157 protein-coding genes, 3 rRNA genes, 4 pseudogenes and 1 riboswitch (1 of these 165 cut by a window edge) are annotated in these 175,615 nt (G+C 70.8%); of the genes and pseudogenes, 95 read left to right on the top strand and 69 right to left on the bottom strand.

Annotated features, from left to right (window positions below; genetic code table 11):
* Positions 1-118 precede the first annotated feature (118 nt).
* Positions 119-1,846 carry a threonine/serine ThrE exporter family protein gene (locus tag ACO0M4_RS40980; protein WP_430376362.1) on the top strand — a complete coding sequence of 576 codons (1,728 nt, stop codon included), beginning with the start codon at positions 119-121 and terminating at the stop codon, positions 1,844-1,846.
* Positions 1,847-2,013: 167 nt separating this feature from the next.
* On the opposite strand, the gene ACO0M4_RS40975 is transcribed toward ACO0M4_RS40980, so the two are convergent.
* Complete coding sequence (locus tag ACO0M4_RS40975) at positions 2,014-2,505, bottom strand: inorganic diphosphatase (RefSeq protein WP_016570635.1); 492 nt, start codon at positions 2,503-2,505, stop codon at positions 2,014-2,016.
* A gap of 86 nt (positions 2,506-2,591) precedes the next feature.
* On the opposite strand from ACO0M4_RS40975, the gene dacB reads away from it, so the two are divergent.
* From dacB to folE, 6 genes are all read left to right on the top strand, one after another.
* Entirely contained in the window at positions 2,592-4,190 is a 1,599-nt protein-coding gene (gene dacB / locus ACO0M4_RS40970) for a D-alanyl-D-alanine carboxypeptidase/D-alanyl-D-alanine endopeptidase (RefSeq protein ID WP_430376361.1), read from the top strand.
* Positions 4,191-4,345: 155 nt separating this feature from the next.
* A complete protein-coding gene (locus ACO0M4_RS40965; protein ID WP_430376359.1) occupies positions 4,346-5,491 on the top strand; it encodes a zinc-dependent metalloprotease in 1,146 nt (381 codons plus the stop codon).
* Positions 5,492-5,686: 195 nt separating this feature from the next.
* Complete coding sequence (gene tilS, locus ACO0M4_RS40960; RefSeq protein ID WP_430376357.1) at positions 5,687-6,694, top strand: tRNA lysidine(34) synthetase TilS; 1,008 nt, start codon at positions 5,687-5,689, stop codon at positions 6,692-6,694.
* A gap of 109 nt (positions 6,695-6,803) precedes the next feature.
* A complete protein-coding gene (gene hpt, locus ACO0M4_RS40955) occupies positions 6,804-7,343 on the top strand; it encodes a hypoxanthine phosphoribosyltransferase (RefSeq protein ID WP_039641113.1) in 540 nt (179 codons plus the stop codon).
* Between the two features lie 284 nt (positions 7,344-7,627).
* The gene (gene ftsH, locus ACO0M4_RS40950; RefSeq protein ID WP_430376356.1) at positions 7,628-9,634 is read left to right on the top strand and encodes an ATP-dependent zinc metalloprotease FtsH; all 2,007 of its coding nucleotides are present in this window, start codon (positions 7,628-7,630) and stop codon (positions 9,632-9,634) included.
* A gap of 107 nt (positions 9,635-9,741) precedes the next feature.
* Positions 9,742-10,347: a GTP cyclohydrolase I FolE gene (folE, locus tag ACO0M4_RS40945; protein ID WP_039634160.1), complete on the top strand. Its 606-nt coding sequence runs from the start codon at positions 9,742-9,744 to the stop codon at positions 10,345-10,347.
* 117 nt (positions 10,348-10,464) lie between these two features.
* On the opposite strand, the gene ACO0M4_RS40940 is transcribed toward folE, so the two are convergent.
* On the bottom strand, positions 10,465-11,580 hold the full coding sequence (locus ACO0M4_RS40940) for an alpha/beta hydrolase (RefSeq protein WP_430376354.1): 1,116 nt from the start codon (positions 11,578-11,580) through the stop codon (positions 10,465-10,467).
* A gap of 141 nt (positions 11,581-11,721) precedes the next feature.
* Here ACO0M4_RS40940 and ACO0M4_RS40935 point away from each other — a divergent pair, with 141 nt between their 5' ends.
* The 6 genes from ACO0M4_RS40935 to ACO0M4_RS40910 all read left to right on the top strand — a co-directional run bounded on the left by ACO0M4_RS40935 (position 11,722) and on the right by ACO0M4_RS40910 (position 17,207).
* Positions 11,722-13,563 carry a phosphatidylglycerol lysyltransferase domain-containing protein gene (locus ACO0M4_RS40935; RefSeq protein WP_430376353.1) on the top strand — a complete coding sequence of 614 codons (1,842 nt, stop codon included), beginning with the start codon at positions 11,722-11,724 and terminating at the stop codon, positions 13,561-13,563.
* 121 nt (positions 13,564-13,684) lie between these two features.
* Positions 13,685-14,614: a dihydropteroate synthase gene (folP, locus tag ACO0M4_RS40930; protein WP_430376352.1), complete on the top strand. Its 930-nt coding sequence runs from the start codon at positions 13,685-13,687 to the stop codon at positions 14,612-14,614.
* Positions 14,615-14,619: 5 nt separating this feature from the next.
* Complete coding sequence (locus ACO0M4_RS40925; protein ID WP_430376351.1) at positions 14,620-15,102, top strand: nuclear transport factor 2 family protein; 483 nt, start codon at positions 14,620-14,622, stop codon at positions 15,100-15,102.
* 402 nt (positions 15,103-15,504) lie between these two features.
* Positions 15,505-15,864, top strand: coding sequence for a dihydroneopterin aldolase (gene folB / locus ACO0M4_RS40920; RefSeq protein WP_016574864.1), 360 nt, complete (start codon positions 15,505-15,507; stop codon positions 15,862-15,864).
* On the top strand, positions 15,861-16,505 hold the full coding sequence (gene folK, locus ACO0M4_RS40915; RefSeq protein WP_430376350.1) for a 2-amino-4-hydroxy-6-hydroxymethyldihydropteridine diphosphokinase: 645 nt from the start codon (positions 15,861-15,863) through the stop codon (positions 16,503-16,505). The genes folB and folK overlap by 4 nt, the downstream gene beginning before the upstream one ends.
* A 210-nt stretch (positions 16,506-16,715) precedes the next feature.
* Positions 16,716-17,207, top strand: a complete 492-nt coding sequence (locus tag ACO0M4_RS40910) for a DUF3180 domain-containing protein (RefSeq protein ID WP_430376349.1) — start codon at positions 16,716-16,718, stop codon at positions 17,205-17,207.
* Between the two features lie 49 nt (positions 17,208-17,256).
* On the opposite strand, the gene ACO0M4_RS40905 is transcribed toward ACO0M4_RS40910, so the two are convergent.
* Positions 17,257-18,435, bottom strand: coding sequence for an ABC transporter ATP-binding protein (locus ACO0M4_RS40905; RefSeq protein ID WP_430376348.1), 1,179 nt, complete (start codon positions 18,433-18,435; stop codon positions 17,257-17,259).
* Between the two features lie 208 nt (positions 18,436-18,643).
* Here ACO0M4_RS40905 and ACO0M4_RS40900 point away from each other — a divergent pair, with 208 nt between their 5' ends.
* From ACO0M4_RS40900 to ACO0M4_RS40885, 4 genes are all read left to right on the top strand, one after another.
* Complete coding sequence (locus ACO0M4_RS40900; protein ID WP_430376393.1) at positions 18,644-19,372, top strand: ABC transporter permease; 729 nt, start codon at positions 18,644-18,646, stop codon at positions 19,370-19,372.
* A gap of 2 nt (positions 19,373-19,374) precedes the next feature.
* A complete protein-coding gene (locus ACO0M4_RS40895; RefSeq protein ID WP_430376347.1) occupies positions 19,375-20,106 on the top strand; it encodes an ABC transporter permease in 732 nt (243 codons plus the stop codon).
* 24 nt (positions 20,107-20,130) lie between these two features.
* Complete coding sequence (locus ACO0M4_RS40890; protein WP_430376346.1) at positions 20,131-21,096, top strand: ABC transporter substrate-binding protein; 966 nt, start codon at positions 20,131-20,133, stop codon at positions 21,094-21,096.
* A 64-nt stretch (positions 21,097-21,160) separates the two neighbouring features.
* Entirely contained in the window at positions 21,161-22,360 is a 1,200-nt protein-coding gene (locus tag ACO0M4_RS40885) for a hypothetical protein (RefSeq protein WP_430376345.1), read from the top strand.
* A gap of 198 nt (positions 22,361-22,558) precedes the next feature.
* On the opposite strand, the gene ACO0M4_RS40880 is transcribed toward ACO0M4_RS40885, so the two are convergent.
* Together ACO0M4_RS40880 and ACO0M4_RS40875 are read right to left on the bottom strand one after the other, a co-directional pair.
* Complete coding sequence (locus ACO0M4_RS40880) at positions 22,559-23,701, bottom strand: NADH-quinone oxidoreductase subunit D (protein ID WP_430376344.1); 1,143 nt, start codon at positions 23,699-23,701, stop codon at positions 22,559-22,561.
* Positions 23,702-23,786: 85 nt separating this feature from the next.
* Positions 23,787-24,962 carry an SAM-dependent methyltransferase gene (locus ACO0M4_RS40875; RefSeq protein WP_430376343.1) on the bottom strand — a complete coding sequence of 392 codons (1,176 nt, stop codon included), beginning with the start codon at positions 24,960-24,962 and terminating at the stop codon, positions 23,787-23,789.
* Between the two features lie 300 nt (positions 24,963-25,262).
* On the opposite strand from ACO0M4_RS40875, the gene ACO0M4_RS40870 reads away from it, so the two are divergent.
* From ACO0M4_RS40870 to ACO0M4_RS40860, 3 genes are all read left to right on the top strand, one after another.
* Positions 25,263-26,468, top strand: a complete 1,206-nt coding sequence (locus tag ACO0M4_RS40870) for a sensor histidine kinase (RefSeq protein WP_430376342.1) — start codon at positions 25,263-25,265, stop codon at positions 26,466-26,468.
* Between the two features lie 466 nt (positions 26,469-26,934).
* Positions 26,935-27,618, top strand: a complete 684-nt coding sequence (locus tag ACO0M4_RS40865) for a response regulator (RefSeq protein ID WP_430376341.1) — start codon at positions 26,935-26,937, stop codon at positions 27,616-27,618.
* Positions 27,619-27,812: 194 nt separating this feature from the next.
* A complete protein-coding gene (locus tag ACO0M4_RS40860) occupies positions 27,813-28,508 on the top strand; it encodes a glycoside hydrolase family 75 protein (protein WP_430376392.1) in 696 nt (231 codons plus the stop codon).
* Positions 28,509-28,677: 169 nt separating this feature from the next.
* On the opposite strand, the gene ACO0M4_RS40855 is transcribed toward ACO0M4_RS40860, so the two are convergent.
* Positions 28,678-29,787, bottom strand: coding sequence for a DUF5937 family protein (locus ACO0M4_RS40855; RefSeq protein ID WP_430376340.1), 1,110 nt, complete (start codon positions 29,785-29,787; stop codon positions 28,678-28,680).
* Between the two features lie 100 nt (positions 29,788-29,887).
* On the opposite strand from ACO0M4_RS40855, the gene ACO0M4_RS40850 reads away from it, so the two are divergent.
* Positions 29,888-30,250, top strand: a complete 363-nt coding sequence (locus ACO0M4_RS40850; RefSeq protein WP_430376339.1) for a hypothetical protein — start codon at positions 29,888-29,890, stop codon at positions 30,248-30,250.
* A 264-nt stretch (positions 30,251-30,514) separates the two neighbouring features.
* On the opposite strand, the gene ACO0M4_RS40845 is transcribed toward ACO0M4_RS40850, so the two are convergent.
* Positions 30,515-31,915 carry a threonine aldolase family protein gene (locus ACO0M4_RS40845; protein WP_430376338.1) on the bottom strand — a complete coding sequence of 467 codons (1,401 nt, stop codon included), beginning with the start codon at positions 31,913-31,915 and terminating at the stop codon, positions 30,515-30,517.
* A gap of 260 nt (positions 31,916-32,175) precedes the next feature.
* Between ACO0M4_RS40845 and ACO0M4_RS40840 the strand changes: the two genes are divergently transcribed.
* From ACO0M4_RS40840 to ACO0M4_RS40795, 10 genes are all read left to right on the top strand, one after another.
* Complete coding sequence (locus ACO0M4_RS40840) at positions 32,176-33,318, top strand: Rossmann-like and DUF2520 domain-containing protein (RefSeq protein ID WP_430376337.1); 1,143 nt, start codon at positions 32,176-32,178, stop codon at positions 33,316-33,318.
* Positions 33,315-34,499, top strand: a complete 1,185-nt coding sequence (gene panC / locus ACO0M4_RS40835) for a pantoate--beta-alanine ligase (protein WP_430376336.1) — start codon at positions 33,315-33,317, stop codon at positions 34,497-34,499. The genes ACO0M4_RS40840 and panC overlap by 4 nt, the downstream gene beginning before the upstream one ends.
* Positions 34,496-36,259: an L-aspartate oxidase gene (locus ACO0M4_RS40830; RefSeq protein WP_430376335.1), complete on the top strand. Its 1,764-nt coding sequence runs from the start codon at positions 34,496-34,498 to the stop codon at positions 36,257-36,259. The genes panC and ACO0M4_RS40830 overlap by 4 nt, the downstream gene beginning before the upstream one ends.
* Positions 36,256-37,332: a carboxylating nicotinate-nucleotide diphosphorylase gene (nadC, locus tag ACO0M4_RS40825; RefSeq protein ID WP_430376334.1), complete on the top strand. Its 1,077-nt coding sequence runs from the start codon at positions 36,256-36,258 to the stop codon at positions 37,330-37,332. Before ACO0M4_RS40830 ends, nadC begins: the two co-directional genes overlap by 4 nt.
* 109 nt (positions 37,333-37,441) lie before the next feature.
* A complete protein-coding gene (locus ACO0M4_RS40820; RefSeq protein WP_430376333.1) occupies positions 37,442-38,239 on the top strand; it encodes a type III pantothenate kinase in 798 nt (265 codons plus the stop codon).
* Positions 38,240-38,396: 157 nt separating this feature from the next.
* Positions 38,397-39,110 (top strand): hypothetical protein, encoded by a 714-nt coding sequence (locus ACO0M4_RS40815; protein ID WP_430376390.1) that lies wholly within the window; start codon positions 38,397-38,399, stop codon positions 39,108-39,110.
* A gap of 59 nt (positions 39,111-39,169) precedes the next feature.
* On the top strand, positions 39,170-39,349 hold the full coding sequence (locus tag ACO0M4_RS40810; RefSeq protein ID WP_430376332.1) for a hypothetical protein: 180 nt from the start codon (positions 39,170-39,172) through the stop codon (positions 39,347-39,349).
* Between the two features lie 169 nt (positions 39,350-39,518).
* On the top strand, positions 39,519-39,989 hold the full coding sequence (locus ACO0M4_RS40805) for a BlaI/MecI/CopY family transcriptional regulator (RefSeq protein ID WP_430376389.1): 471 nt from the start codon (positions 39,519-39,521) through the stop codon (positions 39,987-39,989).
* 9 nt (positions 39,990-39,998) lie between these two features.
* Positions 39,999-40,517 carry an amino-acid N-acetyltransferase gene (locus ACO0M4_RS40800; RefSeq protein ID WP_100604763.1) on the top strand — a complete coding sequence of 173 codons (519 nt, stop codon included), beginning with the start codon at positions 39,999-40,001 and terminating at the stop codon, positions 40,515-40,517.
* Positions 40,518-40,674: 157 nt separating this feature from the next.
* Positions 40,675-41,007 (top strand): histone-like nucleoid-structuring protein Lsr2, encoded by a 333-nt coding sequence (locus ACO0M4_RS40795; protein ID WP_067348362.1) that lies wholly within the window; start codon positions 40,675-40,677, stop codon positions 41,005-41,007.
* Here ACO0M4_RS40795 and ACO0M4_RS40790 read toward each other — a convergent pair.
* Positions 40,938-41,618, bottom strand: a complete 681-nt coding sequence (locus ACO0M4_RS40790) for an SCO3374 family protein (protein ID WP_430376387.1) — start codon at positions 41,616-41,618, stop codon at positions 40,938-40,940. The two genes, ACO0M4_RS40795 and ACO0M4_RS40790, sit on opposite strands and share 70 nt — an antisense overlap.
* A gap of 497 nt (positions 41,619-42,115) precedes the next feature.
* On the opposite strand from ACO0M4_RS40790, the gene ACO0M4_RS40785 reads away from it, so the two are divergent.
* Entirely contained in the window at positions 42,116-44,641 is a 2,526-nt protein-coding gene (locus tag ACO0M4_RS40785) for an ATP-dependent Clp protease ATP-binding subunit (RefSeq protein ID WP_430376331.1), read from the top strand.
* Between the two features lie 74 nt (positions 44,642-44,715).
* On the opposite strand, the pseudogene ACO0M4_RS40780 reads toward ACO0M4_RS40785, so the two are convergent.
* Positions 44,716-47,900, bottom strand: a pseudogene (locus ACO0M4_RS40780) (NACHT domain-containing protein).
* Positions 47,901-48,398: 498 nt separating this feature from the next.
* Here ACO0M4_RS40780 and ACO0M4_RS40775 point away from each other — a divergent pair.
* The gene (locus ACO0M4_RS40775; protein ID WP_430376330.1) at positions 48,399-49,088 is read left to right on the top strand and encodes a M23 family metallopeptidase; all 690 of its coding nucleotides are present in this window, start codon (positions 48,399-48,401) and stop codon (positions 49,086-49,088) included.
* On the opposite strand, the gene ACO0M4_RS40770 is transcribed toward ACO0M4_RS40775, so the two are convergent.
* Positions 49,070-49,687 (bottom strand): TetR/AcrR family transcriptional regulator, encoded by a 618-nt coding sequence (locus ACO0M4_RS40770; RefSeq protein ID WP_430376329.1) that lies wholly within the window; start codon positions 49,685-49,687, stop codon positions 49,070-49,072. The genes ACO0M4_RS40775 and ACO0M4_RS40770 overlap by 19 nt on opposite strands.
* 203 nt (positions 49,688-49,890) lie before the next feature.
* On the opposite strand from ACO0M4_RS40770, the gene ACO0M4_RS40765 reads away from it, so the two are divergent.
* The gene (locus ACO0M4_RS40765) at positions 49,891-51,504 is read left to right on the top strand and encodes an MDR family MFS transporter (protein WP_430376328.1); all 1,614 of its coding nucleotides are present in this window, start codon (positions 49,891-49,893) and stop codon (positions 51,502-51,504) included.
* Positions 51,505-51,571: 67 nt separating this feature from the next.
* Here the strand turns inward: ACO0M4_RS40765 and ACO0M4_RS40760 are convergent, their stop codons facing one another.
* Both ACO0M4_RS40760 and ACO0M4_RS40755 read right to left on the bottom strand, forming a co-directional pair.
* Positions 51,572-51,793 carry a DUF397 domain-containing protein gene (locus tag ACO0M4_RS40760; protein ID WP_430376327.1) on the bottom strand — a complete coding sequence of 74 codons (222 nt, stop codon included), beginning with the start codon at positions 51,791-51,793 and terminating at the stop codon, positions 51,572-51,574.
* A complete protein-coding gene (locus ACO0M4_RS40755) occupies positions 51,771-52,625 on the bottom strand; it encodes a helix-turn-helix domain-containing protein (protein WP_430376326.1) in 855 nt (284 codons plus the stop codon). Before ACO0M4_RS40755 ends, ACO0M4_RS40760 begins: the two co-directional genes overlap by 23 nt.
* Before the next feature lie 116 nt (positions 52,626-52,741).
* Between ACO0M4_RS40755 and ACO0M4_RS40750 the strand changes: the two genes are divergently transcribed.
* Both ACO0M4_RS40750 and ACO0M4_RS40745 read left to right on the top strand, forming a co-directional pair.
* Positions 52,742-52,936, top strand: a complete 195-nt coding sequence (locus ACO0M4_RS40750; RefSeq protein ID WP_430376325.1) for a hypothetical protein — start codon at positions 52,742-52,744, stop codon at positions 52,934-52,936.
* Complete coding sequence (locus tag ACO0M4_RS40745) at positions 52,936-53,316, top strand: ATP-binding protein (RefSeq protein ID WP_430376324.1); 381 nt, start codon at positions 52,936-52,938, stop codon at positions 53,314-53,316. Before ACO0M4_RS40750 ends, ACO0M4_RS40745 begins: the two co-directional genes overlap by 1 nt.
* Here ACO0M4_RS40745 and ACO0M4_RS40740 read toward each other — a convergent pair.
* The 4 genes from ACO0M4_RS40740 to ACO0M4_RS40725 form a co-directional block, all read right to left on the bottom strand.
* The gene (locus tag ACO0M4_RS40740; protein WP_430376323.1) at positions 53,304-55,196 is read right to left on the bottom strand and encodes a serine/threonine-protein kinase; all 1,893 of its coding nucleotides are present in this window, start codon (positions 55,194-55,196) and stop codon (positions 53,304-53,306) included. The genes ACO0M4_RS40745 and ACO0M4_RS40740 overlap by 13 nt on opposite strands.
* A gap of 145 nt (positions 55,197-55,341) precedes the next feature.
* Positions 55,342-56,646 (bottom strand): two-component system sensor histidine kinase CseC, encoded by a 1,305-nt coding sequence (gene cseC / locus ACO0M4_RS40735; protein WP_430376322.1) that lies wholly within the window; start codon positions 56,644-56,646, stop codon positions 55,342-55,344.
* A gap of 8 nt (positions 56,647-56,654) precedes the next feature.
* Entirely contained in the window at positions 56,655-57,371 is a 717-nt protein-coding gene (cseB, locus tag ACO0M4_RS40730; RefSeq protein ID WP_430376321.1) for a two-component system response regulator CseB, read from the bottom strand.
* A gap of 8 nt (positions 57,372-57,379) precedes the next feature.
* Positions 57,380-57,907: a hypothetical protein gene (locus tag ACO0M4_RS40725; RefSeq protein WP_430376320.1), complete on the bottom strand. Its 528-nt coding sequence runs from the start codon at positions 57,905-57,907 to the stop codon at positions 57,380-57,382.
* Between the two features lie 40 nt (positions 57,908-57,947).
* On the opposite strand from ACO0M4_RS40725, the gene ACO0M4_RS40720 reads away from it, so the two are divergent.
* Positions 57,948-58,178, top strand: a complete 231-nt coding sequence (locus tag ACO0M4_RS40720; protein WP_430376319.1) for a hypothetical protein — start codon at positions 57,948-57,950, stop codon at positions 58,176-58,178.
* Positions 58,179-58,390: 212 nt separating this feature from the next.
* On the opposite strand, the gene ACO0M4_RS40715 is transcribed toward ACO0M4_RS40720, so the two are convergent.
* On the bottom strand, positions 58,391-58,942 hold the full coding sequence (locus tag ACO0M4_RS40715) for a SigE family RNA polymerase sigma factor (protein ID WP_248016652.1): 552 nt from the start codon (positions 58,940-58,942) through the stop codon (positions 58,391-58,393).
* A gap of 594 nt (positions 58,943-59,536) precedes the next feature.
* On the bottom strand, positions 59,537-60,496 hold the full coding sequence (locus ACO0M4_RS40710) for an A/G-specific adenine glycosylase (RefSeq protein WP_430376318.1): 960 nt from the start codon (positions 60,494-60,496) through the stop codon (positions 59,537-59,539).
* Positions 60,497-60,676: 180 nt separating this feature from the next.
* On the opposite strand from ACO0M4_RS40710, the gene ACO0M4_RS40705 reads away from it, so the two are divergent.
* The 3 genes from ACO0M4_RS40705 to ACO0M4_RS40695 all read left to right on the top strand — a co-directional run bounded on the left by ACO0M4_RS40705 (position 60,677) and on the right by ACO0M4_RS40695 (position 64,006).
* Positions 60,677-61,273, top strand: coding sequence for a pyridoxamine 5'-phosphate oxidase family protein (locus tag ACO0M4_RS40705; RefSeq protein WP_430376317.1), 597 nt, complete (start codon positions 60,677-60,679; stop codon positions 61,271-61,273).
* A gap of 705 nt (positions 61,274-61,978) precedes the next feature.
* Entirely contained in the window at positions 61,979-62,812 is an 834-nt protein-coding gene (locus ACO0M4_RS40700) for a hypothetical protein (RefSeq protein WP_430376316.1), read from the top strand.
* A gap of 201 nt (positions 62,813-63,013) precedes the next feature.
* Entirely contained in the window at positions 63,014-64,006 is a 993-nt protein-coding gene (locus ACO0M4_RS40695; RefSeq protein ID WP_430376315.1) for an NAD-dependent epimerase/dehydratase family protein, read from the top strand.
* A gap of 97 nt (positions 64,007-64,103) precedes the next feature.
* Here the strand turns inward: ACO0M4_RS40695 and disA are convergent, their stop codons facing one another.
* Positions 64,104-65,228, bottom strand: a complete 1,125-nt coding sequence (gene disA / locus ACO0M4_RS40690; RefSeq protein WP_430376314.1) for a DNA integrity scanning diadenylate cyclase DisA — start codon at positions 65,226-65,228, stop codon at positions 64,104-64,106.
* A 131-nt stretch (positions 65,229-65,359) separates the two neighbouring features.
* Complete coding sequence (radA, locus tag ACO0M4_RS40685) at positions 65,360-66,772, bottom strand: DNA repair protein RadA (RefSeq protein ID WP_430376313.1); 1,413 nt, start codon at positions 66,770-66,772, stop codon at positions 65,360-65,362.
* A 228-nt stretch (positions 66,773-67,000) separates the two neighbouring features.
* Here radA and ACO0M4_RS40680 point away from each other — a divergent pair, with 228 nt between their 5' ends.
* Positions 67,001-68,767, top strand: a complete 1,767-nt coding sequence (locus ACO0M4_RS40680; RefSeq protein ID WP_430376312.1) for a BACON domain-containing protein — start codon at positions 67,001-67,003, stop codon at positions 68,765-68,767.
* 24 nt (positions 68,768-68,791) lie between these two features.
* Here ACO0M4_RS40680 and ACO0M4_RS40675 read toward each other — a convergent pair whose 3' ends face one another.
* Positions 68,792-69,670, bottom strand: coding sequence for a hypothetical protein (locus ACO0M4_RS40675; protein WP_430376311.1), 879 nt, complete (start codon positions 69,668-69,670; stop codon positions 68,792-68,794).
* Positions 69,671-69,727: 57 nt separating this feature from the next.
* Between ACO0M4_RS40675 and ACO0M4_RS40670 the strand changes: the two genes are divergently transcribed.
* The 3 genes from ACO0M4_RS40670 (at position 69,728) to ilvD (ending at position 73,766) form a co-directional block, all read left to right on the top strand.
* Positions 69,728-70,675, top strand: a complete 948-nt coding sequence (locus ACO0M4_RS40670; RefSeq protein ID WP_430376310.1) for a Ppx/GppA family phosphatase — start codon at positions 69,728-69,730, stop codon at positions 70,673-70,675.
* A 221-nt stretch (positions 70,676-70,896) separates the two neighbouring features.
* Positions 70,897-71,721, top strand: coding sequence for a sugar phosphate isomerase/epimerase family protein (locus ACO0M4_RS40665; RefSeq protein WP_430376309.1), 825 nt, complete (start codon positions 70,897-70,899; stop codon positions 71,719-71,721).
* A gap of 194 nt (positions 71,722-71,915) precedes the next feature.
* Positions 71,916-73,766 carry a dihydroxy-acid dehydratase gene (ilvD, locus tag ACO0M4_RS40660; RefSeq protein ID WP_430376308.1) on the top strand — a complete coding sequence of 617 codons (1,851 nt, stop codon included), beginning with the start codon at positions 71,916-71,918 and terminating at the stop codon, positions 73,764-73,766.
* A gap of 80 nt (positions 73,767-73,846) precedes the next feature.
* Here ilvD and ACO0M4_RS40655 read toward each other — a convergent pair whose 3' ends face one another.
* Positions 73,847-74,137, bottom strand: a complete 291-nt coding sequence (locus tag ACO0M4_RS40655; RefSeq protein WP_430376307.1) for a DUF397 domain-containing protein — start codon at positions 74,135-74,137, stop codon at positions 73,847-73,849.
* Entirely contained in the window at positions 74,119-74,961 is an 843-nt protein-coding gene (locus ACO0M4_RS40650; RefSeq protein WP_430376306.1) for a helix-turn-helix domain-containing protein, read from the bottom strand. The genes ACO0M4_RS40655 and ACO0M4_RS40650 overlap by 19 nt, the downstream gene beginning before the upstream one ends.
* 165 nt (positions 74,962-75,126) lie before the next feature.
* Here ACO0M4_RS40650 and ACO0M4_RS40645 point away from each other — a divergent pair, with 165 nt between their 5' ends.
* Together ACO0M4_RS40645 and ACO0M4_RS40640 are read left to right on the top strand one after the other, a co-directional pair.
* Positions 75,127-75,339, top strand: coding sequence for a hypothetical protein (locus ACO0M4_RS40645; RefSeq protein WP_430376305.1), 213 nt, complete (start codon positions 75,127-75,129; stop codon positions 75,337-75,339).
* Positions 75,336-75,557: a hypothetical protein gene (locus ACO0M4_RS40640; RefSeq protein ID WP_430376304.1), complete on the top strand. Its 222-nt coding sequence runs from the start codon at positions 75,336-75,338 to the stop codon at positions 75,555-75,557. Before ACO0M4_RS40645 ends, ACO0M4_RS40640 begins: the two co-directional genes overlap by 4 nt.
* Positions 75,558-75,578: 21 nt before the next feature.
* Here the strand turns inward: ACO0M4_RS40640 and ACO0M4_RS40635 are convergent, their stop codons facing one another.
* On the bottom strand, positions 75,579-77,909 hold the full coding sequence (locus ACO0M4_RS40635) for a protein kinase domain-containing protein (protein WP_430376303.1): 2,331 nt from the start codon (positions 77,907-77,909) through the stop codon (positions 75,579-75,581).
* A gap of 240 nt (positions 77,910-78,149) precedes the next feature.
* Between ACO0M4_RS40635 and ACO0M4_RS40630 the strand changes: the two genes are divergently transcribed.
* Positions 78,150-78,524, top strand: coding sequence for an SH3 domain-containing protein (locus ACO0M4_RS40630; RefSeq protein WP_430376302.1), 375 nt, complete (start codon positions 78,150-78,152; stop codon positions 78,522-78,524).
* Between the two features lie 53 nt (positions 78,525-78,577).
* Positions 78,578-79,081: pseudogene (locus tag ACO0M4_RS40625) on the top strand (hypothetical protein); the annotation flags it as partial.
* A gap of 129 nt (positions 79,082-79,210) precedes the next feature.
* Here ACO0M4_RS40625 and ACO0M4_RS40620 read toward each other — a convergent pair.
* A complete protein-coding gene (locus ACO0M4_RS40620; protein WP_430376301.1) occupies positions 79,211-80,200 on the bottom strand; it encodes a hypothetical protein in 990 nt (329 codons plus the stop codon).
* A 181-nt stretch (positions 80,201-80,381) separates the two neighbouring features.
* Here ACO0M4_RS40620 and ACO0M4_RS40615 point away from each other — a divergent pair.
* Together ACO0M4_RS40615 and sigJ are read left to right on the top strand one after the other, a co-directional pair.
* A pseudogene (locus ACO0M4_RS40615) lies at positions 80,382-81,251 on the top strand (class I SAM-dependent methyltransferase).
* 113 nt (positions 81,252-81,364) lie between these two features.
* Positions 81,365-82,330: an RNA polymerase sigma factor SigJ gene (gene sigJ, locus ACO0M4_RS40610; RefSeq protein ID WP_430376300.1), complete on the top strand. Its 966-nt coding sequence runs from the start codon at positions 81,365-81,367 to the stop codon at positions 82,328-82,330.
* Between the two features lie 36 nt (positions 82,331-82,366).
* Here the strand turns inward: sigJ and ACO0M4_RS40605 are convergent, their stop codons facing one another.
* Positions 82,367-83,785 carry a M1 family metallopeptidase gene (locus ACO0M4_RS40605; RefSeq protein ID WP_430376299.1) on the bottom strand — a complete coding sequence of 473 codons (1,419 nt, stop codon included), beginning with the start codon at positions 83,783-83,785 and terminating at the stop codon, positions 82,367-82,369.
* A gap of 274 nt (positions 83,786-84,059) precedes the next feature.
* On the opposite strand from ACO0M4_RS40605, the gene proC reads away from it, so the two are divergent.
* On the top strand, positions 84,060-84,872 hold the full coding sequence (gene proC / locus ACO0M4_RS40600) for a pyrroline-5-carboxylate reductase (protein WP_430376298.1): 813 nt from the start codon (positions 84,060-84,062) through the stop codon (positions 84,870-84,872).
* Positions 84,873-85,072: 200 nt separating this feature from the next.
* Here proC and trpS read toward each other — a convergent pair whose 3' ends face one another.
* A complete protein-coding gene (gene trpS / locus ACO0M4_RS40595) occupies positions 85,073-86,110 on the bottom strand; it encodes a tryptophan--tRNA ligase (protein WP_430376297.1) in 1,038 nt (345 codons plus the stop codon).
* An 888-nt stretch (positions 86,111-86,998) separates the two neighbouring features.
* Here trpS and ACO0M4_RS40590 point away from each other — a divergent pair.
* From ACO0M4_RS40590 to rrf, 3 genes are all read left to right on the top strand, one after another.
* A 16S ribosomal RNA gene (locus tag ACO0M4_RS40590) occupies positions 86,999-88,527 on the top strand.
* A gap of 301 nt (positions 88,528-88,828) precedes the next feature.
* A 23S ribosomal RNA gene (locus ACO0M4_RS40585) occupies positions 88,829-91,950 on the top strand.
* A gap of 76 nt (positions 91,951-92,026) precedes the next feature.
* Positions 92,027-92,143 (top strand): 5S ribosomal RNA (gene rrf / locus ACO0M4_RS40580).
* The 16S, 23S and 5S rRNA genes sit together here, the layout of an rRNA operon.
* An 88-nt stretch (positions 92,144-92,231) precedes the next feature.
* Here rrf and ACO0M4_RS40575 read toward each other — a convergent pair.
* On the bottom strand, positions 92,232-92,900 hold the full coding sequence (locus tag ACO0M4_RS40575) for a 4'-phosphopantetheinyl transferase family protein (RefSeq protein ID WP_430376296.1): 669 nt from the start codon (positions 92,898-92,900) through the stop codon (positions 92,232-92,234).
* Between the two features lie 158 nt (positions 92,901-93,058).
* Between ACO0M4_RS40575 and ACO0M4_RS40570 the strand changes: the two genes are divergently transcribed.
* The 14 genes from ACO0M4_RS40570 to ACO0M4_RS40505 all read left to right on the top strand — a co-directional run bounded on the left by ACO0M4_RS40570 (position 93,059) and on the right by ACO0M4_RS40505 (position 109,673).
* On the top strand, positions 93,059-94,084 hold the full coding sequence (locus ACO0M4_RS40570) for a saccharopine dehydrogenase (RefSeq protein ID WP_430376385.1): 1,026 nt from the start codon (positions 93,059-93,061) through the stop codon (positions 94,082-94,084).
* On the top strand, positions 94,081-94,725 hold the full coding sequence (locus ACO0M4_RS40565) for a TetR/AcrR family transcriptional regulator (protein WP_430376295.1): 645 nt from the start codon (positions 94,081-94,083) through the stop codon (positions 94,723-94,725). Before ACO0M4_RS40570 ends, ACO0M4_RS40565 begins: the two co-directional genes overlap by 4 nt.
* A 133-nt stretch (positions 94,726-94,858) precedes the next feature.
* Positions 94,859-96,046 carry a cytochrome P450 family protein gene (locus ACO0M4_RS40560; protein ID WP_430376294.1) on the top strand — a complete coding sequence of 396 codons (1,188 nt, stop codon included), beginning with the start codon at positions 94,859-94,861 and terminating at the stop codon, positions 96,044-96,046.
* A gap of 125 nt (positions 96,047-96,171) precedes the next feature.
* A complete protein-coding gene (locus ACO0M4_RS40555) occupies positions 96,172-96,363 on the top strand; it encodes a ferredoxin (RefSeq protein WP_430376293.1) in 192 nt (63 codons plus the stop codon).
* 3 nt (positions 96,364-96,366) lie between these two features.
* Positions 96,367-97,647, top strand: a complete 1,281-nt coding sequence (locus ACO0M4_RS40550) for an NAD(P)/FAD-dependent oxidoreductase (RefSeq protein WP_430376292.1) — start codon at positions 96,367-96,369, stop codon at positions 97,645-97,647.
* A 740-nt stretch (positions 97,648-98,387) separates the two neighbouring features.
* Positions 98,388-98,966 carry an acyl carrier protein gene (locus ACO0M4_RS40545; protein WP_430376291.1) on the top strand — a complete coding sequence of 193 codons (579 nt, stop codon included), beginning with the start codon at positions 98,388-98,390 and terminating at the stop codon, positions 98,964-98,966.
* Positions 98,967-99,027: 61 nt separating this feature from the next.
* Positions 99,028-100,371, top strand: coding sequence for a beta-ketoacyl-[acyl-carrier-protein] synthase family protein (locus ACO0M4_RS40540; protein ID WP_430376290.1), 1,344 nt, complete (start codon positions 99,028-99,030; stop codon positions 100,369-100,371).
* Between the two features lie 8 nt (positions 100,372-100,379).
* Complete coding sequence (locus ACO0M4_RS40535; protein ID WP_430376289.1) at positions 100,380-101,582, top strand: beta-ketoacyl synthase N-terminal-like domain-containing protein; 1,203 nt, start codon at positions 100,380-100,382, stop codon at positions 101,580-101,582.
* Entirely contained in the window at positions 101,579-102,856 is a 1,278-nt protein-coding gene (locus ACO0M4_RS40530; protein ID WP_430376288.1) for a beta-ketoacyl-[acyl-carrier-protein] synthase family protein, read from the top strand. Before ACO0M4_RS40535 ends, ACO0M4_RS40530 begins: the two co-directional genes overlap by 4 nt.
* Positions 102,846-104,240 (top strand): beta-ketoacyl synthase N-terminal-like domain-containing protein, encoded by a 1,395-nt coding sequence (locus ACO0M4_RS40525; protein WP_430376287.1) that lies wholly within the window; start codon positions 102,846-102,848, stop codon positions 104,238-104,240. Before ACO0M4_RS40530 ends, ACO0M4_RS40525 begins: the two co-directional genes overlap by 11 nt.
* 14 nt (positions 104,241-104,254) lie before the next feature.
* The gene (locus ACO0M4_RS40520; RefSeq protein ID WP_430376286.1) at positions 104,255-107,149 is read left to right on the top strand and encodes an aminotransferase class III-fold pyridoxal phosphate-dependent enzyme; all 2,895 of its coding nucleotides are present in this window, start codon (positions 104,255-104,257) and stop codon (positions 107,147-107,149) included.
* Positions 107,150-107,280: 131 nt separating this feature from the next.
* Positions 107,281-108,027 carry a 3-oxoacyl-ACP reductase family protein gene (locus ACO0M4_RS40515; RefSeq protein WP_430376285.1) on the top strand — a complete coding sequence of 249 codons (747 nt, stop codon included), beginning with the start codon at positions 107,281-107,283 and terminating at the stop codon, positions 108,025-108,027.
* A gap of 10 nt (positions 108,028-108,037) precedes the next feature.
* Positions 108,038-108,847 (top strand): SDR family NAD(P)-dependent oxidoreductase, encoded by an 810-nt coding sequence (locus ACO0M4_RS40510; RefSeq protein WP_430376284.1) that lies wholly within the window; start codon positions 108,038-108,040, stop codon positions 108,845-108,847.
* A complete protein-coding gene (locus ACO0M4_RS40505; protein ID WP_430376283.1) occupies positions 108,837-109,673 on the top strand; it encodes a thioesterase II family protein in 837 nt (278 codons plus the stop codon). The genes ACO0M4_RS40510 and ACO0M4_RS40505 overlap by 11 nt, the downstream gene beginning before the upstream one ends.
* Before the next feature lie 39 nt (positions 109,674-109,712).
* Here the strand turns inward: ACO0M4_RS40505 and ACO0M4_RS40500 are convergent, their stop codons facing one another.
* The 6 genes from ACO0M4_RS40500 to ACO0M4_RS40475 all read right to left on the bottom strand — a co-directional run bounded on the left by ACO0M4_RS40500 (position 109,713) and on the right by ACO0M4_RS40475 (position 117,392).
* A complete protein-coding gene (locus tag ACO0M4_RS40500; protein WP_430376282.1) occupies positions 109,713-111,344 on the bottom strand; it encodes a type VI secretion protein in 1,632 nt (543 codons plus the stop codon).
* Positions 111,341-112,810 carry an ATP-binding protein gene (locus ACO0M4_RS40495; protein ID WP_430376384.1) on the bottom strand — a complete coding sequence of 490 codons (1,470 nt, stop codon included), beginning with the start codon at positions 112,808-112,810 and terminating at the stop codon, positions 111,341-111,343. The genes ACO0M4_RS40500 and ACO0M4_RS40495 overlap by 4 nt, the downstream gene beginning before the upstream one ends.
* A 46-nt stretch (positions 112,811-112,856) precedes the next feature.
* Complete coding sequence (locus ACO0M4_RS40490; RefSeq protein ID WP_430376281.1) at positions 112,857-114,422, bottom strand: SCO6880 family protein; 1,566 nt, start codon at positions 114,420-114,422, stop codon at positions 112,857-112,859.
* Entirely contained in the window at positions 114,419-115,690 is a 1,272-nt protein-coding gene (locus ACO0M4_RS40485; protein WP_430376280.1) for a hypothetical protein, read from the bottom strand. Before ACO0M4_RS40485 ends, ACO0M4_RS40490 begins: the two co-directional genes overlap by 4 nt.
* Positions 115,680-116,534, bottom strand: a complete 855-nt coding sequence (locus ACO0M4_RS40480; protein ID WP_430376279.1) for a hypothetical protein — start codon at positions 116,532-116,534, stop codon at positions 115,680-115,682. The genes ACO0M4_RS40485 and ACO0M4_RS40480 overlap by 11 nt, the downstream gene beginning before the upstream one ends.
* A 549-nt stretch (positions 116,535-117,083) precedes the next feature.
* Positions 117,084-117,392, bottom strand: a complete 309-nt coding sequence (locus ACO0M4_RS40475; RefSeq protein ID WP_430376382.1) for a hypothetical protein — start codon at positions 117,390-117,392, stop codon at positions 117,084-117,086.
* A 472-nt stretch (positions 117,393-117,864) separates the two neighbouring features.
* On the opposite strand from ACO0M4_RS40475, the gene ACO0M4_RS40470 reads away from it, so the two are divergent.
* Entirely contained in the window at positions 117,865-118,854 is a 990-nt protein-coding gene (locus ACO0M4_RS40470; RefSeq protein WP_430376278.1) for an NlpC/P60 family protein, read from the top strand.
* Between the two features lie 220 nt (positions 118,855-119,074).
* Positions 119,075-119,800, top strand: a complete 726-nt coding sequence (locus ACO0M4_RS40465; RefSeq protein WP_430376277.1) for a phosphatase PAP2 family protein — start codon at positions 119,075-119,077, stop codon at positions 119,798-119,800.
* A gap of 127 nt (positions 119,801-119,927) precedes the next feature.
* Here the strand turns inward: ACO0M4_RS40465 and ACO0M4_RS40460 are convergent, their stop codons facing one another.
* Positions 119,928-121,544 (bottom strand): FAD-binding oxidoreductase, encoded by a 1,617-nt coding sequence (locus tag ACO0M4_RS40460; RefSeq protein ID WP_430376276.1) that lies wholly within the window; start codon positions 121,542-121,544, stop codon positions 119,928-119,930.
* Between the two features lie 231 nt (positions 121,545-121,775).
* A complete protein-coding gene (locus tag ACO0M4_RS40455) occupies positions 121,776-121,961 on the bottom strand; it encodes a hypothetical protein (RefSeq protein WP_430376275.1) in 186 nt (61 codons plus the stop codon).
* 229 nt (positions 121,962-122,190) lie between these two features.
* Here ACO0M4_RS40455 and ACO0M4_RS40450 point away from each other — a divergent pair, with 229 nt between their 5' ends.
* Together ACO0M4_RS40450 and ACO0M4_RS40445 are read left to right on the top strand one after the other, a co-directional pair.
* Positions 122,191-123,051, top strand: a complete 861-nt coding sequence (locus tag ACO0M4_RS40450; RefSeq protein WP_430376274.1) for a hypothetical protein — start codon at positions 122,191-122,193, stop codon at positions 123,049-123,051.
* Between the two features lie 204 nt (positions 123,052-123,255).
* On the top strand, positions 123,256-123,459 hold the full coding sequence (locus ACO0M4_RS40445) for a hypothetical protein (protein ID WP_430376273.1): 204 nt from the start codon (positions 123,256-123,258) through the stop codon (positions 123,457-123,459).
* A gap of 20 nt (positions 123,460-123,479) precedes the next feature.
* On the opposite strand, the gene ACO0M4_RS40440 is transcribed toward ACO0M4_RS40445, so the two are convergent.
* Positions 123,480-123,896, bottom strand: coding sequence for a metal-sensitive transcriptional regulator (locus tag ACO0M4_RS40440; protein WP_430376272.1), 417 nt, complete (start codon positions 123,894-123,896; stop codon positions 123,480-123,482).
* Between the two features lie 194 nt (positions 123,897-124,090).
* Between ACO0M4_RS40440 and ACO0M4_RS40435 the strand changes: the two genes are divergently transcribed.
* Positions 124,091-124,711: a DUF47 domain-containing protein gene (locus ACO0M4_RS40435; RefSeq protein ID WP_100606098.1), complete on the top strand. Its 621-nt coding sequence runs from the start codon at positions 124,091-124,093 to the stop codon at positions 124,709-124,711.
* A gap of 9 nt (positions 124,712-124,720) precedes the next feature.
* Positions 124,721-125,719 carry an inorganic phosphate transporter gene (locus ACO0M4_RS40430; protein WP_430376271.1) on the top strand — a complete coding sequence of 333 codons (999 nt, stop codon included), beginning with the start codon at positions 124,721-124,723 and terminating at the stop codon, positions 125,717-125,719.
* 141 nt (positions 125,720-125,860) lie between these two features.
* On the opposite strand, the gene pstB is transcribed toward ACO0M4_RS40430, so the two are convergent.
* From pstB to pstS, 4 genes are all read right to left on the bottom strand, one after another.
* Entirely contained in the window at positions 125,861-126,637 is a 777-nt protein-coding gene (pstB, locus tag ACO0M4_RS40425) for a phosphate ABC transporter ATP-binding protein PstB (RefSeq protein WP_430376270.1), read from the bottom strand.
* A 32-nt stretch (positions 126,638-126,669) separates the two neighbouring features.
* Entirely contained in the window at positions 126,670-127,749 is a 1,080-nt protein-coding gene (pstA, locus tag ACO0M4_RS40420; RefSeq protein ID WP_430376269.1) for a phosphate ABC transporter permease PstA, read from the bottom strand.
* Positions 127,750-127,840: 91 nt separating this feature from the next.
* Positions 127,841-128,836 carry a phosphate ABC transporter permease subunit PstC gene (gene pstC, locus ACO0M4_RS40415; protein WP_430376268.1) on the bottom strand — a complete coding sequence of 332 codons (996 nt, stop codon included), beginning with the start codon at positions 128,834-128,836 and terminating at the stop codon, positions 127,841-127,843.
* A 100-nt stretch (positions 128,837-128,936) separates the two neighbouring features.
* Positions 128,937-130,067: a phosphate ABC transporter substrate-binding protein PstS gene (gene pstS / locus ACO0M4_RS40410; RefSeq protein WP_430376267.1), complete on the bottom strand. Its 1,131-nt coding sequence runs from the start codon at positions 130,065-130,067 to the stop codon at positions 128,937-128,939.
* Positions 130,068-130,564: 497 nt separating this feature from the next.
* Here pstS and ACO0M4_RS40405 point away from each other — a divergent pair, with 497 nt between their 5' ends.
* Entirely contained in the window at positions 130,565-131,617 is a 1,053-nt protein-coding gene (locus tag ACO0M4_RS40405; protein WP_430376381.1) for an NlpC/P60 family protein, read from the top strand.
* 441 nt (positions 131,618-132,058) lie between these two features.
* A complete protein-coding gene (locus ACO0M4_RS40400; RefSeq protein WP_430376266.1) occupies positions 132,059-133,687 on the top strand; it encodes a PP2C family protein-serine/threonine phosphatase in 1,629 nt (542 codons plus the stop codon).
* Positions 133,688-133,837: 150 nt separating this feature from the next.
* On the opposite strand, the gene ACO0M4_RS40395 is transcribed toward ACO0M4_RS40400, so the two are convergent.
* From ACO0M4_RS40395 to ACO0M4_RS40385, 3 genes are all read right to left on the bottom strand, one after another.
* Complete coding sequence (locus tag ACO0M4_RS40395) at positions 133,838-134,179, bottom strand: DUF2516 family protein (protein WP_430376265.1); 342 nt, start codon at positions 134,177-134,179, stop codon at positions 133,838-133,840.
* Positions 134,180-134,326: 147 nt separating this feature from the next.
* Positions 134,327-134,971 carry a hypothetical protein gene (locus ACO0M4_RS40390; RefSeq protein WP_430376264.1) on the bottom strand — a complete coding sequence of 215 codons (645 nt, stop codon included), beginning with the start codon at positions 134,969-134,971 and terminating at the stop codon, positions 134,327-134,329.
* A gap of 32 nt (positions 134,972-135,003) precedes the next feature.
* Positions 135,004-135,459: a helix-turn-helix domain-containing protein gene (locus ACO0M4_RS40385; protein ID WP_430376263.1), complete on the bottom strand. Its 456-nt coding sequence runs from the start codon at positions 135,457-135,459 to the stop codon at positions 135,004-135,006.
* A gap of 254 nt (positions 135,460-135,713) precedes the next feature.
* Here ACO0M4_RS40385 and ACO0M4_RS40380 point away from each other — a divergent pair, with 254 nt between their 5' ends.
* The 4 genes from ACO0M4_RS40380 to ACO0M4_RS40365 are packed head-to-tail and all read left to right on the top strand — an operon-like array spanning position 135,714 to position 140,590.
* A complete protein-coding gene (locus ACO0M4_RS40380) occupies positions 135,714-136,490 on the top strand; it encodes a TnsA-like heteromeric transposase endonuclease subunit (RefSeq protein WP_430376262.1) in 777 nt (258 codons plus the stop codon).
* Entirely contained in the window at positions 136,456-138,570 is a 2,115-nt protein-coding gene (locus ACO0M4_RS40375) for a Mu transposase C-terminal domain-containing protein (RefSeq protein WP_430376261.1), read from the top strand. Before ACO0M4_RS40380 ends, ACO0M4_RS40375 begins: the two co-directional genes overlap by 35 nt.
* Positions 138,561-139,589, top strand: coding sequence for a TniB family NTP-binding protein (locus tag ACO0M4_RS40370; RefSeq protein WP_430376260.1), 1,029 nt, complete (start codon positions 138,561-138,563; stop codon positions 139,587-139,589). The genes ACO0M4_RS40375 and ACO0M4_RS40370 overlap by 10 nt, the downstream gene beginning before the upstream one ends.
* Entirely contained in the window at positions 139,586-140,590 is a 1,005-nt protein-coding gene (locus ACO0M4_RS40365) for a TniQ family protein (protein WP_430376259.1), read from the top strand. Before ACO0M4_RS40370 ends, ACO0M4_RS40365 begins: the two co-directional genes overlap by 4 nt.
* Positions 140,591-140,924: 334 nt before the next feature.
* On the opposite strand, the gene ACO0M4_RS40360 is transcribed toward ACO0M4_RS40365, so the two are convergent.
* The 3 genes from ACO0M4_RS40360 to ACO0M4_RS40350 are packed head-to-tail and all read right to left on the bottom strand — an operon-like array spanning position 140,925 to position 144,815.
* Positions 140,925-142,865 carry a hypothetical protein gene (locus ACO0M4_RS40360; protein ID WP_430376258.1) on the bottom strand — a complete coding sequence of 647 codons (1,941 nt, stop codon included), beginning with the start codon at positions 142,863-142,865 and terminating at the stop codon, positions 140,925-140,927.
* 1 nt (position 142,866) lies between these two features.
* The gene (locus tag ACO0M4_RS40355; protein ID WP_430376257.1) at positions 142,867-143,439 is read right to left on the bottom strand and encodes a hypothetical protein; all 573 of its coding nucleotides are present in this window, start codon (positions 143,437-143,439) and stop codon (positions 142,867-142,869) included.
* Entirely contained in the window at positions 143,436-144,815 is a 1,380-nt protein-coding gene (locus tag ACO0M4_RS40350; RefSeq protein WP_430376256.1) for a dsDNA nuclease domain-containing protein, read from the bottom strand. Before ACO0M4_RS40350 ends, ACO0M4_RS40355 begins: the two co-directional genes overlap by 4 nt.
* 288 nt (positions 144,816-145,103) lie before the next feature.
* On the opposite strand from ACO0M4_RS40350, the gene ACO0M4_RS40345 reads away from it, so the two are divergent.
* The 4 genes from ACO0M4_RS40345 (at position 145,104) to ACO0M4_RS40330 (ending at position 148,618) form a co-directional block, all read left to right on the top strand.
* Entirely contained in the window at positions 145,104-145,559 is a 456-nt protein-coding gene (locus ACO0M4_RS40345) for a DUF6228 family protein (RefSeq protein WP_182776057.1), read from the top strand.
* The gene (locus ACO0M4_RS40340) at positions 145,556-146,029 is read left to right on the top strand and encodes a hypothetical protein (protein ID WP_430376255.1); all 474 of its coding nucleotides are present in this window, start codon (positions 145,556-145,558) and stop codon (positions 146,027-146,029) included. The genes ACO0M4_RS40345 and ACO0M4_RS40340 overlap by 4 nt, the downstream gene beginning before the upstream one ends.
* A gap of 220 nt (positions 146,030-146,249) precedes the next feature.
* The gene (locus ACO0M4_RS40335; RefSeq protein ID WP_430376254.1) at positions 146,250-147,734 is read left to right on the top strand and encodes an AAA family ATPase; all 1,485 of its coding nucleotides are present in this window, start codon (positions 146,250-146,252) and stop codon (positions 147,732-147,734) included.
* Positions 147,734-148,618, top strand: a complete 885-nt coding sequence (locus tag ACO0M4_RS40330; RefSeq protein ID WP_430376253.1) for an HNH endonuclease — start codon at positions 147,734-147,736, stop codon at positions 148,616-148,618. Before ACO0M4_RS40335 ends, ACO0M4_RS40330 begins: the two co-directional genes overlap by 1 nt.
* A gap of 493 nt (positions 148,619-149,111) precedes the next feature.
* On the opposite strand, the gene ACO0M4_RS40325 is transcribed toward ACO0M4_RS40330, so the two are convergent.
* Together ACO0M4_RS40325 and ACO0M4_RS40320 are read right to left on the bottom strand one after the other, a co-directional pair.
* Positions 149,112-149,849 carry a MerR family transcriptional regulator gene (locus tag ACO0M4_RS40325; RefSeq protein WP_430376252.1) on the bottom strand — a complete coding sequence of 246 codons (738 nt, stop codon included), beginning with the start codon at positions 149,847-149,849 and terminating at the stop codon, positions 149,112-149,114.
* 97 nt (positions 149,850-149,946) lie between these two features.
* Positions 149,947-150,858 carry an alpha/beta fold hydrolase gene (locus tag ACO0M4_RS40320; protein WP_430376251.1) on the bottom strand — a complete coding sequence of 304 codons (912 nt, stop codon included), beginning with the start codon at positions 150,856-150,858 and terminating at the stop codon, positions 149,947-149,949.
* A gap of 328 nt (positions 150,859-151,186) precedes the next feature.
* On the opposite strand from ACO0M4_RS40320, the gene ACO0M4_RS40315 reads away from it, so the two are divergent.
* From ACO0M4_RS40315 to ACO0M4_RS40295, 5 genes are all read left to right on the top strand, one after another.
* Complete coding sequence (locus ACO0M4_RS40315) at positions 151,187-152,134, top strand: SDR family NAD(P)-dependent oxidoreductase (protein WP_430376250.1); 948 nt, start codon at positions 151,187-151,189, stop codon at positions 152,132-152,134.
* A gap of 137 nt (positions 152,135-152,271) precedes the next feature.
* Positions 152,272-152,628: a hypothetical protein gene (locus ACO0M4_RS40310; protein WP_430376249.1), complete on the top strand. Its 357-nt coding sequence runs from the start codon at positions 152,272-152,274 to the stop codon at positions 152,626-152,628.
* 7 nt (positions 152,629-152,635) lie between these two features.
* Positions 152,636-153,820 (top strand): glutathionylspermidine synthase family protein, encoded by a 1,185-nt coding sequence (locus ACO0M4_RS40305; RefSeq protein ID WP_430376248.1) that lies wholly within the window; start codon positions 152,636-152,638, stop codon positions 153,818-153,820.
* A gap of 196 nt (positions 153,821-154,016) precedes the next feature.
* Positions 154,017-155,252, top strand: coding sequence for a threonine--tRNA ligase (gene thrS / locus ACO0M4_RS40300; protein WP_430376247.1), 1,236 nt, complete (start codon positions 154,017-154,019; stop codon positions 155,250-155,252).
* A gap of 49 nt (positions 155,253-155,301) precedes the next feature.
* A complete protein-coding gene (locus ACO0M4_RS40295; protein ID WP_430376246.1) occupies positions 155,302-155,658 on the top strand; it encodes a hypothetical protein in 357 nt (118 codons plus the stop codon).
* A 56-nt stretch (positions 155,659-155,714) separates the two neighbouring features.
* On the opposite strand, the gene ACO0M4_RS40290 is transcribed toward ACO0M4_RS40295, so the two are convergent.
* Positions 155,715-156,662, bottom strand: a complete 948-nt coding sequence (locus ACO0M4_RS40290) for a putative protein N(5)-glutamine methyltransferase (RefSeq protein WP_430376245.1) — start codon at positions 156,660-156,662, stop codon at positions 155,715-155,717.
* Positions 156,663-157,082: 420 nt separating this feature from the next.
* On the opposite strand from ACO0M4_RS40290, the gene ACO0M4_RS40285 reads away from it, so the two are divergent.
* From ACO0M4_RS40285 to ACO0M4_RS40275, 3 genes are all read left to right on the top strand, one after another.
* Positions 157,083-157,502 carry a hypothetical protein gene (locus tag ACO0M4_RS40285; RefSeq protein ID WP_430376244.1) on the top strand — a complete coding sequence of 140 codons (420 nt, stop codon included), beginning with the start codon at positions 157,083-157,085 and terminating at the stop codon, positions 157,500-157,502.
* Positions 157,503-157,597: 95 nt separating this feature from the next.
* On the top strand, positions 157,598-157,954 hold the full coding sequence (locus tag ACO0M4_RS40280) for a winged helix-turn-helix domain-containing protein (protein ID WP_430376243.1): 357 nt from the start codon (positions 157,598-157,600) through the stop codon (positions 157,952-157,954).
* A gap of 251 nt (positions 157,955-158,205) precedes the next feature.
* Positions 158,206-159,192 carry an aldo/keto reductase gene (locus ACO0M4_RS40275; protein ID WP_430376242.1) on the top strand — a complete coding sequence of 329 codons (987 nt, stop codon included), beginning with the start codon at positions 158,206-158,208 and terminating at the stop codon, positions 159,190-159,192.
* A gap of 80 nt (positions 159,193-159,272) precedes the next feature.
* On the opposite strand, the pseudogene ACO0M4_RS40270 reads toward ACO0M4_RS40275, so the two are convergent.
* Positions 159,273-159,648, bottom strand: a pseudogene (locus ACO0M4_RS40270) (VOC family protein).
* Positions 159,648-160,229 (bottom strand): TetR/AcrR family transcriptional regulator, encoded by a 582-nt coding sequence (locus ACO0M4_RS40265; RefSeq protein WP_430376379.1) that lies wholly within the window; start codon positions 160,227-160,229, stop codon positions 159,648-159,650. Before ACO0M4_RS40265 ends, ACO0M4_RS40270 begins: the two are co-directional and overlap by 1 nt.
* A 240-nt stretch (positions 160,230-160,469) precedes the next feature.
* On the opposite strand from ACO0M4_RS40265, the gene ACO0M4_RS40260 reads away from it, so the two are divergent.
* Positions 160,470-160,892, top strand: coding sequence for a VOC family protein (locus ACO0M4_RS40260; RefSeq protein ID WP_430376241.1), 423 nt, complete (start codon positions 160,470-160,472; stop codon positions 160,890-160,892).
* Positions 160,893-160,979: 87 nt separating this feature from the next.
* On the opposite strand, the gene ACO0M4_RS40255 is transcribed toward ACO0M4_RS40260, so the two are convergent.
* The 5 genes from ACO0M4_RS40255 to ACO0M4_RS40235 all read right to left on the bottom strand — a co-directional run bounded on the left by ACO0M4_RS40255 (position 160,980) and on the right by ACO0M4_RS40235 (position 164,780).
* Positions 160,980-161,375, bottom strand: a complete 396-nt coding sequence (locus ACO0M4_RS40255; RefSeq protein WP_430376240.1) for a winged helix-turn-helix transcriptional regulator — start codon at positions 161,373-161,375, stop codon at positions 160,980-160,982.
* A 159-nt stretch (positions 161,376-161,534) separates the two neighbouring features.
* Entirely contained in the window at positions 161,535-162,104 is a 570-nt protein-coding gene (locus tag ACO0M4_RS40250; RefSeq protein WP_430376239.1) for an NADPH-dependent FMN reductase, read from the bottom strand.
* A gap of 131 nt (positions 162,105-162,235) precedes the next feature.
* Complete coding sequence (locus tag ACO0M4_RS40245; RefSeq protein ID WP_430376238.1) at positions 162,236-162,667, bottom strand: ankyrin repeat domain-containing protein; 432 nt, start codon at positions 162,665-162,667, stop codon at positions 162,236-162,238.
* Between the two features lie 267 nt (positions 162,668-162,934).
* Entirely contained in the window at positions 162,935-163,966 is a 1,032-nt protein-coding gene (locus ACO0M4_RS40240; RefSeq protein ID WP_430376237.1) for an asparaginase, read from the bottom strand.
* Between the two features lie 52 nt (positions 163,967-164,018).
* The gene (locus ACO0M4_RS40235; RefSeq protein ID WP_430376236.1) at positions 164,019-164,780 is read right to left on the bottom strand and encodes an ABC transporter substrate-binding protein; all 762 of its coding nucleotides are present in this window, start codon (positions 164,778-164,780) and stop codon (positions 164,019-164,021) included.
* A gap of 173 nt (positions 164,781-164,953) precedes the next feature.
* Here ACO0M4_RS40235 and dtd point away from each other — a divergent pair, with 173 nt between their 5' ends.
* On the top strand, positions 164,954-165,379 hold the full coding sequence (dtd, locus tag ACO0M4_RS40230) for a D-aminoacyl-tRNA deacylase (protein ID WP_430376235.1): 426 nt from the start codon (positions 164,954-164,956) through the stop codon (positions 165,377-165,379).
* A gap of 316 nt (positions 165,380-165,695) precedes the next feature.
* On the opposite strand, the gene ACO0M4_RS40225 is transcribed toward dtd, so the two are convergent.
* The 6 genes from ACO0M4_RS40225 to ACO0M4_RS40200 form a co-directional block, all read right to left on the bottom strand.
* Entirely contained in the window at positions 165,696-166,676 is a 981-nt protein-coding gene (locus tag ACO0M4_RS40225; RefSeq protein WP_430376234.1) for a YgfZ/GcvT domain-containing protein, read from the bottom strand.
* A gap of 30 nt (positions 166,677-166,706) precedes the next feature.
* The gene (locus ACO0M4_RS40220; protein WP_430376233.1) at positions 166,707-167,162 is read right to left on the bottom strand and encodes a Fur family transcriptional regulator; all 456 of its coding nucleotides are present in this window, start codon (positions 167,160-167,162) and stop codon (positions 166,707-166,709) included.
* Between the two features lie 21 nt (positions 167,163-167,183).
* A complete protein-coding gene (locus tag ACO0M4_RS40215) occupies positions 167,184-168,221 on the bottom strand; it encodes an ABC transporter substrate-binding protein (RefSeq protein ID WP_430376232.1) in 1,038 nt (345 codons plus the stop codon).
* Between the two features lie 16 nt (positions 168,222-168,237).
* Positions 168,238-169,011 carry an ABC transporter ATP-binding protein gene (locus ACO0M4_RS40210; protein ID WP_430376231.1) on the bottom strand — a complete coding sequence of 258 codons (774 nt, stop codon included), beginning with the start codon at positions 169,009-169,011 and terminating at the stop codon, positions 168,238-168,240.
* Positions 169,011-170,054, bottom strand: coding sequence for a FecCD family ABC transporter permease (locus ACO0M4_RS40205; protein WP_430376230.1), 1,044 nt, complete (start codon positions 170,052-170,054; stop codon positions 169,011-169,013). The genes ACO0M4_RS40210 and ACO0M4_RS40205 overlap by 1 nt, the downstream gene beginning before the upstream one ends.
* Before the next feature lie 117 nt (positions 170,055-170,171).
* Positions 170,172-170,255: riboswitch (cobalamin riboswitch) on the bottom strand.
* A gap of 58 nt (positions 170,256-170,313) precedes the next feature.
* Positions 170,314-170,901, bottom strand: a complete 588-nt coding sequence (locus ACO0M4_RS40200; protein ID WP_430376229.1) for an FABP family protein — start codon at positions 170,899-170,901, stop codon at positions 170,314-170,316.
* A 333-nt stretch (positions 170,902-171,234) separates the two neighbouring features.
* Between ACO0M4_RS40200 and ACO0M4_RS40195 the strand changes: the two genes are divergently transcribed.
* Positions 171,235-171,600 (top strand): DsrE family protein, encoded by a 366-nt coding sequence (locus tag ACO0M4_RS40195; RefSeq protein ID WP_100606066.1) that lies wholly within the window; start codon positions 171,235-171,237, stop codon positions 171,598-171,600.
* Positions 171,601-171,686: 86 nt separating this feature from the next.
* Here the strand turns inward: ACO0M4_RS40195 and ACO0M4_RS40190 are convergent, their stop codons facing one another.
* The 6 genes from ACO0M4_RS40190 to ACO0M4_RS40165 all read right to left on the bottom strand — a co-directional run.
* Positions 171,687-171,986 carry a DUF3099 domain-containing protein gene (locus tag ACO0M4_RS40190; protein WP_430376228.1) on the bottom strand — a complete coding sequence of 100 codons (300 nt, stop codon included), beginning with the start codon at positions 171,984-171,986 and terminating at the stop codon, positions 171,687-171,689.
* A 178-nt stretch (positions 171,987-172,164) separates the two neighbouring features.
* Positions 172,165-172,452, bottom strand: a complete 288-nt coding sequence (locus ACO0M4_RS40185; RefSeq protein ID WP_430376227.1) for a DUF1416 domain-containing protein — start codon at positions 172,450-172,452, stop codon at positions 172,165-172,167.
* Positions 172,453-172,493: 41 nt separating this feature from the next.
* Positions 172,494-173,339: a sulfurtransferase gene (locus ACO0M4_RS40180; RefSeq protein WP_430376226.1), complete on the bottom strand. Its 846-nt coding sequence runs from the start codon at positions 173,337-173,339 to the stop codon at positions 172,494-172,496.
* Between the two features lie 160 nt (positions 173,340-173,499).
* Positions 173,500-173,607, bottom strand: a complete 108-nt coding sequence (locus ACO0M4_RS40175; RefSeq protein WP_390027098.1) for an Ms5788A family Cys-rich leader peptide — start codon at positions 173,605-173,607, stop codon at positions 173,500-173,502.
* A 217-nt stretch (positions 173,608-173,824) separates the two neighbouring features.
* Positions 173,825-174,526 carry an LmeA family phospholipid-binding protein gene (locus tag ACO0M4_RS40170; protein WP_430376225.1) on the bottom strand — a complete coding sequence of 234 codons (702 nt, stop codon included), beginning with the start codon at positions 174,524-174,526 and terminating at the stop codon, positions 173,825-173,827.
* A gap of 203 nt (positions 174,527-174,729) precedes the next feature.
* A protein-coding gene (locus ACO0M4_RS40165) for a hypothetical protein (protein ID WP_430376224.1) crosses the window boundary here: on the bottom strand, positions 174,730-175,615 show its 3' portion. The gene runs 437 nt beyond the window's last position; only the last 886 of its 1,323 coding nucleotides appear in the window; its start codon lies off the right edge, out of view; it ends in the stop codon at positions 174,730-174,732.

Below are 175,615 nucleotides of genomic sequence, written 5' to 3'. Positions count from 1 at the left end.
AACGTACGACGCGGACCGATCAAAGTCGTGGGGCCCCCGGGGAAGCGTCGCGTCCCCCTATACGGCATCGTGTGCATGACCGGTCGGCAGGAGGCGTAGGTAAGAGGAGCGGAGAGACGTGGCGTCGGATCCACCACGCGGCAGCAGTAGCGGCGGCAGCGGTAGAAGTAATGGCAGCGGTACCTCGGAGCAGGCCGGTCTTCCGGAGGAGCGCAAGCCGCAGTCGGACGAGGCGCGTAGTGCCTTCACCCCGCCGCTGGGCGTTCCGTTGCCCTCGCCGCCCGAGGAGGAGCACCCCACCTCCGAGTTCGCGTTGCCCGACGGGCTGCGGGCGGAGGTGCCGGCCGAGCCGGAGGGGTCGGCGTTCGCCCCGCCGGGGGGTACCACCGGGCAGACCCCGCTCCCCTCGTTCACGCCGCCGCACGGCATACCGGTACTGAGCCTGACCAAGGAAGCGCCGTGGCAGGACCGGATGCGCACGATGCTGCGGATGCCGATCCACGAGCGGCCGGTGCCCGAGCGCGCGGAGCGTGCCGAGGAGGAGGGCACCGGGCCCGCCGTGCCGCGCGTCCTGGACCTGACGCTGCGTATCGGCGAGATCCTGCTGGCCGGTGGTGAGGGCGCCGAGGACGTCGAGGCGGCGATGTTCGGCGTGGCGCACGCCTACGGGCTGGAGCGGGTCGAGCCGACCGTCACCTTCACCCTGTTGTCGATCTCGTACCAGCCGTCGCTGGTCGACGACCCGGTCACCGCGAGCCGGACGGTGCGGCGGCGCGGTGTCGACTACAACCGGCTGTCGGCGGTCTTCGGGCTGGTCGACGAGATCACCTCGGAGGGCATCAGCCTCGAAGAGGCGTACCGCGGCCTGGCCGAGATCCGTCGTAACCGGCACCCGTACCCGAGCTGGGGACTGACGCTGGCCTCCGGGCTGCTGTCCGGCGCGGCGAGCATGTTGGTCGGCGGCGGGACGCTGGTGTTCATCGCGGCGGCGATCGGCTCGATACTCGGTGACCGGATCGCCTGGCTGGCGTCCGCGCGCGGGCTGCCGGAGTTCTACCAGTTCGTGGTCGCGGCGATGCCGCCGGCCGGGATGGGGCTCGTCTTCGCCCTGGCGCACTCCAACGTGCAGTCCTCCGCGGTGATCACCGGTGGGCTGTTCGCCCTGATCCCGGGGCGGGCGCTGGTCGCGGCCGTGCAGGACGGGCTGACCGGCTACTACATCACCGCCTCCGCGCGCCTGTTGGAGGTCGGCTACCTGATCGTCGGCATCGTGGTCGGCGTGCTGTCCGTGCTCTACCTCGGCTTGCAGGTCGATCCCGGCCTCAAGCGGCTCAACCCGGAGCAGGCGCTGCAGCTGTACAACGAGCCGTTGGTGCAGACCGCGGCGTCGATGCTGCTGGCGCTGGCGTTCTGCGTCCTGCTCCAACAGGAGCGCCACACCGTGGCGTTCGCGACCATAAACGGCGGGGTCGCGTGGGTGGTGTACGGGGCGCTGACCGCCACCGCCGGATTCAACGCGGTGCCCTCCACCGCCATCGCCGCGGGGCTCGTCGGCCTCTTCGGGCAGCTGCTCTCCAGGTACCGCTACGCCTCGGCGCTGCCCTATGTGACCGCGGCGATCGGCCCGCTGCTCCCCGGTAGTGCGACCTACTTCGGGCTGCTCAACTTCGCCCAGGGGAATCTGCTGGAAGGCTTCTCGTCGCTGATCAAGGCCGCCTCGCTGGCGCTGGCGATCGCCGTCGGGGTCAACCTCGGAGGCGAGGTCGCCCGGCTGTTCCTCAGGGCGCCCGGGCTCACCGAGGCGGGCGCGGGGCGCCGCGCGGCCAAGCGGACCCGCGGCTTCTAGGGCGATCTAGCGGGCAGGGACAGGCTCCTGGCCGGCGGGCCCGCGACACGCACGACGGGCGGCCCCCAGATGGGTGCCGCCCGTTCGCGTAGGAAAATCAGAGCGCGTCGGCGGGCGGTCGGGGTCCCGGAGAACCCCGCTCGCCGGCCGGATCGGCTCCGGTCGGGTCAGTGCCCGCCCTGCGCCTCGAAGCGCTTGTACGAGCGCTCGATCTCGGCCTCGGCGTCGGTGCGGCCGACCCAGTTGGCGCCCTCGACGGACTTGCCGGGCTCCAGGTCCTTGTAGACCTCGAAGAAGTGCTGGATCTCCAGGCGGTCGAACTCCGAGACGTGGTGGATGTCGCGGAGGTGCTCCACACGCGGGTCGGAGGCGGGGACGCACAGCAGCTTGTCGTCGCCGCCGGCCTCGTCCGTCATGCGGAACATGCCGATGGCGCGGCACTTGATGAGGCAGCCCGGGAAGGTCGGCTCATCCAGGATGACCAGGGCGTCCAGCGGGTCGCCGTCCTCGCCGAGGGTGTCCTCGACGAAGCCGTAGTCGGCCGGGTAACTGGTCGAGGTGAAGAGTCGACGGTCCAGGCGGATCCGACCGGTCTCGTGGTCCACCTCGTACTTGTTCCGCGAACCCTTCGGGATCTCGATGGTGACGTCGAACTCCACGGGTGGCTCCTCCATGATCAACACATACGTCTGGTGATTAAGTGTCCCCCACGCAGGTGTGTGGTGGCGAAAGGGGCTGGTCCGAAGTGCCCGAGACCCGAACATGGCAGGTCAGATGGCAGTCGGCGCAGCGTTTCGCGCGGGTGGCGGCACGCCGGGCCGGGCGTTCCGCACGGACCGCGGCACGAGCCGCACAGCGCGCTGCGCACACGACGTCGAACGCCGCACAGCAGGCGTGGCAGACCGCACCGCGGCATACGAGGCAGACCTGGCAACTGACCGCGCTGTCCGCCGCCACCGGTCTGTCGGTCGCGGTCGTCGCGGTGGCGGCGGCCGGGCCGTGGGACTCGGGTCAGCGTACGGCCGAGCGGGCGGCGGCGGTCCCCGCTCCGGCAACAGGTGGCGAGCATCACGATGACGGCCGGGCGCCCGGCCCGGCGCCCAGCGCGCCGGCCGTGCTGACCGCGCTCGGCACCCCGGCGCGCGGTGCGGCGCCGGCGCCCACCGACGCGGGGCTGGCCGACGCCCTCGCGCCGCTGCTGGCCGACCCGGCGCTGGGCCCGCTGCGGACCGCGTCCGTCGTGGACGTCGCGAACGGTCGGCAGGTCTTCGGCGAGAAGCCGGACGAGGCAGCCACCCCCGCCTCCACGGTCAAGTTGGCCACCGCGGTGGCCGCGCTCTCCCGGCTCGGTGCCGACCACCGCATCGACACCGGTGTCGTGCTGGCCGGCAAGGACCGGATCGTCCTGGTCGGCGGCGGCGACCCGACGCTCACCGCCCGGGCGTCCGGCGCCGGCCCCGGCGAGCGGCCGGCCAGTCTGCGGGACCTCGCCGACGCCACCGCCCGCGCCCTGAAACAGCGCAAGCTCACCACCGTCGGCCTCGGCTACGACGCCTCCGCCTACGTGGGGCCCGTCGAGCACCCCATCGGCCCCAACGAGAACATCGCCCCGGTCACCGCCCTGATGACCGACGAGGCCCGCCTCGACGACAGCGACCACGGCACCGGACCGCGCTCCACCGACCCCGCCCGCGACGCCGCCGGCACCTTCGCGGGCCTCCTCAAGGAGCGCGGCATCACGGTCACGGGCGATCCCGACGAGGCCCACGCCCCGAAGGCCCCCGAGCGGATCGCCGTCGTCCATTCCCTGCCGCTCTCCGCCCTCGTCGAGCGGATGCTGACCTACAGCGACAACGACATCGCCGAGGCGCTGGCCCGCCAGACCGCGCTCGCCGCCCATCAGCCCGCCAGCTTCGACGGCGCCGCCCAGGCCGTGCGGGACGCGCTGGCCGCCCAGCACCTCCCGCTGACCGGCGCCGTCTTCGAGGACGGCAGCGGCCTGGACCGGGACGACAAGGTCTCCGCGAACCTGCTCTCCCACCTCCTGCTGGCCGCCGCCGCACCCAGCAAGCCCGATCTCCGCCCGATCGTCACCGGCCTCCCGGTGGCCGCCTTCACCGGCACCCTCAGCGGCCGCTACGTGGGCGACACCGCCGGCGCCGGCACGGTACGCGCCAAGACCGGCACCCTCACCGGCGTCAACAGCCTCGCCGGCACCGTCGTCGACGCCGACGGCCGCCTGCTGGCCTTCGCCTTCATGACCACCGGCACCACCGACCCCCAGGCTGCCCAGAAGGCCCTGGACCGCATGGCCTCCACGGTGGCCAACTGCGGCTGCCGCTAGACCGGTCCCGCCGCCCCTCCGGCGCGTCACCGCACCTCGAAAGCCCCGCGCAGCGGGCATCGCCCGCCGCGGGCGCCACGGTGGGACAGCCGACAACGTGGACCGACCACCCCAGTCGGCTACCCCATAGCGGGGCGTCCCCGTACGGTGAACCCATGACGAGCATCGGTGGTGTGGAGATGGTCGACTGGAATCTCGCGGTGGCGACCGCGACCCGGTTCGTACGGCCCGGACCGGAGGTGAGCCGGGACGAGGCGCGGGCGATCGTCGCCGAACTGCGCAAGCACGCCAAGGCGTCCGAGGCGCACGTCCGCGGGTTCACCCGGATGGCGCAGCCCGGCGTGGAGGGCGAGGCGGCGCCCCACGACACACCGGTGTTGGTGGTGGACCGCCCTGGCTGGATCCGCGCCAACGTCGCCGGGTTCCGGGCGGTGCTGAAGCCGCTGCTCGCCAAGATGGAGGACCGGCGGTCCTCGACGCCCGGCGGTGCGGTGCTCGGCGCGGTCGGCGGCAAGGTGACCGGCGTGGAGCTGGGGATGCTGCTGTCGTTCTTGGCCTCGCGGGTGTTGGGCCAGTACGAGACGTTCGCCCCGGCCTCGCGGAACCTGCCGGCCGGGACGCAGGGCGGCCGGCTGCTGCTGGTGGCGCCGAACATCGTCCACGTGGAGCGGGAGCTCGACGTGGCGCCGCACGACTTCCGGCTGTGGGTGTGCCTGCACGAGGAGACCCACCGGACCCAGTTCAGTGCCGTGCCCTGGCTGCGGGACCACATCGAGGGGGAGATCCAGTCCTTCCTCGCGGAGACCGACGTCGACCCGGGGACGCTGCTGGAGCGACTGCGGGAGGCCGCCCAGTCGCTGGCCGGCGCCAAGCCGGAGGGCGAGGAGAGCGACGAGGGCCGGTCGTTGGTGGACCTGGTGCAGACGCCCGCGCAGCGGGAGATCCTCGGGCGGTTGACCGCGGTGATGTCGCTCCTGGAAGGACACGCCGACTTCGTCATGGACGGGGTGGGGCCCGAGGTGGTGCCCTCGGTGGCGGAGATCCGGGAGAAGTTCCAGAAGCGGCGGGCCAGCGGCGCGGGCCGGCTCGATGTGGCGCTGCGGAAGCTGCTGGGGCTGGACGCGAAACTCCGGCAGTACCGTGACGGCGAGCGGTTCGTGCGGTCGGTCGTCGAGGAGGTCGGCATGGACGGCTTCAACCGCATCTGGACGTCGCCGAACACCCTCCCCACCAAACAGGAGATCGCCAAACCGGCGGACTGGGTCGCGCGGGTGCACCGCAAGGTGGACGGGGCACCGTAAGCGCAGGACGTGAGCTGGGCACGCCGTGCGGCAGAAGAGCGCCCCTTCAATCACCCGTCTGAGGGACCGTGACCGATGGATAGGCGTGCAATGCTCGGGGAACTGCTCGCCTCTGTCACCATCTAGGCACTCTGTGTGACCAAGTGCCGTCCACGGCCCGAGGCTCGCCCCCCAGCTGAACGATTGGAAACGGACATGGGTCCCCATCCAGCGGTCGCCGCGATACGCCTGGCGGTCCGCCGCGTACTCCACGACGTGCTCAACCACCACTGCGCGCAGGATCGGCACGGTGCCCCCCTCGTGCTCGTCGCGTGCTCCGGCGGCGCCGATTCGATGGCGCTCGCCTCCGCCCTCGCTTTCGAAGCTCCCAAACTGGGTGTCCGTGCCGGGGGCGTGACCATCGACCACGGCCTCCAGGAAGGCTCCGACCTCCGTGCCGCCGAGGTCGCCCTGCGCCTGCGGGCACTCAAGCTCGACCCCGTCGACGTGGTCAGCGTCGAGGTGGGCCGGGCCGGCGGCCCGGAAGCGGCCGCCCGGGACGCCCGCTACGCCGCTCTGGACGCCACCGCCGACCGCCACGGCGCCAGCGCGGTCCTCCTCGGTCACACCCGCGACGACCAGGCGGAGACCGTCCTCCTGGGGCTGGCCCGTGGCTCCGGGATCCGCTCGCTCTCCGGGATGGCCGCCACCGCCGGGACGAACGGCCGCTACCGCCGCCCCTTCCTGGACGTGGACCGGCAGACTGCCCGTACGGCATGCCTCATCCAGGCCCTGCCCGTCTGGGACGACCCCCACAACACCGACCCCGCCTACACCCGTTCACGACTGCGCCACGAGGGGCTGCCCGCCCTGGAGAAGTGCCTGGGCAAGGGCGTCGTCGAGGCCCTGGCGCGGACCGCCCAGCTCTCCCGTGACGACGCCGACGCGCTGGACGCCTGGGCCGCCGACGCCGAGGCGTCGGTGCTCGACGAAGCCGGCGCCCTCGACGTCGCCGGACTCTTCGCGCTGCCGTCCGCGGTGCGCCGTCGGGTGCTGCGCCGGGCGGTCCTCGCGGCCGGTTCGCCGGCCGGTTCGCTCTTCGCCCGGCACATCGAGGAAGTGGACCGACTGATCACGGCTTGGCGGGGGCAGGGGGCCATCAACCTGCCCGGGCGCGTGGGTGTGCGACGGCAGGGTGGCAGACTGGTCATTCGGCAGGGCTGAGCCGCAGGAGATCGAGCCCTGTTTCGTGACCTCGCGACCGGTTCCGGTTTCGTGAGCTCCGATCTGCACACCGAACCGAACGAGAGTGGCACGGGTGGACGACAAGGACATGGGCGCCGACCTTCAGTCGGTGCTCATCACCAAGGAAGAGATCGACGCCAAGCTGGCCGAGCTGGCTGCGAAGATCGACGCGGAGTACGCGGGCAAGGACCTGCTCATCGTCGGTGTCCTCAAGGGCGCGGTGATGGTGATGGCGGACCTGGCGCGTGCCCTGTCCAACCCCGTCACGATGGACTGGATGGCCGTGTCCTCCTACGGCGCGGGCACCCAGTCCTCCGGTGTGGTCCGCATCCTCAAGGACCTGGACACCGACATCAAGGGCAAGCACGTCCTGATCGTCGAGGACATCATCGACTCGGGCCTGACGCTGTCGTGGCTGCTGTCCAACCTCGGTTCGCGCGAGCCCGCCTCGCTGGAGGTGTGCACGCTGCTGCGGAAGCCCGACGCGGCCAAGGTGGCGATCGACGTGAAGTGGATCGGCTTCGACATCCCCAACGAATTCGTCGTCGGCTATGGCCTGGACTTTGCGGAGAAGTACCGCAATCTGCCGTTCGTCGGTACCCTCTCGCCCCACGTGTACGGCGGCTGAGGGCGCACTCCGCGCTCGCCGGTCACCGTGCCGGACGAGGGCTCGGACGGCCCGTTTCGCCCGGCGGGAACCCTTCGGGGTTTCCCGCCGTTGGAGCAGGGAGAGGGGAATCCCGGGCTTCATTGCTCCCCACCGGCGCAGGCGCCGGGTGACAATGCTGGGGTACCGTCCGAAGGCAATCTGTTTTCGGGCCAGTAATACACACCGTACGCACGACCAGCCCTCCCAAGGGCGTTGTGCCTCACTGTGGCAGGAGGGACGGGGCCTTACGCGGCTCCGTATGGATGGACGTGAAGCGATACTTCCGTGGGCCGGTCATGTGGATCGTGCTGGCCGTCCTCGCCGTGGTCGTGTTGATGCAGGTCGTCGGCTCGTCCGGCGGCTATAAGACGGTGGACACCGGTCAGGTCGTCAAGGCGATCGCTGACAACAAGGTGAAATCCGCCGAGCTGACCACCGGCGACGAGAACAAGATCAAGATCGAGTTGTCGGGCGACAACAAGATCTCCGGCTCCAACAAGATTCAGGCCAGCTACATCGGCGACCAGGGCGTTGACCTGGCGAAGAACCTGCAGGCCAAGTACCAGACCGGCGAGATCAAGGACGGGTACACCGTTGCCCCGTCGAAGCAGAACCCGTTCGTCGGTGTGCTGCTCTCGCTGCTCCCGTTCGTGCTCATCGTGGTCGTCTTCCTGTTCCTGATGAATCAGATGCAGGGCGGCGGCTCCCGGGTGATGAACTTCGGCAAGTCGAAGGCGAAGCTGATCACCAAGGACACCCCCAAGACGACGTTCTCGGACGTCGCGGGTGCCGATGAGGCCGTCGAGGAGCTCCACGAGATCAAGGAGTTCCTCCAGGAGCCGGCGAAGTTCCAGGCCGTCGGCGCCAAGATCCCCAAGGGTGTGCTGCTCTACGGCCCGCCCGGTACGGGTAAGACGCTGCTCGCGCGGGCCGTCGCCGGCGAGGCGGGCGTCCCGTTCTACTCGATCTCCGGCTCCGACTTCGTCGAGATGTTCGTCGGTGTCGGTGCTTCCCGGGTCCGTGACCTCTTCGAGCAGGCCAAGGCGAACGCCCCGGCGATCGTCTTCGTCGACGAGATCGACGCCGTCGGCCGGCACCGCGGTGCGGGTCTCGGCGGTGGTCACGACGAGCGTGAGCAGACCCTCAACCAGCTCCTCGTCGAGATGGACGGCTTCGACGTGAAGGGCGGCGTGATCCTGATCGCCGCCACGAACCGTCCGGACATCCTCGACCCGGCGCTGCTGCGCCCGGGCCGGTTCGACCGGCAGATCGCCGTCGACCGTCCGGACCTTCAGGGCCGGCTGGAGATCCTCAAGGTTCACCAGAAGGGCAAGCCGGTCGCGCCGGACGTCGACCTCTCGGCCGTCGCCAAGCGCACCCCCGGCTTCACCGGTGCCGATCTGTCCAACGTCCTGAACGAGGCCGCCCTGCTGACGGCCCGGAGCGACGAGAAGCTGATCAACAACCACTTCCTGGACGAGGCGATCGACCGCGTCGTGGCCGGACCGCAGAAGCGGACCCGGATCATGTCCGAGAAGGAGAAGAAGATCACCGCGTACCACGAGGGCGGACACGCCCTGGTCGCGGCGGCTTCGCCGAACTCCGATCCGGTCCACAAGATCACGATCCTGTCCCGCGGTCGGGCCCTGGGCTACACCATGGTCCTGCCCGACGAGGACAAGTACTCCACCACCCGCAACGAGATGCTCGACCAGCTGGCGTACATGCTGGGCGGCCGCGCGGCGGAGGAGCTGGTCTTCCACGACCCGACCACGGGCGCCGCGAACGACATCGAGAAGGCGACCGCGACGGCCCGCGCGATGGTCACGCAGTACGGCATGACCGAGCGGCTCGGTGCGATCAAGTTCGGCACGGACAACTCCGAGCCGTTCCTGGGCCGTGAGATGGCTCACCAGCGCGACTACTCCGAAGAGGTCGCCGCGCTGGTGGACGAGGAAGTCAAGAAGCTCATCGAGACCGCGCACAACGAGGCGTGGGAGATCCTGGTCGAGAACCGCGATGTGCTCGACAACCTCGTGCTGGAGCTCCTGGAGAAGGAGACCCTCAACAAGGAGCAGATCGCCGAGGTCTTCAAGCACATCGTGAAGCGTCCGGCCCGCCCGGCGTGGACCGGCTCCTCGCGCCGTACGCCCTCGACCCGCCCGCCGGTGCTGACGCCCAAGGAGCTGGCCCCGGCCAATGGCTCCGCGGCGCCGGCGGTTTCCATGGACAAGGCGGAGGCGTCCGAGGAACCGCGTCCGGAGAGCTGAGTCGGCGGGTCGTAAGGCCCCGGAATACATGCCGCGCCCCCCGAGGTTTTAGCCTGGGGGGCGCGGCATTCCGCGTTCGAGCGGGCCCAGTAAGGAACGAGGCACCAATGACGGACCCTGTGACGCTGGACGTCGAAGGCGCGATCGGCACGTTTGACGAGAAGCGTGCGGAGAACGCCGTGCGGGAGTTGCTCATCGCGGTGGGCGAGGACCCCGACCGTGAGGGGTTGCTGGAGACGCCGGCGCGGGTGGCCCGGGCGTACAAGGAGATCTTCGCCGGTTTGTGGCAGAAGCCCGAGGACGTGCTGACCACCACCTTCGACCTCGGCCATGACGAGATGGTGCTGGTCAAGGACATCGAGGTGGTCTCGAACTGCGAGCACCACCTGGTCCCGTTCGTCGGGGTGGCCCACGTCGGCTACATCCCGTCCACCGACGGGAAGATCACCGGGCTGTCCAAGCTGGCCCGGCTGGTCGACGTGTTCGCCCGGCGTCCGCAGGTCCAGGAGCGGCTGACCACGCAGATTGCCGACTCGCTGATGAAGATCCTGGAGCCGCGCGGGGTGATCGTGGTCATCGAGTGCGAGCACATGTGCATGACCATGCGCGGGGTGCGCAAGCCGGGGGCGAAGACGACGACCTCCGCGGTGCGCGGGCAGCTGCGCGATCCCGCGACGCGGGCCGAGGCGATGAGCCTGATACTGGCCCGCTGAAGCCCTGGACCGGCTTCGGGTGCCCTGCGGGGCGTCACGGACGGAAACGGAGAGCGGCCCGGGGCCCACGGCGGATTGCCGGGGCCCCGGGCCGCTCCCGGGCTGTGAGGGGCCTGGTCAGGCCCTGAGGTGGCCGCCCATCCACTCCATGGCGGCCGGGATCTCCCGGCTCCAGGTGTTGAAGTTGTGGCCGCCGCTGTCGAGGATGATCGACGCGACGGTGGAGGGCGACTTGGTGCCCTCGATGAACTTCAGGGTGGGCTTGTAGTTGCTCTCGCCGTGCTTGCTGCTGGTGACCAGCAGGTTCACCCGGGGAGCGGGCGTGTGCTTCTGCCGCCAGTGGAGGTCGTTCTCCCGCTCCAGCTGCTTGTTGCCGCCGAAGAGGGCGCCGGTGGTGGCGTCGATCGGCGCCTTGTAGTCGCCGGAGAGGGACACCGCGGTGGAGTACGCCTTGGGGTTGCGCATGGTCAGCTTCAGGGCGCAGTAGCCGCCGGTGGAGTCGCCCATGATGCCCCAGCTCTTGGCGTCCTTGCCGACGTGGTACTGGCTGCTGATGGCGTGGCGCAGGTCGTGGGCGAAGAACGTCTCGGTCTGGGGGCCGTTGGGTATGTCCACGCACTCCGTGTCGCGGGGCGGGGCCACGGTCGGGCGCATCATCACCAGGACTGTCGGCTGGATGCGCTTCTGCTCAAGCAGGTCGTACTGGGTCTGCGGGTAGTGCAGCTTCTTGTAGAGCGCCTCGGCGGTGCCGGGGTAGCCGGTGAGGATCACCGCCGCCGGGAACTGCTTGTGCGCGTACTTCTTCTGGAAGTACTGCGGCGGCAGATAGACGTACGCCGGACTGGCGATCTTGGACTTCTGGCCGCGGACGAGGACCTTGTCCAGCCGGCCGGCGGTCGCCGGGACCGAGGCGCCCTGGATGCTCAGGCGCTCGGTGCCCAGCATCTTGAGGTTGGTGCCGTTCGGTCCGGACTTGTAGTTGGTGACCACGCCCGGCTGCTGCTCTTGGCCGAAGAGGTCGGCCCAGGAGGCGTAGAAGCCGAAGGTGTTGTTGGCGAAGAGGCCGATGGCCGCGAAGAGCGAGAGCTGCGTGGCGAAGAGCAGACCGATGCGGCCGAGTACTGCGCGCCAGTTGCCCTTGGAGAGCCGCGGCCAGAGCCAGATCGTCAGAACGAACAGTGCCACCGCGACGAGGACGGTAAGAAGCAGCACTTTCTTGCTGGTGAGACCCATGTGGTGCTTTCTTCCGGGCGGCCGGGCCATCCGGACCGCAAGTGGAACCCCGAGCCCTGCGACGCCGTCATACAGGGCGCATAAGTCCAGATGCTGCGACCAAGGCTCGCACGTTCTCTCGACCGGGGCGACGGGAAAGTGATGTCTGACAGGCTAGATGGCGAAAAGTCGGAGAAGGTTGCGTGGTCTGCGCCACGCTGGCTCCGTGGCCCGCGGCCCACATCGGTGCCGGGGCTGGTGGGCACGGCCGGAGCCGTGGTCGGTCTGTTGAATCTGGTGTCCGGGATGTTCCCGCGCTTCCGGCACAGTCGGGTGCACGCGGTGGCCGAGGTGCTGCCCGGCGCGGTGAGCCCGCTGGCGGCCTCCGCCTCGCTCGTCGTCGGGATCCTGCTGCTGCTCCTGGCCCACGGGCTCAAGCGGCGCAAGCGGCGGGCCTGGGTGGCGGCGGTGGCGCTGCTGCCGGTGGGGATCGCCGCCCAGCTGGTGTACCGGCACTCGGTCTTCGGGGCGGTGCTGTCGCTGGTGCTGCTGGGGTTCCTGATCCGGCACTGGCGGGAGTTCGCGGCGCTGCCCGATCCGCGCAGCCGCTGGAAGGCGGTGGCCAACCTCGTCGTCCTGGGTGGGGTCAGCTTCGCCCTCGGCATGGTGATCGTCAGCTCCCACCCGCACAAGATCGTCGGCTCGCCGTCGTTCGGGGAGCGTGCCGAGCACGTGTTGTGGGGGCTCTTCGGCTTCGAGGGGCCGGTCGCCTACACCAACGGCGTGGACTACACCGTGGGCTACTCGCTCGGCGCGCTGGGCCTGCTGACCGTGGCCACCACCGCGTATCTGGCCTTCCGTCCGGAGCACCCGGCGGCCCGGTTGACGGACGAGGACGAGCAGCGGCTGCGGGAACTGCTGGAGAAGCACGGCAGCCGGGACTCGCTGGGCTACTTCGCGCTGCGCCGGGACAAGGGCGCGGTGTTCTCGCCGTCCGGCAAGGCCGCGGTCTGCTACCGGGTGATCTCCGGTGTGATGCTGGCCAGCGGCGACCCGATAGGGGACGTCGAGGCATGGCCGGGCGCCATCGAGCGCTTCATGGAGGAGGCGCGGGCGCACTCCTGGACCCCGGCGGTCACCGGGTGCAGTGAGACCGGCGGCCAGGTGTGGACCCGGGAGACCGGGATGGACGCGCTGGAGCTGGGCGACGAGGCGATCGTGGACGTCGCCGACTTCACCCTGACCGGCCGGTCGATGCGCAATGTGCGGCAGATGGTCAAGCGCATCGAGCGGAACGGCTACGAGACCCGGGTCCGGCGGGTCCGCGACCTGGATCCGGAGGAGCTGGCCCGTATCCAGAAGGCGGCGGACGCCTGGCGGGACACCGACACCGAGCGCGGCTTCTCCATGGCGCTGGGCCGGATCGACGCCGAGGCCGACGGCGATGCGGTGATCGCCACCGCGCACCAGGCGCCGGCCGAGGGCGAGGAGCCGGGCCCGTTCGGGGACCTCAAGGCGATGCAGCACTTCGTCCCGTGGGGGCGCGACGGGATCTCGTTGGAGCTGATGCGGCGGGACCGCAGTGCCGACCCGGGGATGAACGAGCTGCTGATCGTGGCGGCGTTGCAGGCGGCGCCGGAGCTGCGGATCAAGCAGGTGTCGCTGAACTTCGCGGTGTTCCGCTCGTCGCTGGAGCGCGGCGAGAAGCTGGGCGCGGGGCCGGTGCTGCGGGTCTGGCGGGGCATGTTGATCTTCCTGTCCCGTTGGTACCAGATCGAGTCGCTGTACAAGTTCAACGACAAGTTCCAGCCACGCTGGGAGCCGCGGTTCGTGGTGTTCCGTAACAGCCGGGACATCCCGCGGATCGGCCTGGCGACGTTGCAGGCCGAGGGGTACCTGGAGCTGCCGCGGGTGCTGCGCCGCCGGAAGGCCGCCGAGCCGCAGCCGTGCGGGCACCTGGAGGAGTCGGTGCTGGCGGCCGGGACGCTGGAGAAGGTCGCTTGAGGTCCTCGTCGGCCCGGCTGGGGCCGGGCCGACCAGGCGCCCCTCAGGGGGTTGCGGTCGGGTGATCCACGCAGCCGGCGGGGGCAATCCGGCCGGTCGGCACACGGCCTACGCTGGTCCCATGAGTAGCTTGCGCGGCCGGGTGGCCGGACTGCCGGACTGGGACCGCTGCGCGGTGATGGGCGTCGTGAACGTGACGCCCGATTCGTTCTCCGACGGCGGCGACTGGTTCGACACCGAGCTCGCCGTCAAACACGGTCTGGACCTGGTGGCCCAGGGCGCCGACATCGTGGACGTCGGCGGTGAGTCGACCCGCCCCGGTGCGCCCCGGGTGGACGTGTCCGAGGAGCTGCGCCGGGTCGTCCCGGTGGTCCGGGAGTTGGCCGCGGCGGGGGTGGTGGTGTCCGTCGACACCATGCGCGCCGCGGTGGCCGAGCAGGCCGTGGAGGCGGGGGCGTGCCTGGTCAATGACGTGAGCGGGGGCCTGGCCGACCCGGCGATGGTGCCGGTGGTCGCCGCCCACCACGTCCCGTTCGTGGTGATGCACTGGCGCGGCCAGTCGATCGACATGAACAACCGGGCGGTCTACGCCGACGTGGTCGGCGAGGTGGTCGACGAGTTGGCGACGAGCCTGGAGCGCGCGGTCGCCGGCGGGGTGGACCCGGAGCGGATCGTCGTCGACCCCGGACTGGGCTTCGCCAAGGAGGCCGGGCACGACCTGGCGTTGGTCGCCCAGATGGGTCGGCTGCGGGCGCTTGGCCGACCGCTGCTGGTGGCCGCATCGAGGAAACGGTTCCTGGGCAGGGTGCTGGCAGGCGGCGAAGGTGCCGCTCCACCGCCGGCCCGGGAGCGGGATGCCGCGACGGCGGCGGTGTCGGCGATCGTGGCGCGAGAGGGGGCCTGGGCGGTGCGGGTGCATGAGGTCAGGGCGAGCGCGGACGCGGTGCGGGTGGCCCGTGCCGTTGAGGGCGCGGCGCGGCCGGTCGGGGGCGTCGGGGCGTCCGGCGCGGTGCGGGCGAGCGGTACGGCGACGACGACGGGGACGAAGTGAGCGGCTTGGGCCCACGGACGGACATCGAGCAGGTCGAGCAGGCGAACACCGCGCTCTACGAGACCATCGAACGGGGCGACCACGAGGCGCTGTCCGAGCTGTGGCTGGACGGTCAGGTGAGTGTCGTCCACCCGGGGTGGCCGGTGCTGCGCGGGCGCGGGGAGGTGCTCCGTTCGTACGCGCTGATCATGGCGAACACCGAGTACATCCAGTTCTTCCTGACCGATGTGGAGATCGACGTCATCGGCGACACCGCGCTGGTCACCTGCACGGAGAACATCCTCAGCGGCGGCCCCGCCGAGGACGACGGCTCCGTGGGACCGCTGATCGGCCAACTGGTCGTGGCGACCAACGTCTTCAAGCGGACCGAGGACGGCTGGCGGGTCTGGTCGCACCATGGTTCGCCGGTGCTCGCGGACCGTGAGGACGACGACGGGGATGACGAAGAGGACGAGGACGAGGAGAACGGGCCGGCCGGGCGGCTGTGAATCCCCCTCCGCGTCTCCCCGCCGCATCCCCGTTCACATCCCAGTCCGCGGACATGTGAGTGGCTTCACAAGCGCTGTGTTGGTGGCGGCGTGAGCTGGTGCGCCCGGTGTCAGCGGCCCGGGTGGGGCGCACCCGTTCGAGCCAAGTGCGGCATGGGTAGGGGTGGGGCGGGCGTGCGCGGGTAAGAGGCCGCGCGGACGATCTCCCGTGCTTTGCAAGGCTGGCCGCGCGACACGGCCTAGCAGTAGGACGGGGCCTTGTCCATAGCCCCCATGGGCGAGCACTGTCGGTGCTCGCAGGTAGATTCGAATGGGGCAGTGTCGCCGGCCGACTTTGGCGCCTGCCTGAATCCGACGAACAGTGGCGCCAGCGGCGTCGCGGGACCAGTGGGAGTGATTCGCGTGGATCGTGTCGCGCTGCGTGGGCTTAAGGCCCGAGGACACCACGGGGTGTTCCCCCGGGAACGCGAGGAAGGCCAGACCTTCATCGTCGACCTGGTCCTCGGCCTGGACACGCGCCCGGCGGCAGCCTCCGACGATCTTGCGAAGACCGTCCACTACGGCATCGTCGCCGAGGAGGTGGTGGCCGTCGTCGAAGGCGAGCCCGTCGACCTCATCGAGACCTTGGCGGAGCGCATCGCCGACCAGTGCCTGAAGCACGAGGGGGTGCAGGAGGTGGAAGTGGTGGTCCATAAGCCGGACGCACCGATCACCGTCCCCTTCGATGACGTGACCATCACCATCACTCGGAGCCGAGTATGAAAATTACCCAGCAGCCGGCCCCCGCCACCTCCCGCACCTCCCACGCCGCATCCGTCAACGACCCGACCGTCCAGCCGGTGCCCGCCTCGGTGGTGGAGCAGGTGGACGCGGCAGACGTCACACTCTCCAACCCCAAGCGCGCGGTGATCTCGCTGGGCAGCAACCTCGGCAACCGCCTGGAGACGCTCCAGGGCGCGATTGACGCGCTGGAGGACACCCCGGGCGTCCGGGTCAAGGCGGTCTCCCCGGTGTACGAGACCGAGCCGTGGGGCGTCGACCCCGGCTCGCAGCCCGCGTACTTCAATGCCGTGGTGCTGATCAAGACGACGCTGCCGCCGGATTCCCTCCTGGAGCGCGGGCACGCCATCGAGGAAGCCTTCGAGCGGGTGCGGGACGAGCGCTGGGGTCCGCGCACGATCGACGTCGACATCCTCGCCTACCAGGACGTGGTCTCCGACGACCCGCGGCTGACGCTGCCGCACCCGCGCGCCCACGAGCGGGCGTTCGTCCTGGTGCCGTGGCACGACGTCGACCCGGAGGCGGAGGTTCCGGGCCGTGGTGCGGTGGCCGCCCTGCTGGCCGCGATCGGCATCGAGGGCGTGAACCACCGGGCGGACCTGGAACTGCGGCTGCCGGAGTAGTCGTTAGGGTTGCGGGCCGGTTGCGTACGGTGGCGATGCGCCCGGGACGCCTGATGCGCTGATGTACTGGCGTGAGGACGTCGCGGTGGCGCGCTCACGCGTGCGCGGACGGCCGGACGGATACGGCGGCCGCACCGACAGGTGCGGCCATGAGGCGGACTCGGTCATCGCGGTAGGGATGGCCGGGACGGTGCGAGGGGCGATCGCTCGGTGAAGCAGCTACGGATCAAGGTCCTGGTCGGGCTGTTCGTGGTGGCCGGGATCCTGGCCTGGGCCGGTGCCCGGCTGTGGGACTCGTTCGGCACGCTGCCCGGCGTGCCGGTGGCGGCGCCGATCGTGCTGGCGCTGATCGCCGCGGTGCTGGCCGCCACCGCCCTCTCCCTGCGCGCCCGATTGCGGGCGCAGCGCGAGCGGCGGCCCGGCGCGAAGGGCGTCGATCCGCTGGTGGCCGCCCGCGCGGTGGTCTTCGGCCAGGCCAGCGCCCTGGTGGCGGCACTGGTCGCCGGGCTCTACGGCGGCGTCGGAGCCTTCCTCCTGACATCGGGCGTGGACGACGCACGTCGCACCCAGGCGGTGTACGCCGGGTTCTCGGTGCTCGCCGGTGCGGGGGTGGTCGCCGCGGCGATCTTCCTGGAGCGGGTCTGCAAGCTGCCCGAGGGCGAGGACGGGGACGACGACGACCCCGGGGCGGCGCGGGCGTGACGCGGCCCCGGCCGGCGCGGGTCGGTCCGGCCGGGCCGCGGCGGGTGGTTCAGATGCTCGGGACGGTGTCCAGGGCGACCTCGTCGCGCGGGAGGTCGGCGGCGTCCGCGGTGGTGGCGCGGCGCAGGGCGCCGTGCAGTCCGGCGGGCGTGAGGACGCCCCGGTAGCGGTCGCCGTCGAGGACCGCGAGCCAGCCCGCGTCGTGTTGGAGCAGGGTGCTGAGCGCCTGCCGGAGCGGGGTGCCGAGCGGCACGGCGGCGGTCATCGGGCGGGCCAGGCCACGGACGGTGGTGGACCGGTCCGCGGCGGGGCCGGAGGTGTCGGTGAGCGCGTCGGCCGCCACCCAGCCGTACGGCGATCCTTCGGCGTCCAGGACGACGGCCCAGGGGGCGTCGGCGGCGGAGAGCGCGTCGGCGGCCCGGGAGGCCGGGTCGTCCAGGCGGACCACCGGGGGCTCGTCGAGGTCGGCGGCTTCGACGGGGGTGACCGCGAGGCGCTTCAGGCCGCGGTCGGCGCCCACGAACTCCGCGGTGTACGGGGTCGCCGGGGCGCCCAGGACCGTCGCCGGGGTGTCCAACTGCTCGATCCGCCCGGTGCCGTAGACGGCGATGCGGTCGCCGAGCCGGACCGCCTCCTCGATGTCGTGGGTGACGAAGAGCACGGTCTTGTGGAGCGTGGACTGCAGCCGCAGGAACTCGTTCTGGAGGTGCTCCCGGACGACCGGGTCGACGGCGCCGAACGGCTCGTCCATCAGCAGCACGGGCGGGTCGGCGGCGAGCGCGCGGGCCACGCCGACGCGCTGGCGTTGGCCGCCGGAGAGTTGGTCGGGGTAGCGGTCGCCGTAGACGGACGGGTCCAGGCCGACCAGGTCGAGGAGTTCGGCGGCGCGGGCCCGGGCCGCTTTGCGCGGCCGGCCGAGGAGGTGCGGGACGGTGGCGGTGTTGTCCAGCACGGTCTTGTGGGGGAAGAGCCCGACCTGCTGGATGACGTAGCCGATGCGCCGGCGGAGTTCGACGGGGTCGGCGTCGGCGATGTCCTCGCCGTCGAGGAGGATCCGGCCGCTGGTGGGCTCGATGAGCCGGTTCACCATCTTCATCGTGGTCGTCTTGCCGCAGCCCGACGGGCCGACGAGGGTGATGAGTTCGCCCTTGGCGACGTCGAAGGAGAGGTCGTCGACGGCCGTTGTGCCGTCGGCGTAACGCTTGGTGACGTGCTCGAAGCGGATCATGAATTCCCCCTGTGTGGACGGGCCCCATTGTGTACGTGTCGTGCCCGGGTGCCGTGAACGCGGTGTTGCGAGTGGATGCCGGGCCGCGGTGATTGTCAGTGGTGGGGGTTAGGGTCGCAGACAGTCACCACGGTATCGGCGAGCGGGGGAGGTGACGGCGGTGGAGGTGCCGACGCGTGCGGCGGAGGTGCTGGCGAGCGCTCAGACCATGGCGCAAGGCGGCGGGCCCGGCTGCCTGGAGCGCAACGACTGGATCTGCGGGGAATACCTCCGCACCCGGAGCCAGGAGTTGGTGGACGCCACGCTCCAGCACGTCGGCATCACGGTGGTGTCGGTGCTGCTCGGGCTGCTGGTCGCCTTTCCGTTGGCGCTGCTGGCGCGGCACCGGCGGGGCGTCGCGGGGCCGGTCCTGGGGCTGACGACGGTGCTGTACACGGTGCCGTCGTTGGCGATGTTCGCGCTGCTGACACCGGTCTTCGGGGTCTCGCCGTCGGTGGTCGTCACGGGCCTGGTGCTGTATTCGCTGACGATCCTGGTGCGCAATATCCTCGCCGGCCTGGAGGCGGTGCCCGCCGAGGTGCGGGAGGCCGCCCGCGGGATGGGGTACGGCCCGGCACGGCTGCTGTTCGAGGTGGAACTCCCGCTCGCCCTGCCCGCGTTGGTGGCAGGCGTGCGGATCGCCACGGTCTCGACGGTGGCGATGACGACGATCGGCTCGGTCGTCGGCTACGGCGGGCTGGGCAATCTCATAGCCAGCGGTATGGAGGGCTTCTTCAAGGCGGAGGTGCTGACCGCGTCGGTGCTGTGCGTACTGCTGGCGCTGGTGGCGGACCTGCTCCTGTTGGGGCTGCAGCGGCTGCTGACGCCGTGGACGCGGGCGCGGTCCGAGGGGCGTCGGATGCGGCGCGGGGCGACCGTGGCGAAGGCGGTGGGGTGAGCGTGGACGCGATCACGGGGGCCTGGCAGTGGCTGACCACGGCCGCCAACTGGGCCGGGGAGAAAGGGGTGTGGCACCGTCTCGGTGAGCACCTCTGGCTGAGCGGGCTCTGCCTGCTCCTGTCCTGTCTGATAGCGCTGCCGGTGGCGCTGTGGCTCGGCCACATCGGCAAGGGCGGGGCGTTGGCGATCAACGTCTCCAATGTGGGGCGCGCGGTGCCGACGTTCGCGGTCCTGGTGCTGCTGACGTTGAGCCCGCTGGGGACGCACGGCGACTGGCCGACGGTCATCGCGCTGGTGCTGTTCGCGGTGCCGCCGTTGCTGACCAATGTCTATCTGGGCATACGGGAGGCGGACCGCGATGTGGTCGAGGCGGCCCGGGGGATGGGGATGTCGGGCCCGCAGCTGCTGCGGCGGGTGGAGATACCGCTCGCCTATCCGCTGATCATGACGGGCCTGCGGTCGGCCGCCGTCCAGGTGGTGGCCACGGCGACGCTGGCCGCGCTGGCGGGCGGCGGGGGCCTGGGCCGGATCATCACCGCCGGGTTCGGCAATTACGACACCGCGCAGGTGGTCGCCGGAGCGGTGCTGGTGGCGCTGCTGGCCCTGGTGGTGGAGGGGGTGCTCGTGCTGGTGGACCGGGCCTTCGACCCGATGCGGGGGCGGCGGCGCGGGCGGCCCGAGAAGGCCCCGGCCCCGGCCCGGACCCGACCCGAGACGTCTCAACCGACCTGATCCGAACGGACGGAGTGGAATTTCATGAGTAGCACAGCACGCGCGGTGCGTACCGCGCTCGCCGCCGGGACCGTGGTGGCGCTGGCGACCGGGCTGGCCGCATGCGGCGGGCAGAGCCTGGAGCAGAAGGGCGGCCAGGGCAAGGGGGGCGGGAAGGGCGAGATCGTCATCGGCTCGGCCGGTTTCACCGAGTCGAAGGTGCTCGCCGAGATATATTCGCGGGTCCTCGCCGATGCCGGTTACCAACCGCGGGTGCAGACGCTGACCAATCGCGAGCTGTATGAACCGGCCCTGGAGAAGGGCCAGATCGATGTCGTTCCGGAATATGCCTCCACCCTTGCGGAATTCCTCAACGCGAAGAAGAACGGCGTCAAGGCGAAGCCCGTGGCGTCCAGCGACATCGACAAGACGGTGGTGGAGCTCAAGAAGCTCGCCGAGCCGCGCGGTCTGAAGGTGCTGACGGCGGGTGCGGCCACCGACCAGAACGCGTTCGCGGTCACCAAGGAATTCGCCGCCGAGCACAAGCTGAAGACGCTCTCCGACCTGGGACGTTCGAAGGAGAAGATCAAACTCGCCGCGGGCGAGGAGTGCGAGACGCGGGTGTTCTGCAAGCCCGGCCTGGAGAACACCTACGGCATCGCCGTCGAGGGCATCGATCCCAAGGGCGTGGGGACCCCGCAGGCCAAGCAGGCGGTCAAGGACGGCACCGACCAACTGGTGCTCACCACCACCACGGACGCCACTCTCGACAACTTCGGTCTGGTGCTTCTCCAGGACGACAAGAAGCTGCAGAACGCCGACAATGTGCTGCCAGTGCTGAATGCCGAGAAGGCCGGCGACAAGGAGATCGAGACCGTTCTCAACAAGATCACGAGCGTGCTGACGACCGAGGACTTGATCAACTTGAACCGCAAGGTCGATGCCGAGCGCTTGAAGCCCGCCGATGTCGCGCAGGCGTATTTGGAGTCCAAGGGACTGGTCAAGAAGTAACCAGCGGGAAACGGATCCGTATGCGGGGCCCCATAGGTCTCGCACGCACGGTAAGTTTCTGGCCATGCCACGAGGACGCCACCGCCATTCCCCACCCCTGCACCGGCTGCTTCCTCCCGCGACGGTCGCCGGTGCGTCACTTGCCTGTGCCGCGGGCGCGTGGTTCGTCGGCGACGACCTCGTGCAACGGGTGCTCGCCGCCGGTGCCGCGGCCGCCGCGCTCACCGGCGCCGTCCTGCTGCGCACTTGGGACCGCAAGGCCGGCAAGCGGGTCGCCGAGCTGACCCGGGCCCGGGCGCGCGACGAGTGGCGCACCGAGGAGCGGGTCGCAGAACTGGAGACGGACGTCGAGGAGTCGCGCGAGATCCGCGCCGCCCTGGACGCCAAACTCCGCGCCAAGCGCGCCGAACTCGCCCGACTGCGCAGCGAACACGCCGCCCTGCTGCGGCGTTACGCCACCGCCGAGACCGAACGGGCCAGCGCCCTGGAGGGCCGCCGGCTGCTTGCCATCGAGGCCGGGCAGCCGTCCTCCGGCGGCGAGCTCGTCCCGGCCCGACGTGAGCCGGCGGCCGGCGACGGCCGCCCCGCACCGGCCGCCCAGGCCGCGGACGACCCGTCCGCGGCCCGTCCGGTCGCCACGTTCGCGCAGGCGGACCGGGCCCTGCGCGAGCTGGCCCGCAACGCCGCCCGACAGCGCGCCGCCGCCCAGGGCACCGGCCAGGACGGCACCCAGGCCCAGGGGAAGCCCGGGGCGACCGGCCAGGGGAAGCCCGAGGCCGACGACCAGGGGAAGACCGGGGCGGCCGCCGCGCAGGGGGTGGGCGGACCCGCGCTCCGCCCGGTGCCGGCCGCCGCCGCGATCGCCCCGCCCCGCCCGGCCGTGCCCCGCACGCTGGGCGGCTTCGACTTCTTCGGCAACACCAACGTCCCGCAGCACCAGCTGACCGCCCCGCTGGAGGAGGACCTGGCGGACGTCGTCGGCGACGAGGCGGTCGCCGAACAGTCGGCGCGCGCGGAGGCCCGGACGGACGCCCGCGCGGTGCTTCCGCCGGCCGCCGACGGGACCGCCGCCGCGCCGCGCAAGGAAGCCGGGGACGCGGAGCCCGGCAGCGCGGACGGCGACGAGCCGTCTCACGGCGCGGCATCCGGCGGCGCGACCGCCGACGGGGAGACGACGCACGGTGCAGGTGAGGTCATCGACCTGACCGCACACGACGAGACCGAACAGCTCGATCTCGCCGAACTGCGCAGCGCCATCTCCTGAGCGCGGGAAGACCGTAGACGTAGCGAGCGGCGGGGAGTTCATCCAAAGGCTGTGGATGAACTCCCCGCCGCTGTGCTGTGTGCGTGGGCGTCCGCCGGTGCGCGCTCCGCGACGTCGGTGCGGCGTCGGTGCGCCTCCGATGCGCCCCTGGTGCGCCGTCGGTACGACGCCGATACGTCGACGGCCGTGGCGGCCCGACTACTTGTCGATGTCCCCCACCACGAAGAACATCGACCCCAGGATGGCGACCATGTCAGCCACCAGGGTTCCCGGCAGGAGTTCCATCAGCGCCTGGATGTTGTTGTACGACGCGGAGCGCAACTTCAGGCGGTACGGGGTCTTCTCGCCCTTGGAGACCAGGTAGTAGCCGTTGATGCCGAGCGGGTTCTCGGTCCAGGAGTAGGTGGTGCCCTCGGGGGCCTTGAGGACCTTGGGCAGCCGCTGGTTGATCGGGCCGGGCGGCAGCTCCGCGATCCGGTCCAGGCAGGCGTCGGCGAGGTCGAGGGAGACGTGGGTCTGCGCCAGCAGGCACTCGAAGCGGGCCAGGCAGTCGCCCTCCTCCCGGGTGACCACCTTGAGGACGTTCTGGAGATCGCCGTACGCGAGGTAGGGCTCGTCGCGCCGCAGGTCGAAGTCGACGCCGGACGCGCGGGCGATCGGCCCGGAGACGCCGTAGGCGTGGACCGCCTCGCGGGTCAGCACGCCGATGCCGCGGGTGCGGCCGCGGAAGATCTCGTTACCGAGGACCAGGTCGTCGAAGACGTCCATACGGGAGCGGACGTCGGCGACGGCCTGCCGGGCCCGGCCGAGCCAACCGGCGGGCAGGTCCTCCTTGAGGCCGCCGACGCGGTTGAACATGTAGTGCATCCGGCCGCCGGAGATCTCCTCCATGACGGTCTGGAGCTCCTCGCGCTCCCGGAAGGCGTAGAAGACGGGGGTGATGCCGCCGAGCTCCAGTGGGTACGAGCCGAGGAACATCAGGTGGTTCAGGACGCGGTTCAGCTCGGCGAGCAGCGTCCGGGTCCACACCGCGCGCTCGGGGACCTCCATGCCGAGCATCCGCTCGACGCCGAGCACCACGCCCAGCTCGTTGGAGAACGCCGACAGCCAGTCGTGGCGGTTGGCGAGCATGATGATCTGGCGGTAGTCGCGGGCCTCGAAGAGCTTCTCGGCGCCGCGGTGCATGTAGCCGATCACCGGCTCGGCGTGCCGGATGCGCTCGCCGTCCAGGATGAGGCGCAGCCGCAGCACGCCGTGCGTGGAGGGGTGCTGCGGGCCGATGTTCAGCACCATGTCGGTGCTCTCCGCCGCGCCGCCGATGCCGACCGTCGTCTCCGTCATGGGGACAGTGTCGCAGGGCGGGACGGTGCGGAGGAGGGCGGTCCGTGGTGTGGAACGGGCCCGCTCAAGGGGCGGGCCAGGGCGGTCAGGCGGTGCCGTCGGAGGTGAGCAGACCGGCGCAGGCGGTGCCGCCGACCGGCTCCAGCAGCCAGCCGAAACCGCCCAGGCCGGCCGGGTCGGTCAGTTCCGCGGCGGCACCGGCCGCGCCGAGCGCCCGTAGGTAGCCGGCCGGGTCGGTGGTGGCCAGGGACAGCGGCGGGCGCCGGCCGGCCACACCGAGGGCGTGCAGGGCGGCGCGCTGGGTCAGCCGCTCGGCGGCGGGGCCGGCGCAGGCGTCCAGCGCGACGTGTGCGGTGAGGTCGCAGCTGCCGTCCGGGACGGGGCGGACCTCGCGGCCCGCCCGGAAGCCGGTGAGGGTGCCGAAGGGCGGGCGGTCGGCGCGGCCGTGCGCGTAGTCGACGGCGACCGCGAGCCCGGTGCGGAGGGTGCGGACGGCGCGCGCCCACGCGGCGTCCCGGGGGCGGCCGATCTCGGCGCGCAGCCCGGGGGCGGGGTCGGCGTCGGCGGCCTCCGGTGCGGGCCGCGGCCACCAGCGGGCGAGCCACTCCGCGTCCGGGCCGTCAACCGGTGCGCCCAGTCGTTCCGTGCCGTCGGCCCGTACCTCGACGCGGCGTGGCACCCCGTCGGCGTCCGTCTCGACGACGTCCACCGGGACGTTGTCCAGCCATTCGTTGGCGAAGAGCAGGCCGGTGAGCGAGGCCGGTGCGGGGAGTTCGGCGAGCCAGGTGATGCGGGGGTCGAGGTCCTGGGGGCGTGCGGCGCGTTCAACGGCGTACGGGCGGGTCCGCGCGCTCACTTCCTCGGGCAGTGCGGCCAGCACGCCGCTCAGCAGCTCGCCGCGGCCGGCGCCGACGTCGATCAGCGCCAGTTCGTCGGGGTGCCCGAGCGCGGTGTCGACCCGGCGGAGGAGGGTGGCGACGGCGTCGGCGTACAGCGGGGAGGCGTGGACGGAGGTGCGGAAGTGGCCGGCGGGGCCGGGGCCGCCGGGGCGGGTGTAGAAGCCGTCGGGGCCGTAGAGCGCCCGCTCGGTCGCCTCCTGCCAGCCGCGCCAGGTGTCGTCGGGCGCTTCGTGGGAAGCGTCGGCGGGGGGCTCGGGGTGGGCGGGGTGGCCGGGGCTGGGAGTGCCGGGCGCGGCCGGGTCGGCGGCGGGGCGGTGGTTTTCGGCCGCAGCCCGTCGGGCGTGCCGGTGCTCGTTTGCCACGTACCCACGTCCCTCTCTCGTCACGTGCACCACGGTACGGGGGACGGTTCGCGGGGCGAGGGGTCGACCCGTGGTGTGGTGGTCGGCCTACGGTATGAGGCGGTGCGGGAACGAAAAGCCCTGTTCAGGGACGTTTTTCAGGGATCGGTACGTGGGCTTCCGCATCGCGTGATCATGGGTCAACCCCGAGGGCGACACAATTGGCGCACGCGGCCTCCACCTAGGGGAGTAGGCCCCACTGAAGAGGATCGCCCCTCCGGTTGACTCCGCAGCCCGTCCGGGCTGCCTACGCTGGGTTACGTGCAGCGCCTCTATGACTTCTTCCGCAGGCACCCGACGGGAGTGGACAGCTTCTGGGCTTTCCTCCTCTTCGGGTTCACCGGGTTGTGGGTCATCTCCCGGTCGGGCATCGAGGGCAAGGTCATCGGTCTGGTCTTCAGTACCGGCCTGTGCCTGGTCATCGCCCTGCGCCGGAAGTACCCGGTCAAGATGTTGCTGCTGGCCGCCGCCCTCGGCGTCGGCCAGCTGATCTTGAACGTTCCGCCCAACATAGGCGACTTCGCGCTGATGGTGATCATTTACACCGTCGCCTCCGAGACCTCGGCCCGCCGCTGGGCCTCACGCTTCGCACTGGCCGGCGCGCTGATCGGCCCCGGCCTGTCCCAGTTGCGCTTCCGGGAGGGCCCCCTCGCATTGCCGGTGTGGGCGGTGGTCTTCTTCATGGTGTTGCTCACCGTGCCGTTCGTGCTGGCCTGGGTGCTCGGCGACTCGATACGCACCCGCCGCGCCTACTGGGCCCAGCTGGAGGAGAAGGCCACCCGCCTGGAGAAGGAGCGCGAGGCCCAGTCGCGGATCGCGGTCGCGGCCGAGCGTGCCCGGATCGCCCGTGAGCTGCACGACGTCGTTGCGCACAACGTCTCGGTGATGGTCGTCCAGGCCGACGGCGCCGCCTACGTCCTCGACGCCGCGCCCGAGCAGGCCCGCCAGGCGCTGGAGACGATCTCCGGCACCGGCCGGCAGGCGCTGGCCGAGATGCGCCGGCTGCTGGGTGTGCTGCGCACCGGCGAGCAGGCCGAGGGCGGGGAGTACGTGCCCCAGCCCGGCGTCGAGCAGCTCGCCGACCTCATCGACCAGGTCCGGGGCGCGGGGTTGCCGGTCGACTTCCGGGTGGTCGGCGAGCCGCGTCCGCTGCCCAGCAGCGTCGAACTGACCGCGTACCGCATCGTCCAGGAAGCACTGACCAACACCCGCAAGCACGGCGGCCCCGACGTCAGCGCCACCGTCCGCCTCACCTACCGGGACGGCGACCTCGATCTGCTCATCGAGGACGACGGCCGGGGCGCGCAGCACGAGCTCTACGAGTCGGGCGGTGCGGACGGGCTCGGCCACGGCCTGATCGGTATGCGCGAGCGGGTCGGCATGGTCGGCGGGATCCTCGACGCCGGGCCACGGCCGGGCGGTGGCTTCCGGGTCAATGCCGTGCTGCCGCTCAAGGCGGAGCGGTGAGCCGCCGGATCGCGCCAGCGGACGGTCGGCTGGGTCGGCGGCCGGCTGCCGGGCGGACGGCTGCCGGCTGGGGCGGCGCGCTGTGGTCCGGTTCTTATGGTTCTTCCGCTTCTTTCGGTTCCTCCACTTCTTTCGGGCGGCGCAGGTCCGCTCGGTCGATTGCCGCTCGGCCGGTTGCTACCTCGCTGGCTGCCGTGCGGCCGGTTGCCACCTCGCCGGTTGCCGCTCGGCCGGTTGTCACATGGCCGGTTTCGCCATTCCGCGGTGGCCTAGGGGCCGGCTCTTCCGGAGGGCTCGGCGCCGCGCGGACCGATCCGGTTCGCCCCGGTCCCGTACGGTGTCACGCCATGCGCTCCGGCCTCGTTCGTCTCCACCCGGTTCGTCTCCACCTTGTTCGTTGCGGCCTTGTGCCTTGTGTACTTCCGTCTCGTCCGCCCCAGCTGACCCGTGAAGGGATCTCCCTGCCATGACCATCCGCGTGATGCTCGTCGACGACCAGGTGCTGCTGCGCACCGGCTTCCGGATGGTGCTGGCCGCACAACCCGACATGGAAGTCGTCGCCGAGGCGGGCAACGGGGCGGAGGCCCTGGAGGTGCTGCGGTCCGCCGAGGTGGACGTGATCCTCATGGACGTCCGGATGCCGCACCTCGACGGCGTCGAGGCCACCCGCCGGATCTGCGGGGGCGGACAACCGGAGGGCGCCCCGAAGGTCCTCATCCTGACCACCTTCGACCTGGACGAGTACGCCTTCTCCGCGCTGAAGGCCGGGGCCAGCGGCTTCATGCTCAAGGACGTGCCGCCGAACGAACTCCTCGCCGCGATCCGCGCGGTGCACAGCGGGGACGCGGTCGTCGCGCCGTCCACCACCCGCCGCCTCCTGGACCGCTTCACGCCGATGCTGCCCGCCACCTCCGGTGAGCCCGCGCGACCCGAGTTGGAGCGGCTGACCGACCGTGAGCGGGAGGTGCTGCTGTTGGTCGCGCAGGGGCTCTCGAACGGTGAGATCGCGGCGCGGCTGGTGCTGTCCGAGGCCACGGTCAAGACCCATGTGGGCCGGATCCTGACGAAGTTGAGTCTGCGGGACCGGGTGCAGGCGGTGGTGCTGGCGTATGAGACGGGGCTGGTCCGGGCCGGGGGCGCCGGAGCGTAGCGGGGGCGACCGGGTCAGCCGGGTCGACCGGGTCGACCGGGTCGGTTGTGCCACGGGATCGGCCCGGTCCGTGCGCCGGGAGCGGTGGCCGGAGCGATGGCCGGTACGGGCATTGACGCGGACACGTAAACAAGACCAGATTGGCGCGCGGTAAGGAAACTTTCCTAACAGAAGGGTTCCCCGTGCGCAGAAGCATGCTCGCCCTCGCCACCGCCTCCGGCGCCGCACTCCTCGCCGCCGCGGCGCTTCCCGCCACCGCCCAGCCGGCCGCGCACCGCGCCGCGCCGCGCGCCGCCCTTCAGGAAGGCTCGGTCTCCGCGGCCCAACTGCTCGCCAAGCTCAAGGACTGTACGCAGCTGTCGAACGGCAAATACAGCACCGACGAGGGGACCCCGGCCACCGTCCCGGTCTGCGGTAAGAACGGCGCCGTCTTCTGGAAGGCCGACATGGACGTCGACTGCGACGGGCAGATCACCGCGCAGTGCAACGCCGACACCGACCCCTGGTTCCAGGACGACACCGCGTTCCCCCAGTCCGACGGCAAGCCCCTCAACGCCGCGAAGCTGCCCTACGTCGTGGTCCCCAGCGTCAGCAACATCTGGAACTACCAGTCCGCGGGCATCAAGGGCGGCGGCGTGGTCGCCATCCTCTACAACAACCAGGTCGAGTACGCCGTCGTCGGTGACACCGGCCCCAACAAGATCATTGGGGAGGCGTCCTACGCGGCCGCGAAAGGGCTGGGCATCGACCCCAACCCGGAGACCGGCGGCGCGGATTCGGGCGTCACCTACGTGTTGTTCAAGAACTCCCAGGCTTCGCCCATCGAGAGCCACGCCGACGCGGTCAGCCGCGGCGACGCCCTGGCGAAGAAGTTCCTACAGGAGAACTGACGGGGGGAGGGGCGAGGGGCGCGGTGGTGAGGGGAGACGGTGGGGGTAGGGGCGGCTGGGTTTGGGGTCTGGGGAGGGCGCGGATGGGCGGTGAGCCGGAACGGTTGTCCGCTCCGCGCCCCCGTCCGTCCGGCCGTCCAACGGCGTCTGCTCGGCGCGGTACGCGCTCCTAGCGCAGTACGCCCTCAAGGAAGTCGCTGCCCAGCCGGGCCACCACCTGGAGGTCCAACTGATGCAGGACGTAACGCCCGCGGCGCCGGGTCTGTAGCAGTCCCGCCTTCTTCAGTACCGCGATGTGCCGTGACACCTCCGGTGCCGTGATGCCGAACGTGGTCGCCAGCTCCCCCGTCGTGTGCGGACCCCGCGACAGGGTGCGGCACAGCCGCATCCGCATCGGGTGACCGAGCGCCTCCAGCCGCTGCTGGACGAGTTCCAGCGTGGCGGGGGCCGGCAACTCCGGGCTGGCAACCGGGTATTGGAGCACCGGGCGCCAGCCGGGAGCGTGGCTGAACAGCAGATGCGGCCAGCCGAACGACGTCGGAAGGAAGGTGACGCCGGGATCGGCGGGGTCGGCGAACCCCGTCGTACGGCCACTGGCCAGCTTGTCGACCAGGATGCGGGTGGTGCCGCTGCCGTCCTGGGCCTCGTCCAGCCGCAGCGCCAGCGAGGTCGCGGTCAGCGTTTCGGCGAGGCCCTTGCGGCGCAGCAGCTCGGTCTTGTGTCGGGCGTCGGCGGCCAGTTGGATGCTCACCCGCCGCCAGATGTCCCCGAAAAACGCATCCTCGCAGTCCTCGAAGAGACGGCGCAGCCACACCCGCAGGCCGTCGGGGTCGGTCAGCATCCGGTCCGTGAACGCCGCCTGCCGCGGGCCGCGAGCCGCCGCCATCTCCCGTACGCGCGCCCGCTCGCCCTCGTCGACCAGGGGCGACGGCGTGGGCCGGGTGTACTTGGGCGAGCAACTGATCTCGAAGGCGGCGGCCACGAACCGCTCGTCGTCGATCTTGTCCAGCTCGTCCAGTTCCTCGGCCAGCGTTGCTCCGGGGCGGGTGGGCAGCAGGATGTCGGAGCGGGCGGACCGCCACAGGAAGTCCGCCTCGCACAGCCGGTCCGCCAGGTCGGTCTTCAGCCCGGCGTTGGTCGCGGTGACCCAGCCGTGCAGCCCGGGGTGGTGACCCGGCTCGGACAGCGCGTGCAGCGCCGCGCCCAATTCGGCCAGCGGAGAGGGCGCGAAGACGATGCGTTCCAGCGGTAGCCCGGTGATGTCGATGACGTTGGACATGTGTCCATCATGCGTGAGGCCGTGACCTGCAACGTCGTCGATTGACGGCTCTCGTCAATCGACGCGCCAGGGGACGCCCGGCCGTCCCACAGTGAGGGCCATGGACACCACGCAGCAGCACCTCCTCGACAGCTACCGTGCCGCCCAGCGAGGCGAGGCCGTCCCGCCCGCACCGGGCGAGGCCACCGTCCGCACCGCCCGGGAGATCCAGCAGTGGCACCGCTTCCAGGCCGTGGTCACGGATCCCGCGGAGCGCTGGTGGGGGCGCGACGGGCGGCTCCTACGAGGGGCCGCGGCACTGCTGGCCCGCCGCACCCGGCCCCTGCACGGCCACACCGCCACACCGACCTGGTCCGGCCCCGGGCAGCCGCCCGCCGAGCGCGCGGGCAGCCACCACGTGGGCTCGAACCGTGCCGCAACCGCCCTCGCGGAACCGTGCAACGCGGGTCCGAGCGACACCTGAGCGGACCATGCGGGAGCGGGCTATGAGGGAGCGGCCATGCGATAGCGGGAACGATGCGCTGTCGCTGTCGCTGTCGCCGGGATCGGTGAGCCGTAGCCGTCACGGTTTCGATGAGCCGTAGCCGCCACGGCAACGATGAGCTGTTGCCGTTACCCGTCACCCGTCACCCGTCACCCGTTACCTGTCACCCGTTACCCGTCACCCGTCACCCGTTACCCGTCACCCGTTACCCGTCACCCGTCACCCGTCACCCGTCACCCCCGGTCACCCGTCGATGCGTCGGATGAAGTCGCCCACCGCCGTGCGTATCTCCTCCGCTGTCCACTCCAGTGCGGGGGATGCGACCGTCACCTCCGTCATTGCCACGCCGGGCGGTCCGGCCGAGCCGGGCTCGTACCACTTGCGGAACAGCGTCGTCCTGGTTTCCTCCGCCTGGCGGGTGCCCGCTTCGGTCAAGACCTCCGGTGGGTGCGGCAGCCATACCTGGAATTCATGGGTGTACGGCTCTTCGGGATGCACCCGGAACCAGGGCACGCCGGCCTCCGCCAGGCCCTCCCGCAAGGCCCGGGCGACGACCTTGGCCTGCGCGACGTACGCCGGCAGTCGGGGCAGTTCGTGGTCGAGTCCGGCCAGGGCGGCGAGTGCGGTCGGCCACTGCTGGAACAACTGGCCGCCGTAGCGGTGCCGCCAGGCGCGGGCCTCTGCGACGAACTCCTCGGTGCCCGCCAGGGCGGCGCCCGCTATGCCGTCCAGCGACTTGTAGAAGGAGACGTAGACGCTGTCCGCGAGGGCGGCGATCTCCGGGAGCGACCTGCCGAAGTGCGGAGCGGACTCCCACAGCCGGGCGCCGTCGAAGTGCACCACCGCGTCCAGGTCCCGCGCCGCGGCGACCACCGACTCCAGCTCCTCCCAGCTGGGGAGGACGTATCCGGCGTCCCGCAGCGGGAGTTCGAGGGTGAGGGTGCCGAACGGCTCCTGGAGGTCGTAGATCTCGTCGGCGGTCGCCAGACGCGGGGCGGTCGTCGGATGCACCATGCGCAGCCCGCTGACCACCGCATAGGCATCGCGCTCATGGACCTCCAGGTGGGACAGCGGGTGGCCGGCGACCGTCGCATTGCCGGTGCGGCCTGCCCAGCAGCGGAGCGCCACCTGCTGCGCCATCGTTCCGGTCGGGAAGAACACGGCGGCCGCGGTGCCCAGAGCGTCGGCGGTCCGGCGCTCCAGCTCGCCGATGATGCTGTCGTCGTCGCCGTAGAAGTCCGTCCAGTCGTCCAGGTCGTATACGCCGGGGGCGTCGGCCGTCAGGCGGGCCAACCGCTCGGCGATCGTCTCCGGTGGGCGGGCGCCGGACAGCGTCCGCACCGAGCCGCGGTACGCGGCCAACCGCCGGGCCCGCTCGTCCACCGCGCCGTCCGGGTCGTCATCCGTTGCCGTCTCCACCGGGCCGTCATCCGTCGCGGTCTCCACCGGGTCGTCCGTCGTCGTGGCCGCCGCGGGGCTGCTCCCCCTGTCGTCGACGGCCGCCTCCGTCGCGGCCCCGGCCCCGCCTGCCGCAGCCGCTCCCGCGCTCCCGGTCGCCGTCCGCTCATCGTCCCCGCCGGTGTGCTTCCCGTCCTCGACCGGCGGCTTCCCGGTCTCCGTCGTGTGCTTCCCGCCCTCGGTCATGGCCCCCGCCTCCACTTCGTCCCGCGCCGTCCGCGCGTGGTGTCGAAACCGATCATCGCGCAGCCGCCGGCGACGCCGCGAGCCCTGTGGATAACTCTCCGAACCGGTGCGGACCGGGGGATTCCGGTTCTGCCCCGAGGGTGCTCCGAGACCCTCGTCTCACCCTCTGTACGGCTCTCAGGCCGGCGGGAGGTACTCGCGTAGCATGGCGACGAATCGTCCGGTACCCCTCGCGGACTGGAACGGAAGGCCATCGCCCCGTGAACCCACACCCATCCATCGAGGCCCAGGACCGGCCCGCCCGGCTCACCGTCGGAGTCGTCGGGGCAGGTCGCGTCGGGCCCGCGCTCGCCGCGTCGCTCCAGCTCGCAGGGCATCGTCCGGTGGCCGTCTCGGGGGTCTCCGACACCTCCGTGCGACGCGCCGCCGAACTGCTGCCCGGTGTCCCGCTGGTCACCCCGGCGGAGGTGCTCGCCCGTGCGGACCTCGTGCTGCTGACCGTCCCCGATGACGCCCTGGCCGACCTGGTGAGCGGCCTCGCCGAGACCGGTGCCGTACGGCCGGGCCAACTGCTGGTGCACACCTCCGGGCGTTTCGGGACGGCGGTGCTGGACCCGGCCACCCGGGCCGGTGCGCTGCCACTGGCGCTGCACCCGGCCATGACGTTCACCGGGACGTCCGTGGACGTGCAGCGCCTGGCCGGCTGCCCGTTCGGGGTGACCGCGCCGGAGGAGCTGCGGATGGCCGCGGAGGCACTGGTCATCGAGATGGGCGGGGAGCCCGAGTGGATCGTGGAATCCGCCCGCCCGCTCTACCACGCGGCGCTCGCCATCGGAGCGAACTACCTGGTCACCCTGGTGGCGCAGGCCATGGAGCTACTGGAGAAGGCCGGGGTGCGGGCCCCGGACCGGATGCTCGGCCCGCTGCTCGGCGCGGCCCTGGACAACGCGCTGCGGTCCGGTGACGCCGCCCTGACGGGCCCGGTTGCCCGAGGGGACGCCGGGACCGTGGCGGCCCACGTGGCGGAGTTGCGCAAGCACGCCCCGCAGGCCGTCGCCGGCTATCTGGCCATGGCCCGTACGACCGCCGACCGGGCGCTGGCGCACGGCCTGCTCAAGCCGGAGCTGGCTGAGGAGTTGCTGGATGTGCTCGCGGGGCCGGCCGCCGACGGTGGCGCCACCGGCCCGGCCGCGTCCTCCGGAGGGCAGGCGCCCTCCGACGGGCCAGAGAGCGAGCGGGACGGCGACCGACCCACCGGCCACAACGGCGACGAGCCCACCGGCCCCGAACCGACCGACACCGGACCGCCCCGCCCCCCTTCCTCTGGTTCCCCTGGTTCCCCTGGTTCTGAGTCCCCCGATTCTGGATCCCCCGAGCCCGGCCCCCACGGAGGCGACTCATGACCTCCTCGCCCGTCAGCCCGCCCCCGGACGCCGCCCGACCGGCGCCGGGACCCCAGCTCGTGCACACCGCCGCGGCGCTGCGCGCGCTGCCGCGGCGCAGCGGCGTACGGGCCGTTGTCATGACCATGGGCGCGTTGCACGAGGGCCACGCCGCCCTGATCCGGGCCGCTCGGGAACGGGTGGGGCCGCAGGGTCAGGTGGTGGTCACGGTGTTCGTCAACCCGCTGCAGTTCGGGGCCGGCGAAGACCTCGACCGCTACCCGCGGACCCTGGACGACGACGTGCTGCTGGCCGCCCGGGCGGGCGCGGACGCCGTCTTCGCACCGTCGGCCGACGAGGTCTACCCGGGCGGAGAACCGCAGATCCGTATTTCCGCCGGCCCGATGGGCACCGTCCTGGAGGGCGCCAGCCGCCCCGGGCACTTCGACGGGGTGCTCACCGTCGTCGCCAAGCTGCTCCATCTGACCGCGCCGGACCTGGCGTTCTTCGGGGAGAAGGACGCCCAACAGCTCGCCGTCATCCGGCGGATGGCCGCCGACCTGAATTTCCCGGTCGAGATCGTCGGCGTCCCGACGGTCCGGGAGGCCGACGGGCTGGCCCGCTCCAGCCGCAACCGCTACCTGTCCGGCCCGGAACGGCGCACCGCGCTCGCGCTGTCCGCGGCGCTCTTCGCCGCCCGCGACCGGCTCACCGCCGAGGAGGCGCTGCGCGCCCGTGCCGCCTCCGCCGGGTACCCCGGGCAGGACCGTTCCGCGGCGCTGGCCGCCCTCGGGGAGGACCGGGCGGCCGCCGACGCGCACGCTGTCGCCTACGCCGCGGGCCCGCTGCACGGCCCGTCCGTGGCCTGCGCCGCGGCCGGCATGGTGCTGGCGGACGCCGCCCACCTGGACCCGCCGCTGCACCTGGATTACCTGGCCCTGATCGACCCCCGCGACTTCACCGAGGTCCCCGACGGGTACGAGGGCGAGGCGATCCTCGCGGTGGCCGCCAAGGTGGGCACCACCCGGCTCATCGACAACATCCGGCTCGTCTTCACCGCGAGCGGGGCCCCGTATCCGCCCGCCGCCCCAGAGCGGCACGCTGGCTCCCAGGAGGAGCCCGCACCCGGGCCGGCCTCCGGAGTCCCAAGGAAATCCAGGAAGTCCACTCCACCCCAAGGCCCCCTCGGAGCGACCCGATGACCGCTACCGGAACCGCCACCGCCCCCACTGGCATACGTCTCACCGCCCCCGCCCCCGGGTGGTCCATCACGGCGGACGTCGTCGTGGTGGGCTCCGGCGTCGCCGGGCTGACCGCCGCGCTGCGCTGTGCCGCCGCCGGCCGCCGGACCGTCGTCGTCACCAAAGCCCAGCTCGACGACGGCTCCACCCGTTGGGCGCAGGGTGGGATCGCCGCGGCCCTGGGGGACGGCGACAGCCCCGAGCAGCACTTGGCCGACACCCTCGTCGCGGGCGCCGGCCTGTGTGACGAGGAGGCCGTGCGGATGCTGGTGACCGAGGGGCCGGACGCCGTCCACCGGCTGATCGCGGCCGGCGCCCGTTTCGACACCGCCCCCGGGAGCGACGAGATCGCGCTCACCAGGGAGGGCGGCCACCACCGCCGCCGGATCGCGCACGCCGGCGGCGACGCCACCGGGGCGGAGATCTCCCGCGCGCTGGTCGCCGCGGTCCGCGCCGCGGGACTGCGCACCATCGAGAACGCGCTGGTCCTCGACCTCCTCACGGACGCCGAGGGCCGGACCGCCGGCGTCACCCTGCACGTCATGGGGGAGGGCCAGCACGACGGGGTCGGTGCCGTACACGCGCCGGCGGTGGTGCTCGCCACCGGAGGCATGGGCCAGGTGTTCTCCGCGACCACCAACCCGGCTGTCTCCACCGGCGACGGGGTGGCCCTGGCGCTGCGCGCCGGCGCCGAGGTCTCGGACCTCGAATTCGTCCAGTTCCACCCGACCGTGCTCTACCTGGGGTCGGAAGCGGAGGGCCAACAGCCGCTGATCTCCGAGGCGGTACGGGGCGAGGGCGCCCATCTGGTCGACGCCGACGGCACCCGCTTCATGGTCGGACAGCACGAACTCGCCGAGCTGGCCCCGCGCGACATCGTGGCCAAGGCGATCACGCGCCGGGCCCAGGAGCAGGGCGCCGAGCACATGTACCTGGACGCCCGCCACTTCGGCGCCGAGATGTGGGAGCACCGCTTCCCGACCATCCTGGCCGCCTGCCGCGCGCACGGCATCGACCCGGTCACCGAGCCGATACCGGTCGCCCCGGCCGCCCACTACGCCTCCGGCGGCGTCCGCACCGACCTGTACGGCCGGACCACCGTGCCCGGCCTGTACGCGTGCGGCGAGGTGGCCTGTACCGGCGTGCACGGCGCCAACCGGCTGGCCTCCAACTCCCTGTTGGAGGGCCTGGTGTTCGCGGAGCGGATCGCCGCGGACATCGTCGCCAACGGGACGACGGCCTCGGCCGCCGCCCCCGTGGAGGCCCGCGCCCCGCTGCCCCTCCTGGTGCCCGAGGCCCGCACCGCCGTCCAACGGATCATGACCGCTGGTGCTGGTGTGCTGCGCAGCGCGGCCAGCCTCGCCCGGGCCGCCGACGACCTCGACCACCTGCAGCGGGAGGCCGCCGAGGCGGCCGTGGAGCCCGTCGCCGCCTCCGTCAAGGCCCCCGAGCCCGGTGTGGAGGCATGGGAGGTCACCAACCTGCTGTGCGTCGCCAGGGTCCTGGTCGCCGCCGCGCGGCGCCGCGAGGAGACCCGCGGCTGCCATTGGCGCGAGGACCACCCGGACCGCGACGATGCCTCCTGGCGCCGGCACTTCCGCATCACCCTCGGCGCCGACCGCACCCTGAGCATCCATACGACACAGACCGCCGGCTTCCCGTCGACCGTCGGTCCCACCCCTCAGTCCGCCCTCACTCCCGATACGGAGCCCACCCCGTGAGCAGCACCCCCGGCACCCCCGGTGACCTCCCCCTCCTCCAGATCGGTCGGCCCGGCGCCACCCCCGCCGGCGGCGGCTGCGGCGACGCCTGCGGGTGCGCCGGCGGCGACGACGCCTACGAGCTGGACCCGCTGACCTGCGGGCTGGACCCGGACCTGGCCGCGCTCCTGGTGGCCGCCGGGCTCGACCCCGTCCAGGTGGAGGACATCGCGCACATGGCCATCGAGGAGGACCTCGACCAGGGCGTGGACGTGACCACCGTGGCGACCGTCCCCGAAGACGCCGTCGCCACCGGGGACTTCACGGCCCGTGAGGACGGCACGATCGCCGGACTGCGGATCGCCGAGGCGGTGCTGTCCGTCGTGTGCACCGACGAGTTCGCGGTCGAGCGGCACGTGGAGGACGGCGCGCGGGTGGTGGCCGGACAGAAGCTGCTGTCGGTCACCACGCGGACCCGTGACCTGCTCACCGCCGAGCGCAGCGCGCTGAACCTCCTGGGCCGACTGTCCGGCATTGCCACCCTGACCCGCGCCTGGGCGGACGTCCTCGAAGGCACCGAGGCCAAGGTCCGCGACACCCGTAAGACGACGCCGGGCCTGCGCGCACTGGAGAAGTACGCGGTGCGCTGTGGCGGTGGCGTCAACCACCGGATGTCGCTGTCCGACGCGGCGCTCATCAAGGACAACCACGTCGTGGCGGCGGGCGGCGTCGCGGCGGCGTTCACGGCCGTACGGGACGAGTTCCCCGGGGTGCCGATCGAGGTGGAGGTTGACCGGCTCGACCAGATCCCGCCGATCCTCGCCGAGGGCGCCGACCTGATCCTGCTGGACAACTTCACGCCGGAGCAGACCCGGGAGGCCGTGGAGCTGGTGGCCGGCCGCGCGGTCCTGGAGTCCTCGGGCCGACTCACCCTCGACAACGCCCGCGGGTACGCGGAGACCGGCATCGACTACCTGGCGGTGGGGGCGCTCACCCACTCCGCCCGGGTCCTCGACATCGGCCTGGACCTGCGGGAGGGCGACGACGCGACCGAGGCCGCGACCGCCGGTGCGCACGACGACGAGAGCCGCTGACCGCCATGCTGCTGACCATCGACGCAGGCAACACCCGCGCACCCGTCACCCCACCCACCACCCCAGGCGAGCCCTTCGTGCGTGACGTGAACCGGAGGCGGTGCGGACCATGCTGCTGACCATCGACGTAGGCAACACCCATACCGTGCTGGGCCTGTTCGACGGCGAGGAGATCGTCGAGCACTGGCGGATCTCCACCGACGCCCGGCGCACCGCCGATGAACTGGCGGTGCTCCTCCAGGGCCTGATGGGCATGCACCCGCTGCTCGGGGAAGACCTGGGCGACAACATCGAGGGCATCTCCATCTGCTCCACGGTCCCCTCGGTGCTCCACGAGCTGCGCGAGGTGACCCGCCGCTATTACGGGGACGTCCCCGCCGTCCTGGTGGAACCGGGCGTCAAGACGGGCGTCCCGATCCTCATGGACAACCCCAAGGAGGTCGGCGCCGACCGGATCATCAACGCGCTGGCGGCCGTTGAGCTGTACGGCGGCCCCGCGGTGGTCGTCGACTTCGGTACGGCCACCACCTTCGACGCGGTCAGCGCGCGCGGCGAGTACGTGGGCGGTGTGATCGCCCCCGGCATCGAGATCTCCGTGGACGCGCTGGGCGTCAAGGGTGCCCAGCTCCGCAAGATCGAGCTGGCCCGGCCGCGCAGCGTCATCGGGAAGAACACCGTCGAGGCGATGCAGTCCGGCATCCTCTACGGCTTCGCGGGCCAGGTGGACGGCGTGGTGCAGCGGATGGCCCGAGAGCTGGCCGCCGACCCGGACGACGTGACGGTGATCGCCACCGGCGGGCTGGCGCCGATGGTGCTCGGCGAGTCCTCGGTGATCGACGAGCACGAGCCCTGGCTGACCCTCATCGGCCTGCGGCTGGTGTACGAGCGCAACGTCGGGCGGCTTTAACGAGGGCGGCGGGCGGCAGGGGCGCGGCCGGTTCCGCATTGGCGCGGCCGTGTGACGCGCGCCCCGCTGCCGCGCCACCGAATGCAAATTAAGAGGTTTTTGTCCGAATTGGCCGTAAAGTCGCGGCATGCCAATGCCATACGGATCCCGCGGCGGCATGGCCTTCGGCGCCGATGAGTTGCGTGTACTCCGTCGCGCCCTCGCCCATGCCCTCCAGACGACCTCTCCCGCCGTGCCCCTGGGCGCCCCCGGCTCGGACCGGTCGCAGGACGTCCAGGAATACCTCCGGCTGGCCGAGGCGGTGGACGAAGCGGTCCGCGAAGGTGCCCGCCTGCGCGCCTTCCTGCTCGCCGACCTCGCCCGCTACCGCGACGCCCTGCCCGGTGCCGCCACCGGCTACCTCACGCGGCTCCAGGAGGTGCTGACGGCCGGCCATGTCCCCGGCCCCGACGACCTCGCCGCACTGCGCTCGCTGCTTGTCCGGCCCGCCGCCGAGGCCGAGCGCAAACGCCGCAGCGCCCTGCTCCGGCACTGCGAGCGGCTGGCCGAACAATCCGTACGGGCGCGGCTGCGCGCGCTGCCGGGCGGGCGCTCGGGCGCTTCCCCGGACGCCCTGCCGAGCGGCCGCACGGGCGGTCGTTCGCGCCCTTCCGGCCTGGTGTCCCGGAGGGGGGCGGCCTCCCGGCTGGACTCCGGGGCGGACCCGAAGCAGGATCCCCAACAGGAGCCGCGCCCGGCGCCCCGCCGGGAACCGCCCCAGCCCGCGCCGGACCCCAAGGCGCCGCGGCCCGACCGCCCCATCCCGACTCCTGGTGAGGTGTTCCCGCCCCGCCGCAAGCCCGCCCCGCCCCCGGAGACCCGCACCGCTTGAGCGCTGCGTACTCTGGCTGGGTACTGTCGCGGGCTTACGCCTTGAAGGAGGCCCATGCCATGGATTACGTCGCTGCGCTGCTCCCGCCCGTAGTGATGGCCGTCGCCTTCACCTGTCTGATCGTCACGATGGTCAAGAGCCAGGGTGGTCAGAACAAGTCGAAGGAGGACGCAGCCGTCGACGAGGCGTTCGCCCGCGCCGAAGCCGCCGGGCAGGAGCCCAAGGCGTTCAGCGCCTGAACTGCCGCCATTTCCGGCGGACCGCTCGCTCAGTACGGCCCGGGATTGACCGTCCCGGGCCGTACTTCCTTTTTCCGGACCAAACGCAACGAGATCAACCGGCATTCGCGACATCTCCCACTATTCTTCTTGTGTGCCGAGACGCTTGGGTGATCTGGAAGACGCGGTGATGACACGGGTCTGGGAGTGGAACCGCCCAGTCACCGTTCGAGAAGTTCTGGAGGATCTCCAGAAGGAACGGTCGATCGCCTACACCACGGTCATGACCGTATTGGACAACCTTCATCAGAAGGGCTGGGTACGCCGCGAAGCCGAAGGCCGCGCCTATCGATATGAGGCGGTCTCCACTCGCGCCGCCTACTCGGCCGCACTGATGAACGAAGCGTGGTCCGCCAGCGACAACCCCGCGGCCGCACTAGTGGCCTTCTTCGGCATGATGTCGCCGGAACAACGGCACGCACTCCGCGATGCCGTACGGATGGTGCAGGTCGACGATCCGCCCGAAGCCGCGGAAGAACAGGTGGCGGCCCCGGAACACTCGGGGGAACAGGCCCGGGAAGAAGAGCCGCAAGCCGCGGATGAAGCGCCGGCCGGCGAAGGAGATGAACCCGGAGCGGGGTCCGGCAGCAAGGGGCGATAGCGTCCGGGCATGCCAGCGCATTCAAAAGGGCTCACCGTCCGCCGTGCCCGGACCAGCGATGTACCGGCCGTGCGCCGCCTCATCGACGCCTACTCGCGCGACGGGATCCTGCTCGACAAAGCCACCGTCACGCTTTACGAGGACATCCAGGAGTTCTGGGTGGCCGAGCGGGACGAAGACGCCGAGGTCGTCGGCTGTGGCGCACTGCACGTCATGTGGGAAGACCTGGCAGAGGTCCGCACCCTGGCGGTGGACCGGACACAGCGGGGTACCGGGGTCGGCCATCAAGTCCTGGACAAGTTGCTCGCTACCGCCCGGTGGCTGGGAGTGCGGCGAATTTTCTGCCTCACCTTCGAAGTCGACTTCTTCGCCAAGCACGGCTTCGTGGAGATCGGCGAGACTCCCGTAGACGGGGATGTCTACAGCGAACTGCTGCGTTCCTATGACGAGGGCGTTGCGGAGTTCCTCGGCCTCGAACGAGTGAAGCCCAACACCCTGGGCAACAGTCGCATGCTTCTGCACCTGTGATCAGCGTTCTATGTCCGAATCGCTCCCCTATCTCATGGCTACGGAAGCATGCGTTCCCCGGTCGGTGGGCAAGTGAACCCTACCCAAGGGTTTGTGTTTTTCCCGGAAAAGCGGTTTGCTTTCCGTCGTAATCCACATTCGATGAAAGGGAATCCTGGTGGCACAGAAGGTTCAGGTTCTTCTTGTCGACGACCTCGACGGTGGCGAAGCCAACGAGACCGTGACGTTCGCTCTCGACGGTAAGTCCTACGAGATCGACCTCTCCGACGCCAACGCGGACAAGCTGCGCGAGTCGCTTGCCGACTTCGTGAAGGCCGGCCGCAAGACCGGTGGCCGTTCTGCCGGTCGAGGCAAGGCCCGTGCGGCGTCTGCCGGCTCTCCGGACACCGCGAAGATCCGCGCCTGGGCGAAGGAGAACGGCTACAACGTGAATGACCGTGGCCGCGTCCCCGCCGACATTCGTGAGGCATTCGAGAAGGCCAACGGCTGATCGCCGTACGGGCGATCCGATTGGCCATTACAAGCACGCACCAACCGGGCCCGGTGGCACTCCGTTGCCGCCGCGCTCACGAGCCGTACGAGGTCGGGGGCGCCCCCAACGTCCCCGATTCCTGTCCCGATCCCCGTGGTGGGCAGGGAATCCTCCGCCTCGTATCCGGGCCGGGGAGGCCGCACCCACCCCGCGGCCTCCCGCGCGCCGCAGCCGCCTGACCCGCGGCCCTGTGAGGGGAGCGCCGGCGCGGGCATCCGCCCCCCGGCTCCACGTGCGGTGAGATCCGCCGCGAGGGTGCCCCACTCCAGCCATTCCAGGATTCCCGGAAGCTCCTCCGCGCCGCCGGCCGCGATGAGCAGGAGCAGTTTCGGTCGATCCTGCGCTGTCTTCCCGCCCCGTCCGGGCCGCAGCAGCGCGACCGGGCCGGTGTGCGCCACCCGCTTCAGTACGGCGCCGCCCGCGTCGGCGGGCATTTCCAGGACGTCGAAGCGCAGTCCCGTGAGCAGTTCCAGCGGCTCCGTGCCGGTCGTCGGCCAGCCCAGCTCTTCCTCGTACCACCGGCGGACGGTGGGGCGGGGGGAGCGGGGTCGCGGAAGCGCGCGGGCCATGTCCGGTGCAACTGCCGGCATCGGCGAAGGTTACGTTGCGTATGCGGATAGTCGCGTTGCGTGTAATGCCGAGGGGAGTGCGGAAGCGCTGTGGGGTGTGTGGGTGTTCGCCCGTAGCGGAGGGGAAACACCCACGCCGCATGGAGTGTCAGTGGCAGCGGGTAAGAAAGTCTCAGTGGGAAGAGACGCTGTGACCGGCGGGCTCAGCAGTTTGTCGTCATCTTTGGCCGGCGGTGGACGGTGTGTCGGCGAGGGGTGCGTTCGCCACGGGCGTAGTGGCGGCATGCGTATATGCCTGGCCTGCGGGAACATCGTCTCGCACCATCGAGTTGGAGCAGATGTCAGCTGTTCGGCAGTAAATTTCCCCGTCGGAGCGGGGTGATCCGGACGGGTGTCGGCAGTTGGAATGAGCTGTCCCGCCCTGCGGGACTAGCATGCGGAAGGACAGGGAGGGGACCGACCCCTAACTGCCTGACCGCTCTGAGGAGCGATTAACGATGTTCGAGAGGTTCACCGACCGTGCGCGGCGGGTTGTCGTCCTGGCTCAGGAAGAAGCCCGGATGCTCAACCACAACTACATCGGCACCGAACACATCCTCCTGGGTCTGATCCACGAGGGTGAGGGTGTCGCCGCTAAGGCCCTGGAGAGCCTCGGCATTTCGCTCGAGGCGGTCCGCCAGCAGGTGGAGGAGATCATCGGTCAGGGCCAGCAGGCCCCGTCCGGCCACATCCCCTTCACGCCCCGTGCCAAGAAGGTCCTGGAGCTGTCGCTCCGCGAGGCCCTCCAGCTCGGCCACAACTACATCGGTACCGAGCACATCCTGCTCGGCCTGATCCGCGAGGGCGAGGGCGTCGCCGCCCAGGTCCTCGTGAAGCTGGGCGCTGACCTGAACCGAGTGCGGCAGCAGGTCATCCAGCTGCTCTCCGGTTACCAGGGCAAGGAGGCCGCCACCGCCGGCGGTCCCGCCGAGGGCACGCCCTCGACCTCCCTCGTCCTGGACCAGTTCGGCCGCAACCTCACGCAGGCCGCCCGGGAAACCAAGCTCGACCCGGTCATCGGGCGCGAGAAGGAAATCGAGCGGGTCATGCAGGTGCTGTCCCGCCGCACTAAGAACAACCCGGTCCTCATCGGCGAGCCCGGCGTCGGCAAGACGGCGGTCGTCGAGGGCCTGGCGCAGGCCATCGTCAAGGGCGAGGTGCCCGAGACCCTCAAGGACAAGCACCTCTACACCCTCGACCTGGGTGCCCTGGTCGCCGGCTCCCGTTACCGCGGTGACTTCGAAGAGCGCCTGAAGAAGGTGCTCAAGGAGATCCGCACCCGCGGCGACATCATCCTGTTCATCGACGAGCTGCACACCCTGGTCGGCGCGGGCGCCGCCGAGGGCGCCATCGACGCCGCGAGCATCCTCAAGCCGATGCTGGCGCGTGGCGAGCTGCAGACCATCGGTGCGACGACGCTGGACGAGTACCGCAAGCACCTGGAGAAGGACGCGGCCCTGGAGCGCCGCTTCCAGCCCATCCAGGTCGCCGAGCCGTCGCTGCCGCACACCATCGAGATCCTCAAGGGCCTGCGGGACCGCTACGAGGCGCACCACCGCGTGTCCATCACGGACTCCGCGCTGGTCGCCGCGGCCACCCTCGCCGACCGCTACATCTCCGACCGCTTCCTGCCGGACAAGGCGATCGACCTGATCGACGAGGCCGGCTCCCGGATGCGGATCCGCCGGATGACCGCGCCGCCGGACCTGCGCGAGTTCGACGAGAAGATCGCCGACGTCCGTCGCGAGAAGGAGTCCGCGATCGACTCGCAGGACTTCGAGATGGCCGCCGGCCTGCGCGACAAGGAGAAGCAGCTCCTGGCCGCGAAGGCGAAGCGGGAGAAGGAGTGGAAGGCCGGCGACATGGATGTCGTCGCCGAGGTCGACGAGGAGCTGATCGCCGAGGTCCTGGCCACGGCCACGGGCATCCCGGTCTTCAAGCTCACCGAGGAGGAGTCCTCACGGCTCCTGCGGATGGAAGACGAGCTGCACAAGCGCGTCATCGGCCAGAAGGACGCCATCAGGGCGCTCTCCCAGGCGATCCGCCGCACCCGTGCCGGCCTGAAGGACCCCAAGCGTCCCGGTGGCTCGTTCATCTTCGCCGGCCCGTCCGGTGTCGGTAAGACCGAGCTGTCCAAGACGCTCGCCGAGTTCCTCTTCGGCGACGAGGACGCGCTGATCTCCCTCGACATGTCGGAGTTCAGCGAGAAGCACACGGTCTCGCGGCTCTTCGGTTCGCCTCCCGGCTACGTGGGCTACGAAGAGGGCGGCCAGCTGACCGAGAAGGTCCGCCGCAAGCCGTTCTCCGTTGTCCTCTTCGACGAGGTCGAGAAGGCCCACCCGGACATCTTCAACTCGCTGCTGCAGATCCTGGAGGACGGTCGCCTGACCGACTCCCAGGGCCGGGTCGTGGACTTCAAGAACACGGTCATCATCATGACCACCAACCTCGGCACCCGGGACATCTCCAAGGGCTTCAACCTGGGCTTCGCCGCCCAGGGCGACGTCAAGACCGGCTACGAGCGGATGAAGAACAAGGTCAACGAAGAGCTCAAGCAGCACTTCCGGCCCGAGTTCCTCAACCGTGTCGACGACACCGTCGTCTTCCACCAGCTCACCGAGGAAGACATCATCCAGATCGTCGACCTCATGATCAACAAGGTGGACGAGCGGCTGAAGGACCGCGACATGGGCATCGAGCTCAGTGGCGAGGCCAAGTCGCTGCTGGCCAAGCGCGGGTACGACCCGGTGCTCGGCGCCCGTCCGCTGCGCCGCACGATCCAGCGCGAGATCGAGGACGCCCTCTCGGAGAAGATCCTCTTCAACGAGCTGCGTCCGGGCCACATCGTGGTCGTCGACGTGGAGGGCGAGGGCGAGTCCGCCAAGTTCACCTTCCGCGGCGAGGAGAAGTCGGCGGTGCCGAGCGCGCCGCCGGTGGAGTCCGCGACGGGTGGCTCGGGTCCCAACCTGAGCAAGGACGCGTAGTCCTTATCTGAGATACGCCAAGCCGCCCCGGAACCGTTCGATCGACGGTTCCGGGGCGGTTTTGTGTTGCCCGGTCAGGTGCGCGGGCGGGGGAAGAGGGTGACGTTGAGGTGGGGCGGGAGGGGGTGGTCGGGGGACGGGGTGAGGTAGGAGAGGAAGAGGTTGCGTAGGGCGGGGAGGGTCTCGATGGGGGAGAGGTCGAGGAGACCGCCGACCAGGCCGTAGAGCTGGAGAGTATTGACGCCGGGGAAGGCCGGGAGGGAGGCGGGCAGCAGGGCGCCGAATTCCGGTAGGGGGTGCTTCTCCGTATTGATGAGGCTGAGCGTCCTTACCTGGGGGAGGCGGACGTCCGGGGGAATGCGGAAGGAGGTTTCTCCTTCTGCCAAGCCGAAGGAGAAGTCCTCCAGGCCGTCGAGGCGGGAAAGCACGTGCCACTGATCGGCGGTGAAGTCGCCTGGGAGGTGCCGTAGCTGGAGGTTTTTCAGGCCCGGCCAGGTAGTGAGGCGGGCGAGGTCGGGAATTCGCGGGCCGACGACGAGATGGGCCAAGGGGGCATTCGACGGGAGGGCGTGGAGGCCCTCGGGTGGGAGCGGGGCCATGAGCGTCAGGGATTCCAGCTGGTCCATGCAGTCGAGTCCTGACGGAGTGCCTGTCCGTTCGTCATCGATCCTGCATACTCCGAGGGAGCGCAGGGGCAGATCGGCGAGTGGGGCGACGGATTCGATCGAGGGGCAGTCCTGGAGCGTCAGCGACTTCAGGGCCGGGAACTCCCGCAGGAATACCAGGTCGTCGAGGGCCGGATTGCTCAGCAGCGCGAGATGTGTGACCTGCTGGGGGTGCAGGCGCTCCAGGAGCTCCGCGGCGGTGAAGGCGCCGCTGACGGTTGTACGAGGGCGTCCGCCGAGGGAATTCAGCAGATGCAGTTCCTCGTCGGAGGAAACGGTGACAGGGGTGTCCGTGCCGAGGCTCTGGATGACCTCTTCCGCGTATCGGCCGGTGTCGAACTGGTGCCAGCGTGAGCCGAGATGGACGCGGACCGTGGGTGACGGATGATCCCGGAAGGGCTTGATGCATTCCAGGGCCGCGTCGGTGCCTATGGCGGCGGCGGTGTAGATCACTTCCTGGGCTTCGTCGTCCTCCAGGCCGTCCGGGCCGGGTAGCAGCCCCAGGACGAGCGGGCCGGCGTCGATGAGCAGTTGCGACTCCTCGCGGTTGCGGGGCGGCAGGATCCGCGCTGCACGGGAGGTGATCGCCTCCCGCACGGCGGGGTCCAGTTCGGTCGCGTGCTCCAGGCAGGCCATGGCGAGCAGGTCGGTGCGCCGGTCGTCCTCGGCGAGCAACCCCCGCAGTAATTCCCCCCGTTCGCGCGGCCGGGCGTGTGCGACGGCCATCCGGATCACGTCCTCCCACTGCGAGTCGTCGGCGTGCCGCACCAGCAGGCCGAAGTCGCCCTCTTCCACGGCGGCCTTGGCGCCCAGGTAGTCCTGGAAGGTGCGGTGGACGAAGTCCACGGTGTCGGGGGCCGGTTCGCGGAGCAGGCCGCTGCGGTGGAGGAGGTGGCGGAAGACGGCCGGGGCGGGCCCCTGGGAGGCCGCGGCGGGGACGGCCGGGAGGATGTCGGCCAGGATGCGTTCGGCGCGGTCGCGGTCGAGTTCGGTGCGGCCGTTGCGGATCAGCCAGTAGGCGAGGCGCTGGAGGAGCTGGATCTGCGGCTCGTCGGCCAGCTCGATGCCGTCCGGGCCGCGCATGTCGCGTTCCCGGTCGCGGCGGGAGAGCAGCATGCTCAGGGCGGCGTCGTAGAGCTCCTTGCGGCCGTGCGGGAGGTAGCCGCGGCGGTCGCGGTGGAGGGCGCAAATCAGGCCGCACATCAGGGGGTTGGTGGCGAGGCGGCCGAGGTCGGGTTTGGTGCGGACGGCGGTCAGGAGCGACTGCTCGTAGGCGTCGAGGAGGTCGGGCGCGTCGGGGTCGGGGCGGCGGCGCGGTGCCAGCGGGCGATGAAGGCGGCGACCTCGTCGCGGCTCATGGGGGAGAGGGTCAGTTCGTCGAAGCCGTCGGGGGTGAGCCAGTCGTCGCGGACGGCGGACGGGCGGGTGGTGACCAGCCAGAGGTTGCCGGGGAAGGCGTCGAGGAGGTCGCGCAGCCAGCGGCGGGTGGCCTCGCGTTCGGGTTCGGGGATTTCGTCGAGGCCGTCGACGAGGAGGAGGGCGCGGCCGGAGGTGAGGGTGCGGTGGGCCCAGCCGTCGGGCTGGGCGCCGGACACCGGGCAGCCGACGGCGGCCAGGAAGCGGTCGGGGGTGGGGAGGGCGGCGCCGGCGCGGGTGAGGGTGCGCAGGGGGAGGACGAAGGGGATCCGGCCGTAGAGGTGGGGGAGGTCGGTTTCGCCGGGGGGTTTGGTGCAGGAGACGGCCAGCCACTGGACGAGGGTGCTCTTGCCGGAGCCGGCGACGCCGCGGAGCAGGACCCGGTCGCGGCCGGTGAGGGCCTGGTCGGCGGGGACGGGGGCGCGGGGCGGCAGGTCCTCGAACGGGTCCTCGGCGCGGCTCGGGCCGGTCGCCTGGAGGCTCATGTACGCGGCGTCCAGGGGCCAGCGGTCCGGGGAGTTGTGCAGGTCGATGCCGTAGATGGTGAGGCGGCCGTGCTTGCGGGCGAGGTGGGAGAGGTACGTGCGCTCGAAGGCGGCGTCGGCGGCACGGGGCGAGGGATGCCGCTCGATGAACTCGTCGACGATCGCGATCAGGGCGTCCAGGCTGCGGCTCTGCTGGACCAGCGTGCGGGCGATGAAGGTCGAGCGCTGGGTGAAGAAGTGGACGATGTGCAGGCAGGCGGTGCCCGTGAGGGTCTGATGGAGCAGCTCGGCGTCCTGGGACAGCGCGCGGGCGGCCTGTGGGGCGGCGGCCGTCAGCTGCTCCGCCAGGGCGGTCGGGCCGAGGGCGACGGCCTGGACGTCGTCCATGTCGAGGGTGCCGAGGCCGGCGAGGGTGGCGGCCAGGGCGTCGGCGACGGCCGTCTCCTCGTCCTCGGGGATCGGGCGCTCGCCGGGGCCGGCGGACCGTACGGCGCGCCGCACCAGTTCCGCTGCCAGTTTGCGCAGGTCCTTGTCGCTGAGGGTGCGCCGCTCGCCCTTGAAGGAGACGAGGGCGGAGATGCGGACCGGGGCGTCGACGAGGCCGGCGCCCGGGCCTTCCTGGACGAAGAGCTTCTTGACGAGTGGTGCGACGACGCTGGACGCGAGCCGGGCGCCCAGTGCTGACGGGTCCATATGCGGTCCGTTCCCCCTGGCCGGTGCTGCCTGCTGGCTGCTGCCTGTGGTGTTGTCCGGATCAGGCTAGAGGGCCAGGCGGGGGCCGGTCAGGCGTTTTGGGATTTCCCGGTGCCCAGGATGAGGAATTGCGTAACGCGGGTCACAGCCTTTCTCGTAACGCGGGTCACATTGCCTTCTTGGATTGTGTAATGCGGGTCACGTGAAGGCTCTGGGATCTCGTGACATGGCGCACAGGGATTTGGGTCCTACTAGCGGGAGTAGGGGAATTCTGGGAGGTGAGGGGAAGGAGGGAGGGGGAGGTGAAAGTGCAGGTCAGGGCAGGTCTCGCGGGTGGCTTGGGGTGGGCTCGCGGTCGTTCCTGAGCGTCCTGACTATTACGGGTCCCGGTAGTAGGAAGGGGGCCTTGGCGTCAGGGCGTAAGCGGGTTACCAAGGAATGGCAATCCCGGACCGCAGCCGGGAAAACCATTCACTTCTCCCCGGAGGAAAAACCCGCATGTCGAAGTTTGCCGCGATACGTAATTCCAAGAAGTCCGCGAAGAACGGCAAGTTCGCGCTGCGGCATCGGGTGGCTGTCGTGGCCGCCGGTGCCGGTATCACCGCCGCGCTGGGCGCCGGGGTCGCCACTGCCGCCGACGCCGGGCTGCTGCACCTGACCGCGGGCGTCGGCAAGGCCGTCGCCGCGCAGGCCGACGCACAGGCCAAGGCCGCCACGGACGCCAAGACGGCCGCGGCGAAGGCGAAGGTGGACGTGGCGAAGAAGGCCAACGCCTGGGTGAAGCCGGTCGAGAGCTACGTCCTCGGTGAGCCCTTCGGCATCCCCGGCAGCCACTGGGCGCACAAGCACAGCGGTCAGGACTTCGTCGTGCCGACCGGCACGCAGGTCCACGCCGTCCACGCGGGCACGGTCGTCAAGGCCGGTCCGAACGGTGGCGGTGACGGTCCGGCCTACGGCAACGCGATCGTGATCAAGCACGCCGACGGCATGTACACCCAGTACGCCCACCTGTCACAGATCCAGGTCCAGGTCGGGCAGCAGGTGTCCACGGGCCAGCAGATCGGTCTGTCCGGCAGCACCGGCAACTCCACCGGCCCGCACCTGCACTTCGAGGTCCGCACCGGCCCCAACTACGGGTCGGGCATCGAGCCGACCGGATTCCTGCGGGCTCACGGCGACGCCGTCTGAGCTGAATCCGGCCGGACTGGCCGGCGGCCCGGCGGGTTCGCCGCCGTGACCAGTTCCGTGGCGACCCTGAGGATGGCTTCGCGCTTGTCCTCGGGGTCGCCCGTCACGTCGTGCATCGCGAACATCCCCGCGTGCATCGCGAACAGCGCCGTGATGCAGCGCACCTGGTCGACCAGCTCGGCGTCGTCCTCCTTGAGCAGGCCGTAGAGGGTCAGCATCCGCTCCTTGAAACGCAGGCCGATGGTCAGGTCCCGGACCGTGGCCTGGTTTTCCTGCATGAAGCGGAAGAGGTCCTCGGAGGAGCGCAGCGACTCGTGGTAGCGCCGGATCACTTCCTGCTTGGTCTCCAGGGTGCGCGGCTGCTCCTGCGCCCAGGTGATCAGCTCGTCGATGGGCCGGCACAGGTCCTCGAAGAGGCTGATGACGATGTCTTCTTTGGTCTTGAAGTGGTAGTAGAGCGCGGCCTTGGTGACGTCCAACCGCTCGGCGATCTCGCGCAGCGAGGTCTTCTCGTAGCCGTGTTCGGAGAACAGCTCCAGGGCGACGTCCTGGATGCGCTGGCGGGTGTTCCCGCGGCGCGGCTGTGATGCGCTGCTCATGCTGCTCTCCTGCGTGACGGCGGTGTCGGTGCGGGGTCCGGGCGCGGCCCGCTTCCCCAGCAATCATCTGCTGCCCCGCTGGTCACGGACGTACCCACCCCGGCATCAAAAAACTTACTTGACGCCCGGCTAGTAACCCTTCTACCTTCTGCACTGTACAGAACTAGCCGGGCGGCAAGTAAGTAAGAATCGATGGGGAAGTGATGGGGATGTCGCGAACAGCGACCCCAGCGGGGGAAATACAGGAGTCGGCGCAGGGCACGGGCAAACAGCCCGCCAGCGTACGGATGGTGCTCTTCGCACTCATGATCGCGATGCTCCTCGCGATGCTCGACAACATGATCGTCGGCACCGCCATGCCGACCATCGTCGGTGAACTGGGCGGGCTGTCGCACCTGTCCTGGGTCGTCACGGCCTACACGCTGGCCACCGCGGCGTCCACGCCGATCTGGGGCAAGCTCGGCGACATGTACGGCCGGAAGGGCGTCTTCCTGACGTCCATCGTGATCTTCCTGATCGGCTCCGCGCTGTCCGGTATGGCGCAGGACATGGGCCAGCTGATCGGCTTCCGCGCCGTGCAGGGCCTGGGCGCGGGCGGTCTGATGGTGGGCGTCATGGCCATCATCGGCGACCTGATCCCGCCGCGGGAGCGCGGCAAGTACCAGGGCATGATGGCCGGCGTCATGGCCGTCGCGATGATCGGCGGACCGCTGGTCGGCGGCACCATCACCGACCACCTCGGTTGGCGCTGGAGCTTCTACATCAACCTGCCGCTCGGCGCGATCGCCCTGATCATGGTCACCGCCGTACTGCACCTGCCGAAGAAGCGGTCGCAGACCCGGATCGACTACGCGGGCGCGGCCCTGCTGACCATCGGCATCACCTCGCTGGTGCTGCTCACCACCTGGGGCGGCACCGAGTACGACTGGCTGTCGAAGCAGATCGTGGGCCTGGGCATCCTGGCCGTGGTCGCGCTCGTCGCCTTCGTCTTCGTCGAGACCAAGGTCAGCGACCCGATCATCCCGCTGCGGATCTTCCGGAACGCCAACTTCTCGCTCGTCACGGTCGTCGGTTTCCTGGTCGGCTTCGTGATGTTCGGCTCGATGACCTTCCTGCCGCTGTTCCAGCAGACCGTGCAGGGCGCCTCGGCCACCAACTCCGGTCTGCTGCTGCTGCCGATGCTGCTGGCGATGATGGTGGTCTCGCTGATCGCGGGCCGGGTCACCACCCAGTCCGGCAAGTACAAGATCTTCGTCACCGGTGGCGGTGCGCTGATCACCATCGGCCTGGCCCTGCTGTCCCTGATGGACGTCGGCACCACGCGCTTCACGTCCGGCCTCTACATGGCCGTGCTCGGCGCCGGTATGGGCTTCCTGATGCAGATCACGATGCTGATCGCGCAGAACAGCGTCGAGATGAAGGACATGGGTGTCGGCTCCTCGTCCGCGACCCTGTTCCGTACGATCGGCGGCTCGTTCGGCGTCGCGATCCTGGGCGCGCTCTTCACCACCCAGGTGAAGGACACGATGATCGAGAGGCTCGGTGCCGCGGCCGGCGCGAAGATGACCGGCGGCGGGGCCCAGATGGACCCGAAGACCCTGCCGAGCCTGCCGGCACCGGTGAAGGACGCGTACGCGCACGCGGTGGCGTCCGGCGCGCACCAGGTGTTCCTGTGGGGCGCGCTCGTCAGCGTCATCGGTTTCGTCGCGGCGTGGTTCCTCAAGGAGGTCCCGCTGCGGGGCGGTCCGGCCGCGAAGTCGGGTGAGGCCGACGCGGATGCCGCTGCTGAGCGGCCGATGGTCGTCGAGGCCGTCTGACCCTCGCGAGACGGCGAACGGCCCCTGGTGTACGTGCGGTTACGTACACCAGGGGCCGTTTTCGTGCTCAGGCGCCGGGCAGTTGGCCGTTCTTGACGGCCCCGACGAACGCCGACCAGCCGACGGCCGGGAACACGAGCGCCGGCCCGTGCGGGTCCTTGCTGTCGCGGACGGGGACGAGGTCGGGGAGGGCGTCCGATACCTCGATGCATTCGCCGCCCTCGTGGTTGCTGTAGCTGCTCTTGCGCCAGGTGCCAGAAGTCAGGTCAATCCCCTTGCTGCGCTTCATTTCTGTAGCCCCTTGCCGCTTCCTCGATCATGGCTAGGGACGCCTTGGGTGAGAGTGCGGCGGCCCTGGCCAGATCGTACGACCTTCGATAGTTCGTCACGAGCGGTGGATAGTCGATGATTTGGCCGCTGTAGACGCCCTCTGTGTAGACCAGGGGCGGGGCGTCCGGGAAGGTGAGGATCTTGAGCAGCCCCATCATGAGCGAGTGATCGACCTCCGACTCCGGGAGGATCTGCACAACGCTCTGAGTGGCGCGAGCCAGTTCGGCGATGCGCTCCAATTGCTCGGCCATCTCCTCCGGCGGGAGCATCCGTCGACGGATCAGCGACTCGGGCAGGATCCCCCAGTACGTGCCGCGATCCTCTCGCTCCCAGAATTCGGCGCGCGCCAACCTGGCGCGGACACGCTTCTCGACGGTCTCGGGCGGTGTTAGCGAGCGCGATGTCTGCGCGGTCTTCCGGGCGTACGCCTCTGTCTGGAACAGGCCCGGGATGAGGAACGGCGCCCAGTCCTCGATCGTCGTAGCGGACTTCTCCAAGTCCGGGATCTTCGCGAAGTACGGGGGATGTCCGGCCAGGCGAGCCTTGTGAACCGCCTCGTAGTGGCGCTCGAAGAAACCGTTGGTCTTCAGCTTCTTGTCGATGTGAACCGCAAGGTCCATCGGCATGCCGAGTTCGCCGCGCTCGATCCGGCTGAGCAGTGGTGCGCCGCGGAAGCTGCCCTCCACTAACTGGTCGAGGGTGAGGCCCGCGCTTTCCCGCAAGAAGCGCAACTCGGCGCCGTAGAAGGACGGGACGCTCGCCGACGGGTCAGGATCCTTGCGCGGGGACATGACTCACCACCACCACTTGCCAGTTGGGCACGAAGGCCAGATTCCCTTCCAAAGTACGGCGCGTGACGCCAGTCTGTGAGCGATTCATCACAATGCGCACAGGAAGGTGAACGACCATGGATGACGTGCACGAATGCGCCGAAGGGCTGCGGTCCGCGCTGAAGGCCAACGGGATCACGCTGCCCTCGCTCGGCGTCGATCTCCCCTCGTTCGCGGGGGAGTACCCGCCCCCGCTCGTCGCGCTCGGTAACTGCAACATGGCCACGGCACGGAAGCTGGCCGAGGTGCTGCACAAGGCGGCGGCGCGGTGATGACGGTGCGGCTGCTGGCCGTACCGAAGGAGGTGCCGCTGCTGCGGCGGGCGGTGCGGGACCACCTCGGGGCGTCGTGCTGCGAAGTGGAGTTGTGCGTCAGCGAGTTGGTCGGGAACGTGATCCGGCATGTCGGGGAGGGCGCGCCCGTCACCGTGTACGTCGGCAGGACCGCGGACGGGCGGATCCGCGTCGAGGTGACCGACCCGGATCCGCGTGCCCTGCCCGTGCTGCTCCGGGCCGCCGTGGACGACGAGGGCGGGCGCGGGATAGCGCTGCTGGACGCCGTTGCGCTGCGGTGGGGCGTGCGGCAGGAGGAGGCGAGCAAGACCGTCTGGTGCGAGGTCGGGCCCGGTCCGTGTCCGGGTCAGCGGGTGTAGTGGTAACCCTGCCCCTCGGAGGGGTCGTCGAGGTGGTAGAGACCGCCCTCCGCGGCCACGTAGAGGATGGACGCCTTCCCCGCTTGGCAGATGCCCTTGGAGTGCGCCGTGTCCACGGCGGCGGAGGTGAGTTCGATGCGGCTGCCGCCGTTCTTGACCCCTTCGAGGCGGGCCACCGTCTCGCAGTGGCCGGTGTACGGCATGTCGGAGACGAACCGGGCGGCCTGTTGGCCGACGGCGGCCCGGTAGACGGTGATCTTCTGCGGCTGGTTGGTCATCGCCGGGTAGGACCAGCTGCCGAGGAAGTACGACGGGACCGCGCCGCCGCCTGAGGTGCCGCCGCTGCTGGTGGAACCGGAGCTGCCGGAGCTGCCGGAGCCGCCGGACGTACCGCCCCCGCTGCTGCCGCCCGAGGAGCCGGAGCCGCCGCCGGTGGTCGTCCCGCCGGAAGCGCCGGAGCCGCTACCGGAGCCGCCGCCCGGGCCGCCGCCGGATCCGCCACCCGAGCCGCCGTTCAGGGGTGCGCCGCCGCCGTTCGTCCCTGCGCTGGGGGAGGGCGAGGGGGACGGGCTCTGCGTGCCCGGGGGCGGTGAACTGCTGGGCGGCGTGCGGGGGTTGTGGTTCACGTGCGGCGGGTTGCTGCTGCTCGCGCCGGGCGGTGAGGCGTCCGCCCGGTGTCCGCCGTCGCCGGGCAGCAGCAGGACCGCGGTGCCGCCGCCGACCACCACGACGGCGACCATGGGCACCACCAGGGGCCAGGGGCGCTTGCCGGCGCGTCGCTCCTGTCCGGGGTCCCCGGCCTTGCCCTTTCCCTTCCCTTTTCCCTTCCGCTTGCCCTTGGGCGGGTCCGGCTGTGGGGTGGGGTCGGGGGCGTCCTTCGGCCGGAGATCGACCGTGGCCAGGTCGGTGGGCTGCTCCCGTAAGGGCACCGCGTCCACGTCCAGGAGATGGGCCGCGCGTTCGGCGAGGTGGGCGACGATTTCCGGGGGGAGCCAGGAGCCGCCCACGGGCGCGGGGCGGGCGCGGTCCGGGTCGTCCAGCAGGGCGTCCACGTCCGGGCGGTCGGCCACGTCCTTGGTGAGGCAGCGGGCGATCAGGGCCCGCAGGGACGCGTCCGGCACCCGGTCCAGGTCCGGTTCGCTCTCCACGCAGTGGTAGTTCACGGCGTGCGGGTTGGTCACGCCGTTGCCGAAGGCCAGCTGGCCCGTCGCCGCGTACCCCAGGACGCAGCCGAGTGCGAAGACGTCGCTGCGCGGGCCCAGGTCGCCGCCCAGGATCTGTTCGGGCGACATGAAGCCGGGGGAGCCGACGATCAGGCCGGTGCTGGTCAGCAGCGACTCGACGGAGGTCTCCAGGGCGCGGGCGATGCCGAAGTCGATGACGCGGGGGCCCTTGACGGTGAGCATGACGTTGGAGGGCTTGAGGTCGCGGTGGATGATGCCCGCCGCGTGGATGTCCTTCAGCGCCCGTAACAGGCCGTCGGCGAGGGCGGTGACGGAGGCCACGGGGAGCGGGCCGTAGTGGCGGACGATCTGTTCGAGGGAGAGGCCGGGAACGTAGCCGGTGGCGACCCAGGGCTGGTCGGCGTCCGGGTCCGCGTCGAGCACCGGCGCGGTGTGGCGTTCGCCGACCCGCCGTGCGGCATCGATCTCCCGCCGGAAGCGGGCGCGGAACTGCGCGTCCGCGACGTGTTCTTCGTGGACGACCTTGACGGCCACGGTGCGTCCGCCCTCGGAGCGGGCGAGGTAGACCCGGCCCATACCGCCGGCGCCGAGCCTGCCGAGCAGCAGATACGGGCCGATCCGCGGCGGGTCGCTCGCCTTGAGGGGTTGGACGCCCTCGATGTCGTCGCCCTGGTCGTCGGCGCTGCCGCTGCTCATGGTGGTGTGGCCCCCCGGAACTGCCGCCTGTATGTCTGCCGAGAGTAGGACGCGTGGTTCGGGGGATCGGTTCTTTCCAACTGACCGGTAGGAAAGGGGAGATGGGGCGATCTGCCCGGTCCGTCGGCGGTCCGTCGGCGGTCCGTCAGCGGTCCGGCAGCTGGATCACCGGGAAGCTGCCGGTGGCGGTCGGGGCGTTCTCCGGGAGCCAGAGGACCGAGACCGCGCCCGTCGAACCGTCCGTCAGCTCGTCGGCGTTGCGGAAGGTGAGGCGGGCGCCCAGGACGCGGGCCTGGCCGACGGCGATGGTCAGGCCCAGGCCGTGGCCGACGCCGGCCCGGTCGCTGCTGCCGGTGCGGAAGCGGCTCGGGCCCTCGCGGAGCAGGGCTTCGGGGAAGCCGGTGCCGTGGTCGCGGACCCGGATGACGCGGCCCTCGACGGTGACCTCGATGGGCGGCTTGCCGTGCCGGGAGGCGTTCGCGATCAGGTTGCCCAGGATGCGTTCCAGGCGGCGGGGGTCGGTGGAGACCTCGGCGTCGCGGAGCACCTCGACGGTGACGCCGGAGTCGAGGGCGCGGACCCGTCGGGTGACGAACTCGCCCAGGGCGACGTCCTGGAGCTCGGCGCGCTCGGCGTGGCCGTCGAGGCGGGCCACCTCCAGCACGTCCTCGACGAGGGTGCGCATGGCCTGCGCCCGGTCGCGGACCAGCTCCGAGGGGCGGCCGGGGGGCAGGAGTTCGGCGGCGGTCAGCAGGCCCGTCACCGGGGTGCGCAGCTCGTGGGCGATGTCGGCGGTCACCCGGCGCTCGGCCTCGATGCGCTGCTGGAGCGCGTCGGACATGGCGTCCACGGCCCAGGCCAGGTCGTCCGTCTCGTCGCGGACCCGGCCGCCGCCCACCTCGTCCCGGATCCGGACGGAGGTGTCGCCGTCGGCGAGCTTCCCGGCCGCCGCGGCCGCCTTCCGGAGCCGCTTGGAGAGCCGGCCGCCCACCAGGACACCCAGTGCGCAGCCGCCGACCACCACGGCCGTGGAGCCGATCAGCAGCGCCTGGTCGAGGTCGTCGAGGACGGCGAAACGGTCGGGGAAACGGTCGTGGAGGGACAGCACGCGGCCGTTGCCGAGGGGGGAGGCGGCCCAGACCTCGGGGGCGGTCTGGCCGGTGTCCTCCAGGTAGGTGGCCCGTTCACCCTCGCTGGCCTCCTTGCGGAGGGCCTTGGGCAGCGCCGGGTCGTCGATCTTCGCGCCGAACTGGAGGCGGTTGGTGGACTCGAAGATCTTCTGCGTGAAGTTGAGGCGTTCTATCTGGACGTCGCGGCTGTTGTCGAGCATGGAGACCCGCGCGGCGTTGTGCACGACAAGGCTCAACGCCACCGCGACCAGCGCCCCGACGAGCGCGATCGCGGCGCTGAGTTTCCATCTCAGGCCCGTTCGTAGGGCCAGCCTGACCACCGGAGGTGTCAGCCTCTCAGCTTGTATCCGAAGCCGCGGACCGTCTCGATCCGGTCCTGGCCGATCTTGCCGCGCAGCCGCTGGACGTGGACGTCCACGACCCGGGTGTCACCGCCCCAGCCGTAGTCCCACACCCGCTCCAGCAGCCGGTCCCGGGAGAGGACGGTGTTCGGTGCGGTGGAGAACTCCAGCAACAGCCGCATCTCGGTCGGCGTCAGCGCGACCGTCTCGCCGCCCTTGCGGACCTCCATGCCCTCGGTGTCGACCTCCAGGTCGCCGAAGCGCAGCACGGTCTCGACGACGAGGCCGTCCGGGTCCGCGTTACCGCCCCCCGCGCGGTCGTCCGGGCCGCTGGCGTGGCCGAAGCGGCGGAGCACGGCGCGGATCCGGGCGACCAGCACCGCGCCGTCGAACGGCTTGGTGACGTAGTCGTCGGCGCCGGCCTCCAGGCCGAGCACCACATCGATCGAGTCGGCGCGGGCGGACAGCATGATCACGGGGACCGTGGACTCGTCCCGGATGCGCCGGCAGAGGCTGACGCCGTCGAGTCCGGGGACCATGACGTCGAGCAGGGCGATATCGGGACGATTGGCGCGGAACGCCTCCAGGCCCGCGAGCCCGTCGGGCATCGCGGTGACGACGAAGCCGTCGCGCTCCAGCGCGAGTTGGGTGGCCTCGCGGATGACGTCGTCGTCCTCGACGAAAAGAACGTGGGTGTCGGCCATGCGTTGTCTCAGCCCTCCGATCCCGTGGTGCCGACGGCGGTGCCGGCGATGCCGTCCGGGGTGTCGTCGACGGCGGTCTTGCTGTAGTCGGTGTGATAGCGGTCGTACTCGGTGAAGTGGTCGTTCGCCCAGCGGTACGTCATCACATCTTCCCCCGAGGGGCAGCACACCTGGTCACCCGAGGCATAGGTCTGCCGGGAAACCTCCAGCTCACCCTTGTCCACGCCGGCGTAGACCGACGGCTGCTCGTTCGCATACACGTTGTCATACCCATCGGGGGAGCCGGCCTGCTCGCGGTAGACGTACGAGCCGAGACCGACGGAATCCGCGCAGGTCATGACGTTGACGATGATGTCGGGGGACTTGCTGCCGGTCAGCGAGGCGTAGGTCACCTCTATCGGGTACTCGTCCGCCGCGCACGGTTTGGCGACCGCCCGCTTCACGTCCGCGCTGACCTTCGGGTCGGCGGCGAGCAGCTTGACCGCGTTGACCTTCTTGTAGTGCGCGCTGGGCGTGGGCGCCGGCGCGGAGCTCACCGCGCCCCGGGGCGCGGGAGTGTTGCTGGCGGAGCCCTCCTTGCGGATCCCCTCGCCCCCGGGATTGCAGCCGGCAAGCAAAAGGCCGACGGCGGCCACACCTGCTGTGGCCGCGCCGCCCTTGGTCAAGCCGCTTCTGGTCAGGCTCCTGGTCGGCCTGTATCTGGACAATCCGCTCCTGCTCACCGTGCCGCTCGCACAGTCGCCGATCTTGTTTCCGCCGGCTGCCCGGCCGCTGCTCTACCTGAGATTGTCGCGCGCCAAGCTGTGAGCCGGGCTGTGGGCTTGGTTACGCCACCGGCCGGGCCGCGGTGCGCGGTCCCCATCGTGCCGGGCGACATGGTCCCCGACGTGCCGTGTGACGTGTTCCGAGCCGTGTCGCGTGACGCGTCCCCCGTCGTGCCGGCTGACGCCTTCCGCGGCGTGTCGTCGGCAGTATTTCCGTCGTTCTCGCCGTTCTCGCCGTTCCCGTCGTGCCGGCGGTCAGGCCGCGCAACGCTCCCGCTCCTGCTCCCCGCGCTCCAGGATCCGCGCGTCTATGTCGCGGCTCTCCAGCTCCTGGCGGAGCCGGGCGAGGGCCCGGTGCAGGGTGCTCTTGACGGTGCCGGTGGACATGCCGAGCGCGGCCGCGGTCTCCTCGGTGCTCATCTGCTCCCAGTGGCGCAGCACGACGACGCTGCGCTGCTTGGGGGCGAGCACGCCGAGGATGTCCATCAGCAGGGCCCGGTCGGCGCGCTGCTCGGTGCCGTCATCGACGCTGGCGTCCGGGAGCTGCTCGGTGGGCACCTCCTCCAGCTTGCGGGCGCGCCACCACTCGGTGCGGGTGTTGATCATGACGCGGCGGAGGTAGGCGTCCGCCAGCGACTTGTCCGCGATGCCGTCCCAGCGGCCGTACGTACGCACGAGGGCCGTCTGCAGGAGGTCCTGGGCGTCGACGGGGTCCGGCACCAGGCGCCGGGCGCTACGCAGCAGGGCATCCTGCCGGGTCCGCACGTACTCTTCGAAGTCCAGTACCTTGCCGCCGCTGGTCGCCATCCCGACGCCTCCGATCCGCTTTCGTGTCCCCGCGTTGTCCGTGCCGGCGGTCATCTCCAGCACGGGGATGACGCTACGGAGGGGGTGTTGCGACGTAATGTGCGTCGGACCCTCAGCGAGTGCACGGAAAACCGTCGGTTGTGTAACAGCCCGCTGGGGGTCATACCTCGGACGTACCGGGGCTTCGACGGCGTCATACTCGCGACGGATGAGAGGCCCCCGGCAAGAGGGACGAAGGTCCCGCGGGAGCCGCGTGGGGCGCCTGTGACGAACGGCGAGGGGCAAAACGCGCCTTATCGGGGCGCTTTTCGGCCGCCTCCTCGGGTGGTCGGTTTCGGGCGGTGGCCCGGCTGTCGGCGGTGTGTCCCGGTGTCCCGGTGGGCGTACGTCGATGGGCGCGGCCCCGAGGAGGGACCGCGCCCATATAAGACGTGGCGAACGGCGATGGCGTTACATGACGGGCCCGTGACGAAGACGACGCCGGTCGGGCAGATCCTCGGGGCCGTCAGGGCCGTCAGGGCCGTCAGGGCGGCCGGGTCGGCCGGGTCGGACTGCGGGGTCTGCCGCGTCCGCCGGGCCTACCGGGTCCGTCGGTCAGGAGTGGGGCAACCGGTAGCGGCCGCCGCCCAGCGGCTCCACCAGGCCGTCCGACACCAGGCCGTCCAGCGCGCGGGCCCGCTGCACCGGCTCGTCCCACACCGCGTCCAGAGCGCCCTGCGGCACCGGCGTGACCGCCTCGCGCAGGACGGCGAGCAGCTTGCCGCGCACCTGGCGGTCGGTCCCGGCGTACGCCTGGGTGCGGCGCGGTGGACCCTCGTGGGCCGGCGATCCGGCCTGCTGCCAGGCGCACTGCGCGGCGATCGGGCAGCGGTGGCACTCCGGGCCGCGCGCCGTGCACACCAGGGCGCCCAGCTCCATCGTGGCCGCCGCCCAGCGCGCCGCGAGGTTCTCGTCCTCGGGGAGCAGGGCGCGGGCGAGCTTGCGTTCGGCGGCGGTGGTGGCGTTCGGCGGGTACTGGCGGCCGGTGACGGCGCGGGCGAAGACCCGCCGCACGTTGGTGTCCAGCACCGCGTGCCGCTGCCCGTAGGCGAAGGAGGCGACGGCCGCCGCGGTGTACTCACCGACGCCGGGCAGCGCCAGCAGCTGGGCGTGTTCACGGGGGACGTCGCCGCCGTGGCGCTCCTGTATGGCGGAGGCCGCGGCGTGCAGCCGTAGCGCGCGCCGCGGATAGCCGAGCCGGCCCCAGGCGCGCACCGCCTCGCCGGGCGGCTCCGCGGCGAGGTCGGCCGGCCGAGGCCAGCGGGCCAGCCACTGCTCGTACACCGGCAGCACGCGACTGACCGGCGTCTGCTGCAGCATGAACTCGCTCACCATCACGCCCCAGGCGCCCGCCTCGGGGCGGCGCCAGGGCAGGTCGCGGGCGTGCTCGGCGAACCAGTCGGTGACCGGGCCGTGCAGCCCGGTCCCGTCCGTGGCCTCCGCGGCCGAAGCGGCGGCGGAGGCGTTCTCGGCGGCGGAAGTCAGGGCACTGGGAATGGCATGCGTGGAAGTCATGGCACTGCCGATCCTGGCACGCCCGCCCGCCCCCGAGAAACGCACCGGCCCCGCCCCGCCGCGCGCCCACCCACTCGCACGAAGGGCGGCCGACGGTGGGCGAGGGCCACCGGGGTCGCACCGGCCACCGGGCCGCGGGCCGGTGCGCGTGGGGTGGTGGGGGCGTACGAGGATGCAGATATGGAGGAGAAGAGCGGTACGAGCGGTACACGGGGCGTCGAGGGCCGGGCGGAAGCGGCCGGGGGAGCGGCGGGCGGTGCGGCGGGGGACGCCGCCCGGGAAACGGTTGGGGAAGCGGTTGGGGAAGCGGTCGGGGGAGCGGCGTGTCCGGGCGGTATCCGGCGGGCGCTGGCCGGGCACACCACGGTGACGCTGGCGTACGCGGACGAGGACGGGCCGCAGGCGTGCGCGGTGCTCTACGCGGCCGGGACCGCCGCCGACGGGGCGCCGGTGCTGTACTTCGTCACCGCGGCACGCACCCGGCACGGCCGGGCCCTGGGCGAGCCCGGTGCGCGGGTGGCGTTCACGGTGCAGCGGGACGGCCAGGAGTGGAGCGGGCTGACCGGGATTCAGGGGCGCGGTGGCTGCCGCCCGTTGAGCGGCGCCGAGCGGGACGCCGGATGGCACGCCTACACCGCGCGCTTCCCCTTCGTCGAGGCCGATGACCGGCTGCGCGCGGCCCTGGAGCGGACCGCGCTGTGGGAACTGCGTGCCGACTGGCTGCGCCTGATCGACAACGCGCAGGGTTTTGGCCACAAGGAGGAGTGGCGGGCGTAGCGCCACTCCGGGACGGGATGGCGGCGACGGCTCTCGGGGACGGGCGCCGACTACGCCCCCTCCGGGGCGGGATACCGGTTACGTCCCCTCCGGGTCGGGCGCCCGTTACGCCGGCCACCAGGACGCGTCAGCGGCCGTCCCGTAGCCGGAGGACCAGGCCGGTCACCGGACCGGTGAGGAGCGCCACGCTCAGGGCCGCGATCAAGGTGCCCAGGCCGAGGCCGACCAGGACGTCGTGCGGCGCGGCACGGCCGTTCCTCGGTCACCAGGCTCTTGACGACCTGGCTCAGGACGTAGGCGAGCAGGGTGGCCACCGGCACCAGGAGCGCCCGGGCGACCCGGTGCGCGTCGATGCCGCGGGCCCGCCACCACGCCAGCACGGCGACGGCCATCAGAAGCAGCAGCCCGCCGGAGGTACCGATATCGGCCAGCGAGCGGAGCCAGTCCGGGGACCGGTGGGCGAGGCCGGTCACGTCGAGATGGAGAGCGGTGCTGTTCGTGGCCGATGACGGTACGGAATTCCGGGCGCGGTGCGGAATCGGGGACCGGGCTCGGCATCTGATGAAAGGTCAGGAATGTCAGGAAGGCCGGAAAGTGCCGGTGTGGGCGACTGCGGACGGTCACCGGGCTGATGATGGGAAAAGTTGCAGCCCGATGCGGCGGGTACTGGCCGGTGCGGGTCCGGATCTCTCGTAGAGTTTTCGCGTGGGATCACTGCGCAATCCGATCGGGCCGCTTCCCTCCTCCATCTACTGGCGGCGGAGGGCCGTTGCGCTGGCCGTCGTCGTCCTCCTCGTCGTCCTGGTGGTGTGGGTGCTCACCATGGGCGGGAGCGACGAGAAGACGGCCAACGAGGGCAAGGGCCCGCAGGGATCCGGACCCGCGGCCTCCATCACGCCCGGGCCCGCGCCCAGTGGCCCGGCGATCAGCCAAAAGCCCGGTGGCCGCGATGAGTCGGGTGCCGGCGGGGCGTCGGGATCGGGTGGCGGTTCGGGGTCTGGATCCGGGGGCGGCACCGGCTCGGACGGTGGCAGTGGGGGTTCCGGCGGCGGTTCTGGGGCGGGCGGTGCCGGCTCCGGCGGGACGCCGATCGGCCAGGCCGCGGGCGGCGACACGGTCGCGGCGGGTCCGTCGCTCCCCAACTGCGGTGCCGGCACGGTGAAGTTGACGCTCAAGAGCGGCAAGGACTCCTACGCGCCCAATGACAAGCCGAAGTTCGAGCTGACCGTGCAGAACTCCGGTGGCGCGGCGTGCAAGGTGGACCTCGGGCGCAAGGCGACGGTGCTCACCATCACCGACACCGCCGGCGACGACCGGGTGTGGGCCTCCGACGACTGCTCGACCGGCGCCGGCCCGGCGCTGCTCCAGGTCCCCGCCAAGGGCGCGGTGACCCGCACCGTCGAGTGGGACCGGCGGGCCAGCGGCCCCCAGTGCGCCACGCCGAGCGCGGCGACGGTGCCGGCCGGCACGTATCTGATCGAGGCGAAGGTGCCGGGACTGGCGGCGGTCCACACGTCGTTCGAGCTGGCCAAGGACTGAGGTCGGGGCGGCCCGGAGCTGGGGCCGGGGACCGAGGCCGGGCGGGGAGGTGACCCGCCTGGGGTGACGGTGCTCCTGTGGTGACGGCGCTCCAGAGGAGTCGCCTCCGGAAGATGCGCCTCCGGAAGTTCCGCCCGTAGGGGATCCGCTCAGAGCGTGCACCGGTGGTGGCGGCCGGGCCGCTCGGGCACAGTCCCCGCCATGAAGCTTCTGATTCTGGGCGGTACGGAGTTCGTAGGGCGGGCGGTGGCCGAGGCGGCGCTGGCCCGGGACTGGGACGTCACGGTCTTCCACCGGGGACGGCACGCGGCACCCGAGGGGGTCACCGTGCTCCACGGCGACCGGCTGGCGGCGGGCGGACTGGCCGCCCTGGAGGACGGCGGGTGGGACGCCGTCGTGGACACCTGGAGCGCCGCGCCGGTCGCGGTCCGGGACGCGGCCCGACTGCTGGCCGACCGGGTGGAGACGTACGCGTACGTCTCCACCGGTTCGGTGTACGCCTACCCGCCCACCCAGCGGATCAGCGAGACGGCGCCGCTGGTGACGGGCGCCGACCCGGCCGCCACCGACGCCGACGACTACGCGCGGGCCAAACGGGGCGGCGAACTCGCCGCGCTCGACGCGTTCGGGGACGACCGCACGCTGCTGGTCCGCGCCGGCCTGATCCTCGGCCCGTACGAGAACATCGGGCGGCTGCCGTGGTGGCTGACCCGGATCGCCCGCGGCGGACCGGTCCTCGCGCCGGGGCCGCACGACCTGCCGTTGCAGTACATCGACGCCCGCGACCTCGCGGAGTGGACCCTGGACGCCGTACGGGACGGCCGGTCCGGCGCGTACAACCTGGTGAGCGAGCCGGGGCACACCACGATGGGCGAGCTGCTGGAGAGCTGCGTGCGGGTCACCGGTTCGTCGGCGGAACTGCGGTGGACGGAGCCGGCGGACGTGCTCGCGGCGGACATCGAGCCGTGGATGGAGCTGCCGATCTGGCTGCCGCCGGGCGAGGTACACGACGTGATGCACGGCGGCGACGTCACCAAGGCGGTGGCGGCCGGGCTGCGCTGCCGGCCGGTCGGCGAGACGGTGGCGGACACCTGGGAGTGGCTCGGCCGCATCGGCGGGGTGGCCCCGCAGCGCCCGGACCGGCCGGCGCTGGGGCTGCCGGCGGAGAAGGAGGCGGCGGTGTTGCTGCGGTAGGCAGTCTGGCGGTGGCGGCCTGGCGGCGGGCGGCCTGAAGGCGTACGCCCCCCGGACGTACGCCCCGCAGACCTAAGTCCCCGCAGACCTAAGCCCCTCAGACGTACCGTTCCAGGATCGACGACTCCGCCAGGCGGGAGAGGCCCTCGCGGACCGAGCGGGCGCGGGCCTCGCCGACGCCCTCGACGGCCTGGAGGTCGTCGACGCTGGCGGCGAGGAGCTTCTGGAGACCGCCGAAGTGGTCGACCAGGCGGTCGATGACCGCGCCGGGGAGGCGGGGGACCTTGGCCAGCAGGCGGAAGCCGCGCGGCGAGACCGCCGAGTCCAGCGTCTCGGGGGCGCCGCTGTAGCCCAACGCGCGGGCCACTATGGGGAGTTCGAGTAGCTCGGTATGGCTGAGGGCGTCCAGCTCGGCCAGCGCCTCGGCGACCGTGCGGGAGCGCTTGGCGGTGGGCTCGGGGACGTAGTCCCGGGCGACCAACTCGCGCTCCGGCTCCACGCCGGCGATCAGCTCTTCGAGCTGGAGGGCCAGCAGGCGGCCGTCGGTGCCCAGTTCGACGACGTACTCGGCGATCTCGGTGGCGATCCGGCGGACCATCTCCAGGCGCTGGGCGACCGCGGACACATCGCGGACCGTGACCAGGTCCTCGATCTCCAGGGCGGAGAGGGTGCCGGCGACCTCGTCGAGGCGGAGCTTGTAGCGCTCCAGGGTGGCCAGCGCCTGGTTGGCGCGGGAGAGGATCGCCGCGGACTCCTCCAGTACGCGCCGCTCGCCGTCCACGTAGAGCGCGATCAGGCGCATGGACTGGCTGACCGAGACCACCGGGAAGCTGGTCTGGATGGAGACCCGCTGGGCGGTGCGGTGGCGGGTGCCGGTCTCCTCGGTGGGGATGGAGGCGTCCGGCACCAGCTGGACACCGGCCCGCAGGATCTTGGTGATGTCCTTGTCGAGGACCAGCGCGCCGTCGAGCTTGCACAGCTCGCGCAGGCGGGTGGCGGTGAACTCGACGTCCAGCACGAAGCCGCCGGTGCACATCGACTCGACGGTCTTGTCGAAGCCGAGGACGATCAGGCCGCCCGTGTTGCCCCGAAGGATGCGCTCCAGACCGTCGCGCAGGGCCGTACCGGGCGCGACGGCGCTCAGCGTGGCGCGCATCAGGCTCTCGGTGCCGGAGCTTCCTCCGGACCTGCCGGGAGACGACGCCCGGTCGTTCGCTGCCACTGCACTCCTCCGTCGCATGGTCTGTCGGTCCGGGCCGCCCGGCCGGTGCCGCGGTGCGTACCAGAGGAGGGTATCCGGGAGCTACGCAGCCGGCGGTGGGACGGCGGTGACGGGCGAGACCGGGGCAAAGTCTACCGGCGCGCTTCCTCCTCCCGCGGGGCCTCCCGGCGGACCCGCTTGGGCAGCACTGAGAGTGCCTGGCCGATGTCGGCGACCTCCAGGACCCGCATCCCGTCGGGGATCTTGCCGGGGTCGGAGGGGACCAGGGCGTGTGTGAAGCCGAGCCGGGCGGCCTCCGACAGGCGGCGCTGGACGCCGGTGACCCGCCGGACCTCGCCGGCCAGCCCGACCTCGCCGATGGCGACGAGGTTCTTGGGCAGCGGGGTGTCGCTGGCGGCGCTGGCCAGGGCGAGGGCGACCGCGAGGTCGGCGGCCGGCTCGCTGAGCTTCACCCCGCCGACCGTGGCGCTGTAGATGTCGCGCTTGCCGAGGGCGCTGATCCGGCCGCGTTGCTCCAGGACGGCGAGCATCATCGAGACCCGGGAGGTCTCCAGGCCGGAGGTGGTGCGCCGGGGGGAGGGGATCTGGGAGTCGACGGTCAGCGCCTGGACCTCGGCGACCAGGGGGCGGCGGCCCTCCAGGGTGACCGTCAGGCACGTACCGGGCACCGGCTCGGCGCGGCGGGTCAGGAAGAGGCCGGAGGGGTCGGCGAGGCCGGTGATGCCCTCGTCGTGCAGCTCGAAGCAGCCGACCTCGTCGGTGGTGCCGTAGCGGTTCTTCACGCCGCGGACCAGGCGGAGGCGGGCGTGCCGGTCGCCCTCGAAGTGGAGGACGACGTCGACCAGGTGCTCCAGCAGGCGGGGGCCGGCGATGGCGCCGTCCTTGGTGACGTGGCCGACCAGGAGGGTGGACATGCCGCGCTCCTTGGAGGCCCGGATCAGGGCGCCGGCGACCTCGCGGACCTGGGCCATGCCGCCGGGGGCGCCGTCGATCTCGGGGGAGGCGACGGTCTGCACGGAGTCCAGGATCAGCAGCGAGGGCTTGACGCTGTCCAGATGGCCGAGGACGGCGGAGAGGTCGGTCTCGGCGGCCAGATAGAGGTCCTCGTCGAGGGCGCCGATGCGGTCGGCGCGCAGCCGGACCTGGCTGGCGGACTCCTCGCCGGTCACGTAGAGCGTGCGGTGCTCGGCGGAGGCGGCCTTGGCGGCGACGTCCAGGAGGAGGGTGGACTTGCCGACGCCGGGCTCGCCGGCCAGCAGCACCACCGCGCCGGGGACCAGCCCGCCGCCCAGGACGCGGTCCAGCTCGGGCACGCCGGTGGTGCGGGCGGTGGCCTGCTTGCCGTCGACCTGGCCGATGGGCACCGCGGCGGTGGTGACCCGGCCGGGCGCGGTGGTGCGCACCGCGGGGGCGCCGCCGAACTCCTCGACTGTGCCCCACGCCTGGCACTCCGGGCAGCGGCCGAGCCACTTGGCGGTGGTCCAGCCGCACTCCGTGCAGCGGTATGAGGGGCGCTCCTTGGCCGACGTTTTACGAGTTGCCATGACGCCACCGTAGCGGCGGGGTGTGACAGTCGGGCGTCCCGCGGCTTCTCGACGAGCAGGGGACCCCCGTGGCGGTAGTTGCGCCGACCGGGTGGCGTGCGCTGCGCGCAGATGACGGGCATCTAGCAGATTTGTGTCCCCTTTTGAGGGAGATGGTCACCCGTACGGGTTAAAAGTGACCCTGCTGCACAGGAGCGGCTGCATCATCCGCCTACCGTCGCCGGGGTGATGAGCAGCAGGCCCGAGCACCCTAGGCACACCACCGGCGCACTCCGGTCGCGCACCGCCGCGCCGCGTGGGCACCGGCCGCAGACCGACGGGCGGCCCGGCCGCCCCGACCACCAGGACCGCTACGAGCCCCATCTGGACGGGTTGTTCACCTACTGCCTGTCCGTGCTGTGCGAGCACGACGCGGCGGCCGTGGTCCTCGGCGAGACCCTCGCGCTCGCCGAGCGCCAGCACGGCCGCCGCCCCGGCGACCCCGACCTCTTCCGCCCCTGGCTCTACGCCCTGGTCCGCTGGGCGTGCCTGCGCCGGCTCGCCGAGCAGGCCGCCCCGGACGCCGTCGGCCCGCCCGACTCCGGGCGGACGCCGGCCCGGCAACGCGAACTCGCCGCGCTGGCCTGGCCGGAGGCGGCCGGCACCACTCCCGAACAGCGCGAGGTGCTGGAGCTGTCGGTGCGCCACCGGCTCGCGCCGGAGGAGATCGCCGCGGTGACCGGCGCCGAGCCGGCCGCCACCCGCACCCTGCTGGCCGTCGCGTGCTGCGAGGTGGAGCGGACCCGGGCGGCGCTGGCGGTGGTCGAGTTCGGGCGATGTCCGGACGTCGCCCGGCTGGCCGGGGACAGCCAGATGCTGCTGGGGGCGGCGCTCCGCCGGGAGCTGGTGCGGCACGTCGACGACTGCGCGGAGTGCCGGCGGACCGCCGAGCGGGCCACCGCCGCGGGCCCGTGGCCGGGCACCGCACCCGCCGACCAGGGCGCGTTGCCGCTGGTCACCGCGGATCGGGCGGCGGTGTGCGCGGCGCTGGCGGCGGCCCGGACGTCTCGGTCGGGGCGGGCCGCGGGGATGCCGGGGGCCACTGCCGCTCCGGCCGGCCGGAGCGGTGGAGCAAACGGTTCTCCACGCTATGACCGCAGGGGATTCCCGGTCGCCCCCACCGACCGGTCCGCGCGCCGCCGGCGGCGGCGCCACCGGGCGCTGACCACCACCGTCGTGGCGACCGTGCTGGTGGCCCCGGTGCTCGCCCTGTGGGCGGCGTACCGCAGCGCCCCGGAGACCAGCGCGACGGACGTCCTGCCGACGGTGGCGGCCCACGAGGCCGAGGGGGGGCTGACCGGCGCCCGGCTCGACGGCCGCCCGTACGAGAACGCGGGCAACGCCCGACCGACGTCCCCGCGCCCCAAGATCCCGGTGGGTGATGGCGCGTCAGACGTCTCGGTCGCGGTGCAGGGCCCGGAGGCCGGCCCGACGCCGCCCGGCGGCCGGGAGGAGAAGGGGCCGGGCCGGCTGACGGTCGACGCGCAGCCGGCCGAGGACACCACGGTCATCACGATCCGCGCCTCCGGCGGCACGCCGGTGCGCTGGCGGGCGTCGGCCGGCGCGCCCTGGCTCCAGATGAGCCACACCGCGGGCGAGCTGCAACCAGGCCAGACCGCGCGGATCACGGTCTACGTGGACCGCGACCGGGAACCTGAGGGCTACTGGCGGTCCAAGATTGCCATCGAGCCCGGCGGCACCGTCGTCGCCCTGAAGGGGCACGGTGCGACCGCGCCCGCTCCGGGGCCGGGCGTCCCGTCGTCCGACGGTCCGAGCCCGGCGCCCACGCACCCGTCGCCGCGTCCGACCCGGCCCGCCCCGACGCATCCGGCGCCGTCCCCGACGCCCACTCCCACCAGCCCCACCGGGAGCCCGGCGCCGACCACGGAGCCCACCCCGCCGCCGACGCCGTCACCCGCGCCCCGCCCGTCACACACCACCCGCCCGCCGCGCTGAGTCGGCGGGCCGGGCCGCCGCCGGCTACTTCGGGCCGGCGGCCGGCGGCTTCGGGTCGGCCGGGTGCGGCGCCAACGGCAGCAGTGACGCCAGCCGCTGCTCGCACAGCTCGACGAGCTTGGCGTAGCCGGCCTTGCCCATCAGCTCGGTCAGCTCCGGCCGGTACGTCACGTAGACCGGGTCGCCGGAGCCGTGCGCGGAGGTCGCGGAGGTGCACCACCAGTGCAGGTCGTGACCGCCGGAGCCCCAGCCGCGGCGGTCGTACTCGCCGATGGTGACCTGGAGGATCTGGGTGTCGTCCGGCCGGTCGATCCAGTCGTAGGTGCGCCGGACCGGCAGCTGCCAGCAGACGTCCGGCTTGGTCTCCAGCGGCTCGCGGCCCTCGCGGAGCGCGAGGATGTGCAGCGAGCAGCCGGCGCCGCCCTTGAAGCCCGGGCGGTTCTGGAAGATGCAGGAGCCCTGCCAGCGGCGGGTCTGCCGATCGCCGTCCTCGTCCTCCTCGATCCACCCGGTGTTGGTGCCGACGTCGTGGAACTGCCACAGGTCGGGGGTGAGCCGCTCCACGTGCTCGGCGACCCGCTCCTCGTCCTCCTCGTCGGAGAAGTGCGCGCCGAGCGTGCAGCAGCCGTCGTCCGCGCGGCCGGCCTGGATGCCCTGGCAGCCGCTGCCGAAGATGCACGTCCAACGGGAGGTCAGCCAGGTCAGGTCGCAGCGGAAGAGCTGCTCGTCGTCGCCGGGGTCGGGGAAGGTGACCCAGGCGCGGGCGAAGTCGAGGCCGACCTCGTCGGCCGTGGCCCCGTCGCCGGACTGCGCACCGGGCTGCGCGGCCGCAGCGGCCTTGGCGCGCCGCTTTTCTTCCTTCTTCAGGGCTTTTTCGTGCTTCGCCTGTTTCGTCTTTGCCACGGGTCCAGCGTACGGCCGGCGCCGAGTGTCTCCCGTCGCGGCAGTAGGTTTCCACGTATGAGACTCGGTGTCCTCGATGTGGGTTCGAATACCGTCCACCTCCTGGTGGTGGACGCACACCCCGGCGCGCGCCCGTTGCCCGCCTACTCGCACAAGGCGGAACTGCGCCTGGCCGAACTCCTCGACGACGACGGCGCCATAAGCGAGGCCGGTGTCCACCGCCTGGTCGTCACCATCCGGGAAGCGATGCAGGTCGCCGAGGACAAGGGCGTCGAGGACGTGGTCCCGTTCGCCACCTCCGCGATCCGCGAGGCCACCAACGGCGAGGAGGTGCTGCGCCACCTCACCGAGGAGACCGGGGTCACCCTCCAGGTGCTCTCCGGTGAGGACGAGGCGCGACTGACGTTCCTCGCCGCCCGCCGCTGGCTGGGCTGGTCGGCCGGCCGGCTGCTGGTCCTGGACATCGGCGGCGGCTCGCTGGAGATCGCCTACGGCCTGGACGAGGACCCGGACGTGGGGGTCTCCCTGCCGTACGGCGCGGGCCGGCTGACCGGCAGCGGGCTGCGGGCCGACCCGCCGGCCCCGGAGGACGTCCGGGCGCTGCGCCGCCAGGTGCGCGCCGGGATCGCCCGCGTGGTGAGCGACTTCGCCCGCTACGGCACCCCCGACCAGATCGTCGGGACCTCCAAGACCTTCAAGGCGCTGGCCCGGATCGCGGGCGCGGCGCGCTCCGCCGAGGGGCTGTACGTCCAGCGCGAGCTGGACCGCAAGAAGCTGGAGGAGTGGGTGCCGCGGCTGGCCCAGATGAGCTCCCGGGAACGGGCCGCGCTGCCCGGGGTGTCCGAGGGGCGCTCGCGGCAGCTACTGGCCGGGGCGCTGGTGGCCGAGGCGGCGATGGACCTGTTCGGGGTGGAGACCCTGGAGATCTGCCCGTGGGCGCTGCGCGAGGGCGTCATCCTGCGGCGGCTGGACCACCTGCCGGCGCGGGAGGGCGGCGGCGCGTAGGCCCGGTCACGGGGCGGGCCACGGCCGGCGTCCGGCGTCCGGTCCGGTGGCCCGCACCGTGGCCCGCTCCCGGAATGCGGCGGAGATCACACCGCGCCCCCGGGAACGGCCGCACCCCACAGGTCCTAGCGGTCCTCCCCCGTCACAGCCATCCCATCGGGCGGCCGCGGCGCCCCCGATCTCCTGCCGCGTGCAGTGCCCCGGCCCGTACGCTGTCCCTCGTGACAGAGCCAGTGGTGCGCATCCCCGATGCGAAGGTCGCGCTGTCCACGGCTTCGGTGTATCCGGAGTCGACGGCGACGGCCTTCGAGATCGCCGCGCGCCTGGGCTACGACGGCGTCGAGGTCATGGTGTGGACCGACCCGGTCAGCCAGGACATAGAGGCGCTGCGCCGGCTCTCCGACTACCACGGCGTGCCGGTGCTGGCCATCCACGCGCCCTGCCTCCTGATCACCCAGCGGGTCTGGTCCACCGACCCGTGGGTCAAGCTCCAGCGCGCCCGCACCGCGGCCGAGAAGCTGGGCGCCTCGACGGTCGTGGTCCACCCGCCGTTCCGCTGGCAGCGCGGCTATGCCCGGGAGTTCGTCCGCGGCATCTGGCGGATGGAGAGCGAGACCGACGTCCGGTTCGCGGTGGAGAACATGTACCCCTGGCGCTACCGCGACCGCGAGATGCTCGCCTACGCCCCCGACTGGGACCCCACCAACGACGACTACCGGCACTTCACCGTCGACCTCTCGCACACCGCCACCGCCCGCCACGACGCGATGGCCATGGTCGCGCGGATGGGCGACCGCCTGGCTCACATCCACCTCGCCGACGGCAACGGCTCCGCCAAGGACGAGCACCTGGTGCCGGGCCGCGGCAGCCAGCCCTGCGGCGAGCTGCTGGAGCGGCTGGCCGCCAGCGGCTTCGACGGTCACGTGGTCGTCGAGGTCAACACCCGCCGGGCGATGTCCGCCGCCGAACGCGAGGCCGACCTGGCCGAGGCGCTGGCCTTCACCCGCCTCCACCTGGCGTCCCCGACCTGGGTCCCCGGCAAGTAGCCGACCCGGTACCCGCGGCACCCCGCTCCCGTGCCGGGCCCGGCCCGTCCGCACTCCGGTCAGCCATCTCACATACCGGAGACAGTGTCCGGATCTTGGATCAAGAGCGTAATCTCGGGATCAGCTGCTGTATGGCCCGCCGTACCCGCCGTACGGCGTCGCGCCGACATCCGTTTCCCGAGGGAGTGACCATCGTGCCCGAGCTGAGGTCCCGCACCGTTACCCATGGCCGCAACATGGCGGGCGCCCGCGCCCTTATGCGGGCCTCGGGCGTAGCGAGCGAGGACATCGGTAAGCCGATCATCGCGGTCGCCAACTCCTTCACGGAGTTCGTGCCCGGCCACACCCACCTCGCCCCGGTCGGCCGGATCGTCTCCGACGCCATCCGCGCCGCCGGCGCCGTCCCCCGCGAGTTCAACACCATCGCCGTCGACGACGGCATCGCGATGGGCCACGGCGGCATGCTGTACTCCCTCCCGTCCCGCGACCTGATCGCGGACTCGGTCGAGTACATGGTCGAGGCGCACTGCGCCGACGCGCTGATCTGCATCTCCAACTGCGACAAGATCACCCCCGGCATGCTGATGGCCGCGATGCGCCTCAACATCCCGGTGGTCTTCGTCTCCGGCGGCCCCATGGAGGCCGGCCAGGCCACCCTCGTCGACGGCACGGTCCGCAAGCTCGACCTGATCGACGCGATGGTGGACGCCGCCAACGAGAGCGTCTCCGACGCGGACGTGCTGCGGATCGAGGAGAACGCCTGCCCGACCTGCGGTTCCTGTTCGGGCATGTTCACCGCCAACTCCATGAACTGCCTGACCGAGGCGATCGGCCTCTCCCTGCCGGGCAACGGCACGGTCCTCGCCACTCACACCGCTCGCCGCGACCTCTACGAGAGCGCCGGCCGCACGGTCGTCGAGATCACCAAGCGCTACTACGAGGACGGCGACGAGTCCGTCCTGCCGCGCAACATCGCCACCCGCGCCGCCTTCGAGAACGCCATGGCCCTCGACATCGCCATGGGCGGCTCGACCAACACGATCCTGCACCTGCTGGCCGCCGCCCAGGAAGCCGACCTCGACTACGACCTCAAGGACATCGACGCGGTCTCCCGCCGCGTCCCGTGCCTCGCCAAGGTCGCCCCGAACGTCGCCCCCGGCGGCACGTACTACATGGAGGACGTGCACCGCGCCGGCGGCATCCCCGCCATCCTCGGCGAGCTGTACCGCGGCGGCATGCTCAACGAGGACGTCCACTCGGTCCACTCCGCCACCCTCGCCGAGTGGATCAAGACCTGGGACGTGCGCGGCGGTTCACCGTCCGCCGAGGCCGTCGAGCTGTGGCACGCCGCCCCCGGCTGCCAGCGCTCGGCCACCGCCTTCTCCCAGTCCGAGCGCTGGGAGACCCTGGACGTGGACGCCGAGGGCGGCTGCATCCACTCCGTCGAGCACGCCTACTCCAAGGACGGCGGCCTGGCCGTCCTCAAGGGCAACCTGGCCGTCGACGGCTGCGTGGTGAAGACCGCCGGCGTCGACGAGTCCATCTGGACCTTCGAGGGCCCGGCCGTCGTCTGCGAATCGCAGGACGAGGCCGTCGACAAGATCCTCGCCAAGCAGATCAAGGAAGGCGACGTCGTCGTCATCCGCTACGAGGGCCCCAAGGGCGGCCCCGGCATGCAGGAAATGCTCTACCCGACGTCGTTCCTGAAGGGCCGCGGCCTGGGCAAGGCATGCGCCCTGGTCACCGACGGCCGCTTCTCCGGCGGCACCTCGGGCCTCTCCATCGGCCACGCCTCCCCCGAGGCGGCCTCCGGCGGCGCCATCGCCCTCGTCGAGGACGGCGACCGCATCCGCATCGACATCCCCCACCGCACGATCGAACTCCTGGTCAGCGACGAGGAGTTGGCCGCCCGCCGGGAGGCCCTGGGCGGCGTCTACGCCCCGAAGCAGCGCGAACGGAAGGTCTCGGCGGCCCTGCGCGCCTACGCCGCGATGGCGACCAGCGCGGACAAGGGCGCCGTGCGAGACGTGAGCAAGCTGGGCTGAGCCCCCCAGTCACAACGCACCGGCCGCCCCCGCGCTCGCGTCGGGGGCGGCCAGTGCGTTTGCGCTGCGCGGGCCGGTCGTCAGGCGCCGGGCAGCCGCTCGTTCTTGACGGCGGCGACGAACGCACCCCAGGCGGCGACTTCGAAGGTGAGGGCGGGGGCGTGGGGGGTCTTGCTGTCGCGGACGGGGATGAGGGCGGGGACGTTGTCGGCCACCTCGATGCACTGGCCGCCGTCTTGGTTGCTGTAGCTGGACTTGCGCCAGGTGGCGTTGGCCAGGAGGTCGTGGGAGACCTCGATGCAGTTGCCGCCGTCTGTGTTGCTGTAGCTGGACTTGCGCCACGTGACAGTGCTCAGATCGATGGATCGCACGGCACTTCCTCCAACATCTGCATGATGAACTTCCGCGACTCGGCCGGGGGCAACGCCAGGTCGCGTACCGCATCATAGGTGCGTTGCAGCCGCTCAACCCGGCTTGGTTCCTCGATCAGTTCACCACGTACGTCGGTCTCCGTGTACGCCACGGTGCTGCCGTTCAGCAACCGCAGGAACATCGTGTCCGTGCTCATCAGGCCATGGGGGCCGGCCCTGAACGGCAGGACGTGGAGCGTGATGTTCGGACATTCCGCCGCCTCCGCTAGGTGCTCCAACTGCGCCCGCCACTCGTAGGCGTCGCGTAGCGACGTGCGCAGCACGGCCTCGGAAAGAATGACCCGGAACGGCGGTGCCTCCTCGCCCTCCAGCAGCTCCCGCCGCCCGACGCGCGCTTCGACCTGCTGGTTCAGCTCCTGGCCTTTGCTCCCGCCCGCCATGAGCGCTTCGCGTGCGTACCCCGACGTCTGCAGCAGCCCCGGCGGGGCGCTCACGGAGTACTGCCACAGACTCACTGCCTCGGCCTCCAAGGTCATGTACCGCCGGTATTGCTCCTTGAATTGCGTCGGGTCTCCGACCGCCAACTCCCAGAGCGTCAGGAGCCAGCGCCCCGCTCCATAGTGCTGGCCCAGAGCCTCGACGACCTCCGGGCTCCCCAGCGTCTTGCCGCTCTCCATCTTGCCGAAGAGGGATGCGTCCCAGCCGAGGACTTCGCCCAGCTTTCGCAGGCTGTCGCCCTTCTGTGTGCGCAGTAATCGCAGTTCCTCCGCGAACCGGCGGCGCGGTTCCGAACTCCGTCCGGTGACGACCCTTCTCGGCGGCATGGCGACCTCCTGCGTGGAAGGTGTGGAACTAACGACCCGGGCGCGGAACTACAGTCCGCAATCGGCATCCGCGCCCAACTCCAGGCCCATTCTTGTAATGGCCGGAATACACACAGTAGTTGCGTTCCGGTACGTCAGGTACGGAAACGGCAGAGGGAGCACCCCATGACGAAGGAGAACGTCGCCGAGGCCGAAGCGGCGCTCGACGAGTTGGTCGCCGCGTTGAAGCGGAACGGCATCGTGTTGCCGTCGCTCGGGCTCGACCTGGTGACGTACTGCGGTCAAGCGCGGCGCCCGCTCATCGAGTTGGGGCGCTGCAACCCGCAGACCGCGCGGGAGTTGGCCGCTGTCATCGGGGACGGGGGTGCGCGGTCATGAGCGCCCACGACCCGGCGAAGGGCGAGATCGTGCGGGACCGGCTGCGGGACCGGGTCGGACGGGTCATGGACCACGAGGGAGCGTGTTTCCAACTCCGGCCGCTGGGCGGCGGGGTGGAGTGGGACGTGGCTCCCGAGGACATCGAGCCGGTCGCGGTGTCCGCCGCCCTGAGCGACCACGTCGCGGAACTCAACCGGCACAGCGCGCGGCCCGTCTGACCGCGCCGGGGCGCGGCGCCCTCACCACCGGCCCGGGTCGGTCGTCGCCACGCCGAAGACCGTGCCGTCGGGGGAGGCGGCGTAGATGCGGCCGTGGGCGGTGTCCAGGGTGGGGGCGGGGACGGCCTGGAGGAAGCCGTTGTGGCGGGTGGCGGCCAGGCGCGGCGGGGTCTGGCCGAGGAGGGCGCCGGTGGTGGTGTCGACGGCGATGAGGCGGCCGTCGGCGGCGGTGAAGTAGAGGCGGTTGCCGCTGACGACGGGGGCCGAGCCGCGGCTGACCGAGGTCTCGGTGTCCCAGGTGCGTTCGCCGACGGCCTGGAGGGCGCCGCCCTCGGCGAGGAGGTAGACGGTTTCGCCCTGGACGGTGGCGGCCACCCCGGGCAGCGGTGCGGCCAGCCGGAGTTTCCGGGTCCGGTGGGTGGCCGGGTCGTAGCGGAGGACGCCGGAGACGAAGCCGTCGTAGGTGGGTTCGCCGACGGTGAGGAAGAGGGCGCCGGACGTGGTGGGGCCGGCCAGGGTGAGCGTGCCGGGGAGCTGGTGGGACCAGTGGACCGAGCCGTCGGCCGGGTTGATGGCGGTGAGTTGGGTGGTGGGGGTGGGATCGGTGGTGAGGGTTTCGGCGGCGTAGGCGGTGTGCGCGTCGCCGTAGGTGGTGAAGCGGGGGAGGCGGTGGCCGGGGAAGCGCTTGCGCCAGCGTTGTTGGTGCGTGGTGGTGTCCAGGGCGGTGACCGTGCCGTCGGCGGCGGTGAGGAGGATGCGGTCGGCGAGCACGGCGGCGCCGCCCTCGTAGGGGGAGACGTCCAGGCTCCAGCGGAGGGCGCCGTTGCCGTGCGGCGACGGGTCGAGGGCCTGCAAGCGCTTGCCGTCGGCGGTGAAGACGTAGAGGAGGCCGCCGGAGAGGACGGGGGCGGTGGGGGAGACGGCCTCGCGGCCGGCGGGGGCACCCTTGTGACGCCATGTCACCTTGCCGGCGTCGGGGGTGAGACGGGCGGCCGGGAGGCCGGACTGGCCGCAGAAGACGGCATCGGCGCCGGCCGTGCAGTACGGCATCTCGGCGTCGTGACCGGCGGGGCGCTCGATGATCGTGGTGCGCCAGGGGTGGAAGGCGACACGCGGGGTGCGCGAGGCGTGGGTCTGGAGGGCCGGGGCGTCGGAGTCCCCGGTGAGGGCCCAGGTGCCGCCGACGGCACCGGTGACCACGGCGAGGGCCGCGGCGGCCCAGAGGAGACGGCGGCGGCCCCTTCGAGGCGCGGGGGTGGTTCCGGGGGTGTCCTCGGGAGCGGACGGCGGAGCCGGCGGGTCGGCGGCGGAACGGGACACGTCCGGGGCGCGGGACGCATCCGGCGTACGCGACACGTCCGGGGTGCGCGACACGTCCGGGGTGCGGGCGCGGACGTGGGTGGTCTCGGCGCGCGGCGGCGTGGGCTCGGTGCGGACCGGCTGCCGTTGGGCGGGTATCCGGGCGCCGGGGACCGTCTCCGGCAGCGCCTCACCGCGGGTCGGACGGGTGGCGGGCAGCGTCATCGGCGCGTCTGTGCGCAGCAGTTGCCGCAGCCCGTCCGGCGTCGGGCGGTCCGCCGGATCCTTGGCCAGGCAGCTCTCGATGAGCGGTGCGAGCTCGTCCGGCACGCCCGACAGATCCGCGTCGTCGTGCACCACCTGGTACGCGACGAGGTACGGGCTCTCGGAGTCGAACGGGCCGCGCCCGGTGGCGGCGTGGACCAGCACCGACCCCAGGGCGAAGACGTCCGCCGCCGGGCCGACCTCGCGCGGCCGCTGGAACTGCTCGGGGGCCATGAACGGTGGGGTGCCGATCAACTTCCCGGTCTCGGTGCGCATCTCGCTGTCGGACGGCCGGGAGATGCCGAAGTCGATGACCTTCGGGCCGTCGGCGGCGAGCAGCACGTTGCTGGGCTTGAGGTCGCGGTGCACCACGCCGGCCCGGTGGATGTCGCGCAGCGCCTCGGCCAGGCCCGCGCCCAGCTGACGCACCTCGGCGGGGGTCAGCGGGCCGTTCCGCTTCACATGCTCGGAAAGGGTCGGACCGGCGATGTGGAGCGTCGCCATCCAGGGCCGCTCGGCATCCGGATCGGCATCGACGACGGGGGCCGTGAAGGCGCCGCTGACCCGCCGGGCGGCGGCCACCTCCTGCCGGAACCGCCCCCGGAACTCCGGGTCCTGGGCGAATTCGGCGTGGATGACCTTGACCGCGAGCACCAGCCCGGAGGAGGACCGGGCCAGATGGACCACGCCCATTCCCCCGGAGCCCAGCCGCGCTTCCAAGCGGTATTGCCCGGCGTACTCCGGACGCTCCGCTTCCGGGCCGAGCCCGGAATCGCGCAGCGGCGGCATCGTTCCACCCCCGTGTCTTCCCCGGTGTCTTCCCGGTGTCTTCCCCGTGCGAAGCGCCCTGCCATTCGGTCACAGGTGCGACGCGCGGAGCCTAGTCCATGGCACGTCCGGGACGGGTGAGGCTTGCTAGCGTGCGCGTCGTGGGCGTCGAACGCACGCCCGGAGTTCGCACGGCCCGCTCACGGCGGGCAACCATCCAGTACGCCTGGCAACACGTCCAGTACACGGGGGGACACGAAAATGACCACGCAGGAATTTCAGGGGAGCACCGGGCCGGACACCGGGGCGGAGCCGGACCCGAGCGGGGCGGCGGACGCGGTGACCGACGCGGCGCCGGCAGCGCTCGGCGCGGCCTTCGCCGGCCGGACGGCCTACCCCATCGCGCCCGGCTACCGCGTCAACGTCCGCCAGGGCCCCGGCACCAACACCCCGCTGGTCCGCCAGCTGCCGGCCGGCGCCCAGGTGCAGATCCGCTGCCAGACGCGCGGCCAGTGGGTCGTCGGCCCCTACGGCACCTCCAACCTCTGGGACAACATCGCGCCCGGCGAGTACGTCTCCGACTCCTACGTTCACACGGGTAGTAGCGGCATGGTCGCGCCCAGCTGCATGAACTGACCCTGCGGCGGCCGCACGGCACGGCCGGCGGCCCCCCGGGGATAATCGACGCCATGAGCGACGCGCAGCGAACGGCGGCCCCGAGCGGCCCGGCGCCGGAGGAGATCCGTTTCTTCGGCACCACCTGGGTCGAGCACGACGGCGGCTACGCGCTGCGCCGGGCCGGTGTCGCGGTGGGCTCACTGGTGCTCGCCGCGGCCGGCGCGCTGGTGCTGCGGTTCGCCGTCCAGGGGCTGGAGATCGCCGCGGTCGGCTCGTTCGTCAACGTCCTGGTGGTGGCTGGCTTCGCGATCTGTAGCGCGCTGGCCTTCCGCCGCACCTGGGACGGCTTCGTGCGCCGCCCGGGCCCGGTCGCCGACAGCGGCGCCGAGCGGTCGATGCAGAGCCTGATGTTCATCGGCTTCATCGGCTCGCTGCTCGCGTACTTCTGCCGCAGCCTGGTCGAGGCGCCCGGGGAGAAGCTGCGCCGCGCCGAGTACGACGCGGCACTCGACCGCCACGCCCGCCGCCGGGGATCCCGTGCCGGGAACCCGGCGGAGCGCAAGCCGAAGTCGAAGGTGACGTCGAAGTCGAAGGCGAAGGTGACGTCGAAGGCGAAGCCGAAGTCGAACGGGTCGGGGCCGGGGCCGGGGTCGGGGTCCGGGAAGAAGCGCGGCTAGGCGGTTCCCCGCCCCACCGCGCCCTGGTCAGTCCCGGCCGGTGGCACGGCCGGTGGTACGGCTGATGCCCCTGCCGGCGGCGTACCGCTCGGCCATCGCCCGGAACACCTCCCGCGGCTCCCAGTGCGCCTCCGCGTCGGTCATCCGCACCACGCCGTAGGAGGAGAGGTCCGCGTCCCGGGTCACCCTGCCGAAGCCGGCGAAGGTGAACCACAGCGCGGTGTCCACCCCCTCCGCCTCGAAGGCGTCGAGGAGTTCGGTGAAGTACCGCACCTGCTCGCCCTCGTCCGGCACCGCGCCGGCCGGCGGCTGCCAGGCCAAGCCGCCCAGCTCGCCGGCGCCCTCGTAGGGGCAGGTGCCGAACTCGGTCACCGCGACCGGCTTGCCGTGCGCGGCGTGCCCGCGCAGCTCCTCCCGGAAGGTGTCGGCGTTGTACGCGGCCCGGTAGGCGTCCACCCCGACCAGGTCGAACGGCGTCCAGTCGATCTCCTCCCAGGGCCCGGAGGCGTAGGTGACCCGGCCCCCGAAGTGGGCCCGGACGACCGCGGCCACCTCGGCGAGGACGGCGTTCAGCCGCTCCGCCACCGGGCCGAGCGACATCCACCAGTCCAGGTCGGCGGTGGCCATCGCCCGGAGCCGCTCGCCGTAGCCGTCCCCGGGGATGAAGCCCTTGCAGAACGCGCTGAGCTCGCACCCGGCGACGAAGACCACCTCGGCCCCGGACCGCCGGACCTCCTCCGCCCGCCGCGCGCACTCCGCGAAGAACGGCAGCAACTCGTCGGGCGTGAGGTCCACGGGGAACGGCGCGAACCACACCTCCAGTCCGGCCTCCACCGCGCACCGTGCCGCGGTGCTCAGCCGCTCCGGCCGCCCACCGGAGATCCGCACCGCGTCGCAGTGCAGCTCCCGGGCGATCACGGCCATGTCCCGGCGCACCACCGCCTCGTTGAAGTCCTTCCGCGAGATCTCGTCCCCGGGCAGGAATCCGGTGTCGTAGTTGATGCCGCGTGCGCGCATGGTGTCCTCTTTTCCCCCGTCGTCCGGCCGTTGCCCTGGTCGGGGCGGCTCCGGCCGTGCGGTCGGCTCCACGCCGGCCGCCGGGCCATTCTTGCCGGCCGTCGGGCCGTTCGTTCCGGCCGCCGGGCCATTTTTCAGGAGGAGGCCGCGATTCCGGCGGGCCCTGGGCAGGATGCCTGCCATGACGACACCGCAGTCATCACAGTCACCGCAGCCCCCACAACCATCACAACCATCACAACGACCCGAGCCGTTGGAGTCATCGGTGCCCCCCGAGCCACCGCAGCCACTGCAGACACCGGACCACGCCACCCTCGCCCGGGCCTTCGACGCGGTCGCTGGCCGGGATGGGGGTCGCCCTGCTCCATATGAGCTTGGGGGAGGGTGCTGGACGTCGGCGCCGGGACCGGCATCGCCAGCGGGCTGCTGCGGGCGCGCGGCGCGCAGGTCACGGCCGTGGAGCCGGGGGCGGCGATGGCCGCCCAACTCCGCGCCGGACACCCCGACATCCCGCTCGTCCGGGCCAGTGGCGACGCCCTGCCGTTCGCCGGCCGGGCCGCCTTCGACCTCGTCAGCTACGCGCAGGCGTGGCACTGGACTGACCCGGCCCGCTCGGTTCCGGAAGCGATGAAGGTGCTGCGGCCGGGCGGCGCGCTGGCGCTCTGGTGGAACGTGCCCGACCCGGACACCCCGTGGGCCGCCGCCCAAGAGGCCCGGCTCGCCCGCCGGCTGCCCGGCTACCACGCCCACAGCGTCGCACCGGAGGCCGCCGACCTGATCCGCGGCCTGGGGCTGGGCCTGCGCCCTCCCCCAAGCTCTTAAGGAGCAGAGGGGACCCCCATGCCGGGTGCTGCACTGGACCCGCACCGTCCCGCTCGCCACCCACCTCGCGATGCTCGGCAGCCGCTCGTACTTCGCCGCCCTCGGCCCGGTGGCCGCCGCCCCCGTCCCCGCCGACGAACGGGCCGCCCTCCTGGAGGACTTCCCGGACGGCCAGGTCGAGGAGGCATACGCCCTCGACCTCACGGTCGCCCGGCGCCCCGCCCCCTGAGCCCCCGTCACCCCGCATCCCGCCCCGTCACCCCCCACCCCGTAGCGTCGTCCCTGCCCCGGTGACCGCCGGTGACCGCGCCGCGGCCGGGACCAGGGAGGCGGGAGCACACGATGGCGGAGCGGGGACACGGGACGCCGGACGGGCAGGTCCGGGCCGAACGACTGGCGCAGTTCGAGGAGTTGCGGGGCCGGCTGTGGGGCGTGGCGTACCGGATCATGGGGACGGTCAGCGACGCCGATGACGCGGTGCAGGAGAGCTGGCTGCGCTGGCAGGCGCTCCCCGACGAGCCGCCGGTGGAGTGCCCGCGCGCCTTCCTCACCACGGTGGTCAGCCGGATCTGCTACGACCTGTTGGGGTCGGCCCGGGCCCGGCGCGAGACGTACGTGGGGCCGTGGCTGCCGGAGCCGGTGCTCGACGCCGCCACCGGCGGGCCGGTCGGCGTCGCCCGCGCCGGCGTCCCGGATGGCCCCGAGGAGCGGGTGACCCTGGACGAGTCGGTGGGCATGGCGCTGCTCACCGTCCTGGAGCGGCTCACCCCGGCCGAGCGCACCGCGTTCGTCCTCTACGACGTCTTCGCGGTGCCGTTCCCGGAGATCGCCGAAGCGGTCGGCCGCACCCCGGAATCGGTGCGGCAGTTGGCCTCGCGCGCCCGCCGCCGGGTCCGGGCCGAGGCGCCGCGCCGGACCGTCGACCGGGTCGAGCACCGGCGCACCGTCGAGGCGTTCCTGGCGGCCGTCACGGGCGGGGACTTCGAGGCGCTGCTGACCGTGCTCGACCCCGAGGTGGTGTGGCGCTCGGACGGCGGCGGCAAGGTCTCCGCGGCCCGCCGGCCGGTGCTGGGCCGGGACAAGGTCGCCCGCTACGTCTGGGGCCTGATCACCCGCAACTTCGCCCCGGCGACCATGCGGCTGGCGGTCCGGGACGTCAACGGCGCCCTGGGCGTGGTCTTCGCCGACGCGTCGGGGGAGTACCCGTCCGGGGTCTTCGCCTTCACGGTGCACGACGGGCGGATCGTCGAAGTGGACGCGGTGCTCAATCCCGACAAGCTCGGGCACCTGGACTTCGCGGACCTGTGAACGCCGTGCGCCCGGCGGGCGCCCGTCCCGCCGGGCTCAGGCGGCGTCGTACTCCCAGTCCGGCTGCCCCTCCCCGTACAGCCAGTCGTCGAATAGGTCGGTCAGGTCCTCGTCCGTACGGTCCCGGCAGAACGAGATGAAGTCCTCGGTATTGGCGTTGGCGTGCCGGAACTCGGCGGGCCACTCCTTGAGGATCGAGAAGAACGTCTCGTCGCCGACCGCGTTCCGCAGCTGCTGGAGCACCATCGCACCGCGCTCGTAGACCGGCGTCCCGGTCACGTCCGCCGCGGTCGCCGGCTCGCCGGGCGGGAAGTCCCAGCGCTCGTGGTCCTCGTCCCCGTCGTAGAGCGCGTCGAACTGCTCCTGCGGGGTCCGGCCGCCCTCACGCTCCTCCCACAGCCACTCGGCGTAGGTCGCGAAGCCCTCGTTGAGCCACGTGTCCTGCCAGGTCTTCGGCGTCACCGAGTCGCCGAACCACTGGTGGGCGGTCTCGTGCACCACCGTCGAGGTGTCCGGCGCCCCGGCGTAGACCGGCTTGGTCTGGGTCTCCAGCGCCCCCCAGTCGACCCGGTCCGGTGTGCGGTCCACTATCGCGCCCGCCGACGCGAACGGGTACGGGCCGAACAGCTCGGCCCCCCACGCCAGGATCTCCGGCAGCCGGGACAACGGCTTCCGGCTGGCCGCGGCCTCCCGCGGGTCCACCGCGACGTAGACCGGCAGGCCCTGCGGCGTACGGGACTCCTGGACGTCGAACGTCCCGATCGTCGCGGTCGCGAGGTAACTGGCCATCGGCTCCGCGCTGTGCCACTCGTAGGTGGTCCGCCCGCCGGCGGTCCGCTTCGACTTCAGTTCCCCGTTGGCGACCGCGGTGTAGCGCTGCGGCACGGTGATCCGGAAGTCGTAGCTGGCCTTGTCGCCCGGGTGGTTGTTGCCGGGGAACCACGTCATCGACCCCGCCGGCTCCCCGGCCACGAACGCGCCGTCGGCGGTCTTGACCCAGCCCTCCACTGCCCCGTCCGCGTCCCGCATCTCCTGTGGCGTCCCGCGGTACCGGACGGTCGTCCGGAAGGTGTCGCCCTTGGCTATCCGTCCGGCCGGCCGGACCACCAGCTTGTGCCCCTTGCGGCTGAACTCCGCGTCCCGGCCCTCGACCCGTACGCCGGTCACCGTCATCCCCTGGAGGTCGAGCTGGAAGGACCGCAGGTCCGCACCGGCCTCGGCGGTGATCGCTGCGGTGCCGTCCAGATGCTGCTCGGCCACGTCGTAGCTGAGGTCGAGCCCGTAGTGGCTGACGCGGTAGCCGCCGTTGCCGAGCGCCGGGAAGAGCGGGTCGCCCAGCCCGCCGCCGCCCGCGGCCCCCTTGACGGCCGTACCCCCGGACGTACAGGAGGACAGCAGCAGGGCGACGGACAGCGCCGCGACGGCACCGCATCTACGGAGGGGGCGGCGTGGCACGGCACTCCTCGGACCGGGGACGGATGGTGAACACAAGTTCCCCGACCATACGGGCATTTCTGCCGCTTCGACCGTCCCGTTCCGATTACGACTGCGCCGCACTCTGCGCCGCACTCTGTTCCGTACTCCGGTCCGCGCCCGCCCGGGAACACCGGGCCCGGCTGTTCGCCCCCGCTGCCGCCCGCCGCCCGCTCCGTGGACACCCCGGCACACCGCCACCCACCGGTGCGAGGATGGCACCGACCTGACCACGCACCACCGGCGAGGTGAACGCATGACCCAGAAGGTCGCCGTACTCGGCACCGGAAAAATCGGCGAGGCCCTGCTCAGCGGCATGATCCGCGGCGGTTGGGCGCCGTCCGACCTGCTGGTCACCGCCCGCCGCCCGGAGCGCGCCGAACAGCTCCGCACCCGCTACGGCGTCGAAGCGGTCAGCAACGCCGAGGCCGCCAAGGCCGCCGACACGCTGATCCTCACCGTCAAGCCCCAGGACATGGGCACCCTGCTCACCGAGCTGGCCCCGCACGTCCCCGCCGACCGCCTGGTGATCAGCGGCGCCGCCGGCATCCCGACCTCCTACTTCGAGGAGCGGCTGGCCCCCGACACCCCGGTCATCCGGGTCATGACGAACACCCCGGCCCTCGTCGACGAGGCGATGTCCGTCATCTCCGCCGGCACCCACGCCACCGCCGCCCACCTCACCCTCACCGAGGAGATCTTCTCCACGGTCGGCAAGACCCTCCGCGTCCCGGAGTCTCAGCAGGACGCCGCCACCGCCCTCTCCGGCTCCGGCCCGGCCTACTTCTACTTCCTCGTCGAGGCGATGACCGACGCCGGCATCCTGCTCGGGCTGCCCCGCGACAAGGCCCACGACCTGATCGTCCAGGCCGCCATCGGCGCCGCGGTGATGCTCCGCGACAGCGGCGAACACCCCGTCAAGCTTCGTGAGAACGTCACCTCCCCCGCGGGCACCACCATCAACGCCATCCGCGAACTGGAGAACCACGGCGTCCGCGCCGCCCTGATCGCCGCCCTGGAGGCCGCCCGCGACCGCAGCCGCGAACTGGCCACCGGCAACAGCAACTGACACCGCAACGAACTCAGCCACGAACACCACAGCGGACACCGCAGCGGACACCGCCACGAACTCAGCAACGAACACCGCCCACAACCCGCCGGGAATACCACCCCGCCCCACACCGTTGTGGGTCCCGTAGGGGGCCCTCCCACCCCCTACGGGATCTGTTCCCCTCCCCCCTACGGGCCTACGGGCTACTGACTTACGGGCTACCGACCTGCCGGCAACAACCCCACAGCCTCATACGCCGCATCCACCCGCGGCCTGGCCATCGCCCGCGCCCGCTCTGCCCCGGCCCGCAGCACGCCGTCCACGTAACCCGGATCGGCCGCCAGCTCCGCGTGCCGCTCCCGCACCGGCCGCAACAGCTCCACCACGGCCTCCGCGACGTCCCGCTTCAGCGCCCCGTACGACCCGTACGCCGCCGCCAGCGAGGCCGGATCGGCACCCTCCCGGCAGGACGCCAGCACCTCCAGCAGATTCGCCACCCCCGGCCGCTCGTCCCGGTCGTACACCACGTCCGTCCCCCCGTCCGTCACGGCCCGCAGCACCTTCCGCCGCACCACATCCGGCTCGTCCAACAGATGGATCACCCCGGCGCCGCCGTTCCGCCCGGCCGACCCCTTGCCCATCTTCGACCGCGGATCCTGAAGGTCCATCACCCGCGCCGCCACCGCCGGAAGCGACGCCCGCGGCACCACGAACACCCGCCCGTACCGCCGGTTGAACCGCACCGCCAGGTCCCGGGTCAGCTCCACATGCTGCGTCTGGTCCTCACCCACGGGCACCTCATCCGTCCCGTACGCCAGGATGTCCGCCGCCATCAGCGTCGGATACGTCAGCAACGACAGCCGTACCCCGGCCGCCTCCTCCCGCGCGGCCTTCTCCTTGAACTGCACCATCCGCTGCACCTCACCGACGCCGGCGGTGCACTCCATCAGATACGCCAGCCGCGCATGCTCATCCACATGGCTCTGCACGAACACCGTGCACCGCTCCGGATCCAGCCCCGCCGCCAACAACAAGGTCGCCGCCTGCCGACTGAGCCTGCGCACCCGCGCCGGATCGTGCTCCACGGTCAGCGCGTGCAGATCCACCACACAGAACAGTGCATCCGCCCGGTGCTGGTCCTCCACGACCCACCGCCGCACCGCCCCGAGGTAGTTCCCCAGCGTCAGGTGCCCCGTCGGCTGCACCCCGCTGAACACCCGCGCCGCGGTCTCCGCCGTCCCGACCTTCTCGCTCATCCGTCCCTCACTCGCACCGGGACCGCCGCCTGCACCGGCCGGTGACGAAGGGAGAAACGCAAACGGCCGCCGAAGCGGCGGCCGTGGTCATGCATGCGCTGCTGATGCGGCCGCCGTCAGGCGGGCCACCACAGCTGTACGAGCACATGCGCGGTCATGCCCCCAAAGTACCCGTCAGCCCCTGAAGCCGCACGGGTTTGAAGCACCCCATCCGCTCGTGTAGTGTTCTCCGAGTTGTCACGGAGCCGACGGCCCCGGACAGCCATCCCGCCGCTTCGCGGCAACTCACTACTGCACGGCCCTCAACGGGACTGAATTCCGCATGTCGAAATTCATTCCGGGTGTCTGATTAGGCGTCACCGAGGAATTCCGCTAACGTAGTGAACACCCCGCCGACGGGGAATCGGATCGAAATTCGAACCGACCGCAACTCACCGAGATGCGGGCCGGAACGGAAAACAGATCTGATAAAGTCGGAAAGGCCGAAAAGCGAAAGCGAAGCGGCTGGACCCCGCTCCAGCAGGGGGCCAGAGACGGAAACGGATCTGGTAAGGTTGGAACCGCGAAGAAGCCGAAAGGCCGAATCGCGCCGGCGAAAGTCAGGGCCGAAAGGATCTGATAGAGTCGGAAACGCAAGACCGAAGGGAAGCGCCCGGAGAGCCTGGTGAAACAGGCGCAAAGGAAGCGTCCGTTCCTTGAGAACTCAACAGCGTGCCAAAAGTCAACGCCAGATATGTTGATACCCCGTCTCCATCATGGAGATGAGGTTCCTTTGAAAGTCCTTCCAAGTTTTTGGGAGGCACACAGCGAGGACGCTGTGAACCGTGAGGATTATTCCTCCTCGTGGTTCCGCTCAACGCGAGTGTCACACCGGATTACCGGTAAACATTCACGGAGAGTTTGATCCTGGCTCAGGACGAACGCTGGCGGCGTGCTTAACACATGCAAGTCGAACGATGAACCTCTTTCGGGAGGGGATTAGTGGCGAACGGGTGAGTAACACGTGGGCAATCTGCCCTTCACTCTGGGACAAGCCCTGGAAACGGGGTCTAATACCGGATATGACACACGGAGGCATCTTCTGTGTGTGGAAAGCTCCGGCGGTGAAGGATGAGCCCGCGGCCTATCAGCTTGTTGGTGAGGTAATGGCTCACCAAGGCGACGACGGGTAGCCGGCCTGAGAGGGCGACCGGCCACACTGGGACTGAGACACGGCCCAGACTCCTACGGGAGGCAGCAGTGGGGAATATTGCACAATGGGCGAAAGCCTGATGCAGCGACGCCGCGTGAGGGATGACGGCCTTCGGGTTGTAAACCTCTTTCAGCAGGGAAGAAGCGAGAGTGACGGTACCTGCAGAAGAAGCGCCGGCTAACTACGTGCCAGCAGCCGCGGTAATACGTAGGGCGCGAGCGTTGTCCGGAATTATTGGGCGTAAAGAGCTCGTAGGCGGCTTGTCACGTCGGATGTGAAAGCCCGGGGCTTAACCCCGGGTCTGCATTCGATACGGGCAGGCTAGAGTTCGGTAGGGGAGATCGGAATTCCTGGTGTAGCGGTGAAATGCGCAGATATCAGGAGGAACACCGGTGGCGAAGGCGGATCTCTGGGCCGATACTGACGCTGAGGAGCGAAAGCGTGGGGAGCGAACAGGATTAGATACCCTGGTAGTCCACGCCGTAAACGTTGGGAACTAGGTGTGGGCGACATTCCACGTCGTCCGTGCCGCAGCTAACGCATTAAGTTCCCCGCCTGGGGAGTACGGCCGCAAGGCTAAAACTCAAAGGAATTGACGGGGGCCCGCACAAGCAGCGGAGCATGTGGCTTAATTCGACGCAACGCGAAGAACCTTACCAAGGCTTGACATACGCCGGAAAGCGCTAGAGATAGTGCCCCCCTTGTGGTCGGTGTACAGGTGGTGCATGGCTGTCGTCAGCTCGTGTCGTGAGATGTTGGGTTAAGTCCCGCAACGAGCGCAACCCTTGTTCTGTGTTGCCAGCATGCCTTTCGGGGTGATGGGGACTCACAGGAGACTGCCGGGGTCAACTCGGAGGAAGGTGGGGACGACGTCAAGTCATCATGCCCCTTATGTCTTGGGCTGCACACGTGCTACAATGGCCGGTACAATGAGCTGCGATACCGCGAGGTGGAGCGAATCTCAAAAAGCCGGTCTCAGTTCGGATTGGGGTCTGCAACTCGACCCCATGAAGTCGGAGTTGCTAGTAATCGCAGATCAGCATTGCTGCGGTGAATACGTTCCCGGGCCTTGTACACACCGCCCGTCACGTCACGAAAGTCGGTAACACCCGAAGCCGGTGGCCCAACCCCTTGTGGGAGGGAATCGTCGAAGGTGGGACTGGCGATTGGGACGAAGTCGTAACAAGGTAGCCGTACCGGAAGGTGCGGCTGGATCACCTCCTTTCTAAGGAGCACTTCTTACCGAGCTTGTCTTGGTCAGAGGCCAGTACATCGGCGAGTGTCTGATGCTGGTTGCTCATGGGTGGAACGTTGACTATTCGGCGCGATGGGTTGGGTTTGTTAGTACTGCTTCGGCGTGGAACGCAAGTTTTCGACTGGTCGTGTTGGGCGCGCTGTTGGGTGTCTGAGGGTACGGACTGTGGTCTGGACCTTCGCGATGCCGGCCTCGGTGAAGCATCCTTTGTGGGTGTGTGACGGGTGGCTGGTCGTTGCTTGAGAACTGCACAGTGGACGCGAGCATCTGTGGCCAAGTTTTTAAGGGCGCACGGTGGATGCCTTGGCACCAGGAACCGATGAAGGACGTGGGAGGCCACGATAGGCCCCGGGGAGCTGTCAACCAAGCTTTGATCCGGGGGTGTCCGAATGGGGAAACCCGGCAGTCGTCATGGGCTGTCACCCGCTGCTGAACACATAGGCAGTGTGGAGGGAACGCGGGGAAGTGAAACATCTCAGTACCCGCAGGAAGAGAAAACAACCGTGATTCCGGGAGTAGTGGCGAGCGAAACTGGATGAGGCCAAACCAGTCACGTGTGATACCCGGCAGGGGTTGCGTGGTTGGGGTTGTGGGAGTTCTTTTGATCGGTCTGCCGGCCGGTCGGCGAGTCAGAAACCGTTGATGTAGGCGAAGGACATGCGAAAGGTCCGGCGTAGAGGGTAAGACCCCCGTAGCTGAAACATTAGCGGCTTGCTTAAGAACCACCCAAGTAGCACGGGGCCCGAGAAATCCCGTGTGAATCTGGCGGGACCACCCGTTAAGCCTAAATATTCCCTGGTGACCGATAGCGGATAGTACCGTGAGGGAATGGTGAAAAGTACCGCGGGAGCGGAGTGAAATAGTACCTGAAACCGTGTGCCTACAAGCCGTGGGAGCGTCGCGCATCAAGCTTGCTTGGTGCGTCGTGACTGCGTGCCTTTTGAAGAATGAGCCTGCGAGTTTGCGGTATGTTGCGAGGTTAACCCGTGTGGGGAAGCCGTAGCGAAAGCGAGTCCGAATAGGGCGTGGAGTAGCATGCTCAAGACCCGAAGCGGAGTGATCTAGCCATGGGCAGGTTGAAGCGGAGGTAAGACTTCGTGGAGGACCGAACCCACCAGGGTTGAAAACCTGGGGGATGACCTGTGGTTAGGGGTGAAAGGCCAATCAAACTCCGTGATAGCTGGTTCTCCCCGAAATGCATTTAGGTGCAGCGTCGTGTGTTTCTTGCCGGAGGTAGAGCACTGGATAGGCGATGGGCCCTACCGGGTTACTGACCTTAGCCAAACTCCGAATGCCGGTAAGTGAGAGCGCGGCAGTGAGACTGTGGGGGATAAGCTCCATGGTCGAGAGGGAAACAGCCCAGAGCATCGACTAAGGCCCCTAAGCGTGTGCTAAGTGGGAAAGGATGTGGAGTCGCAGAGACAACCAGGAGGTTGGCTTAGAAGCAGCCACCCTTGAAAGAGTGCGTAATAGCTCACTGGTCAAGTGATTCCGCGCCGACAATGTAGCGGGGCTCAAGTACACCGCCGAAGTCGTGTCATTGCGATATTACCCCCAACGGGGATCGTGATGGGTAGGGGAGCGTCGTGTGCCGGGTGAAGCAGCCGTGGAAACGAGTTGTGGACGGTTCACGAGTGAGAATGCAGGCATGAGTAGCGATACAAGAGTGGGAAACTCTTGCGCCGATTGACTAAGGGTTCCTGGGTCAAGCTGATCTGCCCAGGGTAAGTCGGGACCTAAGGCGAGGCCGACAGGCGTAGTCGATGGACAACCGGTTGATATTCCGGTACCCGCTTTGAAACGCCCAATATCGAATCCATTAATGCTAAAGCCGTGAAGCCGGCCTGGAGTCTTCGGACAAAGGGACGTGGTGGAGCCGTTGACCCAAGGTGGTAGTAGGTAAGCGATGGGGTGACGCAGGAAGGTAGTCCAGCCCGGGCGGTGGTTGTCCCGGGGTAAGGGTGTAGGCCGTGTGGTAGGTAAATCCGTCACACGTTAAGGCTGAGACCTGATGCCGAGCCGATTGTGGTGAAGTGGATGATCCTATGCTGTCGAGAAAAGCCTCTAGCGAGTTTCATGGCGGCCCGTACCCTAAACCGACTCAGGTGGTCAGGTAGAGAATACCGAGGCGTTCGGGTGAACTATGGTTAAGGAACTCGGCAAAATGCCCCCGTAACTTCGGGAGAAGGGGGGCCATTTCTGGTGAGGGAACTTGCTTCCTGAGCTGGGGGTGGCCGCAGAGACCAGCGAGAAGCGACTGTTTACTAAAAACACAGGTCCGTGCGAAGCCGTAAGGCGATGTATACGGACTGACGCCTGCCCGGTGCTGGAACGTTAAGGGGACCGGTTAGCTCCATTTCGGTGGGGCGAAGCTGAGAACTTAAGCGCCAGTAAACGGCGGTGGTAACTATAACCATCCTAAGGTAGCGAAATTCCTTGTCGGGTAAGTTCCGACCTGCACGAATGGCGTAACGACTTCTCGACTGTCTCAACCATAGGCCCGGTGAAATTGCATTACGAGTAAAGATGCTCGTTTCGCGCAGCAGGACGGAAAGACCCCGGGACCTTTACTATAGCTTGATATTGGTGTTCGGTTCGGCTTGTGTAGGATAGGTGGGAGACTTTGAAGCGCCAACGCCAGTTGGTGTGGAGTCGTTGTTGAAATACCACTCTGGTCGTGCTGGATGTCTAACCTGGGTCCGTGATCCGGATCAGGGACAGTGTCTGGTGGGTAGTTTAACTGGGGCGGTTGCCTCCTAAAGAGTAACGGAGGCGCCCAAAGGTTCCCTCAGCCTGGTTGGTAATCAGGTGTTGAGTGTAAGTGCACAAGGGAGCTTGACTGTGAGACTGACGGGTCGAGCAGGTACGAAAGTAGGGACTAGTGATCCGGCGGTGGCTTGTGGAAGCGCCGTCGCTCAACGGATAAAAGGTACCCCGGGGATAACAGGCTGATCTTCCCCAAGAGTCCATATCGACGGGATGGTTTGGCACCTCGATGTCGGCTCGTCGCATCCTGGGGCTGGAGTCGGTCCCAAGGGTTGGGCTGTTCGCCCATTAAAGCGGTACGCGAGCTGGGTTTAGAACGTCGTGAGACAGTTCGGTCCCTATCCGCTGCGCGCGTAGGAGTCTTGAGAAGGGCTGTCCCTAGTACGAGAGGACCGGGACGGACGGACCTCTGGTGTGCCAGTTGTTCTGCCAAGGGCATGGCTGGTTGGCTACGTTCGGAAAGGATAACCGCTGAAAGCATCTAAGCGGGAAGCCTGCTTCGAGATGAGGGCTCCCTCCCACTTGATGGGGTAAGGCTCCCAGTAGATGACTGGGTTGATAGGCCAGATATGGAAGCGCCGTAAGGTGTGGAGTTGACTGGTACTAATAGGCCGAGGGCTTGTCCTCAGTTGCTCGCGTCCACTGTGTAGGTTCTGAAGTAACGACTGTTGAGTCATGCTCCGGTTGGTTATCTTCATAGTGTTTCGGTGGTTTTAGCGTTAGGGAAACGCCCGGTTACATTTCGAACCCGGAAGCTAAGCCTTTCAGCGCCGATGGTACTGCAGGGGGGACCCTGTGGGAGAGTAGGACGCCGCCGAACAAATTTTGATAAAGCCTCGTTCCCCGAGTTTCGACTCGGGGAACGAGGCTTTTTTGCGTTGTGCTGGAAATGCGGTGCGGCAGGGGCGTCAGGAGGGGCGGGGGAGGGCGGTGGCGGTGAGGAGGATGCCGTGTGCGGTGTGCCAGCGGCCGGGGAGGACGGGGGCGGGGACGTCGGCCGGCCAGGGGAGCAGGAGGCGGGCGGTGAAGGTGCCGGTGGTGGGGGTGAAGGTGATTTCGGCGTCGTCGAATTGGAGGGGGCGGGGGGAGAGCGGGGCGCAGGTCTTGTAGACGGATTCCTTGGCGCTGAAGAGGAGGCGGTCCCAGGGGATGTCCGGGTGGGTGGTGGCGAGGTCCTGGAGGTGGGTGCGTTCGGTGGGGGTGGTGATGCCGTCGCGGACCAAGGGCGGCAAGGGGGCGTGGGGTTCGGCGTCGATGCCGAGGTGGGGGAGGTCGGCGGTGCGGGCCACGGCGGCGGCGCGGTAGCCGTCGCAGTGGGTGATGCTGCCGGTGATGCCGGGGGGCCAGGTGGGGGCGCCGGTGGGGCCGGGGGGTAGTGGGGTCGGGGGGAGGCCCAGGCGGGTCAGGGCGCGGTGGGCGCACTGGCGGGCGGTGGTGAATTCGCGGCGGCGCTTCTCGCCGGCGTGGGCGATCTCGCGTTCCTCGATCGGGAAGAGGCCGGTGGGGGCGGTGGCGGGCGGGTCACCGAGGGCGTCCTCGCCCACCGCGTGTGGGGGGAGGACGTGCTCGATGAGCATGTGGGGGCTCAACTCCTCGGGGGTGGGCGGTAGGTGACGGCTTGTCGGGTGTCGACTCTATGTGACGGGGGCGACAATGGCGGACGTTGAGTTCCTAGGTCGCGTGACCTAATGTCGGCACTGTGGACGATGACCTCCAGCTTGATGTGAATGGTCCGGTGCTCGTGGTCGGCGGTTATGGGACCGTCGGTGGCGATTTGACCCGGCTCGCCGCCCCCTCTTGGCCGTTACTGCTCACCGGGCGTACGCCCGAGAAGGGGCAGGCGTTGGCGAAGGAGGTGGGGGCGGAGGTCCGGCGCTGGGACCTGGGTGATCCGGAGCCGTTCTCGGCGAAGGTCCGGGCCGTGATCAGTACGGTGAACGACCCGGATGACCGGGTGATGCTGGCCGCCATCCGGGGCGGGGTGCCGTATGTGGACATCACGCGGTGGACGGCGCGGTTGCAGCGGGCCACGGCGGTTGCGGCGGTCAACCCGCCGAAGGCGCCGGTACTACTCTCGTCGAGTTGGATGGGCGGGGTCAGTGCGCTGGTCACCGCGGCGCTGTCGGCCGAGTTGGGCGGTGCGGCCGGGGTGCAGATCGCCATCCGGTACGACCTGAAGGACCGGGCCGGTACGGACTCGGTGGAGTTCATGGACCGGCTGGGGCTGGACTACGAGGTCACCGAGAACGGCGAGCGGCGGATGATCATGCCGTTGAGCGACGCCGGGTTCGTTCAGATCGGCGAGCACCGGACGAAGGTGGCGCGGATCGACACGCCGGAGCAGTTCACGCTGCCGCTGGTGCTGGGGCTGGACACCGCGATCACGCGGATCGGGTTCAGCGCGAACTCGTCGACGTCGACGCTGCTGGCGTTGAAGAAGACCGGGTTCTTCCGGTGGGGGCGGGGCGACTCGTTCGAGAAGACCCGTCGGTCGATGCTGTACTCGCCCGGTGAGGGTGGTAGCGCGCTGCTGCGGATCGATGTCCGTGGGCGGGGCGGGGAGCGTCGTAGCGCGGTGGTCAAGGATGCCGCCGGGCAGGCCCATCTCACCGCGCTGGGCGGGCTGTTGGGGCTGCGTCGGGTGTTGGGTGCGGATGGCGCCGAGGCGCCCACCGGGGTGGTGTTCCCCGAGATGACGCCGGTGCCGCAGGACGTCATCTCCGCTCTGGAGAAGGCAGGGGTCGAGGTCACGGTGTCATGAGCGAGGAGAAGGGCGGCGGCAAGCCGCAGCTGACGCGGCAGGGGAGCCTGCGGCGGACGAGTCTGCTGGATGCCGCCGAGTCCGTACTGGTCGCCAAGGGCAACGCGGATGCGTCGCTGCGGGCCATCGCCGGTGAGGCGGGCGTGCGGGTCGGGCATTTGCAGCACTACTTCCCGACCCGGGCGGACCTGATCAAGGCCGTGTTGGAGCGGGCGTTGGACCGTTCGCTCACGCGGCTGGCGGAGACGACGGGGCTGCGGCTGAGCCGGGAGGACCCGTCGGTCATCGAGGTGCCGGAGGGTGGTCAGGCGGAACCCGCCCGGGTGGTGGCGGTGGTGCTGGCCGAGCAGGATGACCCGCAGCTGGTTCGGCTGTACGTCGAGGTGTGGGCGCTGGCGGCGCGGGATGACGAGATCGCCGCGGTGGTCCGGGAGTTCTACCAGAAGTACGTGGCCCATGTAGAGGCGTTCGTGCAGCAGGGGCGGCCGGAGTGGTCCGCCGAGTTCTGTCGGGCGCGGGCCGAGACGTTCGTGGCGTTGGTCGAGGGGGCGGCCCTGATGAGGTCGGGGATCGCCGGGAGCCGGTCGGGCGCGATGGATACCCAACTCGCCCGGCAGGCAGTGCAGTTGCTCCGGGACTGAGTCCGGGGCGTACCGGTCGCCGGCCGTTGATGTCCGGGGCGGGGTTTCTTGGGGTCGGTCGGCCCACGGCGTGGCGTGCGGGCCGCGGCGTGGGTCGGCGGCCCGTCATTCGTGGCACAGGGGGGAGTTCGTCATGTCCGAGGTAATCGATCTGGCCGAACTGGCGGCTACGGCGGATCTGGAGCGGGAGCTGGCGGGGCTCGCCGCGCGCCATGGCATCATCCGTACGCGGCAGCTGAACCAGCAGGAGACCTGGACGGTGCTGGGCGCGGCGCTGACCCGGGAGCTGCTGAGCGATCCGCGGCTGTCGAACGATGTGCATGCGCATGCGCCGCACGGGGCGTTGGTCCCGGGGTTGCGGGTGATGCTGCTGGAGCAGGACGACCCGGGGCACGCCCGTTACCGCCGGCTCGTGACCGCGGCGTTCGCGTCGAAGGCGGTGCGGCAGCTGGAGCCGCGGATCGTGGAGATCACCCGGCAGCTGCTGGACAAGCTGGGCGAGCGCGGGACGGTGGACTTCATCGACGCGTTCACCTATCCGATGCCGTTGGAGGTGATCTGCGATCTGCTGGGGGTGCCGGGCGAGGACCGGGACCCGTTCCGGAAGTGGGCGATGGACATCTCCGCGGCGCCGTCGCTGGAGGCGATGCAGACGTCGGCGGGCGAACTGTTCGCGTACTGCATCGGGTTGATCGGGGCCAAGCGGGAGCAGCCGACGGAGGATCTGCTCAGCGAGTTGATCGCGGCGCGGTTCGAGGACGGGACCGGGTTGTCGGACGAGGAACTGTCGTCGTTCGCCGCGGTGTTGCTGATCGCTGGTCATGACACGGTGACGAATCTGCTGGCCAACGCGTTGCACGAGCTGTTGACGCATCCGGAGCAGTTGGCCGCGCTGCGTGCCGACCGGTCGCTGGTGGGTCGGGCGGTGGAGGAGGCGCTGCGGTTCCGCGGGTCGGCGATGACCACGGTCAACCGGGTGGCGCTCACGGACATCGAGGCCGGTGGGGTCACCATCCGCAAGGGCGAGCTGGTGCGGTTCCTGCTGAACGCGGCCAATCGGGACGCGGAGGTGCGGGAGGACGGCCAGGTGTTCGACATCGGGCGGGCCACCGCGCAGCACGTCGCGTTCGGGATGGGGCCGCACTTCTGCCTGGGGCAGCGGCTGGCCCGTCAGGAGGCGACGATCGCGCTGACCGAGATCCTGGACCGGTTCCCGACGCTGGAGTTGGGTGTGCCGGCGGGGGAGGTGCGGTGGCTGGCCTCGGACGCGATCCGGGGGCTGGAGGAACTGCCGCTGCGGTATGCGCGGGAGACGGTGTAGGGACGTGGTGGCGGTCGGCGGCGCGGATCCCGTGGGGTGGTGCCGCCGGCCGCGGGCGGGCCTGGCGGGGACGCCTCCTCGCCGGTCAAGTGGCTTGAGTTGTTGTGGAGTTGGGGGAGGCACGTATGCGGATCACGGTCGATTACGAGCTGTGTGACGGGTTGGGGCAGTGTGCCCTGGTGGCGCCCGAGGTCTTCGCGTTGGACGACGATGAGCGGTTGGAGGTCGCGCCGGACCCGGCGCCGGAGCTCGCGGACAGGGTGGTGGCCGCGGCGCGGGCGTGCCCGGTGCGGGCGATCTCGGTCGAGGGGGCCTGAACCTTGCGCGAGGTCGTCGTGGTGGGCGCGGGCCTGGCGGGAGTCCGGGCCGGTGAGGCGCTGCGGGCGCGGGGGTTTTCCGGGGCGCTGACCATGGTGTCGGACGAGGCGGAACTCCCGTATGACCGGCCGCCGTTGACCAAGCAGGTGGTGGCCGGGACGCTCACCGCGGACGACATCCGGCTGGCGGGCGCCGAGGACTTCGGTGCCCGCTGGGTCCGGGGGACCGCGGCCGTGGGGTTGGACCGGGAGCGGCGTCGGGTGCGGCTGGCCGATGGTGCGGAGGTGCCGTACGACGGGCTGGTGGTGGCGACCGGGGCGCAGGCGCGGGTCTGGCCCGGGGAGGTGCCGGCCGGGGTGCTGACCGTGCGGGGACTGGACGACGTCCGGGCGCTGCGGGCGGAGATTGACGGCGGGGCCCGTGAGGTGGTCGTCGTCGGTGCGGGTTTCGTCGGGGTGGAGTTGGCGTCGTCGCTGGTTGGGCTGGGGCTCGGGGTGCGGGTGACGTTGGTGGAGCCGTTCGGGCGGCCGTTGCGGGTGCTGGGCGGGACGGTGCCGGATGTGGTGGCGGAGGCGGCGCGTCGGGCCGGGGTCGCGCTGCGGTTGGGCACCGGGGTGACGGGCTTTCGCGTGACGGGGGAGCGGGTCGGCGGGGTCGAGCTGGCTGACGGGAGCGTGCTGCCGGCCGAGGTGGCGGTGGTGGCGATCGGGATGGTGCCGGCGACCGGGTGGTTGGTGGGGTCCGGGTTGGCGTTGCCGGCCGGGCGGGTCCACTGTGACGAGCGGTTGTTCGCGCGGACCGCGGGGGTGGCCGGGGTGGTCGATCCGCGGATCGTGGTGGCCGGGGACGTGGCGCGGTGCGATGCGGTGCGGGATGCGGACGGGCCGGTTCCGTTGGAGCACTGGAGCAATGCGGCGGCGCAGGGGGAGTTGGCGGCGCGGAATCTGCTGGCGGGGCCGGCGGCGGCCGAGTCGTATGTGCACCTGCCGTCGTTCTGGACGTCGGCGTTCGGGTTGCGGATCAGGTCGGTGGGGTTGCCGGGGACCGGGGACCGGGTGGTCGTCGAGGAGGGGGCGCCGGGTACGGAGAAGGTGCTGGAGGCGCACTACCGGGAGGGCCGGTTGGTCGGTGCGGTGAGTGTGAATCTGGGGAAGCGGCTGGCGGGGTACGCGCGGCGGCTCCAGGAGGAGGGACCGGGGGCGGTGACGGGGCCGGTGTCCGGGGTGGCCGGGGAGACCGGGGTGGCCGGTGGGGTGTCGGCCGGGGGTGGGCCCGTCGGGTGAGGCGGTGTCCGGCCAATGGCCGGAATTCAGCGTCGTGGCCGGAAAGCGATTGGATGCCGAGTAAGTTTACGTCCGGTAACCCGCCAGATCGCCGGGTCGAGCAGTAAAACCGACCTGCGTGAATGGCGCGTTAAGTTTTCCATTACCACGGAACATTTATGGTTTACCTCTCCTTGGGCGCTCTGGGTCGCGTGACCTATCGCACAAACGAGTGACGGTTCTGGGCAGCTCTGGTAACGTTTTTATCGCGCCTCCAGTAGAGGCGGGGCGGGCTTTGCGAGTGCGTCACGATGAGGTGATCGCCATCGATGACAGCCTGCTCTTGTGCAAGCAGGTGTCGGGGGATCATTTGCTACGGGGGATGGCCATGTGTAGCGCCTACATTGGCGTCTGAAATTGGGGCTTCCTGAATTCTGGAAGCGTTCCCGTTCTCTTGTGCCCGCAGGATGAACCAGTCGTTTTCGCGACGAGGTGTCATGCCCTGGGCGGGCAATCCATCAACAACTTTCACCGAGTGGCAGCCGGTTGTGGCAGTCGTCATCTGAAATTCTGAACGACTTCACAAAGGGCTCGCGAAGCGGACTTTCGGCATCGCGTATTCATGGTGCCCTGCGTTCTTTCAGGGCCGATGGTGGGCGGGTCGGCAATGTGTCGCCGGGTAATTTCCCCTGCCGTTTTCCGCGAATTGTCATGGCTGGTCGACGGTGGTGTTCAGAGTGCTCAGAAACGAGGAGAGAAGAATGCAGAACCCCTACGAGGCCGAGCAGATCCAGGACATCGTGCGGGAGGGCCTGGCCCAGGTCCTCGGCACCGGTGCAGACGAGATCACCGCGGACGCCACCCTGGTCGCCGACCTGGGCGCGGAATCCCTGGACCTGGTCGAATTCCGCTTCGAGATGGAGACCAAGCTCGGCGTGGCGCTGCCGAAGTCGAACGTCCTGGACCAGCTCGCCACCGCCCTCGGCAGCTCCGAGCAGCTGTACGACGAGCGCGGCGGCATCACGGAACTGGCCGCCGAGGTACTGCGCCGCAGCGCGTTCGGCTACTCCGCGGAGCAGGTGTACGCCGGTCAGCGGCCCTACGAGGTCGCCGCGGCGGCCACCAGCGCGCACTGGGCCGCCTTCACCCACGCCATCTTCGACTACCTGCCCGAGACCTGCACCGAGTGCGGCGCCGACAAGGCCGAACTGGCCGCGTCCGGCAAGGCGATCTGCGCCGGCTGCGGTGCCGCGCTGGAGGCGGCCACCGGCGACGAGGTGATGGCCGAGGGCGTCCGGGCGACGCTCGCCGCCATCGGGCACGCCCAGCCCGTCGGCTGACCGTCCCGCGGCCGGTGCGGAAGGCGTCGCTCGTCGTGCGAGTCGTGCGAAAGGAAAGCAAGTGACACCCCTCATACCCAACGGGGCCGAACACGAGGTCGTGGTGACCGGGATCGGTCTGGTCGCCGGGCAACTGACCGACCCGGAGGCGCTGTTCGACCACATCGCGGAAGGAGGCACGCTCATCACCGAGCACCCCCTCCACAAGGAGTGGGGCGTCCCCTGTGCCGTCTCGGCGCACATCGACCCCCAGGTGCGGCAGGCGCTCGCCGACGCGGCGCCCGAAGAGGCCGGGCCGCTGGGGTCGGCCGGCGTCCTCGCCTGGCACGCCGCCGCCCAGGCATGGGAGCGCAGCGGACTGCCGAGGCGGCTGGACACCGAGCGCGGTGGCGTCTTCCTCGCCTGCAACCGCATGGTCATGGAGCCGGCCGAACTCACCTCGCTGGCCGCCCACGTGGACCACGAGGCCGGGGCCCTGGACCTGGACGGCTACCTGGAGCACCTCGACGGCCCGGCAGCGCCCGACGCGGCCGGCGCGGCCGGCGGGCTCGACCCGCAGCGGTACGAAAAGATCCAGCCGGACTCCGCCACCGCCGCGCTCGCCGACTACTTCGGCGCGGCCGGCGTGCTGGAGACCCATGCGGACGCCTGCGCCGCGGGCGGCATGGCGATCGGCAGCGCCTACCGCTACATCCGCAGCGGCACGCTCGACGTGGCGCTCGCCGGGGGCGCCGAGAGCCTGACCACGCTGACCGCGGTCACCGCCTTCTACGGGGTGGGCGCGCTCGCCCCGGCCCAGGGGCGGGAACCGGCGCAGATCAGCCGCCCGTTCGACAAGGACCGCTCCGGTTTCGTCATCGGCGACGGCGCGGCCTTCCTCGTCCTGGAGTCCCGGGCGCACGCCGAGGCGCGCGGCGCCCGCATCCTGGCCAAGGTCGCCGGGTACGCCGGGGTGACCGAGGCGGTGAAGATGACGTCCAGTACGCGGGACGGCTCGGACTACGCGGAGTGCATACGGGCCGCGCTCGGCGATGCCGGGCTCGCCCCGGAGGACATCGACCACATCAACGCGCACGGCACCTCGACCGAGGCCAACGACACCTGCGAGGCGGCGGCGCTGCACACCGTCTTCGGGGCGCGGGCCGCCACGCTCCCGGTCACCGGCAACAAGTCCGCCATGGGGCACTCGTTGGCGAACAGCGGGGCGGCCGAGGCGGTGCTGTCGGTGCTCAGCCTGGAGCGGCAGACGCTGCTGCCGACGCTGAACTTCGCCGAACCGGACGAGGTCACCAGCGGACTGGACATCGTCACCGAGCGGCGCCCGGCGCGGGTGACCGCGGTGCTGTCCAACTCCTTCGGCTTCGGGGGGCAGAACTGCTCGCTGATCCTGGCCGAGGCGGGGTGAACGGGGCGATGACGACGCATCACGTACGACTGAGCGCGCCCGGCCTGTACACCGCGGCCGGCACCGATCCGGGCGTCCTGTGGGAGACCCTGGTCGCCGGGAAGGACACCCGCCGGCCGACCGAGGCACTGGCCGGGCCATGGCCGGATTTCGACACCGCCTTCCTGGTGGACGACCCGGACGCGGCCACCCTCGGGGTGCACCGCAGGGTGCTGCGCACCTCGGAGAAGCAGGCCCGGATGGCGCTCTACGGGGCGCGGCTGGCCCTGGCCGGCCCGGCGGAGCGCGGCCCGGTGGGCGGCCCCGGCTGGGGGCTCTACCTCGGACTGCCCACGGTGGACGAGGAGTTACTGCGGTTCGGCGCCCTGGACCGGCTGCACAAGGCCGCCGGGTCGCCGGGCGAGGTCGCCGCGCTCTACGGGCGGGAGGTCCCGCCGTTCAGCGGACTGTCCCACCTCAACAGCACCGCGGCGGCGCACATCTCGGCGGTCTTCGGGCTGACCGGGGCCATGGCCGCGTACTCGCCGTTCTCCGAAGCGGGCCTCACCGCCCTGATCGACGGGGCGCTGTCGGTCGCGGAGGGGGAGAACGAGGCGGCGCTGGTCGGGGCGGTGAGCCCCAAGGTGCATCCGCTGCTCTTCGCGCAGTACGAGGAGCTGGGGTGGAACGGCGCGGTGCCGGGGGAGGGCGCGGCCTTCCTGCTCGCCGAGCGGGCCGACGGCGGTCCCGGCGGTGCTGCCGGTTCCGGTGGTTCCGCGGCCGGTTCCGGGACTCCCGGTGCGCGGCTGGCCGGTTACGGCCGGGCCTTCGGTGCCGGGGCCGAGGACCGTACCGAGGCGATCGCCGAGGCCGTCCACGCGGCCCTGGAGACGGCCGGTACGGACGCCGGCGGGATCGGCTGGGTGCTGCCCGACGCCGCCTGGACGACCGACGGCGCACGGGCCCAGAGCGCCGCGCTGGACCGGGTCTTCGCGGGCACCGCGGACCGGCCCGCCCAGTTCACCAGCGAACGGGCCACCGGGGTACTGGGCCCCGCCCACCCACTGGCGCACACGCTGCTGGCGCTGCACGGCCTGGCGTCCGGGCGGCGGCTGGCCGCCGACGGTGACGCGGTGCGCGAGGAGGCGCTGCCCGCCCCGCGGGCCCTGGTGCTGGCCTGCGGCGCACGCGGCCAGGTGTGCGCCGTCGTACTGGAAGGAGCCGAGAAATGAGCCGCCGGGTCGTGGTGACCGGACTGGGCGCCGTCTGCGGACTGGGGCTCGACTGGCAGACCATGTGGGAGGGCCTGACCGCGGGCCGGTCGGCGATCCGCGCCTGGCAGCTGCCCGGTGTGGAGGACTTCCCGGTGCGTTACGCGGCACCGGTCGATGACACCGCGTTCGCCGCGCGCCACGGTGCCGAGGCGGACCCGGACCGGCCGCTGGAGCGGCGCACCCGGTTCGGGCTGGCGGCCGCCGCGCAGGCGCTGGCCGACGCCGGGATCGACGGGCCGGGCCCGGTGGGCCGGATCGGCACCGCCGTCGGCTCGGGCGTGCCGGAGCGGGACCCCTATGAGCTGCTGCACGCGATCGGCGAGGACGGGCAGCCCAGCTGGCAGACGCTCTTCGGGCGGCGCGACCAACTGGACCGGGCCAGCGGCCTGTTCTGCACCAACGACGCGCTGGCCGCCGGGATCGCGGCCCGCCACCGGCTGCGCGGCCCGGCGCTGAACTTCTCCACCGCCTGTGCCGGGGCCACCCACGCCATCGGTCACGGCTTGAAGATGATCCGGCGCGGGGAGGTGGACGCGATGGTGGTGGGCGGTGCCGATTCGGTGCTCAACCTGCCGACCATGACCGGGCTGCACCTGCTGGGGGCGCCGTCCACGTCCGAGCTGTTCGGGGACCGGCTGTGCCGGGCCTTCGACCGGGACCGCAGTGGGCTGGTGGCCGCCGAGGGCGCGGCCATGGTGGTGCTGGAGAGCGAGGAGAGCGCCCGGCGGCGCGGCGCGACCATCTACGCCGAACTGGCCGGTTTCGGCAGCTCGTTGGATGCCTACCAGGTCACGGCCCCGCACCCGGAGGGGCACGGCGCCGCGCTGGCGATGAGCCGGGCGCTGGCCGACGGCCAGGTGGCGCCGGACGCGGTGGATTCCATCAACGCGCACGGCACCTCCACCCCGCTCAACGACCCGATCGAGACCCGGGCGATCAAGGACGTGTTCGCGGCCGGCGAGCACTACCGGAAGCTGGCGGTCACCGCCAACAAGACCATGCTCGGACACCTGATCGCCGCCGCCGGTGCGCCCGAGCTGATCGCCACCGTGCTGTCCGTACGGGACGGCATCGTGCCCCCGACGCTGAATCTGGAGAACCCGGATCCGGCCTGCGACCTGGACTACGTGCCGGACAAGGCGCGGTACCAGGAGGTGTCGGTGGCTGTGAGCAATTCCTTCGGCTTCGGCGGACTCAACGCCAGTCTGGTGGTGCGTGGTTATGAGCACTGACATCGTTTCGAGCACGGACATCGCGGTGGGCTACGACGTCGTGTCCGGTGCGGAGAGCGCCGGACACGACCCGGCCGCCGACCCCTCCTTCGACCCCGACGCGATCGTCGTCACCGGCATCGGCGCCGTGCTGCCCACCGGGCGCGGGCCCGAGGCCCTGTGGACGGCCTGGCGCGAGGCACGGCCCGCGCTCGCGCCCTACCAGGACCCCTACGTCCGGACGAAGAAGATCACCCACTTCGGGCACGTCCCCGCCGACCTCCAGCAGGCCAGCCGGGACAGCGTCCCGCACAAGCTGCGGAAGTTCGGCACCGCCTTCACCTTCAACGCGGTGCTGGCCGCCGAGGACGCCATGCGGCAGGCCGGCGACAGCTGGCAGACCATCCCCGAGGAGCGGCGCGGGCTCTACGTCGCCCAGGACGACTCCACCGAACTGAGCGTGGCCGCCTTCCACAAGGCGCTCGACCAGGCCCGTACCGACACCTCGCCGCAGGTCGGCGCGGACCTCACGCGGGTGGTGGCGGAGGCGTTCGGCAACGCCGCGACCTTCAACCCGTTCACCGTCATCCGGGCGCTGAACAACAACACCCTGGCGCTGGTCAGCATCGCCCAGCGGTTCCGCGGCGACTGCGCGGCCTTCGTCCAGGACGCCGGGGCCGCGCTGGGCGCCCTCCAGCGGGCCGCGTTCAGCCTCCGCCAGGGAGACTGCGACACCGCGCTGGTGGTCGGCGCCGGCAGCTACAACGAGCCGCTGAAGCTGGCCGCGCAGTACCGTGCCGGCAACCTCACCGCCGGCGGCCGCGGCACCGCCTCGCTGCGCAGCTTCGACGCCGAGCGGGACGGCACGGTGCTGGCTGAGGGCGCGGTGGCGCTGATCCTGGAGCGCGCCGGGGACGCCGCGGCGCGCGGCGCCCGCCCGCTGGTGGAGGTGCTGGGCGCGGCGCTGCGGCCCGCCGTGGACAGCGGCGTCGGCCCGGCCGCGCTGGCCGAGAGCGCCCGCGGCCTGATGGCCGCGCACGGGGTGACACCGGACAGCCTCGGCGCCGTCCTGGCCGACGGTAAGGGCACCGTTCAGCACGACGCCGCCGAGGCCGAGCTGCTGCGCGCGCTGCTCAAGGACAGCGGCGTCCCGGTCAGCTCCGTACGACCGGTCATCGGCACCCTGGGGGCCGCCGGACCGCTGGCCGAACTGGCCCTGGCGCCAAGCCTGTTCGCCACCGGTGAGCTGCCGCCGATCGCACACCTGGCGACCCCGCCGGACGACGGCACCGACTTCGTCACCGGGTCGGCCCGGAAGCGGCGGATCGACTCCGTCCTCAGCCTGCACAGCAGTTTCAACGGGTTCGCCGGAGCACTGCTCGCCAAGCGGCCGCACCTCGTCTAGGAGACCACCAACCCATGTCAGCTACGTCAGCGTTCACCGAATTCGTGCAGCCCCAGATGGGCCGGGTGTTCACCGCCCTGGGGCTGGACGTCGAGTACGAGCGGGCCGAGGGCAACACCCTCTACCACCGCGACGACCAGGGCGAACTGGTGCCGGTCCTGGACCTGATGGGCGGCTACGGCTCGCTGATCTTCGGGCACAACCACCCGGAGATCGTCGCGCACGCCAAGGAGCTGCTGGAGCAGAACCGTCCCGTGCACGCCCAGTTCTCGCTGCGCGGCGAGGCCGGCCGGCTCGGCGCCGAGCTCAGCGACGTCGTCCGCCGGGAGACCGGCATCAAGGAGCCGTACCTGGCCACCTTCGGCAACAGCGGCGCCGAGGCCATCGAGGCGGCCGTCAAGCACGCCGAGCTGGTCCGGGTGACCAAGGTGGCGGCGCTGGCCGAGGAGACCGCCGCGCATCTGGAGGCGGCCCGGGACACGGTCCGCCGTGGCGCGGCCACCGTCGACCCGGACGCCTACCAGCTGCCCGCCCTCCAGGGGCAGGTCGCCCCGGCCGCCGGCATCGAGGGGCTGCTGGCCGCGATCGGCGCGCACAACGCGGCGGCGCTGGCCACCAAACCGCTCTTCCTGGCGCTGGAGCGCTCCTTCCACGGCAAGCTCGTCGGCAGCGTCCAGCTCACCTACAACGCCGGCTTCCGCGCCCCATTCCAGAACCTGGGCACGCGGGTCCGCTTCGTCCCCATGGACCAGCCGGAGCTGCTGGACCGGATCGCCGAGGACGAGCGGGTGGTGCTGCTCGACACCGAACTGGCCGACGGCCGGGTGCGGGTCGTCGAACGGGACTTCCCGGCCATCACCGCCTTCATGGTCGAGCCGGTGCAGGGCGAGGGCGGCATCCACGCGCTCACCACCGAACAGGGCCGCGCCATCCGGCTGTTCTGCAACAAGGTCGGCACCGCGCTGATCATCGACGAGGTGCAGAGCGGCATGGGCCGCTGCGGCGCCTTCCTGGCCAGCTCGCTGATCGGGCTGCGCGGCGACTACTACACGCTGTCCAAGTCGCTGGGCGGCGGCCTGGCCAAGGTCTCCGCGATGCTGGTCCGCCGGTCGCTGTACCAGGGCGAGTTCGACCTGATCCACAGCTCGACGTTCGCCATGGACGACTTCTCCTCGTCCATCGCCCGCAAGGTCGTCGCGATGCTGGAGGACGCCGACGGACAGGCGTACCGCCAGGTCACCGAGCGCGGCGAGCGGGTGGTCGAGATGCTGGCCGACCTCAAGTCGGCCTACCCGGACGTCATCGAGGACATCCGCGGCAAGGGCCTGTTCATCGGCGTCCAGCTGCGCGACCAGGGCGAGGCCCGCTCCATGGTGCTGCGCAGCAGCGCCTACACCGGGGCGCTGGGCTACCTCCTCTCCGGCTACCTGCTGCGCCAGGAGCGGATCCGGATGGCGCCGACCGGCAGCGCCGGCAACGTCCTGCGCATCCAGCCGTCCGCGCTCCTCACCGACGAGGAGATCGAGCGGCTGCGCGGCGCCCTGGACCGGCTCTGCCGCATCCTGCGCTACGAGGACACCCTGCACCTGGTCCACCCGGCCAGCGACCGGACGATCCCCAAGCCGCGGGCGGAGATCCGCGACTTCCGCGGCGCCATCGAGGGCTACGAGCAGGGCGAACCGCGCCCGGTGACCGGCCCGGTCCGCAAGGTGGCGTTCGTCAACCACCTGATCACCCCGGCCCACCTGCGGCAGGTCGACCCGGCGCTGGCCGACCTCAACGACGCCGCGCTGCGCGCCTTCGTCCTCGGCATGGACCCGGTGAAGAAGGCGGCGCCCTACCCGGGCGTGCGGATCGACTCGCCGCTGGGCAGCGCCGTGGAGTTCGCGCTCTACCCGCTGATGGTCGGCTCCGAGCAGATGGGCCGCTACCTGGCCTCCGGGGACGTCGCCGGGATCCGGGCGGACGTCGAGGAGCGGGTGCAGGCGGCCCGCGAGGACGGCTGCGAGGTCGCCGGGCTCGGCATGTACACCTCCATCGTCACCCACAACTGCACCTCGCTGAACGTCCCCGGCATCGCGCTGACCTCCGGGAACGCGCTGACCGTCGCGATGGGCGTACGGGCCATGGAGCGCGGCGCCCGCGACCGCGGCTTCGCGGTCGCCGACGCCACGCTGGCGGTGGTCGGCGCGGCCGGCAACATCGCCTCCGTCTACAGCCAGCTGTTCGCCGAGCAGCTCAGCAAGATCGTGCTGGTCGGCAGCCGCCGGGACGGCTCCGCGCGGCGCCTGCGCAACACCGTGCACGGCATCTACCAGGAGTGCTGGGCGCGGATCGCGGACGGCGGCGAGCTGACCGGCATCCCGGCCCGGCTGGCCGAGGAGCCGCTGATCGCCAAGTGGCTGGCCGACGGCCCGTCCGCGGACGACACCGAGCGCGGCAAGGCGATCGCCGCGTACCTGGAGGAGCGCTACGGCCAGGACCCGTTCCTGACCGTCACCCAGGACAGCGACGCGCTCCGCGAGGCGCAGCTGGTGCTGTGCGCCTCCAACAGCCCCGAGCCGTTCCTAACCGGGGAGCACTTCGCGCCGGACGCGGTGGTCTGCGACATCGCGGTGCCCAACAACGCGGTGCCGGACCTGGCCACACAGCGGCCGGACCTGGCGTACATGCTCGGCGGCATCGTCGCCACGCCCCACGGCGAGAGCCTGCACCCCTCGGCGCGGGCCTTCCTGGAGGCCGGCCAGCTCTTCGCCTGCATGGCCGAGACCGCGCTGATGGGCCTGGCCGGCATCGACCGGCACTACTCCTACGGGAACATCAGCCGCCAGCAGGTCATCGACATCGCCGCACTGGCCGACGCGCACGGGCTGCGGCTGGCCGACTACAAGAGCGCGCACTCGGTGTGAGCCACCCCCAGCGGTAGCTGGGGGTACCCCCGGGCGCCGCACGCGACCCGTCGCAGGCATCCCCGCGTGCGGCGCCCGGCCCCAACGGCCCGACCCGCCAACCCACTTCATTCGAGAGGACCCGTCAGCTCATGGAATTCGCAGGTCAGGTGGCACTGGTGACCGGCGGTAGCCGGGGCATCGGCCGCGCCATCGCCGTCCGGCTGGCGGAGGAGGGCTGCGATATCGCCCTCAACTACCGCAGCGCGACGGCGGAGGCGGAGCAGGTCGCCGAGCAGATCGCCAAGCTGGGCCGCAAGGTCGAGCTGTTCCAGGGGGACATCTCCGACCCCGAGGTTCCGCACACCATCGTCTCCGGCGTCCGCGCCTCCTTCGGACGGATCGACGTCCTGGTGAACAACGCCGGGATCACCCGCGACGAACTGCTCGTCAACCAGAGCCTCGCGGACATCGAGGACGTACTGCGCACCAACCTCGTCGCCCCGATGCTCACCGTCCAGGCGGTGGCGCCCGCGATGCTGCGCCAGCGCTACGGCCGGATCGTCAACATCTCCTCCGCCGCCGCCTCCAAGCCGGGCCGCGGCCAGTCGAACTACGCGGCGGCCAAGGGCGGTCTGGAGTCCTTCACCAAGGCGATGGCGGTGGAGCTGGCCTCCCGGGGCATCCTCGTCAACGCGGTCGCCCCGGGCGTCATCAACACCGACATGACCGACACCATCCGCGCCCACGGCGCGGACGAGATCATGAGCCGGCTGCTGCTGAAGAAGTACGCCGAACCCGAGACGATCGCCGACGCCGTGACGTACCTCGCCAGCCCGCGCAACACGTACACCACGGGCGAGGTACTGCACGTCGACGGCGGCCTGAAGATGGCGTGAGGGGCCGGCCATGAGCGCACTCGACACCCCCGTACCCGGCCCTGTACCGGGCGAACTGGCCGGCCGGACCGCCGTGGTCACCGGCGCCGCCCAGGGCATCGGCCGCGAAGTGGCCCTGCTGCTGGCTGAGTCCGGCGCCGCCCACCTGATCCTCCTCGACCGGGACGCCGCCCCACTGGAGACCGTCGCCAAGGAAGTGCGCGCCCTGGGCGCGGAGGCCACCACGCTCGTCGCGGACCTGCGCGAGCGGGAGGCGGTCCGCAGCCAACTGCGCACCGCGCTCCGCGCCGCCGGCCACCTGCACATCCTGGTCAACAACGCCGGCGTCGCCGACGAGAACGGCCCGGACGACGAGGAAACCTGGCTGCGGGTGCTGGACATCAACCTGCACGGCACCTTCGCGGTCACCGCCGCCTGCCTGGAGTACCTCGTCGACAAGGGCCGGATCGTCAACGTCTCGTCGATCCTCGGCAAGGCCGGCAAGATGCGCAACACCGCCTACTGCGCCTCCAAACACGGCCTGATCGGCTACACCAAGGGCCTCGCCCTGGACCTGGCGTCCCGCGGCATCACCGTCAACGCGGTGCTGCCGGGCTGGATCGACACCCCGATGCTGCGCCGCGAGATCGCCGCCTCGGCGGAGGAGATCGGCGCCGACCCGGCGCGGATGCTGCGCCAGGCGCGCAAATCCATCCCGCTGCGGCGGCTGGTCGAGGCGCGGGAGGCCGCCGAACTCATCGGCTTCCTGGTGTCCGACCGGGCGGCCGCCGTCACCGCGCAGTCCCTCACGGTCGACGGGGGCTACACCCGTGGCATGTGACGCCCGCGCGCTCACCCTCCCGCGGCCCCGGTCGGCCCCCGCCGCTGACCCGTGGCTGCGGCGACTGCGCCCGGGGCCGGCGCAGTCCGCCGCCGGGGCCGCCCGGGTCGTCTGCTTCCCGCACGCGGGCGGCGGCGCCGGCACCTACCGGCCGCTGGCCACCGCCGTCGCCGCCCGCACCGTCGGCGGGCGCCCGTACGAGGTGCTGGCGGTCCAGTACCCGGGCCGCAACGACCGGATCCGGGAGGCCCGCGTCGAGGACCTGCGGGCGCTGGCGGCCGGCGCGTACCGGGCGCTGGCACCCCTGACCGACCGCCCGCTGGTCCTGTTGGGCCACAGCATGGGCGCCCTGGTGGCGTACGAGGTGGCCCGCCTCCTGGAGCGCGACGGGGTCGCCCCGGCGCACCTGATCGTCTCCAGCGCCTGGGCGCCGTCCAAGGTCCGCGGCGGCACGGTCCACCTCCGGGACGACGACGGGCTGATCGACGAGATCCGGCGGACCCAGGGCACTGACCCGCGGCTGCTGGACAACCGGGACGTCCTGGCGATGGCCCTGCCGGTGGTCCGCAGCGACTACCAGGCCGTGGAGACCTACCGGCACCGGCCCGGTCCGCCGCTGACCACCCCGATCACCGCGCTGACCGGCGACCGGGACCCGCTGGTCACCGTCGAGGAGGCGGCCGCCTGGGAGGAGCACACCACCGGCGGCTTCCGGCTGCGGGTCTTCCCCGGCGGCGACCACTTCTACCTGTCCGGGCACTGGGCGGAGCTGGCGGACCACCTGGTCTCCGCGCCGCCGCGGCAGGTGGTGGCGGCGGTCGGGTAGGCCCGTCCGCAGGACTTCGCGCCGGCCGGGCGGGGTGCGTCAGGCCGGCGCGAAGCCCTGCGGCCAACGGGCCCGGGCCTGCTCCCGGGAGCGCATGGTGGCCAGCGTCAGCAGGCCACGCTCCCGGCCGGTCTCCAGCAGGCCCGGCAGGGCGGGCAGCGGGGCGAGCGCCGCGATGTCGTCCAGGACCAGGGTGAGTGGTGGGTCGAGCCGACCGGCGGATGACCGTTCGGCCATGCGGCGGCCGTGCTCGACCACGTGCGAGAGGAGTGCGGTGATCAGCGGCATCGCACCCGGATCGGTGCGCGGGTCCTCGATGGACTCGCCCACCAGGTACAGCGTTCCCCCCTCGGCGACGAAAGATTCGAGAACCAGCGCATCCGATCGCAGCGGATTGCTGGCGTCGCGGATGTGGACCGAGGAGAGCGCGGCCAGCGCCCGGCCGAGCAACTCCTTTGCCATCTCGCGGCGTTCGGCGTGCGCGGTGAGTACCGATTCCAGTTCGCCGGCCTGCCCAGGGGACGCCTTGGCGTTGGTGCGCAGGATGCGGACCGGCTCCTGGGCGCCGCCCGCGGCGTGCGCCCAGCGGTGCAGCTGACGGAACGGGCGGCCGTCCAGCGCGGCGGCGTGCAGCCAGCAGCGCAGCAGGGTCTGCGCGGCGTCCGCGACGGCCGAGTCCAGGGCGCTGGCCGGGCGGACCGGGGCCAGCAGCGCGGTGGCGCGGGCGGCGGCGGTGCCGATCTCCTCGCAGCCCGCGGTGGGCGACCAGCGCAGCCGGGCCGGGGTGTCGAGGCGGTGCGTGGGGTCGTAGGCCAGCAGCGGGCCCAGTTTGGCGCGGGCGTCCTTGGTCTCGGCCCAGAGGGTGGGGTCGGTGGTGGCGACGACCAGCGGCCCGGCGGCGGAAGCGGCGGCGGCCAGCGCCGCGGCCCGGAGGACGGCCCGGTCGCTGCCGAACTCGACGCGCGGCAGCGTCGGTTCCGGTGTGGCGACCGGGGCGGGCGCGGGGGCCGGGGCGGTGCTGCGCTGCTCGGGGAGCGGGCCGGGGGCCGGGGGTGGCTCCGAGGCCGCGGCCGGCACCTGTGGGACGGCGGGCGCCGGGGCCGCCGGGGCCGCCGGGGGCTGTGGAGCGGCCGGTACGGCCGTCTCCGCCCCCGCGGGCACGACCGGCTCGGTGTGCCGCCCCCGTGCGGCCTGCGCCCGCTGCTGGGCCCGCTGCGTCGCCCGGACGGCCCGGTACCGGGTGACCGTCCCCAGCACGAAGATCGCCAGCACCAGCAGCACCATCAGCTCACCGACGAACAGCCCCCAGAACAGGCCGTAACCCGACAGCTGGCCCTTGGGGGTGTCCGGCCAGGCCGCCGCGATGTCGTGCGGCGCGGCGATCAGGTGCCGCAGCGCGATCGGCGTACCGGTGTACGTCACCCCCGACGGCCAGCCGCCGTGCGCGAACAGCCCGGCCAGGCCGGTCGCCGTCCACACCACCAGGGTCAGCCCGAGCAGGAAACCGATCAGCCCCACCAGCAGCGTGTCGGGCACACCGCGGTTCCTGGAACGGCCGTCGCCCCGGCCGTCCCCGCGGTCGTAGCGGCCGTCGGCGCCATGACCGTCGTAGCCACGGCTGTCGTAGCCACGACCGTCGCCCCGGCCGTCCGCGTCGTATCCGCGCCTCACGCCACCGTCTCGCTCGACTCGTTCCGCAACTGCCGTTCCATCGCGATGGCCTCGGCGCGCGCCTCCGCCTCGGCGTCCGCGGCCAGCGCCAGCGCGCGGGCCTCGTCGGTCGGCAGCGGGGCCGACTCGGTCATCGCCCGGTCGGTGTAGACCAGCGGCCGCTCGGCCTCGGTGATGAGGTGCTTGACGACCTGCACATTGCCGTTGACGTCCCAGACCGCGATGCCGGGGGTCAGGGTCGGAATGATCTCCACCGCCCAGCGCGGCAGTCCGAGCACCCGCCCGGTGGCCCGCGCCTCGTCGGCCTTCTGGGCGTAGATGGTGCGGGTGGACGCCATCTTGAGGATCGCCGCGGCCTCCCGCGCCGCCGCCCCGTCCACCACATCGCTGAGGTGGTGGACGACGGCCACGAACGACAGACCCAGCCGGCGGCCGAACTTCAGCAGGCGCTGGAAGAGCTGGGCCACGAACGGCGAGTTGATGATGTGCCAGGCTTCCTCGACCAGGAAGATCCGCTTCTTGCGGTCCGGGCGGATCCAGGTGTGCTCCAGCCACACCCCCACGATCGCCATCAGGATCGGCATCGCGATCGAGTTCCGGTCGATGTGCGAGAGGTCGAAGACGATCAGCGGCGCGTCCAGGTCGATGCCCGCCGTCGTCGGGCCGTCGAACATGCCCCGCAGGTCACCGTCGACCAACCGGTCCAGCACCAGCGCCACGTCCAGGCCCCAGGCGCGGACGTCGTCTATGTCGACGTTCATCGCCTCCGCGGACGACGGTTCGGGGTGCCGCAACTGCTCGACGATGTCGGAGAGCACCGGCTGCCGGACGGCGCGGGGCGCCCTCTCCGCCCCGTCAGCCCCGTCCGCCTCGTCCTCGTGTCCGCTGAGCACCGCCGCGTGCGCGACCTTCAAGGCGAAGCCGGAACGTTCGTCCAGACCGTGCCCCATGGCGACCTCGATGATCGTCCGCAGCAGGGCCAGCTGGCCGGTGGTGGTGATCGAGGGGTCGAGCGGGTTGAGGCGGATGCCGCCGTTGAGGGCGGCGGTCGGGTCCAGGCGGATGGGGGTTATCCCCAGCTCCTGGGCGATGAGGTTCCACTCGCCGACGCCGTCCTCGCCCTGCGCGTCCAACACCACGACCTGCCGGTCGCGGAACCGCAGTTGCCGCAGCACGTAGGTCTTCTCCAGCGCGGACTTGCCGTTGCCGGACTCCCCGAGCACCAGCCAGTGCGGCGCCGGCAGCTGCTGCCCGTACAGCTGGAACGGGTCGTAGATGTACCCCTTGCCGGAGTACACCTCGCGTCCGATGATCACGCCCGAGTCGCCGAGCCCGGGCGCCGCCGTCGGCAGGTAGACCGCCTGCGCCTGGCCGGTGGAGGTGCGTACCGGCAGCCGTGTCGTCTCCACCTTCCCGAACAGGAAGCTGGTGAAGGCTTCGGTGAGGGCACCGAGCGGATCGAACATGGCCATGGCGTACGCGCCTCCCAGGGCTTAAGTGGCGTTGGCGGCGTTAACGGCGGATACCGGTCGCGAACGGCAGGGTGTTCACGAAGGCCCGGTGGTGCTCACGGTCGCACCACTCCAGCTTGAGGTAGGACTTTCCGGCCGAAGCGCGGATGGTCCGCTTGTCGCGGGCCAGCGCCTCGGGCGAACGGGACGAGACGGTGAGGTAGCCGACGAGGTTGACCCCGGCCGCACCGGACGCCAGATCCTCGCCCCGCTGGTCCACCCGCCCGTGGTGCGCCACGTCCCGCGGGTCCACCACCCGGTTCATCTTCGCCGCCCGGCTCGCCTCGGCGTCGTCGTTGGTCTTCTCCGTCAGCATCCGCTCGATGGCCACCTCGGTGGGCTCCAGGTCCATGCAGACCGCGACCGTCCGGATCACGTCCGGAGTGTGGACGAGCAGCGGCGCCAGGAAGTTGACGCCCACCGGGGTCAGCGGCCACTCCTTGACCCAGGCGGTGGCGTGACACCAGGGCGCCCGCGTCGACGACTCCCGGGTCTTGGCCTGGAGGTACGTCGGCTCGGTCGCGTCCAGCTCGGCCGGCCAGGTGTTGCGCTTGCTCATCGCCTGGATGTGGTCGATCGGATGGTCCGGGTCGTACATGGAGTGCACCAGGGACGCCAGGCGCGCCTGCCCGAGGGGCTGGCGCACCCGGATGTCCGCCTCCGTCAACCGGGCGCAGATGTCCGTCAGCTCACGGGCCATCACCACCGCCAGCCCGGCGTCCCGGTCCAGCTTCCGGCGCAGCAGACCGCTGCGCTGGGTGGCCGCGGCCCGGGCCATGGTGACCGCCTCGGCGGCCAACTCCCGGTTGAAGTGCATACAGGCCACCAGATAGGCCCGGTGCTGCTCGGACGAGGTGGACACCATCGACTGCAACTGTTCGTAGGACTCACGCAACCAGTGCGGGGAGTCGGTGTCCCCCCGCTGGGCGACGTCCTTGGCGTGCGCGTCCGGATCGGCGGGCAGCGTCCGCGCCAGCATCTGCAACCGGGTCACGAACCCGTCCCCGTTGGCCACATGCTTCAGCAGCGTCCCGAACCGGTCGACCAGGGCCTCCTGGTCCTCGCTGTCCCGTAGGCCGACGCCCGGCCCCTCGATCTCGATCGCCGCGGTCACCGTCCGCCGATCGGCGTGCAGCAGCACCGCGATCTCGTCCGGCCCGAACGGCGCCGACAGCCAACTGATCCGCCCGATCCCGGGCGGCGGCCCGATCTCCACTTCTCTCCCGTCCAGCCGTACGCCGGCTTCCGCGGCCGCGGAGCGGTACACCGCCCCACCCTTGCGCACGGTACGGCGGAAACTCCGCCGGATCTCGAACCACTTGTAGTACGTGCGCCCCTTGTACGGGACGTAGACCAGGGCCAGCCCCAGCATCGGGAAGCCGGTCAGGCTGGCGATCCGCAGCGGCAGCGAGGGCACCAGCAGCCCGCACATCATCCCGAGGAACGCACCGGCGATGATCAGGGTGATCTCGCCGGTCTCCCGGTTCTTGCCGACGACGGCGTTGGGCCGGGCGCGGCCGATCAAGTACGTGCGCCGCGGCGCGATCGGCTGGGACGGCGTGCTCAACGCCCCTCACCTCCAGGTGTCTTGCCGGTGCGGGGGCCGCCGGTGCCGGGGGTCGTCCGGGGGGCCGGCGCCGTCGACGCCGAACGGGAGCCGTGCGCGGCGACCCCGCCGGACACCGCGTCGGCCGGCCGGGACTGCCCGCCCTGCGCGCCGCCGCCGTCCCCGCCCGACCGGCGGGAACTGTGCGTCTTGATGCCCTGCGACACCAGCGCCGCGGGCGAGGAGATCATGGCGGCCGCCTGACTGCCGTCGGTGGCCCGCCCCTTGCTGGACCGCGCCGAGACCATCTCGTCGCCGAAGCCCGGCACGAACCGGTAGATCACCGCACTCGCGAAGATCGCCAGGACGATGATGGCCAACCCGGACACCACGGCCGAGAAGGCGTTCGGCCCCTTGTCCCCGGACAGCGCACCGGCGATCCCCAACACGATCACGATCACCGGTTTCACCATGATCACCGCGATCATGATCCCCGCCCAGCGGCGGACGTGACCCCACATGTTCTTGTCGACCAGCCCGGCGTACACCACGGTCCCCAGCAGCGCCCCGACGTACAGCAGCGCCGCCCGGATCACCAGCTCCAGCCACAGCACACCGGCGGCCAGCACCGACACCAACGACACCACGATCAGCATGATCGGGCCGCCGCCGATGTCCGTCCCCTTGGTCAACGCCTGCGAGAACGACCCGAAGAACGTGTCGGTCTGCGCCCCCGTCCCCTTCGCGATGATCTCGGTGACGCCGTCGGTCGCCGACACCACCGTGTAGAGGATCAACGGCGTGAACGCGGACGCCAGCACCGTCAGCCAGAGGAACCCGACCGCCTCGCTGATCGCCTCCGTCAGCCGCACCCCCCGCACGGCCCGCTTGGCGACGGCCAGCAGCCACAGCACGAGCGTGAGCACGGTGGACGCGGCGAAGACCACCGCGTACTGCCGCAGGAACGCCGCATTCGTGAAGTCCACCTGCGAGGTGGCCTTCACCGCCTCCGACAATTTATCGACAATCCAGGCCGCAGCTTTGGCGCAACCCTGCGCAAGCGAACCGAGGGGGTCCAGGGGGTTGTTGTCGAGGGGGTTGCTCGGGAGGGAGCCGCCTCCGCCCTGGTTCTGCTGCTGGCAGTCCTGCAAGGCGGGGCCGCTGAAGCCGGCGCAGGGGTTCGGTGGCGCAGCAACGGCATGTGTCGCAAGCATCAGGACAAGGGTTTGCGCGCCCGCCAGCCCGGCGGCGACCGAGAACACACGGCGGTGCTTGGGCTTACCGGGCATAGGTGAAACCTCCGTAGCCTTGCACTGCCTTGGTCAGATCGTCGGCCGACGCGACGGCTTGGTCGCGCCCGATCGGGGCGGGGCCGTTCTTCTGCGCGAAGTCGACGACCTTCCAGTTCCCGTTGGCCCACTGAAGGTCGTAGGTGGTGGTGTACCAACTCTCCGTGACCGGCTTCTGGGACTGCGCGCCGGCGAGGCCGAAGAGGGCCGAGTACCAGACCGAGACCTTGGCCGTGTCGCCCTTGAACCATTCGGTCTTCGTGCCGACCGGGTTAGCACGCGAGATGAACGTCATGCCCGCTGGCGCCGTGCCGTCCGGCTTGAGGCCGAACTGCTTGAGATGGGTGGGGTTCGCATAGGTCTTGTCGAGTTCGCCCTGGCGCGCCGCTGCCACGGATGGCGCGTAGACGGTCTGGACGATCTCCTGCCGTCGGGCGGCGTTGTACATGCCGTCGCTGCCCAGCGCCACCACATAATTCGCCGCAGCCGACTGCGCCCCCTGTTCCGTCTTTGGGAAGCCGGAGGCGATGCCGCCGGTCTTGCCGGTGACCGGCTTGGTGCCGGTGGGGGCGGTCGGTTGGGCCGCGGCCTGGTCCTTGGCGGGGCCGGTGGAGCCGGCGTCGGTCTCGCTGTTGCCGCTGCCGCCCCGGTTCGCGAAGGCGATGGCCGCGAGCAGCAGGACGACCACGCCGACGACCGTGATGAGGTTGCGGCTGGAGAGGCCCGCCCGCCCGCGGCGGGGTGTGCCGTACGTGTCGGTCTCGCCGTCGGGAAGTCTGGTCCTGGTCTGGCCCGTACCGGAGCCGCGGTCGCCGCCGTAGCCTCCGTCGTCGCCGATACTCATCGCGCCTGTGCCCCCTCTGCCGCCATCGCCGCTGCCGCCCTCGCCGTCCGTGCCGTTGGTGTGCCGCCTTCATATGACCGTAGCTGCGCGGGCGGCGGCTCGGGTGAAGTGGTACGAGTACATCTCACCGTGACGGTTCCTCAGTTGCTGGGCGGCAGAGGCGAATGGGGGACTCTGGGGCGTTTGTGCCCTTCGTCCGCCGAACGCCCGCCGCGGCCTGCTTGTCTCCGGAACCACCTGTCCCCGCGACACGGGCAGCCCAATCGGCCCGCTGGTGGCGGGTGTGGTCACGGCGTGGCTCAGGGCCCCGCGGTCCGGGGTGAGTGAGCGTCAGCATGGGGCCTCGGGCAGGGGGGTGGGACATGTGGGGGCACGGGACGGCGGAGGGGGGTCGGGCGGGGGCGCACGGGGGGCGGCGCCGGGACGGGTGCGTGCCGAGGTGCGCGGTGTGGTGGCCGGTGGTGGCGGGCAGGGCGAAGGGTGGTGCCCGTCCCGTCGGGGGGCCCGGGCTGTCCGGCGGCCGGCCGTCGGGCCGCCGGTGCGCGGCGGCTAGACGGCCATGCCGTAGACGATGGTGAACAGGGTGCCGAGTGAACCGATGATGAAGACACCGGTGAGCCCGGCCACGATCAGGCCCTTGCCCTGCTCGGCGCTGAAGGTGTCGCGGAGTGCGGTGGCGCCGATGCGCTGCTTGGCGGCGCCCCAGATGGCGATGCCGAGGCAGATCAGGATCGCTACCGCCATGATGACTTCCACCATCACGCGGGCCTCGTTGCCCAGTGTGCCGAACGGTCCCCAGTCCGGGGCGATTCCGCCGATGATGGTGGTGATGTCGCCCTTTTCGGCCGCAATGAACATGTGTGAACTCACCGCCCCTTTATGGGTAGTTGCCAGGCCGTGCCGTTCGGCACGGATCCAGTCTCCATCTTCGCTGACGAAGACGCCATCAGATGTCGACTTGGCGGCTTTCTTTGACGGATCCGGTGGGGGTGTCGTGTGGGTGGCCCCGCCCGCCGTCCGCCGCCGCCCTTTGTCTCACCGTGTGTATCACGGGGGATAACGCTGAGCAATGACTGTCGGGGTGGGGTGGGGAGGGGAGTGGGGTGAGGGTGGGGCGGTGTCTACTGAGGTGCGTCCCAAGGGGCGGGTCGGGGAGGGTGGTTCGGCGGGTCCGTGGTGGTGGGCGGATGTGACGCGAATCGCACACCGTTCGAAGCGCCCCGTGCGCCGGCCCGTGCACCGTGGTGCGGCGGCAGGGCGCGCGGTGGCCGGCGAAAGGGCTGTGAACCGGGCCTGAATGGGGGAGGGTTGTGGGGTGCGGAAATTCTGGATGGCCAGTGGGCTCGGGGTGGGGCTGATGCTCTGCCTGGTCGGCCTGCTCGTGATCGGTACGTATGGGGCGGCGGCCGGGCTGGCGGGGGCCGCGGGCCGGGCGGTCGGGCTGGCCAAGGGTGCGGTGCCGGCCGCGTACCAGTCGTTGGTGCAGAAGTGGGGGACGCTCTGCCCGGCCATCAATCCGGCCCTGTTGGCGGCGCAGCTCTATCAGGAGAGTGGCTGGAACGCGCATGCGCAGAGCCCGGCGGACGCCCGCGGCATAGCGCAGTTCATCCCGGGGACGTGGGCCACCCACGGCATCGACGGCAACGGCGACGGCAAGAAGGACATCTGGGATCCGGAGGACGCCATTCCGTCGGCCGCCTCGTACGACTGTGAACTGGCCGGCTACGTGAAGGACGCGGCGGGGAACGCCACCGCGAACATGCTCGCCGCCTACAACGCCGGCGCCTACCGGGTCATCCAGTACAACGGGGTGCCGCCGTACAGCGAGACGCAGAACTACGTGAAGACGATCACGACCCTGGCCAAGAGCTTCGAGGCCCCGGTCGGCCCGGTGGCGGCCTCCCGGCAGGCCGCGGGCGCCATCTACTACGCCCAGGGCAAGCTCGGCACGCCCTATCTGTGGGGCGGCAACGGAACGGCCGACCAGGGCGGGCGGTTCGACTGCTCGGGGTTGACCAAGGCCGCCTACCAGTCGGTGGGCATCGAACTGCCGCGGGTGGCGAACGACCAGTGGAACGCCGGCCCGCACCCGAAGCGGAACGAGTTGCTCCCGGGCGACCTGGTGTTCTTCGCGTACGACCTGAACGACCCGCGGTCCATCCACCACGTGGGCATGTACGTGGGCGGCGGATACATGATCAATGCGCCCTACACCGGCGCGGTGATCCGGTTCGACAAGATCGATACGCCGGACTACATCGGCGCCACCCGCGTGACGTCGGATGGCGCGAAAGCGCTCCCCACCGGGAACGGCGGGTGAACATAAGTCCTGAACTGCGGTGACGCATCAAGCTTCGATAACGTCCTGGTGATCATCCCGTGGAGAGTGGAACGCCGGGGGTGAGCGGCGCGTTCCCTTGGCGTGGGGACACGGCAACGCTCGCGGCAGTACAGGCTCGACGGTCACACGGATCGGCAACGGGGGTTGGTAGCACTGGGCGGCGCTCGCACGGCGCGCGGAAGATAAGGGGCCACGGTAGATGGCTGGACTCGCATTCGAGGGGCCGAACCCCGATGTCGACGTGCTCGACGGCATCAACGGCCTCGCGAAGCACGCTCCACAGTGGGTGAACCGCGCGATGGAGTTCCTCGGTGAGTACGGCATCATCGCCGCCCTTGGGGTGCTGTGTCTGGTCGCCTGGTGGGCCGCCCGCCGCCGGCCGGAGAGGCCGGCCGCGATCGCCGGATTGGTCTGGGCGCCGCTGGCCGCCGGGTTGGCGCTGCTGGCCAACATCCCGATCCGCGGATTCGTCGAGCGGCCGCGGCCGTTCAAGGACCACGCCGGCCTGACGGTGCTGATCCCCGGCAAGAGCGACTTCTCGTTCGTCAGCGATCACGCCACGCTCACCATGGCCGTCGGCGTCGGCCTCTTCATCGCGCACCGCCGCTTCGGTCTGATCGGGATCGGGCTGGCGCTGCTCGAAGGGTTCTGCCGGGTCTACATGGGCGTCCACTACCCGACTGACGTGGTCGGCGGGTTCGCCCTCGGCACGGCCGTCGCACTGCTGCTGGCACCGCTCGCGCAGGCGGTGCTGGTGCCGATGATGACGGCGGTCGAACGGTCGCCGCTGGCCTGGCTGGTCCGGGCCGGAGGTCGCTCGACGGAGCCGGTGGCGGCCGGCCGGGGCGCGGAGCCCGGCCCGGTGGTGGCCGCGGAGCCGGCGCTGCGCCATCAGGACGAGCGGGACAAGGACCTGGCGGCGTGACACCCCCGATACGGCCTGACGGTCCGGGCGCCCGGAGCCCGGGCGTCTGACGGAGCGTAGGGCGATGGCCCGGCCCCTCACGGAAGAGGGGCCGGGCCATCGGCGTTCCGTAGGTGTCCGGGGCGGGTCAGAGGGACTGGGCGAAGGTGCTGAACAGCCGCTGCGGGTCGTAGCTCTGCTTGACCTTGTCGAGGCGGGCGGCGGCCGTCCCGTAGTAGGCGGACTTCCAGTCGGACAGGCCGGGGTCGGTGTAGTTCTGGTACGCCGCGCCCGAGGAGTGGCGCTGCATCGCGCCGTGGAAGCTGTTCAGCCAGGCGGTGCTGGTGGCGCCGGAGCCTCCCCCAGTGCCTGGACGGCCCTGGGAGGTGCCCCCCGCCGGCCAGGACGCCAGGTACTGGGCGAGGAAGCGGGAGCGGCGGTGGACGAAGGCGGTGTCGCCGGCGCCCACGCGGTTGATCGCACCGCCCAGCGCGGTCAGCGCGACGTTGCCGGTGACGCCCTTGCGGCCGCCGCTCTCGATCTGCGTCAGCAGGGCCTGGACGCCCGCCGCGGACAGTGAGCGGTCGAAGAAGTGCGAGCGGGCCGCGTAGGTCTCCCGGCCCAGCATCCCGGCACCGGTGTGGCCGGGGAGGGTGCCCGGCATGTGGCACTGGGCGGTGGACTTCGACGAGCAGCCCGCGTATGCCTCCATCGCGTCCAGGTAGCCGATCGGGGTGAGGCTGACGTGGGTGGCCGGGCCGGGGCCGCCGGGCTGGTCGGCGAGCTTGTCGACGGCGTTCTGGAGGTCCCGGTAGCCGCCGAGGGAGAAGGCCGCGACGGAGACGGCGGGGGTGCCGCCGGGGCGGGCGTCGAAGTGGGCGGCGGACCATATCTCGTCGGGCTGGTCCGGGCCCCACTTCTGCCAGGAGCCCAGCACCGCCGCGGCCTTCGACCACGGCCAGGTCATGTACGCCATCACCGCGCGGGGTGCCGGGTGGGTGCGGAAGCGGAGTTCGGTGACCACTCCGAAGTTGCCGTTGCCGGCGCCGCGCAGGGCCCAGAAGAGGTCGGGGTGGTGGTCCTGGTCGCAGTCGACGGTCTTGCCGTCGGCCGTGACGACGGTGGCGCCGACCAGGCTGTCGCAGGTCAGGCCGTACGCGCGGGAGACCACGCCGTGACCGCCGCCGAGGGTGAGGCCGGATATGCCGACGGTGGGGCAGGAGCCGCCGGGGACCGTGACGCCGTGCGGGGCCAGGCCCTCGTAGACGTCGATGAGTTTGGCGCCGGCACCGATCCGGGTGGTGCCGCCGGACGGCGCGCCGACCTTGTTGAGCGCCGAGACGTCGATGATGAGCTTGCCGTCGCCGCTGGAGAAGCCGGCGTAGGAGTGGCCGCCGCTGCGGATGGCTATCGGGGCGTTGTAGCGGCGGGCGAAGGTCAGGCATTCGGCTATGTCGCCGGGGTGCTTGACGTAGGCGATGGCGGACGGCTTGAGGGTGTCGAAACGGGTGTTGTAGAGGCGTCGGGCGGAGGGGTAGGAGGCGTCGGACGCGCGTATCAGGTCGCCGTCGAGGCTTTTGCCGAGTGCGGACCAGGCCGTCTGGGTGGCCGGGCTCTTGGCGGCGGCCGCGGTGCTCATGGCGCCTGTGGTCCCGCTGCCGGAGGCCGCCGCGGCGGGTCCGCCCGGGGCGTCGCAGCCGGTGGCCAGGGCGAGGGAGGTGGCCGCGAGTCCGCCGCCGGCCGTCAGGAGTGTGCGCCGCTTCACTGGGATGAATCCCCCTTGGTTGTCGTACGGTCCGGCCCCGGCCCGCCGGTCGTCCGGCAGGTGGTCGCGGGGCGTGTGCCGGGACACCGCACCGGGCGGGGGCGACCGGACACGTCCCCGTTGTGCCGTTCCGTCCGGTACGCGAGTGAAGTCTGTTGCCGCGCGGTGCTGTTGTGTCCCTCACTACCCAGATGCGGCGCCGGGGGTGGTGGGTTCCCGGAACGGACCGGGTCATTCCACGGGGCGTCCGGGGGCGGCGCCGTGGCTGCCCTGCGCAGCGGCCAGGTGACGCTCGGCATCGGTCCGCGCCTGGGAGCGGGCGCGGCGGGCCATCCCGGTCCAACCGCAGTCGCAGCGGGCCAGGCAGAAGGAACCGCGCTCGGTGGTGAAGGTGTGGTGCGGGAGGGGTTCGGGCACCCGGCCACGCTAGCCCCTGCCGGCGAATTCCCGTCCGGCGGGCGGACGCCGGGAGTGCCCCGGCCGGGGCCACGCCCCGGGTGCCGTTGCGTGACGAGGCCCCGAAACGGTCGTTGAACGGATCGGTCGACGCACCGTCAGACGGGCCGGGGGCGGGACGTCCGACCGTCCCGAGCGGACCGGCCGGCCCAGGCGGTCCCGAACGCAGCGGCCGAGGGGGCTCGTACGCATGGTGGTACAGGACAGGCGAGGCGGCGCGGTCGCCGCGGCCGTGGCGTGCGGGACGGGATTGATGGCGGGGCTGCTGGCGACGACGGGCTGTTCGCCGGACGGTGCCGCGGCGGACGACCAGGTGCCGCCTGGGCGGACGGCGGCCGCGGTGGAGCTGCGGCGCAGCGTCGAGGCGCTGGTACGGGCCGGCACCGCCAAGGTGCGGACGGCGATGGAGACGGTCAGCGGTGGGACGCGGGTGGCGATCCGGGGGGGCGGAGGCTATGACTTCGCGGCCGCCAGCGGTCAGCTGCGGGTGGTGTTGCCGGACCTGAAGGGCAAGCCCAGCGGCGGCCACCAGCCGATCACCGAGATTTTGGCGCCCGGCGCGCTGTTCATGAAGAACCGGGGGGCGGGGGTGCCGGTCGACAAGTGGGTGCGGGTGGACACCGCGACGCTGTCCGACGGGAATCTGGTCACCGGCGGGGTGACCGACCCGCTGGCCGCCGCCGAACTGCTGCGCGGCGCGCGGGAGGTGACGTTCCAGGGGGAGGAGCGGCTGGGCGGGGTGGTGGTGCGGCACTACCGCGGGACGACCGATCTGGCCGCGGCCGCCGGGAGGGCGTCGGCGCGGACCAGGCCGGCGTTGGTGGCGGCGGAAAAAGGGTTCACCACCGTCGTGGTGCCGTTCGACGCGTACCTGGACGACGCCGGGCGGCTGCGCAAGGTCCGCCAGCGGTTCCGGTTCGCCAATGGTGCGCCGGCGGGGGCGTCGGTGACCTCCACGACCGAGCTGTACGGGTTCGGCACCGTGGTCGCGGTGCGGCTGCCGGACCGGCGCGACATCTTCACCGGGAAGATCGCTTCGGCGTCGTCGTAGCGGGCGGCGTGGTGGATCGGGGCCTCGTGGACCGCGTCCTAGTGGACCGCGACCTCGGGGGCCTCAGGGGCCGCGGCCTCGTGGGCTGAGCCCTCGGCGGTCGGCGGGAGCGGAAATGGTCCTTCCGTGTCATGCGCGGGACGGGCGGTGCTCCCTACGCTGACGGTAACCACCGAGGCGTGGGAAGGCGCTCGAAGGGAGGAGGTGTCGGACGTGCCCGCCCATCGCCATCCGACCGTTCAGGACCAGGTGGCCCTGGCCGAGATCGACCTCACCGGTGAGTTGATGATCGCGGCGGCGGCCGCGAGCGAGGACCGGCTCAGCAACGACCGGATCGACGAACTCCTGCACGTGGCCGGGGCCCCGTGCCGGGACGGGGCCGACCGGGGGGCGCCGGACACGCCCTGACGCGCCCGGCTCCGCGGCGGTCAGCTCCGCAGCATCCGCTCGATCGCCTTGGTCGCCTCCTGGACCTTGGCCTCGATGGCGTCCGGTCCCTTGGTGGCGGCGTCGGCGACGCAGTGCCGCAGGTGCTCCTCCAGCAGTTGGAGGCCGAAGGACTGCAGGCCCTTCGTGCTCGCCGAGACCTGAGTGAGTATGTCGATGCAGTAGACGTCTTCTTCGAGCATGCGCTGGAGACCGCGGATCTGGCCCTCGATGCGGCGCAGTCGCTTGATGTGCGCGTCCTTTTGCTTGGCGTAGCCGTGACCGCCCGGCGCCGGATTTTCCACAGCGGTATCGGTCACAGCTCCGGGCCCGGTGCGGGGGTCGGATTCCGGCTGGGGGCCGTGGCAGGCCGCGGCGGCTGCGGTGCCGCCGCTGGTGCCCGCGTCCGTGGTCGTCATGGCCATCTCCCGTGGTAATGAGGCGATCCGTATACCCCCGGCGGGTATATCGTACCGAAGTTTGCGGGCACCCGCGGTACCCCGTGCAGAGCATGCTGCCCGATGGGCGACACTGAAGGAATGCCGGTTAGCTGTGGCTGGATGATGCGCCTAGCATCAACTCGACCGAATCCGATGCACCCCGAGGATTTCACGTGCGCTTTCGTCTGACCCCCAGGGAGACGAGCTTCTACGACATGTTCGCCGCTTCCGCGGACAACATCGTCACCGGCTCCAAACTCCTGATGGAAATGCTCGGGGCGGACGCCTCCGCACGGGCTGAGATTGCCGAACGCATGCGGGCGGCCGAGCACGCGGGGGACGACGCGACGCACGCGATCTTCCACCAGCTGAACTCCTCGTTCATCACGCCGTTCGACCGCGAGGACATCTACGCCCTCGCCTCGTCGCTCGACGACATCATGGACTTCATGGAGGAGGCCGTCGATCTGGTCGTCCTCTACAAGGTCGAGGAACTCCCCAAGGGAGTCGAGCAGCAGATCGAGGTGTTGGCGCGGGCGGCCGAGCTGACCGCCGAGGCGATGCCGAACCTCCGCACGATGTCGAACCTCACCGAGTACTGGATCGAGGTCAACCGTCTGGAGAACCAGGCCGACCAGATCCACCGCAAGCTGCTGGCCCACCTCTTCAACGGCAAGTACGACGCCATCGAGGTGCTCAAGCTCAAGCAGATCGTGGACATCCTGGAGGAGGCGGCGGACGCTTTCGAGCATGTCGCCAACACGGTCGAGACCATCGCGGTCAAGGAGTCCTGAGCCCCGGCCATGGACACCTTCGCGCTTGTCGTGACCATTGCGGTCGCGCTCGGTTTCACATACACCAACGGCTTCCACGACTCCGCGAACGCCATCGCGACCTCGGTGTCGACGCGGGCGCTGACCCCGCGGGCCGCGTTGGCGATGGCGGCCGTGATGAACCTGGCCGGTGCCTTCCTGGGCAGCGGCGTCGCCAAGACGGTCAGCGAAGGGCTGATCTCCACTCCCCACGGTGACAAGGGGATGGGCATCCTCTTCGCCGCGCTGCTCGGTGCGGTCGTCTGGAACCTCGTCACCTGGTACTTCGGCCTACCGTCGTCGTCCTCGCACGCACTGTTCGGCGGCATGGTCGGTGCCGCGCTCGCCGGCGGTACGACGGTGATCTGGTCCGGGGTGATCTCGAAGGTCGTCCTGCCGATGTTCATCTCGCCGGTGATCGGCCTGGTGCTCGGCTACTTCGTGATGGTGCTGATCCTCTGGCTGTTCCGTAAGGCCAATCCGCACAAGGCCAAGCGCGGTTTCCGCATAGCGCAGACCGTCTCGGCGGCGGGCATGGCCCTCGGGCACGGCCTCCAGGACGCCCAGAAGACCATGGGCATCGTGGTGATGGCCCTGGTCATCGCCGACGTCGAGAAGGCCAACGACGCCATTCCGCTGTGGGTCAAGCTGGCCTGCGCGATCACCATGTCGCTCGGTACGTACGCGGGCGGCTGGCGGATCATGCGGACGCTGGGTCGGCGGATCATCGAGCTGGACCCGCCGCAGGGCTTCGCCGCGGAGACCACGTCCGCCTCGGTGATGTACGTGGCGTCGTTCATGTTCCACGCGCCGATCTCCACCACGCACGTCATCACCGCCTCGATCATGGGCGTCGGCTCGACCAAGGGCTCGCGTGCGGTGCGCTGGGGCGTGGCCAAGAACATCGTGATGGGCTGGTTCATCACCATGCCGGCCGCGGCGCTGGTCGCCGCCCTGGCGTTCTGGCTGATCAAGCTGGCGTTCGGCTGACATTGCGGTGCCGTCCCGCGGACGGTACGCGTCGACCAAAAGGGCCCGCCCCCCGGTAGGAGGGGCGGGCCCTTCGTCCTGTGGTGGCACCGCCATGCAGCACCACAGGACACCGGGGGAGGCCGCCGGGAGCACGACGGCCTAGCCGAACCGTCCGGAGATGTAGTCCTCCGTGGCCTGGACCGACGGGTTGGAGAAGATCCGCTCGGTCTCGTCGATCTCGATCAGCTTGCCGGGCTTGCCGACGGCCGCCAGGTTGAAGAACGCCGTGCGGTCCGAGACCCGGGCGGCCTGCTGCATGTTGTGCGTCACGATGACGATCGTGAAGCGCTCCTTCAGCTCGCCGATCAGGTCCTCGATGGCGAGGGTGGAGATCGGGTCGAGCGCCGAGCAGGGCTCGTCCATCAGCAGCACCTGCGGCTCGACCGCGATGGCGCGGGCGATGCACAGCCGCTGCTGCTGGCCGCCGGAGAGGCCCGAGCCGGGCTTGTTCAGGCGGTCCTTGACCTCGTTCCAGAGGTTGGCGCCCTTGAGGGAGCGCTCGACGATGTCCTTGAGCTCGCTCTTGCGGTACGTGCCGTTGAGCCGGAGGCCGGCCGCGACGTTGTCGAAGATCGACATCGTGGGGAACGGGTTGGGGCGCTGGAAGACCATGCCGACGGTGCGGCGGACGGCGACCGGGTCGACCCCGGAGCCGTAGAGGTTCTCGTCGTCCAGCAGCACCTTGCCCTCGACGCGGCCGCCGGGGGTGACCTCGTGCATCCGGTTCAGGGTGCGCAGGAAGGTCGACTTGCCGCAGCCGGAGGGGCCGATGAAGGCGGTCACCGAGCGCGGCTCGACGGTCATGGAGATGTCGTCGATGGCCTTGTGGGCACCGTAGTACGCGTTCAGGCCGCTGACGTCGATTCGCTTGGCCATGGAAATCACTGCTTCTTTCGTGGTGGGGCTGGTCAGCGGCCGGCCTTGGGAGCCTTCCAGCGGGCGATGCCGCGGGCCACCAGGTTCAGGACCATGACGAAGGCGATCAGCACGAGTGCCGCGGCCCAGGCCCGGTCGTAGGAGGCGTCGGAGCCCTGCTGCCACTGCTGGAAGACGTAGAGCGGCAGGGACTGCTGGGCGCCGTCGAAGGGGTTGTTGTTGATCGTCTTGGCGCCCCACACCAGCAGCAGCACCGGGGCGGTCTCGCCGGTGATGCGGGCGATGGCGAGCACCACGCCGGTGGTGATGCCGCCGATCGAGGTGGGCAGGACGACCTTCAGGATCGTGCGCCACTTCGGGACGCCGAGGGCCAACGACGCCTCGCGCAGCTCGTTCGGGACGAGCTTGAGCATCTCCTCGGTGGAGCGGACCACGACCGGCATCATCAGGATCGCCAGCGCCATCGAGCCGGCGAAGCCGGACGGGCCGAAGCCGAGGATCAGGATCCACACGGACAGGACGAACAGGCCGGCGACGATCGAGGGGATGCCGGTCATCACGTCGACGAAGAAGGTGACGACCTTGGCGAGCGTGCCGCGGCCGTACTCGACGAGGTAGATCGCGGTCAGCAGGCCGAGCGGGGCGGCGATCAGGGTCGCCAGGCCGACCTGCTCCAGGGTGCCGATGATCGCGTGGTAGACGCCGCCGCCGGGCATCGCGTCGGGCAGCGTGCCCATCGAGTGGGACAGGAAGTAGCCGTCCAGGACCTTGGAGCCGCGGGCGACGGTCTCCCACAGCAGCGAGGCGAGCGGGACCACGGCGAGCAGGAAGGCGGTCCACACGACGGTGGTGGCCAGCCGGTCCTTGGCCTGGCGGCGGCCCTCGACGACCGCGGTCAGCAGATACGTCCCGAGGATGAAGACCAGTGCGGCGATCAGGCCCCACTGGACGGCGGAGTCCAGGCCGGCGGCCAGCCCTACGCCGCAGCCGGCGGCGACGGCGACCAGGGCGAGGACCGGCAGGGCCCAACGGGGCAGCCGGGACTGCTTGAGGGCGAGCGGGGGGCGCGACTCGGCGACCTTGCGGTGGCGGTGGCTGGTGGCGACGGTCATGCTGCGCCCTCTTTCTGCGCTTCTTCGCCCACTCGGCATGGAGGTGCGGCTTTCGTGCTCGTCTGCGGTTCGGCGGCCTCGCGCGGGTCGCTCATGCTGCGGCCCCCGAGTACTCCTTGCGGCGGGCGATGATCAGCCGGGCCGCGCCGTTGACGAGCAGGGTGATCACGAAGAGGACGAGGCCGGAGGCGATCAGGGCGTCCTGGCCGAAGGTGTCGGCCTCGCTAAACTTGCTGGCGATGTTCTGGGCGAAGGTGCCGCCGCCCGGGTCCAGCAGGCTGGCGTTGATCAGGAAGCTCGGGGAGAGGACCGTGGCGACCGCCATCGTCTCGCCCAGCGCCCGGCCCAGGCCGAGCATGGAGGCGCTGATGACGCCGGAGCGGCCGAAGGGGAGCACCGACATCCGGATGACTTCCCAGCGGGTGGCGCCGAGGGCCAGCGCGGCCTCCTCGTGCATCCGCGGGACCTGGAGGAAGACCTCCCGGCTGACGCTGGTCACGATCGGCAGGATCATGATGGCGAGCAGGATGCCGACGGTGAACAGCGAACGGGCGGCCCCGTCGCTGTAGCTGAAGATCCCGGTCCAGCCGAGGTAGTCGTTCAGCCAGCCGTAGAGGCCGCTCAGCTGCGGGACGAGGAAGAGCGCGCCCCACAGGCCGTAGACGATGCTGGGGACCGCGGCGAGCAGGTCGATGACGTAGCCGAGCGGCGAGGCCAGTTTGCGGGGCGCGTAGTGCGAGATGAACAGCGCGATGCCGACCGCGACCGGTACCGCGATGAGCATCGCGATCACCGAGCTGGCGAGCGTGCCGAAGGCGAGCACCGCGATGCCGAACTTGGGCTCGGTGCCGACGGCGTTCCAGTCGAGGGTGGTGAAGAAGTTGCTCTTGTCCCCGGAGATGGCGAGGACCGAGCGGTAGGTGAGGAAGGCCGCGATGGCGGCCATGATCACCAGGAGGGCGATGCCGGAGCCCCGGGAGAGGCCGAGGAAGATCCGGTCGCCGGGGCGGACCGCCTTGCCGGAGACCGATCCGGCGGCCGGTGGCGGTGGGGGCGTTGCGGTGGTCGGGTGTGGTGAGTAATCCATGGGTTTCTCCGGTCTGCGGAGCCTTGTGGGGGCTCCTGCGCGGCGATGCACCGGATGGGCGGCGGTCCCGGGTGGTTCACCGGGACCGCCGCCCGGCGGGTCAGGAGAGCGTGGCGACGGTCTTGCGGACCTTGTCGGCGATCTCGGTCGGGAGCGGGGCGTAGCCGAGGGCCTTGAGGGCGGCCTGGCCGTCCGTGCCGGAGACGTAGGTGAGGAAGGACTTGGTGGCCGGCAGGGTCTCGGCCTTGTTGCCCTTGTCGCAGGCGATCTCGTAGGTCACGAGGGTGATCGGGTACGCGCCCTCGGCCTTGGTGGTGTAGTTCAGCTTCAGCGCCAAGTCGTTGCCCTGGCCGGCCGGCTTGGCCTCGGCGATCGCCTTGGAGGCGTTGTCGACGGTGGCCTCGACCGGGGCCTTGGCGCCGGTGTTGATCTTGACCGTCGGGATCTTGCTGGCCGTGGCGTAGGACAGCTCGAAGTAGGAGATCGCGCCGCTGGTCTGCTTGACCTGCGAGGAGACGCCGGCCGAGCCGGACGCCGCCTGGCCGCCGGTGCCCTCCCACTTCTTCGCCGGCTCGTGCTTCCAGGCACCGCCGGAGGCGGCCTTGAGGTACTTGGTGAAGTTGTCGGTGGTGCCCGAGTCGTCGGAGCGGTGGAACGCCTGGATCTTGAGGTCCGGGAGCTTGGCGCCCGGGTTGAGCTTCTTGATCGCGGGGTCGTTCCAGTTGCTGATCTGCGAGTCGAAGATCTTCGCCAGGGTCGGCGCGTCCAGGACGAGGTTGTCGACGCCGGGGACGTTGTAGCCGACCGCGATCGGGCCGCCGACCATCGGCAGGTCGATCGCCTGGCCGCCCTTGCAGAGCGTCTTCGACCTGGTGATCTCTTCGGGCTTGAGCGGCGAGTCGGAGCCGGCGAAGGCGGTCTGGCCCTGGAGGAAGGTGGTGACGCCGGCGCCGGAGCCGGTGGGCTGGTAGTTGATCTCGGTGCCCTGGCAGGCGCCCGAGTAGTTCTGCACCCAGACGTCCATGGCGTTCTTCTGTGCCGACGAGCCGGAGGCGAGCAGCTTGCCCTTGCCGTCGCACTTGATGTTGGCCGCCTTGGCGGAGCTGCCACCGCTGCCGCCACTGCCGCCGCTGGTGTTGTCGGAGCCGCACGCGGTCAGGGCCAGGGCACCGGAGACGGCGAGAGCGCCAACGGCGAGGGCGCGAACCCGGTTCTTGCGCTGAAGCTTCACTGTCGAGAGTTCCTTCCTGGTGCGCGCCGTTTCCGCGGCGTGCGGGGTGGTGACGGGACGGGGCGGTGTCGCGTTGCCTTCCGGCGAGCCGCGCACTCGGTACGGCCGAAATTAGGCAGATCAGGTGAAGCGGCCGATGGAGCGGAGTGAACGCACGGTGAACCTCGGCCGTCGGCTGCGTGCGGTGCGGAGGGGTGCGGACGGCCGCCTCCGGGGCGCGGCCCAGGTCAGCGGGCGCGGTCGGGGAGCGCCGCCGGACAGCGCCCGGTTCCGGTGCGCGGCGCCGCCGTGGAGCGCGGGATTCCGGGACCGTGAGCCCGTTTCCCTCCACGAAACGGCCCGTCGCTCTGTTGAATTACCGGCCGGTATGGCAGCATCCGCGCCGAAGGAGAGCGCACGAATCGGTGCGGAACGACCGGAGGTGACTGGTGGGGAGCCAGGGGGCACAACAGGGCGTTCGGGGCGCGGGTGCGGGGCGGGGCGTAAGGGGCGGGCGGCTGGCGGTGTGCACCGCGGTCGTGCTCTGCGCGACGGGACTGCTCGGCGGGACGGCGACGGCGGCGCAGCGCACTCCGGCCCCGACGCCGTCGCCCGGTGGCGACGCCCGCCACCTCGACGAGGTGCGCAAGGAGATCGAGGGCCTCTACCGCACGGCGGAGCAGGCCACCGAGGACTACAACGCCGCCGAGGAACAGGTCCAGCTCCAGCAGAAGAAGATCGTCGAGCTGGCCCGCACCATCGACGCCGCACAGCGCCGGCTGGCCACCCTCAAGCGTCGGGCCGGGGCGCTGGCCAGCGCCCAGTACCGCACCGGCGGAATTCCCCCCGAGGCGAAGCTGATGCTCAGTGCCGATCCGGAGGTCTTTCTCGCCAATGCCGATCTGGCCCGTAAGGGACAGCAGGCCGTCAAGGGTGTGATCAGTCAACTCACGCACCTCAAAAGCGACTTGGAGGATTACGCCCAGGACGCCAGCCGCCGCTGGGAGCAACTGGAAACCAATCGCCAGAAGAAGGACGCCGCCCGGAAGAAGATCAACGACAGGATCGACGCGGCGAAAGAACTGGAATCCCGACTGGCCGCCAAGGAAAAGGAACGACTGCGGAAACTGGAGGACGACCAGGCGCTGCTGGCTCAGCAGAAATGGCTCGACTCCGGCGTGCTCAAAGACATCAGCAACAAAGCGTCCGACCGGGGCAAGAAGGCGATTTCGTACGCCACTTCGCAGATCGGTAAGAATTACGTCTGGGGTGCGGTGGGGCCGGACACCTTCGACTGCTCCGGGCTGACCCTGCGGTCCTGGCAGGCCGCCGGCCGGACGATTCCGCGCACCTCGCAGGAGCAGTGGCGGCAGCTGCCCCGGGTGGCGCTCAAGGATATGCGCCCGGGCGACCTCGTCATCTACTTCTCGGACGCCAGCCACGTCGGGATGTACCTCGGCGACGGGGCGATCGTGCACGCACCGCGCCCGGGCCGGCAGGTGACGATCACGGGCGCCGGCTCGATGCCGATCCTGGGCGTCGTCCGGCCGGACGGGGACCCTTCCAGCTGAGCGGCCGCGCGGGCGACGTCAATGCCGGTACGGAGTGATTCCGGACATTTTCCGGGTGCTCATTCCATACCGTGCGGGCGGAATGTCGGTGGTGTCGGACGGCACTGCCGCGACTTCATTGTTTCCGCTCGCGCGACGAGCCGAGGATGATCGACGGCCGTCCTTCCGTAGCGATCCGGTAGCTGAATGCGCCCGTCCGGGGTGATGTTCGTCATTCCCCTTCCCGGCCGCCGCAGGTGAAATGGCTTATCAGCCCTGGCATATGACGAAGGCCGCGTGCCAAAGGGCATTCCGTGTGCAGTGGTCCGGGCGCTATGGTCGCCATTCGATGCCCGGTAGTACCCCGCTCCGCTGACCGACGAGCAAGGGTCGAACCGGGCGCGGTGGTGTGCCGGTCGGTGCACCGCCGTACCCCTCGGGGGGAGGGAAGGAAGCAGACCCATGCCCGTACCCGTACCGCACCAGCGGACGGCCGTGCTGCCGCACCAGGTAGGACCGGTGGACCCCGGCTGCGCGGAAACCGCCCGCGCCGCCGCCGTCGGCGTGCCCGCGCACGGGGGCTGCTCCGAGGCTTCCCGTACGCCGCAGGGTGCGCTGGAGGCTTCCCTCGGCCCCGCCCCGCTGCCCCGGGACCTGCCGGAGGCCGAACTGCCGCGGCCGGCCGCGGACCGGCGACTTCCGGCCGGACGGACTGCTGCCCGCCCGGCGGCCGCCCATGCGCCCGCCCTCACGGCCGAGCCGGTGTCCTCCGTCACGCCCGAGGCGCCCGCGGTCGAGGACCGTTCGGCCGCCGCCGCCTCCGCCGCCGAGCCGGCGCCGGAGCCGCCCGCCCAGGGACTGACCCTGCTCCTCATCGGCGAGGACCCGAACAACCACGTCCCGGAGATGTGGGACTGGGCCGGCCGCAAGGTCCGGCTGCGCACCGCCCGCAACCTCACCGAGGCCGAGCGGCTGCTCACCGACGACGTGCACTGCATCCTGCTCGACCTCACCCCGGCCGAGCGGGCCGGCCGCGAGGAGCTCCCCCAAGGACCTTCGACGCGCTTCGCTCCAGGGGGGACCCCCGTTCCCGCCCGGGCCGACGCCGACGGCACCCCCCGTGACGAGTTGGCCGCCCTGCGCGCCGTGCTGCGCATGGCGCCGTCGCAGGCCGTCCTCGTCCTCACCTGCGAGACGGACGCCGAGCGGGCCGCCGACGCGGTGCGGGTGGGGGCCCAGGACTACCTCTTCCGCGACGAGCTGGACGGCAAGGTGCTCAGCCGTGCGGTGCGCTACGCCGTGGAACGCAAGCGCGCCGACCTCGCCCAGCGCCAGCTCACCGAGTCCCGGCTGCGTGCCCAGGAGAACGCCCGCCTGGAGCGCGGCCTGCTGCCCACGCCGCTGCTCGACGGTTCGGAACTGCGCTTCGCGGCCTGCTACCGGCCCGGCCGCAGCCGGGCCCTGTTGGGCGGCGACTTCTACGACACCGTCCGCACCCCGGACGGCACCGTGCACGCCATGATCGGCGACGTCTGCGGCCACGGCCCCGACGAGGCCGCGCTCGGCGTCGAACTCCGCATCGCCTGGCGCGCGTTGACCTTCGCCGGACTGTACGGCGACGAACTGCTGGCCACCCTCCAGAAGGTGCTGGAGAACGAGCGCTCCGACGACGAGATCTTCGCGACGCTGTGCACCGTCGACTTCTCCGAGGACGGCCACCGCGCCGGGGTGTGCCTGGCCGGCCACCCCGCGCCGCTGCTGGCCCGCGCCGGCGAGCGGCCGGAACTGCTGCCGTACGAATTCGGCGGCCCGGCGCTCGGTCTGCTGCCGGAGGCCCGCTGGCCGCGCCGCCAGGTCGAGCTGGGCGCGGCCTGGAGCCTGCTGATGTACACCGACGGGCTCATCGAGGGCCGCATCGGCGAGGGCACCCAGCGGCTGGGCCAGGAGGGAATGACCGAGCTGGTCACCCGCCAGATGGCGAGCGGCCTGACGGGCGAGGAACTCCTGGAGGCATCGGTGCGGGAGGTCCGCGCCCTGAACGGCGGGGAACTCACGGACGACGTGGCGGTCCTGCTGCTGGACCGGCGCTAGGGCCGGTCCAGCGGATCACGGCCGGGCCGGTGAACCATGGCCGGATCCAGCGGATCACGGCCGGTCCGGTGGATCATGGCCGGGGTCCGCAGCGCTGAGCAGGCCCCGGAGCAGTGACAGGCCCCGGAGCGGTGACGGCCCCGCCCGGGCTTAGCGGCCGCCGTTGTACGGCCCGTAGGGCCCGTCCGAGCTGGAGCCCCGGCGGGGACCGCGTCCGCCGCCGGCCACCGCGCGCAGCGCCGGCCGGACGTCGACGGTGTAGACGATCACCGCGATCAAGCCGATGATCGGCAGGAACGACAGCAGCGGCAGCAGGAACAGCAGCGCCGTGGCGGCGCCGAGGAAGATCAGCCACATGGCCTTGTTGTGCTTGTCGGCCGCGCGGTAGGCGTCGTCGCGGCGGACGGCCGCGTCGATCAGCATCACGGCGGAATAGACGCCTAGGGCGAGCTGAACCCAGCTCAGAACGCTCTGGAATCCGTAAATCAGCACGCCGTCCACCGCCCGTTAGCCGTTCGCCAGGAAATTCGGTCTGTCATCTCGGTCTGTGTGGCTCCTGTGAGCCCCACCGTACCCGGACAACGGGCCGGACACGTGTGGAGTGCCCGGCCCGTGCGATGACTACCGCTCACCGGCGGCTCACGTCGCGGACGACGGCGGGGTGCTCTTCTTCGCCGGGCCCGCCGCGGGCTTGCGCTGCGCGGCCGGCTTCTTGGCCGTGGCGGTCCTCGGCTCGGTCGAGGCGGTGGCCTTCGCCTCGGTACGGGTTCCGTTGGCCGGCACGGTCTTGGCGCGGCTGCCGGTCTCCGTGCCGTTCTTGGTCTCGGTCTTCGGCGCCGACTCCGGCTCGATCGCCACCGCCAGCTCCTCGACCTGCTCGGCGGCGCCGCCGCGCCAGTTCTGCACCGCGCCGCGGCCGCGCTCGGCCAGCTCGTCGTAGGTCTCACGGGCCTGCACGGCGACCTCGGCGGCCCGGCCGACGCCGCGCAGCGCCAGCTCCTGCGCCTGGTCGCGGAACTTCTTCAGGTCCCCGTCCAGCGAGCCCAGCAGGTCGGTCAGCTTTTCCTGGGCCTCCTTGGCCTGCTTGGTGACCAGGGCCTGGATGTCCTTGGGGTCGGTGCTGCGGACCGACTCGAAGCGCTTGGGTGCCTCGGCCTTGATCTTCTCGACCAGCTGCGGCACCTCGCTCAGCTTCTCGGCGGCCAGGTCGGCGGTACCGGCCAGGGCGTACAGCGGGGTCGTGTCGGTCAGGGCCTTGCGGAGGTCATCGGTGGTGATGGCCATGACGTGGTTCCTCCTGGAAACGATGGGGTTGCTCAGGTGGCGTGCGGGCCGCCGTCGGCCTCTGCCTCATGGGGGTGGCCCCCGTCCTCGGGTCCGGTGCCGGACCGGTGCGCCGTGCCGTCGTCCGCGTCGCTGGCGCCGAGCCCGTTCTCCTTGCGGAAGGACTCGTAGATCTGCAGCAGGACCTGCTTCTGCCGCTCGTTCAGCGACGGGTCGGTGAGTATCGCGGTCTGCACCCCGGCGCCGTCCGGGCCGCGCCGCTCGTCCAGGATCCCGGCCTGGACGTACAGCGTCTCGGCGGATATCCGCAGCGCCTTGGCCAGCTGCTGGAGGATCTCCGCGCTCGGCTTGCGCAGACCGCGCTCGATCTGGCTGAGGTACGGGTTGGACACCCCCGCGGCATCCGCCAGCTGCCGCAGGCTCAGCTGCGCGGTGCGCCGCTGCTCCCGCAGGAAGTCGCCGAGATTGCCGACATTGAGAGATGCCATGCCTCGATACTGCACGGCAGTGCTAACTATTGCAAGCAAGTGCTAGCAATAGTGGCGTGTGTCATGGGTGGCTGAGCGCGCCGGTTGGTGACGTGTCCCGCTGAAGATGAGCCAGTCTCGGTCGATCTGAACCATCTGGTCGCTCGTCTCAGTCAACCGTGACCATCTGTCGATCTGTCTCGCTCTTCTTGACCCACTGCCGCACCGGGGTCCCTACGGTCTTCGTATCGGGCGGGTGCCGAACGGGGTGGCTGATGGCTGAGGAAGACTTCTGGCTGGAGTACCTAGACGCCCGCGGCGAACCGCACGGCGGGCCGCTTGAGGTGATGTGGCCGACCCGTTTCGAGGCAGCCGGGCAGGTACGCGGGTTCCCTTCGTACCGGGGGCAGCGGAACTTCCCGGGCTGGTACTGGGCGGCTACAGGTGGTGACCTGGTGGGCTATGAGTCGTGGGTGGAGCTCGGGCACCTGATGAGGCTGGACGCCGATCCGGATGTGGTGGCGGTGGCCTCGCAGCCGTTCCGGCTGTCGTGGCGGTACAGCGACCGGACCCGGCGGACCCGCCATACGCCGGACTACTTCGTACGCCGTCGGGACGGCACCGCTGTGGTGCTGGACGTACGTCCGGACGATCGGATCGAGCCGGACGACGCGAAGAAGTTCGCGGCCACGGCCGCGGCCTGCGCCCGGGTTGGCTGGGGCTTCGAGCGAGTCGGGATGCTCGATCCCGTGCTGGCGGCGAATCTGCGCTGGCTATCGGGCTACAGGCACCCGCGGGTGCGGCGCGAGCCGGTCGCCGATGCCCTGCAAGCGGTGTTCGCAGAGCCGCAGGGACTGCTTGCGGGGGCCCGGGAAGTCGGGGATCCGATCGCCACGCTGCCGGTGCTCTTCCACCTGTTGTGGCGCCGTGTGTTGGCCGCTGACTTGGGGGGCGAGTTGCTGGCGGGGGCCACGCGCGTGCACCTCGTTCCTGCGGTGGCGAAGGAGGTGGGCGGGGATGCCGGGGCGTCCGCAGCTGCTGTCGCTGGGTGATCGGGTTCGCTACGATGGGCGCGAACACACCGTGGCTGCCTTGCACGGCACTTCGGTGCGGCTGGTGGATGACGCCCTGGCCGCCAGTGTGGTGCTGCTGGGGAACTTGCTGGCCTCTGAGGGATTCACCGTACTCAGCAGCGCGCCGAGTCGCCCGTCGTTGCCCGATGCGGGGGTCCTGGAGGGACTGTCCGAAGACGCCGCAGAGCGGGCCGAGTGGTGGCGAAGGCACCTGACCGAACTGCTTACGGGCCGTCCAGACGTCGATGCGCGCACCCCAGTGAAGGCCGAGTACGACCCGGCCGTGAACTCGTTGCGGCAGCGGGAGCTGGCCAAGCTCGCCGAACTACGCGAAGTAGGCGAGGAGGTGGGGCTGAGCACGCTGCGCCGGATGCGCTCTCGCTTCGAGCGCGAAGGGGTGGCGGGTTTAGTGGACGGTCGGCAGCGCAAGCCCGCCACCGGCACGAGCCGGGCCGATCCGCGGGTGGTCGAGGCCATCGAGAGGATCGTCAGCAGCCGGACCGACGAGCCGACCGTGTCCGCACAGGTGCTGCGGCGCAAGGTCGAACGCCTGCTGGCTGCTGAGCACGGCAAGGGAGCGGTTTCGATGCCCTCCAGGGCGACGTTCTACCGCCTGTTGGAGGCAGTCTCGACCGGGCAACATCTGCTGGGCTCGGCCCGCACCCGCCGCTCGCTGGGCAAACAGCCGAAGCGGATGTTTGGGCAGCTGACGACAGCACGACCAGGTGAAGTGATGGAGATCGACTCCACGCCACTGGACGTAATGGTCGTCCACGACGACGGGACAGTGGACCGCTGCGAGCTGACCGGACTGGTCGATCTGGCGACGAGGACGCTGGCCGCGGTGGTGTTGCGGCCCTCGACGAAGGCGGTGGACGCCGCCCTGCTGCTGGCGCGGGCGATGACGCCCGAGGTGGTGCGGCCGGGCTGGTCGGACGCGTTGCGCATGTCCCGGTCGGTGCTGCCCTATGCCTCGCTGCTGACGCTGGACGAACGGATGGCCAAGGCCGCCGCGAAGCCGGTGATCGTCCCGGAGATGGTGGTCAGCGACCGCGGGAAGGCGTTCGTCTCGGACAACTTCCGTAATGCCTGCCGCCACTTGGGGATCTCGTTCCAGCCCGCGCATCCGGACACCCCGACCGACAAGCCGCATATTGAAAGAACCTTGGGCTCCGTGGCAACGATGTTCGCCCAGGATCTGCCCGGCTACACAGGCCGGAGTGCCGAGATGCGAGGCAGGGATCCGTCCGCACGAGCGGTTTGGTCCATCCACGAGCTCCAGGAACTGCTCCAGGAATGGGTCGTTTCGACGTGGCAGGTCAGGCCGCACGGCGGGCTGCGAGACCCGTTGATGCCGGATCACCCGTTGAGTCCGAACGAGAAGTACGCCGCGCTGGTGGCGGCGGCCGGATACGTGTCGGTCGCGCTGAGCCCGGAGGAGTACATCCAGCTCATGCCCCGCGAATGGAGGGTCATCGGTCCCGGAGGGGTGCGGATCAACAACCGTACTTACGATTCCCGCGACCTTGTCCCCTTTCGGCGCCAGCCCTCCGGGGCGGGTCCGGACGGGAGGCTCTGGGAGGTCCACTACGACCCTTATGACATCTCCTGCGTCTGGGTACGCAACCACCGTGGCACGGGCTGGATCACCGCGACCTGGCGCCATCTACGCACTTCGCCCGTCCCCATGGGTGAACTGGTCTTCGACCGGGCCCGTCAGGTGCTGGCCGAACGTGAACAGCGCAAGCCGGACGAGGAAGCGGTCGCTGAGGCTGCGGTCGAGCTGCTTGACCGGGCCGCTGACGGTCCCGAGGAACGCCCTGTCCGGCGGCGGAAGAGCTCGGGCCGAGCGGCCGAGCGGCGTGACCGCAAGGTCGTCGGCCGCACCCGTGCCACCAGCCAGTCGGCCTGGCCTCGTCCCGAGACGCCCGCCGCCTCGCAAGCGCTTCCGGCCGAACCAGCTCAGGTCTCCGATGCCGCCGATGAGGACGAGGAGTTGGCGAAAGTGGTGCCGCTGGGGATCTTCGACGCTCGTGAGGAGGCGAAAAGATGGTGGTGAGCCCCTCCGGAAATGATCGCTCTGGGGCCGACAAAGACGAACGTGTGGAGCCGCCCACCACTCTCACTGGCTGGCGGCGGTTCGTGGAGAAGGACCCGCACCCCTTCGACCTGCTTCCCCACCCTCGATGGGAGTCGATGAGCGACGAGGAACGCACCGACTACGACGAAGCTCGCATCGACTACCACTCAGAACTCCAAGTGGTACGCACGTCCACAGTGAAGGAAGTCGCTCATCAGGGACGCCTTCTGACCCTGCTCAACCGACGCGAGCACGGAGCTCGCCGCGGCCTGATCATCTCTGGCGACCGCACCACGGGCAAGACCACTGCACTCCGGCAGCTCGGGCGCCTTCATGAACTGCGTGTTCGGCAGAGATCCGGCGAAGGCCAACGCATCCCGGTGGTCTATGTCACCGCACCGCCGAAAGGATCACCCCGGAAGCTCGCCTTGGAGTTTGCCCGCTTCCTCAACATCCCGACCATCACCCCTCGCCACAACACAGCCGACATCACGCATTCCGTCTGTCAGGTGCTGACAGAGGCCCGCACGGACCTGGTGCTGGTCGACGAAATCCACCTCATGAACTTGGGCACGATCGCCGGAGAGGAGCTCTCCGACCACCTGAAGTACTTCACCGAGCACCTGCCGGCCACGTTCATCTACGCCGGCATCGACGTCGAACACTCCGGACTGTTCACCGGCATCCGCGGCGGCCAGATCGCAGGTCGCTGCACCCTCCTGCACACCGGCCCCTTTCCCCTGGGCCGCGAATGGGAAGGGCTGGTCGCGACCATGGAGGGCACCCTTCGCCTGCACAGGCACGCCCCCAACACATTGACCAAGTTGCACAAATACCTCTACCAGCGGACCGGCGGCATGATCGGCAGCCTCTCCCATCTTGTCCGTGCCGCAGCCATCTCCGCGATCCTGGACGGCAGCGAAAGCATCACCCGGCGACAACTGCACGCCATCCACGTGGATCACGCCAGCGAGAGCGCCTACCGGACATCCGCATGATCGGGGTCAAGGCCCCGGCCGGGCGGGCACGGCCTCTGCCTCTGACCTCCCCGCCCTTTCCGAATGAGACTGTTCGGTCCTATGCCACGCGGCTCGCGCTGCTCAACGGGGTTCCCCCGAAGCACGTGCTCCGCCGCTTCTACTCGGCGGAGAGGCCCCTGGACAGGCTGGATCTCCTCGCCGTTCGCAGCGGTCAGACACCGAAATCCCTGAGGAAGGCACTGCCCGAGCTGACCACCGCCACGGCATGGCACCATCCGGGCTACCCGTTGATCAACCGGACCTGGGCCTGCGACTTCTGCGCGGCCGCACATACTGGAAAGACCAGCTGGCGGATCGAGATCTGGGGGCTCCGAGACCTCAACCAGCTCTGCGTCAAGCACCGCCGGTGGACAGGCAGTGGCACCGCCTACGACTCGTACTTTGAGCGAAGCGTCGAGATCCCTTCAACCGGTCAGTGCAGCGTTGCGCAAGCGCCCGAGATCGTTGAAGCTCAACGGCGCCTCCACCGGCTCTGCCGTCACAGCAGATACCGCAGGATCCTGCCCGCCTACGAAGAATGCTCCAAGTTCTGGCGCGACCTGACCAGACACGGCTACGCAGCAGACCGCACGGAGCGCAGACTCCGCTTGATCCATCCGGACGAGACCAGTCGGCACCGGCCATACCCATACGCCGAGGCCGCCGACTTCCCCGACGTCGTCCAGGTCGCCGCTCTCTTCGCTTCCTTCTACTGGCGAAAACAAGCCCTCGGAAGCCAGGGAGAGGTTCAGCGCTTCCGCCGAGAGTTCGACAGGCGACTACCCGCAGAGCGGAAGCTGAGGACAACCGCCATCCCATGGCTCCAAGAAGAGATCGTGCGGCTTGCCCAACGGGTCGACGAGGCCGTCCGCCACCATGAGGCCAGCCTCGACGGGCTCGTAACCGCCCACCCGCACGACCAGTTCCCTCCCCTGCTCATCCGAAGGATCTTGAAGCGTTCCCCAGCACACGCACGGTGAACTGCCTCTGCCCTCAACTCTGGACTGATCGCTTCTCCGCGATGGGCCGCAGCGGGAACATTATCGACATCCTCGGCAGGATCTTCGCTGCCGTCCGAGCGGTCCACGTCCCACCGCTCACCTCGCGGCTCGGCACTCCATCGCCTGCTTCCGCCTCGACTGCGTGATAGAACGCATCACCACAGTCGTCATCGCGGCCGACCAACCGTTCGTAGACATGGGAAGCCACGTAGTGGAGCGTCTCCCAATCCGGCCAATCATCGTCGCCCAAGATCGTCGCGGTTGCCCCCAGAGCGCTGGACTTCGGGAGCTTCGGCCAAGGCATCGGGATCAATCACGAACCCTCTTCTTGGTTCTCTATACGAGTGACCTGGTCAGGGCCGGGGTGATCCACGCCGGGCACCATAGGGTTCTCGTAATCGAACTCCACCTTCCCGAAGGAGTCGCTCGTGATGGGCGGGGGGTCGTTGTCGGCAATGATCAGTTGCAGGCGTTCGCCGTACGCGTCAGCCAGAGTTCTGAAGCGGCTGTAGATCTCGGCTGCGCGTTGGCGGTCGGAGGCGTTGTTACCGAAGGCCTTGCGCGGTGAATCGATCACGAGGAGCGACGGAACGAGTACGTCCGGGTGGTCGAGTCCAAAAGCAAGGAGTGCGAGGCTGTAAGCGAGGTTGACAGAGGTAGCGATGCCCCCGCCGGAGGCTTGCAAGGACTCAAAGGGCCGTCCGTTGATCACCGGCAGGTAGGTGTCGCGGTCGATGACCGCCGTGTCGACCCAGGGCAGGTTCCAGCTGGTAAGCAGTCGGCTGAACTCAGTGCTGAGGTCACCGACCAGAGTCTGGCTGGCCTTGAGCTGCTCGGACTTCTCCTTGATGTCCTTGTTGACCTGCCGACGGTTGGCCTTGAGTGAGCGAATGTCCGCGTCGATGGTGCGCACCCGTGCCCAGGACTCGCGCAGTTGGGTAATGGCATCAATGCTGGCCTTGAGCGAGGCGACGCGGGAGCTGGCCTCGGCGATGGCATCGAAACGCGGGGCGACCGCATCACGGGTCTGGGCGTCTAGCTCCCGGCGCAGACTCGTGACGGCGAAGCTGAGTTGCTGCGACCGCTCCTGGACGGTCTGCAGGTGCGCTTCGTCCGCCTGCTGGATGCGCTGTGCATCCTCAAGCTGCTGCTGCAGGGCCGTGCGTGTCTCTTCGATGGCAGCCGGGTCGATGTCGGCCTCGACTGGGTCGGGTTGGAGACAGACGAGGCAGTGACCGTCCTCGACAGCCCGGGCCGCCAGCGACTGCATGCACCGCGGGCAGACGACGAACTCGAAGGGGGAAAGCTGGTCGATGGCCGTGACCGACCGTGAGAGACGGGAGAGGTCGAGCTGTACCTGAGCTACGACGGCATGCCGGGCCTCCACGAGGTCGGCAGCCGCAGACACTTCTTCTTCGGTCCGCCGGGCGGTGCGTATGGCGATCTGCAGCTCGTCACGCAGCGCGGTGTCGGCGGCGGTCTGCTCCTCAAGTTCGGTGCGAAGGCTAGCCAGGGCGGACGATGCCCGCCCCAGGGTGTCGCGCAGCTGAGCTAGCTCGGCCCGCAGTTCGTCGTCGCTGCGGGGGTCGGAGGCTGCCAGGAAGGAGCTGACATTGTCGTGCTCGGCAGTTCTGGCCTTCAGTGTGTCCAAGAGCTGGTTCCTGGTGCGCTTGAGCTCCATGAGCGCGCTGTCGGTGAGCCCGAACATCAGGCGGAAGAGCTCTCTGCGCTTTGTCTCAAACCAGCTATCCAGGTGACCGACGACCTGACGATCGATCTCGCGCGCTTGGAGGTAGACATACGCGTACAGGTCGTTGAAGGTGAGGTTCTGCGGCCGCGCTGCTCCTTCTCGTCGTGCTGCGATCTGTTCGCGCGGGAAGCCGAGCGCGTCCAGGAGGTGGTCGGAGAGCGTGGTGACGCCTTCCGAGGCCCGCAGAGGCAGGGTGCGTTCCAGAGCGAGAGAGTGTGGATCGAGGAGATCCACGGTGTCGGCGGTGTCTCCCTCGATGGTCCGTCTGAGCACGACACGTTCGCCGCCGGCCACGACCTCGGCCTGGACCGACAGGACGTGATCGCGAACCGCCGGGGTGAGCATGGCGCTGCCGCCGAGGGCGTGCTTGAAGAGCATCAGCAGACTGGACTTACCCGTGCCGATGGGGCCGGTGATCACGGTGGCCGGACGGTCGAAGCGGTAGGTCTGTTCCGCGTCGGCCGTCGTGACGGTCAAAGCAACGATGCGCAGGTGGACAGCCACGTCAGATCTCCGTCCGCCAGGGCCGGTCGACGGCGTCGGGCAGACGGTCGTAGATGAGGTTTTTCAAGGCCGATCCTGACTTGTTGAAATGCCGCTTGAGCAGCTTGATGCGGCTGGCGACAACGGCCCATTCCGGCGTTGCGGCAAGAGAGGCCGCGGCGGAGACGCCCTGCGGCGTGGCACGGAATTCCGCTCTCGCGCTGTTGCTGTAGACGATCAGACCACGGGCGGCGAGTGAGCCAAGGACGCTGTAGTAGCGCTGGTCCCAGGGCCCGTACTTGTAGCGGGTCATACGGCTTTCGACCGCGAGGCGCTCGGGTGGTGTGGGGGCGGTTCCTACCGGCCACGACGCCTCGCCACCGGGCAGGAGACGTTCCAGCATTGCTGGATAGCGCAGCAGGAAGTCGAGTTTGGCGAGCTTGGTCAGCCCGTCGAGCCCTCCTTTGGCGGTGGTGAACTGCGAGATGAGCAGAAGGATGCGCGCCTCGTGGTAATGGACCTCACGCTGCTCTGCCTGTCGCCGCTGAGTCCGCATGCGCGCTACGGCGGTCTCGAAGTCGGCGCTGGGGGTCATGAGGCTTCCTCATCCGTGTCGAAATTTTCGGAGAAGAAGAAGAGGCACTCGTCGCACAACTGGTAGGCCAGACCGCGCAGATGCAAGTTGCTGAGCAGAATCGGCGGCGGCGACGGCAGAGCTTCGACCTTCAGCTTCTCGGCCAGCAGGTCGTTCATCTTGTTGCCGAACTCGCTGCCCTCGGCCAGCTGAGCGCGCGCATGGCGTCGGCACTCAAAGGCCATCTCCAGAACGTCCATCGACAGGTTCATAAGGTCGGTTTCATCCCCGGCCAGACCGGAACGGCGCTCGGACCAGGTCGTGTACCACGCGGAGCGGAGCCGTTCGGCGAACGCCGCCTCGTCGGAGGGCACCAGGCCCCGGCGCAGCTTGCGGCCGAGCTTTACCCCTCCCGGCGCCACCACGGGTGCCTGGCCTCGTGGGAACGTGGGCAGCTGAACCGTCGTGTACGCGATCGCCTGGCGAACGATTTCGCGGGTGATTCTGCGCCGGCCGATGCGCTGCTGCATCCTCGTGCTGTGACGGACACGGCTCGGGTCGGCGATGTAAACGGCCAGTTGGCTGCGGTCGCTCTCATCACGGTTGGCACGCTCGATCCGATCCACGACGGCCCGGTAGGTGCTTTCAAGGTCGACGTGCGCCAGCTTCAGTTGCTCGACGGCAGGCACCAGAAGCCGTTGGATGTTGACGTCGGTGATGTGTGCGCGCTGCGGTGGATCGCAGGAGATCTCCAGGACTGCGAGGAAACGAAGGACCTTCTCCACGAACCCCGTTGGCACCTGGATGTTCGCGAGCTTGCGCACCTGGGGTGTATCCGGGATGTTGGGATAGGGCTGTTTCCAACGTACTTTGAGCATCTGGCGGGCGACTGTCTCCGCCATAGAGGACAGCCCATCCGTGAGTTCCGGCTCTGGGCCGCACATCCGAGCCAGCGTGCCAGTACCACCCTTGATCGGGCTCAGCGCCGCGTTCGTCGCCAGTCGGAGACGGACATTGGCAGCACACTCGCATGCACACCAGCGGTCGAAGAGATGGGTCAGGCCGCCGCTCTTGCACAACTCCGTAAGCGACCAAGTGCCCTGATTCTCTTCTCGATGCTTAACCGATACCAGTTCCACTGACCCATCGGCCCACGCCACGACGAAGTCCTCGTGCCACTCGCAGACGACGAAGTCGATTGCGTCCTCCGTGAGCATGGCGAGACACTCTCGCGCGGCTACCTCCGCCTGGTACCGGTAACGGCCCAGCGTGTCCGAGCCGCTGTCTTCCTCCGGATTCAGTTCGAAGATTGCGTGCCCTGAACCGTCCGGATCATCCAGCTCAGCGGGCGCTCTGACACCTTCAGCCCCTACGCCCACACCTGCCGCATCGACCATCTACGCCCCCGATCCGGCCCTGCACTAGGGCACGTCCCCCTGCCGCTTCTATCCCGACATCGGAATTGAAGATCCCTACCCGTATCACACTCCAGCACCGCTACGTAACAGTCCGTCGCGATTCAATGCCTAACCAGCCGTTCGTACAGTCACCTCGGCAGAGGGCGCCGGGCACTCACACCTGGCATCGCTATGGAGCGCGTCTGTGCAATCGCCGAAGCCGTTCTCCACCCCACCGACAGCGAATCCAAGTGACGTCGAACGAGCTGCTGACCTAGCGTTCCACCCATGACCACACCAGACGTCAGCACTGACGATGAGGCCAGTGTGACCATCCGCTGCCAGGACAACGCGTCCGTCAGCGTGACGTTCTGCGACCGGTTCAGCTTCGACGCCGACTCCGTGCACTATGCCGTCGAACTGCGCGCTCCCGGGCTGACCGCTCGCGTCGACGAGGTCGTCGCCTGGATCTGGGACAGCGACCTCACCACGTTTCTGGAAGAGCTCGCCACCGACTACCGGGGGTGGGACGGCGAACGGAGCTGGCATGCCAACGACCGCGACCTGACGGTGTCGGCGGCCTTCCGGTCCGGCGGCTACGTCGGGCTGACCTGGGCCTTGCGGCCGTGGACGCAGGCCGCAGGCGGCTGGGGCGCCTCGGTGACCACCTGGCTGGAGGCCGGCGAGCAGATGACTTCCCTCGCCGCCGATGTCCGGGCCTTTCTCGCCGAGGAGAACCAGTGACATCCGACATGCGCATCACCTGGACGGTTGCAGGATCCGGGTGGGCCGACTGCACCCTTGAAGATCGCCTGGTGAAAGTCGAGCTCACCGCGTCCTACATCACCAATGCGCCCGAGGAGCTCCTGACCGCGGTGGGCCGGCTCGTCGCCGGCGAGACAGAGACCCGTGCCCAGTTCGAGGCCGAGCCGACTGCCTACCGGTGGATCTTCTACCGCGAAGGCGAGGACATCTGGATCCGCGTGCTGGAACTGCGCGACGGCAGCGATCACGACAACAGGGGAACCGAAATCTGGTCCAGCCAGCTCGGCATCGACCAGCTCGCCCGCACCGTGATCCGCTGCTTCGACGAGGTCGCGCAGACTTACGGCGAGAGCGGCTATCGAGGCAAGTGGGGCGAACACTTCCCACGAACCGAGCTCGAAGCCCTCAGACGCCTCTGGCACGCCCACCACCGCAGCGACAACACATAGCCGCACCGGCCCGCGGCAAAGCAACGGCGGCCCTACTCCAGACTCCAGCGTCGCACTCCAGCCGGGCCGCTGAGTTCGCGACGTCCGCCCCCGCACACCCGTGCGCGCCGCCGCCTAAAATCGCACATCACGACGGAGCACAGTAAGCAGGGGGAGGGCGAGGAAAACCGTGCGATTCGGCGTATTTTATGACGACCGTCGCTTGGCCGAAGGGGGCGCCATGGCGGAGGATCTTTTCGATGCGCTCCTCGTCCACGACACCTGGGACGACGACGGATACCGCACCATGTTCACGTTGCGCGTTCTGACCAGGGAGGGCTGGATCGAGGTCGGCACGGTGAAGATTGGCCACGTGGCGACGGATGGCGAGAACGTTCCCGCCAACTATCTGCTCCCGGAGCGCTTCAGCCGCCTGGACAGCTCGCGCTATTTCTCGGTGGGCCAGGATGAAAGCTATTACTACACGCTGAGCGAGATACCCAGCGCCATCCGGGAGGAAGTACTCACCGCGCTCCGGGATATCGCCTATGACGAGGACTCCTTCCGCCTCGCGCGGAACCAAGATGTGACCCGCACTTCGCTACTGCGCTTCGTCAAGATGTCGACCGTGCGCGGGCAGCTGCGGCGCATCGCACGCGGTGGAGCGCGCCGGGTAAGTTTCGATATCGCCTACGAGCCGCCGCTGCCACCGGCAATGGGTTCCGTGCGGTTCGAATTCAAGGTCGAACCAGGCTCCCGGCCGGCCAGCAACGTGCACGCCCTGACCGGACGGAACGGCGTGGGGAAGTCATATGTGCTTTCCCACTTGGCCCGCGCCGTCGCTGCGGTCGAGCCGCAGATATATGAGCTCGGGCGGATCATCGAGTACGGCCGCGAGGGCCGATCCTTCAACAACCTGGTGACTGTCTCGTTCAGCGCCTTTGACGACTTCCCGCTCGTCGAGGGCGACGAAATGTTCATCGCTTCCTACGTGGGCCTGCGTGTTCAGGGTTCACGATCCCCCAGGTTCAAGACCCCTGGCGGGCTCAGGAAGGACTTCGCGCAGGCCATGAAGGCATGTCTGACGCGCGAGCGCAGCCCACAATGGATCAGGGCATTGCGCACCCTCGACTATCCCGGGAGCGGGCTCCTGGAGGAGGGATGGCTGGAGAACTTCGAGAACACCGCAAGCCTGAACAGCCGCGAGAATAAGGCCCGGCGGCTCTTCCGCCATCTCAGCGCCGGCCACCGGCTCGTTCTGCTCACCATGACCCGGCTCATCGAGCACGTGAGTGAGCGGACCCTCGTCATCATCGATGAGCCGGAAACCCACCTCCATCCGCCCCTACTGTCCGCGTTCATGCGGGCGCTGTCCGACCTGCTCGCCGAGCGCAACGGGCTGGCCATCGTCGCCACACACTCTCCGGTTGTACTCCAAGAGATTCCTGCCCACTGCGTCTGGAAGCTCTGGCGCTACGGCGGGCAACTCGGAGCCGCGCAGCCCCGCATCGAAACGTACGGCGAGAACGTCGGCGTGCTGACTCACGAGGTCTTCGGTCTGGAACTCACCGAAGCCGGCTTTCTGCACGAACTACGACGTCTGGTCGACGTCGGCTACTCCTACGACGCTGTCCTGGAACACTTCAGTGGACGGCTTGGCAGCGAGGCACAGTTGGTGCTCAGCGCCTTGCTCGGCCAGCGCGACGACGTGGAGGGACACGGCTGATGCAGCACATAGATCCTCCGACCTTCGACGCACGCGACGTCTACACCACCTGCATCGCCAACGCCCGCCCAAATAGCCGAAAACGGCTGGAGTCGTTCACCGACGCGGTGGCCGATGCAGCAAGTGCGTACGAGGCAGCCGCTCAGGGCCAGGCTCTTCACACCCTCACCGGCCTCGCCGCCACGCCTGGCACCCGTCGCGACCGCAAGGCACTGGAGGGGGTCTACACCGACCGGTTGGCCAAGGACCGTGCTCCGGGCCGCCGCATCTACGAGGCGCTCAAAGGTACGACCGACCAAGAAGGCCGTCGACGGGATAACCGGTGTCCCCTGTGCGGGGAGGGCCTGGTAACCACGCTCGATCACCACCTACCCAAGAACACGTACCCGCTGCTCAGCGTGGTACCGGTTAACCTCATCCCGGCTTGCCGCGACTGCAACACCGGCAAGCGCGCGACAGTCCCCGTCAATGCGGGTGACCAGACCCTGCACCCCTACTTCGATGACTTCTCCCACCACCCCTGGCTTCGAGCTCGTCTCAGGAGGCCACGCGGCAATGAGCAGCCGTCGATGAAGTTCTTCGTTTCCCCCCACCCTGATTGGAGCGACACACTCACAGAACGCCTCCAGAAACACCTGAAGGTGTTCGACCTGGACTACCGGTACAGCCTTCTGGTTAGTAGCCACATCGCATCCACCAACCACGACCTCACGATGATGCCCACTAACTCCGTCGCCCCCTGGCTTGAGCACAAGGCCGAGGGCTGGCGCTACCGGGGTAACCCCAACACGATGGGCTATGCCCTGTTCAAGGCGCTGGCGGCCGACAAGTGGTATGTCAGCGGCGGCTGGCGCGGCTCAAGCCCGGAGACAAACCTCGACTAATCGGCCCGACAGTCATTCTCCGAGAAGGCCGATTTGAGGACACGCCACGACTTCGGAGAAGAGGGTGCAACAGCTCACTGGGGCTGGACGTGACGCCGCAGTCAGTCCGCCGCGGGACCGACCGATGGCGTGGTCATCGGGTTCGCCGACCGGGCCCCCTTCTGCGGACCCCGGCCAAGTGCAGAGGCCGACGGGCTTGTCATTGGTTCTCTCTCGTGTCGTGGTTTGGGCGCACCAGACACGGCACGACTCCGCTCGACGGCAGAGCGACTGGGTTCGATGTCAACGGACAGCTGCTCAGGTTGAGTGAGACAGGCCAGCCATTGCCGTCTCACTCAACCTGAGCCACCCCAGGTCACCGCCTCACGATGGTCCACTTCCATTGAGACGGGACACGCCGGTTGGGCGGCGAGGGAGGAAAGAGGGGCGTACCGCGGTGACCGGCTCCGGTAGGTAGCCCATTGCGCTGTCGGACCTGGTCAGGGCGCTGGCTTCAGCTGTCGTGTCCGGAGGTTCGGCGCTGCTTGGCGCGGTGGGCGAGCGCATCGAGGATGCGTTGCCAGGCCGGTGACGCCTCGGAGATCCGGGAAGAGACCAGCTTCAGGGACCCTGCCTGGTTGCTGTCCCGTTCGTGTGCGATCTCCCACGCGTCCAGGTCGTCGATGAGCTGGTCCAGGCGTGGATCGTACGGATCCCAGTCGACCGACTGATCGCAGGCGAGATACAGGCGCATCGTCTCGGGGTCGTCGAAGCTGGCGTTCTTCTCCCGTATCCGCTGCGGCATGGCGTGCGGGTCCAGCGCCTGCATCAGGATCCACGAGTCGCGCTCCAGCCGTACCCGCAGGTCGCTGACCCCGAGAGCGCGCATCCGGTTCAGGATGGCGACCACCTCGGGGGGCAGGACGAGGCTTTCGCCGCCGGCCAGATCGGCGATCCTGCGGCGGTATTCGGTGAGTTGGTCGATTTTGCGCTGCAACGCGGCGTCGATATCGGTGATGGCCGCGGCGAATTCGGCCGGCTGCGCGTGCAGCAGCGCGTCGATACGGGCCAGCGGCACCCCGGCGTCGGCGAGGGTCCTGATCCGGATGAGATCCACCGCCGCTTGCGCGCTGTAGCGGCGGTAGCCGGAGGCGTCGCGCTCGGGCTCGGACAACAGGCCGACGTGGTGGTAGTGGCGAACGGTGCGCACGGTCACGCCGGCGGTCGCCGCGAGCTGGCCGATCGTGAGCACTGTCCTCCCCAGGTCTTCGTGCGGCGTGGTCGTGCCGAGTCTAGGGAGTGTCCGGCGGGTCAGGCGGACCCGGCCCTGATCCACCGGACCGGCCCTACTAGGGGCGAGCTCGGTCGACGACGTCGCGGATCGCCTGGACCACGGCGTCGGGGCGGTCGAAGCAGAGTCGGTGGTGGACGGTGTCGGAGAGGATGCGCTGTTCCCCGTGCGAGACCGCGCCTACCAGGGCCGCGTCCATTCTCGTGTGGCCGTCGTACATCTCTCGCAGCGTCCGCTCCGACGTCAGCGCCTGCTGGGCGGGGTCGGTGCCGACCACGGTGAGCGCAATCACCGGGACGTCGGGAAGGTTCGGCCCGGCCTGTAGTTCGGTGGCGATTTCGGTCAACTTGGTGCGCTCGGCGGTGCCGGAGTGGATCCATTCGTCACTCAGCTTGGCGTCGATCAGTGATTGCCGGATGTGCTCCGGGTAGTCCGCGAGCAACTCGGCGTTCATCGTGCGCAGGGCGGGGCGCATCTGTTCCCACTGCTCCCGGTCAGGTGCCATCTGCTCGACCGCGGCCAGATTCGCCGCGGGCGGCATGAAGTCGTCCCAGTCGCGGTGCAAGGCGTCCAACCAGACCAGTCCGGCCACGTCCTGCGGGTACAGCTGCGCGAACCGATGCGCGTAGAGGCCGCCGAGGGAGTGCGGCACCAGAACGTAGGGGGCGGCGATGTGCTGGGCGCGCAGCAGCTCGCGCAGTTCCGTGGCGACCGCGGCGGCGGTGCGCGGCAGCGGGAGGGGATCGCTGTAGCCCGTGCCGCCGCGGTCGTACACCACGGCGGTGGTGAACTGTGAAACCCCCTGCTGCACACCGAAATAGTCCAGGCCGACCGCGCTGGCGCCGGGCAGGAACACCACGGCCGGTCCGCCGCTGCCCGTCCGATGCACGTAAATGCGGCGGCCGTCGATCTCCTGGAACCCTCCGATCGGCGGGGCGGGCCGAGTCGGGGAAGTGCTGTCGTTCGTCATGCGACCAGGCTCCAACCCTGACGCAGGGTCAGGGTCAACCACTTCCGGCGCCGCACCCGCAACGTGCGCGGTACGCGCCCGCGGCCGCCGCGACGTACGCCACCACCTCAACACATGGAGTTCGGTGGGGAGTTGACGGTCCTGGAGGGTCGTAGCCCTCTGGAGGTGGTCGGCGGAGTGGCGGAGTGTGGGGGGCGTCGGCCGGGTTGTCGGTGATCCGTAGGCGATCGGAAGGGGATCGGTAGGGGATCCGTAGGCGTGGTGTCGGTGGCCGCTGCGACCTTGAGGGTGGGCCGTCCGGTCCGTCCAGTCGTAAGGGAGCCCGCCCATGACGTCCGTGCCGTCCGCCCCGCCCTGGGATGTTCGTCGGCTGCCGTGTGCCGAGGGGCGTACCGTCCTGGTCACCGGTGGCAACGCGGGCATCGGGTACTTCATCGCCGAGCAGCTCGCTACGACCGGGGCCACCGTCGTGCTGGGCAGCCGGGACCCGGCGAAGGCCGCGGCCGCCCTGGCCGTGCTCCGCTCCCGGATCCCCGGTGCGCGGGTGCGCGCCCTAAGGCTGGACCTCGCCGACCTCGTGTCCCTCAAGGCCGCGGTGGCGTCCCTGGGGCCGCGCCTCGACGCGGTGGTCCACAACGCCGGCGTCGCCCTCGACGACCCGCCGCGCCGGGAGACCGCGGACGGCCACGAGCTGATGTTCGGCACCAACCACCTCGGGCACTTCGCGCTGACCCGGTGGCTGCTGCCGCTGCTGGCCGCCGCGCCGTCGGGCCACGTGGTCACCATGGGGAGCTTCGCGGCGAAGTCCGAGCGGCTGGACCTCGCCGACCTGGAGTCCCGGCACGACTACCGGCCCAGCCGCGCCTACGGCCGGTCCAAGCTGGCGCAGATGTACTTCGGGCTCGAACTCGACCGCCGCCTGCGCGCGGCCGGCAGTGCGGTGACCAGTGTGGTCGTCCATCCCGGCGGAGCCCTGGACTCCCGCACCCCGGCCCGCCCGCCGGTGCACGTACGGACCGCCGGCGGGTGGCTGCGCGGTCTGCCCGCCGCCGTCGTCCTCCAGGGCAAGGACGCCGGGGCGTGGCCCGCGGTGCGCGCGGTGCTCGACCCGGCCGTGGCCGGTGGGCAGTTGTGGGGGCCCCGCGTCTTCGGGCTGCGCGGCACACCGCGCCGGGAGCCGGTCTGGCACCACCTGGCCGATGCCGCCGTCGCCGGCCGGCTGTGGGCGGCCAGCCGCGAGCTGACCGGCGTCGATCCCGGCGCCGCCCTCGGATAGCACCGGGTGGAGGGCAGTCGACGGCGGCGGGCGGCGATGGGCCGGTACCCGCCCGCCGTATAGCCCGGACGGTGCGCCCACCTAGGGTGGGCGGGCAATACAGCTTGTTCGAGTACGGACATACGGGGGTGGCCACCATGGCACGAAAGGCACAAGCGGATCAGGTACGGCGACGGCTGCGCTCCAGCACCGTCATCCTCGGCGGTATGGGCGCGCTCGCCGCGGCCCTCACCTCCTGCGGGTCGGAGCCGGACAAACGCTGCGTGGATCCCAAGAGCTACGACAGCGCCCTGGGGTACCGGGTGCTCAGCGCGGCGCAGTGCGCGTCGACGAAGGGGACGTCCGGCGCCACCACGACCGGCCGCTGGTACTACGGCTCCGGCGGCTCCGGCAGCCGCGTCGAGGGCGGCACCTTCAGCAGGAGTCAGGCCGTGGACCGCGGCGGCTTCGGCTGCTCCGGCCCCGGCTCCCGGCACGGCTCCTCGGGCGGCTGACCGCGAGATGCGCCGCCACACCATCGAGCCCCGCCCCGACTGGCAGACCCTCGTCGAGGCCCAGGGCCTGATCTACCCGCTCACCCGGTACCCCGACGATTCGCTGCGCCCCTACTGGGACGAGAGCGCGTACTACTCCTTCTCGGCGGACGAGATCGAGGAGTTGGAGGAGGCCGTCGAGGAGCTGCACGGCATGTGCCTGGCCGCCGCCGAGCACATCGTCACCCACGACCGGTTCGCCGACCTCGGCATCACCGATCCGCACCTGGTCGCCCGGGTCTCCGAGGCGTGGCGCCGCCGCGCCGAACTGCCCTCCGTCTACGGCCGGTTCGACCTCCGCTACGACGGCACCGGCCCGGCCAAGATGCTGGAGTACAACGCCGACACCCCCACCTCCCTGGTGGAGGCCGCCAGCCCGCAGTGGTTCTGGATGGAGGACCGGTTCCCGGCCGCCGACCAGTGGAACTCGCTGCACGAGCGGCTGGTGGACGTCTGGAAGCGGCAGGCGGCCCTGCTGCCGCCGGGCGCCCCGCTGCACTTCGCGCACTCGTCCGCCGACGAGCTCGGCGAGGACCTGATGACCGTCGCCTACCTGCGCGAAACGGCCGAGCAGGCCGGCCTGACGACCGAGGCGATCGCCGTGGAGGAGATCGGCTGGGACCGGCTCTCCGGCCGCTTCGTCGACCAGCGGCTGCGCTTCATCCGGGCCTGCTTCAAGCTCTATCCCTGGGAGTGGCTGGCCACCGACGCCTTCGGCCCGCACGTCCTGGACACCCTCGACAACGGCGGCGCCACCGGCACCACCCTGTGGATCGAGCCCGCCTGGAAGATGCTGCTCTCCAACAAGGCGCTGCTGGCGGTCCTCTGGGAGCTCTACCCCGGCCACCCCAACCTCCTCCCCGCCTACCTGGACGGCCCCCGCGACTTGCCCGCCGGCCCCGGTTACGTCGCCAAGCCGCTGCTGGGCAGGGAGGGCGAGGGCGTCACCATCCACCCACCGGGATCCGCCGCCGTCCGGCGCGACGAACCGTGCTGCTACCAGGAGTTGGCACCCCTGCCGGACTTCGACGGCAACCGGGTGGTGCTCGGCGCCTGGGTCGTGGCGGACGAGGCGGCCGGGCTCGGCATCCGCGAGTCGACCGGCCTGGTCACCGACGAGTACGCGCGGTTCCTGCCGCACCTGATCGCCTGAGAAATCCGGTGCGGATGCCGGGGCGCCTTGCTACGGTCGGCCGCATGCAGCGCGCCGAACCGTTCGTCACGACGACGCCGGAGAGAGTCCCGGCGCGCTGACTGCTGACCTGTGAGTCATCAAGCCCCGGGGTGAGTGCCCCGGGGCTTCGCCGTGTGGTCACTCGCCGCTCCGGGCGACCTGTGAGGAGACCACGATGAACGCCACCCCGGTCCACGACCACCGCCGGCTCGGCCGCGAGCTGGACCTGTTCGACACCGACCCGCTGATGGGCGCCGGGCTGCCCTACTGGCTACCGGACGGCGCGGCGGTGCGGCACGCCCTGGAGGAGTACATCCGCGAGACCGAGCGCCGCGCCGGCTACCGGCACGTCTACTCGCCGGTACTCGGCAAACGCGAGCTGTACGAGATCTCCGGGCACTGGGACCACTACAGCGAGGACATGTTCCCGCCGATGGACCTCGGTGGCGAACAGGTCGTACTGCGCCCCAGCCTGTGCCCCCACCACGCCCTCATCTACCGCTCCCGCTCCCACAGCTACCGCGAACTCCCGCTCCGATTGGCCGAGTTGGGAGCGATGTACCGCTCGGAACTCTCCGGGGTGCTCGGCGGCCTCACCCGCGTACGGGCCATCCAGCTCAACGACGCGCACATCTTCTGCACCCTCGACCAGGTCGCGGACGAGGCCCGCGCCGCCCTCGACCTGACCCGCCGCGCCTACGCCGACCTCGGCATCCGCGCCGCCCGCTACCGGCTCTCGCTCCCGGGAGAGGGCGGCAAGTACGTCGCCGACCCCGCGATGTGGCGCCGCGCCGCGGCCCTGCTGACCGAGGTCCTCAACGACTCCGGCGTGGCCTACGAGGCCGCCGAGGGTGAGGCGGCCTTCTACGGGCCCAAGATCGATGTGCAGATCGCCGACCGCGCCGGACGCGAATCCACCCTGTCCACCGTGCAGATCGACCTCCACCAGCCGCGCCGCTTCGAGCTGTCCTACGTGGGCCCCGACGGCACCCGGCACCGGCCCGTGATGGTCCACCGCGCCGTCATCGGCAGCGTCGAACGCGCCGTCGCCCACCTCATCGAGGAGCACGGCGGAGCCTTCCCCGCCTGGCTCGCCCCCGTCCAACTCGCGGTGCTCCCGGTCTCCGAGGCCGAACTCCCGCACGCCGCCGACCTCGTGCGGCGCTGCATCGACCAGGGGCTGCGCGCGGCACTAGCCGACCCCGCACAAGGCACCCTCGGCGCCCGGATCCGCGCCGCCCGGCACGTCCCCTACCAGGCCGTCATCGGTCCCCGTGAGGTCCCCGCGGACCTCGTCGCCCTCCGGCTGCGCGACGGCCACCGCCCGGCGCCGCTCCCCGCCGCCGAGGCGCTGGCCCGCATCGCGGCGGTGGTGACCGGACGCGGCCATGCGCTGTGGCCGGCCACCTGACCCGGGTGAGGCCCGCCAGGGCCGTCGGGCCCCGGCTACTGTCGGACGGATGCGGAAGGAACACCGGCCCCGCCGGCTAGTGGTGGGCGAGCAGTGCTGGCTGTGGACCGTGCGCCACCGGCACCCGGAATGCCGGGAGGTGCTCTCCCTGCACCGCGCGGGCACCCGGGGAACGCTGCGGATCGTCTTCCGCCCCGGCCCGGGGCGCTTCGTCCCGGACGGCCTGCTGCACTCCGGGGCGGTCATGGACGACCGGCGCCGGGTGCTCAACCTCTGCGAGCCGGGCGTGGTACGGCAGTTGCTGGACGCCGCGGTGGCCAGGGGGCAGCTGCCCACGACCACCGGTGTACTGGAGCTCGACGGTTGGCCGCTCTTCGACGCCGTGGTCGGGCGCGACCTGCCTTGAGCCGGGCGCCCCGCCCTGAGCCGGGCGCCCCGCCCCGAGGCGGAAGCTCACGGCATTCAGCCAGGCGTCGAGCAGCAGTAGACCGCTGAGGGAGCCGCGACCGGGTCGCCGGGCAGGGTGCCGATCACGACGGTGGCGTAGAGCTCGTCGGAGGTGGCCACCTCGGGACGCAGTCCGCTGCGCCGGAAGGTCTCGATGGCCCGGGACGCCTGGCGCTCACCGGTCTCGACGAGGAGGTGGCCGCCCGGTGCCAGCCACTGCGGCGCCGCCGCCGTCACCCGCCGCAGCACGTCGAGCCCGTCCGCCCCGCCGTCCAGCGCCACCAGCGGTTCGAACTCGCGGGCCTCCGGCGGCAACAGGCCGACCTCTTCGGTGGGGACGTAGGGCACGTTGGCCGTCAGGACGTCGATCCGCCCCCGCAGGTGGTCGGGCAGCGGGGCGAACAGGTCGCCCTCGTAGACCCGGCCGTCGACGGCGGCCACATTGCGGCGGGCGCAGCGCACCGCGGCCGGTTCGATGTCGGAGGCGTGCAGTTCGACCGCGTCCAGTGCCGCGGCCAGGGCCGCCCCCACCGCGCCCGAGCCGCAGCACAGATCGACCGCCACGGTGCGCCGGCCGGTCCGCTCGGCGGCCCGGCGGCCGAGGGCGACGGCCCGGCCGAGCAGGAACTCGGTACGCCGCCGTGGCACGAAGACCCCCGGGGCCACGGAGACCCGCAGACCGCCGAACTCGGCCCAGCCGAGGACGTGTTCCAGGGGGTGGCCGGCCGCCCGCCGCTCCACCATGGCGGCGAGGCCGTCCGGGGTGCGGGACGCGGCGATGAGGAGCGCGGCCTCGTCCTCGGCGAAGACGCAGCCGGCGGCGCGGAGTCTGCTGACGACGGTGGGCCGGGACAGCTGTGCCGCCGGGTGCGGGACGGCGGCATCGGATGCGGGGGAGGGGCGGGACGACGGCGCCGGTGACGATGAGGGTGACGACGACGGTGCTGAGTGGGACGACGACATGCTGGTGAGCCTTTCGGGATGCCGAGGGGCGCTTCCCGGGTCACGGATGTCGGGCGGTCACCTGGAACGGGTGGACGCACGGACGTGAGACGGGAGCACCTGCCTGGTCTGGCGGGGAATCGGTCTCACCTCCTTGGGGCGGGTGCGTGCACGGACGAGTGCGGGCCGGCGCACGGTACGCGCCGACGGCCGGGGCCACAGTACCCGACCTGGTGATCAGCAGTCAGGAGGAGTCCTTTCGCAGGCTGCCCTCGTGGAACCGGCCCGCAGCCGCCGGCCCGGAGGACGGGATGCCCCTCCCGCGCCGCGCTCCCCGCCGCTCGGACGAATGTCGGACTGATGTCCGGAAACTACTTGTCAGTTTGGAAAGTTGTTGTCAGGATGGTGAGTGCCGAAAGCATGAGCGATGAGGGGGATGGCATGGGAGAGTTCGCAGCCAGCGATGCGGCGGCCGCGCTGGCCCAGGCGGAGGCACTGGGGTCGAGGGTCCGCAAGAGCACCAAGTGGTACGTGCGGTACCAAGTCCTCTACGGCTTCGCGGCCGGGCTGTTGGTGCTTTTCATCGGGCTGGTGAAGGCCCCGTACGGGGTGGCGATCGGCAGTGTGCTCTGGGTCGCCGCGGTCTCCGGGCTGTCGATCTACGCGGCCCGACAGCGCGTAGCCCGGCGAGGCTTCGGAGTGCACCGCGACATCCTGATCGTCACCTGGGGGCTGCTCTACGCGGCGGTGCTGGTGCCCGGGATGATGTTCTTCCAGGGTGTCGCGGCCTGGTGGGTGCCCGGTGCCGTGGTGGTCGCGCTGCCCGGCCTGATAGGCGGATACCTGGAGGCCCGGCAGTGATGGAGCCGCACGAGAAGACCACGGCGAGCACGGGGACTTCGGCGACCTCGGCGACCTCGGCGACTTCGCCAACGTCGGCGACCTCGGTGGCTTCGGTGGCTTCGGAGACCGTGGATCCCGTTCCGGGGGACGGAGTCGCCCCGCGCGCCGGAAGTCATCCGCGCCACGGGCTGGACGACGTCATCCACGCCCCGGTCAGGTTCTCCATCGTGGCGACCCTGTCGGCCGCGGAGAAGGCCGAGTTCGGGTTCGTCCGGGACACCGTCGAGGTGAGCGACTCGGTCCTGTCGCGGCAGATCGCCACCCTGGAGAAGGCGGGCTATGTCGCCGTCATCAAGGGGTACGTCGGCAGGCGGCCGCGCACCTGGCTTACCCTCACGCCGGACGGCCGGGCCGCCTTCGCCGCACACTGCCGGGCCCTGCGGGCCATAGCGGGCGGCGACGACGCCTGACCCCGGCCGCACGCGCGACCCCGGCGCGGTGACGGCAACCGCCGCCGCATTGGGGGGTGGATGCGGTGCCGCATTGGGTGGGGGGCGGTGACGCACGGACGCCGTCCACGGTGATCGGTTGACTTGGAGCGCGCTCCAACTCCTACTGTCGTGAACGGTCGAGGGGCGGCGGATAGCAGCCCCGGACCAGGGGGATGCCCCGGCTCAGGGGTGCCCGTTCCGGTTCGCAGTACGTGCCAGGAGGTAGCAGCATGACGGAGATTCCCACCCGCCGCCTTGGGGGACTCGCGGTGTCCGCGCAGGGGCTCGGGTGCATGGGGATGAGCCACGGTTACGGCGCCTCGGACGACGATCAGTCGATCGCGACCATCCACCGCGCACTCGACCTCGGCGTCAGCCTGCTGGACACCTCCGATTTCTACGGGGCGGGCCACAACGAGGAGTTGATCGGCCGGGCGATCGCCGGCCGGCGCGACGAGGTGGTGCTGGCCACCAAGTTCGGCTTCGCCAACCAACTCGGCGAGCCGACCGCGATCCGCGGCGACGCCGCCTACGTCCACGAGGCGTGCGACGCCTCGCTGCGCCGACTCGGCGTCGACCACATCGACCTCTACTACCAGCACCGTGTCGACCCCGACGTACCGATCGAGGAGACCGTCGGCGCGATGGCGGAGCTGGTCGCGGCGGGCAAGGTGCGCCACCTCGGCCTGTCCGAGGCGAGCGCGGAGACCCTCCGGCGCGCCCACGCGGTCCACCCGATCGCCGCGTTGCAGAGCGAGTGGTCGCTGTGGACCCGCGACCTTGAACAGGAGATCGCGCCGGTCTGCCGCGAACTCGGCATCGGCTTGGTGCCGTTCTCCCCGCTCGGCCGCGGCTTCCTGACGGGGTGTTATACCTCCGTCGAGGGCCTGCCGGAGACCGATCTGCGACGCACCCAGCCGCGCTTCGCGGACGGCAACCTGGAGCAGAACCTCACCATCGTGGCGAAGCTCGACGAACTCGCCGCCGAAAAGGGCGTCACCGCCGGCCAGTTGGCGCTGGCCTGGGTGCAGCACCGGGGCGACGACGTCGTGCCGATCCCGGGCACCCGCCGCCAGAAGTACCTGGAGGAGAACCTCGGGGCGCTCGCGGTGCAGCTCTCCGCGCAGGAACTCGCCGCGATCGATGCCGCGGCCCCCGTCGGCCAGGTCGCCGGCACCCGCTACGACGCGTCGAGCATGGCCTTCGTCAACAAGTGAGCACACCCGATGAAGGTCCGCGTGGGCGTCGGCTGGTGGGAGCGCGAGCCCCCGCCGGCCGGCGGCCACCGTTCCCGGGCTCACGCCGGCGACATCACCTCGTACAGATTGCGGTCGGCGTCGCTGAAGAACAGACCGCGGGCGCACAGGGGGTGATCGGTCCGGCCGTTGTCCGGGTGGCCCGGCCCGTTGCCGTAGGGGGTGCCGGCCGATCGGAGGCGGGTGAGGATCTCGTCGAAGGTCTCGGGATCGACGTCGAAGGCCAGGTGATGGCCCCGGGGGGTCCGGGACGGCCATGAAGTCGAGGGTGAGCGTCTGGTTCACCCGGACCGGGGCGAAGTGCCCGTTGCGGCCGGCCGGCGGGAGTTCCGCCAGGCCCATCACCGAGGCGAAGAAGTGCGCCGCCGCGCGGTGGTCGACGGCCGGGACGATGGTGTGGTTGAGGCTGACGGGCATCAGGCGCTCCCGGGGTCGGTGAGGGTGCCGTGGAGCAGCACGGAGATGAGTTCCTCGGGGGTGAGCGGTGCGTGGGCCGGGCCGCCCGGTGCGGGCAGCCGGCTGAAGAGCAGGCCCAGGAAGGCGGCGGCGACCCGCTCGGGGCTCAGCCGCAGCCGCTCCCGGTCCGGTTCGACCAGTTCGATCACGGCCTCCTGGAGGGCGCGGAAGGATCGGGTCCGCCCGTCCTCGGGGGGCTCGCCGTCCGCCCGCGCCTCCGGGGAGCGCGGACGGTCGCGGCGGTGCCCGGAGGCGTAGAGGCTGCCGACGACGGTGCCCATGCGCTCCAGGTGGGCGCAGAGGGCCTCGGCGGCCTCGGTGAGTCGCGCGGTCAGTGGTTCGTCGAGGGGGACGGAGGCGAGTTCGCGCAGCACGTGATCGACGCCCACCGCCTCGGCCACACAGGCGTCCAGCAACTCTTCCTTGTCCTTGAACGCGCGGAAGATCGTGGCCTCGCCGATCCCGGCGGCGCGGGCGATCCGGCTGGTGGTGACGGCCGCCCCGTGCTCCGCGACCAGCGGCAGGGCGGCTGCGACGATCATGGCCCGGCGCTGCTCGACGCTCATGCCGGGGGCCCGGCGGCGGGGAGGTCGGTTCGCTGCGGAAGCTGCTGGCGATGACATGGCCCCACGCTACGGAGTGAGTACTCACTCCGTCAATGGATTCCGCGCAGGAGGCGCACCCGAAGAGCCGTCCCTAGACTTCTTCAGAGACGAGCGGGACGGACTTCTTCAGAGGCGAGCGGGACACGAGGCCGGTGAGACCCCGAGGGGCGGCGCACCATGGAATGGAAGCTCGAACTGGTGCCGATTCCGGTGAGCGACGTGGAACGCGCGAAGCGCTTCTACAGCGAGCAGGTGGGCTTCGCCATCGATCTCGACATCCGACTCGACGACGGCGGGCGCATCGTCCAGCTGACCCCGCCCGGCTCGGGCTGCTCGATCGTCCTGGGCGCGGGCGGCGGCGTGACGCCGGTGCGGCCCGGCTCGGTGCAGGGGGTGCAGCTGGTGGTGCCCGATGTGGTTGCGGCCCGCGGCGAGTTGCTCGCCCGCGGCGTACCGGTCGGCCCCGTGCAGCACGTGGAGAACGGGGCACTGGCCGACGGCCCCGGCGGGGCCTGGAACTCGTTCGTCTACTTCAACGACCCGGACGGAAACGGCTGGGCCGTCCAGCAGGGCCCAACGGCCCCCGCAGCCAAGGGATAACCGGGCCCCCGACCGCTCCGTCCCCGACCGACCTGTCCCCGACCGCCCTGCCCTCGACCGACCTGTCCCCAGCCACTCCGCCCCGGATCACACCGCATCCGGAGCGTGCTGCGCATCGGGATGATCCTGTGCATCCGGATGGCGCTGCGCATACGTGGCCTCTAGATAGGCCAGGTGCAGACGACCCCAGGCGCCCAGCGGGGCCAGGGCCTCGTTGAGGGAGGCGCCGAGCTCGGTGAACGAGTACTCGACCTTCGGCGGAATCTGGTCGAACACCTCGCGGTGGACGATGCCATCGGCCTCCAGCTCACGGAGCTGCTGGGCGAGCACCTTCTCACTGATCTTCGGCAGTTCCCGACGCAACTGGCCGAACCGCCGGGGTCCCTGGCTGAGCGCCCACAGGAGCAGGACCTTCCACTTGCCGCCGATGACGTCCACGGCGGCGTCCAGCCCGCATTCGTAGGGGCCCTTCCACTCGTTCACACCAACCCCCTCCACGCACCCCGCAAACGGGCCACCCGGGCGCGCCCGGATGCACCTCTTCACATCAAGTATCGACGATCGGGGTCCGGGTCGGAGTCGGGGTCGGGTCGGGAGCCGGGGCCGGACGCCCGTACGGACGCCCGGCGCAACGAGGCCGGATCAGTTGCCGTACGGGCGGGCCGTGCGGGCCTCCCGCAGGGCCACGGCCCACCACTCCAACTGGTTCAGCAGGGCGTCCGCGGCCTGCGCGGGCGGGGCCGGGTCGTGCAGCTGACCCTCCTCGTCGAACGGGCCGGTGGTGAGCGCGAAGCTGACCGTCTCGCGGACCGTCGTGGCGTGCAACTCGGCGAAAACCAGCCGCAGTTGCTCGACCGCGCGGAGGCCGCCGGAGATTCCGCCGTACGAGACGAAGCCGACCGGCTTGGCCTGCCACTCGGCGCGCAGCAGGTCGACCGCGTGCTTGAGCGGGGCCGGGAAGGAGTGGTTGTACTCCGGCGTGATCACCACGAATGCGTCCGCCTGCTCGACGCGCTTGGCGTACCCGATGAACTCCTCGCTGCCGTAGCGGAGTTCGTACGGACGGATGACGTCCAGGTCGATCACGTCAACGGTAATGTGCGGGTGGGAGGCGCTGAGGTGCCGGGTGAACCACTCGGTGATGACCGGGGCGAACCGGCCCTCCCGGGTGCTGCCGACGATGACGGCGAGGGTGTAGCGCTCTGCGGACATGTGAAGCCCTTCGTGGCGAAGTGAGTGCAACGGCCCTGAGCCTAGAACCTCAATTAAACTTGAGGTCAAGCGGGCGGGGGCGAGGAGGGGTGACTCGCCCCCCGACACCGGCCGTTACGCGCCGCGGGACGTCACTCCGCGCCGAACAGCTTCAGCAACTCCGCCTTCTGGAACATCCGGGCCGTCTCGATCGCCGACGGTGACCCGGCCGCCGGATCGGCACCGTGCGCCAGGAGGACCTTCACCACCTCGTCCTCGCCCTTGAACACCGCCCCGGCGATGGGGGTCTGCCCCCGGTCGTTGGGGCGGTCGGCGTCGCCGCCGCGCTGCAACAGGGCCTCCACGGTGGTCGGGTGGCCGTGATAGGCGGCGAGCATCACGAGGGAGTCGCCCTTGTCGTTCGTCAGGTTGGCGGGCACGCCCGCGTCCACGTAGGCGGCGACGGTGTCGGTGTCACCATGCCGCGCCAGGTCGAACACCTTGGCCGCGAGCTGTAGCACCTCGGGGTCGTGCGCGTGCTCGATCGCCTCGGGTCCCTGCGGCTCGGAATTCGCGTCGCTCATGGTCGCCGGCCTCCTGCTGTGGTGGTGAGTATGTGTTCCGGGTGCACCGCCACTTTAGATTTCCCCGGCCTCCCACGTTGCGGACGCGGGGGCACGGATTCCGCCGAACCGAGGAATACCGCTCACGTGCGCATGCCGGACCGCCGGACCGCCGGGTGCCCCACCGCCGGACACCCCGCCGACGGACGTCCGCCAACGGACCCGGGCGAGACGGCCAGCCGGCCCCGGCGCACCCTCAGAGCGGGCCCAGACGGCCCCGTAGCGCCCTCAGAACGCCGCGCGGATCGCCCCCACCCGACTCGCACCCCCGTGCAGCGGCACATCCTCGATGCGCGCGAGAACCGGGTCGTCGACACCGAGCCCCCGCAGGACCCGGGCCAGGATGGGCCCCAGAGTGCGGGTCGCGCCGTCATCGATCTTGAAGGCCAGGGCCCGGCCATCGGGCAGGGCCAGGGCCTGCACCGCCTCGGCGCCCATCTTGGAAAGCGTGCCCGGCAGGGCCCGCATCAGCCAGGTGTCCGGCCGCCGGGTGCCCGCGACGTACTCGGGGTGCGCCCGCATCGCGTCGGCCACCCGCCGCTCGGGCGTCCCCGGCTCCGCGAGGACGAAGTGCCGGTAGGCCCGCGCCAGCCCCGTCAGCGACAGCGACATCAGCGGCGCCCCACAGCCGTCGGTGCCGATGTGGGCGACCTCCTCGCCGCCCGCCGTGCGGACGACGTCCAGGATCAGCTGCTGGAGCGGGTGGCTCTGCTCCAGGTACGTCTCCAGCGGCCAGCCGTTGAGCGCGCAGGCCGCGAGCATCGCGGTGTGCTTGCCGGAGCAGTTCATGGTGAGGCGGTCCCGGACGTTGCCGGCGGCGAGGTAGTGCTCCGCCTCCTCCGGGTCCAGCGGCAGGTCCGGCGGCGTCTGGAGCTGCTCGGCGGCGAGCCCGTGCTCGGCGAGCATGGTCCGCACTAGGTCGAGGTGGAACGCCTCGCCGGAGTGGCTCGCCGCGGCCAGCGCCAGCCGCTCCTCGGAGAGGTCCAGCCCCGCCCGCAGGATCGCCGCGGCCTGCATCGGCTTGTTCGTCGAGCGCGGGAAGACCGGCGCGGTGATGTCGCCCAGGGCCTGCTCGACGCTCCCGTCGGCCGCCAGCACCACCAGCGAGCCGCGGTGCCGCCCCTCGACGAAGCCGGAGCGGACGACCTCGGCCAGCACCGGCGACGGCGTCGACGGGCTCGACGGCGCGGCCGCCGCGGACGACGACTGCTCGGGTATCGGGGTGGACGAGGACGAGGACGAGGTCTTCGGCGAGGTCACGGCCGGCCTTCCGGGGGACGGGACCCGCGCCCCGGAGGCGGCTTGTGGCCGTTCAGGACAGCAGGTCGTCTACTTGTGCTTCGCCTTCACGGTACCTGCGGGCGATTTCCGCACTGCAATCGTCGGTCGTGCGCTGGAGGGACTGGCGGCGCTGCGAGATCTGCCGCTCGTAGCGGATCAGCCGGCCCATCCCGTCGTGCAGCTCCTCGTCCGTACGGGCCGTGAGGTCCGAGAGCTCGACCTCGCCGAGCATCTCGTCGGCGAGCCGGCGGTACTCCTCGCTGTGCGGGGTGCCGAGCGTCACATGCCGGGCGGACGAGCGTTGGCGCGACGGCAGGTCGGTGAGGATTTCGGGAAGCCGGTCCAGCAGCGGCGAGTGCGACCCGGTGCGGCGGGCGACCTCGGCGCGGAGGATGTCGATCCGGCCTTGGAGCAGCCGCCGCAGATAGCTGAGGTCAGCCTCTTCCTGCTGGCAGTCGCGGCGCACCACGCGCAGCTCGGGCAGGCTCAGGCCGGACACCTCGGGGGGCCCGGCGGGGCGGAAGCGGTCGCGCTGCTGAGGGGGGCGGACGGTCGGTGCCTGGCCTGCCTGGAGCATGGGGTCGTCCTCGGTACGGGCGGGCTCTTCGGGAGCCGGCGCCGGGGTGATGGTCGTCAGGGCGTGCGGGGCCTCCGGGGCGGTCGGGGTCTCCGGGGCGGCCGGTCTCGTACGGCCGGACGGCGGGGTGGGGTGGGCCGGCGGTGGGCTGCCGGCCGGTGCCGTGCGGGCGGTTGGCACGGGGCCGGGTGTCTTGCCGGCGCCGAGTGTCGTCATGAATCGTTCCGTCCCCTCGTCCGGTGCCGCATCCAGGGCATGTTGTCCGTGAAACGCACCGCGTGCACGCATCGTGCCACTCTGTGCGGTCCGTGTGCAGGGCCATGGCACTCGAACGGCCCTTGTGGGGGTACCCACGGCGAGGCGGCGGGGCGGGCGGCATGATGGCGGATATGCGAGCTGTGGTGCAGAGGGTGAACGGCGCACGCGTCGAGGTGGCGGGCGAAACGGTCGGGGAGATCGTTGGGGAAGGGCTGTGCGCGCTGGTCGGCGTCACGCACGACGACACCCCGGAGAAGGCCGCGCAGCTCGCCCGGAAGCTGTGGTCGGTGCGGATCCTCCAGGGCGAGAAGTCCTGTTCGGACAATGGAGCGCCGCTCCTGGTGATCAGCCAGTTCACCCTCTACGGTGACGCGCGCAAGGGCCGCCGTCCCACCTGGAACGCCGCTGCGCCGGGTCCGGTCGCCGAACCGTTGGTCGACGAGGTGGTCGCCCAGCTGCGGGCGTTGGGCGCGCAGGTGGAGACCGGGCGGTTCGGCGCGGACATGAAGGTGTCGCTGACGAACGACGGGCCGTTCACGGTGCTGCTGGAGGTCTGAACGACCTCAGGGCCTGTCCGGTGGGCCGGGGGCGGATAGGCCCTAGGGGGAGGCGAACGGATTCCCTAGGGGATGCGGACGCCCCCTGCGGGGCCACAACGTGGTGGGGGCGGCGGATATTTCCCCCGAGGCGCGCCCTTCCTACGAGGCGCGCCCACCCCACAAGGCACGAGGCGCGCCCACCCCACAAGGCACGAGGCGCGCCCACCCCACAAGGCACGAGGCGCGCCCACCCCACAAGGCACGAGGCGCGCCCGCCCCACAAGGCGCGAGGCAAGAGGCGCGCCCACCCCACAAGGCGCGCCTCTCGCACCCGCTACGGCTCGACGACGACCTCCTGGGCCGCCGCGGTGCCGCCCGCGATCAGTGGGGCGTCGGTCGGTACGTTGCGCTTGACCAGGGCCAGGGCGATCGGGCCGAGCTCGTGATGGCGGGCCGAGGTGGTGATGAAGCCCAGCTGGCGGCCCTCCTCGCCGTCCGCGGCCAGTCGGACCGGCGTCCCGTGCGGCGGGAGGTGGACCTCGCTGCCGTCGAGGTGGAGGAAGACCAGGCGGCGCGGCGGCTTGCCGAGGTTCTGGACCCGGGCGACGGTCTCCTGGCCGCGGTAACAGCCCTTCTGGAGGTGGACCGCGCCGCCGATCCAACCGACCTCGTGCGGGATGGTGCGGTGGTCGGTCTCCAGGCCCAGCCGCGGGCGGTGCGCCTCGACGCGCAGCGCCTCCAGGGCGAGGACGCCGATCGCGGGGCCGTGGGCCGTGGCGAAGGACATGAGCTCGGCGCGGGGCAGGAAGAGGTCGCGGCCGTGCGGGGTCTCCCGTACGACGGTGCCCTCGGGCGCCTCGGTGATGGAGCCGGCCGGGAGGTGGACGACGGCGAAGTCGCCGGTGCGGTCGGCGACCTCGACCCGGTAGAAGAACTTCATGCTCTCCAGGTAGGCGATCAGCGCCTCCTGTTTGCCGGGCTCGGTGTGCATCCAGGTCGTCTCGCCGTCGTCGACCAGGTAGACCGCGTGCTCGACGTGGCCGTGCGCGGAGAGGATCAGCGCCTCGGTGGCCCGGCCGGGCGGGAGTTCGCTGACGTGTTGGGTGAGCAGCAGGTGGAGCCAGCTCAGCCGTTCGGCGCCGCTGACGCTGACCACGCCGCGGTGCGAGAGGTCCACGAAGCCGGAGCCGTTGGCGAGGGCGCGTTGCTCCCTGAACAGGTCGCCGTAGTGCGCGGCGACGCCTTCGTCGGGGGCCTCGGCGGGGACGGCGCCGGGCAGCGACAGCAGGGGGCTGGCGGATGAATGTCGCAGCATGGGGCCAGCCTACGACCAGGGGCGGTGGAGCTACCCGTGCCCCTTGGCGGGCCCGTCGCCCTGCGCGGCGCGGTCCGTGCAGGAGGTGCACCGGCCGAAGATCGCGAAGTGCTTCATGTCGGTGTCGAAGCCGAACTTCTCGCGGAGGGTGGCCACGAACGGTTCGGCGACCGACAGGTCCGCCTCGATGACGTCGGTGCAGTCCCGGCACACCAGGTGGATGTGGTGGTGGCGGTCGGCCAGGTGGTAGGTGGGCGCGCCGTGGCCGAGGTGGGCGTGGCTGACCAGGTCCAGCTCTTCGAGCAGCTCAAGGGTGCGGTAGACGGTGGAGATGTTGATGCCGCCGGCGGTCTTCCGCACCTCGGTGAGGATGTCGTCCGGGGTGGCGTGCTCCAGCCTGTCCACCGCCTCCAGCACCAGTTGCCGCTGCGGGGTCAGGCGGTACCCGCGCCTGCGGAGGTCGCTCTGCCAGTCGGTGGTCACCACGAGGCCAGTGTAGGAGGGCGGTCAGGCGGAGTGCACGCCCCGCAGGTAGCGGGCGAGGTCGCTGATGGCCGTCGGGTTGCGGGGGCTTTCGACGAGTTCGGCGTAGTCCATGACGTAGATGCGGTGGTGTTTGATCGCGGAGACGCCCGCGAGCGGGGCGTAGGACTCCAGGAACGCCTTCTTCTGGGCGGCGGAGGTGTCGCCGTAGTTGTTGATGACGATGACCTCGGGGTCGCGGGCGACGACGGTCTCCCAGCCGACGGTGGTCCACGAGTCCTTGAGGTCCTTCATGACGTGGTCGCCGCCGGCCTTGGTGATGATGTCGTGCGGGCCGGCGTACCTGCCGGCGGTCAGCGGCTTGTCGCGGCCGTCGTCGTAGAGGAAGACGGTGGGGCGGCGGGCCGGGGCCCGGTCGGCGGCGTCGGCGACCTGCTTCTTGTAGGTGCGGATCAGGGCTTGGGCGCGGTCCTCGACGTGGAAGATCTTCCCGAGGGTGGCGAGGTCGGTGTAGAGCGCGTCCAGCGGCGGCATCACGCCGCGGCCGCCGGTGCCGGTGCCGTTGTGGCAGGACTCGGTCAGGACGTAGGAGTCGATGCCGAGCTTCTTGAGGGAGGCGGGGGTGACGCCGCTGCCCTCGCCGAAGCCGTAGTTCCAGCCGGCGAAGACCAGATCGGCCTTGGCGTCCAGGGCGATCTCCTTGGTGATGGCCTTCTTGGACAGCCAGGGGACCTTGTCGTAGGCGGCCTTCCAGGGGACCTTGGTGAGGTCGCCCTTGTCGTCGGGCATGACGTAACCGGCCATCCGGTCCTCCAGGCCCAGCGCGAACATGATCTCGGTGATGCCGACGTCGTTGGTGACCACGCGGCGCGGGGCCTGCGGATAGGTGGTCCGGGTACCGCAGTTGGTGACGGTGACGGGCCGGTGGCCCAAGGCGCGGTCGTCGGTGCCGGCCGGTTCCTTGGCCACCTGGGCGCCGCAGCCGGTGAGGGCGAGGGCCAGGGCGGTGAGCAGGGCGGCGGGGCGGGTGCGGCGGCGGGCGGCGCGCGGAGCGTTCGTCATGGGTCCCTCGGGGTCCTCAGGAGGCGGGCAGGCGGTCGAACAGCAGCTGGACGGCGCCGGTTTCGGGGTGGCGTACGCGGTGCGCGCGGACGCCGAAGACCTCGGCGAGCAGTTCGGCGGTGAGGACGTCGTGCGGCGGGCCGGAGGCGACGATCCGGCCGTCGGCGATGACGTGCAGCTCGTCGCAGTGCACGGCGGCCAGGTTGAGGTCGTGCAGCGCGGCCAGGACGGTCAGGCGACTGTCCCGGACCAGTGCCAGGACCTCCAACTGCTGGGCGATGTCGAGGTGGTTGGTGGGTTCGTCGAGGACCAGCACCTGCGGTTCCTGGGCCAGTGCGCGGGCGATCAGGACCCGCTGCTTCTCGCCGCCGGAGAGGCGCAGGAAGCCCCGCTCGGCCAGGTGGGCGGCGCCGACCCGGGCCAGTGCCCGGTCGCAGATCTCGCGGTCCGCGGCGCTGGGCCGCCCGGAGCCGCGCTGGTGCGGCAGCCGTCCCATCGCGACGACCTCGGCGGCGGTGAAGTCGAAGTCGGTACCGGCCTCTTGGGGCAGTGCGGCCAGCAGCCGGGCGGCCTCCCGGGCGGTCAGTGCGTGCAGGTCGGTGCCGTCCAGATGGACGGCGCCGGCGGCCGGCCGCAGGGCGCGGTAGACGCAGCGCAGCAGGGTCGACTTGCCGCTGCCGTTGGGGCCGACCAGCCCGATGAGCCGTCCGCTGCCGGCGGTCAGGGTGACGTCGTGGACGAGCCGCCGCCCGGCCACCGCCACCGACAGTCCGGTGATGTCCAGTCGCATCAGGCACCGCCTCCGAAGGTGTAGCCGCGCCGCCGCATCAGCAGCACGAAGCAGGGGACGCCGAGCACCGCGGTGAGCACCCCGACGGGCAGTTCCACGGGCGCCAGCAGCACCCGGGAGAGCAGGTCGACCCAGACCAGCAACACCGCGCCCAGCAGCGGGGCGACGGCCAGCACCCGGCGGTGGTCGGCGCCGACCAGCATCCGGGTGGCGTGCGGCACCATCAGTCCGACGAAGCCGATCGCGCCGCTGACCGCGACCACCGCGCCGGTGGCCGCGGCGGCGACCACGAACAGTTCGCGGCGCAGCCGCTCGGGGTCCACGCCCAGCGCGGCGGCGGTCTCGTCGCCCATGGCCAGGGCGTTCAACCGGCCGGCGGAGAGCAGGAGATGGGCGAGGGCCGCGGCGACGGCGCACGCGGCGATCGGGACCGAGCCCCAGCCGGCCCCGCTGAGGCTGCCGAGCAGCCACATCATCGCCGAGCGGGCCGCCTCGCCGCGGTCGGCGGTGAACACCATCAGGGTGGTGACCGCGGAGAAGCCGTAGTACATCGCGGTGCCGGTCAGCACCAGCCGCATCGGGGTGAGCCCGTGGGCGGTCCGGGCGGCCGCGTAGACCAGGGCCATGGCGAGCAGCGCGGAGAGGAACGCCGAGACGGACAGCGCCCAGACGCCGAGCGCGCCGAGCGCCCCGAAGAGCAGGACGGCATTGGCGCCGACCGCCGCGCCGGAGGATATGCCGAGCACGAAGGGGTCGGCGAGGGCGTTGCGGACCAGGGCCTGGACGGCAACGCCGATGGCGGAGAGCCCGGCGCCGACGACGGCGGCGAGCACCGCGCGGGGGAACCGCAGTTCCCAGACGATGGTGTACGCGGCGACCTCGTCGGGCCGGATGGTGCCGCCGGTCAGTCCGGCGCCCAGATAGCGCAGCACCTGCGGCCAGCCGATCCCGGCGGCGCCGAGGGCGGTCCCGCACAGCAGGGAGCCGAGCAGGACGGTGGCGAGCGTGACGGCCAGGGGGAGGGGGCGGGCGGGACGTGCCAAGGGTGGTCAAGCCTTCGGCTCGGGCCGCGTGCGTACGGAAAGGAGCGGCGGCCCAGGTGCCCCTGGCGGCGTCCCCTCGCAGTCCACGGCGAGTTGGTGAGGATCCGGCGCCGCCGCGGGTGATCGGGCTTGCGGAACGGGCCCCCTGGGGGCGTCCGCTTACCGTTGCGGGTCAGCGCCGGACTCTCACCGGACTTCCCCCGCGGGGCGCGTCATGGAGTTGTGGTGCGGGCCGGGGCCCCCAGCGGTGGCCGGGGGCTCAGCCCTCGTACGGCGTGCCGTCCGGGCGGAAGAAGGAGACGCCGTCCGGCATGTCGTCGGGCAGGCTCTCGGCCCACTCCTTGAGGTCGGCGACCTTCTTCAGCTGCGCGGACATGTACGGGCGCAACGGAATCTCCGGGGTGGACTTCTCGCCAACCCACATCAGGTCGCCGTTGACGTAGCCGTAGAGCCGCTTGCCGCCGCTGTACGGGCCGGCCGCGGCGGTCCGCGCGATGGCGTCGGTGGCCAGGTCGATCTGCGGCTTCTTGTCGGCCAGCTCGCCGTACCAGATCTCGACGACGCCCTGGTCGCGGGTCATCACGACCTCGACCTTGCGGTCCCCGTCGACCCGCCAGAAGCCGGTCTCCGTTTCCAGCGGGCGGACCTGCTTGCCCTCACTGTCGAGCACCCAGGTGTGCGAGGTGTATTCGAGGAAGTCGCGGCCGTCGTGGCTGAAGATGACTTCCTGGCCGAAGTTGCACTTCTCGGCGCCGGGGAAGTCGAAGACGCCCGCGCCCTCCCAGCGGCCGAGGAGGAAGGCGAGCGGCACCAGGGACGGGTTCAGGTCGGACGGAATCTCGATCATGAGCTCAGGCGATCTGTAGTGCTCCGGAGGGGGCGCGAAGCGCTCCTACGAAGGCGACGGGTGGGCGGTCAGCGCTGGCCCTGGTACAGCTTCTTCCAGGTCAGCCCGGCGAACGCGATCACGCCGACGGCGACCAGGACCAGCAGGGTGGTGAAGAATGCCTCAAGCACGAGCGCGCTCCTTGGGCGGAGGGTGAGGTGTTACGGACCGCATGCGAGTCTAGTCGGCGCCTTCGGCGGCGGCGCTGTGAGGTCCGCCGCGGGCTGCGTCCGGTCGTCGGACTCCCGCAGGGCGTGCGCGGCCGGGCGGCCCCCTCGCCCCTAGGCTTGGCCCATGGCGAAGAAGCTGGTGATCAAGGTGACGGCGGGCGCCGACGCGCCCGAGCGGTGTTCCCAGGCGTTCACGGTGGCGGCGGTGGCGGTGGCCAGCGGCGTCGAGGTGTCGCTCTGGCTGACCGGGGAGTCGGTGTGGTTCGCGCTGCCGGGGCGGGCGGCGGAGTTCGAGTTGCCGCACGCGGCGCCGCTGCCGGATCTGATCGACGGGATCCGCGCGGGCGGCGGGGCGATCACGGTCTGCACGCAGTGCGCGGCACGGCGCGGCATCGAGGAGAAGGACCTGATCGAGGGGGCTGGCATCGCCGGTTCCCAGCTGTTCGTCAGCGAGATCATGCCGGACGGCGTGCAGGCGCTCGTCTACTGAGCGGATGGGCCCGGGGCGCGGGCCGGGACGAGCGGACGGGCCCTGGGGCCTGAGGGCCCGTCCGGCGGATCAGGGTCAGAAGCGCCCTAGCTCCGGCGGCGGTCCTCGTCGTCGCGGTCGTCCAGCTCGCGCCACCAGCGGTCGGACTCCGGGTCGCCGGACTCGTCCCACCAGCGCTCGCCCGGTTCCCGGTGATTGCCGACGATCGCCGCGACGGGCGGGATGACCATGGCGACGACGCACATCGCGACCGCGGCCGGCACGGACCACAGCCGCACCAGGCTCCACGCCAGCACGAACAGCACCAGGCACACGCCCATCAGGACGAAGTAGCGGCGGTGGCGGCGCTGCGGCGGGGTGGGCCGACGATGCGCATGCGCGTACATAAGTCCACGGTAAGTCCGTGGCGCCCCGGAAAGAAGCCCGGCGGGGCGGCCCTTACGGGCGGCCCCGGGCGCCGGGACGGCGCGGAGGGCCGCACCCCTCAGCCAAGGCGTCCAAACCCCTGGGGTGCGGCCCTCCGGCCGGACGGACCCGGGTCGCGGGTCCGTGTCACGCGTGCCGTCAGACGGCGATGGCGACCTCCGCCAGCCCGCCCTTCTGGGCGACGACCTTACGGTCCGCGGTGCCGCCCGGCACGAGCGCACGCACGGTCCAGGTGCCCTCGGCCGCGTAGAAGCGGAACTGTCCGGTCGCGGAGGTGGGAACCTCGGCGGTGAATTCGCCGGTGCTGTCCAGCAGGCGGACGTAACCGGTGACGGGCTGGCCGTCGCGGGTCACGCTGCCCTGGATGGTGGTCTCACCGGGCTTGATGGTCGAGGCGTCCGGGCCGCCGGCCTGTGCTCCACACATAGGGGTACTTCCTTGAGGGGTAGAGAAGGGGGCTCTCGGGGTTACTTGTTGGCGCCGAGCTCGATCGGGACGCCGACCAGCGAGCCGTACTCGGTCCAGGAGCCGTCGTAGTTCCTGACGTTGGTCTGGCCGAGCAGCTCGTGCAGCACGAACCAGGTCAGCGCGGAGCGCTCACCGATCCGGCAGTAGGCGATGGTGTCCTTCGCCAGGTCGACGGCCTCCTGCTCGTAGAGGGCGGTGAGCTCGTCGTCCGACTTGAACGTGCCGTCGTCGTTGGCGTTCTTCGACCACGGGATGTTGCGGGCGCTGGGCACGTGGCCGGGGCGCTGCGACTGCTCCTGCGGGAGGTGGGCGGGGGCCAGCAGCTTGCCGCTGAACTCGTCGGGGGAGCGGACGTCGACCAGGTTCTTGGTGCCGATCGCGGCGACGACGTCGTCACGGAAGGCGCGGATCGAGGTGTCCTGGGCCTTGGCCTGGTACTCGGTGGCCGGGCGGGCCGGGACCTCGGAGCCGTCGACCAGGTCGCGGGAGTCCAGCTCCCACTTCTTGCGGCCGCCGTCGAGCAGCTTGACGCTGTCGTGGCCGTAGAGCTTGAAGTACCAGTAGGCGTAGGACGCGAACCAGTTGTTGTTGCCGCCGTAGAGGACGACGGTGTCGTCGTTGGCGATGCCCTTCGCGGAGAGCAGCTTCTCGAAGCCCTCCTGGTCGACGAAGTCGCGGCGGACCGGGTCCTGGAGGTCCTGCTTCCAGTCGATCCGGACGGCGTTCTTGATGTGGTTCTTGTCGTAGGCCGAGGTGTCCTCGTCGACCTCGACGAGGACGACCTTCGGGTCGTCCAGGTTGGCCTCGACCCAGTCGGCGTCTACCAGGACGTCGCTACGGCTCATTTTCTTCTCTCCTCCGGGGCAGTTGCGGGGGGCGGTTTCGAGGGGTCCCACGGGTACGCCGGACGGCGCGGCGCGGTGAGGGAGCGCGGCGCTGTACGGGGACTCGTGAGGGGCGGCCTTAAGGGGGCGGCCGGCCGGGGCGACGGGAGCGAACAGCCCGTCAGGCAGGGCGACAGAGCATGGCGGCGACGCGGCACAGGTCGACTGCCCGCCGCTTCGTCAGTACCGCCTGTCCCCGAGGAAGGAGACCGCTCAATGCGCTCTGCATGGCTCCGATCGTAGGGACGGAGAGCGCGGCATGTCACCGGTGTGTCAAATACCGAGATGTGATTGTCCGCGATGTGGGATACGTGGCCCAGGAACATGGGTGCGCGCCGCCCGTCGGGGCGCCGGCGCAGGTGGGGGGTCTGGTGTGCGGACCGGGGTGTCTCAGGGTGTGGACGGGTGGTGGTCCGGTGGGGCGGTCCGCCACCCGTCGGGGCAGGTCAGCCGGTGAGCTTCACGTTGGTGCCGGACGCGGTGACCGTGATGCCCTGCGCGGTCGTGGTGACCTTCTCCAGCTTCAGGCTGCCCGGCAGCTGGTCCAGCTTCCAGCCGTGGTCGGTCTGGCTCCGCACCTTGCTCTCGCAGCCGGGGAGCGCCCGGCACATCGCGGGGATGGTGTCGGCCCGCACCTGGACGGTGTCGCCGTGGACGATGTTGATCGTGCCGGTGACGTCGAACGAGCTGAGCAGCGGGACGTTCGGGGAGATCTTGACCTGGGGGTGGCCGTTCTTCTCGCCGCCGTAGGAGATCTTGACGCCGCCGCCGGCCGCGTTGGTCATGTCCGCATAGCTGATCTCGGCGGTGGCGCTGGCCGAGGCGGCGCTTTCGATGGAGGTGAAGTCGCTGGTCAGCGCGACGTCGCGGAACTGCGCCGAGAGGTGCTTGAGGGTCAGCGTGCGGCCCTCGGAACGGGCCGCCACGTGGTCGAGGTCGGCGTCGACCTCGTCGAGGTTCCGCCCGGCGACCTGGGTCAGGAACGGGAAGCCCTTGATGGAGACCTCGGGCGTCGAGGTGATCCCTTGCATGCTGCGGAGCTTGTCCGCGGCCTTGCTCTCGGCGAGATTGACCGCCACGCGGTCCGCTGCCACGAACAGCCCGCCGAATATGACGACGAGCACCAGCAGCACCTTGAGTGCGCGCATCGAACAACTACCCCCACTTGTCACCGCCGGCCGGGGTCCGCCCCGACCGGTTTCGTTCCATCCGGTACCCGCGAGCCCCCAGCCCGCGTTCCGGGAACCCTAGACGACCCGGTCGGCAGAACGGGAGCGGCGGCCGTACGGAGCGCAGAACCCTGCGCTCCGTACGGCCGCCGCGGCGTTGAGTGGCGAGCCCGGGTCCGGGGCTACCCCAGGGCCCGGCCCAGGACGTAGACCGCCGGGCCGGCGAGGGCCAGCGGCAGGGCGACGCCCGCGGTCATGTGCACGAAGCGGGAGGGGTAGTCGTAGCTGGCCACCCGCAGGCCGATCAGGGCGCAGCCGCCGGCGGCCAGGCCCAGCAGCGCGCCGGTGGTCCCCATGCCGGTCAGCTGTCCGGCCGCGATACCGCCACCGGCGCCCGCCAGGAGGCCGAGCACCAGGGAGACCGGGCCGGGCAGCGGCAGCGCCCGGGCCAGGGTCGCCAGGGCGACCGCGGCGGCGCCGACCACCACCGCGTCCGGGTCGGCGGCCAGGTGGCCGGAGGCGAGCACCGCCAGCGCGGACGAGGTCAGGCCCGCGGTGAGCGCGTACATCCGCTCGTCCGCGCTGCCGCGGTTGCGCAGTTGGAGGACGAGGACGAGCAGGCACCACACGCCGAGCGTGCCGATGGCGACCAGGGGCGCGTCCTCGCGCGCGGTGGCGAGCAGCCCGGCGTCGGTGGCCAGACCGCCCAGGAAGGCCAGCGCGATGCCCTGACGGGCCGGCCACATGCCGTTCAGCCGGAACCAGCCGGCGGCGGTGACGGCCTGGAGGAGCACCACCGGGACCGCCAGGACCGAGTGGGCGACCGGCGCGGCCAGCGCCAGCAGCAGGGCGAGCAGCGCGGTCAGGGCGGCCGGCTGGATCCCGGGCGGGATGATCGGCGAGCGGCCCTCGGCGCGGGCGATCTGGTGGGGCTTGAGCGGCGCGGCGGGGGCCGGCGCGGCGGTCGGTCCGGACGCAGTGGCCGGCCCGGACGCAGTGGCGTCGGCGGCCGGGGGGTCGGCCGGCACCGGCTCGGCGGTGGCGGTGGTGCCGTGCGCGGTCCCGTAG

Origin of the sequence: Streptomyces sp. RGM 3693 (assembly GCF_050471125.1) — a bacterium.
Lineage (GTDB): Bacteria > Actinomycetota > Actinomycetes > Streptomycetales > Streptomycetaceae > Streptomyces.
The sequence above is the reverse complement of the archived record's forward strand: the minus strand, read 5'-3'. Positions and strand labels throughout refer to the sequence as shown.

Bases quoted from the DNA above. Each gene is read 5' to 3' on its own strand.
- ACO0M4_RS40265 (WP_430376379.1), bottom strand. From the start codon at position 160,229: ATGATCGTCGCAGCCGCCCTGCCGCTGGTCGCGGAGCACGGGGCGGCC.
- ACO0M4_RS40750 (WP_430376325.1), top strand. From the start codon at position 52,742: ATGGATGACGTGCACGAATGCGCCGAAGGGCTGCGGTCCGCGCTGAAG.
- ACO0M4_RS40800 (WP_100604763.1), top strand. From the start codon at position 39,999: ATGCCAGCGCATTCAAAAGGGCTCACCGTCCGCCGTGCCCGGACCAGC.
- ACO0M4_RS40335 (WP_430376254.1), top strand. From the start codon at position 146,250: ATGGCGGAGGATCTTTTCGATGCGCTCCTCGTCCACGACACCTGGGAC.
- ACO0M4_RS40470 (WP_430376278.1), top strand. From the start codon at position 117,865: ATGGCCAGTGGGCTCGGGGTGGGGCTGATGCTCTGCCTGGTCGGCCTG.
- ACO0M4_RS40710 (WP_430376318.1), bottom strand. From the start codon at position 60,496: ATGACTTCCACGCATGCCATTCCCAGTGCCCTGACTTCCGCCGCCGAG.
- ACO0M4_RS40195 (WP_100606066.1), top strand. From the start codon at position 171,235: ATGGCGAAGAAGCTGGTGATCAAGGTGACGGCGGGCGCCGACGCGCCC.
- ACO0M4_RS40860 (WP_430376392.1), top strand. From the start codon at position 27,813: ATGCTCGCCCTCGCCACCGCCTCCGGCGCCGCACTCCTCGCCGCCGCG.
- ACO0M4_RS40170 (WP_430376225.1), bottom strand. From the start codon at position 174,526: ATGCGCGCACTCAAGGTGCTGCTGGTGCTCGTCGTCATATTCGGCGGG.
- ACO0M4_RS40365 (WP_430376259.1), top strand. From the start codon at position 139,586: ATGATCGGGGTCAAGGCCCCGGCCGGGCGGGCACGGCCTCTGCCTCTG.
- ACO0M4_RS40285 (WP_430376244.1), top strand. From the start codon at position 157,083: ATGGGAGAGTTCGCAGCCAGCGATGCGGCGGCCGCGCTGGCCCAGGCG.
- ACO0M4_RS40810 (WP_430376332.1), top strand. From the start codon at position 39,170: ATGGATTACGTCGCTGCGCTGCTCCCGCCCGTAGTGATGGCCGTCGCC.
- ACO0M4_RS40635 (WP_430376303.1), bottom strand. From the start codon at position 77,909: ATGCCGCCGCTGCGCGATTCCGGGCTCGGCCCGGAAGCGGAGCGTCCG.
- ACO0M4_RS40315 (WP_430376250.1), top strand. From the start codon at position 151,187: ATGACGTCCGTGCCGTCCGCCCCGCCCTGGGATGTTCGTCGGCTGCCG.
- ACO0M4_RS40620 (WP_430376301.1), bottom strand. From the start codon at position 80,200: ATGCGCGCACGCGGCATCAACTACGACACCGGATTCCTGCCCGGGGAC.
- ACO0M4_RS40430 (WP_430376271.1), top strand. From the start codon at position 124,721: ATGGACACCTTCGCGCTTGTCGTGACCATTGCGGTCGCGCTCGGTTTC.
- ACO0M4_RS40305 (WP_430376248.1), top strand. From the start codon at position 152,636: ATGCGCCGCCACACCATCGAGCCCCGCCCCGACTGGCAGACCCTCGTC.
- ACO0M4_RS40760 (WP_430376327.1), bottom strand. From the start codon at position 51,793: ATGAAGCGCAGCAAGGGGATTGACCTGACTTCTGGCACCTGGCGCAAG.
- ACO0M4_RS40935 (WP_430376353.1), top strand. From the start codon at position 11,722: ATGTCTGACAGGCTAGATGGCGAAAAGTCGGAGAAGGTTGCGTGGTCT.
- ACO0M4_RS40480 (WP_430376279.1), bottom strand. From the start codon at position 116,534: ATGAGTATCGGCGACGACGGAGGCTACGGCGGCGACCGCGGCTCCGGT.
- ACO0M4_RS40450 (WP_430376274.1), top strand. From the start codon at position 122,191: ATGGTGGTACAGGACAGGCGAGGCGGCGCGGTCGCCGCGGCCGTGGCG.
- ACO0M4_RS40670 (WP_430376310.1), top strand. From the start codon at position 69,728: ATGAGACTCGGTGTCCTCGATGTGGGTTCGAATACCGTCCACCTCCTG.
- ACO0M4_RS40225 (WP_430376234.1), bottom strand. From the start codon at position 166,676: ATGCTGCGACATTCATCCGCCAGCCCCCTGCTGTCGCTGCCCGGCGCC.
- ACO0M4_RS40555 (WP_430376293.1), top strand. From the start codon at position 96,172: ATGCGGATCACGGTCGATTACGAGCTGTGTGACGGGTTGGGGCAGTGT.
- dtd (WP_430376235.1), top strand. From the start codon at position 164,954: ATGCGAGCTGTGGTGCAGAGGGTGAACGGCGCACGCGTCGAGGTGGCG.
- proC (WP_430376298.1), top strand. From the start codon at position 84,060: ATGACCCAGAAGGTCGCCGTACTCGGCACCGGAAAAATCGGCGAGGCC.
- ACO0M4_RS40705 (WP_430376317.1), top strand. From the start codon at position 60,677: ATGGAGGAGAAGAGCGGTACGAGCGGTACACGGGGCGTCGAGGGCCGG.
- panC (WP_430376336.1), top strand. From the start codon at position 33,315: ATGACCTCCTCGCCCGTCAGCCCGCCCCCGGACGCCGCCCGACCGGCG.
- ACO0M4_RS40175 (WP_390027098.1), bottom strand. From the start codon at position 173,607: ATGCAGAGCGCATTGAGCGGTCTCCTTCCTCGGGGACAGGCGGTACTG.
- pstB (WP_430376270.1), bottom strand. From the start codon at position 126,637: ATGGCCAAGCGAATCGACGTCAGCGGCCTGAACGCGTACTACGGTGCC.
- ACO0M4_RS40845 (WP_430376338.1), bottom strand. From the start codon at position 31,915: ATGACCGAGGGCGGGAAGCACACGACGGAGACCGGGAAGCCGCCGGTC.
- ACO0M4_RS40485 (WP_430376280.1), bottom strand. From the start codon at position 115,690: ATGCCCGGTAAGCCCAAGCACCGCCGTGTGTTCTCGGTCGCCGCCGGG.
- ACO0M4_RS40865 (WP_430376341.1), top strand. From the start codon at position 26,935: ATGACCATCCGCGTGATGCTCGTCGACGACCAGGTGCTGCTGCGCACC.
- ACO0M4_RS40250 (WP_430376239.1), bottom strand. From the start codon at position 162,104: ATGTCCGCAGAGCGCTACACCCTCGCCGTCATCGTCGGCAGCACCCGG.
- ACO0M4_RS40345 (WP_182776057.1), top strand. From the start codon at position 145,104: ATGACCACACCAGACGTCAGCACTGACGATGAGGCCAGTGTGACCATC.
- ACO0M4_RS40645 (WP_430376305.1), top strand. From the start codon at position 75,127: ATGACGAAGGAGAACGTCGCCGAGGCCGAAGCGGCGCTCGACGAGTTG.
- ACO0M4_RS40190 (WP_430376228.1), bottom strand. From the start codon at position 171,986: ATGTACGCGCATGCGCATCGTCGGCCCACCCCGCCGCAGCGCCGCCAC.
- trpS (WP_430376297.1), bottom strand. From the start codon at position 86,110: ATGAGCGAGAAGGTCGGGACGGCGGAGACCGCGGCGCGGGTGTTCAGC.
- ACO0M4_RS40275 (WP_430376242.1), top strand. From the start codon at position 158,206: ATGACGGAGATTCCCACCCGCCGCCTTGGGGGACTCGCGGTGTCCGCG.
- radA (WP_430376313.1), bottom strand. From the start codon at position 66,772: ATGGCAACTCGTAAAACGTCGGCCAAGGAGCGCCCCTCATACCGCTGC.
- ACO0M4_RS40940 (WP_430376354.1), bottom strand. From the start codon at position 11,580: ATGGGTCTCACCAGCAAGAAAGTGCTGCTTCTTACCGTCCTCGTCGCG.
- ACO0M4_RS40745 (WP_430376324.1), top strand. From the start codon at position 52,936: ATGACGGTGCGGCTGCTGGCCGTACCGAAGGAGGTGCCGCTGCTGCGG.
- sigJ (WP_430376300.1), top strand. From the start codon at position 81,365: ATGGCGGAGCGGGGACACGGGACGCCGGACGGGCAGGTCCGGGCCGAA.
- ACO0M4_RS40965 (WP_430376359.1), top strand. From the start codon at position 4,346: ATGACGAGCATCGGTGGTGTGGAGATGGTCGACTGGAATCTCGCGGTG.
- ACO0M4_RS40215 (WP_430376232.1), bottom strand. From the start codon at position 168,221: ATGACGAACGCTCCGCGCGCCGCCCGCCGCCGCACCCGCCCCGCCGCC.
- ACO0M4_RS40880 (WP_430376344.1), bottom strand. From the start codon at position 23,701: ATGACGGAGACGACGGTCGGCATCGGCGGCGCGGCGGAGAGCACCGAC.
- ACO0M4_RS40715 (WP_248016652.1), bottom strand. From the start codon at position 58,942: ATGGCGACCAGCGGCGGCAAGGTACTGGACTTCGAAGAGTACGTGCGG.
- ACO0M4_RS40805 (WP_430376389.1), top strand. From the start codon at position 39,519: ATGACACGGGTCTGGGAGTGGAACCGCCCAGTCACCGTTCGAGAAGTT.
- tilS (WP_430376357.1), top strand. From the start codon at position 5,687: ATGGGTCCCCATCCAGCGGTCGCCGCGATACGCCTGGCGGTCCGCCGC.
- ACO0M4_RS40375 (WP_430376261.1), top strand. From the start codon at position 136,456: ATGCCGGGGCGTCCGCAGCTGCTGTCGCTGGGTGATCGGGTTCGCTAC.
- ACO0M4_RS40765 (WP_430376328.1), top strand. From the start codon at position 49,891: ATGGGGATGTCGCGAACAGCGACCCCAGCGGGGGAAATACAGGAGTCG.
- ACO0M4_RS40855 (WP_430376340.1), bottom strand. From the start codon at position 29,787: ATGTCCAACGTCATCGACATCACCGGGCTACCGCTGGAACGCATCGTC.
- ACO0M4_RS40310 (WP_430376249.1), top strand. From the start codon at position 152,272: ATGGCACGAAAGGCACAAGCGGATCAGGTACGGCGACGGCTGCGCTCC.
- ACO0M4_RS40650 (WP_430376306.1), bottom strand. From the start codon at position 74,961: ATGCCGCCGAGAAGGGTCGTCACCGGACGGAGTTCGGAACCGCGCCGC.
- ACO0M4_RS40640 (WP_430376304.1), top strand. From the start codon at position 75,336: ATGAGCGCCCACGACCCGGCGAAGGGCGAGATCGTGCGGGACCGGCTG.
- folK (WP_430376350.1), top strand. From the start codon at position 15,861: ATGAAAATTACCCAGCAGCCGGCCCCCGCCACCTCCCGCACCTCCCAC.
- ACO0M4_RS40185 (WP_430376227.1), bottom strand. From the start codon at position 172,452: ATGTGTGGAGCACAGGCCGGCGGCCCGGACGCCTCGACCATCAAGCCC.
- ftsH (WP_430376356.1), top strand. From the start codon at position 7,628: ATGGACGTGAAGCGATACTTCCGTGGGCCGGTCATGTGGATCGTGCTG.
- ACO0M4_RS40560 (WP_430376294.1), top strand. From the start codon at position 94,859: ATGTCCGAGGTAATCGATCTGGCCGAACTGGCGGCTACGGCGGATCTG.
- ACO0M4_RS40330 (WP_430376253.1), top strand. From the start codon at position 147,734: ATGCAGCACATAGATCCTCCGACCTTCGACGCACGCGACGTCTACACC.
- ACO0M4_RS40495 (WP_430376384.1), bottom strand. From the start codon at position 112,810: ATGTTCGATCCGCTCGGTGCCCTCACCGAAGCCTTCACCAGCTTCCTG.
- ACO0M4_RS40520 (WP_430376286.1), top strand. From the start codon at position 104,255: ATGTCAGCTACGTCAGCGTTCACCGAATTCGTGCAGCCCCAGATGGGC.
- ACO0M4_RS40510 (WP_430376284.1), top strand. From the start codon at position 108,038: ATGAGCGCACTCGACACCCCCGTACCCGGCCCTGTACCGGGCGAACTG.
- ACO0M4_RS40695 (WP_430376315.1), top strand. From the start codon at position 63,014: ATGAAGCTTCTGATTCTGGGCGGTACGGAGTTCGTAGGGCGGGCGGTG.
- ACO0M4_RS40475 (WP_430376382.1), bottom strand. From the start codon at position 117,392: ATGTTCATTGCGGCCGAAAAGGGCGACATCACCACCATCATCGGCGGA.
- ACO0M4_RS40885 (WP_430376345.1), top strand. From the start codon at position 21,161: ATGCCACGAGGACGCCACCGCCATTCCCCACCCCTGCACCGGCTGCTT.
- ACO0M4_RS40235 (WP_430376236.1), bottom strand. From the start codon at position 164,780: ATGACGACACTCGGCGCCGGCAAGACACCCGGCCCCGTGCCAACCGCC.
- folP (WP_430376352.1), top strand. From the start codon at position 13,685: ATGAGTAGCTTGCGCGGCCGGGTGGCCGGACTGCCGGACTGGGACCGC.
- ACO0M4_RS40440 (WP_430376272.1), bottom strand. From the start codon at position 123,896: ATGACGACCACGGACGCGGGCACCAGCGGCGGCACCGCAGCCGCCGCG.
- thrS (WP_430376247.1), top strand. From the start codon at position 154,017: ATGAACGCCACCCCGGTCCACGACCACCGCCGGCTCGGCCGCGAGCTG.
- ACO0M4_RS40535 (WP_430376289.1), top strand. From the start codon at position 100,380: ATGACGACGCATCACGTACGACTGAGCGCGCCCGGCCTGTACACCGCG.
- ACO0M4_RS40400 (WP_430376266.1), top strand. From the start codon at position 132,059: ATGCCCGTACCCGTACCGCACCAGCGGACGGCCGTGCTGCCGCACCAG.
- ACO0M4_RS40565 (WP_430376295.1), top strand. From the start codon at position 94,081: ATGAGCGAGGAGAAGGGCGGCGGCAAGCCGCAGCTGACGCGGCAGGGG.
- cseB (WP_430376321.1), bottom strand. From the start codon at position 57,371: ATGGCCGACACCCACGTTCTTTTCGTCGAGGACGACGACGTCATCCGC.
- ACO0M4_RS40380 (WP_430376262.1), top strand. From the start codon at position 135,714: ATGGCTGAGGAAGACTTCTGGCTGGAGTACCTAGACGCCCGCGGCGAA.
- ACO0M4_RS40530 (WP_430376288.1), top strand. From the start codon at position 101,579: ATGAGCCGCCGGGTCGTGGTGACCGGACTGGGCGCCGTCTGCGGACTG.
- ACO0M4_RS40850 (WP_430376339.1), top strand. From the start codon at position 29,888: ATGGACACCACGCAGCAGCACCTCCTCGACAGCTACCGTGCCGCCCAG.
- ACO0M4_RS40820 (WP_430376333.1), top strand. From the start codon at position 37,442: ATGCTGCTGACCATCGACGTAGGCAACACCCATACCGTGCTGGGCCTG.
- ACO0M4_RS40680 (WP_430376312.1), top strand. From the start codon at position 67,001: ATGAGCAGCAGGCCCGAGCACCCTAGGCACACCACCGGCGCACTCCGG.
- pstC (WP_430376268.1), bottom strand. From the start codon at position 128,836: ATGGATTACTCACCACACCCGACCACCGCAACGCCCCCACCGCCACCG.
- ACO0M4_RS40775 (WP_430376330.1), top strand. From the start codon at position 48,399: ATGTCGAAGTTTGCCGCGATACGTAATTCCAAGAAGTCCGCGAAGAAC.
- ACO0M4_RS40180 (WP_430376226.1), bottom strand. From the start codon at position 173,339: ATGAGCCGTAGCGACGTCCTGGTAGACGCCGACTGGGTCGAGGCCAAC.
- ACO0M4_RS40390 (WP_430376264.1), bottom strand. From the start codon at position 134,971: ATGGCCATCACCACCGATGACCTCCGCAAGGCCCTGACCGACACGACC.
- ACO0M4_RS40630 (WP_430376302.1), top strand. From the start codon at position 78,150: ATGACCACGCAGGAATTTCAGGGGAGCACCGGGCCGGACACCGGGGCG.
- hpt (WP_039641113.1), top strand. From the start codon at position 6,804: ATGGGCGCCGACCTTCAGTCGGTGCTCATCACCAAGGAAGAGATCGAC.
- ACO0M4_RS40465 (WP_430376277.1), top strand. From the start codon at position 119,075: ATGGCTGGACTCGCATTCGAGGGGCCGAACCCCGATGTCGACGTGCTC.
- ACO0M4_RS40890 (WP_430376346.1), top strand. From the start codon at position 20,131: ATGAGTAGCACAGCACGCGCGGTGCGTACCGCGCTCGCCGCCGGGACC.
- ACO0M4_RS40755 (WP_430376326.1), bottom strand. From the start codon at position 52,625: ATGTCCCCGCGCAAGGATCCTGACCCGTCGGCGAGCGTCCCGTCCTTC.
- ACO0M4_RS40785 (WP_430376331.1), top strand. From the start codon at position 42,116: ATGTTCGAGAGGTTCACCGACCGTGCGCGGCGGGTTGTCGTCCTGGCT.
- ACO0M4_RS40815 (WP_430376390.1), top strand. From the start codon at position 38,397: ATGGCCTTCGGCGCCGATGAGTTGCGTGTACTCCGTCGCGCCCTCGCC.
- ACO0M4_RS40575 (WP_430376296.1), bottom strand. From the start codon at position 92,900: ATGCTCATCGAGCACGTCCTCCCCCCACACGCGGTGGGCGAGGACGCC.
- ACO0M4_RS40385 (WP_430376263.1), bottom strand. From the start codon at position 135,459: ATGGCATCTCTCAATGTCGGCAATCTCGGCGACTTCCTGCGGGAGCAG.
- ACO0M4_RS40245 (WP_430376238.1), bottom strand. From the start codon at position 162,667: ATGAGCGACGCGAATTCCGAGCCGCAGGGACCCGAGGCGATCGAGCAC.
- ACO0M4_RS40320 (WP_430376251.1), bottom strand. From the start codon at position 150,858: ATGACGAACGACAGCACTTCCCCGACTCGGCCCGCCCCGCCGATCGGA.
- ACO0M4_RS40295 (WP_430376246.1), top strand. From the start codon at position 155,302: ATGCGGAAGGAACACCGGCCCCGCCGGCTAGTGGTGGGCGAGCAGTGC.
- ACO0M4_RS40525 (WP_430376287.1), top strand. From the start codon at position 102,846: ATGAGCACTGACATCGTTTCGAGCACGGACATCGCGGTGGGCTACGAC.
- ACO0M4_RS40900 (WP_430376393.1), top strand. From the start codon at position 18,644: ATGGCGCAAGGCGGCGGGCCCGGCTGCCTGGAGCGCAACGACTGGATC.
- ACO0M4_RS40200 (WP_430376229.1), bottom strand. From the start codon at position 170,901: ATGATCGAGATTCCGTCCGACCTGAACCCGTCCCTGGTGCCGCTCGCC.
- ACO0M4_RS40260 (WP_430376241.1), top strand. From the start codon at position 160,470: ATGGAATGGAAGCTCGAACTGGTGCCGATTCCGGTGAGCGACGTGGAA.
- ACO0M4_RS40905 (WP_430376348.1), bottom strand. From the start codon at position 18,435: ATGATCCGCTTCGAGCACGTCACCAAGCGTTACGCCGACGGCACAACG.
- pstA (WP_430376269.1), bottom strand. From the start codon at position 127,749: ATGACCGTCGCCACCAGCCACCGCCACCGCAAGGTCGCCGAGTCGCGC.
- ACO0M4_RS40790 (WP_430376387.1), bottom strand. From the start codon at position 41,618: ATGGCCCGCGCGCTTCCGCGACCCCGCTCCCCCCGCCCCACCGTCCGC.
- ACO0M4_RS40545 (WP_430376291.1), top strand. From the start codon at position 98,388: ATGCAGAACCCCTACGAGGCCGAGCAGATCCAGGACATCGTGCGGGAG.
- ACO0M4_RS40210 (WP_430376231.1), bottom strand. From the start codon at position 169,011: ATGCGACTGGACATCACCGGACTGTCGGTGGCGGTGGCCGGGCGGCGG.
- ACO0M4_RS40515 (WP_430376285.1), top strand. From the start codon at position 107,281: ATGGAATTCGCAGGTCAGGTGGCACTGGTGACCGGCGGTAGCCGGGGC.
- ACO0M4_RS40355 (WP_430376257.1), bottom strand. From the start codon at position 143,439: ATGACCCCCAGCGCCGACTTCGAGACCGCCGTAGCGCGCATGCGGACT.
- ACO0M4_RS40370 (WP_430376260.1), top strand. From the start codon at position 138,561: ATGGTGGTGAGCCCCTCCGGAAATGATCGCTCTGGGGCCGACAAAGAC.
- ACO0M4_RS40770 (WP_430376329.1), bottom strand. From the start codon at position 49,687: ATGAGCAGCGCATCACAGCCGCGCCGCGGGAACACCCGCCAGCGCATC.
- folE (WP_039634160.1), top strand. From the start codon at position 9,742: ATGACGGACCCTGTGACGCTGGACGTCGAAGGCGCGATCGGCACGTTT.
- ACO0M4_RS40350 (WP_430376256.1), bottom strand. From the start codon at position 144,815: ATGGTCGATGCGGCAGGTGTGGGCGTAGGGGCTGAAGGTGTCAGAGCG.
- ACO0M4_RS40830 (WP_430376335.1), top strand. From the start codon at position 34,496: ATGACCGCTACCGGAACCGCCACCGCCCCCACTGGCATACGTCTCACC.
- ACO0M4_RS40740 (WP_430376323.1), bottom strand. From the start codon at position 55,196: ATGAGCAGCGGCAGCGCCGACGACCAGGGCGACGACATCGAGGGCGTC.
- ACO0M4_RS40290 (WP_430376245.1), bottom strand. From the start codon at position 156,662: ATGTCGTCGTCCCACTCAGCACCGTCGTCGTCACCCTCATCGTCACCG.